General features: G+C 40.0%; 164 protein-coding genes, 1 tRNA gene and 1 pseudogene. 144 read left to right on the top strand and 22 right to left on the bottom strand.

Annotated elements, in window-relative coordinates:
- The 17 genes and pseudogenes from BLP54_RS16385 to BLP54_RS07675 all read left to right on the top strand — a co-directional run.
- Window positions 1-166, top strand: a pseudogene (locus BLP54_RS16385) (IS5/IS1182 family transposase); the annotation flags it as partial.
- A 344-nt stretch (window positions 167-510) separates the two neighbouring features.
- On the top strand, window positions 511-621 hold the full coding sequence (locus BLP54_RS16345; RefSeq protein ID WP_143002008.1) for a GNAT family N-acetyltransferase: 111 nt from the start codon (window positions 511-513) through the stop codon (window positions 619-621).
- A gap of 31 nt (window positions 622-652) precedes the next feature.
- Window positions 653-1093: a DUF5680 domain-containing protein gene (locus BLP54_RS07745; RefSeq protein WP_090168397.1), complete on the top strand. Its 441-nt coding sequence runs from the start codon at window positions 653-655 to the stop codon at window positions 1091-1093.
- 54 nt (window positions 1094-1147) lie between these two features.
- Window positions 1148-1675 (top strand): DUF7010 family protein, encoded by a 528-nt coding sequence (locus tag BLP54_RS07740; RefSeq protein WP_090168394.1) that lies wholly within the window; start codon window positions 1148-1150, stop codon window positions 1673-1675.
- Window positions 1676-1705: 30 nt separating this feature from the next.
- The gene (locus BLP54_RS07735) at window positions 1706-2173 is read left to right on the top strand and encodes a GNAT family N-acetyltransferase (RefSeq protein ID WP_090168392.1); all 468 of its coding nucleotides are present in this window, start codon (window positions 1706-1708) and stop codon (window positions 2171-2173) included.
- A gap of 9 nt (window positions 2174-2182) precedes the next feature.
- Window positions 2183-3205, top strand: a complete 1023-nt coding sequence (locus tag BLP54_RS07730) for a S66 family peptidase (protein WP_090168387.1) — start codon at window positions 2183-2185, stop codon at window positions 3203-3205.
- A 15-nt stretch (window positions 3206-3220) separates the two neighbouring features.
- A complete protein-coding gene (locus tag BLP54_RS07725; protein ID WP_090168384.1) occupies window positions 3221-3742 on the top strand; it encodes an ATP-binding protein in 522 nt (173 codons plus the stop codon).
- A 328-nt stretch (window positions 3743-4070) separates the two neighbouring features.
- Entirely contained in the window at window positions 4071-4685 is a 615-nt protein-coding gene (locus BLP54_RS07720) for a sugar O-acetyltransferase (protein ID WP_090168381.1), read from the top strand.
- Between the two features lie 9 nt (window positions 4686-4694).
- Window positions 4695-5618 (top strand): DMT family transporter, encoded by a 924-nt coding sequence (locus BLP54_RS07715; protein ID WP_090168379.1) that lies wholly within the window; start codon window positions 4695-4697, stop codon window positions 5616-5618.
- 46 nt (window positions 5619-5664) lie between these two features.
- Window positions 5665-6429: a P-loop NTPase family protein gene (locus tag BLP54_RS07710; RefSeq protein ID WP_176754505.1), complete on the top strand. Its 765-nt coding sequence runs from the start codon at window positions 5665-5667 to the stop codon at window positions 6427-6429.
- A 72-nt stretch (window positions 6430-6501) separates the two neighbouring features.
- Window positions 6502-6675: a chorismate--pyruvate lyase gene (locus tag BLP54_RS07705; RefSeq protein ID WP_090168373.1), complete on the top strand. Its 174-nt coding sequence runs from the start codon at window positions 6502-6504 to the stop codon at window positions 6673-6675.
- Between the two features lie 19 nt (window positions 6676-6694).
- Entirely contained in the window at window positions 6695-7549 is an 855-nt protein-coding gene (locus BLP54_RS07700) for an aldo/keto reductase (protein WP_090168371.1), read from the top strand.
- 9 nt (window positions 7550-7558) lie between these two features.
- Window positions 7559-8035: an AI-2E family transporter gene (locus BLP54_RS07695; protein WP_090168369.1), complete on the top strand. Its 477-nt coding sequence runs from the start codon at window positions 7559-7561 to the stop codon at window positions 8033-8035.
- A gap of 41 nt (window positions 8036-8076) precedes the next feature.
- A complete protein-coding gene (locus tag BLP54_RS07690; protein WP_242870660.1) occupies window positions 8077-8793 on the top strand; it encodes a sulfite exporter TauE/SafE family protein in 717 nt (238 codons plus the stop codon).
- A 13-nt stretch (window positions 8794-8806) separates the two neighbouring features.
- Window positions 8807-9277 carry a GNAT family N-acetyltransferase gene (locus BLP54_RS07685; RefSeq protein WP_242870659.1) on the top strand — a complete coding sequence of 157 codons (471 nt, stop codon included), beginning with the start codon at window positions 8807-8809 and terminating at the stop codon, window positions 9275-9277.
- A 382-nt stretch (window positions 9278-9659) separates the two neighbouring features.
- On the top strand, window positions 9660-10502 hold the full coding sequence (locus BLP54_RS07680; protein WP_090168366.1) for an LD-carboxypeptidase: 843 nt from the start codon (window positions 9660-9662) through the stop codon (window positions 10500-10502).
- Window positions 10503-10601: 99 nt separating this feature from the next.
- A complete protein-coding gene (locus BLP54_RS07675; protein ID WP_090168363.1) occupies window positions 10602-11438 on the top strand; it encodes an AraC family transcriptional regulator in 837 nt (278 codons plus the stop codon).
- A gap of 68 nt (window positions 11439-11506) precedes the next feature.
- On the opposite strand, the gene bglS is transcribed toward BLP54_RS07675, so the two are convergent.
- Entirely contained in the window at window positions 11507-12784 is a 1278-nt protein-coding gene (bglS, locus tag BLP54_RS16280; protein WP_090168359.1) for a beta-glucanase, read from the bottom strand.
- Between the two features lie 269 nt (window positions 12785-13053).
- Here bglS and BLP54_RS07665 point away from each other — a divergent pair, with 269 nt between their 5' ends.
- Together BLP54_RS07665 and BLP54_RS07660 are read left to right on the top strand one after the other, a co-directional pair.
- Complete coding sequence (locus BLP54_RS07665) at window positions 13054-13314, top strand: DUF4160 domain-containing protein (protein ID WP_090168356.1); 261 nt, start codon at window positions 13054-13056, stop codon at window positions 13312-13314.
- Window positions 13315-13319: 5 nt separating this feature from the next.
- The gene (locus BLP54_RS07660) at window positions 13320-13592 is read left to right on the top strand and encodes a DUF2442 domain-containing protein (protein ID WP_090168353.1); all 273 of its coding nucleotides are present in this window, start codon (window positions 13320-13322) and stop codon (window positions 13590-13592) included.
- 2 nt (window positions 13593-13594) lie between these two features.
- Here BLP54_RS07660 and BLP54_RS07655 read toward each other — a convergent pair whose 3' ends face one another.
- Window positions 13595-14227 carry an endonuclease III domain-containing protein gene (locus BLP54_RS07655; RefSeq protein ID WP_090168347.1) on the bottom strand — a complete coding sequence of 211 codons (633 nt, stop codon included), beginning with the start codon at window positions 14225-14227 and terminating at the stop codon, window positions 13595-13597.
- A gap of 236 nt (window positions 14228-14463) precedes the next feature.
- On the opposite strand from BLP54_RS07655, the gene BLP54_RS07650 reads away from it, so the two are divergent.
- Both BLP54_RS07650 and BLP54_RS07645 read left to right on the top strand, forming a co-directional pair.
- Entirely contained in the window at window positions 14464-20985 is a 6522-nt protein-coding gene (locus tag BLP54_RS07650) for a CehA/McbA family metallohydrolase (RefSeq protein ID WP_090168344.1), read from the top strand.
- A 12-nt stretch (window positions 20986-20997) separates the two neighbouring features.
- Window positions 20998-22131 (top strand): YibE/F family protein, encoded by a 1134-nt coding sequence (locus tag BLP54_RS07645; RefSeq protein WP_090168341.1) that lies wholly within the window; start codon window positions 20998-21000, stop codon window positions 22129-22131.
- A 66-nt stretch (window positions 22132-22197) separates the two neighbouring features.
- Here the strand turns inward: BLP54_RS07645 and BLP54_RS07640 are convergent, their stop codons facing one another.
- The gene (locus BLP54_RS07640; RefSeq protein ID WP_090168338.1) at window positions 22198-23736 is read right to left on the bottom strand and encodes a methyl-accepting chemotaxis protein; all 1539 of its coding nucleotides are present in this window, start codon (window positions 23734-23736) and stop codon (window positions 22198-22200) included.
- Window positions 23737-23983: 247 nt separating this feature from the next.
- Here BLP54_RS07640 and BLP54_RS07635 point away from each other — a divergent pair, with 247 nt between their 5' ends.
- The 7 genes from BLP54_RS07635 (at window position 23984) to BLP54_RS07605 (ending at window position 28267) form a co-directional block, all read left to right on the top strand.
- Window positions 23984-24625, top strand: a complete 642-nt coding sequence (locus tag BLP54_RS07635) for an L-2-amino-thiazoline-4-carboxylic acid hydrolase (protein ID WP_330386142.1) — start codon at window positions 23984-23986, stop codon at window positions 24623-24625.
- A gap of 77 nt (window positions 24626-24702) precedes the next feature.
- On the top strand, window positions 24703-25602 hold the full coding sequence (locus BLP54_RS07630; RefSeq protein WP_090168336.1) for a methyltransferase family protein: 900 nt from the start codon (window positions 24703-24705) through the stop codon (window positions 25600-25602).
- A complete protein-coding gene (locus BLP54_RS07625; protein ID WP_330386141.1) occupies window positions 25599-26381 on the top strand; it encodes an alpha/beta hydrolase in 783 nt (260 codons plus the stop codon). Before BLP54_RS07630 ends, BLP54_RS07625 begins: the two co-directional genes overlap by 4 nt.
- Window positions 26378-26875 (top strand): hypothetical protein, encoded by a 498-nt coding sequence (locus BLP54_RS07620; RefSeq protein WP_090168333.1) that lies wholly within the window; start codon window positions 26378-26380, stop codon window positions 26873-26875. Before BLP54_RS07625 ends, BLP54_RS07620 begins: the two co-directional genes overlap by 4 nt.
- A gap of 107 nt (window positions 26876-26982) precedes the next feature.
- A complete protein-coding gene (locus tag BLP54_RS07615; RefSeq protein WP_090168331.1) occupies window positions 26983-27465 on the top strand; it encodes a hypothetical protein in 483 nt (160 codons plus the stop codon).
- A gap of 18 nt (window positions 27466-27483) precedes the next feature.
- Complete coding sequence (locus BLP54_RS07610) at window positions 27484-27990, top strand: hypothetical protein (RefSeq protein ID WP_090168327.1); 507 nt, start codon at window positions 27484-27486, stop codon at window positions 27988-27990.
- Between the two features lie 85 nt (window positions 27991-28075).
- Window positions 28076-28267 carry a hypothetical protein gene (locus tag BLP54_RS07605; protein ID WP_176754504.1) on the top strand — a complete coding sequence of 64 codons (192 nt, stop codon included), beginning with the start codon at window positions 28076-28078 and terminating at the stop codon, window positions 28265-28267.
- A gap of 92 nt (window positions 28268-28359) precedes the next feature.
- Here the strand turns inward: BLP54_RS07605 and BLP54_RS07600 are convergent, their stop codons facing one another.
- Window positions 28360-28941, bottom strand: coding sequence for a GDSL-type esterase/lipase family protein (locus tag BLP54_RS07600; RefSeq protein ID WP_090168324.1), 582 nt, complete (start codon window positions 28939-28941; stop codon window positions 28360-28362).
- Window positions 28938-29627 carry an alpha/beta hydrolase gene (locus BLP54_RS07595; RefSeq protein ID WP_090168323.1) on the bottom strand — a complete coding sequence of 230 codons (690 nt, stop codon included), beginning with the start codon at window positions 29625-29627 and terminating at the stop codon, window positions 28938-28940. Before BLP54_RS07595 ends, BLP54_RS07600 begins: the two co-directional genes overlap by 4 nt.
- 423 nt (window positions 29628-30050) lie before the next feature.
- Between BLP54_RS07595 and BLP54_RS07590 the strand changes: the two genes are divergently transcribed.
- From BLP54_RS07590 to purD, 8 genes are all read left to right on the top strand, one after another.
- Window positions 30051-30917, top strand: a complete 867-nt coding sequence (locus tag BLP54_RS07590) for a L,D-transpeptidase (protein ID WP_176754503.1) — start codon at window positions 30051-30053, stop codon at window positions 30915-30917.
- A gap of 87 nt (window positions 30918-31004) precedes the next feature.
- Window positions 31005-31691 carry an orotate phosphoribosyltransferase gene (gene pyrE, locus BLP54_RS07585; RefSeq protein ID WP_090163509.1) on the top strand — a complete coding sequence of 229 codons (687 nt, stop codon included), beginning with the start codon at window positions 31005-31007 and terminating at the stop codon, window positions 31689-31691.
- The gene (locus BLP54_RS07580) at window positions 31691-32023 is read left to right on the top strand and encodes a hypothetical protein (RefSeq protein ID WP_090168318.1); all 333 of its coding nucleotides are present in this window, start codon (window positions 31691-31693) and stop codon (window positions 32021-32023) included. Before pyrE ends, BLP54_RS07580 begins: the two co-directional genes overlap by 1 nt.
- Before the next feature lie 8 nt (window positions 32024-32031).
- Window positions 32032-34080: an aminopeptidase gene (locus BLP54_RS07575; RefSeq protein WP_090168316.1), complete on the top strand. Its 2049-nt coding sequence runs from the start codon at window positions 32032-32034 to the stop codon at window positions 34078-34080.
- A 14-nt stretch (window positions 34081-34094) separates the two neighbouring features.
- Window positions 34095-34601 (top strand): 5-(carboxyamino)imidazole ribonucleotide mutase, encoded by a 507-nt coding sequence (purE, locus tag BLP54_RS07570; RefSeq protein ID WP_090168314.1) that lies wholly within the window; start codon window positions 34095-34097, stop codon window positions 34599-34601.
- A 222-nt stretch (window positions 34602-34823) separates the two neighbouring features.
- Window positions 34824-35849: a phosphoribosylformylglycinamidine cyclo-ligase gene (purM, locus tag BLP54_RS07565; RefSeq protein WP_090168311.1), complete on the top strand. Its 1026-nt coding sequence runs from the start codon at window positions 34824-34826 to the stop codon at window positions 35847-35849.
- Window positions 35849-36469 (top strand): phosphoribosylglycinamide formyltransferase, encoded by a 621-nt coding sequence (purN, locus tag BLP54_RS07560; RefSeq protein WP_090168308.1) that lies wholly within the window; start codon window positions 35849-35851, stop codon window positions 36467-36469. Before purM ends, purN begins: the two co-directional genes overlap by 1 nt.
- Before the next feature lie 107 nt (window positions 36470-36576).
- Complete coding sequence (gene purD, locus BLP54_RS07555) at window positions 36577-37863, top strand: phosphoribosylamine--glycine ligase (protein WP_090168306.1); 1287 nt, start codon at window positions 36577-36579, stop codon at window positions 37861-37863.
- Window positions 37864-38301: 438 nt separating this feature from the next.
- On the opposite strand, the gene BLP54_RS15810 is transcribed toward purD, so the two are convergent.
- Window positions 38302-38517, bottom strand: a complete 216-nt coding sequence (locus BLP54_RS15810) for a PDC sensor domain-containing protein (RefSeq protein WP_090168303.1) — start codon at window positions 38515-38517, stop codon at window positions 38302-38304.
- Window positions 38518-38674: 157 nt separating this feature from the next.
- Here BLP54_RS15810 and BLP54_RS07545 point away from each other — a divergent pair.
- Both BLP54_RS07545 and BLP54_RS07540 read left to right on the top strand, forming a co-directional pair.
- A tRNA-Leu gene (locus BLP54_RS07545) sits at window positions 38675-38755 on the top strand.
- Between the two features lie 50 nt (window positions 38756-38805).
- On the top strand, window positions 38806-40419 hold the full coding sequence (locus BLP54_RS07540; protein ID WP_242870658.1) for an RICIN domain-containing protein: 1614 nt from the start codon (window positions 38806-38808) through the stop codon (window positions 40417-40419).
- A 65-nt stretch (window positions 40420-40484) separates the two neighbouring features.
- On the opposite strand, the gene BLP54_RS07535 is transcribed toward BLP54_RS07540, so the two are convergent.
- The 4 genes from BLP54_RS07535 to BLP54_RS07520 form a co-directional block, all read right to left on the bottom strand.
- Window positions 40485-41459: a glycoside hydrolase family 43 protein gene (locus tag BLP54_RS07535; RefSeq protein ID WP_090168299.1), complete on the bottom strand. Its 975-nt coding sequence runs from the start codon at window positions 41457-41459 to the stop codon at window positions 40485-40487.
- Between the two features lie 28 nt (window positions 41460-41487).
- Complete coding sequence (locus BLP54_RS07530; RefSeq protein ID WP_090168296.1) at window positions 41488-42315, bottom strand: carbohydrate ABC transporter permease; 828 nt, start codon at window positions 42313-42315, stop codon at window positions 41488-41490.
- 12 nt (window positions 42316-42327) lie between these two features.
- The gene (locus tag BLP54_RS07525; RefSeq protein ID WP_090168294.1) at window positions 42328-43212 is read right to left on the bottom strand and encodes a carbohydrate ABC transporter permease; all 885 of its coding nucleotides are present in this window, start codon (window positions 43210-43212) and stop codon (window positions 42328-42330) included.
- A gap of 110 nt (window positions 43213-43322) precedes the next feature.
- Window positions 43323-44618 (bottom strand): ABC transporter substrate-binding protein, encoded by a 1296-nt coding sequence (locus tag BLP54_RS07520; RefSeq protein WP_090168289.1) that lies wholly within the window; start codon window positions 44616-44618, stop codon window positions 43323-43325.
- Between the two features lie 356 nt (window positions 44619-44974).
- Here BLP54_RS07520 and BLP54_RS07515 point away from each other — a divergent pair, with 356 nt between their 5' ends.
- The 12 genes from BLP54_RS07515 to msrA all read left to right on the top strand — a co-directional run bounded on the left by BLP54_RS07515 (window position 44975) and on the right by msrA (window position 56332).
- A complete protein-coding gene (locus tag BLP54_RS07515) occupies window positions 44975-45847 on the top strand; it encodes a helix-turn-helix domain-containing protein (RefSeq protein WP_090168285.1) in 873 nt (290 codons plus the stop codon).
- A gap of 107 nt (window positions 45848-45954) precedes the next feature.
- Entirely contained in the window at window positions 45955-46305 is a 351-nt protein-coding gene (locus BLP54_RS07510) for a GntR family transcriptional regulator (protein WP_090168282.1), read from the top strand.
- Between the two features lie 17 nt (window positions 46306-46322).
- On the top strand, window positions 46323-47033 hold the full coding sequence (locus BLP54_RS07505; protein WP_090168279.1) for an ABC transporter ATP-binding protein: 711 nt from the start codon (window positions 46323-46325) through the stop codon (window positions 47031-47033).
- The gene (locus BLP54_RS07500) at window positions 47033-47776 is read left to right on the top strand and encodes a hypothetical protein (RefSeq protein WP_090168275.1); all 744 of its coding nucleotides are present in this window, start codon (window positions 47033-47035) and stop codon (window positions 47774-47776) included. The genes BLP54_RS07505 and BLP54_RS07500 overlap by 1 nt, the downstream gene beginning before the upstream one ends.
- Before the next feature lie 27 nt (window positions 47777-47803).
- Window positions 47804-49192 (top strand): efflux RND transporter periplasmic adaptor subunit, encoded by a 1389-nt coding sequence (locus BLP54_RS07495; protein WP_176754502.1) that lies wholly within the window; start codon window positions 47804-47806, stop codon window positions 49190-49192.
- A gap of 9 nt (window positions 49193-49201) precedes the next feature.
- Window positions 49202-49930 carry an ABC transporter ATP-binding protein gene (locus BLP54_RS07490; protein ID WP_090168271.1) on the top strand — a complete coding sequence of 243 codons (729 nt, stop codon included), beginning with the start codon at window positions 49202-49204 and terminating at the stop codon, window positions 49928-49930.
- A complete protein-coding gene (locus BLP54_RS07485) occupies window positions 49930-51225 on the top strand; it encodes an ABC transporter permease (protein ID WP_090168270.1) in 1296 nt (431 codons plus the stop codon). The genes BLP54_RS07490 and BLP54_RS07485 overlap by 1 nt, the downstream gene beginning before the upstream one ends.
- Before the next feature lie 114 nt (window positions 51226-51339).
- Window positions 51340-52431, top strand: coding sequence for an FIST C-terminal domain-containing protein (locus BLP54_RS07480; protein ID WP_090168268.1), 1092 nt, complete (start codon window positions 51340-51342; stop codon window positions 52429-52431).
- Between the two features lie 33 nt (window positions 52432-52464).
- On the top strand, window positions 52465-53427 hold the full coding sequence (locus BLP54_RS07475) for a methyl-accepting chemotaxis protein (RefSeq protein WP_176754501.1): 963 nt from the start codon (window positions 52465-52467) through the stop codon (window positions 53425-53427).
- A 102-nt stretch (window positions 53428-53529) separates the two neighbouring features.
- Window positions 53530-55209: a M3 family oligoendopeptidase gene (locus BLP54_RS07470; RefSeq protein WP_176754500.1), complete on the top strand. Its 1680-nt coding sequence runs from the start codon at window positions 53530-53532 to the stop codon at window positions 55207-55209.
- A 2-nt stretch (window positions 55210-55211) separates the two neighbouring features.
- Window positions 55212-55841, top strand: a complete 630-nt coding sequence (locus tag BLP54_RS07465) for a histidine phosphatase family protein (RefSeq protein WP_090168262.1) — start codon at window positions 55212-55214, stop codon at window positions 55839-55841.
- An 11-nt stretch (window positions 55842-55852) separates the two neighbouring features.
- Window positions 55853-56332, top strand: coding sequence for a peptide-methionine (S)-S-oxide reductase MsrA (msrA, locus tag BLP54_RS07460; RefSeq protein ID WP_015550922.1), 480 nt, complete (start codon window positions 55853-55855; stop codon window positions 56330-56332).
- Window positions 56333-56383: 51 nt separating this feature from the next.
- On the opposite strand, the gene BLP54_RS07455 is transcribed toward msrA, so the two are convergent.
- Complete coding sequence (locus BLP54_RS07455) at window positions 56384-56725, bottom strand: phenylpyruvate tautomerase MIF-related protein (protein ID WP_090168260.1); 342 nt, start codon at window positions 56723-56725, stop codon at window positions 56384-56386.
- Between the two features lie 35 nt (window positions 56726-56760).
- Complete coding sequence (fliB, locus tag BLP54_RS07450) at window positions 56761-57813, bottom strand: flagellin lysine-N-methylase (RefSeq protein WP_090168258.1); 1053 nt, start codon at window positions 57811-57813, stop codon at window positions 56761-56763.
- Between the two features lie 94 nt (window positions 57814-57907).
- Between fliB and BLP54_RS07445 the strand changes: the two genes are divergently transcribed.
- The 5 genes from BLP54_RS07445 to recJ all read left to right on the top strand — a co-directional run bounded on the left by BLP54_RS07445 (window position 57908) and on the right by recJ (window position 63862).
- Window positions 57908-58084, top strand: coding sequence for a DUF4250 domain-containing protein (locus BLP54_RS07445; protein ID WP_090168412.1), 177 nt, complete (start codon window positions 57908-57910; stop codon window positions 58082-58084).
- Window positions 58085-58093: 9 nt separating this feature from the next.
- Window positions 58094-59275, top strand: coding sequence for a CapA family protein (locus BLP54_RS07440; protein WP_090168256.1), 1182 nt, complete (start codon window positions 58094-58096; stop codon window positions 59273-59275).
- Between the two features lie 168 nt (window positions 59276-59443).
- Window positions 59444-60859: an AAA family ATPase gene (locus BLP54_RS07435; RefSeq protein WP_090168254.1), complete on the top strand. Its 1416-nt coding sequence runs from the start codon at window positions 59444-59446 to the stop codon at window positions 60857-60859.
- A gap of 193 nt (window positions 60860-61052) precedes the next feature.
- Window positions 61053-62036, top strand: coding sequence for a phosphate acetyltransferase (gene pta / locus BLP54_RS07430; protein ID WP_090168252.1), 984 nt, complete (start codon window positions 61053-61055; stop codon window positions 62034-62036).
- Window positions 62037-62095: 59 nt separating this feature from the next.
- The gene (gene recJ / locus BLP54_RS07425) at window positions 62096-63862 is read left to right on the top strand and encodes a single-stranded-DNA-specific exonuclease RecJ (RefSeq protein WP_090168250.1); all 1767 of its coding nucleotides are present in this window, start codon (window positions 62096-62098) and stop codon (window positions 63860-63862) included.
- 46 nt (window positions 63863-63908) lie between these two features.
- Here the strand turns inward: recJ and BLP54_RS07420 are convergent, their stop codons facing one another.
- Window positions 63909-64313, bottom strand: coding sequence for a hypothetical protein (locus BLP54_RS07420; protein WP_090168249.1), 405 nt, complete (start codon window positions 64311-64313; stop codon window positions 63909-63911).
- Window positions 64314-64373: 60 nt separating this feature from the next.
- Here BLP54_RS07420 and BLP54_RS07415 point away from each other — a divergent pair, with 60 nt between their 5' ends.
- Window positions 64374-65591 (top strand): 6-phosphofructokinase, encoded by a 1218-nt coding sequence (locus tag BLP54_RS07415; protein WP_090168247.1) that lies wholly within the window; start codon window positions 64374-64376, stop codon window positions 65589-65591.
- Between the two features lie 3 nt (window positions 65592-65594).
- On the opposite strand, the gene BLP54_RS15600 is transcribed toward BLP54_RS07415, so the two are convergent.
- Both BLP54_RS15600 and BLP54_RS07410 read right to left on the bottom strand, forming a co-directional pair.
- Entirely contained in the window at window positions 65595-65879 is a 285-nt protein-coding gene (locus BLP54_RS15600) for a hypothetical protein (RefSeq protein ID WP_143002007.1), read from the bottom strand.
- Window positions 65880-65903: 24 nt separating this feature from the next.
- Complete coding sequence (locus BLP54_RS07410; RefSeq protein ID WP_090168246.1) at window positions 65904-66149, bottom strand: helix-turn-helix transcriptional regulator; 246 nt, start codon at window positions 66147-66149, stop codon at window positions 65904-65906.
- Window positions 66150-66348: 199 nt separating this feature from the next.
- Between BLP54_RS07410 and BLP54_RS07405 the strand changes: the two genes are divergently transcribed.
- The 23 genes from BLP54_RS07405 (at window position 66349) to BLP54_RS07295 (ending at window position 92835) form a co-directional block, all read left to right on the top strand.
- A complete protein-coding gene (locus BLP54_RS07405; protein ID WP_176754499.1) occupies window positions 66349-67668 on the top strand; it encodes a glycoside hydrolase family 5 protein in 1320 nt (439 codons plus the stop codon).
- Window positions 67665-69458 (top strand): aminopeptidase P family protein, encoded by a 1794-nt coding sequence (locus tag BLP54_RS07400; protein WP_090168241.1) that lies wholly within the window; start codon window positions 67665-67667, stop codon window positions 69456-69458. Before BLP54_RS07405 ends, BLP54_RS07400 begins: the two co-directional genes overlap by 4 nt.
- On the top strand, window positions 69458-72163 hold the full coding sequence (gene polA, locus BLP54_RS07395) for a DNA polymerase I (protein WP_090168239.1): 2706 nt from the start codon (window positions 69458-69460) through the stop codon (window positions 72161-72163). The genes BLP54_RS07400 and polA overlap by 1 nt, the downstream gene beginning before the upstream one ends.
- 81 nt (window positions 72164-72244) lie before the next feature.
- Window positions 72245-73180, top strand: a complete 936-nt coding sequence (locus tag BLP54_RS07390; protein ID WP_090168237.1) for a DUF975 family protein — start codon at window positions 72245-72247, stop codon at window positions 73178-73180.
- A gap of 3 nt (window positions 73181-73183) precedes the next feature.
- Window positions 73184-73774 (top strand): dephospho-CoA kinase, encoded by a 591-nt coding sequence (coaE, locus tag BLP54_RS07385; protein ID WP_090168235.1) that lies wholly within the window; start codon window positions 73184-73186, stop codon window positions 73772-73774.
- A 29-nt stretch (window positions 73775-73803) separates the two neighbouring features.
- Window positions 73804-75894: a cell division FtsA domain-containing protein gene (locus tag BLP54_RS07380; RefSeq protein ID WP_090168233.1), complete on the top strand. Its 2091-nt coding sequence runs from the start codon at window positions 73804-73806 to the stop codon at window positions 75892-75894.
- 18 nt (window positions 75895-75912) lie between these two features.
- On the top strand, window positions 75913-76713 hold the full coding sequence (locus BLP54_RS07375) for an MBL fold metallo-hydrolase (protein ID WP_090168230.1): 801 nt from the start codon (window positions 75913-75915) through the stop codon (window positions 76711-76713).
- 112 nt (window positions 76714-76825) lie between these two features.
- A complete protein-coding gene (locus BLP54_RS07370; protein WP_090168227.1) occupies window positions 76826-77101 on the top strand; it encodes an ACT domain-containing protein in 276 nt (91 codons plus the stop codon).
- 100 nt (window positions 77102-77201) lie between these two features.
- Window positions 77202-78566, top strand: coding sequence for a PFL family protein (locus BLP54_RS07365; RefSeq protein WP_090168225.1), 1365 nt, complete (start codon window positions 77202-77204; stop codon window positions 78564-78566).
- 763 nt (window positions 78567-79329) lie between these two features.
- Window positions 79330-79872, top strand: coding sequence for a hypothetical protein (locus BLP54_RS07360; RefSeq protein ID WP_090168223.1), 543 nt, complete (start codon window positions 79330-79332; stop codon window positions 79870-79872).
- Window positions 79873-79968: 96 nt separating this feature from the next.
- Complete coding sequence (locus BLP54_RS07355; protein ID WP_090168221.1) at window positions 79969-80679, top strand: hypothetical protein; 711 nt, start codon at window positions 79969-79971, stop codon at window positions 80677-80679.
- Window positions 80680-80789: 110 nt separating this feature from the next.
- On the top strand, window positions 80790-81539 hold the full coding sequence (locus BLP54_RS07350) for a hypothetical protein (RefSeq protein WP_090168218.1): 750 nt from the start codon (window positions 80790-80792) through the stop codon (window positions 81537-81539).
- A gap of 164 nt (window positions 81540-81703) precedes the next feature.
- Window positions 81704-83770, top strand: coding sequence for an endo-1,4-beta-xylanase (locus BLP54_RS07345; protein WP_176754498.1), 2067 nt, complete (start codon window positions 81704-81706; stop codon window positions 83768-83770).
- 123 nt (window positions 83771-83893) lie between these two features.
- Window positions 83894-84466 carry a precorrin-2 dehydrogenase/sirohydrochlorin ferrochelatase family protein gene (locus tag BLP54_RS07340; protein ID WP_090168216.1) on the top strand — a complete coding sequence of 191 codons (573 nt, stop codon included), beginning with the start codon at window positions 83894-83896 and terminating at the stop codon, window positions 84464-84466.
- A 33-nt stretch (window positions 84467-84499) separates the two neighbouring features.
- Window positions 84500-85537, top strand: a complete 1038-nt coding sequence (locus BLP54_RS07335; RefSeq protein WP_090168214.1) for a S66 family peptidase — start codon at window positions 84500-84502, stop codon at window positions 85535-85537.
- A gap of 108 nt (window positions 85538-85645) precedes the next feature.
- Window positions 85646-86266, top strand: coding sequence for a dihydroxyacetone kinase subunit DhaL (gene dhaL, locus BLP54_RS07330; RefSeq protein WP_090168212.1), 621 nt, complete (start codon window positions 85646-85648; stop codon window positions 86264-86266).
- 34 nt (window positions 86267-86300) lie between these two features.
- Window positions 86301-86693 carry a dihydroxyacetone kinase phosphoryl donor subunit DhaM gene (gene dhaM, locus BLP54_RS07325; protein WP_090168210.1) on the top strand — a complete coding sequence of 131 codons (393 nt, stop codon included), beginning with the start codon at window positions 86301-86303 and terminating at the stop codon, window positions 86691-86693.
- A 59-nt stretch (window positions 86694-86752) separates the two neighbouring features.
- Window positions 86753-87748: a dihydroxyacetone kinase subunit DhaK gene (gene dhaK / locus BLP54_RS07320; RefSeq protein ID WP_090168209.1), complete on the top strand. Its 996-nt coding sequence runs from the start codon at window positions 86753-86755 to the stop codon at window positions 87746-87748.
- 76 nt (window positions 87749-87824) lie between these two features.
- Window positions 87825-88643: an N-acetylmuramoyl-L-alanine amidase family protein gene (locus tag BLP54_RS07315; protein ID WP_242870657.1), complete on the top strand. Its 819-nt coding sequence runs from the start codon at window positions 87825-87827 to the stop codon at window positions 88641-88643.
- Window positions 88644-88834: 191 nt separating this feature from the next.
- A complete protein-coding gene (locus tag BLP54_RS07310; RefSeq protein ID WP_242870656.1) occupies window positions 88835-90778 on the top strand; it encodes a methyl-accepting chemotaxis protein in 1944 nt (647 codons plus the stop codon).
- 74 nt (window positions 90779-90852) lie between these two features.
- Entirely contained in the window at window positions 90853-91437 is a 585-nt protein-coding gene (locus tag BLP54_RS07305) for an ATP-binding cassette domain-containing protein (RefSeq protein ID WP_090168207.1), read from the top strand.
- A gap of 19 nt (window positions 91438-91456) precedes the next feature.
- Entirely contained in the window at window positions 91457-92128 is a 672-nt protein-coding gene (locus BLP54_RS07300) for a methyltransferase family protein (protein WP_090168205.1), read from the top strand.
- Between the two features lie 20 nt (window positions 92129-92148).
- The gene (locus BLP54_RS07295) at window positions 92149-92835 is read left to right on the top strand and encodes a DNA alkylation repair protein (RefSeq protein WP_090168203.1); all 687 of its coding nucleotides are present in this window, start codon (window positions 92149-92151) and stop codon (window positions 92833-92835) included.
- A 14-nt stretch (window positions 92836-92849) separates the two neighbouring features.
- Here BLP54_RS07295 and BLP54_RS07290 read toward each other — a convergent pair whose 3' ends face one another.
- A complete protein-coding gene (locus BLP54_RS07290; RefSeq protein ID WP_090168200.1) occupies window positions 92850-93407 on the bottom strand; it encodes a biotin transporter BioY in 558 nt (185 codons plus the stop codon).
- Window positions 93408-93555: 148 nt separating this feature from the next.
- Between BLP54_RS07290 and bioB the strand changes: the two genes are divergently transcribed.
- The gene (gene bioB / locus BLP54_RS07285) at window positions 93556-94512 is read left to right on the top strand and encodes a biotin synthase BioB (protein WP_090168198.1); all 957 of its coding nucleotides are present in this window, start codon (window positions 93556-93558) and stop codon (window positions 94510-94512) included.
- A gap of 86 nt (window positions 94513-94598) precedes the next feature.
- Window positions 94599-95900 (top strand): S41 family peptidase, encoded by a 1302-nt coding sequence (locus BLP54_RS07280; RefSeq protein ID WP_090168197.1) that lies wholly within the window; start codon window positions 94599-94601, stop codon window positions 95898-95900.
- Here BLP54_RS07280 and BLP54_RS07275 read toward each other — a convergent pair.
- Window positions 95890-96915 (bottom strand): PAS domain-containing protein, encoded by a 1026-nt coding sequence (locus BLP54_RS07275; protein ID WP_090168195.1) that lies wholly within the window; start codon window positions 96913-96915, stop codon window positions 95890-95892. The two genes, BLP54_RS07280 and BLP54_RS07275, sit on opposite strands and share 11 nt — an antisense overlap.
- Complete coding sequence (locus tag BLP54_RS07270) at window positions 96899-97579, bottom strand: Crp/Fnr family transcriptional regulator (protein WP_090168193.1); 681 nt, start codon at window positions 97577-97579, stop codon at window positions 96899-96901. The genes BLP54_RS07275 and BLP54_RS07270 overlap by 17 nt, the downstream gene beginning before the upstream one ends.
- 133 nt (window positions 97580-97712) lie before the next feature.
- Between BLP54_RS07270 and BLP54_RS07265 the strand changes: the two genes are divergently transcribed.
- From BLP54_RS07265 to BLP54_RS07235, 7 genes are all read left to right on the top strand, one after another.
- On the top strand, window positions 97713-98303 hold the full coding sequence (locus BLP54_RS07265; RefSeq protein WP_090168191.1) for a hypothetical protein: 591 nt from the start codon (window positions 97713-97715) through the stop codon (window positions 98301-98303).
- A 103-nt stretch (window positions 98304-98406) separates the two neighbouring features.
- Complete coding sequence (locus BLP54_RS07260; protein ID WP_090168189.1) at window positions 98407-98808, top strand: hypothetical protein; 402 nt, start codon at window positions 98407-98409, stop codon at window positions 98806-98808.
- A 55-nt stretch (window positions 98809-98863) separates the two neighbouring features.
- Window positions 98864-99826: a putative ABC transporter permease gene (locus BLP54_RS07255; RefSeq protein ID WP_090168187.1), complete on the top strand. Its 963-nt coding sequence runs from the start codon at window positions 98864-98866 to the stop codon at window positions 99824-99826.
- Between the two features lie 15 nt (window positions 99827-99841).
- Window positions 99842-100864 carry an Mbeg1-like protein gene (locus tag BLP54_RS07250; RefSeq protein ID WP_090168184.1) on the top strand — a complete coding sequence of 341 codons (1023 nt, stop codon included), beginning with the start codon at window positions 99842-99844 and terminating at the stop codon, window positions 100862-100864.
- Between the two features lie 70 nt (window positions 100865-100934).
- Window positions 100935-101633 (top strand): hypothetical protein, encoded by a 699-nt coding sequence (locus BLP54_RS07245; RefSeq protein ID WP_090168182.1) that lies wholly within the window; start codon window positions 100935-100937, stop codon window positions 101631-101633.
- 173 nt (window positions 101634-101806) lie between these two features.
- Window positions 101807-102397, top strand: a complete 591-nt coding sequence (locus BLP54_RS07240) for a helix-turn-helix domain-containing protein (RefSeq protein WP_090168179.1) — start codon at window positions 101807-101809, stop codon at window positions 102395-102397.
- A gap of 20 nt (window positions 102398-102417) precedes the next feature.
- Entirely contained in the window at window positions 102418-102624 is a 207-nt protein-coding gene (locus BLP54_RS07235; protein WP_090168177.1) for a hypothetical protein, read from the top strand.
- Here the strand turns inward: BLP54_RS07235 and BLP54_RS07230 are convergent.
- Window positions 102621-103412, bottom strand: coding sequence for a biotin--[acetyl-CoA-carboxylase] ligase (locus BLP54_RS07230; protein WP_090168175.1), 792 nt, complete (start codon window positions 103410-103412; stop codon window positions 102621-102623). The two genes, BLP54_RS07235 and BLP54_RS07230, sit on opposite strands and share 4 nt — an antisense overlap.
- A 177-nt stretch (window positions 103413-103589) precedes the next feature.
- On the opposite strand from BLP54_RS07230, the gene leuB reads away from it, so the two are divergent.
- The 42 genes from leuB to BLP54_RS07020 all read left to right on the top strand — a co-directional run bounded on the left by leuB (window position 103590) and on the right by BLP54_RS07020 (window position 163529).
- Complete coding sequence (gene leuB / locus BLP54_RS07225; protein WP_090168173.1) at window positions 103590-104681, top strand: 3-isopropylmalate dehydrogenase; 1092 nt, start codon at window positions 103590-103592, stop codon at window positions 104679-104681.
- Between the two features lie 18 nt (window positions 104682-104699).
- Window positions 104700-106370 carry a dihydroxy-acid dehydratase gene (ilvD, locus tag BLP54_RS07220; protein ID WP_090168171.1) on the top strand — a complete coding sequence of 557 codons (1671 nt, stop codon included), beginning with the start codon at window positions 104700-104702 and terminating at the stop codon, window positions 106368-106370.
- Window positions 106371-106372: 2 nt separating this feature from the next.
- Window positions 106373-108049 carry a biosynthetic-type acetolactate synthase large subunit gene (ilvB, locus tag BLP54_RS07215; protein ID WP_090168170.1) on the top strand — a complete coding sequence of 559 codons (1677 nt, stop codon included), beginning with the start codon at window positions 106373-106375 and terminating at the stop codon, window positions 108047-108049.
- 65 nt (window positions 108050-108114) lie between these two features.
- Entirely contained in the window at window positions 108115-109197 is a 1083-nt protein-coding gene (serC, locus tag BLP54_RS07210; RefSeq protein ID WP_090168167.1) for a 3-phosphoserine/phosphohydroxythreonine transaminase, read from the top strand.
- Window positions 109197-110360, top strand: coding sequence for a phosphoglycerate dehydrogenase (locus BLP54_RS07205; RefSeq protein WP_090168165.1), 1164 nt, complete (start codon window positions 109197-109199; stop codon window positions 110358-110360). The genes serC and BLP54_RS07205 overlap by 1 nt, the downstream gene beginning before the upstream one ends.
- Window positions 110361-110362: 2 nt before the next feature.
- A complete protein-coding gene (locus BLP54_RS07200) occupies window positions 110363-111598 on the top strand; it encodes a DUF1015 domain-containing protein (protein ID WP_090168163.1) in 1236 nt (411 codons plus the stop codon).
- Window positions 111599-111768: 170 nt separating this feature from the next.
- Window positions 111769-112650 carry a mechanosensitive ion channel family protein gene (locus BLP54_RS07195; RefSeq protein ID WP_090168161.1) on the top strand — a complete coding sequence of 294 codons (882 nt, stop codon included), beginning with the start codon at window positions 111769-111771 and terminating at the stop codon, window positions 112648-112650.
- 49 nt (window positions 112651-112699) lie between these two features.
- A complete protein-coding gene (locus tag BLP54_RS07190) occupies window positions 112700-115606 on the top strand; it encodes an insulinase family protein (RefSeq protein WP_090168159.1) in 2907 nt (968 codons plus the stop codon).
- Between the two features lie 9 nt (window positions 115607-115615).
- Complete coding sequence (gene era, locus BLP54_RS07185; RefSeq protein ID WP_090168157.1) at window positions 115616-116524, top strand: GTPase Era; 909 nt, start codon at window positions 115616-115618, stop codon at window positions 116522-116524.
- Window positions 116525-116527: 3 nt separating this feature from the next.
- A complete protein-coding gene (gene recO, locus BLP54_RS07180) occupies window positions 116528-117253 on the top strand; it encodes a DNA repair protein RecO (RefSeq protein WP_090168155.1) in 726 nt (241 codons plus the stop codon).
- Window positions 117254-117285: 32 nt separating this feature from the next.
- Window positions 117286-118029: a hypothetical protein gene (locus BLP54_RS07175; RefSeq protein ID WP_143002006.1), complete on the top strand. Its 744-nt coding sequence runs from the start codon at window positions 117286-117288 to the stop codon at window positions 118027-118029.
- A 39-nt stretch (window positions 118030-118068) separates the two neighbouring features.
- Window positions 118069-119466, top strand: coding sequence for a glycine--tRNA ligase (locus tag BLP54_RS07170; RefSeq protein ID WP_090168150.1), 1398 nt, complete (start codon window positions 118069-118071; stop codon window positions 119464-119466).
- 23 nt (window positions 119467-119489) lie between these two features.
- The gene (locus BLP54_RS07165) at window positions 119490-120164 is read left to right on the top strand and encodes a hypothetical protein (protein ID WP_090168149.1); all 675 of its coding nucleotides are present in this window, start codon (window positions 119490-119492) and stop codon (window positions 120162-120164) included.
- 26 nt (window positions 120165-120190) lie between these two features.
- Window positions 120191-121837, top strand: a complete 1647-nt coding sequence (locus tag BLP54_RS07160) for a putative manganese-dependent inorganic diphosphatase (RefSeq protein WP_072913579.1) — start codon at window positions 120191-120193, stop codon at window positions 121835-121837.
- A gap of 169 nt (window positions 121838-122006) precedes the next feature.
- Entirely contained in the window at window positions 122007-123470 is a 1464-nt protein-coding gene (rho, locus tag BLP54_RS07155; RefSeq protein ID WP_090168147.1) for a transcription termination factor Rho, read from the top strand.
- A 45-nt stretch (window positions 123471-123515) separates the two neighbouring features.
- Complete coding sequence (locus tag BLP54_RS07150; RefSeq protein ID WP_090168145.1) at window positions 123516-124667, top strand: NAD(P)-dependent malic enzyme; 1152 nt, start codon at window positions 123516-123518, stop codon at window positions 124665-124667.
- Between the two features lie 26 nt (window positions 124668-124693).
- Window positions 124694-125209, top strand: coding sequence for a DUF4364 family protein (locus BLP54_RS07145; RefSeq protein WP_090168143.1), 516 nt, complete (start codon window positions 124694-124696; stop codon window positions 125207-125209).
- A gap of 182 nt (window positions 125210-125391) precedes the next feature.
- Window positions 125392-130023 carry a family 43 glycosylhydrolase gene (locus BLP54_RS07140; protein ID WP_090168141.1) on the top strand — a complete coding sequence of 1544 codons (4632 nt, stop codon included), beginning with the start codon at window positions 125392-125394 and terminating at the stop codon, window positions 130021-130023.
- Window positions 130024-130155: 132 nt separating this feature from the next.
- Entirely contained in the window at window positions 130156-130362 is a 207-nt protein-coding gene (gene rpmE, locus BLP54_RS07135) for a 50S ribosomal protein L31 (protein ID WP_015550865.1), read from the top strand.
- Window positions 130363-130430: 68 nt separating this feature from the next.
- Entirely contained in the window at window positions 130431-131360 is a 930-nt protein-coding gene (locus BLP54_RS07130; RefSeq protein WP_090168139.1) for a DUF1385 domain-containing protein, read from the top strand.
- A complete protein-coding gene (prmC, locus tag BLP54_RS07125; protein WP_090168138.1) occupies window positions 131360-132190 on the top strand; it encodes a peptide chain release factor N(5)-glutamine methyltransferase in 831 nt (276 codons plus the stop codon). Before BLP54_RS07130 ends, prmC begins: the two co-directional genes overlap by 1 nt.
- Before the next feature lie 52 nt (window positions 132191-132242).
- Entirely contained in the window at window positions 132243-133316 is a 1074-nt protein-coding gene (gene prfA / locus BLP54_RS07120; RefSeq protein WP_090168136.1) for a peptide chain release factor 1, read from the top strand.
- Window positions 133317-133441: 125 nt separating this feature from the next.
- Window positions 133442-134146, top strand: a complete 705-nt coding sequence (locus BLP54_RS07115) for a LytR/AlgR family response regulator transcription factor (RefSeq protein WP_090168135.1) — start codon at window positions 133442-133444, stop codon at window positions 134144-134146.
- Window positions 134147-134151: 5 nt separating this feature from the next.
- Window positions 134152-135516: an ATP-binding protein gene (locus tag BLP54_RS07110; protein WP_090168133.1), complete on the top strand. Its 1365-nt coding sequence runs from the start codon at window positions 134152-134154 to the stop codon at window positions 135514-135516.
- A 99-nt stretch (window positions 135517-135615) separates the two neighbouring features.
- Window positions 135616-137973 carry a glycoside hydrolase family 3 C-terminal domain-containing protein gene (locus BLP54_RS07105; protein ID WP_090168131.1) on the top strand — a complete coding sequence of 786 codons (2358 nt, stop codon included), beginning with the start codon at window positions 135616-135618 and terminating at the stop codon, window positions 137971-137973.
- Window positions 137974-138528, top strand: a complete 555-nt coding sequence (locus BLP54_RS07100; RefSeq protein ID WP_090168129.1) for a GtrA family protein — start codon at window positions 137974-137976, stop codon at window positions 138526-138528.
- Window positions 138529-138552: 24 nt separating this feature from the next.
- The gene (locus BLP54_RS07095) at window positions 138553-141486 is read left to right on the top strand and encodes a glycoside hydrolase family 3 protein (protein ID WP_090168127.1); all 2934 of its coding nucleotides are present in this window, start codon (window positions 138553-138555) and stop codon (window positions 141484-141486) included.
- Window positions 141487-141638: 152 nt separating this feature from the next.
- Window positions 141639-142655, top strand: coding sequence for a glycosyltransferase family 2 protein (locus BLP54_RS07090; RefSeq protein WP_090168126.1), 1017 nt, complete (start codon window positions 141639-141641; stop codon window positions 142653-142655).
- A 207-nt stretch (window positions 142656-142862) separates the two neighbouring features.
- On the top strand, window positions 142863-146489 hold the full coding sequence (locus tag BLP54_RS07085) for a SpaA isopeptide-forming pilin-related protein (protein WP_176754497.1): 3627 nt from the start codon (window positions 142863-142865) through the stop codon (window positions 146487-146489).
- A gap of 13 nt (window positions 146490-146502) precedes the next feature.
- The gene (locus tag BLP54_RS07080) at window positions 146503-147909 is read left to right on the top strand and encodes a SpaA isopeptide-forming pilin-related protein (RefSeq protein WP_090168121.1); all 1407 of its coding nucleotides are present in this window, start codon (window positions 146503-146505) and stop codon (window positions 147907-147909) included.
- Between the two features lie 81 nt (window positions 147910-147990).
- Entirely contained in the window at window positions 147991-148833 is an 843-nt protein-coding gene (locus tag BLP54_RS07075; protein ID WP_242870655.1) for a class C sortase, read from the top strand.
- The gene (locus tag BLP54_RS07070) at window positions 148814-149695 is read left to right on the top strand and encodes a class C sortase (RefSeq protein ID WP_090168116.1); all 882 of its coding nucleotides are present in this window, start codon (window positions 148814-148816) and stop codon (window positions 149693-149695) included. The genes BLP54_RS07075 and BLP54_RS07070 overlap by 20 nt, the downstream gene beginning before the upstream one ends.
- Window positions 149696-149708: 13 nt before the next feature.
- Window positions 149709-150551, top strand: coding sequence for an isopeptide-forming domain-containing protein (locus tag BLP54_RS07065; protein ID WP_090168114.1), 843 nt, complete (start codon window positions 149709-149711; stop codon window positions 150549-150551).
- A 257-nt stretch (window positions 150552-150808) separates the two neighbouring features.
- Window positions 150809-154537: a DUF7604 domain-containing protein gene (locus BLP54_RS07060; protein ID WP_090168113.1), complete on the top strand. Its 3729-nt coding sequence runs from the start codon at window positions 150809-150811 to the stop codon at window positions 154535-154537.
- Window positions 154538-154565: 28 nt separating this feature from the next.
- On the top strand, window positions 154566-155987 hold the full coding sequence (locus BLP54_RS07055; protein WP_090168111.1) for an isopeptide-forming domain-containing fimbrial protein: 1422 nt from the start codon (window positions 154566-154568) through the stop codon (window positions 155985-155987).
- 176 nt (window positions 155988-156163) lie between these two features.
- Window positions 156164-157204, top strand: coding sequence for a hypothetical protein (locus tag BLP54_RS07050; RefSeq protein WP_143002005.1), 1041 nt, complete (start codon window positions 156164-156166; stop codon window positions 157202-157204).
- Between the two features lie 13 nt (window positions 157205-157217).
- The gene (locus BLP54_RS07045) at window positions 157218-157724 is read left to right on the top strand and encodes a hypothetical protein (protein WP_090168108.1); all 507 of its coding nucleotides are present in this window, start codon (window positions 157218-157220) and stop codon (window positions 157722-157724) included.
- Window positions 157725-157741: 17 nt separating this feature from the next.
- Window positions 157742-158455, top strand: a complete 714-nt coding sequence (locus BLP54_RS07040; protein ID WP_090168105.1) for a hypothetical protein — start codon at window positions 157742-157744, stop codon at window positions 158453-158455.
- A 16-nt stretch (window positions 158456-158471) separates the two neighbouring features.
- On the top strand, window positions 158472-159359 hold the full coding sequence (locus BLP54_RS07035) for a hypothetical protein (RefSeq protein WP_090168102.1): 888 nt from the start codon (window positions 158472-158474) through the stop codon (window positions 159357-159359).
- Window positions 159343-160449: a hypothetical protein gene (locus tag BLP54_RS07030; protein WP_090168100.1), complete on the top strand. Its 1107-nt coding sequence runs from the start codon at window positions 159343-159345 to the stop codon at window positions 160447-160449. The genes BLP54_RS07035 and BLP54_RS07030 overlap by 17 nt, the downstream gene beginning before the upstream one ends.
- A gap of 63 nt (window positions 160450-160512) precedes the next feature.
- The gene (gene srtB, locus BLP54_RS07025) at window positions 160513-161724 is read left to right on the top strand and encodes a class B sortase (RefSeq protein WP_090168098.1); all 1212 of its coding nucleotides are present in this window, start codon (window positions 160513-160515) and stop codon (window positions 161722-161724) included.
- Window positions 161725-161864: 140 nt separating this feature from the next.
- Window positions 161865-163529: a hypothetical protein gene (locus BLP54_RS07020; protein ID WP_090168096.1), complete on the top strand. Its 1665-nt coding sequence runs from the start codon at window positions 161865-161867 to the stop codon at window positions 163527-163529.
- 94 nt (window positions 163530-163623) lie between these two features.
- Here the strand turns inward: BLP54_RS07020 and BLP54_RS07015 are convergent, their stop codons facing one another.
- Complete coding sequence (locus BLP54_RS07015) at window positions 163624-164217, bottom strand: hypothetical protein (protein ID WP_090168094.1); 594 nt, start codon at window positions 164215-164217, stop codon at window positions 163624-163626.
- 191 nt (window positions 164218-164408) lie between these two features.
- On the opposite strand from BLP54_RS07015, the gene BLP54_RS07010 reads away from it, so the two are divergent.
- From BLP54_RS07010 to rpsI, 10 genes are all read left to right on the top strand, one after another.
- Entirely contained in the window at window positions 164409-166046 is a 1638-nt protein-coding gene (locus BLP54_RS07010) for a VanW family protein (protein ID WP_090168092.1), read from the top strand.
- Between the two features lie 21 nt (window positions 166047-166067).
- The gene (locus BLP54_RS07005; protein WP_090168090.1) at window positions 166068-167048 is read left to right on the top strand and encodes an AIR synthase family protein; all 981 of its coding nucleotides are present in this window, start codon (window positions 166068-166070) and stop codon (window positions 167046-167048) included.
- A 25-nt stretch (window positions 167049-167073) separates the two neighbouring features.
- The gene (locus BLP54_RS07000) at window positions 167074-167556 is read left to right on the top strand and encodes an Lrp/AsnC family transcriptional regulator (RefSeq protein ID WP_072919154.1); all 483 of its coding nucleotides are present in this window, start codon (window positions 167074-167076) and stop codon (window positions 167554-167556) included.
- Complete coding sequence (locus BLP54_RS06995; RefSeq protein ID WP_090168088.1) at window positions 167553-168722, top strand: pyridoxal phosphate-dependent aminotransferase; 1170 nt, start codon at window positions 167553-167555, stop codon at window positions 168720-168722. Before BLP54_RS07000 ends, BLP54_RS06995 begins: the two co-directional genes overlap by 4 nt.
- Window positions 168715-169212, top strand: coding sequence for a tRNA (uridine(34)/cytosine(34)/5-carboxymethylaminomethyluridine(34)-2'-O)-methyltransferase TrmL (trmL, locus tag BLP54_RS06990; RefSeq protein ID WP_028247695.1), 498 nt, complete (start codon window positions 168715-168717; stop codon window positions 169210-169212). Before BLP54_RS06995 ends, trmL begins: the two co-directional genes overlap by 8 nt.
- A 9-nt stretch (window positions 169213-169221) precedes the next feature.
- Window positions 169222-170991 carry an energy-coupling factor transporter ATPase gene (locus BLP54_RS06985; protein WP_090168085.1) on the top strand — a complete coding sequence of 590 codons (1770 nt, stop codon included), beginning with the start codon at window positions 169222-169224 and terminating at the stop codon, window positions 170989-170991.
- Entirely contained in the window at window positions 170976-171776 is an 801-nt protein-coding gene (locus BLP54_RS06980; protein ID WP_090168083.1) for an energy-coupling factor transporter transmembrane component T family protein, read from the top strand. The genes BLP54_RS06985 and BLP54_RS06980 overlap by 16 nt, the downstream gene beginning before the upstream one ends.
- Window position 171777: 1 nt before the next feature.
- Complete coding sequence (gene truA, locus BLP54_RS06975; RefSeq protein ID WP_090168081.1) at window positions 171778-172515, top strand: tRNA pseudouridine(38-40) synthase TruA; 738 nt, start codon at window positions 171778-171780, stop codon at window positions 172513-172515.
- Window positions 172516-172677: 162 nt separating this feature from the next.
- Window positions 172678-173106 (top strand): 50S ribosomal protein L13, encoded by a 429-nt coding sequence (gene rplM / locus BLP54_RS06970; protein ID WP_090168074.1) that lies wholly within the window; start codon window positions 172678-172680, stop codon window positions 173104-173106.
- Between the two features lie 13 nt (window positions 173107-173119).
- Window positions 173120-173518 carry a 30S ribosomal protein S9 gene (rpsI, locus tag BLP54_RS06965; RefSeq protein ID WP_028234846.1) on the top strand — a complete coding sequence of 133 codons (399 nt, stop codon included), beginning with the start codon at window positions 173120-173122 and terminating at the stop codon, window positions 173516-173518.
- Window positions 173519-173674: 156 nt separating this feature from the next.
- Here rpsI and BLP54_RS06960 read toward each other — a convergent pair whose 3' ends face one another.
- Both BLP54_RS06960 and BLP54_RS06955 read right to left on the bottom strand, forming a co-directional pair.
- Window positions 173675-174727: a tyrosine-type recombinase/integrase gene (locus BLP54_RS06960; protein ID WP_176754496.1), complete on the bottom strand. Its 1053-nt coding sequence runs from the start codon at window positions 174725-174727 to the stop codon at window positions 173675-173677.
- Window positions 174728-174780: 53 nt separating this feature from the next.
- Window positions 174781-175305, bottom strand: a complete 525-nt coding sequence (locus BLP54_RS06955; protein WP_051594132.1) for a helix-turn-helix domain-containing protein — start codon at window positions 175303-175305, stop codon at window positions 174781-174783.
- 164 nt (window positions 175306-175469) lie between these two features.
- On the opposite strand from BLP54_RS06955, the gene BLP54_RS06950 reads away from it, so the two are divergent.
- The 4 genes from BLP54_RS06950 to BLP54_RS06935 all read left to right on the top strand — a co-directional run bounded on the left by BLP54_RS06950 (window position 175470) and on the right by BLP54_RS06935 (window position 178434).
- On the top strand, window positions 175470-175706 hold the full coding sequence (locus BLP54_RS06950; RefSeq protein ID WP_013280038.1) for a hypothetical protein: 237 nt from the start codon (window positions 175470-175472) through the stop codon (window positions 175704-175706).
- 129 nt (window positions 175707-175835) lie between these two features.
- Window positions 175836-176810, top strand: coding sequence for an AAA family ATPase (locus BLP54_RS06945; protein ID WP_015550818.1), 975 nt, complete (start codon window positions 175836-175838; stop codon window positions 176808-176810).
- 107 nt (window positions 176811-176917) lie between these two features.
- Window positions 176918-177151: a complexin-2 gene (locus BLP54_RS06940; RefSeq protein WP_090168072.1), complete on the top strand. Its 234-nt coding sequence runs from the start codon at window positions 176918-176920 to the stop codon at window positions 177149-177151.
- A 323-nt stretch (window positions 177152-177474) separates the two neighbouring features.
- Entirely contained in the window at window positions 177475-178434 is a 960-nt protein-coding gene (locus tag BLP54_RS06935; RefSeq protein WP_242870653.1) for a plasmid recombination protein, read from the top strand.
- Window positions 178435-178802: the final 368 nt, after the last annotated feature.

Here is a 178802-nt window from a genome sequence, read left to right as displayed (position 1 = left end):
CGTGAAAGAAGACATGAACTTCAGAAGATATCTGTATCGTGGAAAAGAAAATGTTCTTGCACAGAGCATACTGCTGGCAATCGGCTATGATATAAATAAGCTACATCATAAGATTGCTGCTGAGCGAACAGGAACACACCTGTTTGAATTGAAAAAAGCCTCATAATTTTTGACACTTCAAAATGAAAAAGGCAACAATGCGCCGATTATCACATCGGCTTGTTAAAGTACTCAATTTTTCACAATAACAATGAAAACCATTTCTCAAATCCACAATTTATGGTAAGAAAAAGGGGCCTCGCTTAGATGATTTAATCATCTAAAGCGACAGCCCCATTTTTTATAGGTAAATATGGCATTTGGACTATTTTTTTGCCCAGAAAACATATATAGTAGAATAATAATTTAAACGAGGGAGAAGAATAGGATGAAGGAGTGGATTAGAAAATTCACTGGAGATTCCATGGATGGTTGTGGAGGCCTTAGGAGATTCGATAATTCACAGGGCATATAGGATATTCGGTAGCACCTGATGAAAGAAGAAAAGGTTATGCTACACAGATGCTTAGTCTTGTTTTACCTGAATGCAAGAAGCTTGGAATCGATAAAGTGCTGATTTAACAGTTTTCGAGCCAAATGAGAAGGATTAAAAATGAACAAACAATTAGTAGAATTTTTAATCAAAGCAAAACAGGCAACTTATGCAGGTAAGGGGGCAGAGACATCTTCATCCCGCGAGAAATCTCATGATTTGATTTATAAGGATGGGGAATATATGTACTATGATACATATCTTGGCACAGGCAAATTTGCTGGTGAGGAAGCCCTTTGGATTAAAGGAAATCCTTATTGGAGCATGAATTATATTGGCAGAGTAACTGGGGAAAATTTTAGTGGAGATTTTTTGAAAGAAGCTTTGCTTAGAGTTCCTGAAGATAGGCCTTTTCGCGGACCCAAAGATTATTCAAATGGAGACTACAGCTATCATTGTGAGGTAGATGGCGAGTTTGACTGGTTTCAGGGAAAGGAAATAATCAGCTTAAACGGCATCGAAATATATGAATGTTTTTTTCATGGTGGATTGGTAGAGTGATAGAAATAACTTATAAATATTGTCAGTTAGGCTAATCATAGTTGGGAGGAAAAAATGACACTTGATGAATTAAGACTTGATATTGCAAAAGAACAGAAAAAGGGAATTCCTTTTATAGCAGCATCTATTATTCTTTGGGGACTGATTGCGATAGTTACTATACTTCAGATTCCTATTAAATCTAAGAATATTTTAGTATTTTGTTGTTCGTGCCCATTGATGCCGCTAGCCATGATATTTGGAAAAATAGTCAAGGTGGATTTGTTTTCAAAAAAGAATCCACTTAGCAATGCGGGGTTATTGTTTACAATGAATCAAATGCTATATATCTTAATTGTTATGTGGGTATTTAGTGCTGTTCCAGAAAAAATGGTTATGGTATTTGCAATGGTATTCGGTGCACATTTGTTGCCATATGCATGGCTCTATCTTTCTAAGGCTTACATTATTTTTGCAGTTGCAATACCTGTGATTTCACTTATATTTGGTGTCATATTTAATGCGACAGTAGTGGCCTTGGCAGTATGTTTATGTGAAGTGGTTTTTCTTTTGATTTTAGTTTATGAAGTTAAGAAATTATAAGATAAATTTAATATAGATAAGGATAAAATAATGATATCAATCGAAGAAATCCCAGTAGAAAATATAAATGAATTCTGGTCAATCCATTTAAAGTATTTATTGGATGATGGAATTATAGATGATCCAGAGGATATAGAATATTTCTCTGGAGATGAATATAGAAATATTATCAAAAATCATATGATTCGTAAATGCGATAAACATCATATGGTATATTTCAAAGAAGATGAGAATCGAATTGGAGCTGCCCAGTATAATACTTATCAGAGTGAAGATGGTAAGTGTTTTGTAATGGATTTTTGGGTATTTCCTGAACATAGAGGAAATGGTACTGGGCACAGATGCTTTGAGGCACTTGAAAAATATACTAAGGCTAATGGTGCTTCGTACTATGAAATCAATAGTGAAAAAGAAGATTCCATTAGGTTTTGGAAATCAATAGGATTTATAGAAAATGGTACTGACGAATATGACATGCAGCTTTTTATAAAGCGATAGGAGGGCAACATGATTAAGACAGTAGCTATTGTAAGTTTATCATCGGGAACCATTGGCGAAGATTTCGTAAAGCATGAAGTTGATCTTGGCATGAAAAGACTCAATGCTTATGGTCTGAATGTAAAGATGATGCCTCATGCCATGAAAGGAATAGAGTATGTTAAGAATCATCCTGAGGAGAGAGCAGAGGATTTGCTTGAAGCCTTTAAAGATGACTCTGTTGATATGATTCTTTGTGCTATAGGCGGTGATGATACTTATCGTCTTTTGCCATATCTATTTGAAAATGATGAGTTAAAAAATGCCATAAGCAAAAAGGTGTTCCTAGGTTTTTCCGATACAACAATGAATCATTTTATGCTGCATAAAGCTGGTCTTAATACCTTTTATGGTCAGTCATTCTTAGCAGATGTATGTGAAATGGATAAGCAGATGCTTCAATACACAGCAAAGTATTTTGAAGAATTAATACAGACAGGAACTATAAAGGAAATCACTCCAAGTGATGTTTGGTATGAGGAGAGGACCGATTGGTCACCTGCTGCTTTAGGAACTGCTAAAATATCTCACAAGAATGATGGATTCGAATTGCTTCAGGGACCAAGCACTTTTAGCGGAAAGATTCTAGGAGGTTGCCTTGAATCTATCTTTGATATCTTCGATAATACAAGGTATGAGGCCACGGTTTCTCTTTGCGAAAAGTATAAGATCTTCCCTGATTTAGAGGATTGGAAAGGCAAAATCTTACTTCTCGAAACAAGTGAGGAGCAGCCTTATCCAGAACACTATAGAGAAATGTTGTTAACACTGAAAAACACAGGGATATTTGAGGTTATTTCTGGTGTTTTATGTGGAAAACCTATGGATGAAAAATACTTCGCTGAGTATAAGCAGATAATTTGTGAGGTAGTAGGCAACCCAAGCCTTCCAATAGTTGCTAATGTCAATATTGGTCACGCCACACCTAGATGTATCATACCATTTGGTGTAGATGCAACAGTTGATATAGAAAAGCAGGTTATTAGATTTTAGAAATCAGAGGTAATTATGGTTACAATAATTACAGGTGCATCTCATGTGGGGAAAACTGTCTTGGCACAGAGGATGCTGGAAAAGTATAAATATCCCTATGTATCAATCGATCATTTGAAAATGGGATTGATTCGAAGTGGTAACACAGAGCTAACACCAGAGGATGATGAACAGCTTGTAGGATATCTATGGCCTATTGTCAGGGAGATGATTAAGACTGCTATAGAGAACAAGCAGAATCTTATCATTGAAGGCTGCTATATTCCTTATGATTGGCGAAAGGATTTTGATGAGCAGTATTTGCAGAAGATTGCGTTTATCTGCTTAGCCATGACAGATGAGTATATTGATTCTCATTTTGATGAGATAAAATCGCATGCTTTTGATATAGAAAACAGGCTGGATGATAGTGATTGCACTATTGAAAGACTTAAGGCTGATAATAGACAGGTGATTTCAGGATACCAGAACGCTGGGGAGAAAGTAAATTTAATTGAAAAAAATTATGAGGATGTAATAGAACATTTACTTCAGTAAAGATATTTAATTATGCCAGAATATAGGAACAGGGCGATTACGGAAAAATTAAGTAATATATAAGATTATTACGTAGATTTTTAGGAGAGAAAAGAGTTTTTATGAGTATAATTAAGGAAGAATTATTGGTTATTATGAATTTTGCCGTAGGTAACCTATAAGAATTGCATCTAAAATTAGAATAGTCTACGGTAAAAATATGGAAGAAATGTATTTATTCCGTAAATAGAGTATAAGCAAGAACAATCACTACGGTATTTATAGTAGATTACTAGGATTTACCGTAAATGATGAATAAATATCATAATAATTCCTATAGGAGAAAAATATGAACCAAAAAGAAAGAATGCTTGCGAATCTTCCATACAAGGCATGGCTTGATGGACTCAGTGAAGAGCGCATGGAGAATAAAAAGAAGATATATAAGTATAATAACCTGGAGCCTGATAAGCAGGAGGAGAAGGATAAGCTTATAAAGGCAATTCTGGGTAAGACAGGCGAATCTATCAATATAGAGACACCTTTTCACTGTGATTATGGCTACAACATCGAGGTTGGAGAGAACTTCTTTGCCAATTATAACCTGGTGATTCTTGATGTGGGAAAAGTGAAGATTGGAGACAACGCGCAGATTGCTCCAAACGTTGCCATCTATACAGCAGGGCACCCTATTCACCCTGACTCTAGAAATTCAGGCTATGAGTATGGCATAGATATTACTATTGGAGATAATGTGTGGATTGGTGGTAATACCTGCATTATGCCAGGAGTGACTATAGGTAATAATGTGGTCATTGGAGGCGGAAGTGTCGTAAACAAAGATCTTCCAGATAATGTTATTGCAGTGGGAAATCCTTGTAAGGTAGTGAGGAAAATCACAGAAGCTGACAGGGATTATTATTGCAAAGATAGAAAGTTTGATGTAGACGACTATATCGTATAAACGAAGTAAATGGAAAATAAGAACCTAATTAAAAATAAAATAGTGGTATGCTTCTTGGCAATTGTATGTTGCCTGCTTTGGGGCAGTGCATTTCCAAGCATAAAAATAGGCTACAGGCTTTTTGAGATAGATGCCAGCGACAGTATGTCGCAGATTCTTTTTGCTGGAATTAGATTTTTCCTGGCGGGAATACTTGCTATTATTTTTGGCAGTCTTCTTCAGAAAAAGGTTTTGTATCCAAAGAAAGAATCATGGCGAATGGTATGCACACTCAGTTTGTTCCAGACCATTCTACAGTATTTCTTTTTCTACATGGGATTGGCCCACGCGTCAGGTGTGAAATCATCTATTATCAATGGCATGAGCACCTTTTTCGCCATCCTTCTAGCTTGTCTTGTCCGAAAGCAGGAGCGATTAACTACCAACAAGGTGGTAGGCTGTGTGCTTGGTGCTGTGGGAGTAATAATTGTAAGCCTTGCTGGTGGAAGCATAGGTGAGGGCTTTGCCATCAATGGCGAGGGCTTTATCCTTGTGGCATCGGTTTCATATGCCATTTCATCAGTGCTTATCAAGGAGTATTCCATCATAGAAAATCCAGTGACCTTAAGTGGTTATCAGTTCATAATTGGTGGCGTTGTTATGATGATGGTAGGATTATTGGCAGGTGGTAGACTTCACATGACATCCCTGCTAGGCATTCCACTTATCATTTATATGGCGCTGATTTCATCTGTAGCATATTCAATTTGGGGCGTGCTGTTAAAGTACAATCCAGTATCGTCGGTTACAATATACGGATTTACGAATCCGATTTTTGGTGCATTGCTTTCAGCTATACTTTTGTCAGAGTGGAAGACAATTACAGCTCAGTATTTGGTGGCGCTGGTACTTGTAAGCCTTGGAATTTATATTGTAAACAGGGTAAATGATTAATGTTATAGTATTGATAAATACAAAGACATAATTAAGGGGGATTTTAGTGAATTATTTTGTAGAGGGGTTGCAAGGAAGTGGTAAGAGCACACTTGTAAAAAGACTTTCAGAAAAGCATCCGAATTATACAGCTATACACGAGGGAGATTACTCTCCAGTGGAGCTTGCTTGGTGTGCTTATGTTGATAGAGAAACATATAAACAGATTCTTGAAAAGTACAAAGATATCCGTGATGAGATTGAAAAGAAATCTTTTGCAGAGGATGACCATATGATTATCTGCTATACAAAGATTCTTACAGATATTCCCGGATTTCATAAGGACCTTGAAAAATATGAGATTTACAATGGAAATCTAGACTCGGAAACATTTAGAGATATTGTCTTGAGACGATTTAAAAATTGGCAGGGAGATAATAATATCTTTGAATGTTCAATCTTCCAAAATATTATCGAGGATATGATTCTCTTTCAAAAATGTAGCGATGAAGAGATTGTCGATTTTTACAAGCAGATACAAGAAGTTCTTGCTGACAAGCCATATGAGATAGTGTATCTTCAGGCCGATGATATCAAATCAAATATTGATATAATAAGAAAAGAAAGATCTGATGATCAGGGCAACGAAATGTGGTTTCCGCTGATGTTAGGATACTTTGATAATTCACCATATGCACTTGAAAAAGGGGTGAAAGGAACTGAGGCTTTGTTGGAACATTTTAAGCACAGACAGGAATTGGAACTTCGTATATGCGAAGAACTATTTCCTGAAAGAAATATAGTGCTTAGGTCGAAAAATTACAAAATATGACTTCTTGTGGGCTACTTAAGGAAAAAGCCCACAAGAAGTCATGCTTTTAGAAGCACTTGAAGGAGAAAAGAAATGGAAACATGGTTTTACACAGTAGTAAGCATAGACGGGGACTATGCAAATCTCAAAAGAACCGATATTGAATCAGATGAGCTCAAGCTTGTAGCCAGAGCACTTCTTCCATCAGACATTGAAGAAGGAACAAATCTTAAGTACGAATTAATGCAGTATTTTATTATTGACTAAAAGCTAGAGGGGGATTTTTATGAGCAGTTTAGATAGTAGAATTAAACTTAATAATAATACATCAATTCCTTGCTTAGGCTATGGAACTTACAAAATTAAGGATGCAGATGAGGCTTATAATTCAGTGAAGTCTGCCCTTGATGCAGGCTATCGTTATATTGATACAGCCGCATTTTACGAGAATGAGAAGCCTGTGGGGAAGGCAATAAATGATTACATAAATTCTCACGACCTTAAGCGTGAAGATATCTTTGTAACCAGCAAAGCTTGGAAGACAGAGCTTGGATATGAGAAGACATTAAAAGCTTTTGAAAAGACAATGAAGGAAATCGAATTAGATTATCTTGATTTGTACCTTGTTCATTGGCCTGCTTCCTATGCTTTCGATGATGACTGGGAAAATACTAATCGTGCTACCTGGAAGGCTATGACAGAAATCTACAAGTCGGGCAGAATAAAGGCTATCGGTGTCTCAAATTTCCTTACACATCATCTTGAGACTATCATTGATATGGAGGTAATGCCTGCTGTAAATCAGATAGAAATCAACCCTGGATTTCTTCAAAAGGATACAGTGGATTACTGTCAGAATAAAGGTATTTTGGTGGAGGCATGGAGTCCACTTGGAAGAGGAAAATCGCTGAATCATCCTGTACTGGAAAAACTGGCAGCTAAGTATGGTAAGACAGTAGCACAGATAATCTTGCGCTGGGAAATGCAGCATGATATTGTGCCACTTCCAAAATCTACTACGCCATCACGAATAGTAGAGAATTCTAAAGTTTTCGATTTTGAACTCAGCCCAGAGGATATGGCTGTTATTGATGCGATTGAACCTTATGGAAATAGTGGCCATGGACCAGATGATAAGTAGAAGATTGATATGGAAAATTTATTAACTCATATAAAAAATATTATTGGAATCATAGTTAAATATCTAAAGTACTCTGTTATTGATGGCATCATTATCGGAGCAGCAAATTTCGTTTTTATGTACTTTATGGAAATGCCTTGGAAGATTGCTATTTCCATTTTGATGGGAGTCACTAATCTTGTGCCAAATTTTGGTCCAGTTGTGGGCGCTATAATTGGTGGTGTTGTGCTGGCGATTTCTGATGTTAAGCAGGCACTGTGGTTCCTCGGATTTACTGTGGTGCTACAAACAGTGGATGGTCTATTTATCAAGCCCAAATTGTTTGGAGACAGCTTTGGAATCTCTGGAGTATTTATGCTTATAGCCATGATAGTTGGCGGCGGTTTGTTTGGTATTTTTGGAATGATTTTTGTGGTTCCTGTGGTTGCCATAGCAAAGTATTTGATAAAGGATGTTTTGCTACCTAATAAGAACAAAAAGGATTAGGTTTACTTATAAGTTTTTGCTAGAAGAAAAGGGAAATTGATTTGATATTGTGGGTACTTGCTACATTTGTAGCATTCTTTATAAAAGGTCTTTGTGGATTCGCAAATACGTTAGTTTTTACTACTATCCTGGGTTTTGGCGAGGTCAATGTAAATATTTCTCCAGTGGAACTGTTGCTGGGATTCCCATCTAATCTCATACTGGTTTTTAAAAATCGAAAACAGCTGAATAAAAGAGTGTTTATTCCGTTAGCCTTGCTTGTTCTAGCGGGAAGTATTCCAGGTGCTATTCTTTTGAAGAATGCAGATGTAAGAGCATTAAAGATTTTCTTTGGAATTGTTGTGGTGCTGATTGCAGTTGAAATGTTTCTTCGTGAATACCAGTTGATAAAAGCCAGAAAATCCAAGCTTTTATTGGGGATAATCGGGTTGTTTTCAGGCTTGCTGTGTGGATTGTTTGGAATAGGTGCGTTACTTGCGGCCTATGTGGGAAGAGTTACAGAATCAAGCACAGAATTTAAGGCAAATATCAGCGCAGTTTTTATAGTAGAGAATATATTTAGAATTGTTGTTTACAGTCTAGTTGGGGTAATTACATTAGAGTCTTTACGACAGGCTGCTATGTTGCTTCCAGTGATGCTTATAGGCATGTTCGCAGGAATGAAAAGCTCAGAAGTGCTGGATGAAAAAGTGATAAAGAAACTTGTAATTATTCTTTTGGCTATATCTGGCGCCGTGCTGGTGTTTAGAAATTTGTAGGGAGGATTTCTCGGTGGTTGATACTACAAAATATATAGTGACTGAAGTAAATGAGGACAATGTGGAAGCTGCTGCCAGAATCCATTCTATTTCATGGCAGGAATCACACCTCAGTTTTTGTACTAAAGAATTCATTGCAATGCATGATGTTAAGCATCAGAAAGAATATATAGAAAAGAAGATAGCTGATGGCAGTCAATTTTATATGCTGATGGATGATGAGCCGGTGGCTGTAGTTTCTATAACAGGGAGCTTAATTGAGGACTTGTATGTTTTGCCTGAGTTGCAGAACAAAGGCTATGGAAGCCAGCTTTTGTATTATGTTATTTCTAAGATTCAAAAGAAGAGGCTTGCTCCAACCTTGTGGATTCTAGAAAACAATGATGGCGCAGAGAGACTGTATAGAAGAAATGGTTTTGTTCCATCAGGTAATGTAAATCAAATCACAGATAAGCTGGATGAGATAGAGTTTGTTTTGAAATAAAAGAAAATCTATTGAAAGAATCATTTGATTGTTGAGTGATTACGGAAATAATCATTGAGTTGAAGTTTTTTTACGTAGGGCAAATTGGTAGATTTAACTCTTTTACGGAAATATTATTGATAGGCTTCATATTTTACGTAGCAAATATTTAAATTTGTTATTGAAAGTGAGGATACTTACGGAAAATGGTTTGTTCATAGTGAGATTTTCCGTAATTTATAGACTTAGTATATGCTTTAGTAGCCTATTATTAAGAATGAACTACGTAAAAAGTCAGTGTTATAGCTGTCCTTTCCGTAAATTGGTAATTATAATTTTTTCAACTACGTAAAAATGAAACAGTAATCAAGAAAATTCCGTAAACGCCGTGGAGGAGAAAAATATGGAAGTTGGATTAGCAGCCTGCTCGAATGGGCATAATAAAGAATGGGCACCTCAGGTGGAGGAGTTGGTGAAGGTGCTGAATGGCATGGGAGTGCAGACTGCACTCGCAGAACATATAGTGGCCACTAAAGATGAATTCAGTGGCACAGATGAGGAGCGAGCTGCGGACCTGATGAGCTTTTATAAGGATGATTCTATAGATGTCATCTATGATATATCAGGTGGCGATTTAGCTAATGGAGTCTTGAAGTATCTTGATTTTGATATCATAGGTAAATCCAATAAGACTTTCTGGGGCTACAGTGATCTCACAACAGTAATAAATGCAATCTATGCAATTACTGGAAAACCATCTGTTCTTTATCAGGTGAAGAACATGGTATATTCTGAGGCAGAATTGCAGCAGAAGAGATTCAGGAAATATCTGGCTGGAACCACAGAAGAACTATTCAAACTCCAATACAAATTCCTCCAGGGCACCCAAATGAAAGGTGTAGTTGTAGGTGGAAATATTAGATGTTTCACAAAGTTAGCTGGAACAAAATATTGGCCTGACTTAAAGGGCAAAATCCTATTATTGGAAGCCTATGGCGGAGGCTCAGGGCAGATAGCTACTTTGTTCAACCAGTTGGAGCAGATAGGAGTTTTTGAGCAGGTGGCTGGAGTATTGCTTGGTACCTTTACCAGCTATGAGAAGGCAAATCTTGAATACTCAGTTTATGATCTTTTGAAAATGCATATAAGTGATACTCTTCCAGTGGCCAAGACAACAGAGATAGGCCACGGTCACGATTCCAAAGCAATTGTAATTGGAAGGGAAATGGAGTTTATAGCTAAATAACAGACCCGTCACAGGTGCGCACATAAAGTCGGGAATACAAAACCACCCGAGACTATACTAAAGGAGCAATGTGAGAGAAACAAAGAGAGGTAAAGAATAGTGCAAAGTTGGGTGGAAGAATTTCAGGAATCAATCAATTTCATAGAGGAGAATCTGGCCAGTCCTTTGGAGATTGAAGATATTGCTGGAGTTGCTGCATTATCATCTTTCTACTATCAGAGAATCTTTGGCGCAATGTGTGGAATGTCAGTTGGCGAGTACATTAGAGCAAGACGAATGACCTTGGCAGCGCAGGAGCTATCAAGCACTGATGCAAAGGTAATTGATGTGGCTTTGAAATATGGTTATGATTCACCAGACAGTTTTGCAAAGGCATTCCAGCGCTTTCATGGAATTGCTCCATCGAAGGCCAGGGAGTCAGGCATACCTCTCAAATCCTTTGCTCCATTGCATATAAAAATATCTTTGGAGGGCGGTAAAATGTTAGATTATCGAATTGTTGAAAAGGCACAGTTTACAGTTATGGGAGTTAAGCGTGGATTTAACTCAGATTCAAGCTACCAGGAGATTCCAAAGTTTTGGGATGAATGGATGGATGATACAAAGGGACTTAAGGGCAGATTCGGTGTTTGCCTTGATATGGATGGCAAGGATTTTGATTATTGGATTGCTGACGAGTACAAGCCATGGCATGACGTTCCAGAAGGATGCGCTACTACAGTTATTCCAGCAGGTCTTTGGGCAGAGTTTAAGTGTGTTGGGAAGCTTCCAGAAAGCTTGCAGAGTGTGAATACTCAGATTTGGTCTGAGTGGCTTCCAACACTTAAGGGCTATGAACTGGCAGGCAATTACTCACTTGAGGTGTATTGCCCACCTACAGAAAAACCAGATGATACTGTAAGTTACATCTGGATTCCATTAAAGAAGACAAATTAAGAGATTTTTTAGGTAAACCCAGAAAAAATAAGGAGCAACCGCAAGGTTGCTCCTGTTTTTGTGAAATCCTAATTTGCTACATCAATCCACCACATCTCGTAATTGCTGCTGCAGTCTTTATACTGCTCTACATTTGCATTGGCATCGTTGCTGCCATAAGAAATGCTTAGGCACTTGCCGCTGTTGTGGTTGATGATTTTGTATGTATTGTTTGCTGCAGGATAGATTTCCCACTTCTGGCTGTTGCCGCCGTAGTAGTCCCACTGATGTACATTTGCACCATCCCAGTTTGCAGAATCCTGAACAGTAAGAGCTTTTCCAGTAGAAGCAGACTTGATTACATAATAATCGCCTTCCTTCTGGAAGTACCACTTCTGATTTGCATTTCCTCTGAATGGATACTGAAGAATATTAGTACCGTTGTCACGGCGATTTCCCTGAACATCAAGTGACTGAGAACTTCCGTAGTTAATTATTTTATATGCTTTTGAGCTATCAAACATTGCACCAGAAGACTGAGATGGAGCAGGCTGAGATGGCTGCCAAGATGGAGCAAGCTGAGCCTGTGAGCCACCATTATTGCCAGAATTTCCAGCGCCTGAGTTGCTAGAGCTATTATTATGAGCATCCCAAGAAGCCCAGTCATAATAAGCACTGATTCCAGTTCTTCCATCATAAGGTTTGAGCCAGTTATCTACACCAGTACCAGGCCATACATTCATCATGATTTTTCCAGGAGTATCTGGGATATTATTTGTAGCTGTATAAACAGCCTTGCCATCTACATACCAGGTGATGCTACCCTGATTCCAGTCAAAGCCATATGTGTGGAAGCTCTGAGATGCATCAAAACCTAAGTTGTAAAGATATTCATGATTTCCCTGACCATTAGTATAGTAGTTAAATTGAACCTTTGTGGTGTCATATCCAAGGAATTCGATATCAATCTCATCCCATTTTGTTCCATCACTTTCACCTGTGTAGGTGAAGAAGGAAGATACAACGCCTGAGTTTTTGATAGGCTTCATGTTTACCTGATAAAGACCATATCCATAGTACTTCTTTGTACGGTACTCACCGCCAGTGTAGCCAGAACTATTTCTGTCGATTGTAAGCTTCATTTGACCGTTCTGGAAAGCAACATTGTTTGGTGACCATGTGCAGTTGAACATCCCCCCATTTGACCAACTAGACATTTCAAACTGATTGCTATCGTGGTAGTCGAAAGCCATACCTTCATGTGTGCCATTCCAGGCACTTGCTGCGTTTGCCATGGAAACATTCATTAACAGTCCGCTGACAGTCAGAACGGTTCCAAGGACTAGTGACATAAGTTTACGTTTCATTTTACATTACCTCCTCTAATGAAAATAATACGCACAAAATTATATGTGAGGATATTAGATTCATGCAAGAAATATCAGAATGATGAAGTGTATTAATGACTAAAACTGAAAGATATATCAAAATATATGGTATAATAAACAAATATAAAAGCTTAAATTTTCTTTGATTTTCTCTTATTGTTCTTAGTTATTGAATGATGTGAATATATATGGACACCATGCTTATTTACAATTATCTTGTAAATATAGAGCATGGAGGAATTATTAGAATGCCAGTTATATCACGTTTTTATGGAATTGAGATTTCAATGTACTATGATGACCATAATCCACCACATTTTCATGCAAAATATGGTGAATACAAGATTTTGGTAGATATCAAAAGGGCGAGAGTGATTGAAGGATTTATGCCATCATCTCAGACTAAATTAGTATTAGCATGGGCAATTATCCGAAAGGATGAACTAATAAAGGATTGGGAGCTTGCCAAGATGATGGAACAACTAGAAAAAATAGAACCGCTGAGGTAATGATTATGATGTATGAAATTATTCAAGTAGTGCCACAAGATGACTATACTGTTTGGGTGTATTTTGCGGATGGAAAGATTACATGCTATGATGCAAAGCCTAATCTTTCTAAAGGAATATTTAAAAGGATAAATGACATAACTGTGTTTAAAGAAAAGTGTAAAATAATGAATGACACGTTGGCATGGGATATAGGTGTGAACGGTGAAGATGATTGTTTGGATATAGATCCTAATACATTATATAATTGCCCAGAAGTAGAAGAGGCTACAGCTTAAAGCTATAGCCTCTTTTTACAAACATCCTCCAAACAACACTTATCACAGTAAGGTGCAGTTCTTGCTGTGCAGACCGCCCTGCCATGGTCAACTAAACGATGGCACAAATTATTCCCCTCTTCAGGTGGTATTATTTTGCGAAGAGCCATTTCTACCTTGGTAGGTTCTTTGATTCCATCCACTAATCCAATTCTATTAGAAAGTCTAATAGCATGAGTATCTGTTACAATCGCAGGTTTTCCGTACACATCCCCAAGAATAAGATTTGCAGACTTGCGGCCTACGCCTGGGAGCTTTAACAAATCCTCCATGGTGTCAGGAACCTTGCAGTCAAATACATCTCGAAGCATCTTCATGCAGGCAACAATGTCCTTTGCCTTTGATTTTCCAAGTCCGCAAGGGCGAACAATAGCTTCCACATCTGCTACATCTGCGTCGGCAATAGCTGAGATGGTAGGGAACTTTTCATATAATGAAGGAACAATCTCGTTAACTCTTGCATCGGTGCACTGAGCCGCCAGTCTTACAGACACCAGCAGCTTCCATGCATCATCATAATCTAATGTGCAATCACTGTAGGGATATTCCTGTTTTAATCTTTCGATAACAATCAATGCTAATTCTTTTTTTCGCATAATTTAAACCTCGTTTTTATTATGGGTATATCATAGCATTTATTCTAATAAAGGGCTAAAGTTTTTATTGAAAATTCAATCATAATAATGGTATTATAGCATTACACGACATAACGATTTAGGAAGGGCGATTTACATACCAAATCATTTAGGTACATAGTGGATGATTGGGACATGTGAGTCGCCTTTTTTGACGCGTTTTTGTCTGAATTTTCAAAAGGAGGAGAGGATAGGTAATGAAAAAATTGGCTCGCAGAGGGCTATCTTTAGTTCTTTCGCTTTTGATGGTTGTTTCACTGGCAAATACTGACATTTCTTTCATTTCTAAGGCCGAAGAAACTAACCATGTCTGGACTAAAGTAAGTCTATCCGATATCACATCTAGTGATTCTATTGCCATCACAATGAGCACTTCCGATGGCGAAACCTACGTATTGCCAAATGCATCTACAGGAAAAGCACCAGCAGCTGTTCTTGGAACAGTTAACAATGGTTCTTTAACTATCGAATCCGGTAGTGACGCAGATTATGCATGGACAATTACAAAGAACACTGTTGAAGAAACAGTTGTTGCTGGCTCTGAAAATAATACAGAGTCTGAGACAGCTACTGTTGAGGAAAAAACAGTGACAGAGGAAGCAGGCACCATCGCTTCTGAAGAAAAAGCTTCTGAAGAGAAAACTGAAGAGGTTGCAGAGACTGCAGAGGATAAGCCTGTAGTTGAGACAACAGAAGCTACAGAAGAAAAGGCAGAAGAGAAGACTGATGCCGAAGATTCTGAACAGAAGAATCTTGAAAAAGAGGATGACAAGAATTCACAGGACAATGAGTCAGAGGAAAAGATTACTAGAACTTACTATACAATAGGAAATGGTTCTGATTATCTTTACACTAATGCTGCTAACAACGGCGTTAGAGCTGGTTCAATGCCAAAGAATCAGGTTGGCGCTCAGTGGCAGCTTGATGAAACTGGTTATCTTTCAGCTAAAGACTCAAAGGATGCTACTCGATTCTTAGGGGTATACAATAAACAGGATTGGAGAGCATACACACTTGGAAAGACAGGTGACTTCCCTAATAACATTAAGGATCAGACACTTACTTTCTACAAGCTTACAGGTAAGGTTGCAGGTGAAGGCAAGGTTGCAGCACCAAAGGCTTCTGTTGAAAGCGGCACAGAGGTTGAGTTTGGTGCAGAGGTAGAACTTACATGCGATACTGAGGATGCTAAGATTTACTACAACGTAAATGGTAGCGAGGACAACTACAGCCCTTACAAGAAAGCAATCGAAATTACAAAGGAAACTACAATCTATGCTTATGCAGTAGTTGATGAGACAAAGAGCGAGATAGTTTCATTCAACTATAAGCTTATTGCAGGTTCTAAGATTACTGACATCACAAAGCTTTCAGCAGATCAGGAATTTGTTCTTTCATTTAATAATGAAAAAGTTCTTGCTACTGAGGCTAGTGGAAAGAAACTTGCTGGTGTAGATGTTAAGGTAAATGATGACAATCACCTTACATACACAGATGCACAGGCTCCTATCGCAGCTCTTAAGCTTGTAAAGGCTGAGAAGGATGGTGAGTTCTACATCACATCAGATATTCTTGAGGACAACGTACTTACAACAAAGTACCTTACTTCTGGAGAGACTGGTAACAGTCTTACATTTGCTACAGAGAAGAATGATTACAGCCTTTGGTCAGTTGAGCCAGAGGAAGATGGTACTTTCCTTGTTAAAAACGTAAATGCGGTATTCAAGAACAAGGCACAGTACCTGGAGTTCTACTCAGGTTTCACAACCTACAGCTACACAGCTGGTGGTAAGAAGGACAATTACACATTCTCAGCTTACACAGTACCTGAGGTTGAGAAGACAGATGCACCTGTTACTGATAAGACACTTGGAAAGCTTCTCACAAGAGAGCTTTACGATGGAGATCAGGTAGTTGTTTACTATCCAGCAGGCAAGAAGCTCATGACAGCTGAGGCTACTACAAATGGTAAGCTCAAGGATGTTGCAGCAGAGCCAGCAGAGGATGGCACACTTGAGACAAAGGATTTAAATGCAGCAGTTCTTACAGTTGCACTTGATGATAACGGATACTATTCTTTCAAGACTGCTGACGGTAAGTACCTTACTGGCTCAGTAGAGGAGAAGGAAGTAGACGGCAAGAAGAAGAGTTATGCAAATCTTACTCTTGAGGATACAAAGACAGACAACAGTCTTTGGTCAGAAGAAGCAGCCAGCGCAGAAGGAAAGTATTACTTAAAGAATGCTTTTGCAAAGGTTGGCTCAAGCGTTCAGGCTCTTGAGTACTACAGTGGCTTCTCACTTTATGGCTTCAAGGAGTCTTCAGCATATGAGTTCAGCTTCTATGCACTTGAAGAAGGCACAAAGACAGTTAAGTATGATTACGAGGATGCTCGTCTCACAGTAGCTCAGTGGGCAGGTAATGCACACTACGATGAGGTAGAGACATCTAAGGAGTATATCAACGGTGATTTATATCAGACAAACGATATGCTCGACAAGAACGCTAAGTACACAGCAGTAGTAGATGGAAAGGTCTCACAGCCATGGACATCTGCAAAGAGCAGCAACACAGGCTCTACAAACTTCTACATGGGATCAACAGGTGTTATCAATAAGGATACTGATTACATGCAGTTTGCATTCCCATCAGCAGGCTATGGCAACATGGCAATTGATTTCAGAATGAGAGCTTCAAATACTGCTTGCGGAGCATTCCAGCTTCAGTACTCTACAGATGGAGAATCATTTAAGAATCTTAAGACTGGTACATATTCATATAAGTACACAGCTTACAAGGCTTCAGATAAGGTAGATGAGAATGGCAAGGCTGTTCAGGAGCCATTTGAAGTAAATGGTTCTGGTGACATCACAGATGGTAAGGCCCTTACATCTCTTGCACCAACATACTACATTACATTTAGCTTTGATATTCCAAATGCAGCAGCTAATGCTGAGACACTTTATGTAAGACTTGTTCCTGCAAGTGACAAGTCAGCAAAGGGTGACAAGGCACCTGCAAAGGGTGGCGTTATCCGTATTGATGGCGTTACTGTAAAGGGTAACCCAATCGTCAGCGATGAAGTTACAGGCTATGTAATTGCAAGCCCAGCTGCTGGCGAAATTGCATCAGACCAGAAGGTTTCGCTTTCATCTAAGACTGAGGGAGCAGACATCTTCTACTCAGTAAATGGCGGCGAGTTTGTTAAGTATGATTCAGAAGAGAAGGTAAGCTTCACAGAGCTTCCAGCTACAATCCGTGCTTACGCTACAAAGGAAGGCCTTGCAAAGTCAATCACTGTAAATTATCAGTACACACAGGCACAGGTCGCTCCAGTTAAGGCAGCTCCAAACGGCGGTGCTGTATTTGAAGGTCAGAGAATTACTCTCAAGACAAAGACAGAAGGCGCTAAGATCTTCTATAGATATGAAGAAGTAAAGGATGATGCTGAGGCCTCAGACGAGGCTAAGACTTCTGAAGAAGAGACAACAGAAGAGCCAGTTACTGAGGAAGAGCATGACGATTGGATTGAGTACACATCACCATTCGAGCTCAAGGAGCTCCCAGCTCAGATTCAAGTAAAGGCTACAAAGGAAGGCTACAAGGATAGTGCTGTTTCTACTCTTAAGTTCACAAAGAAGCTTAACGAGAAGTACAACATCTATTTCGGTCAGGTTCATGCACATACAAGCATTTCTGATGGTGCTGGTACACTTGAGGAAGCTTTACAGCATGCATCTAAGGTAGACAATCTTGACTATATCGTAATTACGGATCACAGTAACTCAATCGACAACGAAAAAGAGTCTAAGATTACTGAGAACGTTGATAAGTCTGAAAATGATGAGTGGACATACGCTCACAATCTTGTAAAGAAGTATTCAACAGACAAGTTTACATGTGCTTACGGTTATGAGATGACATGGTCAAATGGTCTTGGTCATATCAACACATACAACACACCAGGTTTCCAGAGCCGTACACAGACAGCATACTCAACATATGCTACAGCTTTACAGAACTACTATGAGGCTCTTAGATCAGTTCCTGATTCTATCAGCCAGTTCAATCACCCAGGTACAACCTTCGGTGATTTCCAGGATTTCGCATACTACTCAGAAGAGAACGATGCGTTAATCACAATGATTGAGGTTGGTAACGGTGAAGGTACAATCGGTTCTTCAGGTTACTTCCCATCATACGAGTATTACACTCGTGCCCTTGATAAGGGATGGCACGTAGCTCCTACTAACAATCAGGATAACCACAAGGGTAAGTGGGGCGATGCCAACACAGCACGTACAGTAATGCTTGCTGATACAAATGATGAAAATGCTATCTATGATGCAATGAGAAATTATCGTATATACGCAACAGAGGATAACGACCTCAGCGTATACTACACACTTGATAATTACATCATGGGTACAATCCTTGAGAAGGATGCAGTAGGTGACACAGTTCAGCTTAAGGCAGATATCAAGGATCCTACAGATTCAAAGATTGGCCGTGTTGAGGTTATCGTTAACGGTGGTCAGTCAATCGCTATGGAGAATGTAGCTACTAACGAGAAGACAGTTACATTCGAGGTACCTGCAAACTACTCTTACTACTACTTAAAGATTACAGAGGATGATGGCGATATCGCTGTTACAGCTCCTGTATGGGTAGGTGAGGTTGAGGCTTGCGGTATCAACAAGACTTACACAAACACAGTTCTTCCAGTTAAGGGAGAGAGCCTTGATGTAAATGTTGATTTCTACAACAATGAGCAGACAGATCTTACAATCGACAACATCCAGGTAGTCCTCAAGGACGTTGATAATAAGGAAACAGAGGTTGTAAACCTTTCAGGTGCTGAGGCTGGTATCACATCAGTTAAGTCACAGGGTACAGCAACCTTCAAGACAGACTTCGTATATAACGAGGCTGGTCAGGTTACTTACGAGGTGATTGTTAACGCAACACTTAACGGAGTACCAAAGGTTTACACAGATAAGCTTCAGCTTAGCTATGCGATTCCAGAGATGGTTACAGACGTACTCATCGACGGTACACATTACAATGACTATGTTACTGGTTACTACGGTGGCAACATGTCAGCCTTCGTTTCAATCTGCGCAAAGAAGAACATCCGCGCTCAGGTTGTTACAACAGAAATCACACCAGAGATGCTTGAGAAGTGCTCATTACTTGTAGTATCTGCTCCAGCTAAGAAGTCTGGTACAGCAAACGCTGGTGATTACACAATTTCTCACTTTAGTGATGACTTCATCGCTATGGTTAAGAATTATGTAGCAAATGGTGGTTCAGTAATCGTTTGTGGTCTTGCAGATTACTCTGATACAACTGACGGACAGACAGCTACAGAGCAGAACAAGCTTCTTGAAGCTATCGGTTCTACAATCCGCATGGGTTCTGATGAGGTTTGTGATGATACAAACAACGGTGGTCAGGTATACAGAATGTACCCAACTACTTACAACACAGATTCAGCACTCTTTGCTGGATTAAGAGATGGTCAGAAGTACAGCCAGTACTCAGGCTGCTCAGTAGATATTTCAAACGCTAAGGCTACAGATTTTGTAGACGCAGCACAGTGGCTTGTTAAGGGCTTTGATACTACTTACTCAGTGGATTGCAAGGATGCTTCAGGAAATCCTCAGCCAGGCACACTTGATAACGGTGTTAAGGGTGCAAAGAATGATAACCTTGGTGATGTTACATTCCTCGCAACACAGCACACAAAGGCTGGTGGTGACATCTTCGTAGCTGGTGGAGTATTCATTTCAGACTTCGAAGTAAAGGCAGAGATGGACAACAACGATTCTCTTCCATATACAAACCACACAATCATCAATAACATCCTTGAGGGTGTTACAGTAGAGCTTCCAACATCTACTATCGCACAGGCTCGTGCAGGTAAGATGAACGAAGTATTCGCAGTTGAAGGTTATGTAACATCTGGTACAGACAACGAGTACACAACCTTCTTCGATACAATTTATCTTCAGGATGAGACAGCTGGTATCGACATCTTCCCATATGCAACACCAGGTCTTGCAATCGGTACAAAGATGCGCATCGTTGGATACGTTTCACAGTATCAGGGAGATAAGGAGCTTAAGGTTATTTCATCTAAGATTCTTAGCGATGAGCCACACGTATATGCTCCAAAGGAAGTAGACACAAAGACAGCAATGGATTATGATGCTCTTGGTGGTTCACTTCTTAAGACAACAGGTAAGGTAACAAGAGTTGCTTACGGTTCTGATGGAAAGACAATCGAAGAGTTCTGGCTCAAGGATTCTACTGGAGTAGAGGCTGCTATCTTTATCGATGGTTATATCTACTCAGCAACAACAGGCAAGAATGAGATTGCAAGCTTTGTAAAGGAAGGCGCTACAGTTTCTGCAGCTGGTGTTCTTTACATGCATCCAGAGGGAGATTCTGAGGAATCAGTACCTGTATTCAGAGTTCGCAATTGCGACGACATTGTTCTTGTTAAGGAGCCTGAACCAGAGGTTAAGCCAGATCCTGTTAAGGAAACAATCAAGAAGATTGGTAAGGTAGTTAAGAACGTAGTTGATACTGTTGAAAAGACAGTTCAGAAGGCAGCTGCCAAGAATCCAGTTGTTAAGAAGATTGTTGAAAATCCAGTTGTTAAGCAGGTTACAAAAGCAGTTAAGAGCTTTTTAAGCAAGTTTTTTGGATGGTAATTTTTTGAGAAAATGAAAAAAGAACTGATAATTAAAATCGTATCAGTCCTTGTATTTATAGCCCTCAGTGTTGGTGTGATTATTTACGCCAACACTGACAGGCCAAAATACACTATCACAGAGAGCTCTGGCGTCGAATATGAGACTGCTAGAGTTCTTTCTGTAATAGAGGATAATACATCGATTGATAAAGAAATTGAAAATGTAAAAAAGGGAAGTGCCGAGCTGGAAGTAGAGCTTTTGACCGGCCGTTATAAGGGCGACGTTTGCCATGTGACGAACTATTTCAGTGCCCTTTACAATGTGGATGTGGCAAAGGGCGATAAGGTCAGTGTCAGAATAGATACCACTGATGTTGGTGTTTATCAGGTTAGCATTTACAACTACAACAGAATTCCTCTTTTTATAGGACTTATTGTTGTGTTCTTTGCAGTACTTGTTTTGCTAGGTGGCAAGCAGGGCTTAAAAGCTTTTGCGGGACTTGTTTATACAGTGCTTGTGATTTGCTTTGTACTGCTGCCTCTTACTCTTAAGGGCGTGTCCTCTATTCCACTTACTATAGTGATAGTGTTCGTTACATCAGCTTTGTGTTTCTTGCTTATTGGCGGTGTACAGAAGAAGACTATTGCAGCAGCTCTTGGCTCTCTTGCAGGAGTTCTTATAGCAGCATTGCTTGGAGAGATTGCTGCCAAGGCAGGCGGTGTTACTACATTCCAGATGGATGAGGCCGAGGCACTTTTACTTGTAAAATCTACCAATCCAATTCAGCTTAGAGGTTTGTTTATAAGCGGCATTCTTATAGCTGCCATGGGTGCAGTAATGGATATTGCAATGTCCATAGCATCTGCTATTTCAGAGGTACATGAGGCTAATAAGAAGCTTGGTTTTAAAGAATTGTTTGGCGCAGGAATGAACATTGGTCGCGACGCCATGGGAACCATGTCAAACACACTTGTACTTGCTTATGTTGGTGGCTCACTCAACATGATGGTGCTTATTTATTCATACGGTGTATCCTTTACACAGCTTGTAAACACTGATTTTGTGGCTATAGAATTGATTAGAGCCATTGCAGGTTCTATCGGAATCATCGGAACAGTGCCATGTGTTTCAGCAGTGGCTGGATATTTGTATAGTAAGGACTAGGCATTTTGCCTAGTCCTTACTGATTGCTTTTATTTATGAACGAATATTTACAGTTTTTTACAAGATTTAGCTATTTAATAATTTAGAAATTTCATCCACCATATCGTTAATAGTTTTGGCTTGATTAGCAACTTCTTCTGTATTTTTAGCATTGCTTTCAGCCATAGCTCTTATAGAAACGAATTGTTGATTTTCATCTCTAATACTTTCGGCAATATCCTGATTGATATCTACAGTTTGTTTTATGATATCAGATTGACGCTTGATGGCTTTGTTCATTTCTGAAACCGCAACAACAGAATCATTAAGCATTACACTCATGTCTGCTACATCGCCAAAGACCTTCTTGAATTGTTCATTTTGTTCTTCAAGCTTTGAGGCGTTTTTCTCAACCTGGCTTGTAATTTCCCTTACATTCATTTGAACTCTATCAATTACTTCGCCAACATCATTTAATGAATTTGATGTACTTTCTGCAAGTTTACCAACTTCTGTTGCCACAACTGCAAAACCCTTTCCAGCTTCACCTGCACGTGCTGCCTCGATTGACGCATTCAAAGCAAGTAAACTGATTGAAGAAGATATTCCCTGAATAAGTTCCAATGTAGTTCCGATTTCTTCAACTGCATTTGACAGACGTTCTGCAATATCTGTTGTGGTGGCCATTGAATCTGAAACATCAGAGTTAATTCCTTGTAAATCATTAAGAGCTTTTTCATTTTCGTTTGATTTAACAAGTAAATTATCTGAGGTATTTTCTACCTTCTCAACATTTTCGATTACAATACTTTCTACATCACTTAGTTCTGAAAGATTTGCCATACTGTCATCAGCTTTGGTACCAAGCATATTACTATTCTCTACTAAATCATCACTTGTGGCTGATAATTCTTCAGCTGAAGCACTTTCATTTGAGGCGATATCAAGTAGTGCAGTACCTGCTGAAACCATCTTTTCAGAAATAGACCTTACAGCATTCATTACACCAACAACCTTCTTGTTGTTTTCTTCAAGTTCATCTTTTTTAGCATTTACGAGGAAATAAGAAACAAAGAAAACAAACAATGTTATGCCGGCCAAAGATATAGTTAATCCAACAATACACATTATTATATCAGTCACATATAATTCGTCTTTTGCAGGAAGAAGTTGTGAGCCTCGAACTATCCATCCACTAATAAGGGAAATAATACAAATTCCTCCGGTTGTCAATAACTGTTTTATATCAAGGAAAAATCCGATTAGTGTTAGAAAGAATGCTAAGAATCCCCAGAAATTTCTAGTTGGGCACATATAAACAATATAAGTCCATTGAATAATAAGTACGCCGGAACAAAAAATTTTGCCTAGCTGTAATTTTCCATCTATTAGATAGCCCTCTTCATTAAATGATGTTTTTAGTATAAGCATTCCACAAATTAAAAAACAAACATCCATAATGGCGAAACAGATTACAGCAATCCATTGCATATCTTTGTAAAAGCCTAACAATTTCTCAGTAATGAACATACATGTTGCAAACATACATGCTCCTGTCAACGCTATAATACCCCATTTAAATACCGCTGAAAGATATACTTCGAATGCTGATTTCTTATTACTCATGTACTAAAACCTCCTTACATCATCATTTAAAGTAATTTTATCAGCAGATTATGATAAAAGTGTTAAACATTATCCTAAAACTTGTAGGATAATTAAAAAGAAGACCTCTTGTTGACTAAACAAGAAGCCTTCATTTTTGATCAAAGCATTCAAATTTGTCGATTGCAACTATCGTTAGCAACAACTAACACAATGTGATATTATTAGTTAAGGGATAGGTTAATCTGTTGTAAGGGAGGGCGAGGATATGATGAAGTACACTGGAAAGTATTATATGGTTTTATCGTTATTTCTACGCAGGCATCTCATAGAACAATTTGGAAAAGAAGTAACCAATAAGGCCTTAAAAGGTGCAAAGCCTATTTATAAGGAGATGCTTGAAAAGTGTGAAGACATAGGTTATGACAACCCAATGGCTAGTAATATTTACATGTGCTTTGTTTTTCTTGCGATATGGAAAGCGGCTGATGGGGCTATAGATTATGAGGGATATAGAAAAGTAATTAAAGATTTTATGACGACCCCTCCAGTTAGTAAGTTCTTGGGTTCAGGAGATTTAAATAATCCAATAACTCTAAAAAAGGGTGATGAAAGGATGCATAAGATGCAGGAATGGGCTGATGAACATCCAGAATATAAAGACAAGACCTGGGATTTCAATTTTGAAAACAAGCACAAGGATGGAATCTATTATCATTTCACGCGTTGCCCATTAAATGATTTTGCTAGAAAGAACGGATTCTTGGAAATACTTCCACTCTGCTGTGAGATAGACCACTATATGACAGAGGCAAAACATGGGGTGTTACACAGAGATTATACCTTGGCCACAGGCGGTTCTATCTGCGACTACTGGATCGTACCTGATAAGATAGCGAATCCTCAGTAAAGTTGGAGGATAAGGGATGGACAGAAAGATAAGGATTTATCAGATGGGCCTGCATGTCATGATGAGGTGATCAGAAAATGTTAAAGAACTACATGAAGGAAGGGCAGAAACTCCCTCTCTTTGGAGTCGGGCCATATATTGTTTATGGAATTGCTATGGTCAATGTAATAGGAATTATCTTGTTTGGCTATGTACTTAAGATAGGAATTCTGTATGATTCATGGATACTTATTTTCCGAGTGGTTGGTACATTACTCATAATAATGGGAATCGGTGTATGGTATATAGGAGCTGTCCGGTCAGATATGGATGATTCTATAACAGAGAACAGGCTTCAGACCAATGGCATTTATTCATGGGTACGGAACCCGATGTACAGCGGCTGGTGGTTTGCGTTATCTGGGATTACCCTTATGTGGCATAATGCATGGCTGCTACTTTTTCCGATTGTTGACTGGATTATTATGACAGTTGCACTTATAAAAACGGAAGAGAAGTGGCTTTTGGATTTATATGGTGAGGAGTATGCTGAGTATAAGAAAAACGTAAACAGATGCATCCCGTGGAAACCTGGCATTGGGATATATAGAACGGAGATATCCACAGCTAAGTGGATGATATATGATTTGCCGGGGAATGCAGGCTGGATAATATGGATCGTTTGTACAGTGAAATGTTTGAGGCAAGAGGCGAATATGTATGCCGTACTTTCTGTCATAGTAGCAATTTTCATGATGATTGGCGTGTTGGAACTAATTAGTGAGAGGGCGGCAGGGCTTAACCGCATCCTTACAGCGGCAAGGCTGCACAGGGGCTTTGGAGCATTGTCGCTGGGCGGACTAGTTGGAATCCCTATTTCAATATATGGAATCCTTTCAAATACTGATTATGGATTATCCCTATTGATGCTGACAGGAGCAGTATTATGTGCTCTGTTTGCAGGGCTCATCTTTGTGACCTTTAAAAGAGAGGAATGATAGGAAAAATGACGATACATGAATTTGGAAAAGATAATGATAAGGCCATAGTGTTGCTACATCCGTCCGTGGTTATGTGGGATTACTTCGAGTATGTGATTCCGCTTTTGGAAAAGAAATACCATCTGATAATTCCTGCACTTCCGGGGTATGACCCTGACAACAAGAGCGATTTCACAAGTGTTGAAGAGATCTCAGCAGAACTGGAAGAATGGCTGAATCTGAACGGACTGAGCAATGTGACGTGTCTTTACGGCTGCTCCATGGGTGGAAGCATTGTAGTCAGGATGCTTGCAGGCAACAAAGTGACAATACAGAGTGCAGTAATCGATGGTGGTATTACTCCATATCAGCTTTCTTGGATCGTTACAAGATTGATAGCAATAAAGGATTTTTTGTTGATATACACAGGAAAACTTGGTGGAACAAAGCTGTTGGAAAAAGCGTTTTCTACTGATGAACTGTCAGAGGAAGATGTGCAGTACGCAGCAAATGTCCTTAAGATGATTAGCACTAAAACAATCTGGAGGACATTTGAATCCTGCAACAATTATTCCATGCCGAAGTATATCCATACTGGCTGTAAATACATAGAATATTGGGTTGCAGAAAAAGAGGTAAAAGATAGAAAGTGGGATGTGGAATATATAAAAAAGATCTTTCCACATACAGTATTTAGAAAGATCAAGGACACAGGCCACGGAGGGCTGGCTCCATTTAAGCCGGAAAAGTTTGTGGGGGAGATTGAGAAGGTCATAAGGCAGGGGGATAAGAGATGATTCTAACTATATTTCTGACAATAATATTTTGCGTGGCGATAACACTGATGATGTTGTCTGCCGTAGCATTTATTCAGGATAAGAAGTTCTTTTCTTCAGCACCTAAAGAAGCGCAGGAGGCTATTTTGCCAAGGGAAAAAGAATTGTTCTACGGCGCCAGGACAATCGGATGGACTTTAATGATATTTAGTTTTCTGATGATACTGGGGGTAGGCTTTATCTCAATCTGGGACGGTTTCAGGAGTGGTTACACGTTTGGACAGTTCTTTTTCAGATTTGTCTTCATATTCACTGTTTACAAGCTTTATGACATGATCTGCTTTGACTACTTCCTGCTCATGAAATTCCAGTTTTTTCAGTTCTATTTTCCGGAAGTTGAAAGCGTTTTTAAGAACAGAAAGTATGGATATAACATCAAGAGCCAGCTGCTGAAGCTTCTTGTGATATTCCCGGCTGCATCAGCACTTGCAGCCTGGATATGTACATTGTTTTAAGGGAAACAATATTTTGAATGGGGAAATAAAAATATGCGGAGCTGGCACTGAGCGCTATAGATGAATTTATGGAAATGGCAGTTTGAGGGTAATATGGGGGGGTGACTATGGTTCTAATATTAGAGTGCATTGTGGTTTGCTTTATACTATTTCTTCCCTGCGTTGTTGTTATAGCAAATGGAACAGAACAGGGAGCCTTTTTGTATGAAAAAGATGTGCAGGATCGCGTCGTAGAGATGGGACTTATCTCAAAGGCACAGATTGAAAAGAACGGTAAGTTATTCAAGTTATGCACGCTTACAGTAATGATTGCTTTTGTGCTCTGGTCAGTTTATGGCATCAATGGAGTCAGAGGTTTTATAGTGCCATTTCTTCAAATTTATGCGATGACAATGGCAGAAGGACTATTCGACAGATTCTTTATTGATTGGTATTGGGTGGAGCATACAAAAGCCTGGACGATTCCGGGAACCGAAGATCTAAGGCCTTACATCCCCAAAAAGACGAATATTGTGAAGTGGCTGATTACGATTGTAGGCAATCCTATTATCGCAGCTGTATTGGCAGGGATTATGATGATTGTATTATGAGGGAGGAAAGCAGGTAACATGGTTTGGTATGTATTGTTAATTGAAGCGATAGTATTTGCAGTATTATTTACAACAATTCTTTTTGTGTCTTTTCATGGGGAAAAAATGTACAGTCCGGCATGTATCCATAATTACCCGCCTGATATTCAAGAAGAATACTTCAAAACACATGAAAGAGTGGATGTTTCATATAAATCAAAAAAGGTAGTAGTGGCGAAGTCCTGTGGAATAATCATGTTTACAGTTATTCTTACCATATGCGCGAAGCTTGCCGGGGCAGTTACATTTTGGCAGGGATTCGCGATCGCTTTTGGACTCATGGTATGGATTGGAGCCTATGACACACTCTTTCTGGACTGGGTGCTATTTGCAAATATGAAAATGTTCAGGCTGGAAGGAACAGAGCACATGGACAAGGCTTACCATCAGAAGTGGTTCCATTTAAAAGGGGCTATATTCCCGGGGCTGATGTTTGCGCTGATTCCTGCAGCTCTTGTAGGACTGTTCATAAGTTTGATGAGGTGAGTATGTAAAGAGCTTTGAGCATGGATATCTTTTAGCTGAGCTTCATTCACCATTCCTTGAAAAGAATGGAAGTCATCATGATGCTGTGAAACATACTAATGCCACATTTGGTTGGGGAACGAAATCAGGACTCGAGTATTTAGAGCTTGAACCAAGAATGCGCCTTATTTCAGAGACAAGTTATAACGAAGAAATGAAGAAATACTCAATACGTGGAAAGATATTTGCTATCGTCGGTAAGAATATCAACAATCGACTTGCTGTGTTTGAATGGTAAGTAATTTTGAAAATGACCACAAGGATGACGGAAGTAAAACATGGAGTTTTACATAGAGATTATACATTGTCTATAGGCGGTTCTACCTGCGATTATTGGATTGTTCCAGATAAAACTTCCAATAGAGATTCGGCAAACTTTTTATGTCCATCAATTGAAAAATGAACGCCGTCGTAACCCATCTCTATATTCCATTTTCCAGCATCGATAGCATTTATGTTATGCTCTTTTGCCAGTTTCATATAGCCTTCATTCATTTTTTTGCTACAGTCATGATATAATTCCATTTTAGAATCTGACGCACTGATATATGGTGGTGCAATCAGGATAAATCTAGCAAGGCAGTTTTGATTAACATAATCAAGAATGCCATCCAATCTCTGTAGTGTGGCTTCTACATCTGGATGATTTGTAAGTAGAATATCATTGGTACCAAGCATCATTAAAAAGACGTCATCTTTGGTTAGACTTTGAAAGGTTGTTGTGAAATAGCCGTAGCCTAACTCTGGCAACATTCTACCATTCATTCCTTCCTCGATGACATCATAGTTATCTTTTAGGGCTTCCTTTACATGTGTAGTCCAACGTATTTCTGCTGGATATCTACCACCCAAGAAGCCTCTTGGATCATAGCCATATGTATTTGAATCTCCATACAGAATTAGTTTTTTCATTGATTTACCTCATTTGACACCCAGGTGAAGCCTTTTGCTGTACGAATATCAGCATCTTTAAAGTGATTGCCATCATTCCACTCTAGGGTAGAAGCTAACTCTTTTGACTGATAATAATCACTGAGCTCTCTAATACAGTTCCCAACAGTAGACATAATAGGGTTTCTAGCTTTCTCTTCCTTATCACCTAAACTTAGATAGATATGTTTGACGCAAATATCTTCGCTCTTAGCATAATCAAGAAAACTTGGGAACCATACTGAAGGAGAGGCTGCAGCTATTGCAGTAAAAGCATTTGTCTGGTAGGCACTCCAAAGAGCAAATAAGCCGGCAAGAGAATAGCCACCCAGAATGATAGGGATATCTTGTGAAATATCATATTTTGTCTTAACTGTAGGAATGAGCTCATTTATCACAAAGGCCAGTGTTTCCTTAGCCCCGTCACCAAAACCTTCTTTTCCAAAAACAGGTGGTGCAGGCCAAGGGGATAAATCTTTGTTCCAGTCATTGACACTAAAGGCAATAAGAATAAAAGGTTTATCTGTATGCTCTGTGATATATTTTGTTTCAGAGTCTAGCATCTCGTAATCATGGGGGTCTACTGGCTGAACAAGTACAACCTCTGGGGCTTCATCCATAAATGCTATGCAGTTCGTTGTTTGTATTTGAAAATTCTCTTTAACCATTTCAAAACTCCATATGAATTATATTTGATAAATTGACAAGATTGACACTTTCATGTGCTTTCTTGCAAGAATCCAAATAAAATCAAGGCCTCCGAGGTGTCCTATTCTAAGCTCATTGATTTAGAATACCAGCCTTGTGCTTGTTGTAATAATGATAGCAGATATTTACAGCTTTGGTTAAAGTTCTTTGAGGGTATTCCCTGTATCCATTTCCCCTTTTGTCTAATCAAGGTAGTGGCTTTTATATGGGTGAAGATTTCCAATAATTAATAGGATGAAGGAAAGGGATGCAATGGCTGCATATTTGCTCTCAAAAGATAAAGTATGAAATTTTTTTGAATTTTATTTTAAATGGTTGAAAAATGATTTCTACCCTCATATAATTTTTGACGTTGTCGCAAAAATTATATGAGGGTGTTTATTTTGAAAATTATAGTTTTTTTAGAACGAATCTCACTTGCTTTTATTATATCTTTATTGGTTGGTTTCTTTGGCTCTGGGAAAAAAGTCGAAGCAGCAGAGCTACCAAATTATGCAATTTATGTAAATCGCGCAGCTAACTGCGTAACTGTATACAGCAAGGATGAGCAGGGGATGTATACTGTTCCTGAAAGATCCTTTTTGTGCTCAGTAGGTCGTAATATAGAAGATACACCAACAGGCTTGTTTCAGACTACAGATTATTATGAGTGGAGAAAGCTTTTTGGAAATACTTATGGAAGATATGCAATTCGTTTTAACGGTCATATTCTTTTCCATTCAGTACCTTATAGTCAGCCAAGCGTAGATGCGCTTTATGGAGATGCCTTTAATATGCTTGGTGAAGGGGCATCTGCAGGATGTGTACGTATGGCAGTTGCCGATTTGAAGTGGATTTATGATAACTGCAAAGTTGGAACTTATGTAGTTGTATATGATGATTTGGAAAATCCGGGACCACTTGGTAAGCCTAATGCTGTAAAAATCAATCTTGAGACTGGATATGGGAACTATGATCCTACAGAGGTAGCTGCATACAATCCATGGGTTTACATAAATCCAACACAGTATCTAAAGCAGGACAATGGCGATGGTATTGTATATGCCTATAAAGGTGTAAATTACGAGACCCTTAAGGATTATATTGGTCTTAAAGATAGCAATGGTGCAGACATTGAAAAATGGAATTACAGCTTGGAGTTAAATGGAAAGTATGATTTAAATACTCCTGGCACATATACTGTTTGGGTGACTGGTAAGGCAAACTCTGGATTGGCTAGTCAGCAACAGTATACAGTAGTAATAATGTAAGGTTTTTTCATTGAAAAGAAGGGTCTTCTATGGTACAATCGGAGAGGTTTTGAAAATCAATCTGGTTGTAACGAAGGAGAATCGTTTATGGAAAGCTACAAGTCAGAATTTATAGAGTTTATGGTGGAGGCAGACGTCCTTAAGTTTGGTGATTTTACACTGAAGTCAGGGCGAAAGTCTCCTTTTTTTATGAATGCAGGAGCCTATGTAACAGGCAGCCAGCTTATGCGCCTTGGTGAGTATTATGCAAAGGCTATTCACGATGCCTATGGGGATGATTTCGATGTTCTTTTTGGCCCAGCATACAAGGGCATTCCACTTGCTGTAATCACAGCAGAGGCATTCCACAGATTATATGGTAAGGAAATCAAATACTGCAGCAATCGTAAGGAAGAAAAAGATCACGGCGCTGATAAGGGTGGCATCCTTGGATATAAGATAAAGGATGGCGATAGAGTTGTCATGATAGAGGACGTTACCACGTCAGGAAAGAGCATGGAGGAGACTGTTCCAATCGTACGTGCTCAGGGTGATGTTACCATCGTTGGTCTTATGGTTTCTCTCAATCGTCAGGAGTTCGGTCTTTCTGGAGACAGAAGTAAGACAGCCCTTGATGAGGTTGCAGATACCTACGGCTTCAAGACAGCAGCCATCGTTTCTATGGACGAGGTTGTTGAGCATCTTTGGAACAGAGAGTGCCAGGGGCGTGTAGTTATCGATGACGAGATGAAGTCACGCATTGATGCATATTATAAGGAATATGGAGTTCAGTAATGGGAAGAATTCGTCCACATAGACGCAACTCTTACGGCAATCAGCTAAAGGCTCTTCCAATGGAGGCGATGTATGCTGCAGGAGTTTCTGTTTTTTCATTAGTAATATATGGGGCTGTTATGGGTGTTTCTGTCTATATGGCAGGTGAGACACCTAAGTTTGTTGGTGGCATAGGAATGCTGGGATGCTTCCTGGCACTTGCTGCGTTTCTTTATAACGTGGCCCAAATGAAAACTAAGACAGAGCTTAAATATAGACTTATTTGTTTGGCTGTCAGCACTTTAGCTATGGCCATATGGGTAGGCACATTTATTTTAGGAATGGTTAATTAAGGAGTATTATGAGCAAGACATTTTACATTGAAAATGATGATATTTTAGAGCGCTACGAATTAGTTACAGAGCGCATCTCTACTATTAAAGAGGATAAGGATTTACCTGAGAAGCTTCAGGCTTATTTCAATCAGGTGGCAGAGTTTATTATGGCTGTTGAGCCAGTTTTAGATAAGGCTGTTGCTGGCGAGCTTGAGAATCGTTCACTTGAGGAATGCAAGGCAGACCACGACAGAATCTTTGCTATCTATAAGGCAGGCACATATGAGAACAGCTTCCTTTGCCCTACATACGCTGTAGAGCAGCTTGGTGAGCAGCTTGGTGGTCCACTTTCTGCAATCTACTACAAATTAACAGACATGATTCGAGCAGCTTTTGCTGGACGTCTTGATATATTCACTATTTACTGTGAGCTTTTCATGCAGGTTTATGGTGTTTGTCAGGTGGAGAGTGAAGACAAGTTCCGCAGAGAGGATATTCTTTCTGCAATGGCTTCATTCAAGCATGATTATTGCACAATCTTTACTGGTGAAGTATTTATTGAGATGATTGATCCAGAGTATGATTTCTATTCAAATATTATTATGAAGTCTGATCTTTCTGATGATAGATATCTCTATAGATATGGTATGTACATCAGTGATAACGAGCTTAAGATGGCGGCACATCTTCGCAGCATGTCAAATGAGGATGTGGTTGCTATGGCTCGCACATATGTGGAAGGCTACATCAAGGGCTTCGAGGTTTGTGGAAAAGATATCTCAATCAAGGACACAGTTGGTGTACATGCACCAGCAGGCTTCGAGCTTATGACTCGCGAAGCAATCAAGCTTTTCAACGAAGCAGGTCTTGCTTCTACAGTTCGTTTTGGTGGAGCTACAGGTCGTAATCTCTTCTCTACTGTTCCTAACAAGCAGTGCGAGTACGACCACAAGGATGACAGAGCTTATGTTTGGGAAAAGGGGCTTGCAGACAGAATCCTTGAAGTTACAAAGAATACTTATGAAAAGAATAAAGAGCTTGCTGCAGTATTTGGTGGCCCAGCTGTAATAGAGACATTCGGTGATGCACCATTTGAGCCAAAGAACTATCCAGCTAACGCTCAGTATAATGATAAGCAGAATGAGCTTAACGTATACTTCATGAGCCAGAGTGGACAGATTACAAATCAGTACATTCACGGTGATGAGCGTAGCTTCACAATCATCGCTTATCCAATTCCAGAAATCGGTGACAAGTTCAATGAAATCTTCAACGAGACTGTTGCTGTAAATACAATGGATTACGAGCTTTACAAGAACATTCAGCAGCACATTATTGATGTGCTTGATCAGGGTGAGACAGTTCATATTACAGGTCGAGGGGATAACCACACAGACATTACTGTAAAGCTTCATCATCTTGATGATCCTTCAAAGCAGACTAATTTCGAAAACTGCGTTGCAGATGTAAATATTCCTGTTGGTGAGGTATTCACATCACCTGAGCTTGAGGGCACAAACGGAGTGCTTCACGTTACACAGGTTTACTTAAATGAGCTTTGCTACAAGAACCTTGAAATGAAGTTCGAAGACGGCAAAATCGTTTCTTATAACTGCAGCAATTTTGATACAGAAGAAGAGAACAAGAAGTACATCTTCGACAATGTTTTTTTCAAGCATGAGACACTTCCAATCGGCGAGTTCGCTATTGGAACAAACACAAGAGCATTTGTAATGGGACAGAAGTACGACATCGCAGATAAGCTTCCAATCCTCATTGCAGAAAAGACAGGTCCTCACTTTGCGGTAGGTGATACCTGCTATTCTCACTCAGAGGATGTACCTATGTACAACCCAGACGGCAAGGAATGCATAGCACGTGACAACTCATGCTCACTCCTTCGTAAAACAGATATTTCTAAGGCATATTTTAACTGCCACACAGATATAACAATTCCTTATTATGAGCTTGGTGATATCACAGTCACTACAGCTGATGGCCGCCAGCTTGAAATCATCCGTGAGGGTCGTTTCGTAGTGCCAGGAACTGAAGAGTTAAATAAAGTATTTGAGTAATGGAGGATAATGAAATGGCAACTGTATCAATTGTAATGGGAAGCGACAGCGACATGCCTGTAATGGCTAAGGCTATTGAAGTTTTAGAAAATTTTGGCATTGATTATGAGGTAAGAATCATCTCAGCTCATAGAGAGCCAGATATCTTTGTAGAGTACGCTAAGACTGCAAAAGATAGAGGCGTTAAGTGCATCATTGCAGGCGCAGGAAAGGCAGCACATCTTCCAGGTATGTGTACAGCTGTTTTTGAGGGCCCAGTTATCGGTATCCCTATGAAGACCAGCGACCTTGGTGGAGTGGACTCTCTCTACTCTATCGTTCAGATGCCTACAGGTGTACCTGTAGCTACAGTTGCCATCAACGGAGGAGCCAATGCAGGTATCCTCGCAGTTAAGATGCTTGCCATGAATGACACTACCCTTGCAGGCAAACTTCACGATTTCATCGTAGAACAGAAGGAGTCTGTAGAGGCGAAGGATTCTAAATTACAAAGCGAAGGCTATCGTGCCTTCTTATCGTAGATAAGTATTGGAAACCCTTATTTTCAAGGGTTTCCTTTTATTTATAAAATTTAAATGAGCTAACACATAGTAATTATGGTAAGCGCGAGCAAGAGGGCCCCGTGCCGGGGAAGGAGGGTGCCCCTTTAGGGGAGTTCCCTTGCCCGAGTATGGGAGATGGCTTGCGGGAGCATGAAAAACTTGGATGTGTTAGCGGACAAAAGTTATTAAAAGGAGAGAAACATGGATTACAAGAGTTCAGGAGTAGATATTGAGGCAGGATATGAGTCAGTGGAGCTCATGAAGAAGTTTGTGAAGGGCACTATGAGACCAGAGGTTCTTGGCGGTCTTGGAGGTTTTTCAGGAGCCTTCGATTTGAGTGCTATCAAGAACATGGATGAGCCAGTACTTTTATCTGGTACAGATGGTTGCGGCACTAAGGTTAAGCTTGCTTTCCTTATGGATAAGCATGACACAATCGGTATCGATGCAGTTGCAATGTGTGTTAACGACGTTGCATGTGCAGGTGGCGAGCCACTTTTCTTCCTTGATTATATTGCTTGCGGAAAGAACATCCCAGAGAAGATTGCAACAATCGTAAGTGGTGTTGCAGAAGGATGTAAGCAGTCTGGCTGCGCCCTTGTAGGTGGTGAGACAGCAGAGCACCCAGGTCTTATGCCTGAGGAGGAGTATGATCTTGCAGGTTTTGCAGTAGGTATCGTAGATAAGAAGGACATCATCACAGGTGAGAACCTTAAGGATGGTGATGTACTTATCGGTATGGCATCTACTGGTGTTCATTCAAATGGTTTCTCTCTTGTTCGTAAGATTTTCGAGATGACAAAGGAAAGTCTTGATACATATTATGATGAGCTTGGCTGCACTCTAGGTGAGGCACTCATTGCACCAACACGTATTTACGTTAAGGCTCTTAAGGCAGTAAAGGATGCAGGCGTTCGTGTAAAGGCTTGCTCACATATTACAGGTGGCGGTTTCTATGAGAATATTCCACGTATGCTTCCAGAGGGTAAGCGTGCTGTTGTTGAGAAGGACTCTTATGAGGTTCCTGCAATCTTTAAGCTTATGGCTGCTAAGGGTAACGTATCTGAGCAGATGATGTACAATACCTACAACATGGGACTTGGTATGATTGTTGCTGTAGACCCAGCTGATGTAGATAAGACAATGGAAGCTATTCGCTCTGCAGGAGATACACCTTATGTAGTTGGTAAGATTGTAGACGGTGAAAAGGGAGTAGATTTAGTCTAATGAAAATAGCAGTTTGTGTATCAGGCGGAGGTACCAATCTTCAGGCTATTATCGACGCCATTGATAATGGAACAATCCATAATACTGAGATTGCTGTCGTAATCTCAAATAATAAAAATGCATATGCATTGGAGCGCGCTGAAAAAGCTGGCATTGAAGGCGTTTGCATCAGCCCTAAGGATTTTGCCAGCCGCGAGGGGTTCAACAAAGCATTCCTTGAAAAGCTTGATTCTTACAATGTTGATTTAGTTGTATTGGCAGGATTCTTAGTTGTAATCCCACCAGAGATGATTCGTAAATACGAATATAAAATCATCAATATTCATCCATCACTTATTCCAAGCTTTTGTGGTACAGGATATTATGGATTGAAGGTTCATGAAGGCGCTCTTGCTCGTGGTGTAAAAGTCACTGGAGCTACCTGTCACTTTGTGGATGAAGGCACCGACACAGGCCCTATTATCTTACAAAAGGCGGTAGAGGTTCTTGAAGGCGACACACCAGAGGTTCTTCAGTGCCGTGTCATGGAACAGGCCGAGTGGATTATCATGCCTAAGGCTATTGATCTAATAGCGTGTGGTCGAGTACATGTTAATGCTGGAAAAGTTTATATTGATTAAATGAGCTTGTAGCTATCAATCTCTAAGTGTTGCACAGCGAGATGTGTTAATCGAGCGGAGCAATATCTTAGGATTGAGAGCGTAACAAGCGGAATAGGAGAATAAGTATGAAGGTTTTAATCGTAGGTAGTGGCGGCCGCGAGCATGCCATAGCTTTGGCAGTGTCTAGAAGCCCACAAGTAGATAAGATTTACTGTGCACCGGGAAATGCAGGTATTGCAGAGCTTGCAGAGTGCGTAGATATTAAGGCTATGGAGTTTGATAAGCTTGTAGCTTTTGCAAAAGAGAAGGAAATCGACCTTACTGTAATCGGTATGGATGACCCACTTGTAGGTGGTGTTGTAGATAAGTTTGAGGAAGCTGGTCTTCGTTGCTTTGGTCCTAGAAAGAATGCAGCCATCATCGAAGGTTCAAAGGCATTCTCTAAGGACTTGATGAAGAAGTACAATATACCAACTGCAGGTTATGAGAATTTCACAGATCCAGAGGCAGCTTTAAAGTATCTTGAGACAGCTAAGTACCCAATCGTTTTAAAGGCAGATGGTCTTGCTTTGGGTAAGGGTGTTCTTATCTGCGAGAATCATGAGCAGGCTGTTGCAGGCGTAGCAGAAATCATGACAGACAAGAAGTTTGGTGATGCTGGAAACACAATGGTTATCGAGGAATTCATGACAGGCCGCGAGGTTTCAGTACTTTCCTTTGTAGATGGAAATACAGTAAAGATTATGTCATCAGCACAGGATCATAAGCGCGCAGGTGATGGAGATACAGGTCTTAACACAGGTGGTATGGGTAACTTCTCACCATCTCCATTCTTCACAAAGGAGATTGAGGAGTACTGCCAGAAGAATATCTTCCAAGCTACTGTTGATGCCATGAAGGCAGAGGGCAGACCATTCAAGGGTGTTATCTTCTTCGGACTTATGCTAACAGAGGATGGTCCTAAGGTACTTGAGTACAATGCTCGTTTTGGTGACCCAGAGGCACAGGTAGTTCTTCCAAGATTAGAGAACGATATTATCGATGTATTTAATGCCTGCATCGATGGTACACTTGATAAGATTGATTTGAAGTTTTCTGATGAGGCTTGTGTATGCGTAGTACTTGCTTCAGATGGTTATCCAGTAGCATACAAGAAAGGCTTCCCTATCACTGGCTTTGAGAAGTTCAATAATAAGGATTACTATTGCTTCCACGCTGGAACAGCAAAGAACGATAAGGGCGAGATAGTAACAAATGGTGGTCGTGTTCTTGGAATTACAGCTCTCGGCAAGGATTTAGTAGAGGCTCGCGCTAAGGCATACGAGGCAACCGAGTGGATTGAATTTGAAAATAAATATATGCGTCATGACATTGCAAATGCGATACTCGATGTAGACACATGTAACAATTAGAACGAGGTACAGTGGGAGTACCCACTTATCTATAAGTTTATAATTTCTGTGGGTACACTTTACTTGTCAGTGTACCCACTTTTTTGTACAGTGATTTTATCCATGGGTACGCTTCAACTACGATTGTACCTACTGTTCGACATAGTCCTGCTATCCGTTGGTACATTCCAACTACCGGCGTACCCACTGTTCGACATAGTCCTGCTATCCGTGGGTACATTTCAACTACCGGCGTACCCACTGTTTGGAATAGTCTTGTTATTCGTGGGTACAATTTAACTAACACTGTACCTACCTAACAAATAGATTATATAATTAGTGGGTACTAAGAACGTTTACGGGGGAATCTACAGCTCAAGATTTAATTGCTAAGGAAAGCAAATAATAAAAGGTCCTGGCCTGGTTAAAGGCTAGGACCTTTTTGTCTAATGGTAAATTTTATTCTTCTGTATCATCCTTGAAGAAAGAAATCTCACTGTTAAGCTTTTCAGCTATGTTCTTCAGATCAGATGCAGAATCTGCAAGACTTGAAACTATCTGTGTAACTCGGTTACCTGTTGTTTTACTTGTGATGATGTTAGAAACAACAGGTTTTCCTGTAGCCATAGCATCTATGAAGTAATTGTAAAAAAAATATGATTTCCTGCCTTGCATTCGGCTCCTTGAGTATGATATATTAGATGAGTCGATGAGCCGACAAACGCATATTATTTTCCTAGCAGAAGCGCAGGAAAATGATATGCCCAAAACTGGCCATTGCCGAAGGCAATTATCAATGCCAGTTTATCATTGTTTTATTTGCTTGATTCATGCGGATGTGGCGGAATTGGCAGACGCGCTAGATTTAGGTTCTAGTGTCCCCGACGTGCAGGTTCAAGTCCTGTCATCCGCATTAAGCACTAGGAAGATTTCCTAGTGCTATTTTTTTATGAGGAGAATAATATGTTAGGAAAAATGTTAAAAAAGAAGATAGCAGTTGCTCTTACAATAGCAATGGCTGTCAGCTTGGTGCCTTCTGTTCCAGTTTCTGCAGCAAGCACATTAATCCCAAATGGCTGGTACTATATCAAAAATGTAAGCAGTCAGAAATACGTTGAAGTTGCTGGGGGAAAAGATGCAAACGGTGCAAACGTTCAGCAGTATCAGGGTATAGGAAACGCATCTCAGAGATGGTATGTTTCAAATGTCGGAGACAACTACATCACCTTAAAGAGCGGTCTTGATAGTGGCAGAATGATGGACGTTGTTAATGGTTCTAAGAACAGCGGCACTAATGTTCAGATTTATCAGGCAAATGGTGCAGATGCACAGGTTTTCAAGGTAAAGCACAGAGGCAATAAGGAATATACTCTTTCTGCCAAGTGTTCAGGAAATAAGATGGCTCTTACAGTAAGCGGCACATCAAATGGCGGAAATGTTTATCTTTCATCATCTAAGGGTAATGCAAATCAGTTATTCAAGTTCGAGAGCATTAGTTCTTCTTCAGAGAATCCTTCAAAGGGAGAGGATAAGAACAAGGATAAAGATAAAGACAAGAATAAAGATAAGGGCAACGGCTCAGGAAACCAGGGCGGTAATGGCTCAGGAAATGGTTCAGGAAATCAGGGTGGTAACAACTCAGGTTCTCAGGAGCCTGTGGTATCTGGCAACTCTATCGAGGTTAAGAATGGTGGAACTACACTTTCAGCTGCCCTTAGCAAGGCAAAGTCAGGTACTACTATCGTAATCAACGGTACAGTTAAGTCTGGAGCTGTAAAGGTTCCTGCAGGTGTTCATATCTCAGGAAAGAATAATGCAGTAATTGATTTCTCATCTACTTCAGGTAGCAATGGAAGAGGTCTTACCTTTGAGGGAAATGGAAGCAAGGTTTCTAATATTACTGTAAAGAACGCATCAGATAACGGTTTGTATATCACAGGTTCTAACAACACCTTTACAAGCGTAGAGGCTTGCTACAATCAGGATGCAGGTTTCCAGGTTTGTAACGGTGGTGCCTACAACAAATTCATCAAGTGTCACTCACACCACAATGCAGATGCAAAGGGTGAGAATGCTGATGGTTTTGCTAACAAGCTTCACTCAGGTGAAGGCAATTACTACGAAGAGTGTATCGCAGATTACAACAGTGATGATGGCTGGGACTGCTATGCAGCTCACGGCGCTGTAACACTTGTTAATTGCCAGGCAAACTTCAATGGATACTGTAATGGTATCTATGGTGATGGTAATGGCTTTAAGATGGGTGGTGTAGATAACAAGACTCCTGGTCAGAAGGCACACCTTGATCCATTAAAGCATACACTTACTGGCTGCTCTGCAAAGGGGAACCTTGCATCAGGTTTTGATAGAAACAATCAGAGTGGTGTAGTTACAATGAAGAATTGTACAGCTGATTCTAATAAGAAGAACAACTACAACTGGCCTGCATCTGGAAAGCCATCGGCACTTGGCTACCAGGTAACTTTCGGAAAGGCACAGATTATTGATTGTAAGTCAATCAACGGAAAGAACAATATTAGTGGCGCAGTACTTTCAGGAAGATGCAGCGGCTTCTAAGATTACAGAATAGACGAATATAAAAAGAAGAGCACAGGCCTCATGGCGCTGTGCTCTTTTTAAGTTTACTCATATTCTGGAGTGATTGTCTGGATTGTGCCATCCTCGTTATACTTTAACTCACAGTACTTAACATTTCTTCTGTGGTTGATACCCTTTGAAATCTCGCAGTCATGATAGAAGAGATATGACTTGCCGTGATACTCTACGATAGAGTGGTGTGTTGTCCATCCAAGTACTGGCTCTAAGATTCTGCCCTGATATGTGAATGGACCGTATGGGTTATCTGCTACCGCATATACGATATAGTGTGTTGTTCCTGTTGAATAAGAGAAGTAGTACTTTCCATTGTGCTTGTGCATCCATGGATCTTCAAAGTATCTTCTGTCTTCATCGCCTGCAAGAAGCTCGTTGCCGTTCTCATCAAGGATTACTACATCTGAAGGAGCCTTTGCAAATTCGCTCATGTCATCCTTCATAGGAGCTACCTTTGGCCATACAGCATGCTCGTTCTTAGCTGGTTCTGTGCCGTTAGGATCAAACTTTCCTGTACGGTATTTCTCTAACTGGCCGCCCCAAAGTCCACCAAAGTAGATATAAACCTGTCCGTCATCATCGATGAAAGAGCATGGGTCAATACTAAAGCTACCTGGAATACATTCTGGTCTTGGCTCGAATGGTCCTGCTGGATTCTTGCTTTCTGCAATACCAAGTCTAAAGTTTCCTTCTTTGTCTCTGGCTGGGAAGATTAAGTGATATACTTCATCCTTTAATACACAGTCTGGAGCCCACATCTGGCTGCTTACCCAAGGAACATCGTCCTGATGTAAAACCATTCCATAGTCTGTGACTTCGTCACTGTCTTCACTCATTGAAAATACGTGATAATCTTCCATCTGATACTCATCACCATTGTCGTTATCCTCTCCGTTGTGAGGGATGTCATGTGAAGGATAGATAAAAATCTTGTCCTCGTAAACATGAGCTGATGGATCAGCTGTGAAAAGTTCAGTAATTAGGGGTTTGTTTTGTGTCTTCATTATACTCTCTTTGTCTCCTGTAAATTTTTTAGCCCTTAACGGCTCCAGCTGTAAGGCCATCTACAATCTGGTTAGAGAAAGCGCAATATACAATGATGGTTGGTATGATTGCGATGATGATGGCTGCAAACATCTGTGAATAGTTTGTATTATAAGGTCCAACGAATTTTGAAAGAGAAACAGGAAGTGTTTTCTTCATATCGTCAGATATAAATACCATTGCAAGTAAAAGTTCGTTCCAGTTTCCTACGAAAGTCATAAGACCTGTAACGAAAAGTCCTGTCTTTCCAAGTGGAAGACAAACCTTAAAGAAAATCTGATAAATCGATGCGCCATCGATGCAGGCACTTTCAATAAGCTCGTTTGGCATTCCCTCAAAGAAACCAACCATGATAAAGATTGTGATTGGTAGAGAGAAAGTCAAATATGGAAGAACAAGACCTGTAAGGCTGTTTGAAAGACCAACCTTTGCAAAGCGTGTGAAAAGTGGAATCAAAACGCAGTGTACAGGAATCATCATTCCAGTAAGGAAATAAACAAGTGCTAAATGTGAAAACTTCCAACGTAAACGTGCAATGCCAAAGGCTGCCATGGAACCAATAATCATGCTAAAAAGAAGTGTTACAACGCAGACAATAAATGAGTTAAGTGTTGCGATGCCAAGCTTTCCGGCAGTCCATGCAAAGGTGAAGTTTTCCATTGTAGGATTTTGTGGTAATGCGAATGGAGCGGTAAATATCTCCTTATTTGTTTTGAAGGCTACATTAAAAGTCCAAAGCAATGGAGCTAAATAAAGGACAGCCATGATTACCAAAAAGATGTAAATAATAATTTTCCAAACTGACAATTTTTTCATTTCTAAAACCTCCTACATCTCATATGGCTCGGTCTTTACAACCTTGTTTATAAACAGTGTTACAGCTAAGCAAAGCACAAGGAGTAAAACGCCGATTGCACTGGCATATCCATACTTGAAATACTTAAAGCCCTGCTGATAAAGGTGTGTTGCAAGAACCTCTGTCTTGTGGTTTGGACCACCTTCAGTCATGTTGAAAATCATGTCGAAGAATTTCAAAGAACCGATTGCGTTAAGTGACATTGCGGTTGCAACCATAGGACGGACGAGCGGGAGAGTGATATATCTAAAGCTCTTAGCCTTGCTGCAACCATCAATGTAACTCGCTTCATATAAAGACTTGCTGATTCCTGAAATCTGGGCCATGTAAAGCATCATAGACTGACCTACATACTGCCATAAAGCTACAAATGCGATTACCCACATTGGAAGGATGATGAAACCTTTTGTATCCATAAGCCAGAGTGGTCCTTCCATTCCAAGCTTCTGGAGAAGCTGGTTGATACCAAGCTTTGGACTGAAGATGAACATCCATAACAGACCAAGAGCTGCAGAAGAAAGAACACATGGTAAATAGATGATATTTTTGAAAAGGTTTCTTCCTTTATCTATATTTGTAAGAAGGGCTGCTAAGAACAGACCCATAATAAGCTGAGTTACACAAGAATAAATCAGAAAGAATACAGAATTCTTTAAGGCAATCTTCAATGTCTTATCGCCAAGTAATCCCTGATAATTTTTTAATCCAACCCATTTTGCTGGTGTCAAAGCGTTGTAATCACAGAATGAATAATATACAGATTGACAGATTGGAATAAACAGAATGAATGTAAACAGAATTAATGCTGGTGCCATGAAAATTACGATGGCTTTTTTATTTCTAAGTAATTTATCCATATCTTATTTTCCTTAATTTTCTTATTAATAGAGCCTAAAAAAGTTTAAAAGAATAGGGGCGCAGGGAAGTTGCGCCCCATATACAATAAAGGTATTGAAGAAAAAGAATGTTATCGGCAGTTTGCCTGGTAGAACTCTTCCATATCTGTAGCAGCTTCTGCTGGTGTCATATCACCAAGGAATACTGATACCATTGTGTCATCGAAGTGTGAGCCTGTCTCTGTTGTAGGCATTGACTCGTTGTAGAATCCGAATGTACCCTTTGCGTTCTCAAAGATGTCCATTACGTATGCAAGCTGAGCAGGTGCTGCTGAAGCATCATATTCAACCTTTGTTACAGGAATCTTTCCACCAACTTCTGCTGTGTACTTCTGAGCTGTGTCGTCTGTGAAGTACTTCATGAATGCAGCGCAAGCCTCAGGAGACTTTGTCGATGAGCTCATGCAAAGTGAATCAGACTTAGCAATAAGTCTCTGTACACCAGGGAACTGGAATACACCACACTTAGACTCGAACTCTGGGTTCTCGCCGTTGATCTGTCCGATTGCCCATGAACCCTGAATAAGGATAGCAGCTTCTTCGTTGTAGAAGTTTGCTGTAGCAACATCGTTTGTGTCACCAGCTGCTGTTGGCTGGAAGTACTTAGAAAGGTCAAGAAGCTTTGTTGCAGCTGCCTCAAGCTTTCCATCCTCCCAAGAAGCAGAACCATCTGCAAGCTTAGAAAGGTCTACGCCTTCAGCTTCGCAAAGGTAACCAGCTACCATTGAAAGGCACCAAGCTGTACCAGCTGAAATTGTGATTGGTGTAAATCCTGCTGACTGAAGCTTGTCGCAAGCGTCAAGCATCTCATCCCAGTTTGTAGGAACTTCAACGCCAGCCTTTTCGAACATCTCTGTGTTATAGAAGCAGCAAGCTGCAGCTGTGTTAAGAGGTACAGCGTAAATCTTGCCGTCATATGTCTGCTGTGTGAATACCGCATCACTTGTAAATGTGTCTTTCCAACCATCTGCAAGATAGTCATCAAGTGGAGCAGCGATACCAGGTGCTACATAATCTGTAAGCTGTGGACCTGGGCTGACAATAAATACATCAGGTGTTTCCCCTGCAGCTACCAATGCATTTAACTTGTCATAGTACTCTTCGAGGTTTGTTGTAACAACGTTGACGTGATACTGACCCTCATAATCCTTGTTGAATCTTTCAACGTTCTCCTTGTATCCAAGAGAGATAAGATCCTGTGTGGCATCCAAATCATCCCAGAACATCCAAGTGATTTCCTGAACACCATCTGCTGAACCATCAGAGCTAGAAGCTGAATCAGATGATCCGCCTGATGCACCGCAACCTGTGAAAACAGAAGCGATCATCATTGCTGACATTAAAGTCGCAATTAATTTCTTTTTCATTACGTCTCCTCCTTCTTTTTGACAAATGTAAAGCCCCCTATTTGCTTTTGTGTCGCATTTGTCTGTTAACTGTTTTGGTACTTTCAATTTAACACACAATTTGAACACAATCTTCAAAAATGTTGTTGATTAGTTATCAAAAATTGCTCAAGTAGAGATAATTCTTGCTCAAAAATTGTACAATTTTACTAAAAAACATTCTTAGAAAATGATAAAATGAACAAATTAATGGATTTTGAGGAGCAATTATTTGAAAAAACTTGATTTTAGGGCAGATAAGCGCAAAAATTATAACGGAAATTAGTTATCAATTATTGCCTTGGCGGAAAAGGCGTTTTTTAAGGGAGAAGAATTATATGATAGAAAGCTTAGACGGCATCTTTGAGACCGTGAATTATAAGCAAAGTACGGGGCTGAAACTCTACGACAATACACAATATGAAGATTATCCTATGCACTGGCATCCAGCTATCGAGATTGTCATGCCAGTTGAGAATGGATATAAAATGGTTTTTTCTAATTCGGAGGTAGAGCTTAGAGAGGGAGATATCTGTATCGTTTGTCCAGGGTGTGTTCATTCTATTATTGCGCCGCCTACAGGACGCCGTATTATTTTCCAACCTAACACCACGACTCTTAGATTTATGAGAGAGGTGGAGATTTTATTCTCTATAATGTCACCCTACTGTGTTATCACCCCAGAGGAATATCCGGATATTCATGGCACAGTTAAGGAAATGCTTATTAACATTCGAGAGGAATATATGGAGAATAATCCATTCTCAGAGGTGAATATCTATAGTCAGCTTCTTAAGATGTTAGTACTAATAGGAAAGAACTATTCTAATAATAACGTAAAAGCGGATTATAATCCTATTGTAAAAGAAGAGTATGCTCCTAAGTTTATGGAGATTTGCGATTACATCAATGCTCACTGTGCAGAAGATCTTAAGCTTGATGATATTGCTGACATGAGCGGCTTCAGTAAATTCTATTTTGAGAGATTGTTCAAGCAGTTCACAGGCACTAGCTTCTATAAATATGTAAATCAAAAAAGAATTGCTAAGGCACAGGAGCTTTTAGTGGAGCCTGGTGTATCAGTAACGGATGTGGCTTTGAATTGTGGGTTCACATCGATTTCCTCTTTTATCCGTATGTTTAAAATACAAAAAGGCTGTACACCTACAGAATTTAAGAGTATGTATTGGTCTGATGTGAAAAAGGCATAAAAAATCCCTTCGGGGATTTTTTTTATTGGGGTGTTGACAGTGTGAATGCCATAGTGTACTATACACATAGTACACGAGTACAGAGGTACACATGGAGGAGTATACATATGCAATATGATTCGAAAACGCCTATTTATATGCAGGTTATCGATGCGATAAAGCTTGATATTATAAATGAGCGAATCAGGACAGGTGAAAAACTTCCTTCCAGCCGTGATCTTGCGGTACAGTACACTATCAATCCTAATACTGCAGCAAGAGTTTATCAGGAGCTTGAACGCGAGGGGGTTTGTTACACCAAAAGAGGAATGGGCACATTCGTGACTGAAGATGAATCAAAAATTAAAGAATGTCGTCATGAAATGGCTCAGGGTTGTCTTAATGATTTCCTTAAGAGTATTTCAGAACTTGGAATATCCAGGGAAGAGGCAATCGAAATGATTAAAACAACTAAATAGTGGAGGAAGGATTAAAAATGTTAGAGAGCTTTGAGGTTACAAAAAAATTTCTCGGCAAGACAGCGGTAGATGGGATTTCTATTAAGCTTGAGCCAGGACATATTTATGCAATGCTTGGCCCAAACGGAAGCGGTAAGACAACATGGATGAAAATGGCAGCAGGCCTTATTAAGCCAACATCTGGTGTGATTAAATACAATGACCAGCCAGTAGGGGTTAGTAGCAGAAATGATATCGCTTACATGTCCACTGAGCCATATTTCTATGACTGGATGACAGTTGGTGATGTTGGAAAATATTATGAGGATTTCTTCAAGGACTTTTCAATGGAGGCTTTTGATGAAATGCTTCAGGAGATGGATCTTGAGAAGAAGCTTAAATGTAAAGAGCTTTCCTCTGGTATGCTGGCAAAATTGAAAGTAGCAGTTACCATGGCAAGAGATGCAAAGGTTTATATGCTTGATGAGCCACTTAACGGAATCGATCTTCTTGCAAGAGATGAGGTATTAAATGCAATCATCAGACATGCAGGAGAGGATAAGGTACTTTTGGTATCAAGTCATCTTGTAGAGGAGCTGGAGTCAGTTGTTGATTATGCAATCTTCATTAACAAGTCACATCTGGCAGGTGTTTATGAGGTAGAAGAATTGAGACAGAACCAGTGCATTTCTTTGGCAGATAAATACAGAGAAGTTTATGGTGCTGCTGAAATGGGAGGTACTTGCTAATGGGAGCATTAATTAAATACGAATTTAGAAAATCATGGAAGATGAAGGGACTTGTCCTTTGCTTCACAGCCTTCTTTGAACTACTTTTCCTTTTGGGAATCTGGAGATTGAATGAAGATTTGCTTGCAGCATCTTGCACTGGTCTAGTACTTACTACTATTTGTGGATTGTTCCTTATTGGAGTATACGGAATTCACATTCTTAGTAAGGACATCAATACAAAACAGAGCTACATGTTATTTATGACACCTAACAGCAGCTACAAAATTTTAGGTGCAAAGGTAATAGAAAACTGCGGCTCAGTACTTGTTTCGGGAGTATTTTTTATAGCCCTCTCTATTTTAGACATGATGCTTTTAGTTGTCAGATATGATGATGTGCAGGGTCTTATAGATTTGATGAGCGTAGCTATTACAGGTGATGTTGGAAATTTCAATTACCAGGGATTTGGAATGGCTTGCTTCGATGGAGTTATGGGTTGGGTATATCTTATCTGCCTTGGATATCTTGCAGTAGTTATCTGTGCAACATTATTAAAGGGAAACAGATTTAACGGATTACTCAGCTTTGTTGCATTTCTTGTTATTTCGCTGGTTGTTAATCACATTCACGATGCAATCTACGGAGACCTTTATATTTATTCAATGACAAGACTTATTTCAAATGTTGGTTTTTATGCTTTACTTACCTTGTTATTCTATTTGATCACAGCGTGGATCATGGATAATAAACTTTCAGTGTAACACTAGTTATGGAGGATGATATTTTTTATGGAAACAGTTAAGAAGATTTTTGGGAAAATTGGACGCTTCTTAAAGAAGCACGTTAAGCTTGTGATTGCCCTTGTGATTGTTTTGGGAATAGTCGGCTATGTACGCTATAGCATGACAAAGGCGCAGAAGCTTATGGAAGAGCAGGCAAATCAGCCTGTTACAGCCACAGTTGATCAGATGGATTTGACAAAATCTGTTAGTGTTACAGGAACACTTACCGCCACAGATACAGCAAAGGTTACATCTACAATCGGTGGCACAATGACTGGCATCAAGGTTAAGAAAATCAACTATGAGGTTGGTGATTATGTAGAGGCTGGTGCTGTTGTAGTTGAATTTGATGGCGATGACTATGACAGAAAGATAGCTGAGCTTAATGCACAGTACAATATCGAGAACAAGCAGGGCGATGTAGACATTTCTGATTTACAGAAGAAGATTAAGGATGCTCAGGATAAGATTGAGGAAGATCAGAAGTGGCTTACAGACAAGGAATTATATTATAAGAACTTAAAGGATGCACATGACAAATATAATGAGCACCCAGAGTATCAGGATCGCAGAGACAGATATAACAGCGAGTCTCAGATTTGTTTAGAGCGTTTCAATCTTACTCTTGAAGGCTACGAGGCAAAGGAAGATGAGGTTAAGTCTTTACAGGACTCAATCATCATGTATCAGAATCAGATTGAACTTGCACAGCTTAAGCAGGCATTTAACCAGAACTATACTCAGGTAGATGCAAAGGAAGATGTATACGAAAGCAAGGATGCTACACATGTTTCAGCACCTATCTCAGGTTACATCATTACAATGAACGTAACAGAGGGTAATAACTATGCTCAGGGTAATACCGTATTTACGATAGCAGACACAAGCGAGTTTGTTGTTGAGGCTACAGTTAATGAGTACAACATTGCAAACATTGAGACAGGTCTTCCTGCAAAGGTAAAGTTCGAAGCTACAGAGGATGAGACTTTTGATGGCGAAGTTACCTTTGTTTCCCTTGCATCTGAGGGTGTGATTGGTGCAAATCAGCAGTCAACAGGCAGCAATGTTGCTTCTTATAAAGTAAAGATTAAGATGAAGGATAATGACAAGAGAATGCGTGTTGGTATGACAGCCAAGGCTAGCGTTATTATCGATTCAGCAAAGAATGCTCTTTGTGTTCCATACGATTGCATCCAAAAGAAGGATGACGGTAGCTTCTTCGTAAATGCTGTAGAGGATGACGGAAAGAAGAAAGAAATCAAGGTTACAAAGGGTCTTGAGAGTGATTACTATGTAGAGGTTAAGGGTGAAGGTCTTAAGAAGGGCATGACTGTAGAAGCAGTTGTAGCTGATGGACCAAGTACAGATATTATGGATTACATGTATTTCGATTAGGAGGTTATTATGGCAGAAAATACTATGCTTGACCTTCGCAATATTCATAAAAGCTTTTTTATTGGGACCCCTAACGAATTTGAGGTACTTCATGGACTGAATTTTACAGTTAAAGAGGGAGAGTTTGTCTCCATTGTTGGGCAGTCTGGTTCAGGTAAATCTACACTGATGAACATCATCGGTGCTTTAGACAGACCTACATCAGGGGAATACTCTCTTGATGGAATAGATATTGAGAAGGCTAAGGATCACGAGCTTTCAGCACTTAGAAATAAAAAAATAGGATTCGTTTTTCAGACCTACAATCTTATTGCAAGAACAAGTGCTTTGAAAAATGTAGAGCTTCCTATGATGTATGCAGGAATGGGAAGAGCAGAACGAACAGAACGCGCAAAGATGCTTCTGGAACAGGTAGAGATGACAGACAGAATGATGCATAAACCTGATGAGCTATCAGGTGGACAGAAGCAGCGTGTGGCAATAGCCAGAGCTATGGCCAATGACCCAGCTATCATTCTTGCTGATGAGCCTACAGGAGCTCTTGATTCTGCTACAGGTCGTTTGATTATGGATATCTTCCATAAGCTTCATGAGGAGCAGGGCAAGACAATCGTTCTCATCACTCACTCTCCAGAGCTTTCACGTGAGACAGAGCGTATTATTACTCTTAAAGATGGCAGCATCATAGGAGAGTCAGCTGGAAGCTGGACTGGATTAAAAGAAAAGGAGGGCGAATAATGTTATTTACAGAGAACGTCCTCGTAGCATTATCAGGACTTAAAGCAAATATAATGCGTTCCTTGCTTACTATGCTTGGAATTATTATCGGTATCGCATCCGTAATTGCGATAATGACTGTTGGTAACTCCATTACCCTTATTGTCAATTCCACCATGCAGGGCCTTGGTGCAAACAATATTCAGGTAGCTATTATGCAGAAGACTGATGATGAAGGCGAAGAATCAGGAATGAATTATGGTGGCTATGCCAGAGATTTAACTGATGAGGACCTTATCACCAAGGATATGCTTAAGGCTCTTACAGACGAGTATAAAGATGATATCAAGTATGTCATGCTTACAGAGCAGGTAGGAGATTATTATTCTACAAGTAAGGTTAGCCAAAATGGTAAGGATGCCAAGGTTCAGATTGTAGGTTATAACAAGGACTACATGGAATTCAATGATAAGGAAGTACTTGGTGGACGAAGCTTTATCACTCAGGATTATAAAGAAGGAAAAGCAGTCTGCATGGTTTCAGACAAGCTGGTTGAACGTCTTTATAAGGGCGACAACGATGCAGTCATTGGCACAGAGATTGAGGTAGTCAGTGATGACGGCACATTCAATGATTTTTATGTTGTAGGCGTATATAAATACGTAGCAGAATCACTTTCATTTGGTGAGTCTGACAATCCTAAGACAGAGGTACTTGTTCCTCTTAATACTGCTAGAAAGATTAATCACACAGCAAACAAGGGCTTCGAGTATTTTATGCTTGTTACATCTGTGAACACAGATAATAACACCTTTGTTACAAAGGTTAGAGATTTCTTTAATGTAAATTTCTATTCTAGAAATGATGCCTTTGAGATTGCAGCAGTAAGTATGGATTCTATGATGGATTCATTAAATACTATGATTAGCATGATTAAGCTTGCTCTTTCTGTAATCGCCGGAATTTCCCTTGTGGTTGGTGGTATCGGTGTTATGAATATTATGCTGGTATCTATCACAGAACGTACAAAGGAAATCGGTACAAGAAAAGCTCTTGGTGCTACCAACGCATCAATCCGTCTCCAGTTCATTACTGAGTCAGTGGTTATTTGTGTAATTGGTGGTATCATTGGAATCGTCCTTGGCGTAGGTCTTGGTATATTGGCTGTTAAGCTTATGGGATATGACGCAGTGGTATCTGTTTCAAGCGTTGTCATTGCAGTTGGATTCTCAATGGCTATAGGTATTTTCTTCGGATACTATCCAGCTAATAAGGCAGCTAAGCTCAACCCAATCGATGCTTTGAGATACGAATAGCCCTAAAGTATTGATTATGTGTTAAATATTATTGAATATAATGTGAAAAAATAAGGATAAGCCCCTTTCTGTGCTAAAATCCAATTGTGGGATAATACACAGAAAGGGGTTTATATGCAAATTTCTATAGGAACATCGTTAAAATCGGACGTTGAAGCAGCTGTAGCTGAAGTATGTTCTAAGGCTGGTTCACCTAAATTATTAGTCTTATTAGCTTCTTTCGATCAATTTGAGAAAGCGGCAAAAATTATTTCGGATAGGTATCCTAATGTTCCATTGATTGGTTCAGGAACAATTTCATATTATGATACATCATCTGACAAGAGAATGATGCTTTTGTCTTTTGGAAGTGATGTGGATGCAGAAGTTGGAGTAATCCGCAATCTTTCAACTGCACCGATGTTTGATGTTCCTGCAATGGAAGAGAAGGTTTCGAAAATCCAAGCTGGTGATAGTAATACGATTTGCCTTGAATTCTGTACGAATGACGAGGAACGTCTTGTAACTACATTGAACGTAGCCTTAGAGCGAGCTCGTATTCCTATCGTAGGCGGAACTGTATTTGGATATCCTGCAGGATATACTCCAAAGGTATTAGTAAATGGACAGCTTTACGCTGATGCGTGCTGCTATGCTCTTATAAAGAATAAGTCCGGAAAGATTAGAACTTATTCCGAAAATATATATGGTCCAATGGATTGTCCTGTTACACATATTGCTACAAAGGTTAATCTTGGTGTTAAGGAATTGGTTTCTTTGGATGGCCGTCCAGCAGCAGATGTTTATTGTCAGGATGCAAATGTTAGCCGCGGTGAAATTGTAGATAACGTATTAACGAATCCGTTGGGACGAGTTATTGGTGATCAGATATTCATTACCAGCCCATATGAAGTTGGTGCAAATGGTTCGTTAATCAGCTATAAGAAGATTAATGAAAATGATGCCATTCAGGTTTTGGAGCTTAAGGATTATGATGCGATTGGCTCAGAAACACGTCGAAAGATTAGAGATGAAAACAGTCGAATTTCGCTCATCTTTTCGGTAAATTGTATTTATCGTCATCTACTATATTCAAATAAGGGCTATCTTGACACCTTTATAGGAGAAATGAAATCTGTTGGCCCACATGTAGGTGTTGTTGGTGGTGGAGAGCAGTACAAAAAGCAGCATGTAAACCAGACTATGGTTTGCGCAGTGTTTGAATAAATGCTTTGTATTTCGAATAGACGGAGGTGCAAGATGGGATTATTCGGAAGAAAAAAAGAAGTAGAACAGCCAGTAGTTGATAACGCTGAAGGTGCCGACAAGAAGGTCGATATGAGAAGCCGCATGAAGGCAATTCGCGAGGTTGGTAGATTTTCAATTGAGCAAAAGGAAAAGCTGCAGCAGGAAGAGGCAAATACAATTGCTGGTATTGATACAATCGGTGAGTCATTTTCAGTTGTTGAGGAAAAGTACACCAATATCTCTGATTCAGTAAATGGCTTCAAGGCGCAGTTCCAGACAATCGAAGAGATTACAAATGCTTTTGATGATATTGTAAAGAAGCTTGTTGTGACAGCAGATGATTCACATAATGGAATGGAAAAGGTTGATCAGAGTACTGGAGATGTATCAGCTACCATCGCAGAGGTGGAGGAAGTGTTTGCAGCATTCCAGAAGAGCTTTGATGATATTCGTGAGAAGGTAGAGCAGATTGGTGGCTTTGCAAAGCAGACAAATCTTCTTGCTCTTAATGCATCAATTGAAGCAGCCCGTGCTGGTGAGGCAGGACGAGGCTTTGCCGTTGTTGCTGACGAGGTAACAAATCTTTCAACCGAGATTCAGAGTGTTGTTACATCTGTATTTGATAGTATGAAGGAGCTTGATGAAAACAATAACCGTCTAGTAGAGTCGGTAGGCCATACAAAGGAAGCTATCGAGACATCACACCAGAGAGTTGTTGAGACGCAGGAGGTTGTTGGAAATATCAAGACTGTAGCTGATGAGGTTACAGAGCAGAGTGAGCAGATGGGTGAGGTATTCCAGAATTGTGAGACTTCAATCAATTCAATCTCTGATAACATTGACGATTCAAGAAGATACTTTGATACAGTTACAAACGATATCTCAGATATCAAGACCTTGATTACCCAGAAGGGATTTATGTTCGAGGATATGAACCATGTTCTCGAGCAGATTGCACCGCTTACTGATTTATAAAATATCCTTCTTGAAAAGTTGAAAGGGACTATGCACTGTGCATAGTCCTTTTCTTGTGTTAAAATAGCAGCTAGCTAAATTTACAGAAGGAGAAGAATGATTATGGATTTTAAGTTTAAAGATTTACCATATGAGCGTCCTGATATTGACGCATTTGAAAAGACTATCGCCGAGCTGATTGAACGTCAGCAGGCTGCTAAATCTGGTGAGGAGCAGTTTGAGATTCACAAGGAATTTTACAAGCTAGCTAATGATTTTGATACAGCATATAATATCGCCTACATCAGACATGATGCTGATAATACAGACGAATTCTATGAGAAAGAAAACGATTATTTTGATGAGGTTATCCCTAGATTAAGCAATGCAACTATTAAATATAACAATGTTCTTGCAGCATCACCATACAAGGATTTCCTTGAGACAAAGCTTGGACCTGTATTTTTCAAGAATGCTGAGCTCGATGCAAAGTCAGTTAACGATGATGTAATTCCTCTTATGCAGGAAGAAAATGCTCTTGCATCCCGCTACGATAAGCTTATTGCTACTGCAAAGATTGAGTACGAAGGTGAGACCTATAACCTTTCTCTCATGACTCCATTTACAACTAACAAGGATCGTGAGGTTAGAAAGAAGGCTCAGAAGGCCGTTTCTGATTGGTTCATGAGTGTTACTCCTGAAATCGATGAAATCTATGACAAGATGGTAAAGAATAGAACAAAGCAGGCTAAGCTTTTAGGTTTTTCTTCTTACACAGAGCTTGCATATTGCAGAATGCACAGAAACAGCTACGGTCCAAAGGATGTAGAGAATTTCAGAAAGCAGATCAAGGAATACTTTGTTCCTTTTGTTGGAAAGCTTGCTGAAAAGCGCGCTAAGAGACTTGGTCTTGAAAAGCTTCAGGCTACCGAGCTTGGCGTATATTTCTTAAATGGAAATCCAAAGCCTACAGGTACTCCAGAGGAAATCCTTAAGAGTGGTCAGGATATGTATTCCGAGCTTAGCCCTGAGACAAAGGAATTCATGGATTTCATGATGAAGCATGAATTATTCGATGTATTTGGTCGCAAAAATAAAGCTGCTGGTGGATACCAGACATATCTTGCAAACTACAAAGCTCCATTTATCTATGCCAATTTCAATGGAACAAGTGGTGATGTAGATGTAATCACACATGAGTGTGGTCATGCATTCCAGGCATATGTGGTTCGTGATGATGAGATTAATGAGCATAATGAGCTTGGTATGGAGACAGCGGAGATTCACTCAATGTCTATGGAATATTTCACATATGGATGGATGAAGAACTTCTTCGGAGACAGATTCGAGGATTACTTCGAGATGCATATTGAGGATGCCAGCACTTTCCTTCCATACGGAACAATGGTTGATGAGTTCCAGCATATCGTATACGACAATCCAGAAATGACTCCAGCCCAGCGTAAGGAAACATGGAAGAAGCTTGAGCAGCAGTACAGACCATACATTGATTTCTCTGAGAATGAGTTCTGGAATCTTGGTGGATTCTGGCAGAAGCAGCTTCACATCTTTGATGTGCCATTCTATTACATTGATTATGTACTTGCTTCAATCGTAGCAATGCAGTTTAAGGTATGGATGGATGAGGATTACAAGGAGGCATGGGAACATTATCTTGCCCTTTGCAAGCTTTCAGGTAGTGATTACTATACAAACATGCTTAAGAAGGTAGGTCTTAAGACACCATTTGAGGATGGAGTAGTTAAGGAAATTGTAGATAAGTTTAGTGCGAAGATTTTTTAGTTATGAGAGTATTATTATTACGCCACGGACAGACAGATTTAAATGTTCAAAAAAGATTACAGGGTAGCTCTGACATCCCTCTCAATGAGAGGGGCCGTCAGCAGGCCCGTGAGACAAAGCAATTCCTTGATAGACTTGGAATAAAGGTTACTAGAATTATTTCCAGTCCTTTGGAGCGTGCCATTGAGACAGGCAGTCTCGCCACAGGCATTTCTATGAGCCAGATTGAGACAGATGATAATCTTATTGAGATGGCCTTTGGGGTTTGTGAGCAGAGAAATATGGGTGAAGAAGACCCGGGATTTTTACATCAGTGCTTCGACACTCCAGCAGACTATATTCCGCCAGAGGGCGGCGAAAGCTATGATGAGGTGGTAGCCAGAGCAGGTGCTGTAGTTGAGAGAGTGCGAGGAATGATTTCTTCAGGCGATTTTTCAGAGGAGGATGTGCTTCTTCTTGTTAGTCACGGAGCTCTTAGCCACGGACTATTTGAGTATGTAAAGAAGACTCCTCGTGAAGCCTATTGGGATGTAGATTTCAACAACTGCGCTATAGCGGAACTGTTTTTGAGTGCCGACGGTAAAAGTGACGATTATAGGTTTGTTTCAGAAGGTTTTGAGAAAAACTGGTAGGTATTAGATTTATGAAAGCATATTTTGCAGGTGGATGCTTTTGGTGTGTCACACCTATTTATAAGATTTATGGGGTGGATTCTGTTGTTTGCGGATATTCTGGTGGAGATGAGATTAATCCTTCTTATGAGGATGTAAAAGCTCAGAAGACTGGTCATAGAGAAACAATAGAATTGACTTATGATGAAAGCAATGTAGATTATGACAAATTGCTGGATATCTATTTAGCTAATGTAGACCCATTTGATGGGGAAGGACAGTACATCGACAAGGGTTTTTCTTATACCCTGGCAATTTATTACCAAAATGAGAAGGAGTTACAGCTTGCTCAGGAAAAGATTGCTGAGCTAGAAGCATCTTCTGGTAAGAAAACTCACATTGCACTGGAGCCTTTTAAGTCTTTTTATAAGGCAGAGGAAGAACATCAGGATTATTACTTAAAAAATCCAGAAGCCTTTGAGGAAGAGCTTAAAAGTAGCGGAAGAAAATAAGAAATTTAAAAGGACAGTCGGAAGCGTTGGGCTTCTAGCTGTCCTTTTTGTTTAGAAGTTACTTCCGTTCCATCCCCAATCTGATACAGGATGATAGGTTACATAAACTGAATTTCCAGGAATTCCAAGCTTTTCAGCAAAGAGCTCACAAATCTGCCCAGTAAGCTTATCATAGGATTCCTTTGGAGCATTGCCATAGAGGCTTACTGAAACATAAGCACCCTTATCAAGCTTCTTTCCTCCCAACCACAAATCGTAGGCATCATCAATACCCACCATAAGGTAAGTCTCAGTTTTGTTAAGAGTTGTAATAAGCTTTCCAAGCTCGCTCTTAAGCTCTTCCTTCAGCTCAGCTGTAACTGGAACAGTAATTTTTGAATCAATAAATGGCATAACATATCTCCTTTCGTGTGTGAGTTTATATAGAATTATAATTCGCATTCAAAGAATTCAATGAGTGCGTTCACATTTAAGTCTGAATGCTCTACCTCTCTGGAGTACAGGTAAATCACCTGCTCCAGAGGGGTATTTTTATCTGCTGCATGAAGCATCATAAGCCAGCGAGTGCTTTGCACTGCAATCATAGTGCGGGCGTAGATTTGGCCGTCATAAACAGCACCGCAGAAATATGTAAAGAGAAGAGATTCAAAAATCTTCTCAAATATGAATTCTGTGTCAGCATCTGGATACATGGCTGATTTCCAGGTTACAAAGTCAGAAGAGTTGTCGTTCCAGAAAGTCTGGGCACTGCGAATAGAATCGTGCCAAGATTCCTCCAAAACTTCCATATCAAGAAGTACATCCATGTTCTTGGTACAGTAGTCAAGTGATAAGATTGCACCAGTTCCAGCACAGTCAAACTCTTCATCAAAATTCACATCGTCCATATCAAAGATTAGGCCTTCATCATAGAGTCGCTGAAGTTTTAGCCCCATAGCTGCTATTAAACTCATTCTATCCTGAAGGGAGATGGTTTTAGATGCAGCAAGTCCGAGCATCTTATCTCTTGCATATTCCAATTTATCAAATAATAGAAAATCGTAATCTTCGAATTCTTCAGGATCATCAAGGGTCTCATCTTCTGATTCCGTAAATGCGAATTCATAATCAGGCTCTAAAATCATGCGAGTAAATTCTGGGCAAGAGAGGGAAAGAGAATACTCCCTAATATCCTGAAATTCTTCCACATGTCTAGGGAACATCTTGCAAGTGTAGCAAAGCATATCTTCGCCAAGAGTGGAATGCAAATCGCAAAGACCACTATCATTCAGCATGGCACAGCGGGTATTATTCTGCTTGAAGCAGCTTTCCTCAAAATTGATCGAGCCATTTAATCTGGCGCAAAAATCTCCATCAGCATTCTTGTATCTTTCTATGCTTTCTGCATCTATCATTATCTGCCAACCGACACAGCAGCTTTTAGGGCATTTATCGGCAATGCATTTGAAAGCATCATAACCATTTTGTTTTCTGTAAATCATTTGTTATCTCCTAATAAAACTGCCTTGATGTTACCATGTTTTTTTATTTTATGCTAGAATACACAGAGTAAGTTTAATGAAAGGTCGTGCAATTATGAATTTTCCAAAAGATCCAGTGATGCTTCTTTCTGTTGTGAATACAGCGCTGAGAGATCATTACACTACATTATATGCATTGATTGATGATACAGGAATTGATGAAGAGGAGTTGAAAGCAAAGTTAGCAAGCATCGATTATCATTATGATTCTGTTAAAAATCAGTTTAAATAGGGGGAGATTATGGGAAGGTTTTTTTCTGCGTTAGTCAAAACGTTATTAATATTGGTGTTGGTTCTTGCGGCTGGATGGTACGCTTTAGGCGAAGGAGGCCCTTTTGAGGAAAAAGGTCAGCAGTTGTTCGGTGCGTTTCAGGAGCAGAATAGTGATTTAGAACAATCTGTACAGGATTCTTCAGATGAAGATACAGTTCTCACCGTTGAAGAGGCTGGTATCGACCCAACCTCAGCAGTTGAACCATCACCTGCTCCAGAGGATTTAACAACAAAGATCGTTTTCACAGGTGATGTGGAGCTTAGCGAGTATGTTCAGTCAAACTACAGCTCGGCAGGTGTTGATGGTGTTGTTGCACCTGAAATAAAAGACTTGATGACAAACGCTACCTTTACAATGATTAACAACGAATTTTGTTTCTCAGAGAGAGGCCAAAAGGCTCCTGATAAGCAGTACACATTTAGAGTTAATCCATCATATGTAAGTTTGTTAAATGATTTGGGCGTTGATATAGCAGGCCTTGCCAATAACCATGTCTTGGATTTCGGCAGGGATGCTCTTACAGATACGTTTACAACTCTTACAAATGCGGGTATTGATTATACAGGCGCTGGAAATAGCTTAGATGATGCCAGCAAGCTTATCGTAAAGACGGATGCAAAGGGACGCACCTATGGATTTCTTGCAGCCAGTCATGTTATTCCTGTAGGAAGCTGGAATGTTTTAAATGCTCAGCCAGGAGAGTTTTGCTTCTATGATGAGACAGATTTACTTAATGCTATAAAGGCAGCAGATTCACAGGTAGATTACCTTTTTGTTATGGTTCACTGGGGTGTGGAGCACACTACTGAGCTCACAAGCTATCAACCAAATGATGGTCATAAATTTATTGATGCTGGTGCTGATGCAGTTATTGGTATGCACAGTCATTGTTTACAGCCAGTTGAGATGTACAATGGAAAGCCAATTTTCTACAGCCTTGGAAATTTCATATTTAATCAGAATATAAAGTCTGGTGGTGGTGGAGCAGTAGAGTTTGCAATCGATGAAAATGACAATGTAAGCTACAGGATTATTCCTATTACAGCCAGCGGTGCCTGCACCAGAGTGGATGCAGCTGGATTCAGCTATGTTGAGAGTATTTCGCACGGTGTGGCTGTTGATGGTAGTGGATACATCACAGTTAAATAAAAAAATGGCTTCCCCTTGAGGTGGCTATCTATATTTTATAATTTACTAAATCTAATAAATAAAATGCGATTAAGTAAATTATAGATTGATAGGCGCTTAAAAAAATATTATAATTTACTTAATCTAATAAAAATTGATGGATTTAGTAAATTATAGAGGTGAATGGAAATGTTAGTAGCAAGAGAAAAAGAACAGCAAATATTGCAGGAAGCAATGTTATCATCACAGTCACAGTTTATTGCAATTTATGGAAGAAGAAGAGTTGGAAAGACATTTTTAGTTAGAGAAGTATATGGAAAACAGCTATTTTTCTCACATACTGGTGTTGCAAACCAAAAGACTGCTGTTCAGCTTAATGCTTTTGCAGATTCGCTAAATTCTTATGGAATGAAATATTCTACACCGGCAAATTGGATAGATGCTTTTGGAATTTTAAAAGAAGAAATTGATAAGTCTAAAGAAAAAAAGAAGATTATATTTTTAGATGAATTATCGTGGATTGATACTGCTAGAAGTGATTTTATGGCCGCGTTGGAATTCTTTTGGAATGGGTGGGCTAGTGGAAGAAAAGATATTGTTTTGATAGTCTGTGCTTCATCGACATCGTGGATGATTAATAAGGTGGTTCATAATAGAGGAGGATTACATAATAGATTAACTGGACAAATTCATTTGAAGCCATTTCAGCTTGGTGATTGTGAAAAACTTATTAAATCCTATGGACTTTCAATGAGCCGTTCAGATGTACTTAACTGCTATATGATAATGGGTGGTGTTCCGTATTATTGGAGTCTTTTGAAAAAAGGATATAGCCTGTCTCAAAACATAGATACTATTTTCTTTGCGGATGATGCTCCTTTGAAAGATGAGTACAAGTATTTATACTATTCTCTTTTTAAAAATCCAGAAGTGTACATGTCCATTGTTAATGTTTTGGGCAAAAAGAAGAAGGGACTTACTCGACAAGAAATAATAGATGGAGCAAAGCTAACAAACTCAGGAGCGGTTACAAAACAACTAGAAGAATTAGAGTTATGTGGTTTTATTCGTAAATATACAGAGTTTGGAAAAAAGAAAAAAGATGCGGTTTATCAATTGATAGATTCATTTACACTGTTTTACTATGCATTTATGGAGAAGAGACCAACTGATGAACACTTTTGGATGAATTCTATAGGAACGCCAAAGATTAATACCTGGCAAGGACTTGCATTTGAACGAATATGTATGCTTCATGTTGCTCAGATAAAGAAAAAGATGGAGATTGGTGGAGTTCTCACTGAGGAATATTCTTGGAGTTGTAGTGAAAATGAAGATGAAGGTATTTCAGGTGCTCAAATTGATTTGTTAATTTACAGAAAAGATCAGGTTATCAATATATGTGAAATGAAGTATTCTGATGGAATGTACATGATTAGTAAAACTGAGAGTGTAAAAATACAAAATAGGGTGACAGCATTTAGGCAATCTACCAAGACACGATGTGCTCTTCACCCAATTTTAGTTACAACTGTTGGATTAAAAGAAAACATTTACTCTGGTATGATTCAGGCAGTGATTACTATGGATGATTTGTTTGTCTAAGGCTAATAATAGTGAGTAATAATTGACAATAAATTAACAAAAATACAAAAAAGTACAAAATCAAAAACAATGCTCAAAACCACTGTTTTTTCATAAAAAAGTAGTATTATATCTTATGGTTTCAAAAAACTAACACCAAAGCACTTGGTGCGAATGGTTAACATACTTAAAGAAAGAAAAGAGGAAATTAATTATGGCAGGATTTGGAGCATTAATTGACATCCTTAAAAAGGATCCTAAGAAAATCGTTTTTACAGAGGGTACAGACCCACGTATTATTGAGGCATCTAGCCGTCTTCTCGGTTCAGATTTCCTTCAGCCAATTCTCATTGGTAAGGAAGAAGAGATTAAGGCAGCTGCAGAGGATGCAGGATTTAACATCCGTGGTGCAGTTATCATCGATCCAGAGAACTATGACAGATTTGATGAGATGTGTGAGCTTTTCTGCGAGCTTAGAAAGTCTAAGGGCGTTACAATGGAGCAGGCTAAGGCTACATGTTCAGCAGCCAACTACTTCGGTACAATGCTTGTAAAGATGGGCGTTGCTGATGCACTTCTTGGTGGTGCTACATACTCAACAGCTGATACTGTTCGTCCAGCACTTCAGGTTATTAAGACAAAGCCAGGCAACAGCATCGTATCTTCATGCTTCATCATGGTCCGTAACCATGCTACAGGTGATCGTGAAGTTCTTGCTATGGGTGATTGCGCTATTAACATCAAGCCTACAGCTGAGGAGCTTGCTGAGATTGCAGGCGAGACAGCAGCATGCGCTAAGATCTTCGGTATTGATCCAAAGATTGCTATGCTTTCATACTCAACACTTGGTTCTGGAAAGGGCGAGGATGTTGATAAGATGAATCAGGCTACAAAGCTTGCTAAGGAAAGATATCCTGAGCTTGATATCGATGGAGAGCTTCAGTTTGATGCTGCGGTTTCACCACGTGTTGCTAAGACAAAGTGCCCAGGCTCACCAGTAGCTGGTCACGCTAACACATTCATCTTCCCAGACATCAATGCTGGTAACATCGGTTACAAGATTGCACAGCGTCTTGGTGGATTCGATGCTTACGGTCCAATCCTTCTCGGACTTAACGCACCAATCAACGATCTTTCTAGAGGATGTAATGCTCAGGAAGTTTATTCTATGGCAATCATCACTGCTGCATTAGCATAATTTTAGAATGACTAAATTCCGCGACGGAAGTCGCGGAATTTTTTTAACGGAGATAATTTATGAGTAAATGGATATTACAAAGAAAAGCCGCAGATTATGCTGGACTTAGTACAAAGCTGGGAGTTGATCCAGTTTTAGTGCGTCTCATGGTTAATCGTGGTCTTAGTACATATGAGGAAATGGAAGAGTATCTTCACCCTACTCTGAATAATTTCCCAGATCCACACTTATTTGCAGACATGGATTTAGCCTGTGAGCTTCTCATGGAAGCCATTGATGAGGGCGTAAAGATTCGTGTGGTTGGTGATTATGATGTAGATGGAATTATGTCTACCTACATCCTTACCTCAGCTATCAGAGAAGCCGGCGGTGATGTGGATTATGCAGTTCCCCATAGAATGGTGGATGGCTACGGAATTAATCCAGACATGGTACAGCAGGCTTATGATGATGGTGTTGGATTTATTATCACCTGTGACAATGGTATTGCGGCAGCTCCTGCTATCGATTTGGCGAAAGAGCTTGGTATGACTTTTGTTGTAACAGACCATCATGAGGTTCCCTTTGAGCTTGATGCTGATGGTGAGACAAAGCTTCAGAAGCTTCCAAAGGCAGATGCAGTTGTAGATCCAAAGCGTGATGATTGTAATTATCCATTTAAGGGTATTTGCGGTGCTCAGGTAGCATGGAAGCTTGCAGAGGTTCTCTTTGAATTTCTTGGACTTGAGAAGGAGGAATCAGATAAATTCCTCCAGTTTGCAGCTATCGCTACCGTCTGTGATGTTATGGAGCTTAAAGGTGAGAACCGCGCTACTGTTTATCATGGAATAAAGGCTATTGAGGCTACGGATAACATTGGAATTAATGCACTCTTAGCTCGCAATGAGCTTAAGGGAAAGCCTCTCAGCTGTTATCATCTGGGATTTATTATCGGTCCTTGCCTCAATGCAAGCGGTCGTCTTGATACAGCTGGTCGTGCTATTGAGCTTCTTATGGAAACAGACCAGGGTAAGGCACTTGCCATGGCAAACGAGTTGGTTGAACTCAATTCCCAGAGAAAGAATATGACTCAGCTTGGTATTGATAAAGCCAGAGATATGATTGAAAATAGCGACCTGAGTAAGAATCGTGTCCTTGTAATCTATATCCCAGAATTGCATGAGAGTCTTGCTGGTATTGTTGCTGGAAGAATTAGAGAGAATTACAGTAAGCCAGTGCTTGTTATCACAGATGCCGAAGAGGGTGCAAAGGGAAGTGGACGTTCTATTCCTGCTTACAATATGTTCGAAGAGCTTACAGGCGTTAAGGACGTATTTACGAAGTTTGGTGGACATCCTATGGCTGCAGGAGTGTCACTTCCAAAAGAGAAGATTGATGAGCTTCGCACTCGACTTAACGAACGTTGTACTTTGACAGAGGACGATATGCAGGAGGTTATAAAGATTGACTGTGATATGCCTCTTTCGTATATCAACGAAACCTTGGTGGATTCCATAGATATGCTGGCACCTTTTGGTACCGGAAATACGAAGCCATTGTTTGCCTTGAAAAACGTGCCTATTCTTAAGGCTGCCTACATAGGAAAAGAAGGTCAGTATCTTAGATTGACGGTAGGTACTGAAAACGGAAATACGATGACAGCTATGATGTTTAGAAATGTTCCGGAATTTGAGGAAGCAGTAAATCAGAAATTCGGAGCGGAAGCATGGACAAGAGTCTGTGCAGGTCAGAGTGTAGGAGTTACTATGGATATCATTTACGAGCCATCTATAAATGAGTTCCGTGGCAACCGTAGCATACAGATTATGATTGAAAATTTTAAATAAAAAAATAAGAGTTTTGCTTGGGATTGCAGGCAAAACTCTTTCTTTTTTATTTTCTTATTATGTCTCTGATAAGATGTATAATACCGATGATTATTCCACGTATTAAGGCAAATATCAGGAACATCAGCAAAAAGCCCCATACGCCAAAAACGATATCTTCAAAATCCATTACACCAGAGTGGGTAATCTTTTGTCCGATTTCAATTGCGAAGGTTATGAGAATTATCAACGTAAATACGTATATCCAACTGATGGCAAGGACATGGTTTGTCTTTGCTAAAAGTGTAAATAGTGGGTGGACAATAAAAATCATTGCCATACCAATAATACCGATTACGATAAAGTGAAGCTGTTTGTCTGTTAGATTTGCTTCGTATGCGTCATTCAATGACAAAATATATGTATGTGCCTCTGTAATTATGTCTAAAATGCCATATAAAAATGTGTTCATAAATTGCCTCCTCTGTGTTAAAATCTTCCCTAGAAATACTTTATAGGGAGGATATTTTCTATGGGAAATGTTTTAGTAGCTCAATCTGGTGGTCCTACTGTGGCTATCAATGCCAGCCTTGCTGGTGTCATCGAGGGAACCCTTGGTTCTAGATATGACAAGATTTACGGCTCTATCAATGGCATTCTCGGAATCAAGAATGACAATGTTATTGACCTAACAGCTGTCGTAGCTAATGATCCACGTTTTCTTAAGCGTCTTAAAACAACTCCTGCAATGTATCTTGGCTCATGCCGATTCAAGCTTCCTAGCGTAGACTCAAATGATCCTATCTATAATATCCTATTTGACCAATTTAACAAATATCAAATCGAAGCCTTTTTCTACATTGGTGGAAATGATTCGATGGATACAGTAGACAAGCTTTCTGCTTATGCTGCTAAGATTGGTTCAAGTATCAGGTTTGTAGGTGTACCAAAGACCGTTGATAACGATCTTTGCGTTACAGATCATACACCAGGATTCGGTTCAGCTGCAAAATACATTGCAACTTCTACAATGGAGGTTATCTTCGATGCACAGATTTATGACAATCCTAGTGTCACAATCATCGAGGTAATGGGTAGAGATGCAGGATGGCTTACAGCTGCTACAGCTCTCGCAAAGAACGAGTGCTGCGATGGTCCAGACCTTATCTACTTGCCAGAGGTTCCATTTGACAGGGATAAGTTCATCGAGGACTTGGCAAATCTTCTTAAGGAGAAGAACAACATTGTAGTTGCTGTTTCTGAGGGAATCAGAGATGACAAAGGCGAGTACATTTCAGCTGCTACAGGAACATTAGACAATTTCGGACATGCACAGCTTTCAGGTGCAGGAAAGACTTTAGAGTACCTTGTTAAGGATAAATTGGGGGTTAAGGTTCGCTCTATCGAAGTTAATGTTTTACAGCGTGCAGCTGCACATATGTCCAGCCTTACAGATATCAACGAGTCAGAAGCTATCGGTAAGAAGGCTGTTGATATTGCAGAAGAGGGTGTTACAGGCGCTATGGTAACAATGGAGCGTATCAGTAATGCACCTTATGAAATTAAGCTTAATTATGCGAAGATTCATGATATTGCCAACGAGGCGAAGGAAGTGCCACAGGATTGGATTAATCCCGAGCACAATGGTGTAACCTCTGATATGGTGATGTACTTGAAGCCGCTTGTAATTGGACTTCCAGATGTGGAGTACAAGGATGGACTTCCAGTATACGTTTCTCGCGAAAACTAGAAACTAAATAACATTTAATTGCAGTCTGTTGTAATCTCTTTCCTCTAAAAGATTGAGGACGCGTCTTGCGTGAGAGTACTGAGTGCGATTGATGGAAATAACACAGACTTTATTGGCACCGTGGTAATTTCTTCTTCTGAAGAATGGAACACGGTGCCAATTTTTTGAAAATGGCACTGACTGTTCTAATAAAAGATCTGAAGTGCGATTAGATACGATGCGATTGGTAGTCTTGCAGAGTACTATATCTTTTCCACAATTCTTTGAAATCTTAGGTTTTCTTTTCATTTCTAACTAACCTTTCAATAACTTTTAATTCACCTGAATATCAATTTTTTTGCCCATTGAATCGGCAACCTTTACAAGAAAGTCCAGAGACGGATTGTATTTGCCGCTTTCCATTCGGGAGATGTTAGATTTTTTTGTGCCTGCTCTCTCGGCTACAGCCTCCTGAGTGAGATGCAGGGAATGTCGGGTGTCACGAAGCTGCCGGGCGATGGAATGACGCGCCTCCAAAGCCTGGGGTGTGACAACTCCATCAGAATATCGATTCTTCATAGTTCACCTCATGCTAATATGTTATCATATATGATAACATAAAACAATGGACTTCACAATAAAATCAGGGATTTTTATCGAGAAAAATAGGAGATTAGTAACCCTTTTTTATGAGAGGCAAATGAGCTATAATCTTAAATGGATTATTTTTTTGAACCGTAGGATTATGGTTTACGAATATAGATTCTTGGAGGGACATATGGTAGGCAAAAAACAACGTTTTAGAACAGCAGTCTTAATTATCATTCTCGCAGTAGCTATCGTAGGCGGAGTTTTTGCTATTAGCTATTTTAAAGGCGGGGTCACTTTCCCATGGCAGGTATCCACAGAGGAGCAAAAGCCTGAGCAAGCGACACAGGAGCCTGTAAAAGAGGAGCCTAAGCTTGTGATCAAGGAAAAGAAACAGGACGAGGCTGTTAAGAAGGAAGAAGAGCTTAAGAAAGCTAAGGAAGAAACAGATAAAGCTGCGGAGGAAGCTGAAAAAGAAGCTAAAGAAAAGGAATTGGCGGAGTCTGTTATCCAGATTGGTAAACAGCTGGATTATTATGGCGCCCTTCATGTTGAAGATGGAAGGCTTTATGATGAAGTAAGAAATGAAGTAAGACTTACAGGTATCAGCACTAACAATCTTAGCTGGTATCCAGAGTTTGCGTCTGCAGATTCTATAAAGTTTCTTAAATCAAATTTGGGAATCAACGTAATCAGACTGGCTTTATTCACCAGCGATTATGATGGATATTGTGTAGCAGGTGCTGATAAGCAGCAGGAGCTCAAGAAAGTCATTGATGAGGCAGTTAAGGCAGCCACTGATAATGATATGTATGTTATTTTAGATTGGCATACATTAAACGATGCAAATCCTAATGAATATAAAGCAGAGGCAATTCAGTTCTTTGGTGAGATGGTTCGTAAATACGAATCAAACGACAATGTCATTTACGAAATTTGCAACGAGCCAAATGATGATACCACCTGGGAAGACATCAAGGCATATGCAAAGGAAGTTATTCCAGTGATCAGACGTGTTAACAGAACAGCAATTATTCTTGTAGGTACACCAAAAGGCTGCACTGATTTAGAATCAGTCTTGGCAGATCCACTGGATTCAGATGCTTTTGGCACTAATATTATGTATACATATCATTTTAATGCTCGCACACAAAAATCAAGCGATAGAAATGCTCTAATCAACGCATTAGAGGATGGTCTTCCGGTGTTTGTTTCTCAGTTTAGTTATTATTCAGCTGATGGTGTTGGCGACTTAGACAAGCATGAAGCTACAAGATGGGATGATTTGATGGATGATTACAATCTTTCTACATGCATTTGGAACTTATCAAATAGTGATGAGGGCTCTGCATTAATTAATCAGTCTTGTGACAAATATTTTGATTTCAAATATGAAGATTTGACAGAACAGGGAAAGCATTTATTTGAGAGACTTTCCGACAATAGAAAAAAAGCTGAAATCCCTGAAAAGGATGAAATAAAAGATAGTAAGGAGATAAAAAGAAGATGACAACTAATGAGAAAATCGCAGCATTGCGTGATTTAATGAAGGAGAGAGGAATTGATTTATACCTCATCCCAACAGACGATTTTCATTCATCAGAATATGTAGGAGAGCACTTTAAGGCACGTAGCTTTATCACAGGCTTTACAGGCTCAGCAGGTACAGCAGTTATTACATTAAAGGAAGCTCATCTTTGGGCTGATGGACGTTATTTCGTTCAGGCTGCAAAGCAGATTGCAGATTCAGAGGTTATTTTGGAGCGCATGGGAGAGCCAGGAGTTCCTGAGGTAGAAGAATTTATCGAGAAGAATTTCCCAGATGGCGGATGCCTTGGCTTTGATGGTCGTTGCGTATCAGCTAAGAATGCAGCAAAGTATTTTGATATCGCTACAAAGAAGGGCGGAGAGCTTGCTACTACTGAAGATTTAGTAGATGAGATTTGGACAGATCGTCCAGCACTGCCAAAGGCTACTACATGGCTTCTTGAGGATCAGTTCTCAGGCGAGACAATGGATTCAAAGATTGCCCGTATTCGTGAAGAAATGAAAAAGAAGGGAGCTGATGCTCATTTACTTACAGCTCTTTACGATATCGCATATACGTTAAACATCAGAGGAAATGATATTGCAAACGTTCCAGTTTTTCTTTCATTCCTTATTATCACAGATGAAAGCGTAATTCTTTTTACAGACACAACAAACTGGCCAGCAGAGGTAATGGGCTATCTCAACGATAAGGGTGTAAAGCTTTACCCATACGATATGATTTATCATTATCTTCAGAGTGCTGATATGGCAGACAGAAGAGTTCTTCTTGATCAGTCAATCGTTAATTACAACATGCTTAAGGCTCTAGAGGGCTCAGCAAAGATTATCGATGGCAAGAATCCATCAGAGCTTATGCGAGCTATCAAAAATGAGACTGAAATCAAGAATACAAAGTGGGCTCATGTAAAAGATGGTGTTGCATGCACAAAGGCTATTAAGTGGATTAAGGAAAATGTTGGTAAGGTACCAATGACTGAAATCACAGCTTCAGATTATTATGAGGCTCGCCGCAAGGAGCAGGAGAATTTTGTGGATCTTTCATTTGGTACAATCTCAGCTTACGGACCAAACGCTGCAATGATGCACTACAGCGCAAAGGCTGGTTCAGAGGCTACACTTAAGCCAGAAGGATTCTTACTTGTAGATTCAGGTGCTCATTTCCTTGAGGGTACTACAGATATCACACGAACAATCGCTCTTGGTGAGCTTACACAGCAGATGAAGGAGTACTACACAGTAGTTCTTCGTTGCCACTTAAGACTTCTTGCAGCCAACTTCCCTAAGGGAGTTACAGGTGCAAACTTAGACGTTCTTTCACGTGGACCAGTTTGGGATATGGGACTTGATTATCGCTGCGGTACTGGTCACGGCGTAGGTCACATCTTAAATGTTCACGAAGGACCAAACCGTTTCCATTGGAGAGTTCTTCAGGGACAGAATTCTGCTGAGATTCAGCCAGGTATGATTACTACAGATGAGCCAGGTCTTTACATTGAGGATGGCTTCGGAATTCGTATTGAAAACGAGCTTCTTTGCGTAGCTGGTGAGACTACAGAGTACGGTGATTTCCGTCACTTCGAGGCTATCACATACTGTCCAATCGACCTTGACCCAGTTATTCCAGAGATGATGACTGAGGCAGAAAAGAAGACACTTAACGAGTACCACGCAATGGTACGCGAAACCCTCAAGCCATACTTAACCGACGACGAGTACGCATGGCTTGAGAAAGAGACTAGGGAGATTTAATGAGTAAATTACTTTTAATTGACGGCCATAGCATTGCAAATCGCGCATTTTATGGCTTGCCAGATCTTACAAATAGCCAGGGGGAGCACACAGGTGCCATCTTTGGCTTCATAAACATGATGTTAAAGTTCATCGATGATGAACAGCCTGATAACTTTGCAGTGGCATTTGATGTTTCTGCCCCTACCTTCAGACACAAAATGTTTGAAGCCTACAAGGGCACCAGAAAGCCAATGGTTCCAGAGCTCAAGGAGCAGATTCCTCGTATTCAGGAAATGCTTAGAGCCATGGGCGTTCCAGTTATCACCAAAGAAGGCTGGGAGGCAGATGATATCTTAGGTACTCTTGCTAGAAATGGCGAGGAGAAGGGATTCGATGTTACTATCGTTTCCGGAGACCGAGATCTTCTTCAGCTTGCTACTGAAAAGGTTAAAATATCCATCCCTAAGACAAAGAAGGGTGGAACAGAAATCGAGAACTACTTCGCAGCGGATGTTAAGGAGGCCTACGGCGTTACTCCTAAGCAGTTCATCGATGTAAAAGCACTTCAGGGAGATACTTCTGATAATATTCCAGGTGTTGAAGGCATTGGCCCTAAAACTGCACAGACATGGATTGCTCAGTATGGTTCTATTGAGGAATGCCATGCTCACGTTGATGAGATGAAGAAGGGTAAGGTTGTTCAGAATTTCATCGACCAGTGGGATATTGCTGTGCTTTCCAAGGAGCTTGCCACAATCAATGTTAATGCTCCTATAGAGCTTGAAGAGGGTAGCACTAAGCTTGAGAATCTTTTTACAGAGGAGGCATATCTTCTCTGCAAGCGTTACGAGCTTAAGAAGCTTCTTCCTAGATTTGAAGCGTCTACTACTACAAAGGTTCAGGACAACAAGGCTGAGACCTTTAAACGTATATACGATTTAGGTGAGGTGGAGGATTTCTTCGCTGAGCTTAAAAAATCCGGCAAGGATTTTGTTGGTGCAAGCATTATGGCAGGAGAGGACAGATGCATAAAAGGTGCTGCGCTATCTGTTGGCGATTCTACAGTTTATGTGGATTGTGCTGGTTTTATCACCCCAGATTATCTTGGTCACAAGCTTATTGAAATCAGTAAAGCAGGCGTGAAGCTTTGCTTCTGGGATTTAAAGAATGCAATGCACATTCTTCATGAGCTTATGAGCTCAGAGGAGAAGCAGGCTGTTTTAGATAATGGCGGAAAGGCAGAGATTTTCCCTACAGCTGTGGATGTTGCTGTTGCTGCCTATCTTTTAAATCCAACAAAGAATGCTTACACAGCCGATGATGTTGCTAGCGAGATGCTTGGAATCATCATTCCTGCTCAGGCAGATTTATTTGGAAAAACAAAGCTAAATGTAGCTCTTGAGGATGATAATCTACTTGAGGCTGTTACTACATATGCTTGCTACAATGCCTATGTTGCATTTGCTGCTTTCGAAAAGGTTATTGCACAGATTAAAGAGGAGGGAATGCTTGATATTTATGAGAATATCGAGATGCCCCTTGTGTACACTCTTTTTGATATGGAGCTTCAGGGCATTGCCATGGACAAAGAAGCACTCGCTGAATATGGCAATCGTCTTTCAGTTCGTATAAACGAATTAGAGCAGAGCATTTATTCTCAGGCTGGAGAGGAGTTTAATATCAATTCTCCAAAGCAGCTTGGCGTAATACTTTTTGAAAAAATGGGAATAGAGGGTGGAAAGAAGACTAAGACAGGTTATTCTACAGCAGCTGATGTCTTAGAGGAACTTTCAGCCACAAATCCTATAATATGTGATATATTAGAGTATAGACAGTTGGCAAAGCTTAAGAGTACTTATGCTGATGGCTTGGCAGCCTGTGTTGATTCCGATGGAAGAATCCGCTCTACCTTCATGCAGACAGTTACTGCTACAGGACGTATCAGTTCTACTGAGCCAAATCTTCAGAACATTCCTATCAGAATGGAGCTTGGTAGAGAAATCAGAAAGGTATTTTACCCAAAGGATGGCTGTATATTCCTTGATGCCGATTATTCTCAGATTGAGCTTAGAGTACTTGCACATATGTCTGGCGATGAAAATCTGATTGGCGCCTTTAAGGCCGGACAGGATATTCACCGTTCTACAGCATCACTTGTGTTTAACACACCATTTGATGAGGTTACAGATCTCCAGCGCCGCAGAGCAAAGGCTGTTAACTTTGGTATCGTTTATGGTATCAGTGCCTTTGGTCTTGCAAAGGATATTGGTGTAGGACGAAAGGAAGCTCAGGAGTATATTGATAACTACTTCGTGGCTTATCCAAAGATGCATGAATTTTTGGAGGGGCTTAAATCTGATGGTAAGGAAAAGGGATATGTTACTACCATGTATGGTAGACGTCGTCCTATTCCAGAACTTTCGTCATCAAACTTTATGACCCGCCAGTTTGGTGAGAGAGTAGCCATGAATTCACCTATTCAGGGAACAGCAGCAGATATTATTAAGATTGCAATGGTAAATGTCCACGACAGACTCCTCAAGGAGGGACTTAAGTCAAAGCTTCTTCTTCAGGTTCACGATGAGCTTTTGGTAGAGGCACTTGAGTCAGAACGCACACAGGTTGAAAAGCTTATTGCTGAGGAGATGGAGAATGCAGCTAAGCTTGCTGTGGACTTAGAAATTGATATGAATTCTGGAAAGACATGGGCTGAAGCACACTAAGTGCTTTCCCGTCTTCCATGGAATTTATATATATTTTAATAGGGAGAGTATAAGCATCATTGTATTAGGAGGATATTGAAAATGTTTCCAAGAAAACAAATCAAAGCAAATGCCAGAGCTGCTTTATCAGCTAATTACTGGCCAGTAGTAGGTTATCCATTTTTATTGGGACTGCTGTTGGTAATTGTACTGTCTATCGTAAGTGCTAAGTCAATTATGTCAATGGCAGGTGCAGCAGGTACCTCTTCGCTGACAACAGCCGAAGCAGCATTAACAGCAAGCATGGGGACAACAGTTGCTACAGATACTGTTACAATTCTTTTATCAATCTTTGTCCTTAATGTTATTGCAGTTGGTCAGGTATACTTCTACTATAAGTTTTACAGCGGATCACGAGCAGACTTTAGTACATTCTTTGATGGATTTAAGAATGGTCAGTATTGGCACAACGTTGGCGGCATGTTCCTTATGACATTGTATGTATGTCTTTGGACAATGCTTTTCTGCCTTCCAGGAGCAATTCTTGTTGGTCTGGGAGCTGGATTCCTTTTTGTTGATTCAGGAGTAGGTGTGCTATTACTTGTTCTTGGAGTAATTCTTTATATAGTTGGTATAGTTTTTGCATTTGTTAAGGCATATCAGTATAGTATGATTCCATATCTTCTCATTGATAAGCCAGAGTTTACAGTTAAAGAGTGCTTTGAAATGACAAAGAAGATGACAAAGGGAAATAAGTGGAGTCTTTTCGTATTAGACCTTTCTTTCATCGGATGGATTATCCTTTCAATGTTCACTTTGTTCATTTTAGCAATCTTTTATGTTGAGCCTTATATGAATCTTGCAAAGGCTGGAGCTTATGATTATCTCAAGAGAGTTCATATGCCAGAGTCAGTAGAAGGTCCAACATTCCAGTCAGCATCTTTCGAGGCAGACTACACTTCAAGTGCGCCAACATTTGAGAACACAGATACATTAAATAATACACCATCATCAAATGATGATATTTTTGACGAGTAATATATGAAATTTATAGGAATTACAGGGGGCATCGGCGCTGGCAAAAGCACGGTGCTCTCTTTATTAAAAGAAAATTTTAATTGCAAAGTAGTGCTTGCCGACGAGGTGGCAGCACAGCTTATGACAAGTGGTCATAAGTGTTTTGATGAGGTAGTGGCTTTAAAATGGCCTACCTCTATTTTGGACGAGTCCGGAGAAATTGACAGACCTCTTATGGCAAAGTACATGTTCGCAGATGATGAGCTTCTAAGTGGAGTAAACTCCATCGTTCATCCTGCTGTGGAAAAAGAAGTACTAAATCAGGTAGAAGAGGAAAAAGAAAAGCACAATATAGAGTATTTTTTCTTAGAAGCTGCATTGTTAATAGAATGTGGATATGGTAAACTTGTGGATGAGATGTGGTATATTTATGCCAGCCCTGAGGTTCGCGAAATCAGGCTCATGGAATCCAGGGGTTACTCTAAAGAACGCATTGAAAATACCTTTAAAGTACAGCGTTCTGACGAGAGTTTTAGAGAGCACTGTGACAAAGTCATAGATAATAGCGGCAGCAAAGAGGGGACACTTGCTCAGCTAAAGGCATTACTTAGATAGATTAAAAAATGCTGAAGGGGATTTTTACTATGGAAAAGAAGGACATTGTTTTTGGCTTGGATATTGGTACAAGAAATGTCATCGGTACAGTTGGCTATCTTGAGGATGGGGAGTTTCACGTTATTGCTCAGACATTACGTGAACACGATACTCGTGCCATGCTGGACGGACAGATTCACGATATAGGTCGAGTTGGAGCTACCTGCGACGAGGTTAAAAAGGAACTTGAGAGTATGACAGGCCTCACTCTTACAGAGGTTTGTATAGCTGCCGCTGGTCGTGTGCTTCGTACTATTACTACACATGTGGATTTGGAATATCCAGAGGAGACTGTAGTTTCAGGCGAGGATTTACATACACTTGATATGCTTGGAATCGAGCAGGCTGGTAAGGAAATCAAAGGTGGTGCCGAGGACAGTAAATACAAGTTCTTCTGTGTAGGTTATTCTACAGTTAGATATTATCTTAATGGAGATCCATTCTCATCTCTTGAGGATCACAAGGCAGATGTTATCGGAGAGGATATCATCGTTACCTTCCTTCCTGAGGATGTTGTAGATGGACTTTATGCTGCTGTTGGCAAAGCTGGTCTTACAGTTGCTAATCTTACATTGGAGCCTATCGCAGCTATTAATGTTGCTATTCCACAGAATTTTAGAATGCTTAATATCGCCCTTGTTGATGTTGGTGCAGGTACCTCTGATATCTGTGTCACAAAAGATGGCAGTATCATTGCATACGGCATGATTCCTATGGCCGGTGATGAGCTTACTGAGGTTCTGGTTCATGAATATTTAGTTGATTTTGCTACTGCAGAGCAGATTAAGAGAGCTTCTACAGAAGGTGGAGATATCACCTACGAAGATATTATGGGCATCAGCCACACCATCAAATCTGAGGAAGTATATAAGCTCACTAATCCAATTATGGAAAAGATTGCCAGCGAGGTTGCTTCAAAGATTAAGGAGCTCAATGGCGACAAATCTGTTTCAGCAGCTTTCGTTGTTGGTGGAGGCGGAAAGATTCATGGCTTCACCGAGGCACTTGCCAATGATTTAAAGATTGTTGACGAGCGTGTTGCTCTTCGTGGCGAGGAAGTCATGAAGAATGTCATCTTCGAGCAGGAGGATATTAAGAAGGATTCACTTCTCGTTACTCCAATTGGTATCTGCCTGAATTACTATGAGACAAAGAACAACTTCATCATGATTCACTTTAATGGAGAGATGATGAAGCTTTACGATAATGGACAGCTTACAATTGTGGACGCTGCTATGCAGGCAGGTTTCTCTGCTGAGCAGTTGTTCCCACGCCGTGGTAAGGAAATCAATTTCACGGTCAATGGTGTTTCACGTATGATTCGCGGTGTCGAGGGTGAATCTGCAGTTGTTAAAATGAATGGAAAGCCAGTAGGAATTAATACTCCTCTGGAGTTCAACTGTGATGTTGAGTTCGTTCCTTCTACAGTTGGCGCAGGTGGAAATGGCACCATCGCTGATTTGGAGGAATTCACTACAGAGTATCTGTATTTCACAGTATGTGGACACAGAGTTAAGTGTCCAAAGTTTGTTGAAGTTAATGGTTCTATGGAGCCATCAACATATTCAGTTAAGGATGGAGATGTTATTGAAACACGCCCATTCTATACAGTTGGTCAGTTGGCAGAGTTTATGGATGTGACTATCGATGATCGCTACGAGATTCTCGTTAATCATCGTCCATCCAGCCTTGACTCATTGGTATATGAAAATTTCGTTATTGATTGGACTACCACTACACCGGTAGCCTATGCAGGAGATTATCTTGCCGAGGATGATGAAGGTATGCCAGAGGATTATGATATTGATGTTGCACCTGAGAATATCACTGATGTTCACACTAAGATGAAGGATGAGGCAACAGAGCTTCCAATCACCATCAATGGAAAGAAGAGAGTGCTTTGCGGAAAGAAGGATTATATCTTTGTAGATATTTATAATGTAATCAACTTCGATCCGAACGAAAGCAATGGACGTCCACTCATCACAAAGATTAATGGACATAAGTGCGGCTATTCAGATGAGCTTCATGAGAATGACGAGATTGAAGTATATTGGGATAATGAAGCTATAATAAAATAGAAAGTAGATATATTTATAATGGATTTTTTTAGTATTGCAAGTGGTAGCAGCGGCAATTGCATCTGTGTTGGAGATGACAGCACACATGTAATGATCGATGCAGGTATTTCAGGAAAGCGCATAGAGGCGGGGATGAACAAATATGATTACACCACCGCCGATATGGCTGGCCTGCTGGTAACTCACGAACATTCAGATCACGTGTCTGGACTTGGAGTAATCTCCCGTAAATACCATATTCCGATTTACGCTACGGCACCTACAATCAGAGCAATACGTTCTATGAAAAGCCTTGGGGCCATTGATGACACACTTTTTCATGTCATCAAGCCCGATGAGGATTTCTCTATAGGTAGTCTTAATATTCACCCGTTTCATATCAGCCATGATGCTGCAGACCCAGTTGCATATCGTATAGAAAATGCTAATTCTAAGGTTGCAGTATGTACTGACTTAGGTTATTATGATGGCTATATTGTTGATAATTTAACAAATTTGGATGCTCTTTTGCTTGAGGCAAACCACGATATCCACATGTTGGAGGTTGGTTCCTATCCTTATCCACTTAAGCAGCGTATTTTAGGAAATTATGGACATCTTTCTAATGAGGCCAGTGGAAAGCTTTTAAGCTCAATACTTAATGACAATATTAAGCATGTTTTCTTAGGGCATCTTAGTAATGAAAACAATTATCCAGACCTGGCTTATGAGACCGTGCGTCTGGAGGTTAACATGGATGAAAGCACTCCATACAATGCGAGTGATTTCGATATAACTGTCGCGTCACGTAGTGACGTCTCAGAAAGAATAATTATTTAATTGAGCTAGTAAGTAACAATCTCTTAGATTTCTGAATGAAGCATTCTATAACTGAATGAAGAAACACTAAGGATTGTTACTGTAACTAGCGGAATAGAAAAGGAGAATTCTTATGGAAAACAAAGTTATTATTACCGTAGTTGGTAAAGACACAGTTGGTATTATTGCTCGTATCTGCACTTATTTAGCAGGGAGCGGGGTAAATGTCTTAGATATTACACAGACTATTGTTCAAGGATTCTTCAACATGATGATGATTGTAGATATCGAAAAGGCAACAAAGAATTTTGGAGAAATTCAGAAGGATTTAGAGAGCCTTGGAGATGAGATTGGTGTTCAGGTAAAGGCTCAAAAAGAAGAGATTTTTGAGAAGATGCACAGAATATAAATAGGGGGGGACCCCGAAGGGGGAGAACCTGTTTATCACAGCGCACCCATTGCCGAAGGCAATTTGCATGGGTGCTGCTTTCCCGTATAAAGGAGGATATATGGTAAATTTACGTGAAGTAATCGAAACTAACAAGATGGTGGAGGAGCAGACACTTGACGTCCGCACAATCACTATTGGTATCAGCCTTCTTGAGTGCATTGACTCAGATTTAAAGAAGGTTAATGAAAACGTATATAATCGTATCACTACAGTTGCGAAGGATTTAGATAAGGTTGCAAAGGAAATCGAAAGAGACTATGGCATTCCTATTGTAAACCGCCGTATTTCTGTTACACCTATCGCGCTTATTGGTGGCGCTGCATGCAAGAAGCCAGAGGATTTCGTTACTTTGGCTCATACACTTGATAAGGCAGCAGAGGCTGTTGGCGCTAATCTTATTGGTGGTTATTCAGCTCTTGTTTCTAAGGGAATGACTACAGCAGATGAGATGCTTATTCGTTCTATTCCACAGGCTCTTTGCGAGACACAGAGAGTTTGTAGTTCAGTAAATTTAGCTTCTACAAAGACAGGTATCAATATGGATGCTGTTCGCCTTATGGGTGATATCCTTCTTCAGGTGGCAGATCGTTCAAAGGATAGAGATTCTGTTGACTGCATGAAGCTTGTAGTATTCTGTAATGCTCCAGACGACAATCCATTCATGGCTGGTGCCTTCCACGGTGTTACCGAGGCAGATGCTATTATCAATGTTGGTGTATCTGGTCCTGGTGTTGTTAAGAAGGCACTTGAGCAGGTTCGTGGCGAGAGCTTCGAGGTTCTCTGTGAGACAATCAAGAAGACAGCCTTCAAGGTTACACGTGTAGGTCAGCTTGTTGCACAGGAGGCTTCTAAGCGTCTTGGCATTCCATTTGGTATTATTGATTTATCACTTGCACCTACTCCAGCTATTGGAGATTCGGTTGCAGATATTCTTTGTGAGATTGGTCTTGAGTACGCTGGTGCTCCAGGTACCACCGCAGCTCTTGCAATGCTCAATGATCAGGTTAAGAAGGGCGGCGTTATGGCAAGCTCTTACGTAGGTGGACTTTCAGGAGCCTTCATTCCTGTATCAGAGGATCAGGGTATGATTAATTCTGTTGAGGCTGGTGCAATCACTCTTGAAAAGCTTGAGGCTATGACATGTGTTTGCTCAGTAGGTCTCGATATGATTGCTATTCCAGGAGATACACCTGCTACTACAATTTCTGGTATGATTGCAGATGAGATGGCACTTGGTATGGTTAACCAGAAGACTACAGCAGCCCGTCTTATCCCAGTTATAGGTAAGGGTGTTGGCGACACAGTAGAGTTTGGTGGATTATTTGGATATGCACCAATCATGCCTGTTAATAAGTTCTCTTGCGCAGACTTTATTAATCGTAAGGGTCGTATTCCTGCCCCTATTCATTCATTTAAGAATTAGTTGTATTGTAAACCGGACATGGCGCAACATTTTCTTTCAGGAAATGTTGCCTGGCAAAAGCTAGCTTTTATAGGCTTTTCATTTTTAAAATTAATAGATTTATTTTGAGCATCTTATGTTTTTGACATGAGGTGCTTTTTTATTATCGTATTTTTTAGCATTATATTTTAAATATAAAACTTTTTTTTAATTAATCTATGTGCTACAATGTCAACTATTGATTTAGGCGATGACTATATAGGTGCAATATAGGAGCCTAGATTACTCAAAATGATAATTCTATAGATATTATTTCTTTAGTTTTCTTTTATCATTCCAGGTTGGGTTGAATTAAATATTATGGGTCATAACAATTAAGGACAAATTATTGGTAGAACACTTTCTACATACCAAAAGGCAGAAAAGGCCAAAAAGTATGTAGTTTGCAAGGAGAAGCTACATACCAAAAGGCAGAAAAAGCCAAAAAGTATGTAGTCTGCAGGGAGAAGCTGCATACCAAAAGGCAGAAAAGGCCAAAAAGTATGTATTCTGCAAGGAGAAGCTACATACCAAAAGGCAGAAAAGGCTAAAAAGTATGTAGCCTGCAAGGAGAAGCAACATACCAAAAGGCAGAAAAGGCCAAAAAGTATGTAGCCTGCAAGGAGAAGCAGCATACCAAAAGGCAGAAAAGGCCAAAAAGTATGTAGTCTGAAAAGAAAATGCAGTATGCAAGTGTGAAAACGGATTTATTTGTTCAGAAAAAATTAGTTAGGAGTCAATAATTATGAAAAGCCTAGTAGCAATTGCGCAGGAAGAATTGAGCAAAGTAAATAAAGCTCTGGAAAAAAATGAAAGGAATTTGGCAAATTTAAGAAATGTTCCGCCAAGTAATCTCAGAGCTATCAAGAAAGGAATGACATATCAATATTATTTGAAAACGTCTGAGGATAAACAATCACGATATTTAAAGAAGTCTGAACGATATTTAGCCGAGAATCGCGCTCAGCTGGATTATGAATTGAATATTCAAAGAGTACTCAAAAATCAGCAAAAAATTCTTAAAAATTTAATATCGAGATACAATGAAAATAGTGTTGAGGATACCTATAGATGTTTATGCGAAGGCCGAAAAAATATAGTTCAGCCAATACAAATGCCTATAGAGCAGTACATATATGAATGGAAAAAATCCTATGAAGTAAATAAAAATAGTATTCCTATGAAGGTTCAATATGAGACAGTGAACGGTGAAATGGTTAGATCTAAATACGAAGAAGCACCTTTGAATATTCAAGTGGTAGCAGCAAAAATAGCAGAATATCTCTAAGGAATAAGCGGCACAGTGACACTATTGTGATTTAAATTATGATATTATATAAGCAGTGTATAAGGCATTGAAATATGAAAAAAATGGGGGCTTAAAATGTGTAGAGTAAGAAAAATATTGGCATTGGTTATGGCAGGTGCATTGGTGACGGGATTAGTTGGTTGTGGGGCACAGAGTGAAAAGTCTGAGCAGGCAACTGCATCTCAAACTGAAACAAATGAGACTGAGGCATCCGAGGAAGCTTCAGAAGAAGCTGATAACAGCACATCTGAAAGTGCAACCATTCCAGCATATGAATACCCAGGTCCAGAGTTGTTTTATAGTGTATTGTATAAATATATAAATGATGAGTTTGCAGCAAATTATGATTCGGCAGATGTTGCTATTCCAATCGTCAATATTATTTATCAGGATGAGAGCAATAAAGAAGATATCAAGGTATATGGTGATTTCTGGTACATGAATTATGATTTGAAGGGAGATACACTTGAGTGTGTTTCAGGGGGTTCATATCCTGGCTGCATTCATATGAAAACTACTGATGAAGGATATTCAGTGACAAGCATGGATATAGTTGAAGATGGTAGTAATTATCTTGATTCTGCTAAGGAAATTTTTGGCGAGCATTTTGATGATTTTGAAAAGGTCTCTAGTGATGATGATGCTAGAGAGAAGGTAAGAGCACAGATTATTTCAAATTATGTTTTTGCAAACGACCTAAATATCAAGGCTTATCAGGATCAGGGTTGGGACCCAGTTACACTACCTGAGCAGAATATTGATTCATTCTATAGTATATTAGATTAGGGAGTTTAGCTGTTTATTTCATCTGGAATTCATACTGGCAAATGAGAAAAGGCGGCAAGAAATCTGCTTCTTGTGAATAAGAAAAGATTATTTATCATTGGATGATGTATATGGACAATATACCAGCAATTCGGATAGGAATAAAAGATAAATTTGTATCAGTAAATGATGGCATTTTTAGGTTGTTTGGCGGGCGGCAGGAATTTTTTTCGGAAACCTATCGTCCCAAGATTAGTAAATATGGTTGCGGAATCGTTGCTGCTATAAATTCTTATCTTTATATTGCACAGGTAAATCAGATTTCCAAAGATGATTTTATGACTTTGGTTCAGGATTATCTTGATATGTATCCCACCTCAAAGATTCTTTTGAATCTGGGGGTGGGCGTTTTGCCGTGGCAAATGTCATCCTATATTCAGCGAAAATGCAAGTCTGTTAATATAAATGTAAAAGCTAGCTGGAGAGGACGCGAAGGCGTGGGTTCATTGTATAACAAAATGAAAGCTGCATTATTAGAAGATATGCCGGTAATTTGGGCATTTTATAATCTAAAGTCTTCCCATAGGATTCAGTTTTATAAATATATTGATGGAAAATTTAAAGATACATATTTTGATGAACAAGCCAAAGAACATAAATATGATGATGTGAATAGTCACTATGTTACTGTGACAGGAATCATCGAGCGAGAGAATAATGGATACCTAGAAAGATGGGTGGAGATATCTTCCTGGGGATCAAAATATTATGTTAATTATGATGAGTACGAGACCTTTGTTAGAAACGCAGGAGGAATACTTAATCCCTTAAATTTGGTTAATGCATATTGCTCGAATATTTTAATTATAAAAAAGCGATAGCAACTTTTAGGTATTCAAAAGCAATTTTTGATAAGAGTAACTTTTTGGGGGTTGTTAGAATATAATTGCACGAACAATATAATAATGCGTAATATCGGACATCTGCGGCGAAATAGTCCGAATATGCATTAAGTATGGCAACAATTCACAAAAGGAGAAGATGTATGAAAAAATTCAAAATCAGAAAACTGATGGCAAGAGTACTGGCACTTGCCTTAGTTTTCAGCACATTTTTTATGGTATCTAAGGTAGATGCCAACGCTGCCAGCTACAATTTAATGGAGACCTATGGAGCAAAATATGGGTACTCTGGAAACTGTGTGCATACACACATGCTTAGGGATTCAAGAATTGTAAATGCAATCAAAAAGGATTCCAATATAGTAACACTTGGTAATGAAATGAAGCCTGATTACCTTTTGGGAAGCAGACAGGCAACTCTTATTTCGGTTGATGAAGCAAAGCGTCTTGGTTACTATATTCCTTCAAATTACAAAGAGCGTTATGTCCCAAAAATTGATTTTAGAACAGTTGATGAAGCAGTAAAAATTTGCTATGAGAATGGTCTTAAGATGAGAGGTCATACTCTTGTATGGCATTCACAGACCCCAACCTGGCTATTCAGAGAGAATTATTCAGGAAATGGCAGATTTGTAAATACAGCTACTATGGATGCTCGTCTTGAGTTTTATGTTAAGTCTGTAATGGGACATTTCTATTCAGGCAAATACGGTAGCACACTGGTATATTGGGATGTGTGCAATGAGACACTTCATGCTCAGAATTCTGGTTGGGAAGCTGTTTACGGAAGCAACAAGACAAACGCAGTATATGTAAAGAAAGCTTTTAATTACGCATATCAGGTACTTGAGCAGTACAAGCTTACAAATTCCGTTAAGCTTTTCTACAACGACTACAATACATACATGGAAGTCAATGATGTGATAAAATTAGTAAACTACATCAATCAGGGGAAGAAGGTTTGTGCAGGTGTAGGCATGCAGTCACATCTTGGAACAGGCTTTCCTTCAGTAGATTATTATACAAATGCACTTAACTCATTCCTTCGTGCAGGATTTGAAGTGCAGATCACAGAGCTTGATATCACAAACAAAGGCGATTATGATTTGAACAATTACGCATATCGCCTGTTTAAAAATATTAACGCCGCAAAAAAGAATGGTGGAAACATTTCATGTATCACATGGTGGGGACCATCAGATGCAGAGACATGGATTAGAAATGAAAAGCCACTTATCTGGTCAAATATTGGTGTTGAAAAGCCAGCCTATGATGAGGTTGTAAAGGCATTTACAGAGACATTTGGTAATCCTGGCTCATTTACACCACAACCAACGATTACACCACAGCCAACCCCTACACCATCTGGACAAAACGTAAATACGAATTCAACAGCACATATTGATGATGGCTGGTATTATTTAAAGAATACAAATTCACAGAAGTATCTTACAGTTGAAGGAGATTCAGCTAAGGCTGGAGCAAATGTTTGTATTGGAACAGGAAGAGGCCTTGATGGCCAAAAATGGTATGTTAGGAATACAAATGACGGATATATTACCCTCACATCTAAGCTTGGCGACTTCATGCTTGATGTAGCAAATGGTTCTGCTGAAGATGGTGCAAATATTGGTATTTACAATGCATATGGCGGAGATGCTCAGAAGTTCTTATTAAAGAATACCAAGACAAATGGTGTTTATACTATTGCTACAAAGTCTTCTAAGGAAGTGCGTTACATTGATGTTTATGAGCACAAAAAAGTTGAAGGCACCAATGTATGTCAGTGGTTATATTATGGCAATCCAAATCAGGAATGGGTATTTGAGAAGGTAGCTGAGCAGTCAGTTACACCTCAGCCGACACCAGCTCCAACACCAGTTCCAACACCAGTTCCAACACCAGTTCCACAGCCAGCAGTTAAGGGATTAGAGCTTAGTTATACAATTAATAACTGGGGAGGCGGCTATCAGGTAAGCTACAAGATTTCTAATGCCACAGGAAACACAGTTAACGGATGGACATTAAAGGTAAATAAGAATCAGGTAAACATCGATTCTAGCTGGAATGTAAAGGTCACAACAAGTGGTGATTATTATGTAATCACACCGGTTGACTGGAATGCAAGCATTGCAAATGGAGGAAGTATCGAGTTTGGCAGCATAGGCGTAGGCCAGATAGGAAACTCATTTGATTATGTATTAGAGTAATAATAGAAAATAAGAGAATGCATATTGCTTGAATATTTTTTTAATTATTGAAAAGCCATAACAATTACTTCATTGTTTTAGGGTAGAATACACCTAAGTGGGAGCTTTTACAAAGGAGGGGTTATGGCTTTTTTTCCAATGTTTGTTGATTTAAAAGGGGCAAATTGTTTGGTTATCGGCGGCAGTGATGTGGTGTTGAAAAGATCTGATGCTCTTTTGGACTTTGGTGCCAAGGTTACGGTTATGACAAAGGAGGAATTTACCCCAGCAGATATACAAGGCCGCAAGATGGTTGTGGTAGATACCGATGATGAGGAAATCAATCTTCAGATATCCATGATGTGCAAGGATTCCAATATTCCAGTCAATATTGTTGGGCATCCAGAGCTGGGAACCTTTAGTTTTCCGGCCTATGTGAAGGAGGGAGATTTGGTTGGCGGTTTTTCAAGCAGCGGAAAAAGCTCTGCCTTAGCAAAATTTCTGGCCAATAAAGAAAAAGAAGTTTTGACACCAAAGCTTGCCGATTTAAATGAGATGCTTGGAAAATGGAAGGATCCTATCGAGGAACTTTTTCCTAACAAGGCAAATCAAAACAGTGCATTTGAGCAGCTGATTGATTATGCCCTTTGCTTTGATGGAACTCCTACCGATGAAGAGGTTCAGGAGCTTTTGATGTCTATAAGCATGACACTTTAATTTTACTAGATATATAAAAGGAGAATAATTATTATGAAATATCCAACCTACTTGCGCAGTGGTGGAACAATTGGGCTTGTTGCCCCTTCTTTTGGGTGTGCATTTGAGCCGTACAAAAGCTGTCTTGATTCTGCTGAAAAGCGTTTTGAGAAAATGGGCTATAAATTAATTGAAGGGCCTAATTGTAGAAAAAGTGATGGGGTTGGAATTAGCTCATCGCCGGAAAATTGCGGGAAAGAGCTGACTGAGTTTTACTGTAGCGAAAATAATGACATGCTTATCACCTGTGGTGGTGGAGAGCTCATGTGTGAGACTTTGGATTATGTTGACTTTGACGCCATCAAAGAGGCCAAACCAAAGTGGTACATGGGCTATTCCGATAACACTAATTTTACTTTTTTACTTAATACAATTTGCGATACTGCTGCAATTTATGGACCAAGCATTGGTGCATTTGGCATGGAAAAATTGGAGCCAGCGTTGCAGGATGCATTAGATATTTTCACAGGGAAGAAGACATCAGTTTCTGGCTATACCAGCTTTGAAGTTGAATCGCTTAAGGACGAGGAGCATCCTTTTGTAGGATACAATCTCACTGAGAAAAAAGAATTAAGACTCTTTATGGGCGAAACAGAGACTAACCGAGTCCCTGAGTTTGAAGGAATTATTACAGGCGGTTGTCTTGATTGTCTAGCAAACCTTGTTGGTACTAAATATGATCAGGTGGCAGCTTTCAATGAGCGCTACAAAGATAAAGGTGTTGTCTGGTTCCTGGAAGCATGCGATTTGAATGTAATGTCGATTCGTCGTGCTCTTTGGAATCTCGATAGAGCAGGCTGGTTCGTAAATACGAAGGGATTTATCATTGGTCGCCCTGCAGCTGCATGGAAGCAGGAGATGATGGGGCTTGATCAATATAACGCAGTAACAGGAATCCTTGGAAAATATAATGTACCTATCGTGATGGATGCAGATGTAGGTCATCTTGCACCTGCCATGCCAATCATATCTGGTGCACACGTACACGTATCTGTAGATAACAATATTACGCTAACCTATGACTTCATATAGTAAAAGGCGAGCCACAACTTAAAATAATTGTCAAAAAATATTCTCCCATCTCCTTAAATTTTGGTATAATTTAAGTATCGAAATTCTAAGGAGAAGGGGGAATTTTTTATGTCTACCAGAGTCTATGATTGCCTGAAGTTAATCGCAGAGAAAATCATTGAAAATAAAGACTTTCTTACAGATTTAGACCGAGAAATAGGTGATGCTGACCATGGTGTAAACATGGCCAGAGGATTTCAGGCAGTTATCGAAAAAGTTGATCCAGAGGATGCTGATATTGGAAATGCACTAAAGAAGACAGGCATGACACTTTTGTCTACTGTTGGAGGTGCATCGGGACCATTGTATGGCACTGCCTATATGGAGGCAGCAAAGGTCTTTGCAGGTAAAACGGAAGTCAGTGGGGACGACTTCAAAGCTGCAATGGAAGCTGCTATTGCTGGAATCCAGAAGCGTGGCCACGCAGAAAAAGGGGAAAAGACCATGCTTGATGCACTTATGCCTGCAACAGATGTCTTATCAGAGAAGCTTGCTGGGGGAGCAAGTCTTGCTGATGCACTTACCGATGCCTGCGTAGCTGCTAATGAGGGTATAGAATTCACAAAGACTATTGCAGCCACAAAGGGTCGTGCAAGTTATTTGGGAGACCGTAGTATTGGTCATCAGGACCCAGGTGCTACATCTCTTACAATGACACTTGAAACAATCAGAGATTTCCTTAAGGCATAACGTATATACGAATTAACAAACAGGGGGATTTGTTATGGTAGGACTGGTTTTAGTATCCCACAGCCCAAAGATTGCTGAGGGATTAACTGATTTGACTTCCGAGATTGCAGCAGCACATAAGGGGATTGTGGCTGCAGGGGGCTTGGAAGATGGAACTATCGGCACAGATGCAATTCGTATTTCCGAAGCAATTCGTCAGGCTAATGACGGAGATGGTGTAGTAGTTTTAGCTGACTTAGGAAGCGGGGTAATGAGCTCTGAAACTGCTATTGAACTTCTGGAGGACGAAGATATTAAGGTGAAGCTGGCTGATGCTCCACTTGTTGAGGGCACTATTGCAGCGGCAGTAAGCGCTATGGTGGGCAGCGACCTGGAGGCTGTCCTAAAAGCGGCGGAGGACTGCCGTGGCGTAAAAAAAATACCATAAAAGTGCAGATAGCTTGAGAGTGTAACAGGCGAGAGACCAATTAGGAGGAGGAAAATTTTATGAAGAAACTTATTAATGGGGTTGATAACATCGTTGATGAGATGCTGGAAGGTATGGTTGCTGCTTATCCACAGTACATCAAAAGACTTGATGGTTTTGATGTTGTTGTAAGAGCAGGGGGCTCTAAAGGTAAAGTTGCGCTTGTATCTGGTGGCGGTAGTGGACATGAGCCTGCACATGGCGGATATGTTGGCAAGGGAATGCTTGATGGCGCTATTGCTGGAGCTGTATTTACATCACCTACACCTGATCAGGTTTATGAGGCAATCAAGGCTGCAGACGGTGGCAAGGGTGTTCTTCTTGTAATCAAGAACTATACAGGCGATGTTATGAACTTTGAGATGGCAGCTGATATGGCTCGTGACGAGGGAATTGAGGTTGATCAGGTTATCACAGCTGATGATGTGGCTGTTGAAAATAGTACATGGACAACAGGACGTCGCGGTATCGCAGGAACAATTTTCGTTCATAAGATTGCTGGTGCATGCGCTGAGGCTGGCGGAAGCCTTGCTGATGTTAAACGTGTAGCAGAGAAGGTTATCGCAAATGTTCGCTCAATGGGTATGGCTGTTGATGCATGTACAGTACCTGCAGCTGGAAAGCCTAGCTTTGATTTAGCTGAGGATGAAATCGAAATCGGTATTGGTATTCATGGCGAGCCAGGTGTAAACCGCGAGAAGATTGGTACAGTAAACGAAATTGCAGATAAGCTTCTTAATAAGATTTTTGCAGAGGGCATTTACAATTCAGGTGACGAAGTTGCTGTTATGGTAAACGGTATGGGCGGAACACCTTTAATGGAGCTCTTTGTAGCAAACAAGCATGTGAAGGAAGTTCTTGATGGAAAGGGCATCAAGATTCACAAGACTCTTGTAGGAAATTACATGACCTCTCTCGATATGGAAGGCTTTTCAATCACTCTTTTGAAGGTTGATGACGAGCTGAAAAAACTTCTTGATGCTCCTGCAGATACACCTGCATTTGTTCAAGTATAATTCGTAAATATTTGTTATAATATAGGGGAGATGGTGATAAGCCATCTCCCATTTTTGATATTGGCGGGGAGTGTTTATGAAGAGAAAAACAAAGCGAATTATTTGCATAGCACTTATTTACACATTATTTTGTCTTATAGCGGTGCTTATGAAAAACTTTGTTGATTTTAGAACAGAGGCAGAGCCGCTTGCGGATATTGCGGAGGAGACTACGGAAGAGGACACACAGACACCTACTGAGCCTGTAATTAAGGTTGTTACCCCTGGAACGGGACATGTAGTTTGCATTGATGCAGGTCAGCAGCAGACTCCAGATATGAAAAAGGAGCCAATTGGTCCTGAGGCCACCAAGAAAAAGCCTAAGATGGATGATGGACCTGTTGGAAAATATACAGGTATTACAGAATATCAGTTAAATCTTGATATTGCCCTTAAGGTGCAGAAGGAGCTGGAGAATCGAGGGTATACCGTCGTTATGACTCGTACTACCAATGATGTAAATATAAGCAATAGTGAGCGCTCCAATATAGCCAATGAAGCAAAGGCAGAGGCTTTTATCAGGATTCATGCAGATGGCTCTGATGACAGCACTGTACATGGTGCATCTGCTGTTTGCCAGACTACAGATAATCCATACAATGGAAATCTCTATGAAAGCAGCAGAAAGCTGGCTGACTGTGTTTTAGATGGTATGGTGACCTCCACAGGTTGTGAAAAACGACAGGTTATTGAGGTCGATTCAATGCCTGTAATCAACTGGAGTCAGGTGCCAGTTTCGATTATAGAGGTGGGGTATATATCAAATAAAGACGAGGAAATTAAGCTTGCAACAGAGTCTTATCAGCAATTAGTGGCAAAGGGGATAGCCGATGGTTTGGATAATTATTTTAATTAATCCATGGCCGTTCATAATCTTATTTTATAATCTACATAGAAAATACACTATTAATGTTGCCAAAGGTGGTAGAATTCAAGTATGAATGCGATTCTTTAATTCTAGGGAGAGTTGGTAACTGTCAGTAGTGTATTTTTTTGTGGAGGTAAATATGCAAAAAAAAGAGCATTCTTTCTAGTGTTAAGACCAAATTGATTATTACAATGGTAGTGCTTGCAGCATTACCACTTCTCACTGCTACTACTATTAATTATGTCAGAACCACAACAAAGGCAAAGGAGGATGCAAAAATCACACTTGCCTGGTCTGCATGGTTCCTCGAAAGCGAGATAAATAAAATATTCGCTGAGACGGAATTATCTATGAAATCTCTGGCATCATCCCCAGGAACAATTGAATATGTTAAATCTGGTAAAAACGGTGCTCAGTTAAAACACCAGATGGATATAATTAATGCCTATTTCAATGATGGAAATGCCATTACACTTTCTGATGCAACGGGAAAGATGATTCTTAGAAGTGATGGAGGAGAACTGGCAGATATTTCTCAGAGAGATTACTGGAAAAATGCTATGAAGGGAAATACCGCCACATCTACAGTAATGACCAGTTCATCAACAGGAAAGAGATCGGTTTGTATTGCTGTTCCTGTTTATGATGTGAGTGGCAGTGTTGTTATTGGCGTTTTACATAGAAGTTTTGATTTATCAAAATTCCGAGATATTTTGGGTGAAGATGGTGAAGAGGCATTTTTGGTTGATTATGAGGGAACTCTTGCTTCTCATGCTTTCTATGACATAGCAGTAGATGATGAGCCTGTTAGTTTTGCGTCATCTCCATACATAACCTCTGATTTGGAAAGTGATACTTATATCAGTAATGCCAGCGGTGAACCAACATATGTTTCCTATGTAAGGGAACCAATCACGGGATACATTATCTGTGATGCATTGGCTATTTCTGCAGTAACAGCAGAGGCAAGAGCATCAGCAATAACAAATATCATCCTTGGTGTGGTTTTGCTTGTAGTGGCTGCTGTTTTAGCATACTTACAGGCACTTAGTTTCACGACTCCAATTGTGGCAGTTAATGCAACATTAGCAAAGCTTGCTGATGGTATTTTTGAAAAAATTGATAAGTACACAAATCGCAAAGACGAATTTGGTGAGATTGTTAATAATACAAACAGTCTGATAGAGAAGCTGTCCACAATTGTGGGACACATTAAGAATTCTTCTAATACAGTTGCTGATTCTTCAGATGAGCTTGCAACAATGGCAGATCAGATTGCAAGAACCACAGAGACAGTTGCTTCTTCAGTTCAGCATATTGCAAGTGGTGCAGTGCAGCAGTCTGAGGACATTCAGTCAGCAGCAGAAGGTACAAACAAGATTACAGATGCGGTAGGAAGCGTTCAGGATTCTACAGTGGAGATGACAGAGCTTGCCAAGAGAATGAAGGCAGCATCAGAGGCATCTACAGCTTCACTTGATATTCTCCAGAATACAAGTGGTGAGATGACCACAAAGATTGATGAGATTTCTACAAGAATTTCTTCAACACAGAATGCTGTTTCAAATATCAACGAGCGAGTTGAAGGAATTGCAGGTATCGCATCCCAGACAAATCTTCTTTCTCTTAATGCTTCTATCGAGGCAGCAAGAGCAGGTGAGATGGGTAAGGGCTTCGCGGTTGTTGCTGAGGAAATCAGAAAGCTTGCTGATGATTCTGACAGCCTTGCTTCAGAAATTAGAGCAGAGATGGATGCATTGCTTCAGGAGGCAGAGCAGGCAGTTAATGCAGCTACTCAGGTTATGGAAGGTAATGCAGAGCAGCAGAAGGCATTGTCTAAGACCTTCGAATCAGTACAGGGAATGCTTCAGGATATCGAGGATACAGTACGAAGCGTTGCCAGAATTTCAGATGAGGCACAGACCTGCGTAGACTCAAATTCACTGGTATCAAATGCCATGACTTCACTGTCAGCTATTTCCGAAGAAAATGCAGCTTCTTCAGAGACAACAGGTGCTTCTGTAGAAGAGCTTTCAGCTACAGTAAGTACACTTGCTGATTCAGCTGCAAACCTTAAGGATATTGCAGAACAGCTCAATGAAGAAATGAAGTTCTTCAAATAACGCATAAACGAATTGAAAAGAAATGTGTCATTGGGTACAATCTAACCTGATGACACATTTTTTATGGGGGAATTATGACTATAATTTTAGAAGATATCTGCAAATCCTATTGTGGTGTGCAGGTTTTAAATAACTACAATCTCACAGTAGAGTGGGGAAGGGCTTATTGCCTTACAGGACCAGTAGGTTGTGGTAAATCTACAATCCTGAAGATTTTTATGGGCCTTGAAAAGTCAGACAGTGGTCAGATTCATAGAATGGGAGATTACAAATATCCCACACTTCAAAGTGCTTATGTTTCACAGGCTGATGCAAATCTTGTAATGAAAAAGAATGCCATCTGGAACGTTAAAAAGGTTCATAGATGGGCCAGCAAGGGAAGAGCGATAGAGGAACTATCAAAGTTTATTCCAGCTGAAAGACAGACCATACCAGTTTCTGAGCTGACACCTGTGGAGCGCAGATTTGTAGAGATAGTAAGAGCGCTTTTTGTACCAGCAGATTTCATTGTTTTGGATGAGCCTTTTGAAGGAATGAATGAAGAAGAGCGGGAAAAAGCCAAGGCTTATATTTTAGAGATTCGTGGTACACGTCCACTTCTCATGGCTACAAGAAATCCAGAGGGAGTGGATTTTGCAAAGATTATAAACTTGGGATAATTTCATAAGGGGGTTGAGTATGGAAAAGAAACTAATTGTTCAGGCACTGACAAAGGTCTTTTGTGGTATTGTTCTGCTGGCAGCGTTTATATTTATTCCAGCAGGCACAGTCTATTACTGGCAGGGATGGCTGCTAATGGGGATTCTTTTTATACCAATGATTATTGCAGGCTTTGTCATGATGTTTAAGTGTCCCGAGCTTTTAAAGAAGAGACTAAATGCAAAAGAAGAACAGTCGGAGCAGAAGACTGTAGTTTTTCTTAGTGGACTAATGTTTATTGCTGCTTTTGTAGTGGCAGGTCTGAATTTTAGATTTAGATGGATAGTTTTGCCGGATGTGTTTTCTTACATTTTTGCGGTGTTATTTTTGTTAGCATATATTTTATATGCTGAAGTGCTCAGGGAGAATGAGTATTTATCTCGTACCGTAGAAGTCCAGGAGAATCAAAAGGTGGTGGACACAGGTCTTTATGGAATAGTTCGCCATCCAATGTACATGAGCACAGTGTTACTTTTCCTTGCAATGCCATTGGTACTTGGCTCCGTGATTTCATTCGTGATTATGCTTGTTTATATCCCAATTATTAGCAAGAGAATCAAAAACGAAGAGCAGGTACTGGCTGAAGGATTAGCTGGATACAGGGAGTATATGGAAAAAGTGAAATATCGAGTAATACCATTTATCTGGTGAGAATAATATAGGTGGAGTCTATGATTACAGAAGAAATCAAAGAGGAGCTTTTGAAGCTTCAGGATATAGAGTACAGGGATTTTCAGTCCAAGCTTATTCCTACAGTAGATGTGTCGTATTTCATTGGAGTAAGGACTCCGGATTTACGAAAGCTTGCAAAGACACTTGCAAAGAGACCTGATATAGATGATTTTTTGAAGCAGTTGCCCCACGATTATTTTGATGAGAATCAGCTTCATGCATTTATTCTTTCGGAGATGAAGGACTATGAGAAATGTGTGGAAATGCTTCAGCAATTCCTGCCTTATGTGAATAACTGGGCCACCTGCGATCAGATGTCTCCGAAGATTTTCAAAAAGCACAAAGCCGAGCTGTTGCCGATAATTGATGAATGGATTGCGTCAGGCGACGCCTATAGTATACGCTTTGGCATAAAGATGCTAATGGAACATTTTCTAGATGAAGATTTTGATTTATCTTATCCTGAGAAGGTGGCGGCAGTTCATTCCGAGGAATACTATGTAAACATGATGATAGCCTGGTATTTTGCTACAGCCCTTGCAAAGCAGTACGATGCAACCATTACCTTTATCGAGAATAAAAAATTGGACCAGTGGTGCCACAATAAGGCAATCCAAAAGTCCATTGAAAGTTATCGTATTACTCCTGAACAGAAGGAATATTTGAGAGGGCTGAAGATTAAATAGCAAAAAAAGAAGGCTTAAAAAAGCCTTCTGAATGCTGGAATGATTTGTGCTACCACAACAGCCTTTACAAGATCTAGAGGTATGAATGGAATAAAGCCTGTGAGGAACGCAGTTTTTAAATCATAGCTCATTGTTGCTTTGAGCCATAACATTCCAATAATATCGATAATCAAAACGCCGATGATGGCACACATAGTGTACCAGAGTCGGCTATATTTTTTGCCGCGAATAAGTGGAAGAACCACCATAACAATTGGAAAAGCCCAAGTGTAAGCACCATAAGGTGCAATCAAATATCCGATGCCGCTACCGCCACCAATGAAAACTGGTAAGCCTACCACACCAAGAAGAAACCATACAAGGCTGATTAAGAATGATTCACCTACAGGAAAAAGAAGTGCAATAAGGAACACCATAAAGTTCATCATAGTAATCTTTGGCGCCATAGGTAGTGGAGTTGGAATGCTAAGGTAAGCTGATATGCATAGAATTGCAGCGAATAAGCTGCATAAAACCAAACGCTTTGTAGGCAGTAGCTGCTTTGAGTTTGTAGTAATGTTTGTGTTATCCATAATTTAGTCCCCCTAAGTAGTTTATTGAAATAACAATAATGATAATAATGGAGTAGATGTTGATTGTCAACCTTTAAATCTTAATGGGTTGACAATTATTTTTTTATAATTATCATTTACATAGATTACTTGTGAAGGGAGACTAACTATGGACATTAAAAAATTGACAGAAAGAATTATTGATGGGGGAAGTATTACAAGGGAAGAGGCTCTTGAACTTGTTGAGGCTCCATTGGAAGAGTTATGCAGCGGCGCGGATGAGCTTAGAAGACATTTTAATGGTGATGTATTTGATATGTGCGCCATAATGAGCGTAAAGGGTGGTAGATGTTCAGAAAATTGTAAATTCTGCGCTCAGTCCAGTTGCTCAAAAGCTGATATTGATACCTTTGAAGTACGAGATGCAGAATATGTTGCTGCAGATGCTAGGGCTCATTCAGGAAAGGGGATTGCTCATTATTGTCAGGTATCTTCAGGCAGAAGATTGAACAAATCAGAGGTGGCACAGATATGTGAAAACGTAAAAAGAATTGTGGCAGAAACTGACATGGCACCTTGCATTTCGTTGGGCTTGATTGATAAAGATGATTTGCTGGCTTTAAAGGCTGCTGGTGTACAGCGTGTTCATAACAATATCGAGACTAGCCCAGAATATTTCAAGAAAGTTTGTAGCACACATACAACTGATGAAAAAATTGAATATATGAAGCTAGTACGTGAAGTAGGACTTGAACTATGTAGCGGTGGAATCTTTGGAATAGGCGAGACTTGGGAAGATAGAATTGATATGGCATTTGCTCTTGTGGAGATTCAGCCTGACTCTGTACCTATCAATATGTTAAAGCCTATAAAGGGCACACCTATGGAGGATAGGGAACGACTAAGCAAAGATGAGGTTCGTCGCATCGTTGCTATCTTTAAATATATTCTTCCTGAAGCTTCTATTAGGTTTGCAGCAGGAAGAGATTACCTGGATGACACAGGTATCTCTTGTTTCAAGGGTGGCAGTAATGCGACTATTACAGGAAATATGCTTACCGTAAAAGGGATATCTGTCGAGCAGGATTTGAAAACCATTGAGGAGTTGGGATACTGTCTAGGATAACCTTTACTTACCAAGTATAATCATCTACAATCTAATAAAAGTGTGGCAAATAGTTAGGACAACAAGGTGAGTCTAAAGGAGATGTTATGAAATCAAAAGTAGCCAAGAGAGTTGTAATTGTTTCTATTTCGGTATTATCAATAGCTCTTATTTTGTTTTTGGGTTATCAACTATTCATTAATCCATATCGTGGAACAACAAAGAAATTCATAGCCTCTTTGCCTGTAGAATCAGAGCTTACTGAAAAGCAGGTGTTGAAAGACATAGATTTTACTGTTAAAAAACTAAGAGAACGTCATCCTGCATGGCTTGAGGATGATAACAAGAATGTTGCCGCTGTGGAAGATGCATATAAAACCGAGAGACAGCAAGTCATTGATGATGGTGTGGATACCTACACCGTTATTGATGAGTGGAGAATTATAGGCAGAATCATGCATCAGCTCTATGATGGACATTCTAGAATTTCTTACATGGATGACGATGCATATTACATTGATGATTTCACACAGTTAAAGGAGCTTGGACTGCCATCGGAAATAAATGGTATTCCAACAGAGAAGATTGTAGATGATTATTTAGAAATCTTTCAGTATGAGCGCAAAGAGTTTGCCAGAGCATGCGTAGATCATTTTATTGAGAATGAATCATGTCTTGAATGGGTTGGTGTGGACACTTCTGATGGAGTACGATTTACCTACGATACAGAAGAAGGAAAAAAGGATTATCACTATTCATTTGTGCCATATGAACAGGTAAAAGGTGCCGAAGAAGAGGATGATGAGTGGGTCAGCTATGAAATAGATGAGAGAACCAGTACCGCTGTATTTACCTTGGAAGAATGTAACTATGATGATTATTATGAGAGCACATTAAAGGGCTTTTTTGATCAGGTTAACGAGAAAGGAATCAATAATATAATTGTTGATTTGCGCGGAAACGGTGGCGGTAATTCCTATGTGGCAGATGCATTTTTACAGTATCTGGATATAGATGGTTATGATAGCTGGAGTAGTGATGTGAGATACGGGAATTTTCTCATACATAATGAACCTTACCATGTAGATATTCAGAAGAAGGAAAATGCTTTTTCGGGAAATATATATATGCTCACAGACGTTTATACTTACAGTGCGGCAATGGATTTTACAATGCTGATTTCAGATAATAATTTAGGAACTGTTATCGGTGAGGCCTCTGGAAATCTTCCTGATGCCTACGGAGATATACTTAGATTTTCTTTGCCAAATTCTAAACTGGGATTGACTATTTCCTATAAAAACTGGCATAGAATAGAACAAAGCAAAAAAGGAGAGCCTATTGAGCCAGACTACGTCTGTGACCCAAAGGAGGCTCTCAGTAAAGCAAAACAATTGATTAGTGACTAAAATGCTTTTCGGCAAAACCCATAGGCTGAACGCATTCAAGAGTACCCACATAGTTGTGGTCTTTATCGCGGACAGCCATGTATCTGATTAATACAGGCTGGTTATCACGGCTGCTCCAGATATCAATACAGTCTCTATTGCCAGCCTTGAAATCAGCAATTATAGAGCGAACCATAGGCTCAAATTTAGGAGGATGACAGGTATAAACTTCTCTATCAAGGGCTGTAAGAGGGCGCTTGAAAAGCTTCATATCATCGCCATCGTTAAAGTATTTATTAACATCATTCTCATCAACAAATGTAAGCTCAATTGGAATGGTGTTAAGCATTGCATCTAGTTGATATGGAGTAAGCTGACCTGATGGGAGATTAATCATATCCCCAGTCTGAGATAAATCCTTAACGTTTTTCTTTGGGGTAGCTTTCTCCCATAGTGGATGCTTTCCAATGAGGCAAGGCTTGTAGTCATCAAAGTCTCTTGCTATGTCAGCCCATTCTTGCACCGTGAAGTTCTTAGCGCAAAGAGGGAAGATGATGTTTTCTTCCTTGTAGAGCATGTCTTCGGCTTTTGTGACAACTACATCAAGTCTTTCGTTCCAAGTACTGTCTTCTAAAAGTGAAGGGAAATCCTTTGCACTGTTAGAGAGTGCTTTCATTTCATCGCGAATTTCATCATCTACTGTCCACATAATGTCTGTAGGACCTACAAAATGATATTTAAGCTTGAGAAGAGGGTAGAGCAAGTCGCCTTTTTCAGCATAGTGGATAGCGAGTTCTCTTGCTTTATCCAAAGCTTCGATTAAGTTTTCACGGCTTTCCATAGCAGCTCTAAGTTCCATAAGAGCTTTCGAAATAGCTTCATTTTCAAGGGCAAATATGTTAAGAGGATGATTCTCTATTTGCTTGAGAGCAAGATACAGTTCATCAGCTCCATCCTGTCTCTTCAAGGGCGCAGTCTTCACCTTTGAACCAATTCCCATTCCTACATTCTTCGCTTTATCAATTCTCTTTTCCATGATTTCCTTCCTTTACGATAAATGTATCCTTATCAAAATCTATAATTCCATCATCCCTCATTTTTGAGAGCTCTCGTATCATTGCACTGCGATTTACAGATAAATATTCTGCAAGAGCCACTCTTGAAAGAGGGGAGTTAACATATTTAGAATTCTGCTCCTGTGCCAGCTGCGAAATATAAGCTAAAAGCTTTTCTCGGATGCTTCCCTTTGATAGGACTTCTATCTTATTAAGGAACTTTTGATTTTTAGTTCCCAGTAGGTGAAACAGATTTGTAGCAATCTGAGCATGAAATCCGCAGGCATTAGGGCATGAATGAATTATGTTAGAGGCCGCAAGGAATAAGACTTTTGTATTCTCTGCAGCTTTAAATATCACCGATGAAGAAACGTCTTTTTGAACAGCAAAGCTTTCTCCAAACAATTCGCCAGGACCAAAGAAGGTAAATAGAGTGTTATTACCCCAAATATCATTCTTTATCATATGAACACTTCCATATAGAACGATTCCTACATAAGAAATATGGTCAGTTTCCATGTAAATGGTCTGCCCTTTTTTGAACTCCTTTTTGAAAGAGCGGATGCAGACTAACAGTTTGTCTAAATCAGCGCCCTTAATATTTTCAAAAAGCTCAACATCTTTATAACTAATCTCATTATTCATAGCGTCCACCTGCCTATCTATATACTACCTAAATAATACGATGGGAAGAGTTGCATTTGCAACTATTTGCGATTGAATTATGGTTTAAAGTGCTGTCAATGAACAAAAACAAGTTTCAAAGGAGTTAGAAAATATGAGCGCATTTTTAGGACCGATTCATTCACTTATGTATAACAGGATTATAACCCTGCAGCAGGTTATAAATGCTCTTGCTGATTTATCCAAGGTCGAAGGTTGGAATGCTGATGTGGATGACTATGTTATCCAGGAGTTTCCGCCGATAGAAGAGGTTGTAGATTTAAGTAATATCCATGCATCTTTATTTGGAATGGTGGATGGAGCTGAGAAGAGATTTGCAGGTGTAGTTTCTGCCATTGCAAGGGAAAACTATGAGCGATTAGAAAAGATAGAAGCTACTGTTAAATCTGTAGGTGAATCAATGAAAATCGAAGGTGTAAATAGCCCAGAGGAAGCATGCGCTAGACTACAGGAAATCTTGCTAGACGGAATGCCTTGCGATAGAGCCTCTATGGTGAATCAGTACGCTGATGGAAGTTGTGAAATCATAAGAACAATGGATCTTCATTCCAGCTACTTTGAGGAAGCAGGCCTTGATGGGGATTTATACTATCAGTTATTAAAGTCATTTGTGACAGGATTATTTGCTGATTCTGAGGTTAAAATTTCTGGTGATGTCATGCATACTATAGCAATTGGTATGTAGAACAAATATCCCGTAGGATACTTTGCAGATTTTTCATATAAGTTGTGTATAATTCTTTCCAAGAGTTCGTATATATTAGATTATTAATAGAGGGACGGACAGTATGGAAGAAAAGAAAAAGAAATTTAATCGAACCATTATTAGGCTACCGAATATTCTTGAAAAGCTGGTGGCAGCGATACTTCTGGTTGGAATAGTATACGGCGGCTATCGTCTGATTATTGATGCCTTTGCATTTATTTCACCGGATACAGAAGCATTGGCTTATATGGAAACACTTTTGGTATCTGCTTTCAGCGTTATTATTGTAATAGAGTTTGTAAGAATGCTTGTTAAGCACTCTATGAATACAATCATCGAAGTATTGATATTTGCAATAGCAAGAGGCATAGTTGCGGGTCATGAAGAATCGTTAAGTATGCTTGTTAGAGTCCTGGCTATAGCATTACTGTTATTCTGTAGAAAGTATCTGTTCAAAGAATTTGATTTTGAAGAAGAGGAATAATATTAAGCCCTGAGGAAAATCTCAGGGCTATTTTCAGTTCTGACAGGAGGAGCATATGGAGTTTTTCATAAACCTGATATTGGTATTCTTTACATTTTCATTCGTGGGCTGGTGCATTGAGGTAACCCTGAAATATCGACAGTTTGGTCGATTTATAAACCGAGGATTTCTCATTGGTCCATGGCTTCCAATTTATGGCGCAGGGGCTGCACTTATCACGCTCACGGTAGCTGGGCTCACCCCTGTGGAGAGAGGTATAGGAACCACCTTTGCTATATCTTTGATTGTATGTGGCTTGATTGAATATCTTGCCAGTTACTTTATGGAAATGCGATTTCATGCTAGATGGTGGGATTATAGCCAGAAACCAATGAATCTAAATGGAAGAGTGTGGATTGGAAATCTGATTCTGTTTGGTTTGGGCGGTGTTGCTATTATCCATATCGTAAATCCGGTTTTATATGGCTTCTTTGAACAATTAAGTCTATTTAGTAAAGAAATAATTGCTGGCTGTCTTTCTGTTATTATTCTTGCTGATTATAGTGTTTCTCATTTTGTATTAAAGCTTGTAAAAATTGGAGTTGAATCCAGTGAAGCAGATAATACAGAGGCCATAAGCAAGGATGTACGTTTTCTACTTAGTAATAGATCAATCTTTTTCCGTCGATTTGCCGATGCATATCCTGACGTAATCTATCGCACAGAAAAGGTTAAGGCTCGAATGGAAGAAATACGTTTGGAGACAGAGAAGTTCCGAATTGAGGCTGAAAAACGTATAGACGAATTAAACCAACAGTATGAAAAGAATAAAGCTGAGTGGGATGCAAGCATTAAAGCAGGAAGAGAGCAACTAAGGGAAAACCTGGAGCCAACAAGCTTTATAAAGAATAGTTTGATAGAAAAACAAAATCAACTTATAGAATTGCTTTATGATGAGAGTACAGCTCCTGTTCCCGCAAAAGTACTGATGGATGAAATTGAACATGAGCGTTTAAGACTTGAAAAACGCAGTTGGTAAATTGGAGGATTAACTATGGGGACAATAAAGGATTATATAAATTGGCGTGGTGATTTGGAGTTCTGGCAGGATGGTTTCAATGTAGTAGATAATCTTGTACTATCCTGTGTTTCTTATGTTGAGATGGATAGTATTTTTGATGGTGATGCTCCAAAAGTTTTGAGTATAAAAGAAGTAAGCGATATCTATTTTGAGAAGATTTATGATGAGGATAGCTTTCGAGATGGCTCAATTCTCAAGGATTCTCCAATTACATTAAAAGCAATTTCTCAAACGAATCGCTATAAAGATGTGAGAATTAGAAATTATGTTAACCTGATTGATACCTCCCGTACTCTTCAGTTCGCAGCTATGGAATTTTTGCTTCCTGATGGCACAAGTTATATCTGTTTTAGAGGCACAGACGATACGGTAGTAGGCTGGAAGGAAGATTTCATGCTGGCAATCAAGGAAACAGAGGCTGAGAAGGAGGCTGTAGAATACATTAATCGTATAGCGAAAGACAATGATAGATTACTTCGTGTTGGTGGACATTCCAAAGGTGGACATCTTTCAGTTTTTGCTGCTGCTAAGTGTAATAAAGACATTCAGCAAAGAATACTTACTGTTTATAGTAATGATGGCCCAGGATTTATGGATAAAGTGGCATCCAGCAAAACTATTAAGGATATACTTCCAAAGATTATAAGTATTGTGCCTGAGGAAACTATTGTGGGGCTTCTTATGACACCAGTATGTGAGCCTATAGTGGTTAAAAGCAATGCAGTTGCTGTTTTACAGCACAATATTGCTACATGGTGTGTGGAAGGAAAGACACTTGTTACAGTAGAAAATATTTCAAAGGCAGCTGTTATGGCTGATAAATGGATAAAGGATAGTATTGCAAAGATGACAGAAGATGAGATGGATAATTTTGTGGAAGAACTATTCTCGATATTCGAAGCAGCAGGAGCATTGACACTCACAGATTTCAAGAAGGGCGGTTTGAAATCCTTAAAGGCGATTTCGCAGACGGTAAAAGCTAGTAAAACGAAATAATAAAGTTTTCATATCTAGGAATTATAATTAAAGTTTAGATGGAACCTGCCTGTTTCTATGGAGATTCAATATGGATGTAAAAGCTTCAAATCTAAATTTAACAAATCAAACTGTTATACCATCAAGAAAAGATGGTGTTTCAAATAATGGTGTGTCTGCACTTGGAGAAGAAAAAAGGCAAGAGGCATGTTCTGTTTCTTTTTCGAAAGAAGGCACTGAGAAGTCTAAAGCGATTAGTTTTAATAAGGATTCAGATGCATATAGGGAATATGTATCCAGAATGGATGAAATTCTTGGCAAGATAGCTAATGGCCAGACTGTTTCAAATAAAGACCAACAATGGTTTGACAGTGAAGTTGAGAACTATGTATCAGGTCATTATGAAGGATTGAGTGAATTCGAATTTGAAAGAGCAGATGTTTTAAGTAAGTATATTGAAGACAGGAAAGCAAACGAGCGAGAGTATAAACGTCTTACAGAGCAACTGGAGGCGGACAAGGCTTTACATGATGGTAGATTATTTAGCCATTTGAAGAAAGAACATGATCTTCAGGATGAGGAAGATTTGGTAAAAACTTTGACTGAAAGTCTTGAGGAAGAAAAGGAGAATTTTAATACGGACAAGGACAATCGAGAAATGAAAGCCGACGAGGCATATTTTAAGGAAGGCTTTGTAGACAGATATGTAGAAAAGGAAGTGCAGAGGATGGAGGATTCTATTGGCAGGGATTTAAAGAAACAAGTCAAACTTAGTAGTGAGGAAATATAATGAGGTACTAGAAAGTGTTTTTCTTTACTTGCATTGCAAAATCATCTACAATTTAGTGAAAACGGGGATGTAAAAAAACTTTTACATCCCCATTTTTGGGCAATGTAAAAGACTTTTGATGGCGTAAACATCTTGTTTTGAATACTATTGAGTCAACAACAGGGAGGACACAAATGGAACTAGGAAAAAGAATTAAGGATTACAGAAGTTCACTTAATTGGAATCAGGATGAACTTGCAGAGAAGATGTTTGTATCACGACAGACAATTTCTAATTGGGAAAATGAAAAGAGTTATCCAGATATCCAAAGCTTACTTTTACTTAGTACTCTATTTGATGCCTCTATTGATCAATTAGTCAAAGGAGATGTAGAAAAGATGCAAAAGATTATTAATGAACAAGATGTAAATCAAATGAAGTTCTACGGAAAAGCAATGTTGATGTGCTTACTTATTTTGATTTTGACATTCGGTCCAGCGTATTTATTAATTGGGCTATGGTCATTGGTTCCAGAGGGGTTACTTATTATAGGAACATTGTATTTCTCTATAAAGCTTGGAACGCTTCAAAAAGAGAATGATGTAAGTACTTACAAAGAGATTGTGTCATTTATGAATGGTAAAACACTTGATGAGGCAACCAAACAGCAGGAAATTGGGAAGCGTCCATATCAGACTACAGTTGTAACGATAGCTTCTGCATTGATAGCAGGTGTAGCAAGTCTCGCAGTTGTATTTGTATGTAAAAACTTTTTAGGATTATAAGAGAGAAGGAGAATAATAAAATGAAAGAATTAATGACAAAAGAAAATGGATACAAAGTAATGGCATTTATTGGTTGGGTATTAGCAATGTTAATGAATCATATTACTCATAGAGAATACTTCATCGGTATAGCTCACGGAGCAGGTTTCTTCATGTTTTTCTATGGTATTTTTGCAGCTATATATTTGAATATGAAAGCTAAAAAGAAAGAAGCTTCCGAAGCTTAAATAACAACTATTTTATTAATTATCGCTGCTGCCAGCTGATTCTTTGTGATGGTATTCTTACCAGGAGCAAAAAGGCTGGTGGCAGTTTTTTTGATGTCTGCAGGAAAGGCAGAAATATCTGAATCAAAATTGATGCCGATTCCTACGACAATCCACTGAACATCGCCAGTTTCAAATTCTGTGCCAGCTTCTGTGAGGATGCCGCAGATTTTCTTATCGTCTATAAATAAATCATTGATTGGCTTGATTCTCGGACGTACACCTACTAAGGTTTCAATAGCATCACAAACAGCATTACCTGTCAAAGTTGTAATCGCATCTGGTTCTAAAGTAGAAAGATGTTCAGGCTTTAAGAGGATGCTCATATAAAGTCCGCCTTCAGGAGAATAGAAGGAGTGATCCTTTCTGCCACGGCCAGCGGTCTGTTCCTTGGCAAGGATAACTGTGCCATGTTCAGCTCCAGCAATGGCAGCTTCTTTTGCTAATCTGTTTGTAGATGTGGTGTTATCGTATATACGAATCATCTCAGGCTCAGCCTGATAAATTTCCTTAAACGAATCATCTAAATAGGAAATAATCCCAGCAGAAGACAAAATATCATTGTTATCAGCAAGCTTATAGCCCTTATTGCTAACAGCATCTATAGAATATCCAGCTTTTCTAAGCTCATTTATAGCTTTCCAGATGGCATTACGAGAAAGCCCAAGGCTAGTGGCAATTGCCTCACCTGAGGTGTAACTATCTTTATTATTTTCAAGTAATTCTAGTACTTTGTCTTTTGAACTCATATTATTTCCCTTATATTTAACACTTTAGTGTGGTAAAGTTTACTAACACTTCTGATATATTTTAGAAGTATTTAGGCTAATTTGTCAAAGATGTAAAAATGGGGTTCTCGTTCTTGAATTTCACACTTTACTGTATTAAACTATTAAAAATGGTTTTTATAAGGGAAGGATATTATCATGACTTTCAATGTAGGCGTAATTAGAGGAGACGGAATTGGTCCAGAGATTGTCACTGAGGCGGTGAAGGTTCTCGATGCAATCGGCACGAAATATGGACATGAGTTTAAGTACACTGAAATTCTTATGGGCGGTTGCTCAATTGATGCATGTGGTGAGCCTCTCACTGATGATGCAATCAAGGCTGCCCTTGCAAGTGACGCTGTTCTTATGGGTTCTATCGGCGGAAACACTTCTACCAGCCCTTGGTACAAGCTACCAGCAGACAAGCGTCCAGAAGCAGGTCTGTTAAAGCTTCGCAAGAGTCTAAATCTTTTCGCAAATCTTCGTCCAGCATATTTATATGATGAATTAAAGGAAGCATGCCCACTTAGAGATGACATCATAGGTGATGGCTTCGACATGATGATTATGCGTGAGCTTACAGGTGGTCTTTATTTTGGAGAGCGTTCCACAAAAGAGGAGAACGGTCAGCTAGTTGCACGTGACAGCCTTACTTACAGCGAGTCGGAGATTCGCCGCATTGCAAAGCGTGGCTTTGACATTGCAATGAAGCGTCGCAAGAAGGTTACTTCAGTGGATAAGGCAAACGTTCTTGATTCTTCAAGACTCTGGCGCAAAATCGTGGAAGAGGTTGCAAAGGATTATCCTGAGGTTACCTACGAGCACATGCTTGTTGATAATTGTGCAATGCAGCTGGTTAAGGATCCTCGCCAGTTTGATGTAATCCTTACTGAGAACATGTTCGGAGATATTTTGAGCGATGAGGCATCTATGGTTACCGGTTCCATCGGGATGCTTTCATCAGCTTCATTAAATGATACAAAGTTTGGTCTTTACGAGCCATCAGGCGGAAGTGCACCAGATATTGCTGGAAAGGGTATCGCAAATCCAATCGCTACAATCCTTTCAGCAGCTATGATGCTTCGCTATTCCTTTGATTTGGATGCAGAAGCAGATGCCATCGAAAAAGCCGTAAAGCAGGTACTGAAGGATGGCTACCGCACAATCGACATTATGCCTCGCGATGGAAGCAGCGTAACACAGGTCGGTACCGTAGAAATTGGAGATTTAATCGTAGAAAGATTATAAATTTGGAGGAGTTTAATAATGAGAAGTGATAATGCCAGAGCTGGTATGCAGCAGGCACCAGCAAGATCCTTATTCAATGCATTAGGATTTACTCAGGAAGAAATGAAAAAACCTATGGTTGGTATCGTATCTTCGTACAACGAGATAGTACCAGGCCATATGAATATTGATAAAATCGTGGATGCTGTAAAGCTTGGTGTAGCCGAGGCAGGCGGTGTTCCAGTAGTTTTCCCAGCAATCGCAGTTTGTGATGGTATTGCCATGGGACATATCGGAATGAAATATTCCCTAGTAACAAGAGATTTGATTGCTGATTCTACAGAGTGTATGGCACTTGCTCATCAGTTTGATGCACTTGTAATGGTGCCAAACTGTGACAAGAACGTACCAGGACTTCTTATGGCAGCAGCTCGACTTGATCTTCCAACAGTATTCGTATCAGGCGGCCCTATGCTTGCAGGTCACGTAGGCGGTCAGAAGCGTTCACTTTCTTCTATGTTTGAGGCTGTTGGCGCACATGCAGCAGGCAACATGACAGAGGAAGAGGTAGAGAACTTCGTAGAGAATGTATGTCCTACATGCGGAAGCTGTTCAGGTATGTACACAGCAAATTCCATGAACTGCCTTACAGAGGCACTTGGTATGGGCTTAAGAGGAAACGGCACAATTCCAGCAGTTTACTCTGAGAGAATTCGTCTTGCAAAGCATGCTGGTATGGCTGTTATGGATATGTATAACAAGGGCATCACAGCTCGTCAGATTATGACAAAGGAAGCTGTTCTTAACGCTCTTACAGTAGATATGGCACTTGGTTGTTCTACAAACTCAATGCTTCATCTCCCAGCAATTGCTCACGAGATTGGCTTTGATTTTGATATTGAGTTTGCAAATCCTATTTCAGAAAAGACTCCAAACCTTTGTCACCTTGCGCCAGCAGGTCCTACTTACATGGAAGACCTTAATGAGGCAGGCGGTGTTTGGGCTGTTATGAAGGAGCTTGCTGACATCGGACTTCTAAACACAGACTGTATGACAGTTACAGGCAAGACTGTTGGTGAGAATATTAAAAATGCGGTAAATAGAAATCCAGAGGTTATTAGACCTGTGGACAATCCATATACAAAGACTGGTGGACTTGCAGTTCTCAAGGGAAACCTTGCACCAGACGGATCAGTTGTTAAGAGAAGTGCAGTTGTTCCAGAGATGCTTGTTCACGAAGGTCCAGCAAGAGTATTCGATAGCGAGGAAGATGCAATCGCAGCAATCAAGGGTGGAAAGATTGTAGAAGGTGATGTTGTAGTCATCCGCTACGAGGGACCTAAGGGTGGCCCTGGTATGAGAGAGATGCTTAATCCTACATCAGCAATTGCAGGTATGGGACTTGGCTCATCAGTTGCGCTTATTACAGATGGGCGTTTCTCAGGTGCAAGCCGTGGTGCTTCCATCGGACACGTTTCACCAGAGGCAGCTGTAGGCGGACCAATCGCACTTGTAGAGGAAGGCGATATCATCGCAATCGATATTCCAAACTATTCAATGACTTTAAAGGTTAGCGATGAAGAGCTTGCTGCACGTAAGGCTAAGTGGCAGCCTCGCGAGCCTCGTGTTACTACAGGATATTTAAGAAGATACGCTGCACAGGTTACTTCAGGAAATAGAGGTGCAATTTTACAGACACCGGAGGTTTAATAATGTTATTAAGTGGTTCAGAAATAATTATAGAATGTTTAAAAGAGCAGGGAGTTGACACAGTATTTGGTTATCCAGGCGGTGCAATCCTTAATCTTTACGATGAGCTTTATAAGCACAAGGATGAGATTCATCATGTGCTTACAAGCCATGAGCAGGGGGCTGCTCACGCAGCAGATGGTTATGCCAGAGCAACAGGTAAGGTTGGTGTGTGTTTCGCAACAAGTGGTCCTGGAGCAACAAACCTTGTAACAGGTATTGCAACAGCTCACATGGATTCAGTTCCAATTGTTGCCCTTACATGCAATGTTACATTACCTCTTCTTGGTAAGGATTCTTTCCAGGAGATTGATATTGCCGGTATTACCATGCCAATTACAAAGCATAATTTCATCGTTAAGGACATCAGTGATTTGGCTGAGACAATCCGCCGTGCATTCCTTATTGCAAAGAGTGGTCGTCCAGGTCCTGTACTTATCGATGTTCCAAAGGATGTTACAGCTCCTACAAATAAATATGAATATATGCCAATGAAGCCAATTCCAGCAGGACGAGTTAAGAAAGACATCACAGAGAAGGCTTTAAATGAGGCAGTAAAACTTATTAAGAAATCTAAGAAACCAGTCATCTTCGTAGGTGGTGGTGCAGTTCTTGCGAACGCATCAAAGGATTTAAAGAAATTTGTAGACTTAGTTGATGCACCAGTTTGCGACACACTTATGGGTAAAGGTGCTTTCAACGGTACAGATGAGAGATACCTTGGAATGCTTGGCATGCATGGAACAAAGGCATCGAATCTTAGCGTTTCTGATTGTGATTTGCTTATCGCTATTGGAACAAGATTCTCAGACAGAGTTCTTGGAAATCCTGAAAAATTTGCAGCAAAGGCTAAGATTCTTCAGTTTGATGTAGATCCAGCTGAGATTAATAAAAATATCATGACAGACCATGCAATCATCGGTGATGTTAAAGAGACTCTTTCAAGACTTAATAAAATTCTTGAACAGCAGAGTCATGAGTCATGGATGAAGAATGTAAAGGCTCTTGTAGAAAAGTATCCTCTTACGGTTCCAAAGGAAGGCTTATCAGGTCCATACCTTGTGAGTGAGGTTTACCGTCAGACAAAGGGTGATGCAATCATTGCTACAGAGGTCGGTCAGCACCAGATGTGGGCAGCACAGTTCTACAAATATAAGAAACCACATCAGCTTCTTACATCAGGTGGACTTGGAACAATGGGATATGGCCTTGGTGCAGCAATCGGCGCTAAGACAGGAAATCCTGACAAGACAGTTATCAACATTGCAGGTGATGGTTGCTTCAGAATGAACATGAACGAATTGGCAACAGCAAGCAGAGAAAAGTTGCCTCTTATAGAAATTGTTGTAAACAATCATGTACTTGGAATGGTTAGACAGTGGCAGACTTTGTTCTACAACAAACATTATTCAGCAACTGTACTTGACGATGGGGTAGATTATGTCAAGCTTGCAGAGGCTATGGGATGCACAGGCGTACGCGTAACAACTCAGGAGGAATTCTCCCAGGCGTTATCGGAGGCACTTCGATCCGATAAGCCAGTGCTTATTGACTGTATCATCGACAGCGATGACAAAGTATGGCCAATGGTAGCACCGGGAGCACCTATTAATGAGTTCTTTAAAGAAAGTGATGTTTAAAATCGAACGGAGTGAAGATTTTGAACATCAGGAGGCCGAAGGCCGACGAAAGGAGATTTATTGTAATGAGCAGAGTTTTCAATTTTAGTGCAGGACCAGCAGTATTGCCGGAGGAGGTTCTTAAGGAAGCAGCAGATGAGATGCTTGATTATAAGGGCTGTGGCATGTCAGTTATGGAGATGAGCCATCGTTCCAAGGTTTTTGATGAGATTATCAAAGATGCAGAAGCTGACATCAGAAAGCTTATGAACATTCCTGACAATTACAAAGTTCTTTTCCTTCAGGGTGGAGCCAGCCAGCAGTTTGCAGCTATTCCTATGAACCTTATGAAGAATAAGAAGGCTGGTTATATTATCACAGGTCAGTGGGCTAAGAAGGCATTTCAGGAAGCAAAGATGTACGGCGAGGCTGTAGAGCTTGCATCCTCAGCAGATGAGACCTTCAGCTATATTCCAGATTGTTCGGACCTTCCTATTACAGATGATATGGACTATGTATATATCTGTGAGAACAATACAATCTACGGCACAAAGTTCAAAACTCTTCCAAATACAAAGGGTAAGGACTTGGTAGCAGACGTTAGCTCATGCTTCCTTTCTGAGCCAGTTGATGTAACAAAGTACGGCATCATCTATGGTGGTGTTCAGAAGAATGTAGGACCAGCAGGTATGGTTATCGTTATCATCCGTGAGGATCTTATCCGTGATGATGTTCTTCCAGGCACACCTACAATGCTTAAGTATAAGACACAGGCAGACAACGACAGCCTTTACAACACGCCTCCATGCTACGATATCTACATCTGTGGCAAGGTGTTCAAGTGGCTTCTTAAGAATGGCGGACTTAAAGCGATGAAGGAGCTTAACGAGAAGAAGGCTAAGATTTTATATGATTACCTTGATTCTTCAAAGCTTTTCAAGGGTACTGTTAGAAAGGAAGACCGTTCACTTATGAATGTTCCTTTTGTTACAGGTAACGAAGAGCTTGATGCTAAGTTTGTAAAGGAGGCTACAGCAGCAGGATTTGTAAACCTTAAGGGACACAGAACTGTTGGCGGTATGAGAGCTTCTATCTACAACGCAATGCCAATCGAAGGTGTTGAGAAGCTTGTTGAGTTTATGAAGAAGTTTGAGGAGGAGAATGCCTAATGTTTACTTTTAATTGCTTAAATCCAATTTCTGACAAGGGCTTAGAGCTCTTCTCTACAGACTATAAGAAGGTTGAGAACATCAGCGACGCAGATGCAGTCTTAGTACGTTCAGCTGCTATGCATGACATCGAGCTTGGTGACAAGCTTGCATGTGTTGCTCGTGCTGGTGCAGGTGTAAATAATATTCCACTTGATAAGTGCGCAGAGGAAGGTATTGTTGTTTTCAATACACCTGGTGCAAATGCAAATGGTGTTAAGGAGCTTGTTTTTGCTGGAATGCTTCTTGCAAGCCGTGATATCGTTGGCGGTATCAACTGGGTACTTGATAACAAGGATGATGAGAACATTGGCAAGACTGCAGAGAAGGCTAAGAAGGCTTTCGCTGGTACAGAGATTGCTGGAAAGAAGCTGGGTGTTATCGGACTTGGTGCAATCGGTGTAAAGGTAGCTAACGATGCTAACCGTCTTGGTATGGAAGTTCTTGGTTATGACCCATACATTTCTGTAAATGCAGCTTGGAATCTTTCTAGAAATGTAAAGCACGTTACTAACGTTGAGGACATCTATAGAGAGTGCGATTTCATTACAGTTCACGTACCACTTCTTGATGCAACAAAGGGCATGATTAATAAAGAGGCTGTTCAGATGATGAAGAAGGGGGTTGTTATTCTTAACTTTGCCCGTGATCTTCTTGTTGATGAGAAGGCTGTACTTGACGGCATCGAGGCAGGAAAGGTTCGCCATTACGTAACAGACTTTGCAAATCCAACTGTTGCTGGTAAGAAGGGTGTTATCTGTACACCTCACCTTGGCGCTTCTACAGAGGAGGCTGAGGATAATTGTGCAGTTATGGCAGTTAAGGAAGTAATGGATTACATGGAGAATGGAAACATTACTCATTCAGTAAATTATCCAGACTGCGATATGGGAATCTGCTCTGCAGAGTCTCGTGTGGCTATTCTCCACAAGAATAAAGCCGGTCTTATTGCTTCGTTTACTACAATTCTTAGTAACGACAATGTTAACGTTGAAGATATGACAAATAAGAGCCGTGGCGACTATGCGTATACACTCCTTGATTTAGGCTCAAAGCTTAGCGATTCAGTTGTATCAGAAATCGAGAAGGTAGAAGGAGTAATAAAAGTAAGGGTGGTTAAATAAAAATGGCGACGATATTACCATTTAAGGCTATACGTCCAACTAAGGAAGAGGCTGCTGTTATAGCAGCCCTTCCTTATGATGTTTATAGCAGAAAAGAAGCTTACGAGAAGGTAAAGGAACAGCCAAATTCATTTCTTTCAATCGACAGACCAGAAACACAGTTTGCCGAGGATGTAGATATGTATTCTGATGCTGTTTATAACAAGGCGGCAGATATGCTAAATCAGTGGATTAGTGATGGCCGCTTTATGCAGGATGCTGATGATTTTTATTATGTTTATGAGCTCACCATGGATGGTCGCTCGCAGACTGGAATTGTCGCATGCTCATCTATTGATGATTATCAGAATTCTGTAATTAAAAAACATGAAAATACAAGAGCGGAAAAAGAGCAGGACAGAATCAGACACGTGGATACCTGTAGCGCTCAGACAGGACCAATATTTTTGGCATACAAGGCGGATTCTACCATCAGTGGAGTAGTTTCAAAGATAAAGAGCCGCCAGCCAGTATATGATTTTACAGCGGAAGATGGGATCAGACATCGATGCTGGGTTATTGATAGGATGATGGATAAGGCTTTGATTGCCACAGCTTTTGATAAGATGGACAGCATCTACATTGCTGATGGTCATCATCGTGCAGCCAGTGCTGTGAAAGTAGGATTAAAGCGCAGAGCTGAGAATCCTAATTACACAGGAAAAGAAGATTTTAATTTCTTTTTGTCAGTGCTCTTCCCAGATGAAGAACTTAAGATTTACGATTATAACAGAGTTTTAAAGGATTTAAATGGACTTGCACCAGAGGAGCTTTTAGAGGAGCTTGATTCAATCGTAGAAATTTTAGAAACTTCGGATTGTCCAATCAGACCAAGAAAAAAAGGTCAGTGGAGCATGCTTTTAGAGGAAACCTGGTATTTATGCCAGGTTAAGTCTGAGCTTATGGTGGATGACCCGGTAGAAGGACTTGATGTATCTCTTCTTCAAAATCTTGTTTTAGAGCCACTTTTAGGCATCACAGATCCTAAAACAGACGACAGAATTGATTTTGTCGGTGGTATAAGAGGCTTGGAGGAATTGGAGCGTCGCTGTAATAGTGATTGCAAAGTGGCTTTTGCTATGTATCCAACCAGTATTCAGGAACTGTTTGATGTGGCTGATGCAGGACTATTAATGCCACCTAAGAGTACCTGGTTTGAGCCAAAACTGCGTAGTGGATTATTCATCCATAAAATATAGAGTGAAATAATTTTATAAAACACCTTGTAACTATCAAGCTCTTAGTGTTACTCAAGCGAAGCTTTCTTCAGCTGAGCGGAGTAATATCTAAGGCTTGAGAGTGTAACAAGGTGTTTTTTTGATGGCATTGTGCTATAATATTACGGATTGTAAGTAGGGAGGAATAATAAATGTTATTATTGGAAGCTACCCCTGTAACAGCTGAGGAATTAGTGGAAGATATTCAAAAAGGTGTTCTTCAGCAGCAGATAGAAAATTTAATTCCTAAATTTTGGAGTTTCTTTTGGTGCGCAGTATTAGCGCTTATTGTTTTTATAATAGGTACACAAATCATCAAAGGAATCATAAAGCTTTTTCATAAGGCTATGAATCTTCGTGATGTTGATCCAGGAGTTGAGACATTTCTAGAATCAGTTCTTAAATGGATTTTCTACATTATCTTAATTACTATCATATTAGGATTATTTGGAGTTACCACTACATCAATATCTGCAGCGGTAGCAGGTCTCGGTGTCACCATCGGTCTTGCCTTGCAGGGGGCGCTCTCTAATTTTGCAGGCGGCGTGCTTATTCTTTTGATGCACCCATTTAGAGTTGGAAATTATATTATTGAGCATGCAACAGGTCAGGAAGGCAAAGTAGAGAAGATTAATATCATCTACACTACTCTTAAAATGATAGATGGCCGTATGGTTCAGATTCCAAATGGTACACTTTCATCGGCTTCTCTGACAAACTGCACTTCTATGACAAGAAGAATGTTTAATGAGACAGTTGGAATCAGCTATGACAGTGATATTAAAAAGGCAAAAGAGATTATGATGGAGATTGCTGAAAAGCAGGACCACATCATTACATCAGAGCCAATTCAGACTTTCGTTTCTGAACTTGGTGATAGCGCAGTTCAGATAGGACTTCGATTTTGGGTGGAGACAGAATACTTCTGGCCTACAAAATGGGCAGTATTAGAGGAAGTTAAAAATAGATTTGATAAAGCTGGTATCGAGATTTGCTTTAATCAACTTGATGTACATATAAAGAAAGATTTATAGGAAAATTTTGAGTAACATTAGAAGGGACTAGAAGGGGTAATACTAATTAATGAACAAAGCATATGAATTATTAAAGGAAGAAAAGCTTGAGGGGCTGGATTCCCTCGGATTTATTTTTGAACACAAGAAGACAAAGGCTAGAATTTGTTTTATTTCAAATGACGATGATAACAAGGTTTTTTATGTAGGATTTAGAACACCACCTAAGGATTCTACTGGTGTAGCACATATTGTTGAGCACACAGTTCTCTGTGGTTCAGACAAATATCCTGTTAAGGACCCATTTGTTGAGTTGGTAAAAGGAAGCCTTAATACTTTCCTTAATGCCATTACATATCCAGACAAAACTGTATATCCAATTGCCAGCACCAATGACAACGATTATATGAACCTCATTGATGTATATATGGATGCAGTTTTCCATCCAAATATCTACAAGTATCGTGAGATATTTGAGCAGGAGGGCTGGCACTATGAGATGGAAGATGAGAACAGCGATTTGACAATTAATGGTGTCGTTTACAACGAAATGAAGGGTGCATACTCTTCACCAGATGATGTTCTTAATCGTCAGATTTTGAATTCGCTTTTCCCAGATACTACTTATGCTATTGAGTCAGGCGGAGATCCAAAGGAAATACCTAATCTTACCTACGAGGATTTCCTTGCCTTCCACAGCAAGTATTATCATCCAAGCAATTCATATATATATGTCTATGGTAATGTTGATATAGATGACCTTTTAGAGTATTTAGATACAAAATATCTCCGCTACTATGATTATCTCGAGGTAGATTCTGAGATTCAGATGCAGAAGCCTTTTGATAAGCCGGTGGAGAAGACTATTGATTATTCTATTGCCGAGGATCAGGAAATCGAGAACAACGCTTATCTTTCTTACAACGTATGTATCGGCGATGTTTTAGATCCTAATATGTACCGTGCATTCGATATATTAAATTACGCTTTAGTTTCTGCGCCAGGCGCTCCACTTTACCAGGCACTTATTGATGCTAATATCGCTGAGGATGTAGAGTGTTCTTTTGAGTCCTCACAGCGTCAGATGTTCTTTAGCATCGTAGCTCGTGGAGCCAACGAAGAGGATAAGGATAAGTTCGTTAATATTATTGAGAGCACTCTTGAGAAGGAAATCAAAAAGGGTATTGATAAGAAAACTCTTTTTGCTTCCATTAACGGAGAACAGTTTAGAGCAAGAGAGTTGGACTTCGGTAGTGCACCAAAGGGACTTATTATTGGTCTTCAGCTTTTAGACAGCTGGCTGTACGATAAGAACCAGCCATTCTTACATCTTCATTCTGTTGAGGTATTGGAGAAAATTAAATCTAGGGTTGAGAACGGACTTTTTGATTATATTGCTGATGTTTATCTTCTTTCTAACAACCATAAATCAATTGTTACACTTCGTCCAAAGCAGGGACTTACAGGTGCCGATGATGAAGAGCTGAAGAAGCATTTAGCATATGTAAAATCAAAGCTTTCTAAGGATGAGATTAAGAAAATCGTAGAGCATACAGCTTACTTAAAGGAATATCAGGAGACTCCTTCTCCAAAGAAGGACTTAGAGAAGATTCCAATGCTTTCACGCTTAGATCTTAGAAGAAATGCTCGTCCTATAGATTTGGCAGTTTATGATGAGGATGGCACTGCCTTGCTTCATCATAAGGTTAGCACAAATGGAATACATTACTTTAACATGGTGTTCGATATCAGTGATATTAGTGCTGAGTGGATTCCATATGTGTCTATGCTGGAACGCTTCATCGGTTTGATGGACACAAAGAATTACACATACACTGATTTCACTAATGAGATGTATCTCCATACTGGTGGTATCACTACAAACACCGGTATTTATGAGGTGAATAATACAAAGGATGAATGTAGAATGACCTTCGAGGTTCGTTCTAAGTTTATCTACGATGAGGCAGATGCTGCTAAAGATTTGGCAATGGAGATGCTTCTTCACACAGATTTCTCTGATGAGAAGCGTTTGAAAGAGCTTATTATAGCTGAGAAATCTCACATGGAATCAAATATCAGTGGCAGAGGTAATTTGATTGCTGCAACAAGAGCCAGATGTGGTTTCTCAAAGAAGGCAGCTATCTCAGAAACTGGCAGTGGAATTTCCTTCTATCGCTTCTTAGTGGACTTAGAAGAGAATTTTGACAGCAGAAAAGATGAAGTTATATCTAAATTAAATTTATTGAGTAAATATATCTTCTCTAAATCAAGATTGATTGTATCCTCTACCGGAAAGAGCGAGGTACTCAGTCAGGCAAAGAGATTAGTGGGAGAGATTAAACCACTTCTTTCAGAGGAGAAATATGATTTCGGTGGCTTTAAGTTTGAGGAGCACGAGGTAAAAGAGGCGCTTAAAGATGCTTCGCAGATTCAGTACGTAGCCATGGCTGGCGATTTCAGAAAGGCTGGCTTTGAATATAATGGCGCCTTTAAGATTTTAGGTACCATTCTTGGTTACGATTATTTCTGGATTAAGGTCAGAGTTCAGGGTGGTGCGTATGGATGTAACATGATGCTTAGTCGTCAGGGTGACTTGGCCTTTGTTTCATACCGCGATCCAAATCTTACAGAGACCTTAAAGGTATTTGAGGAGACAGGAGATTACCTGAGAGCCTTCGAAGCTGATGACAGAGACATGACGAAATACATTATTGGAACTATCAGCGGAATGGATACACCTCTTACACCTTCCCAGAGAGGACTTAGGGGCTTGAGCTGTTACATGTCAGAGCTAAAGCTTGAGGATCTTCAGAAAATTCGTGATGAAGTCCTTGATGCTACAGTAGAAGATATCAGAGCACTGGCAGCACCAATTGATGCAGCCGTAGCTCAGCACCATATCTGCGTAGTCGGTAATGAAAATGTGATAAATCAAAATAGTGAATTGTTTAGTTCAATAGAAAGTTTATATTAGAGGAAAAGTATGAGTAATTTTAAATCGGGATTTGTAACAATTGTAGGTCGTCCAAATGTTGGAAAGAGCACACTTATGAACCACATTATTGGTCAGAAGATTGCTATCACCAGCAACAAGCCACAGACCACTAGAAACCGCATTCAGACTGTTTATACAGATGAAGAGGTTGGTCAGATTGTATTTCTTGACACACCAGGTATGCACCAGGCAAAGAATAAGCTTGGAGAGTACATGATGTCTGCTGCCAAGAGCACAATCAACGATGTGGATCTTATTCTTTGGCTTATTGAGCCAGATACAAAGGTAGGAGCTGGAGATAAGAAAATCGCAGAGCTTCTTTCCACAGTAGATGCGCCAGTTATCTTAGTTATCAACAAAATCGACATGGCTGACGGTGCAAAAGTTGGAGAGACAATTCAGGCCTTTAAGGATTTGTGCGATTTCATCGAGGTTGTTCCAGTTTCTGCTCTTCACGGTGAGGGCTGTGACGATCTTCTTTCTACTATATTTAAGCATCTTCCAGAAGGACCTGCTTTCTATGACGAGGAGACAGTTACAAACCAGACTCTCAGAGAAATCACCGCAGAGATTATCAGAGAGAAATCACTTCATGCCCTTAACGACGAGGTTCCTCATGGTATAGCAATTGCTATTGATACTATGAAAGAACGTCCAGGTAAGAAGGCAATGTGGGATATTGAAGCTACTATCATTTGCGAGAAGACTTCTCACAAGGGCATTATCATAGGAAAGGGTGGTGCCATGATTAAGAAGATTGGTACTAATTCCCGCTACGAAATTGAGAAGCTTTTAGATGCTAAGGTTAATCTTAAGCTCTTTGTTAAGGTTAAGAAGGATTGGCGAGACAGCGATTACGAGCTGAAGAATTTTGGATACAAAAAAGAGGACTTATAATCAATGGGACTGGTTACCCTTACTGGAATAGTGCTTTCCAGCTCTGATGTGGGAGAATTTGATAAGAGACTTGTGATTCTTACCAAAGAATCAGGCAGGGTGACAGCTTTTGCCAAGGGAGCGAGAAGGCCAAATAACCCAATGGTTGCCGCCTGTTCTCCATTTTGCTTCGGTACTTTCGAGGCCTTTGAAGGGCGGAACTCCTACCATATTTCAAAAACTAATATCACAAATTATTTCAGAGATTTGGTACTGGATTATGAAAAGGTTTGCCTTGGTTCTTATTTCTTGGAGGTAGCGGATTATCTTTCCGTTGAAGGAGTAGATGAGAGACAGCGACTTGCACTTTTATATCAGAGTCTTAAGGCGTTGGAATCGGGAAAGTTTTCCCTTAGATTATTGAAAAACATCTATGATTTAAAGACATGGGTAATAGATGGTGAATATCCAAATGTTTTCCAGTGTTGTAGTTGTGGAAAAAAGGAAAATCTTACCACGTTTTCCATTAAACGACATGGAATGCTTTGTCGTGAGTGTGGCAATTTGGAGGCAGGTACGGATATTTCAGCGTCAACCCTCTATACTATGCAATTCATTGTTTCATCTAAGATAGAAAAGTTGTATACTTTTGTACTGAATAATGAAACGGAAGAAGAATTTACTAGAATTTTGTCCGCTTATAGATTAAACTATAGAGCGCACAAATACAAAAGCGAGGAATTTTTATGACACAAAGGAGACCTGCTGGAGGAAAAGGTGGTATGAGAAGTAGAAATGCCACTAGTCCAACAAGACAGGGGGTTGCTGCGAAGGAACTTCAGGCAGCCAGACGTAAAAAAAGACAGAGAGAAGTAATGCGCAACCGTATTATTTTCGGTGTTATTTGCGCAGCGTTACTTGCACTGCTTGTAACATTAGTTGTTAAGTTTGGTGGAGCTCTCATCGCATCAGGCGGAGCAGCAGATAAGTCCACTATTACATTTACACAGGATGGTCAGGTGGTATTCGAAGAGGTTACAGATTTCGATACACAGACTTATTCAAAGGCAGAATTCAAGAAATACACTCAGAATTTAATCAAAGACTTTAATGAGTCATATGGCAGTAAATCCATTTCACTAAAGAGAATTACTTTCAGAAAAGGGCAGGTTTACGTTAAAACTACCTATAAAGATGCTGAATGTTATGCAGCATTTAGTTCTTATAGCACTTATAATGGTTCCTACGAGGGTGCCGTTACAGCAGGGTATGATTTTAATGAAACATTTTCTATTGTAGATGGAACATCAAAGGCTACAGGTCAGACAATGGATGCTGACAGCACATTTGCAGGCTCAAAGGTTGCCATTGTTAAGGAAAATGTTAATGTAGTAGTCCCAGGAAAGATTACATATGTATCAGATACTTCTACAGAGGTTCTTGATGATCATACAGTTGGCATTTCACAGGCTGATGGAAACAACGATGCCACAGATTTAGTGTATATCGTATACACAGCAAAATAATAAATAAATATATATTTATATAGAGAGGAAATAATAATTATGGAAAAGACAATGGACAAAATCATTGCTCTTGCAAAGGCAAGAGGCTTTGTATATGCAGGCTCTGAGATTTACGGTGGTCTTGCTAATACATGGGATTATGGAAATCTTGGTGTCGAGCTTAAGAACAATGTTAAAAAAGCTTGGTGGCAGAAGTTCGTTCAGGAGAACCCATACAACGTAGGTGTTGACTGTGCTATTCTTATGAATCCACAGACATGGATTGCTTCAGGTCACCTTGGCTCATTCTCAGATCCTCTTATGGATTGTAAGGAGTGCCACGAGCGTTTTAGAGCTGACAAGATTATCGAGGATTTTGCAGCTGAGAACAACATCGAGCTTAAGGGTTCAGTTGATGGTTGGACAAAGGAAGAGATGAAGGAATTCATCGAGAACAACAATGTTCCATGTCCTACATGTGGAAAGCACAACTTTACAGACATCCGTGAATTCAACCTTATGTTCAAGACATTCCAGGGTGTTACAGAGGATGCTAAGAATACAGTTTACCTTCGCCCAGAGACAGCTCAGGGTATTTTCGTAAACTTCAAGAATGTACAGCGTACATCTCGTAAGAAGGTTCCATTTGGTATAGGCCAGATTGGTAAGTCTTTCCGTAACGAGATTACACCTGGTAACTTCACTTTCCGTACACGTGAGTTTGAGCAGATGGAGCTTGAGTTCTTCTGCAAGCCAGGCTCACAGGATGAGTGGTTCCAGTACTGGAGAAGCTTCTGCCGTGATTGGCTCCTTAGCCTTGGCATGAAGGAAGATGAGATGCGTCTCCGTGACCATGATCCAGAGGAGCTTTCATTCTATTCTACAGGCACTACAGATATCGAGTTCTTATTCCCATTCGGATGGGGCGAGCTTTGGGGTATTGCCAGCCGTACAGATTACGACCTTACACAGCATCAGAATGTATCTGGTCAGGATCTTACATACTTTGATGATGAGACAAATGAGAAGTATTTACCATACGTTATCGAGCCATCTCTTGGTGCAGACCGTGTAGTACTTGCTTTCCTTTGTGCAGCATATGATGAGGAAGAAGTTGGTAAGGATGGAAAGAGTGATGTTCGTACAGTTCTTCACTTCCACCCAGCACTTGCACCTGTTAAGATTGGTGTACTTCCACTTTCTAAGAAACTTAATGAAGGCGCTGAGAAGGTATTTGCAGAGCTTTCAAAGAAATATAATTGTGAATTTGATGACAGAGGAACTATCGGTAAGAGATATCGTCGTATGGACGAAATCGGAACACCATTCTGCATCACATACGATTTCGACTCTGAGGAAGATCACATGGTTACAATTCGTCACCGTGATTCTATGGAGCAGGAGCGTATCGCTATCGCAGACTTAGATGCTTACTTTGCAGACAAGTTCACTTTCTAACCATTTTTAAGGAGAGATGTGCTATGGAAAAATTAAATGTACAGGAGATCGAACTTGATGACGTAACTTCTACTGAGGATTCACAGCCAGAGGTAAACGTTACATCTATCGAGCTCGATAATGGCGAGGATTTATTACTTTCACAGATTGATGCTTTTCGCGAGAAGGCTACTCAGCTTCAGCAGCTTATTTTGGCAAAGGAACAGAAGGCTGCTGAGCTTGAAGCTCTTGTTCAGGAGAAAGAGGCTATTAATTTACAGCTTCAGGATGAACTTAATAAAAAACAAGAGGAAGCAGACAGCTTGGTTGCTGATGTTGAGACTCAGGTTGACAGAATGATGCAGGTTGTTAAGAACAATATGGATCAATTAGAGCTTGACATTAAAGGCCAAGTGAACGATAATCAAGAGTCCTATGAAACACATAACAGAAATCTTCAGGATACTCTTAGAAATGTTTCAGAAGGCCTTGATAGTATTCAGTGCGAGCTTTCAGAGAAAACTCATTCTGAATCAGTTCATTTATATCGCTTGATTCAGGATCTCCTTAAGGAGCACGATAAGAGCGAAGAACAGTCAGTGAAAGCTTTAGAGCATTATAGCTCACTTAAGAAGCTTATTATTGCAGCAATAGTTCTTCTTGCTGCAAATCTTGGGGTTGGTATTGCGGGTTTATTACTTTCATTTGGAATTTTATAGTATAGTTTTATTTTAACGGAGGTACTATGCCGAATACGGTTTATATTATTGGACACAAAAACCCTGACTCAGATAGCGTTTGCGCAGCTGTAGCCTACGCATATCTGAAAAACGCCACATCAAATAATGGCACTATTTACGAAGCTAAAAAGGCGGGTCAACTCAACGAGGAGACCCGCTACGTTTTGGAAAGATTCAACATCCAAGAGCCAGAGACAGTTATGGATGTTGGCGCTCAGTTGACAGATATCGAATATCGTCGTCTTGAGCCAGTTGATGGTCACATTTCCCTTAAGAAAGCATGGGAGCTTATGCTTGAGAGAGATGTAGCTACACTTCCTGTAGTAGGAAAGACAGGAAAGCTTGAAGGAGTTATCGTAAACGGAGATATCGCATATTCATATATGGATATTTACGACAATAGCATCCTTTCACGTGCCAGAACACAGTACAGCAATATCATTGGCACATTAAACGGAAACCTTGTTACAGGTAATCCACACGCTTATTTTGTTAAGGGACAGGTTGTAATTGCTTCAAGCAACCGTGAGGACCTTATGGATGATATCAACGTAGATGATTTAGCAATCGTTGGTAACATCACAGCTCGTCAGGCTATCTGTATTGAAGCTGGATGTAGCTGTCTTGTTGTTTGCGGCGCAAGCCATGTTGAGCCTGAGATTATCAGACTCGCAGAGGAGCATCAGTGTGTACTTATCACAACAGAGTACGATACTTTCACTGTTGCCCGCCTTATTCACCAGTCAATGCCAATTCGTCAGTTCATGCAGAAGGACGACATTGTTAGCTTTGAGTTAGATGATTATGTAGATGATGTTCGCGAAATCATGAAGTCAGTTCGTCACCGCGATTTCCCAATCTTAGATGAGAACAGACACTATGTTGGAATGGTTTCACGTCGTCTTCTCTTAAATATGCAGAAGAAGCAGGTTATTCTTGTTGACCACAACGAAAAGTCACAGGCCGTAGATGGTCTTGATCAGGCTGAGGTACTTGAGATTATCGATCACCACAGACTTGGCTCATTAGAGACTGTTTCACCTATCTACTTTAGAAACCAGCCTGTAGGTTCTACAGCAACAATCGTTTCTATGATGTATGAGGAAAAGGGGGTTGAGATTCCAAAGCATATCGCAGGTGTGCTTTGCTCAGCTATCATTTCAGATACACTTATGTTCCGTTCACCTACATGTACTCCTGTAGATGAGGCAAAGGCTAGAATGCTTGCTGATATCGCAGGTGTTGATGTTGTTGAGCTTGCTACATCAATGTTTGAAGCTGGAAGTGATTTCAAGGATAAGACTCCAGATCAGATCTTCCACACAGATTACAAGATTTTCAACAGCGGAGATATCAACTTTGGTGTTGCACAGGTTAGCTCAATTTCTAAGGGCCAGCTCAATTCTATCAAGGATGGAATCAAGAGCTACATGGGCACATTAAAGGATTCTTCAGACTTAGATGCAGTATTCTGCATGCTTACAGATATTCTTAATCAGTCAACAGAGCTTCTCTTTGTTGGTGATGATGCTGATAAGATTATTGCTGATGCATTTAGATTACCAGTTTCTGATGACAGCTACATTTTAGAGGGTGTTGTTTCTAGAAAGAAGCAGCTCATCCCACCTATTATGGAGTCACTTCAGGAATAAAATAATATTGGACTTCAAGAATTTTTTGCAAAAAATTCTTGAAGTCCTTGTTTTTGCATTATCCACAGTATATAATTCATTTATCATCAAGGTATAATTCATTAGTCGATTCGACTTTTAATTCCATGACGTAAATAATTTGTTTAATTATAAATTTAAGGAGAGTTAAATGAGAGAAAAATATGAGAGTTTAGCGGTTGCGGTGCTACGTGATTTGGCGAAGGCTAGAGGAATAAAAGGCGTTTCCTCTATGAAAAAAGCCGATTTAGTAGAAGCTATGCTTGCACAGGACGAAATCGACGCAAAAGAAGCAGCAGCTAAAGAAACTCCAGCAAAGGAGACAGAGTTAAAAGCGGCTCCAGCAAAGGCAGAGAACGAAAGAATGCCTAGACCAGAGCGCCCTAAGAGACCAGAGCGTCCAGAACGCACAGAACGTCCAGAAAAGATGGAAAAATCTGAGAAGGTAGAGCGAAACGAAAATGTACCTCAGGATATTCCTACAGATGGACTTCTTTCTGCCAGCGGTATTTTGGAGGTTATGAGTGACGGCTTCGGATTTATTCGTTGCGATAACTACATGCCTGGCACTGAGGATGTTTATGTTTCTCAGTCACAGATTAAGAAATTCAATCTTAAGACTGGTGATATTATCATTGGAAAGAAGTGTTTCAATAATCCAACTGATAAGTTCGCAGCTCTTATGATTATCGATACCATCAACGGCTACGATCCAGCTGCAGCCTGCAGAAGACCAAACTTCGAGGACCTTACACCGATTTTCCCTAATGAGAGAATTCGTTTAGAGCGTCAGAAGAGTTCTGTAGCAATGCGTATTGTTGATCTTGTGAGCCCTATTGGAAAGGGACAGCGTGGTATGATTGTTGCCCAGCCTAAGGCAGGTAAGACCACACTTTTAAAAGAAGTTGCTACTTCGGTTAATTATTCACACCCAGATATGCATCTTATCATCTTGCTTATCGATGAACGTCCTGAGGAAGTTACAGATATGAAGGACACTATGAGAAACAGCAAGAATGTAGAGGTTATATATTCAACCTTCGATGAAAGTCCAGAGCACCACAGACGTGTTTCTGAGATGGTTATCGAGAGAGCAAAGAGACTTGTTGAGCATGGTCAGGATGTTATGATTCTTCTTGATTCCATCACAAGACTTGCACGTGCTTACAACCTTACAGTTCAGCCATCAGGACGTACACTTTCAGGTGGTCTTGATCCAGCAGCACTTCACATGCCAAAGAAGTTCTTTGGTGCAGCAAGAAACATGAGAGAGGGCGGCAGCCTTACAATCCTTGCTACAGCCCTTGTTGAGACTGGTTCAAAGATGGATGACGTTGTATACGAGGAATTTAAGGGAACTGGTAACATGGAGCTCATTCTCGACAGAAAGCTTTCTGAGAAGAGAATATTCCCAGCTATTGATATCACAGCATCAGGCACACGTAGAGAGGATCTTCTCCTTTCACGTAAGGAATTAGATGCTATGGAAATTATGCGACGAGCTATTAATAGTGCTCGCAAGGAAGACGCTATAGAGACTATCTTGAATATGTTTGCCCATACCAAGTGTAATGATGATTACATCGATATGGTTATTCGCAAGAGAGTCATATAATATATTTTGGTTTTACAGCATAAGGTATTATGAAGGGAGAGCAATATGGCATCAGTAGACGAAACAGCGGTATTTTTACACAAGCAGTGGAATGGTAAAATCGAGACCACATCAAAGGCACCTGTTAGAAACAGGGAGGATTTATCCATTGCTTACACTCCAGGTGTAGCGGCACCTTGCAGAATCATTGCAGAGGATAGCGAGGAGGCTTACAACTACACATTAAAGGCTAACACAGTAGCGGTAGTATCAGATGGTTCAGCAGTTTTAGGACTTGGAAATATCGGGCCACTTGCAGCAATGCCTGTTATGGAGGGCAAATGTGTACTGTTTAAGGAGTTTGGTGGTGTTAATGCATTCCCTATAGTATTAAGTACTCAGGATCCAGATGAGATAGTAGCAGCAGTAAAGGCCATTGCTCCTACCTTCGGAGGAATTAATCTTGAGGATATTTCTGCTCCAAGATGTTTTGAAATCGAAGAGCGTTTAAAACAGGAATTAGATATCCCTGTTTTCCACGATGATCAGCACGGAACAGCTATTGTTGTTTTGGCAGGTATCATCAATGCCTTAAAGGTAGTAAAGAAGGATAAGGAAGCATGTAAGGTTGTTGTTAACGGAGTAGGTTCAGCTGGTGTTGCAATTACAAAGCTTCTCTTAACATATGGCTTCAAGGATGTTACAATGTGTGACCGTCAGGGCATCATTGGTCCAGATTATCCAGATCTTAACTGGATGCAGAAGGAAATGACAAAGGTTACAAACCTTTCTCATAAGACAGGTACACTTGCAGATGCACTTGTAGGAGCAGATATTTTTGTTGGTGTTTCAGCACCAGGAATCGTTTCAAAGGAAATGGTTTCTTCAATGGCAAAGGATTCTATCCTTTTTGCTATGGCAAATCCAACACCAGAGATTATGCCAGACGAGGCAAAGGCAGCAGGTGCAAGAGTTGTTGGTACAGGTCGTTCTGATTTCCCAAATCAGGTAAACAATGTAGTAGCATTCCCAGGTATCTTCAGGGGTGCTTTGGAGGCTCGTGCCACAGCTATCACAGAGGAGATGAAGCTGGCAGCAGCAAATGCTATAGCAAATCTCGTTGATGAGAGTCAGCTTTGTGACGAGTTTATCCTGCCAGAAGCCTTCGATCCACGTGTGGCTGTAGCAGTATCACACGCAATTAAGGCCTTGGTCTAAAGTAAGTTTTTTTCAGGAGGGACACCATGGCAGAACCAACCATGATATACAAGATAACAATACTAGAATTACTTCATCGAAGTGGTTTCCCGCTTAGCAATAGCCAGATTACTGATTTCTTCCTTGAGGGAGATTTAACAGATTATTTTACAGCCCAGCAGGCTATAAGTGATGATGAGGATGCAGGGCTTATAAAGTCAGTTACAAATCACAACAACACTACCTACTCTATTACTGAGGATGGTAAGAAGACACTTGAGCTTTTCAAGGAAAAAATTACACCAGCCCTCTCAAAGGATATTAATAAATATCTTAAAGCTAATTCTATTTCCATGAAGGAGGAAAACTCCTATAAAGCTACATATTTTAAGGCTGATAGAGGCGGCTATGTGGTACAGCTTAGAATCACTGAAGACGATGTGCCTACAATGGATTTGTCATTCCACGTAGCTACTAAGGAAATGGCAGAGACCCTTTGTAATAATTGGAAAGTTCGAAGTGATGAAGTTTTTGCATCAATAATGGATATCCTAATGCAGTAAATAGTAAATTTTTTAACCAATCATAAAAAAGTACCCTTTTTTTAGGGTACTTTTTTTGTGTCCAAAAAATTCTTAACTAATTTACGAAAATTATTCTATTCAATTTAAGTTGTGCTTAATGTAAATTTAATTTAGATGTGAAGAAAATGTGTTCATTGGGATGAACAGAAGGGAGAAGCTATATGATGTCTAAATGGGGAAAGCGCGCTTTGGCGGGAGTTCTTTCGTCTGCAATGATATTTACTGCGGTCCCAGCAGCTGGGATAGTGGCCTTTGCAGAAGAAGAAAATCATGTGACTGAAGCGGCAGAGGAGACTGAGGATGAAGATGAATCAGTTCAGAATGAAGAGAAAGAGGAGGAAGATGTAGAAGCAGAAGAATCAGAAGCACTTTCAGAAGTTGAGGAGGAGCATTTGGAAGGTGCAGAAGTGCCAGAAGAAGATGAAATAGAAGATGATAAGGAAGTAAAAGAATTATTCCATTTTACTATGGATAATACTACCGGCGGATTACAGAGTGGGGATTATTCTGCAGAGGTGGTTGGTGAAAAGATTTCAGAGGACAAAGATGCTAAGAAGAACAAGTCACTCAAGTTTGAAGGTGGTTCTTGGCTTAAGGTCACTGACAGTAATGGAAAGAGTCCATTGACAGGTCTTGATGAAATCACAGTAAACTATTTCAGTAAAGGTGGAAATGGTGGTGCTGGCTGGTCACTTTTTGCAGTAAGAAATGATGAGACACCTAGTTATTTAAATAGCGAGCATTATTTTGGAATTCTTGATAAGAAGACTTCTATCAAGGTTGAGCGCTACAAGGTAGATGGTGGATCTCGTCCAGCTACCAATGATACATCTGTAAGAGATGAATGGAAGATGGTAACTGTTGTTTTAACAGAGGAAGATACTACTCTTTACGTAAATGGAGAAAAGGTCAACACAGTTGCTGGCACCGCAAAGCTTACAGATATTCTTCAGGACAACAGCACATTCTATATCGGTAAAGCTAACTGGGGTAGCGGAGAATATTTCTATGGAAATCTAGATGAGTTCTCTCTTTACAAAGGCGCTTTGTCAGATGAGGAAATTTTAGCAAAATATAAGGAAGGTCAGCAGGAGATTATTCTTTCTGATGAGGAGAAATGTCAGCTCGCTTATGATGAAATAGCCCTTCCTGTTACAAAGAATATTAAGGGAAACATTACACTTCCTACAAAGAATAGCTATGATGCGAAAGTTGTGTGGGAAAGTTCAAATCCTGAGATAATCAGCGATAAGGCAACAAAGGTTGTTGGCTACGATGATATGCCTGCAGGTGTTGTTAGGCGTGGCGCGGAGGTTTCTGAGGTTACACTTACAGCCACAATTACTGTGGGGGATGTTGAAAAGACAAAGACCTTTGACGTGACAGTTGCAAAGGCTCCTGAGAAGAAGAAGCTAGAGAACTATTTATTTGCATTCTTCCCAAGCAATTCCGAGGAGCAGCTTTATTTTGCAGCTGGCAAGGATCACCTTCACTTTACAGATTTAAATGATGGGGAGCCAGTACTTACATCTGAGATTGGTGACCAGGGTGTTCGTGATCCATTCATTATGAGAAGTGCTGAGGGTGACCATTTCTATATGATTGCAACAGACCTTAAGGTACAGACAACAGGCTGGAGCGTTGCTCAGTTTGGCGGTAGCCTTCGAATGCTTGTGTGGGAATCAGATGATTTGGTTAACTGGTCAAAGCCTCGACTTGTGGATGTTGGCTTAGATGAGAAAGCATTTGAGGACTATGGCAATGTGGGATGTCTTTGGGCACCAGAGGCAATCTATGATGAGAAGACTGGTGAGTACGTAGTATTTTGGGCTTCGATGGCAAAGGATTCAAGCCATCAGGTTACATATTATTCAAAGACACGTGATTTTGTAAACTTTACAACAGCTAAAAAATACATTGATAGAGGTGACAAGCAGCATTGCATCGACACATCAATGGTAAAGGCCAATGATGGAAAGTATTATCGAGTATCGGCTGACACAGTTGCAAATGGTGGACAGGAAGCAGCAATAATCCTTGAGTCAAGTGATTCAGTGCTTGGAAATTGGGAGCAGGTTGCTTATATCGAGGATATTCAGCCTGGTATGAAGAATTACGAAGCTTATACAAAGGATGTAAACAAGAAGTTTACAGGTGGCGTGGTTGAAGGTCCAGAGCTTTTCCCTCTTAATGATGGAAAGTCTTGGGGCTTGTATATGGATAACTATGGTGGAATCGGTTATATTCCAACCACCACAACAGATATTTCTGATACAACAGGTAAATCATGGACTGTTTATACATCAGACCAGTACGATTTTGGCTCACTTAAGAAGCGTCACGGAAGTATCCTTGGTATCACAGCAGATGAGTACAAGGCTGTTATGACTAAGTGGGGTACCGCAGAAGAGCCAGTTGTTCACGAAGATGAGCAGCAGGAGCCAGTCCTTTCATATGATTTTGAGACAGCAGATGGAAAGACAATCGCTGATGTATCTGGAAAGGGCAATAATGGTGAATTAAAGGGCAATGCTAAAATTGCAGAGGATTCTGAGAGAGGAAATGTTCTTTACTTAGATGGAAGCGGTAGCTTCGCAGAATTCCCAGAAGGCTTCTTTGATAACAGAGATGTATGCACAGTATCATTTGATTTGAAGCCAGATACTGTTAGTGGAAACTTTTTTAATTTCACTTTCGGTAAGGATAATTCAAAGTACTTCTATTTAAGAGCAAGAGAAAGTGACACCTATATGGGTATTACAAAGTCTTCTTGGCAGTCAGAGCAGGGGGTAACTGCAAATACAAAATCTGTAAAGAATAAGTGGACGAACTTTACAGTAGTATTTAATGATGATGAGATGCTTATTTATATTGATGGTGTTCTTTCTGGCACACGTGATATTTCTACAAAGCCTAGCAGCTTAGGAAAGAATCTTAAGGCATACCTTGGAAAGTCATTCTATTCAGGTGATGGTTATGTTAAGGGATGTTATGACAATGTAAAGGTTTATAATAGAGCATTATCAGAGAAAGAAATTGCAAAGGAAAATAATATAGTTTTAGAACCGCTAAAGAAGATTTCATCTAGTGATGTTACTTTTGTGACACAAAAGCTTGATAAGGCAAGCAAAGCGCTGACTCTCTTTATAAGCAAGAACAATACAAAGGGCGATATGAAGAATGCTCATCTTAACTTCACACTTCTTACAGGCGCAAAGGTGGTAGATGAGGAAGAGACATACGATTTAACAAAAGAATTTAAGCTTAAGGTTGAAGCAGATGGAGAGACCGTTGAATATACAGTTAAATCTGAGATGTGCAACAACCCGCTTCTCGGAGGACAGTTCGCTGACCCAGATATCGACTGCTTCGATGGTAAATACTACATCTATCCAACAACAGATGGTGTTGAAGGATGGGGCGGATATCAGTTCCATGCATTCTCATCAACAAACCTTGTTGATTGGGAGGATGAAGGTGTAATTCTTGATCTTAAGCAGGATGCAGACGAGAAAGTCCTCAATGATAAGGGCGTAGAAATCGCTGCGGTTCCTTGGTCAAACGGAAATGCATGGGCTCCAACAATTGAGAAGAAGAATGGAATGTACTATTTCTACTTCTGTGGACATGATACAGAGACTAATGCAAAGGCAATCGGCGTTGCATATGCAAAGAATCCAACTGGTCCATTTACTGTGTTAGATAAACCACTTATCAGCATTAAGACATGCAATGATGCAGGCATTCAGATGGGACAGGCAATTGACCCTTCTGTATTTACAGATGAGGATGGTACAAGCTATCTTTCATTTGGTAATGGAAAGGCTGCCATTGTAAAGCTTAATGAGGATATGATAAGTATTGATGCTGATACGATGGAAAATGTAACAGGGCTTAACAATTTCCGTGAATCACTTATAATCACATATCGCGACGGAAAGTATCATTACACATGGTCTTGTGATGATACAGGTAGTGAGAATTATTCAGTAGCATATGGTACAAGCAATAAGCTGGGTGGAAGAGTTGATTACAGAGGAATGCTTCTTCAGAAGGATACAGAAAATGACATTCTTGGAACAGGTCATCATTCAATCCTAAACATTCCTGGTACAGATGAATGGTATATTTGCTATCACAGATTTATGACTCCTCTTGGACAGGTGTCAGGTGGATTTGGTTATCATCGAGAGGTTTGTCTTGATAAGCTCACATTTGACGCTGATGGATATATGGCAAAGGTAACACCTACTAATAAGGGTATTACAGAGGTAGTTTATGTAAAGGGGCAGAATCCAGTTCCTACGCCAGAGTCAACACCTACACCTGCTTCATCGGGAACAGGTTCGGGTAGCAGTGCTGCTCCTACACAGTCATCTGGTCAGCGTGCAGGATCATCCACTACAACTACACAAACTGCACCAGCTTTAACGCAGGACGAGCTTACTACTATTGCTGATGCATTGACTCCACTTGGTATTTCAAGAAATAATGCTCCTTCAGCAGGCACAGTAAATAAAAAGGTAGCAGCAAATACAACTGATGCTACGACTGATGAAACTGTAGAGATAGACGAGGACGTAGAGGTAGCAGAAGAAAAGACAGAGGATACTTCTTCTGATGAACTTACAGAAACTGAATCTAATAGAGATATTGTTGATGAGGCTGTTCCAACATCAGCTCAGTCAAGCAATAGCTTGTCTCCAGCGGCAGTTATTGTTATTATCTTAGCAGCAGTTGCTGTATTAGCAGGTGCAGCAGTTTCAGTATTTAGATTTAGAAAAAATAAATAAGGCTTGCATTAGCACAAAATACATGCTACAATACTAGAGCTGTTAATCGGGATGAAATGCGAAGACCTCGCGTTTTTAGCAGTACTTACAGTTGGAAATTGTAAACATTTATTAAATGAGAGGTGAAAATCAATGAGACAGGGTATCCATCCAGATTATTATCAGGCTACAGTAACATGTAACTGTGGTAACACATTCGTTACAGGTTCTACAAAGGAGAGCATCCACGTAGAAATTTGTTCAAAGTGTCATCCATTCTACACAGGCCAGCAGAAAGCTACACAGGCTCGTGGACGTATTGACAAGTTCAATAAGAAGTACGGTATTGACGCAAAGTAGTTTGTTTTATGGACTTTTAAGGGTTGAGATGTTTGGTCTCAGCCCTTTTGTCGTGTATAGGAGAGGTAATGAAGTATTCAGGTATAGGCGGTCAGGCGGTAATGGAAGGCGTCATGATGCGTAACGGCAATCAATATGCAGTTGCTGTTCGTAAGCCCGACAAAGAGATCGCAGTAGAAGTAAAAAATACAAAAGATATTAATAATATTTGGCACAAGATTCCAATCATTCGTGGCGTGGTTTCCTTTATCGAGTCACTTACAATCGGACTTAGCACCCTCATGTATTCAGCTTCTTTTTTTGAAGATGATGAAGAGCCAGTTGATAAGTCAAAGCTTTCAGAGGAAGAGTTAAGTAAGCTTGAGAAAAAGGAAAAGGCAGAGATGGGAGGTATTTTAGTACTTTCCTTTGTTATGGCCATGGCTGTATTTTTTGCATTGCCTTACTTTATTTCATTAGCTTTAAATAAGTTTGTTGCTTCACAGGCATTGATTGCTTTTATCGAGGGCATCATCCGAATTGCCATTTTCATCGGCTATGTGGTTGTGATTTCTCGCATGGAGGACATCAAACGTACTTTCATGTATCACGGAGCCGAACACAAATGTATAAATTGCGTTGAGGCAGGAATGCCACTTACTGTTGAAAATGTAAGGAAAGCCACAAGATTCCACAAAAGATGTGGCACAAGCTTTATATTTATTGTATTTATAATATCTGTTTTTGTTTTTATGTTTATATCCTTTGATAACGTATGGCTTAAGCTTGTGGCAAGACTCTTGCTTATCCCAGTTATCGCAGGAATTTCTTATGAGTTCATTAGACTGGCAGGTCGATATGAGAATGGTTTCGTGGAAATCATTTCCAAGCCAGGCCTGTGGTTGCAGCGTCTTACGGTTATGGAGCCAGAGGATGACATGATTGAAGTAGGTATAGCTTCCGTCGAGGCAGTTTTTGACTGGAAGAAGTTCCAAGAAGAAAATGAGGGATGTTTCTAATGACATATAAAGAAGCTTTAAATAAAGGTATTACTATACTCGAATCCGAAAGGATTGCAGATGCGAAGATAGATGCATGGCTTTTGCTCTCATTCGTCAGTGAAATGACAAAGGCTCAGTATTTTTTGAAGCAGACAGAGCAAATAGACCAGCTTACTTTATATAAATATCAGGATGTGCTTTGTAAAAGAGCCCAGCATATCCCACTTCAGCATATTACTGGAGAGCAGGATTTCATGGGTATTAATTTCTGGGTAAATGAGCACGTTCTTATTCCACGACAGGACACAGAAACCCTTGTGGAGGAGGCTTTAAAGGTTATTCCTTCAGGAAGTCACATTTTAGATTTGTGTACTGGTAGTGGATGTGTTATTATTTCTCTTGTTGCGCTTGGACAGGGGTTATCAGGAATTGGTGTCGATATTTCTGAGGAAGCTCTTGCTATAGCCAGAGAGAACGGCAAGCGCCTTGTAGGTTCAAAGGTTGTTTTTGAACAGGGTGATTTATGGCAGCCAGTTACTGGCAAGTTTAATGCCATTGTATCTAATCCACCATATATCAGGACGGCTGATATTGAGGAGCTTACCACAGAGGTAAAAGACCATGAGCCTCGTCTTGCCTTAGATGGCACAGAGGATGGTTTGCTTTTTTATAGAGAGATTACAGCTCACGCCCGTGAGTATCTCAATGAAGGTGGCTGGCTTTTAGTTGAAATTGGATATGACCAGGGGCCAGATGTTTACGCCTTATTCGTAGAAGCAGGCTTCAAGGATGTAGAGGTTGTAAAGGATTTACCAGGCAATAACAGAGTTGTTAAAGGACACTTATAGAGGTTCTTTGATATAGATTGTAGTAATTTGAAATTAACATGGAGGTTTTAGCATGTTTGATAGATTAGAAGATTTAGTTTTAAGATACGAGGAAGTAATGAATTTACTTTCCGAGCCTGATGTAGCTAATGATAATGCTAGATTTAGAGCTCTTATGAAGGAGCAGTCAGATCTTGCACCTATCGTAGAGGCATATAAGCAGTACTCATCACACAAGCAGAACATCGAGGATTCACTTGCTCTTCTTGAAGAGGAGACAGATGAGGAGATGAAGGAGCTTGCAAAGGAAGAGCTTAACGAATCAAAGGCTGAGGTAGAGCGTCTTGAGCAGGAACTTAAGATTCTTCTTCTTCCAAAGGACCCTAACGATGACAAGAACGTTATCGTGGAAATTCGTGCAGGTGCCGGCGGCGAAGAGGCAGCTCTTTTCGCAGCAGAGATTTACCGCATGTATGTTCATTATGTAGAGTCTCGCGGATGGAAGGTAGAGCTTCTCGAGGCAGATGAGACTGGTATCGGTGGTATGAAGAACATTGAGTTCATGGTTAAGGGAACAGGTGCTTATTCTATCCTTAAGTATGAGTCAGGTGTACATCGTGTACAGCGTGTACCAGAGACAGAGTCACAGGGACGTATCCAGACATCTACATGTTCAGTAGCTGTTATGCCTGAGGCAGAAGAAGTAGATATCCAGATTGAAGAGAAGGATATCCGTATCGACGTTATGCGTGCTTCTGGTAACGGTGGTCAGTGTGTCAATACAACAGATTCAGCTGTTCGTCTTACTCACTACCCAACTGGTATTGTTATCTATAGCCAAACTGAGAAGTCACAGCTTCAGAATAAGGAAAAGGCTTTCGCACTCCTTCGTGCAAAGCTCTATGATTTAGAGTTACAGAAGCAGCAGGATGCTGAAGCAGCAGAGCGTCGCTCACAGATTGGTACAGGTGACCGTGCTGAGAAGATTCGTACATACAACTTCCCACAGGGACGTGTTACAGACCACAGAATCAACCTTACACTTTACAAGCTTGATAAGATTATGAATGGAGATATCCAGGAAATTCTTGATGCGCTTATCGCAGCAGATCAGGCAGCAAAGCTTGCAAAGATGAACGAAAAATAAGAGCCTTCCCCTTGAGGGGAAGGTGGCCGAAGGCCGGATGAGGTGTCTCATCCAGGCCTTTTTTATTTGTTATATAAATATTAATTACCTTGCGCCCAATTAAATATTTGTGGTATTTTAATTACATGATTAATGTATGTATAGTTGAGGACGAGGCCGAGCAGGCCGCATTATTAAAGAACTACATAAATAAATATGGTAAGGAACATAATGAGGAGTTTTCCATATCATATCTTCCAGATGGAATAGATTTGGTGGATGATTACAAAGGACAGTTTGACATTATTCTACTAGATATTCAGATGAAGCATTTAGATGGAATGGCTGCTGCGGAAAAGATTCGCAAGGTGGATTCCGATGTAATCATTATTTTTATTACTTCTACGGTACACTATGCTGTGCAGGGGTATGCAGTAGATGCATTAGGTTATGTTTTAAAGCCAGTACCTTATACACAGTTTGAGCAGCTTTTTGTGAAGGCTACTCAGCGTGTGCAGGCTAAGCAAAATCATGTTTATATGAAGGTCTCTGTGGATGACAAGCAGATTAAGCTTGATTGCGATACAGTGCACTATATAGAAAGCCAGAGAAATAATGTTATCTTACATTGCAGCGACCAGGATTATGTTACTGCAGGACCACTAAAGCGTTTTGAGGAGATGCTTTCAGTGCATGGTTTCAGCAAATGTCACAATGCATACGTGGTGAATCTTTCATATGTTGAGGCAGTTCAAAAGGAAGAAGTAGTGCTTACAAATGGAGTAGTTTTGCCAATTAGTCGAGCCCGTAAAAAGGAGTTTATGGCAGCACTGACTGAGGATATATTATAGGAGAGATGATGGATTTTAGTGCATTTCTTAATCCTGCCAATTTGCAGGACACACCAAGATTATTTACCGCTATTGCCGAATGGCTGGCGGTATTTGTTTATTTTAATATTTATAAGAGGAAATACCACGGCAGAGCCTTTGTAATGCAATGCATAGGAGCCTTTTTTATTCAGGTGGCATTTCAGTTTATAGCGGGTATTTTGCCATTATCATTTTGGATTATTTCAATGATGGGGGCAGTTGGGCTGATGTATCTTTCACTTTACCTGGTGCTTGATATAAAGCCAAAGGACTGTGGAGTTATTACTACCCATGCCTTTGTTTTGGCAGAATTTGCAGCCAGTCTGTATAAGCAGCTATATGTGTGGTTGGTCAGATTTGAACACAGGGAGTCATTTGATGCATCCTTTTGTGTTATGTTCATCACCTATTTATGCACATATATTATTTATTTCAATGTAGAACGTGGAAACATCACCCCAAATCGCAACCTGAATGTTAATACAAAGGAGCTTGTCAGCGTTGTAATCACAGGTGTTGGTGCTTTTATTATTTCAAATATCAGTTTCATAAATACAAAGACTCCTTTTTCAGCAACAGAAAATATGCTGTATGTCAGAACTTTGGTTGACTTCGGAGGCATGCTGATGCTGATGACCGAGATGGGACGTCGAAACGAGATGGTTCTGAAGAATGAGAGTACTGCCATCAATCAGCTATTCCAACGCCAGTACGAACAGTACAAGCTTGCTGTTGATAATTCCGAGGCCCTTCGCAAGGAAATGCACGATATGAAGCATTATGTAATGGCTCTTAAAAATGAGGATGATCCTAATCGTCGTGCAGAGGTTCTAGAGGATATGGAGCAGGCCATTGCCATTCAGGAATCCTTTATGAACACCGGAAATAAGGTATTGGATGTTATTCTTACTACAAAGAGTCTGCAATGTCAGAAGAAGAATATCACTTTAAATGCAATGGTGGATGGTGATTTGCTGGCAGATATCCACGTAAAAGATATTTGTTCGCTTTTTGGAAATATCCTTGACAATGCCATAGAGGCTACACAGCAGGTAGAGGATTTGGAAAAAAGACTGATTACCATGTCAGTTCGTTCACGTAATCAATTTATAATAATAGAATGCGAGAACTATTCGGAAAGTGCAAATGTGCGCTTACGAAGCAGCCAGAAACGCAGAATGTTTAAAAGCAACAATCTTCCTCGCACTACCAAAAAAGATAATGTTAAACATGGCTTTGGTCTTAAATCAATCAATCAGGTGGCAGAAAAGTATGGTGGTGCTATGAATTGTAGCTATGAAGATGGCTGGTTTAAGGTAAAAGTACTTTTAGCTAATAAAAATTCATAATGCAAGTTATCCTAAAAAAATGACAAGTTGTCCTTTGGGGCGACTTGTCTTTTTTATTTGGTGTTATAAATAAAATACAGTTTTTATGGAGGAATGTTTATGGACGCTAAAGAAATTATTTCAAAGCTTACATTGATGGAGAAAGCCGCACTTTTAAGCGGTAAGAATGAGTGGGAATCAAGAGACATCCCACGCTTAGATATTCAGTCAATTACTTTTTCTGATGGACCTCACGGTTTGAGACGTCAGGAAGGCGCAGGAGATCACCTTGGTCTTAATGCTTCACTTCCAGCTACATGTTTTCCAACAGCAGCTACAGTAGCTAACAGTTGGGATCCAAGCATTGGTGAGGAAATCGGAGCTGCTCTTGGTGAGGAGGCTGTAGCTCAGAATGTAGATGTTCTTTTAGGACCTGGTCTTAATATGAAACGTTCTCCATTATGTGGTCGTAACTTTGAGTACTTTTCGGAAGATCCAATTCTTGCTGGAAAAATGGCTGCTTCTTATGTAAGAGGTATTCAGAGCCAGCATGTCTATTCTTGTCCAAAGCACTTTGCTGTAAATTCTCGTGAGTACCGCAGAATGGCAATGAATGCAGTGGTGGATGAGCGTACACTTCGTGAGATTTACCTTACAGCTTTTGAGATTGCTGTTAAGGAAGGTGGCGCTAAGACAATCATGTCTGCTTACAACGAGGTTAATGGCAAGTATGCAAATGAAAATGAGCATCTTCTTGTAGATATCCTCAGAAATGAATGGGGATTTGATGGCATCGTAGTTACTGACTGGGGCGCAAGCAACGACCATGTTGCTGGTGTTAAGTGCCAGTCAAATGTTGAGATGCCAAATCCTGGACTTGATTCAGCAAGAGAGCTTATTAAGGCTGCTACAGAGGGCGAAGGTCGCATCACAGAGGCAGAAATCGATAAAGCTATCTTACCTATTATCGAGGCAGCTATTTACTTTAAAGAGAATGATCATACAAAGGGATTTGATAAGGAAGCGCATCATGCAATTGCAAGAAAGGCAGCTGTTAATTCAGCAGTTCTTCTTAAGAATGATGAGAATATTCTTCCACTTGCAGCAGGTACAAAGGTTTGCTTAAGAGGACCTTTCGTAGAAAAACCTCGTTATCAGGGTTCAGGAAGCTCTCAGGTTAATTCCACAAAGGTAGAGACTATTGCAGAGCAGATTAAGAATTACGACCTTAATGTGGTTGATGACCCAGAGAAAGCAGACGTTGTTTTATTCTTCTTCGGACTTGACGAAATTGCAGAGTCCGAGGGTGGCGACAGAATGTCAATCGACATTCCTGAGTATCAGATTAAGGAGCTTGAGAGCCTTACAGTATTCAACAAGCATATTGTTGGTGTTATGAGTGCTGGTTCCTCTGTAAAGATGCCTTGGCTTGATAATCTTCAGGGACTTCTTCATGGATATCTTACGGGACAGGCAGGAGCATCAGCGCTTCTTGATATCATCACTGGTAAGGAGATTCCTACAGGAAAGCTTACAGAATCTTATCCATTCGCATATGCGGATTGCTCAATATATAACTACGCTGGTACAGAGAAGAGAAATCTTCAGTATCGCGAGGGACCATTTATTGGATATCGTTATTACGATACAGCTGATGTGGCAGTTCAGTTCCCATTTGGATTTGGACTTAGCTACACAACCTTCGAATATAGCGCTATTACAGTTTCAGAAAATGGTGTTAAGTTCACAATTACAAACACAGGTAAGCGTGATGGTGCAGAGATTGCACAGCTTTATGTTGGTAAGGCAGAGTCAGGACTTATCAGACCTAAGAAGGAACTTAAGGGCTTTAAGAAGGTATGGATTAAGGCTGGCCAGGCAGCTGACGTAGAAATTCCATTTGATGATAAGACTTTCCGTTATTTCTCAACTGTTTCCAACAAGTGGGAGATTGAAGGTGGCGAATATCAAATTTACGTTGGTGCAAACGTATCAGATATTAAGCTTACAGGCACAATCACAAAGGAAGGCACAATCACAGAGTTGCCATACGATATCAATACACTTCCTAGCTATAAGTCAGGAAAGGTTCGCAATGTTCACTATGAGGAGTTCGAAAAGCTTTATGCTAAGCCTCTTCCAGAGGAAAAGGTTGGACCACTTGATATCAACGATGCCTTCTGCCAGATGGAGGATGCAAAGAGTGGAATCGGTAGATTGGTTTACAGAATTCTCAAGAAGAAACTGGATCAGTCTTATGAGAAGGGAATTCCTGATTTGAACATCATGTTCATCTACAACATGCCATTTAGAGCAATGAGTAAGATGACAGGTGGTATGGTATCCCGCGAGATGACAGAATCCATCGTAACCATCTTTAACGGACATTTCTTCCGCGGACTTGGTGGAGTAATAGGAGGCTTCTTCAGAAACCGCCGTGAAAATAAAAAGTATGAGGAAAGATTAAGGAGAAATTAAATGAATTTTTGGAATAATTTTGCAGAGAAACATCCTGCCGTTGCTAAGTGGGTTCGTGAAGGTGGTTTGTTTGTAATCGTAAGTAACGCAATCACAGTATTTAAGTACTTATTACTTACATTTTTACCAGCAGCTTTCGCATTCTTAGGAACTCGCTCCTTTGGATGGCCAGGAAAAGAAATCACATTATTTGGTGAGACATTCCAGTGGAATATCTTAGGATATGACAATGCTCACGGCGGTTTAGCTTACTTCGCAGCATACATGGTTGCAATGGTTATTGGTGAGTGCATCAATTTCCCAATCCAGAAGCTCTGGGTTTTCCGCAATCACGATAAAGCTGGAAAGCAGATTGCATGGTATGTACTAGCATTCATCTTAATCACATGTATCGTAAACTCAATCAATTGTATTTGGGTGGCAGTAGCAGGCAAGTTTGTAGCACCATTTGTCTACAACATTGGAACAACCGTACTCAACGGTGGCGTTTCTATGGTGGTCTTCTTCTTTGTAAATAAGATCATCTTCCCAGAGACACCAAAAACCACCGAGTAGTTATAAAAGGAAGGAGAAGAGAAAATGTTAGGTATTAATCCAGAGGACGTGAAGGCGGTCCTCCAACAAATCCAGCCTCAGCTCATTATTTTGGGCGTAGTTCTTGCACTTGCGATTATTCTTACTATCGCTGTGCTCAAAGTGAAGAAGCCACTTCGTGGACTTATCAGAAAGAGTTCATGGATTGCTTTTGCACTTACACTTGTACTTGTAGTTTCAAACATTTTACTTTCACCACTTTACTCAATGGTAAACATGGCCATGGGTGGTGGAAAGATTACAGAGGCTTCAATCAATGAAGCAAAGGAACTTTGTACAGAAATCGCAGAGGAAGGTGTAGTTCTTCTTAAGAATGATGACAAGGCACTTCCACTTGCAGAAGGTACTAAGGTTAATGTATTTGGTTGGTCTTCAACAAACCCAATCTATGGTGGTACTGGTTCAGGTGCCCTTTCAACAGCATATCCTACAGTAGATTTCCTTAAGGGTCTTACTGATGCAGGTATCGAGTACAACCAGGATTTAGTAGATTTCTACACTGGCTGGAGAGATACAAGACCTGCAGTTAGTATGATGGGTCAGGACTGGACTATTCCAGAACCACAGGTTTCAGAGTACGGCAGCCTCATTTCAGATGCTAAGAATTACTCTGACACAGCTATTTTCTTCATCGCTCGTTCAGGTGGTGAAGGTGCTGATCTTCCTATGTCATATGACGGTGAGGATACATTCCATGATGATGGTTCAGGAATGTTTGGTATCACTGGTGTTCGCTATTCTGAGTATGCAGATGATTTAGATGCTTCTAAGTCATACCTTGAGCTTTCAAACAGAGAGCAGGCACTTCTTGATGAAGTTACATCAAACTTTGATAAGGTTATCGTAGTTGTAAACTCAGCTAACGCTATGGAGCTTGGCTTTGTAAACGATTACTCACAGATTAAGTCAGTTCTTTACTGCCCAGGCACAGGTCAGACAGGTTTTGACGGACTTGGCGAGATTATTGCGGGTAAGGTAAATCCTTCAGGAAAGACAGCAGATACATTTGTAGCTGACCTTTTTTCAACACCAACAGCAAACAACTTTGGTGATTTCGATTACACAAATATGTCTGAGTTTGGATATGAGAATATGTTCGCTGAGGGCGGCATGTCTTATCCAACATTCGTTAACTACGTAGAGGGCATCTATGTTGGTTACAGATTCTATGAGACAGCTTTCGCTGAGGCAGAGGCTGGCAACATGGAATTCGACTATGACAGCACAGTTGTATATCCATTTGGTTATGGACTTTCTTACACAACATTCACTCAGGAAATGGGTGATGTTACATCAGATGGCAAGACAGTTACATTTGATGTTACAGTTACAAACACAGGCGACGTTGCTGGTAAGGATGTAGTTCAGGTTTACTACAACCCACCTTACGAGAACGGCGGAATTGAGAAGTCAGCAGCAAACCTTATTGCATTTGAGAAGACTTCACTTCTTGAGCCAGGTGCTTCTGAGACAGTTTCAATCTCATTTGCAGTAGAAGATATGGCTTCTTACGATGTTGATGGTGAGGGTTGCTACGTACTTGATGCAGGTTCTTACGAAATCTCTATCAACACAGATTCACACAACAAGATTGCAACTGATGATGTGACAATCGCTTCAAAGGTTGTTTATGATGAGTCCAACAAGAGAGAGTCTGACCAGGTTGCAGCAACAAATCAGTTTGATTTTGCAAAGGGCGAGAACTTCGAGTACCTTTCAAGAGCAGATGGATTTGCTAACTACGACGTAGCAACAGCAGCTCCTACATCATTTGAGATGGGAGATGAGCTTAAGGCTACATATTTCAACGAGACAAATTACGATCCAACAGATTACAACAATGATTCAGATGCTATGCCTACAACAGGTGCTGACAATGGCGTTCAGCTTGCAGACCTTCGTGGTGTAGATTATGACGATGCTAAGTGGGATGAGCTTCTTGACGAGCTTACAGCTGCAGATATGAACACTCTTATCGCACTTGGTGGATATGAGACTTCAGCAGTTGATTCGATCGGCAAGGTTATGACATACGATTGTGATGGTCCTGCTTCAATCAACAACAACTTTACAGGTCAGGGTTCTATCGGTTTCCCAGCAGCAGTTATGATTGCCTGCACATGGAACAAGGATTTAGCTCACGCATTTGGTGATTCAATCGGTCAGATGGCTGATGAAATGGATGTATCTGGTTGGTATGCTCCAGCTACAAACACACACAGAAGCGCATTTGCAGGACGTAACTTTGAGTACTACTCAGAGGATGGTGTTCTTGCAGGTTGGATGTGTGCAAACGCTGTACAGGGTGCTAGAGAGCACGGTGTATACTCTTACGTAAAGCACTTTGCTACAAATGATCAGGAGACAAACCGTACAGGATTCCTTTGCACATGGCTTAATGAGCAGTCTCTCCGTGAGATTTACTTAAAGTCATTTGAGATTACATTTAAGAACTCTAACCCAGCTGCAACAATGGTTGCATTCAACAACATTGGTACAATTCCAGCAGAGGCTTGCTCATCACTTCTTAACACAGTACTTCGTGACGAGTGGGGATTCAGAGGTCTTGCTGAAACAGATTACTTCGGTGGCTATGGTTACCAGGATTCAGACAGAATGATTAGAAACGGTTGCGACCTTATGCTTGCAACTTATGAGACTCCACAGTCTACAGTTACTGATCAGGAATCTGCAACTTCATTAATCGCTATGAGACAGGCTTCAAAGAACATTCTTTACACAGTTGTAAACAGCCGTGCATATGATACAGAGGTTAGCACTGGTGCACCTACATGGGTTAAGATTCTCTACGCAGTAGATGCACTTCTTATTGCATTAATTGCATTCCTTGAGTATCGTGCTATTAAGACATACTTAAAGAAGAAGAAAGAGACAGAACCTACTGTAGAGACAGAATAATAGGAAAAATTTAAGGGGCTCGCTTTTGCGAGCCCCTTTTCTATTTACAGTTTTGTATAAGTTGAATACAAAACTGTAATTTGATAAAATTAGTTGTTCAAAAAGTGCATAAATCAAAACAGATTTTGATGTTTTAAGGAGAATAAATAATAATGAAACTATTATCATTTGCAGTACCTTGCTATAATTCAGCTGCATATATGGAGCATTGTGTTGAGACTCTTCTTCACGGCGGTGAGGATGTAGAGATTATCATCGTAGATGACGGAAGCCAGAAGGATAATACTGGAGAGATAGCAGATCGTCTTCAGGCTGAGCATCCTACAATTGTTAAAGCTGTTCATCAGGAAAATGGAGGACATGGTCAGGCTGTTAACACTGGTCTTAAGAACGCCACAGGTCTTTTCTTTAAGGTTGTAGATTCTGATGACTGGGTTGATTTAGAGGCATATGATAAGGTTTTAAAGACTCTTCGCCTTTCTGTTGAGAATGGCAAGAATCTGGATATGCTGATTTCAAATTTCGTATATGATAAGGAAGGCGCTAGCCACAAAAAGGTTATGTCATACTCTAATCTTCCTAAGAACAAGTATTTTACATGGGATGACTGCGGCCACTTTAGAAAGGGTCAGTACATCCTTATGCATTCGGTTATTTACCGTACAAAGCTTTTGCGAGATTGTGGAATGGAGCTTCCAAAGCATACCTTCTATGTGGATAACCTTTATGTATATTATCCACTTCCATACGTAAAGAATATGTATTATCTTGATGTGGATTTCTACCGTTATTACATTGGTAGAGATGACCAGTCTGTTAATGAGAAGGTTATGATTTCACGTATCGACCAGCAAATCAAGGTAAACAAGCTTATGCTTGAGGCATATGATTATAAAAATATTAATAATTCACATGTTAAAAAGTACATGTTTAACTATTTGGAAATGATTACTGTTATTTCTACAGTGCTTCTTATGAAGAGTGGTACAAAGGAAAATCAGCAGAAGCGACACGACTTATGGAGATACATTAAGTCTTACGATTATTATCTCTATCGCAAGCTTCGCTATGGATTTATGTGTGCTACTACAAACCTTCCAGGTCACGGTGGCAGAGCTATTTCTATTACTGCCTACAAGATTGCACAGAAGGTAGTAGGATTTAATTAATCACGCTAATCACTAAAGGATAGAATGAAAAATTATTATTTTTTATAACCTAGTCCACAATAGACTAGGTTATTTTTTGCCAAAATCTAATAGATGTTGCCATAAGCTTTCCTTTTAGGCATAAAAGTCATAAGATACAAAACGGACACAAAACGGACACAAATTGCGGAACCGTTGTGTGACTAGTTATTTAAGGAGTTAATGTTAATGAAAAGGTATCCTATCTTAAGGAGGTTACTGTGTATTAATCTCTCGGTAGTGATGCTGTTCTCCACGCAGGTGGCAGTATATGCCGCAGAATCTGGCGGAGGTTCTATCAGGCAGGAGACAATAAGCAATACCGAAGAAGGTAATACAGAAGATAGTAGTACAAAAGAAAGTAGTAAAAAAGAAAGTAATACAAAAGAAAGTAATACAAAACAGAGCAATACCAATTCCGAAGATATATCAACTAATCTAAGCAATACTCAAATTAATTCTGAAGAAGTTAGTTCTAAAAAAGAAAATTCCAAAACAGATAATAATCGAAAAGATTCGAAGACCGATGAAGAGCTTCAGGAAAATGCGGATTCCGAAGAAGCTTCAGAGGAGAAAAAAAAGTCCGAGGACGAGACATTCAATATAAAAAAGGGAGATTTTTATATATCAGCTTTTGTTCCAGCAGGAACGTTTGATGTGGATGTCGAGTTTAAGGCTGACCAGGTCAAGCTTACAAGCTCTGAAAAGGAGCTGGTAAGCCAGACTGTGGATGCTGATGAGATGGAAGACTATTACGCTTTTGATCTTCGCTTCGAAGCGGACGGAGAGGAGATTGAGCCAAGGGAGGGCTCTAGCGTAAAGGTTTCCATTGAGTCGTCTTTAATCGAGACAGATGCGGTGGTTCATATTAAGGATGATGAGACAGCAGAGACTATAGAATCGGACATTACAGAGGAAGTGGTTTCCTTTGAGGCAGAGAGCTTTTCGGTTTATGTTTTAACCGCTGGTTCTAAGAAGCTTGGAGACAAGGATTTCTACAATAATCCTGTTTATGGATCGGCATCAGCAAACCAAAGTCATACAAAGGAAACAGATACTTTGGATGGTGGTTATAAGAAGGACAGATTTGCAGTAAAAATTTACCAGCAGAACAATTTTAAGATTGATAAAGATACTGGTGAGCTTGCATGTGCCCCATACGAGTTAGCACCAAATGACAATGGTAAGGTCTTTATTTATGGAACAAATAGGAGCGAACATTTTGATTTCCATTTTGAGGCTCCTATAAACTACTATGTAGCAAAAGTTTCCTTATATGAAACTACATCTGACGACTTTTATAAAAAGAATCCTACTCAGGTTGTGAATGTGGATGGTTATAAAGCGAGCTGTGATGTTTCTCTTACCTTAAAGAGAATGACTAATAACTACAGGGATGATGACAAAGCTAATAAGTATAAGGATAAAATTTTCAATGCAGTAGTAGTTGAATTAGAACCTATGCCATCATTTTTTACAGGGCAGAGCCAGTATGTTACAGGTGCTACCCTTGTTAATTATATAAATGGTAGTGAGTACGGAAAAGTTGCTGGCAACGAAAATAAGACCTTTGGTGACCAGTTCATGTTTGGAAGTGGTCAGACAGGCGTGCAGAGTAATCACTGTAGCTATGGTCAGGTTTATCAGGGCTTAGCTGCAAATGATATTTCAAATGGTAAATTCAGGCTGGCAAATGATAACGGGATAGAGATTTTCCCAAATTACAATGACTATTCCAGTGATAAAGAGTCTGCCAAGAAGTATAGTTGGCACTGGAAGAAATACTCTTACATAAATAACTACTATAACAATGCTAGTGTTCAGTTTAATTTGGATAAGGAAGGATATTGGACACTAGATAGTAGTCAGTACAAATATATATACAATGAAAAAACCAATAGGATTGAAGGTATCAAGGGAACTGAATTCAGACCATTTAAAGGAACTGATGGTAAATTTACAGACAACCATTTTGGAATGATTCTTCCTATTAATTTCTGTGTAGCTGAGGACGGAAAGACGACAGCACCAGATGGACAGGAGAACGACACCATTTTCAAATTCTTTGGTGATGACGATGTTTTTGTATATGTAGATGGAAAGCTTGTTCTTGATCTCGGAGGTGTTCACAACGCGGTACGTGGGCAGATTAATTTTAGAACTGGCGAGATTCTCATTCAGGGCGACAGAGAAAACCAGCTAACATCATCCTTGAACGAGACCTGTTATGCACCAGGAAACTGGGGTGGAGTTGCCAAGCAGTTAGGAACATCCAATTTATATAGCGGTCTTATTTCAGAAAGAGATGTTAAGGAGTTCAGCCAGAAGGAGCATGTCCTTACAGTTGTTTACTTCGAGCGTGGTGCTCACGAATCAAACTGTAAAATCAGCTACAACTTTACAAAAACTGAGACCAGAACAGTAGATTTCAAAGGTCTTAAGGTTGATGAAAACAAAAATGGTTTGGCAAATGCTCAATTTACGCTTTTCACAGATGAGGCTTGCACAAATGTTGCAAATATGGGAATTGGTATCCCAGCTGTAGTAACGTCAGATGGGGACGGCACAATTTCCTTTACTGGCTTATCAGCGGGCGTAATAGAAAAAGGTCAAAATTCTGTTACAAAAATCTATTATATGCGGGAAACCTCTGCACCCGAGGGTTACAACAAGCCTATAAATGCTCTTTGGAAACTGGAGCTGACAGCGTACTCTGACGGTAGTCAAAGTCAGAAGCTTTATGCTTTAGATGCTGAGGCACAGAACTTATCCTTTGGAGATTACTGGAGCACTGTTTATGGTCCTGGCATAAATGTAAAAGCCATTAAGAATAATCCAATTAGGTTTGCCAAGAAGCTTACAGTAGCAAAAAAGGTTACATATGGTTCTGAGGAAAACAAGGATAAGGATGCTCAGTATGTATTTGTAATTTCGCAGGTGGTTGGACAGGTACATTCTTATTTAGCAAATCAGCCTTATAAGATTGGCGATAAAGAGTACAAAACAAATGAATATGCTCAGTTTGTTTTAAAGGCTGGAGAGGTAGCGGTATTTGAAAATCTTATGGAGACTCAATATGAAATCGAGGAGACCTACGTACTTTCAAGTAATGGCTACACGCTAGGAAACTATGATACAAAAATCACTGTTGATGATGAAGCAACAGTAAAATTTTATAGACATGATGATGCTGATATAAAACGTATTGCATCTATAGATTTTGAATCAATCGGGGAAAATAATGTTAAATCGGTTGTGTCTGAAAAGGCCGCTGAGTTTGAAAATAATTTGGTTAAAATATATGACTGGCAGTTGATGAAGATTAGCAAAACAAGTCAGTTGCCACTTGCAGGGGCAGAATTCACGCTTGCCTCTACAAAAAAGGGTTCTACAGATAAGTACTATGGAAAGAGCGATGCTAATGGCGTGGTTCTTTGGTACAAATCTGTTAGTGATAGAGATAATAACAATAATCCTATTGAGGTTTCAGTAGGAAGCTATACTCTTTCAGAAACCAAAGCTCCTGGTGGATACTCCAAGAGCGAGGATGTATGGCAGATCACCATTGACATGGAGCATGGAGTTCAGGCATACATCAATAATCAAGGCGATTTGAAGGACAAAACAGTAGTTGAAGAACAAACACTTTCAAATGGTGGTGTTCTTAAGACGGTAAAGCTTTCCTTCGAAAATCAGGTCGCTTACACACTTCCTGCCACAGGAGGAAGCGGAATTCATCTTTATACAATCGGCGGAGTACTGCTATTACTTTTAGCATCGCTGTTGTTATATAAAGACAAAAAGAAGTACATTTAAGGAGAATTTTGAGATGAAGAATTTCAAGAAGGTTATCGCATTCGCTTTAGCTGCGATAATGATGATGGCAATGAGCATAACAGCTTTTGCTGAGCAGAGCACAGGTAGTGCTACAATCAAGGTAACTAATATTTCAGAGAGAGATGAAAAAACAGAACTTTCTGTATATCAGCTTGCTTCAATTGACACAGCTAAGAATAAGATTGAAGTAGTAGATTGGGCTAAGGCTGTTTATCCTAAAAAGGATGACAATAATCAGTTAAGCATTGATGTAGATGCTCTTAATGCAGCTTTTGAAGCAGCAAATCCAACAGCAGTTAAGAAGGCTGAGTCTGTAAATGGTACAGATGTAGAGTTCACAGACCTTGCAGCAGGCGTTTACATGATTAAGGTTGTTGGTAAAAAGGTACAGTACAACACAATGGTAGCTGTAGCTTACACAACAGATGATAATGGTAACTATGTAGCTACAACAAAGGCTGTTGAAATCAAGGCTAAGGGTTCTTCTAACAATATGGAGAAGAAAGATGATGACGGTCTTGTAAGAGCAGGTCAGAAGGTTAACTTCGAGCTTAAGTCTACAGTTCCATACATGGCAAACAAGACAAACGTTGAGTACAAGATTTACGATAGAGAGACAAATCTTTCAGCTCCAGAAGACGTAAAAGTTTTTGTTGGTGGCAAGGAAATGGCTTTCAACTTTGGTGAAGGCGTAGCTAAGGATGGTTACACAGAATATACAATGGACCTTACTTCACTTGTAGAATCAGGAATGAACGATCAGTACGCTGGTAAGACTGTAGTAGTTAAGTACACAGCAACAGTTATCGGTTCAAATGGATTCACAAACGTTACTTATGACAGCACATATGATAAGGATGAGAATGGCGAGCCAAAGAACCCACCTACAGTAAAGGGATGGCCAGCAGATATCACACTTATCAAGTATGCAGAGGATGGAAAGACAATCCTTAATGGTGCTGAGTTCGAGGTTTCTAAGAACGGTACAGTTCTTTACTTCGCACAGGAGTCTGAAGGTGTTTACAATCTTGTAGACGAGAAGGCTGATGGTGCTACAAAGACTATCGTAGCTCCAAAGGGTAAGGTTCAGATTAAAGGTCTTGATGAAGGTACATATCTCTTCACAGAGACAAAGGCTCCAGAGGGCTACTCAATCAATCCAGCAGGTGCTAAGGTTACTATCACAGATTTAAGCGAAGACCTTACAAACAAGAACACAATTACAGAATCACAGAAGGCACTTCTTTCACAGGAAGGTTCTATCAACGATACAAAGCTTTCTTCACTTCCATTCACTGGTGGTATGGGAACAACAATCTTTACAGTACTTGGTGTAGCTCTTATGGCACTTGCATCAGCTCTTTACTTTGCAACAAAGAAAAAGGCTTCTGTAAACTAAATGGACACATTTATGTGTTACGATGATTAAATGAAATCATTTTTTAAAAACAATTATAAATTAATATTCATTGGAGCCTTGATGATAGCTGGTCTGACCCTGCTGTTTTACCCGCTTGTGGCTAATACCTGGAATAACCATGTACAGTCTAAATTGGTAAACAATTATACAGAGTCAGTATCCGAAGCTATCGAGTCAGGCACTATCAATGCTGAAGGAGAGCTTCAGAAGGCCTATCAGTATAATGAGGATCTGCTTCCATGCATCCTGCCGGATTCCTTTGCTCAGGCAGAGGCAAATGGTGTTGACGAAAGATACATGAGTATCTTAAACGCCAATGGTGATGGAATTATGGGATATATTCAAATCCCATCAATTAAGGTAAAGCTACCGATATTCCACACTACTAATGAGGATGTTTTGCAGATAGGTGTAGGTCATCTTGAGGGCTCTTCACTTCCAGTAGGAGGACCGAGCACACATTCAGTTTTGTCGGCACACAGAGGCTTACCTAGCGCCACTCTTTTCACAGATTTGGATAAGGTGGAGATTGGTGAGGACTTTTTTATCATCATTATGGATGAGTACTACGCTTACGAAATTGATTCTATTGATGTGGTTGAGCCAGATGATACGTCACTACTTCAAGTGGAGGAAGGAAAGGATTTATGTACACTCATTACCTGTACTCCATATGGCGTAAACACCCAGAGATTAATGGTAAGAGGTCACAGAGTTGAGTACACTCCAAAGCTTTTGGAGGATGCAAAGACTCCGGCCTTTGGTGCAGTTAGTCTTCATACCAATTACCTTCTTTGGGTTATAGTAGGTCTTTCAATAGTAGCAGCTTTTATTTTGATATTGTATCTGATTGACAGGCATCGTAATAAGAGGGCAGAAGTAATTGAAACAAAGGATATTTAAATTATTTATTTTCATATTGTTTGTTGCAGGGGCTGTATTTTTGGCTTATCCAACCATCTCTAATGAGTGGAACAACTATGTCCAAAGCAGACTTATAAATAATTACGAGTCTACCCTTTCAGAAATGACAGAGGATGATTATTCTTCTCAATGGGCTGCCGCTCAGGCATTTAATGAAAAGATTACCGTAAATGCTATAGGTTCAGATGCCTTTAACACAGGCTCTGATGGCAATGAAGTGACACCTACAGAAGATTTTCTAAATACGGAGTATTATTCTGTATTAAATCTTAATGGTGATGGAATAATGGGATATTTATCCATCCCAAAGATTAATGTAAAGCTTCCAATTATGCATGGAACCTATGATGAGTATATCCAGAAGGCCTTGGGGCATCTTAATGGAACAGCACTTCCTATTGGAGGCGCTGGAACTCATTCAGTAATTGTAGGTCATAGAGGTTTGCCAAATGCAGAACTCTTTACCAATATTGATCAGATGGAGATTGGCGATAAGTTTTACATCCATGTTTTGGATGATACACTTGCCTACGAAGTCGATAAGATTTCTGACATGATTGAAGCGGAAGACATAGATACCCTTACAGAGGCTATGAGAATAGAGCCAGGAAAGGACTATGTTACTTTATTTACTTGTACACCTTATGGTGTAAACACCCACAGACTTCTTGTCAGAGGCACTCGAATCGAATATTTGGGTGAGGATGAGGTTCCAACCGGAACAGCAGCTGTGGTAGAGACAGTTAAAGATTACTACCTGATTTTTGGTATAGCAGGAGTAATACTTACTATACTTATTATTTTGATTATCAGTAAGATTTTTAGAAGGAAACAAGCTTAAGGGAGAAAATACCGTGAAGTTTTTTGGTATAAAGGAGAATATTTTTGCTCTTTTGCTTACAGTTATTATTGCTGTTGGCGGAGCAGGAGTTATTACAGCTCATGCAGCAGGACATATCGATACAGATGCTACTGTGACAATCACTGCACAGGTAGGTAAAGAAGATACATCAGTATTTGCTCAGAGCTATAATGGAAAAGTTGATATCAATCTTTATAAGATTGCTACCCTTGATGAGGCTGGCTTACCAGTCCTTTCTCCTTCCTATAAGAATAGTGGAATTGATTTATCAGTTCTTGCAAATAATCCAAAGGTTGCAGATATAGAGAAAAATATTGTTGAGCCAGCTGTTAAGGCAGCTGGCAGTCAGCAGGCAGATGCTGTAATTACAGCATCGAGACAAAATAATATTTTTTCTGGTACTGCTACAATAGATAAAGGCGTAGGTATTTATCTTTATGTACCACAGCCTGTTTCTGATGAAAAATATAAGTACAGCTTTACTTCTTATGTTATCTATGCTCCATCAAGTGATTTTATAGTTACTGGTGCAGCAGATGCAGATAAAACATGGAAGTACAATGTTAGCTTCATTATAAAGCCACAGGAAACTCCTATCGAAGTTAATATTCCTGACGAACCAACTCCAACCCACGGCGACGATGATGATGTAGTAGGATTTGGTGAGGATATTATTGAAATGGGCTCACAGGTCCCTCTTTATGGTAGAAGTCCTAAGACAGGAGATTCAGTTCTTCCAATTATATTTTGCGGAATAGCTTTTATAATTGGTATGGCTTTTATCCTATGGTATTTCAGAATGGCGTCTGATAATAAGAAGAATAATACAAAGTAAAAAACAGAATATTAATATATCTAAAAGACCGGTTATATAACCGGTCTTTTCACATTTTCTTCACAAATTGTGTAGCTAAATCACATATTTCTTGCCACTATCTGAAAACTCTTGCCAGTTCACAGATTTGTCACACAACAAGTGGTATCCTACCATTACGATAATTATTTCGTATAACACAATTATAAGTTATACCTTACGAAACGATTTATCGAATGTGTTGGTTCAGTAGTTTGGTTTTAGTGAGGAAGAATTATATGAAAAGAAAAGCTTTATTCAATAGAATAATCTCATTAAGCATAGTAGCAGTTCTATATCTGACTTCTTCAGCATCTGCTTTTGCAGACGTAAGTGAAGGGGAGACTCCAGCAGTTGCAGAAGCTGTGGAGACAACAGATGGGGCTGCTATTTCTGATGTTCCAGCTACTGAGGAGCCAGCCGCTCCTGCAGAGAACACTGAGGCAGTTACGCCTGAGGGAACTGAAACTGCAGAAGTAACCACTATCCCTGATGAGACCACACCTACTGGCATCGTAGATGCTATCGAAGAAGTAGTTGAAAAGGTGGTGGATGCCATAAAGGGTGATTCTGATGATCCGGAAGCTGAATCTGATGACGAAGATGATGAGGACGGCGAAGATGATGAGGACGGCGAGGATGAAGAGGAAGATGAGGAGTCAGAGGATAAGGAAGACGAAGAAGCCGAGGAAGAATGTGAGCACGACCTTATCTATACATCAAACGGTGATGGTACTCATACAGTAAGATGCAGCAAGTGCGATATGGAAGAGTACACAGAAACATGTGAGTTTGATGAGAATGGCGTATGTATCCGTTGTGGTTATCATAGACTTCCAGATCCAATCCTTACTTATGAGGATGACGAGGTAATCGTAACAATAAGTGGTGCCATTCCTGAAAATGCAGATCTTAGGGTTAAGCCTATTAAGAAGGATGACGAGGCTACAAAGGAAGACTACGAAAATGTAGAGGCAACATTAAGCACAGAAGCTCAGGAAATGGATTATGAAGTAAAGGGCTTCCTGGCATATGACATTTACTTTGAGGATATTGAGACTAAGGAAGAGGTAGAGCCAAGTGGTGAGGTTACAGTATCACTACAGTATAAGGGCGAAGCACTTCCACAGGATATAGCAAACAACGAAGCAACAGAAAACATACTTGTTCAACATTTCAATGAAGAAACAAATGAAGTTGAGGAATTAACAGAAGCAGGTAAGGCTGCAATTAATGTAACAGATAGCAAGGCCATTACTTCTGCAGAATTTACAAGTAATTCATTTTCAAAATATGTCATTACTTGGATAGAAACAAGCTCTAGAACAGTAAAGGTTGATTTAATCAATAGATTAGAGAGTAGTAATGAGCTTACACCTGGTGAAGGTACTAGAACTCTAAACCCTCCTACAGAGGTTGGTACAGAAGTAGAAAATGACATTTCAGAATTTGTTAGTCATAACCCTATCGATGGTTACTCATTTGTAGAAGCAAGGTATGGGGATAAGGTAGTTACCTCGGTTTCTATAACCCCTACAAAGAAATCTGGAAGCAGCACCATTAATTATACTGTAAAGCTAAAGAACAATGGTAACACCTTCGAAACCTTTGACACTTCAAGCTCACATCCTAGGGTAGAAATCAATATTGATGTTTTCTACAGAGCAGATACAAGACTTATTGTTAAGAATCTTGCAACGAGTGATGCTGCAAATGATACAGCAACAACCTATGAGTATTTAATTACAAATGAACAGGGCACACCACTTGCAAATCAGCCTTATGAAAGTGACAAGAGCGATTCAACAACATTAGCGACTGATGAGAACGGTAAGTTTGTATTAGCTCCAGGGGAAACAGTAAAGTTCCATAATTTGGCAGATGGAAAATATACTGTAACTGAAACATCGATTTCTGGAACCTATAGCTTTGATGATTTTGTAACAAAGGCATATTTAGGAGAAGAGGAAAAACTTATAGTTCAGGATGGTGACACTACAACACCAAGAAAGCTTGAGGCTGAATTAACTGAGTCAAATATCCCAAGCATGAAGTTTAAGAACTGTCTTGTTAAAACCATCGTAACACCTACTAAGAACGCAGATAAGTTCAAATACATTAATTACATAAAAGCGCAGGATGAATACGAAATCTCTTGCAGATTTACCGGACCAGAGGAAGAGATTAAGAAGATTGTCAATGATGAGGAAACCAATACTGTAAGTAAAAAGAAGAATGTAGATGTGGTATTGGTAATTGATAAATCTAATTCTATGAAGAATGACCCTAAGACCAGCAGCTACAAAAATATTGATTATGTCATGGACGCAGTTGCTGACATGGTTAGAGTATTCAAGAGCAAAGATGACATTGATGCCAAGTGGAAGGTTATTGATTTCTCTACTTATTCAAGTTTAGTATCAGGCAGTTGGATTGATACTGATGATGTAAGCTCAGCAGTAACAAGGAACTGTACAGGAGGCACAAATTATCAGGCAGGTTTAGAGTTGGCTCAGCAAGAGCTTGAAAAGGGTGGCAGAACAGATGCTGATAAGATAATTATCTTCCTTACAGATGGTCATCCAACTTTATATGTTTCAGGAAATGGTTACGCTGGTGGAGGAACTTACACTAATGAAGCTACATACAATGCTTCAATGACAGCAGCTTCAAAGATTAAATGTGATCAGTTCTACGTAATTGGTATGGGACTGGGAACCTTGGCCATTACAAATTCCAATGGTACAAGAACACTTCGTACTGAAGACGGTAAGCTATTTCTTGATAAGCTTGCAGCTAAGGCGCAGGCAACTGTTAAGGAAGCAAAGAATGTAGCTGCAAATCAGGTTGGTGAAACCTTTGAAGGTCTCGCAGGTACTATTTCAGAAATCTCTACTGGTGGTGAGACTTCAGATGTTAGATATGAATATGCATCAAATGCTGAAATGATTGATCAGCTTAGTGAATATGTAGACATTAAGCCAAATTCAGAGTTTAAGATTAGTGTCAGCGAAGGTGCATCAGAAACTCCTGTATTGTTACCAAATAGTCCTGACGAGCCTAGAGAATCAGGTACCATTGATAACGAAGGAAAGATGACATCCCCTGCATATTACTACTTATCAGAAGATCATTCGGTATATATGAAGGCTGTATATGATGCTGACACAAAGATAATGAAGCTGATTTTCCCTGATGGCTATGAATTAAAGAATCAGTATAGTTACCAGGTGAAGATGACAGTTATTCCAAGCGAAAAGGCATATGACGATTACTATAATGCCAACGAGCATTATCCAGAAGGCATGGAAGGTGAGGCAGGAACTGACCATATGTATGCAGCTGAGAAAACATCGGCTGGAAAGCCAGGTTTCTTCTCAAATGTTCAGGAGAATGCCAAGGCTACATACACCTTTAAGGGTGAGAGCTATACCGAATATCTCCCAATGCCAGTTGTTCAGGTTCATTTTGATAACGTTTGGGAAATTTACAAGACTGATGAGAATGGCGAGAAGCTTGGTGAAGCGGTATTCAAGTTACAGGATGATGCTGATGCTACTAAGCAGTTCTTTGGAACAAGTAAATTTGATCAGAACGGACTTGTAGCTTGGGAAACTAGTGCGGTCGGTTCAATCACAACGGCAAAAACCTATACTCTCACTGAAGAGGATGCGCCAGTTGGATATGCAAGAAGCACAGACTCCTGGACAATTCAGTTGGATGCAGATAACAAGCCAACTGTAACAGTAAGTGAGACAGGCAAGGAGGCGTATGAGTACACGCCTGATAGATACAGAGACGGAAAGACCATTGTTTACAAGTTCTACTTTAAGAACTTCCCAGTTTATAGTTTGCCAGAAACAGGTGGAAACGGAATTTATAGAACAACATTATACGGAATTGTATTAATGCTCACTTCGGTATTCCTTTTCTATAGAAACAAGAGAAAGTCAAGAGTTGTAAGTTAAGTGGTTCATCAATAAAGGAGGTAAACCTATGAGGAAAGTAAGAAAGTTACTAACACTTGTCATGGCACTGGTCATGATGTTTGCTATGACCATCACAGCAGCAGCTACAGATGAAGGTTTAGATGCACCATCTTCTGGAACTGGAGCAAAGATTGAGGTTTTAAATGCAGACGATGCAACACTTACCTATGATCAGGTAATCGTAGTTAATCGTAAAACAGTTACAGGTTGGGAAATCGTAGATAAGTTTAAACCATTATTTGCAGGTTTTGATACTTCTGACGCAGATACTCAGAAAGATATCGATGCTCTTGTAAAGGCAGCTACTGAGGCTGAAATCTTATCTAAGCTCGGTGATGTTGGAGCTACAAAGCCATTCTCAAATCCACTGACAGTTAAAGAGCCAGGTCTGTATTTGATTAATGGTACTGAAGAGAATTTCGATTATAGTCCAATGCTCGTTTATGTAAGTGCAAAGGATATTGCTGAAGGTAAGACTCTTCAGGTAAAAGCTAAGAAGACTCCTACACTCGTAGTAAAGAAATTAGTAAATGAAAATGATGATAAGGCAGTTGAGTATGGTGCTGAGATTCCTTATGACGTTGAGGTAACAATTCCTTATTCTCCTAAGGGTGAAGAGGCTTCCTTCGTAATCAACGATGAGCTTTCTGGTGGTGTATTTAAGACAGCAGAAGGTGCAACTACTACAGAAGTTACCATTACTATTGAAGCACTTAATTACACAGAGACAAGACAGATTGCCGCAACTGAGAATGGAACAAAGCTTACAATTGACATTTCAGATTTAATTATTCACAGTGATGATCCAGAGGAAGATAATAAGTATGCAGGTTATAAGGCTGTAATTTCTTACGCAGCTATTGCTGATGGAACACTTCCAGCAGTAAACAATAAGGCATACATTGGTGATAAGCCAGAAACTGGAACAACAGTTACATCTTGGACTGGAACACTTAAGATTACAAAGATGAACGAAGCTGATGCAAATGAGCCTGAATATCTTGTAGGCGCAGAGTTTGTAATCATTAAGAAAGTAAATGATGTTACATCATATGCAGTTATTGAAGATGGTAAGCTCGCAGGTTGGGTAGCTACAGAAGAAGAGGCTACAAAGCTTGTAACAGATGAAAACGGTGAAGCTTCAGCAGATGGTTTCTCACCTGATGAAAAATATAGCTTCCATGAAGTTCTTGCTCCTGAGGGATATGCACTTAATCCTCATGATGAAGAACCAGAGTGGAAAGAAATTAAGGATAATGGAAAGATTGTTTCTTACTTAGGTGATGCTACAATGCATGATACAAAGCTTTCAGAGCTTCCTTACACTGGTGGTAAGGGTACAGCAGCTTTCACAGGCTTTGGTGTACTTTTAATGAGTGTTGCAGCAGGTTTATACTTCGCAAATAAGAAGAACAAATCAATCAAGTAATAATACAACAGCTCAAAAATAGGATGCGTTCCCCCGTCGCAGTAGGTTCACGGCGGGGGAGTGACATCCACTACATTATCAGGAAGAGGATATTGGTTCAGTACCTTGTTCCGGGTGATGTAAATCGGAGGATAGTAATAATGTTGAAGGCCTAGTGGCTTGGAAGGGAGTCGCCAGTGATTAAAGTTAGTTTAAGAAGAAAAGGTCTAATAGGAATATGCATGGCTTTAGCCTTATGTATTTTGGGCATAGGAGCTCACAGCCTTAGAGCAGCTAGCAGAGTAGATACAAAGAAGCCAGTTACTATTACTGCAAAGGTGGCCGATGGTGATACTTCTGCTTTTGCTACAGAATACAAAGGAAAAGTGGATATCTATTTATACAGAATTGCTACCATGGATGAAACAGGAACTTTGACTGTAGATGACAGATATGCAACTGCAGGCATTGACCTTTCTGTTTTAAATAAGAAAAATGCAACTTCTCAGGATGTAATTACAGGAATTGTAGATCCCGCGATGGAGAAGGCAGAGCAGGTTGGCAAGGATGAACAGTTTACTCTTGATAGAAAAAATGGTGATATCTCAGCCACAAGCGATCCTTTAGAAAAAGGCGTTGGACTTTACCTTTACATTCCACAGAGATCTACTGAAGATGCAACTTCAAGATATGCATATGAGTTTACACCTTATGTAGTATTTGCTCCTTCAAGCACATTTATTACTACTGGTACTGGCTCAGATGAATGGGATTATAATCCTAGCTTTAATCTGAAGTCAACGCAGATTGAAAGAACAGGAAAGCTAAGGATAGTTAAGAAGCTGGATAAATATAACATTTCAATGGGTAAACAGAGCTTCGTTTACGATGTGAAGGGCACCTTAGATGGAAAGGTAGTTATTAATAATGTATATAAGATAGACTTTGATGGACCTGGTACAAACGATAGGATAATCGACGTAGATATACCAGCTACTGCAGTGTTAACAGTAACAGAAGCTTATCCAGGTTCAAGCTACAAGCCAGTTGATGAAGAAAAAATGGTGGTAGATGGACTTGTGGTTATTCCATATGAAAAAGAAGGCGATCCGATAGTAACCGCAGAATTTGAAAATACTTACAGTGGCGGACTTATTGTTGGTGGAATTGCAGCAGAAAATACATTTATTGAAGATGAAAATGGCGATATTCATTTTATAGAAGATGTTGTTGAATGAGAGGTAACTGATTATGAAAAATAAACGGATTATATTAGTTGCAGCCATTGCATTAATGATATGTACAGTTGCTGTAAAGCCTGCGATGGCGTATTTCACAGCTACCACAGATGTGGAAGGCGGGTTTATAGTTTCTATCGGTGATGGCATTCCAGAGATAGAAGAAAAGGTCAAGGATATGACCAAGAAGATTACCATCAAGAATGTTGGTGATTATTCTATCTTTGTAAGAGCAAAGGCTATCTATCCTGATGATGTAAATATTATCTTTGAAGCTACAGATGGCTGGAGCGATGGTGGAGACGGTTACTATTATTATAGAGATCCTATTGCACCAGGGGAGTCAACACCAGAAGAGACACCTCTTACTTTAAAGATTACAAGAGAAGAGGATGCTACTGGAAACTTCAACGTAATTATTGTTCAGGAAGCTGTTAAGGTAATGTATGACAAGGATGGAAATGTTGATTGGAAGGGAGCAGTATCCAGTCAGAATGTTTACGATCTCGGTAATCAATAGATTAGGAGGGTGTTAATATGAAAAAATTTTATAAGAGCCCTCTGCTATTGTTGGCATTGGGTTGTATAGTTTTAGCAGCGACATCTGTTGGGGCAGCAAGAGCCGCATTCACTGATTATTCTATAGACAAAATCAAATTCAACACAGCGGAGATTGCAGTAGATGTTAGTGGAGATATAAAAGATGGGAAGTTGGTTTTTCCAGAGATTGAAAAGGCATTCGATGATGAGACCTTTGCATTTGGAAAGACTTACGAGGAGAATGTTTTAGTAACCAACAATTCTAACGAAACCGCGGGTTATGATGAATACATCAGGGTTGTAGTTAGAAAGAGCTGGCTAAACGATCGCGTAAAGGATGAATCCTTAGATCCTAGACTTATTAACATAAAGACAGCCGAGGGATGGTTCAAAAACGAATCAGAATCCACATACGAACAGGAGGTTTGGTATTATACAAAGCCAGTTCCTTGTGGAGACACAGTTCAGTTTATTACAGGTATTAGCTTAGATGATAAGGTTACTACAGTGGTCATGCATTCGATTACTGAAGCACTAATCGAAAACATATATGTTTATGATCAGCAGAAAGCATATGTAACACTTCAGGTTGATGCAGTTCAGGCTAACAATGCTAAGGATGCAATTTATGGAGCATGGGGTATAAATGTTGAGTGCAGCGTTCCAGATTCAGGCGTAATTACTTCTATTGATGGCAAGCCTACACTTTAGGAGGAAGGAGCAGGTTATGAAGATTAAATATTTAAATATAGTCCTTGCTCTTTCGCTTGCTGTGGCAGGGCTTATGACACCAGTATTAAATGTAGAAGCAAAAAATCATCCGGCTGTAGAATGGACAGTAACTTTCGATTCAAATGAAAAGCTTGGCTCAGATTACAGCACCTCTGCATTAGAGGCTGCGAAAAGAATCCTTAAGGTAATGCCTGGTGATACAGTTACTTATCAGGCAACTTATAAGAATGCCTCAAATGCGTCAGCAGATTTTTATCTGGCCACAGATATAGTTGATTCGCTTGAAGATGGAAAGGATGCTTCAGGCGGAGCATATACCTTCCAGCTATATTATACACAGGGCGGTAACACTACTTATTTATATAATGACGATACAGTAGGTGGTGAAAGCGACGTTGTAGGTTTGCATCAGGTTAAAGAGCTTAATCAGACAAGCCTTGGCAATGACGAGAAGACCTATTATAAGCTTGGAACTCTTTCTAATGGAGGAGATGGCACAGTATTCCTAAAAATTACACTTGATGGTAATTCGCAGGATAGCTTGTACATGGATGCTGTAGCAAATATAGATTTGGTATTTGGTGCAGAGAAAACTCCAACTACACCTCCAGAAATAAAAACAGTTACAAAATATGTGACTAACACAAAAACAAATAGAGTTGTTTCAAAAGTACCTGGTGGGTCAGAGATAGTTGTTATTAGAGACCCATCAATGCCTTTAGCAGGCGGTGGCTCAGGCAATCCAAGAACAGGGGATGAAATATTACCAGTTATCGCCTGTACAGTAGGATTGGTACTGGGAATACTCATAATTCTTTGTTATTTCTCTATGGAGATGAAACAGAGAAGAAAGGAGGTAGCTTGTAATGAAGAAGAGCAGTAAGGCATTAGGCTTAGTATTATCCATTATATTTGCTATCTCCGCAGTACTTTCGTTACCTATGGTTGCCAAGGCAGCAGATGAGCCATATCCAGGCACAAAGTATACTGTATGGATTGGAATTGGTGATGACCGGTTCGAATTTAATAGAGATTTAGATGGAATTCTTACAGTTGATACTGGAGATGGTAGAACAGAAGACCTCCCTAAGGTAGATACTTCTGATTCCAAAGTCATCTATATTACAAACCTTAAATCAACAGATAAAGTTGGACTTAAGTGTGCAGCAGCTGTCGATACCAGCTCCTCAGACAAATATATTGTAAAAGGAGTTCGCAGAGGCGGAGCTAATGATTGGTATGCAGATTTATCCTACACTGTAGATCATGATGAAAGCTACGTAATTGCATATGGTGTTGGTACAATTGTTTCTTATACCGTAAAGTTTGAAGGTGCTAATAGGACTATTGCTCCTGTTACCTATTATGGAATTCAAGGACAGAAGAATTTTTATATTCCTAGTGAAGCTGTTTCAGGTTATGAGATTGATACCACAAAGACCAATCCAGGTTGTACTTATAAGGGACAAAGCCTTTATGTAGAGCAAGCCCTTGTTGGTGGCGAAGAATTCACCTTCAGATATAAGAAGCAGTCAGGTGGTTCTCCAATCACTGATACTAAAACAATTTATAACGAGGAAACTAATACCGTATATTCAACAGAAGTAGGTGATCCAGAGTATACCTACCAGACAATCCCAGGAGAAATCGTGGATGCTGGTGAAGGAGTTACTAATAACCGAGTAGAAGGTGGAGGTGACCAGGGTGCAGCAGGAGGCGCAGGTGGTGCCGAGGCAGGTCAGGCAGAGGCAGGTGACACTACAACAATTGGTGAAGCAGATGTTCCATTAGGTGGAGGTGAAGAAACACCAACTAATATTCCAGAGCCAGAACCACCTAAGGGACATGATACTCCGGTATATTTGTTGTATATCCGTTATTTAATCATAATAGCTATAATTGCTATTCTAATATTGTTAATTGCAATCATTGGAACAATGAAGGCTAATTACGATAAGAAACATAAGAATTAATAATTAATGTGAATTAGGGGCGACTTAATGGTCGCCCCTTTTAAAGTGTGGTAATATCTAATTATGGAAAAATTTCTTAAAATACTAGGTAATTGTATAATCATTTTAGTTATTGTATCCTGTCTACCGCTGGCTATTCCAAGGATAATGGGAATGCAGGAATACAATGTAATCACCGGGTCTATGACTCCAGAAATCCCTGTAGGTTCAATAGTATATGTTAAGCCTGTTGATTTTCAGGAGCTTGCTGAGGGGGATATTATTGCCTTTGACGTGGGAGCCAGCGTAGTTACCCACAGGATTGTGGAATTGGATGCCAAGCATCGACTGATTACCACAAGAGGTGATGCCAATCCTACTAACGACTTTATGCCCGTGACCTATGAAAATGTGCTAGGTAGGGTTGTGGCACATTATCCTTTTATAGGGAATATTGCGGCGTTGATTTCAGAGACTAAGGGGAAAATAGTAGCATTTCTCCTGCTTATCGTGGGAGTGCTTCTTGCCAGTGTTGAGGACAAGAAGAAAAAAGAAATCAATCCAAAGGTAATACTTGCACTAGGGCTTGTTATAGTGTTTGGCTCCATAGGTGGATTTGTTTATATCTATTTAGGTTATCAGAAGTCAAATGATTTATATGATTCACTGGAACAAACCTATGTTACAAAAACGGATGATCAGGTTCTGCAGGTGCCATGGCAGGAAATGCTTGATGTGGATATTTCGGCTTTACAGAGCATCAATCCTGATGTGGCTGGATGGATTTATGTTGAAGGAACAGACATCAGCTATCCAATAATGCACTCAGGTGATGACGAAAGATATCTTCGAACAACCATAGACAAGGAATATGCCACCGCTGGAAGTATTTTTTTGGAAGGATATAATCTAAAGGATTTTAGCGACAGCCATAATATTATTTATGGCCACAATATGCGAAATCTTTCCATGTTTGGAAAATTAAAGTATTACAAGACAGATGAAAATTTCTATGATGAGCATAGATATTTCCAAATTATAACCCCAACAGCAAAGATGAGATTTGAAATCTTTTCATATTTTGATACGGAGCCTGCATCATGGGTATACACAGTGCCTTATTATGACAATCCAGAATTTCAGGGCTATATTGACGATTTGAATAAACATGCTTATAAGGAATTTTCAGTTGCAAAGAATGTTACCTCGGCTGACAAGATAGTTACACTTTCTACCTGCTCTGCTCAGGAAATGAGATTTACAGTTCATGGATACTTAGTTGATAAAGTGGATTAATCTACAAATAAAATGTTATATTGATAGGCAGAAAAAGTGTTATTCTGGCAAGATGTAATGTTAAGAAAGCCAAAATGAGTTCCGATATATCGTTTAACAAAAACGAAGTTGAAATTAATTAGTGGTATTTCGGAGGGATTATGGCAAAGAAGATTGTTAGTTTATTAAAGGGAACTGCTATCACAGGAGTTGCAATTGGAGGAGCATCAGCATTAACTGGAGCTGATTTGGTATTTGCTCAAGAACTTTCAGCAGAAGTAAATGAAGAAGCAGAGCTTGCTGTAGAGCAGACTGTTGAAGAGACTGTAGAAGAGACACATGCTACAGAGCAGCAAGATGAGTATGAGGTATATTCATATGAGACAGTAGAGAGTGCTCAGGAAGCCATAACTGAGACTGAGGTTGAGATTGCTGAGACAGAGGAATTAAAGGCAGAGGCTGAAATAGAGAAGGATATTATTGTTGAGAATCTTGTGAGTGCGCAGGCAGAGCAGGCCACTGTATCGGGCGAGCTTGCAGATGCTCAGAGCCAATTAGCAGATGTTCAGCAGGAGATGGCTGACAGACAGCAGTCTTATGAGGAGGCTGGTTATGCCAATGAAGGGCTTGATGAGCAGGAAGCTGTAGTAAGTGAAAAAATGGCTGAAGAAGCTGCTGTAAGAGCTCAGCTTTATGAGCAAAACAAGAATCTCACAATGGATAATTACTATAAAAATGAGGGTCGTCAACTTGCTAAGGAAATGATTCTTTATAAGTTGATTATGACAGGCGAGGTTAGCGCTGAGGATGCTGATAAAGTATTTTTTGGTGAGAACTTCAATAAGAATTACGATGACAAGCATTACTGCGTTAAGTATGTAAAAAATATCGATGACGAGCCAGTATATGTTGAGAGATATTTTGATTATGTAACCTGTGATGAAGAAGGCAATTCAATGTTCCAGGGACTTGTTGAAAATGAGAATGACTCTTCAGTAGTTGCAGGTATCAACGTAGTAGAAAAGACTCCTACCTATAAGGTTTGGACAGAAGATCCACACAAGGTATCAACCTACGAGAAAAATGTTCCTGGAAAGATTAAAAACCAGACAGTATATGGTTACACCTTCCATGCAGCACAGCGTGATGAACAGGCAGGTTTTTATGCTGAGGAAGGCCAGCAGAAGAAGGGCGTTGACTGGTACACCCAGAACCAGTACAAGCAGGATGTTGATAATCGAAAGGAATATAAGGATTATGTAGAAGCTGCAACTACAACAATTGCTAACCTTAATGACAGAATTGCAGAGCTTACTGCTACACTTTCTAATGTTACAAATCAGATTAATAACCTTAGAGAAGATTTGGAAGACATCCAGGTAGAGATTCAGGGCTATGACAATAAAATTGAATATCTGAAGGACAAAGTAGATGCTTTAGGTGATAGAATTCAGGAAATCATAGCAAGTCAGCAGGCTCAGAATAATGTGGCTCCACAGGCTACTATAGCAATAGAAGATACTCCGGTACCAGCAACAACAGTTGAACAGACTCAGGAGCAGGCAGTACAGCCTTCTGTGATAGCTCCAGTCAGACATGTAGAGGTTCAGTCTATTGAAGATGTTCAGGTTCCTCTTGCAGTAATGGATGTAGAGGCAGAGGAGGATGTAGCTCAGACAGTTACAATCCCAGAGCAGGAAGTTGCAAAGCCAGGAGAGACTACAAAGAGCATGGCTATCTGGAACGGAAGTACACTTCCATTACTTGGAGCAATAGCAGGATTTATTGCTTTTACAAAAGTTAAGAGAGAAGAAGAGCAAAACTAGTCAGATAATAAAACGACCAGTACCCTAATCAATCAGGTGCTGGTCATTTTTTATGACTTCTTGTGGGCTACTTAAGGAAAAAGCCCACAAGAACCTATGAAATCTTTTCCAATATTGAATCCTTGAAATAAAGAGAGCTTTGCTCAACCTGATTTTTCAGTAAATCAAGCTTTGAATCCAGCTCCTTTTGCTTATAACATTTTGCCAGCAGGGTATAGGATTCGCTAATATCAGTACCTGTACCTACAGCAAATTCAAGGACTGTAATCACATCGTCAATTCTTCCAGCTTCCATAAGAGCTTCTGCATATTTATTAAGAAGAACAGTAGCTCTGTCGTAGTCGTCACCAATTTTGCTCATAGTCTCGAAATTTGGAACACCGTAGGTAAGCTTAAGGTCCGTGTTTGTTACTCTGGTAAGGTTCAAAAGCTTATGAGTAGATAATTCTTTTAATTCATTTTCAATGGCAATAACTTCCTCGTCATTACTAAAATTTAATGGAAATTTCTCTATTGGAATGGTAATATATCTTAGATTAGATATATCTTTTGCAGGGGTTATATTAGCCTGACGTTCTTTTTCCCAGAACTCAGCTTCCTCCCGCTCACGTTTTGCATTTAAATTATGCAGGCGAATAGATAAAAGAACTAAAAATAACAGGATAAAAGGTAAAAGAGGAAAGCCCATGGTGGTATCTCCTTTGCTTATAGATGTTAACGAGGTATTAAATATGAAACGTAGTAAAAAACATCAGATTATAGCCAGCGTTGTATTAGTGATTGTAGTGCTTAGTATGCTCATCACCACTATTGCCGCTGCGTTTATAATTTAATTCTAAATTTTGTAAAATATAAAGTCAATTACGAGGCATTATTGTTATGAAAAAAAAGTTACTATCATTATTACTTGCTTCTTCAATCATCGCGGTTTCACCAGTTACAGCATATGCTGATGAGGTGTCCGATGAGGAGCTTGCCAATGAAGAGGCAGAATCAGTTGCAGAGGAAGTAGAAACAGACAACAGAATCATCCCAAATGGTATCAGTATTGGCGGCACAGATGTGTCAGGCAAGACAGTTACTGAGGCAGAGGATGTAGTAAATAATTATTTTGCTGATTATGACAGTGCAGTTTTCACACTTTCAGCAAACGGTCAGACTTTTACAGCTACAGGTAAGGATCTTTGTATCGGAGCAAAGAATCCAGAGGTTCTTGAAAAGGCTGCCACATACGGTTCTACAGGAAATTTTGCAGAGCGATTTAAGGCTAGCAAGGATTTAGAGGAAGGCAGAGGAAAGGATTTTCCACTTTCTCTTGGAGCAGACAAGACAGGTATTGAGTTTTATCTTAACGGAGCATCCTCTCAGGTAAATGATGAGGCCAGTGATGATTATCTTACACGTGAGAATGGCCAGTTTGTATTCCATGAAGGTAAGGCAGGAGTAGTTGTTCAGATTCCAGAATCAGCCTCTGTTTTACAGAATTACATCGAGAATGAATGGGATGGTAGCGATACTACTGTCGAGCTTGTTACCGAGGTTAAGGAACCTAGAGGAAGCAAGGAAGAGCTGGCAGAGATTAAGGATTTGCTTGGTTCCTTCAGCACAGATTACAGTTCATCTTCAAAGGCCAGAAAGAATAACGTGGCCAATGGTGTAGGCTTCATCAATGGAACTATCCTTTATCCAGGAGACGAGTTCTCAGTACTTAACTGCATCACACCTTTCTCAGCTGAAAACGGATATATGTTGGCTGGCTCTTACGAGAACGGCACTACAGTAGAGACATACGGTGGTGGTATCTGTCAGGTATCTACTACTCTTTATGGAGCAGTTCGTGAAGCAGAGCTTGGCGTTGTTACAAGAAGCTCACATTCAATGATAGTTACTTACGTTAAGCCATCTCAGGATGCTGCTATTTCTGAGTCGGGTGGTAAGGATTTCCAGATTAGAAACAACAAGAATTATCCTATATATATAGAAGGTTATTGTGACGGCAATAACGCCTACTTCAATATCTATGGTAAGGAAGAGGATGACCCAGGTCATTCAGTTGAATTTGAAACAGAAATTACAGGTGTAAATGTACAGAATACTACATGGGTCGGCGACCCTAACGTGCCACTTGGTAAAATGACTACTACAGTAGGTGGTCACACAGGTTATACTGCCCGCCTTTGGAAGGTTGTTTATGAAAACGGAGTGGAAGTTAGCCGCGATGTTTACAACAACAGTAAATACAATCCTTCAAACAGAACAGTTACAGTAGGTATTGCATCAGAGGATCCAAACCTTTCCTATGCAATGCTTCAGGCAATTGCCACACAGGATGTTAATGTTATTGCAAACGCTATAGCGACTTACGCACCAGGCGTTGCAAATTCTACACCATTTATTATTACACCAAAGTATCAGGTTACAAATCCTGCACCAGCTGAAGACACAGCTCCTGCAGCTGATACTACTCCTGCAGCCCCAGAAGCTACTACAGATCCAGCTGCAGCACCAGCAAACTAGCACATATTTTAGGACTTACTTATGGAAATTGGAAAGTTACCAGAGAGCGTGTTAAAACGCTCCGTTATCAAACAATTACATGTTAAAAGACCAGAGGTTGGCAATGGCCCTTCTATTGGCGAGGATTGCTCCACAGTACAGCTTGGCCCAGATGAGGAGATGGTTTTATCTACAGATCCAATCACAGGCACAGCCTCTGATATTGGTGAGCTTGCTGTTACCATCTCTGTTAATGATTTGGCCAGCGCCGGAGCAGAGCCTATAGGCATTTTACTTACAGTGCTTCTCACTCCACGTATGCGCGAAGCAAAGCTCAAGCACATCATGGAGCAGGTTGATGCAGCATGTAAGCGTTATAATGTTCAGGTTATTGGCGGCCACACAGAGGTTACTGAGGCAGTTAATCAGCCGCTGATTTCTGTTACAGCTGTGGGCAAAGTTAAGAAGGGACAGATGGTATCCACAGGTGGAGCAAAGCCTGGTATGGATATCGTACTTACGAAGTGGATTGGTCTCGAGGGTACATCTATCATTGCAAAGGACCACGAGGAAGAGCTTCTTACACGTTTGCCACATTCACTTGTTGATACAGCAAAGGGATTTGATCAGTACCTTAGCGTTCTTCCAGAAAGCCGAATTGCAGTGGCACACGGCGTAGCTGCTATGCATGATGTTACCGAGGGTGGTATCTTTGGTGCCCTTTGGGAGATGGGCGAAGCATCAGGTGTAGGTCTTGATATTGATTTGAAAGCGATTCCTGTTAAACAGGAGACTATAGAGGTATGCGAGTTCTTTGGAATTAATCCATATGAGCTCATTTCATCGGGGGCGATGCTTATTGCCACCGAGGATGGAAATGGCCTTGTTAGGAAATTGGCAGATGCGGGGGTAGCATCCGCCATTATCGGGAAGTCCAACTCTTCAAATGACAAGCGCATCTTGAATGGTGAAGAGGTACGTTTTTTAGAGCCTCCGAAAACTGATGCACTTTATAACGTATAGACTTGCACCGAAAGGGGATTTTATTATGAGAGAGAAGATTTTAACTTATATTGAACACAACAGTAAGATTGACCTTAGCGATTTAGCTATGATGCTTGGCTGTGACCAGGCTACAGTTATGAATGAGCTTGAGGCTATGGAAAACGAGCATGTAATCTGTGGCTATCCTACACTTATCAACTGGGAAAAGGCTAGCGTAGAGAAGGTTTCGGCTCTTATTGAGGTTCGTGTTACTCCACAGAGAGGTATGGGTTTCGATAAGGTTGCTGAGCGTATCTACAACTATCCAGAGGTTGATGCTGTTTATCTTATTTCAGGAAGCTATGATTTCATGGTTTCTATTGAGGGACATACACTTAGAGAGGTGGCAGATTTCGTTTCTGCAAAGCTTTCTCCACTTGACTCAGTGCTTTCTACACAGACCAACTTTGTATTAAAGAAATACAAGGATCACGGTATTATCATGGCAGAAAAGCATGTTGATGAGAGGGAGAAGGTGAGCTTATGAGAAACCCTCTGAATAAAACTATTACTTCAATTAAGCCTTCGGGCATTAGAAAGTTTTTCGATATTGTGGCAGAGATGCCAGATGCAATTTCACTTGGTGTAGGCGAGCCTGATTTTGATACACCTTGGAAGGTTAGAGATGAGGCTATCTATTCACTGGAGCGAGGCCGCACCTTCTACACTTCAAACTCAGGTTTGAAGGAGCTTAGAATTGAGATTGCTGATTTCTTAGAGCGTCACTATGGATTGCACTACGACCCACTGAAAGAAATGCTTATGACAGTAGGTGGTTCTGAGGGTATTGATGTTGCACTTCGTGCGATGCTTGATCCAGGTGATGAGGTTCTTATTCCTCAGCCAAGCTACGTTTCTTACGAGCCTTGTACTATTCTTGCTGGGGGCGTTCCTGTAGCTATCAATCTTAAGGAGGAGAATGAATTCCGCCTTAAGCCAGAGGAATTGGAAGCAGCTATCACAGACAAGACCAAGATTCTTATCATGCCATTTCCGAACAACCCTACAGGAGCTGTTATGGAAAAGGCAGATTTAGAGCCAATCGTAGAGCTTGTTAAGAAATATGATTTATTTGTTCTTACAGATGAGATTTACGGTGAGCTTACATATACTGGCGAGGGACATGTTTCTATCGCATCCTTCCCAGGAATGAAGGAGCGCACTATCTATATCAATGGTTTCTCAAAGAGCCATGCCATGACTGGTTGGCGATTGGGATATGTTTGTGCACCTGCAGAAATAGTTCAACAGATGACAAAAATCCATCAGTTTGCTATAATGTGCGCGCCTACTACTAGCCAGTATGCTGCAGTCACAGCTATTCGTGACTGTGATGAAGACGTGGCAAACATGCGAGAGGAGTACAATGACAGACGTCGTTATCTCGTTAATCGCTTCAAGAAAATGGGAATCAAATGTTTTGAGCCTTACGGTGCCTTTTATATCTTCCCATCTATTGCAGAGTTTGGAATGTCTTCAGAAGAATTCTGTACACGACTTCTTAAAGAAAAAGAGGTCGCAGTAGTACCAGGCACAGCCTTCGGAGAATCAGGTGAAGGTAATGTGCGTATTTCCTACGCATACTCCCTCGAGGCCCTGAAGAAGGCTATGGATAGAATTGAAGAATTTATAAAGGAATTAAGAAATGCTTAATATTATTTTACATGAGCCTGAGATTCCAGCTAACACCGGAAATATTGGGCGTACATGCTGTGCCACAGGCACACGCCTTCACTTAATCGAACCATTAGGCTTTGTCCTTACAGACAAGACTGTGAAGCGTGCAGGCATGGATTACTGGGACCGCCTAGAGGTGTTCCGTTATGATGACTGGGACGACTTCAAAGCAAAGAACCCAGATGCTAAGATTTATATGGCCACTACAAAGGCCAAGCGTACTCATACCGAGGTGAATTACGAACCAGACTGCTACATAATGTTCGGCAAGGAATCAGCTGGAATTCCTGAGGAAATCCTTGTAGACAATGAGGAGAATTGCGTTCGTATCCCAATGGGACATGATATACGTTCGCTGAATTTATCAAATTCAGTTGCCATCATCTTATATGAGGCACTGAGACAGAACGACTTCCTCGGTTTGGAGACTGAGGGTAATTTACATAGACTCAACTGGAAGGAATAGTGGGTACCAATGTCGATTATCAAATCAAAGAATTTAGTTCATGAATATATTAGACGTGATGAAGAGGGCAACGTGGAGGCAATCCAGGTTGCTCTTGATCATGTTAATCTTAATGTTGAACCAGGTCAGTTTATTTCTATTTTAGGACATAACGGCTCTGGAAAATCTACCTTCGCAAAGCACATCAACGCACTTCTTACACCTTCTGAGGGCACTCTTTTTGTAGATGGAATGAACACCTCAGATGACGAGTTCACATTTGCAGTTCGTCAGACTGCAGGAATGGTTTTTCAAAATCCAGACAATCAGATAATTGCATCTGTAGTTGATGAGGACGTGGCTTTTGGTCCGGAGAACATCGGTGTTCCTACTGAGGAGATTTTAAAGAGAGTTGAAAAATCTCTTAAGATGGTAGGGATGTACAAATATAAGAGTCATTCGCCTAACAAGCTTTCAGGTGGACAGAAGCAGCGTGTTGCCATTGCTGGCGTTATGGCTATGGAGCCAAAATGCATTATTTTGGACGAGCCTACAGCCATGCTTGATCCTGATGGAAGAAAAGATGTGCTTCAGGCGGTTCATACTCTTAATAAAGAAAAAGGAATCACTGTAATCCTTATCACTCATTACATGGAAGAGGTAGTTGATTCAGATTATGTCTTCGTAATGGAAAAGGGTAAGGTTTTCATGGAAGGTACACCTCGTGAGATTTTCAAGGATGTAGATCTTTTAAAGGCACACAGCCTTGATGTTCCACAGGTTACTCTTTTGGCACATGAGCTTAGAAAATCAGGGCTTCCACTTCCAGAGTGTATTCTTACAAGAGAGGAGCTTGTAAACAGCCTTCTTCAGATAAGAAATACCGGGGTAGCAGTTAAAGCAGCAGCGTCACAGGCTGCAAAGGGACAAACTTCTGCTATTAAATCAGCTACTAATGAATTGATTTTAGATCATGTTTCCTATAAATATAGCCCAGGAACAGCTTATGAGGTTACAGCTCTTGATGATGTAAGTCTTTCCATCAAAGAAGGTGAGTTCATAGGAATCATCGGTCACACTGGTAGTGGAAAGTCTACACTGGTTCAGCATCTAAATGGTCTTATCAAGGCTACTGAGGGACATATCTATTACCGTGGACAGGATATCTATGATAAGGATTACGATATTAAGGACCTTCGTACTCAGGTAGGAATGGTATTCCAATACCCAGAGCATCAGCTTTTCGAGACTACAGTTTTCAAGGATGTTCAGTTTGGACCTAAGAATCAGGGATTAGATGAGAAGGAGCAGATTAAGCGTGCTTATGAGGCCCTTGGCTTAGTGGGGCTCCCAGAAGAGTTTTACCTTGCTTCGCCATTTGAGCTTTCAGGTGGACAGAAGCGTCGTGCGGCTATTGCTGGTGTTATTGCCATGAAGCCAAACGTTATCATTCTTGATGAGCCTACTGCAGGTCTTGATCCAAAGGGTAGAGATGATATTCTTGGGATGATTGCTGACATGCATAAGAAGCGCGGTGATACAGTTATTTTGGTTTCGCATTCCATGGAGGATGTAGCAAACTATGTGGATCGCATCATCGTTATGGATGCAGGTAAGCCAGCCTTTGATGGTACTCCAAAGGAGGTCTTTGCTCATTACAAGGAGCTTGAGGTAATGGGACTTGCAGCACCACAGGTTACCTATGTAATGAACGACTTAAAGGCAGCAGGTCTTGGCGTCAGAACTGATGCAACAACTGTTGAAGAGGCAAAGGAAGAGATTTTATGCTACGTGAAATAACCTTAGGACAATATTATCCAGCAGAATCAGTGCTTCACTCACTTGATCCACGTGTGAAGCTATTTGGTACGCTGATTTTTATAATTACACTATTTTCAGCAAATAATGTGATACTTTTTGGCGCGGTACTTATCACACTCATTGGTATCATCAGAATGAGTCATGTTCCATTTTCTTTTATGGTAAAGGGACTTCGTTCAATCATTATTTTGCTTATAATTGCAGGTCTTTTCAATTTATTTTTGACACCTGGAAAGACTTTGGCATCCTTTGGGATTTTTACAATTTCAGATGTTGGTCTTAAGAATGCAGTGCTTATGACCAGTAGAATGGTACTTCTTATCATTGGTACATCTCTTATGACACTTACAACCACTCCTAACCAGCTTACAGATGGCTTGGAGAAGTCACTTGGTTTTATGAAAAAGATAGGAGTACCTGTTCATGAGATATCCATGATGATGTCTATTGCCCTTAGATTTATTCCTATCCTCATTGAGGAGACAGATAAAATCATGAAGGCTCAGATGGCAAGAGGTGCAGACTTCGAGTCAGGTGGCCTCATCAAAAAGGCTAAGAATATGGTTCCGCTTTTAGTGCCACTTTTTGTTTCGGCCTTCAGAAGAGCAAATGACTTGTCTTTTGCAATGGAAGCAAGATGTTATAATGGAGGAGAGGGCAGGACTAAGATGCGTCCACTTAAGTACACATCCTTGGATCAGCGCGCCTACATATGTATGGCAATTTATTTAATAGTTTTTTATTCAGCAAAGGTAATTTTATAATATGCGAGTAATGATTGTTGTGGCCTATGATGGGTCAAACTATTCTGGTTGGCAGATTCAGCCAAACGGAGTGACAATTGAACAGAAATTAAACGAGGCTCTTACAGATCTTTTGCAGGAGCCTATATCTATTATGGGAGCCAGCAGAACAGATGCTGGTGTTCATTCTCTTGGAAATGTGGCAGTATTTGACACTACAAGTCGTATGCCAGCTGACAAAATCAGCTTCGCTTTAAATCAGCGTTTGCCGGATGACATTGTGGTTCAATATTCATGCCAGGTGGAGGATGATTTTCATCCAAGATACACACCATGTCGCAAGACTTATGAATATAAGATTTTGAATCGTAAAATGCCAGATCCTACAAAACGTAAGGATACTTTCCACTATTACTATGATTTGGATGTGGAAAAGATGAACGAGGCAGCTGCCTACCTTATTGGACAGCACGATTTCACATCACTCTCATCAGTAAAGGCACAGGTTAAATCCCGTGTCCGCACCATTTATACAGCAAAGGTTTATAAGGAAGATGATGTTATCCACATTCGCCTTACAGGTGACGGCTTCCTTTACAATATGGTTCGTATCATTGCAGGTACACTTATTAAGGTGGGATCAGGCGAGATGGAACCAATGTACATGCTTGAAATTCTTCGCGGACGAGACCGTGAATTAGCAGGCCCAACAGCCCCAGCTCATGGACTTACAATGATAGGTATAGAATACGATATTTGATGTTGACGAAAGCCAATTCGTATTGTATACTATAACGGCTGATGTAGTAAGGTAACTTATTTCTGTTAGCCCGGAGATGAGTTTTACTATAACTTTCCGAGACAGTGCCCGGACATCACTTTCTTGGAGCTTTTTTAAGATTTATTTAAGGAGGAATTCTCAATGAATACTTATATGCCAAACCCATCTCAGATTGAGAGAAAGTGGTATGTAGTTGACGCAGAGGGACAGACACTTGGTCGTCTTTGTGCAGAAGTTGCAAAGGTTTTAAGAGGTAAGAATAAGCCAGTCTTCACTCCACACGCTGATTGTGGTGACTATGTTATCGTAGTTAATGCAGAGAAGATTAAGGTTACAGGTAAGAAGCTTGATCAGAAGATCTACTATCATCACTCAGACTATGTTGGTGGTATGAAGGAGACAACTCTTCGTGAGATGCTCAACACACACCCTGACAGAGTTATCGAGCACGCTGTTAAGGGCATGCTTCCAAAGGGACCACTTGGTCGTCAGATGTACACAAAGCTTTTCGTTTACGCTGGACCAGATCATAAGCAGCAGGCACAGAAGCCAGAAGTGCTTACATTTTAATAGGAGGTAGATCATGGCTAAGAATACAACAAAGTATTACGGAACTGGTAGAAGAAAGTCTTCAGTTGCTAGAGTATATCTTGTACCTGGCACAGGTAAGATCACAATAAATAAGAGAGATATCGACGAGTACCTTGGTCTTGAGACATTAAAGGTAGTTGTTCGTCAGCCACTTGTAGCTACAGGTACTGTAGAGAAGTTTGACGTTATCGTTAACGTTAAGGGTGGCGGATACACTGGCCAGGCTGGTGCTATCAGACACGGTATCTCACGTGCACTCCTTGAGGTAGATGCTGAGTACAGACCTACACTTAAGGCTGCAGGATTCCTCACAAGAGATCCACGTATGAAGGAGCGTAAGAAGTACGGCTTAAAGGCTGCTCGTCGCGCACCTCAGTTCTCAAAGAGATAATCTTTCGAGATTCAAAAAGAATTTACAAACCTCAGAAACTCAGTGTTTCTGGGGTTTTTCTTTTATCTATAATTGTATTCAGTTGTGGTGAAACGCAGAAAATTTTTTACCGTAAACAGCGAGTAAACAGCAGGTAGACAGCAAAATTCTCATCTATCAAATTTTGTTAATGGCTTCTACAAGGGATTGTATATCCAAGTGTGTGTACACTTTCTCGGTCAGAGACATTGCTCCGGAGTGTCCTACGATCTTCTTTATCATTGTAGGATCCACATGAGCTTCTGCCAGCATTGATATGCAGGTGTGCCTTGTATCATGAGGATTATGCTCCATACCAAGGTTTTCTATTAGTGGTGTCCAGTAGCTGTCTTTATAGTTCCTGTAGGTGAATTTTTTGTTGTCATCTGTGTGAAGAAGGTATTCACAGTCAGAGGATTCATACCAGGCTTTGTAGAATGGTAGAACCTTATCTGCTATAGGAACCTTTCTGATACCATTTTCAGTCTTACTTAGTATCACATCGAAATACTGTTCTTCAAGATGAACATTTTTCTTTTCCAAATCCAGTAGTTCAGATATTCTACAGCCGTTGTAAATCAGCATCAGTACTGTCTGGTAGAACGGATTATCCTTGAGTTCCCATATCCTGTCAATCTCAGCTTTTGAAAAGATATCTCTCTCAACCTTATTTGGATTTTTGTCCTTATACTTGAGGATATCTACAAATTCGGAATAGTCCTTGTTACAGATATCGTTCTTAAGGGCATAATCGTAAAGCTGATTGAAAAGGACTTTGATCTTACGGAGTGTAGGATAATTCTTTCCGCAGGTATCAATGACATTCTGAAGCTCTGCCAGCCTTATATCTCTAAAAGTTTTGTTGTAAAGGGTGCCACATACGTTATATGAGGCTGTATACCCATGTACGTTGGAGTTAGAGATGGTAGGATACTTTGCTTCAGACCAGGCATTATATACGTCTGTGAATGTCATTTTGGCTGCTTTTGTATCAAATGGATTCTGATGATAATCTGATAGCATTTGTAAGCCTTCCTGCTTGGTTTCTGCATATCCTATGACATTGTACGTCTGCTTTTTTGTACCTTTTTCCGGATCAATAGTCCATCCGGTGGTTACTCTTACCATATAGGGTTTTCTGCGTTTTCCGGACATTTTCATTACACTTCCATATCCGTTTGGTAATTTCAAATAATATCGACCTCCTTTGATGCTCAGGTTATTTATGAAAAAGGGTATAACCCTTAATCACCTTTCTTATCTGGTAATGCTACATTTGCGTAGTATGCCAGCTCTGTTTCGAACCAGTGATTAAATCTATCTTCATTTGATAGGCCTTGTTCTAGGCTTTCTCGTTCATCTGCGTATCTTTCCAGAAAAAGGCAGAGATCTGCGTTATTATCTGCTATTTCATCGTTTCCCATGAATTTAAGGCTACAGCTCCACTCTTCAGTTTTTGGCGGGCGATTTACGTCTATATTGAAGTGAAGACCTGCTTTTTTATTTAATTCGTTTAGAACATAGAGGACATCTGAGAGAGTATCTAAAGTGATGTTCTTCTTCTGATATCCAATAAGTTCTGCCGGGGAGATATTAAGAATATTTGCGATCTCATTCAGTATACCTATTGAAGGTTCAATTTCACCGCTTTCATATTTCTGTACGGTACGCATAGTTTTGCCTAGCCTGTTAGCCAGTTCAGTCTGACTGAGGTGCTGAGCTTTGCGGGCCTGCTTAATTCTATTTCCAATATCATATTCATTATTCATCGTACTGACCTCCTTGTGTGAATTGTAACATGTAGTAATACGAATTGCAAGAGCGTAATACGAATTAAGAATACATATTATATATTGATAAATGAATTATTAAGACGTATTATCAAAATACGAACTGACAATTCGTATTTTAGACGGGAGGAGGTGAAAAAAATATGGAAGACAAAAAGTTATATGTAGAACTGCCAAGATTTACCGGTAGAAATGTTCCTATAACCGAGGTCGCTGAGGCAATGCACAAAGATGCGCAGTTTGTAAGAATTGGGATCCAACAGGGAATATTCAAATTTGGATATGCCATGAAGAAAGAGAATTCGAGTGAATACAACTACTATTGTCCAGACAGAAAGGTGTGGGAAGAGATTGGATACTTTAGTCCAGAAGCAGTCTAAAATGAAAAAACTCTCTTGCTGGTAACAAGAGAGTAAATGAAAAGCCGGAGCTTTTGTAAATTCGATTAAATAAAGTATAGCAAGGGTTCCGGCCAAGTTCAACAAAAAAATAAGATTGGAGGAATCTAAATGGAAACAAGCAAACCAGAATTAAAGCTTATCCAGATGTCAGATGTAGAAGCTGAAGAAGTTTCCTGGCTATGGTATCCGTTTATACCATATGGAAAGCTTACCATCATTCAGGGAGATCCCGGAGATGGAAAAACAACTTTTGTACTAAATGCAGCAGCGAAGTTATCAAAAGGAATTTCGTTAGATACAGGTCTGCAGAGTGAGGAACCAATAAACATCATATATCAGACAGCAGAAGATGGACTGGCTGATACGGTAAAGCCAAGACTTGAAGGTGCCGGGGCTGACTGCTCCAAAATCCATGTGATAGATGAGAGTGATAAATCGCTATCAATGGTAGATGAGAGAGTTGAACAGGCAATCATAAGGACTGGAGCAAAACTCCTGATCCTTGATCCACTACAGGCATATCTCGGAGGCGGAATGGATATGAATAGAGCTAACGAAGCAAGAGATATGACTAAGAAGCTGGGAGCTTTGGCGGAGAAGTACAAATGTGCAATCATCCTAATCGGACACATGAACAAAGCTTCCGGAAACAAGGCAGCTTATCGAGGGATGGGATCAATTGACTTCTACGCAGTAGCAAGAAGTGTCCTGCTGGTAGGAAGGATAGAAGGAGAACCGGAACTAAGGGCAATAGTCCAAATAAAGAACAACTTAGCAGCATTTGGACATTCCAAGGCCTTCAGATTATCAGAAAAGGGATTCGAGTGGATTGGAGATTATGAAATAACCGCAGACGAAGTTCTCGGAGGAATTGCACCGAAAGCAAATAAGCAGGAAAAGGCGATAGCTCTTCTGAGAGAATTGGCTGAAGACCATAATATGATCCCAAGTAACGAGGCAGTAGAACTGGCTAAAGAAGAGGATATATCAAAAAGAACTCTGGAAATAGCCAAAAACGAACTTGGAATAAAAGCCAGGAGAATCAACAATACTTGGTACTGGATATTGAAAGAGAACGAATGATAATCAAGACCGCAACAATGTAAGTTATCTGAAGTTACACTCTTAAGATTGCAAGGTTGTAAAAAGATAAAGACACTGCATTGTTGCGGACTAGAAGAAAGGGACGAATGAAAAACGTACAGATATCACAGGAATTATTTATAAGGCTGGTACGATTATTGGTCTTTGAGTTTGATGAAGATACTGATCTGATCAAAAAAGAACTTGAAGACAAGATGGAAAAACTAGCAAGGCATGAAATCTATTCAAAGTTCAAGACAGCACCCACAGAAGAGGAGAAGGAAAAAGCTCGTCAGGACTACCTCGATATGGTGGGAATGCACAGGGATTTTAGATGGTGATTTCCCTTGATGGATTGAACGGGAGCGTGACACGCTCCGGTAATAATCAGCCAAGGAATGAATGGTTTGGCAGGCGAGCGGAGCGAGCTTCCCCATAACGTGTCGTTATGGGTAACCCCCTATGGATAATGACATTACACATCATTATCCGGGGGCTCTCCGAGGGGCCTGCCGGCGGCAAAAAATACGAAAGGATTTAGTTTATGATAACAGTGACATTTCACATTTCATGTAAGAAGCATTCGCTCACTAAAACGCGAGATGTGGTTTCGGTGAGCAAACACAATCTTCGATTATTTCAAAGCGAAGAGTATAACGAAGAAATGATCGAAGTGGAAGTCGGGAGTGAAGTAAATATTCTCGATGATGTAAAAGAGATTTATGAAAGGGAATTCTCTGAGGCACTTGCGGAATACAACAAAGGTAAAAGAAGTGACAGACAGATTCATGACTATCTGGAGTATGTATCTGAAAGCAAAAAGAACGATGTGGCTACGGAGGTAATTCTCCAAGTAGGGGATAAGGAATTCTGGGCAGATAAGACGAGAGAGCAGTGGAATGCAATGAAGCCACTCTTGAGAGAACAGCTTGAATATGTAAAAGAGATAGTTCCGGAATTCAAAATCGCATCGGCGGTAACACACTTGGATGAGGATTCACCTCATATGCACGTAGTAGGAGTTCCGGTAGCAACAGGATACAAACGAGGACTAAGCAAACAGGTGGCAAAAACAAAAGTGTTTGATCAGGAGAGACTAGAAAAAATACAAGATCTAATGCACGATTTTGTAGAGCATCAGATGAAAGACCACCCGGAGATCTTTGGAGATGAAACCTTAAAGCCAAAGGAAAAAGGAAGGAATAGCGACTTCTCAAAAGAATTCTACTTAAGGCTAAAGCAGCAAGAATATGAAAAGCTGGAAGATAAGTGCCAGGAGAAGGAGACACAGATTGAAGCTCTGGACGGAACGGCTAAAGAAATGAAGGAGGACATTGAAAGCACAGTTAACCAATATGTGGACTCAGTGGTAAATACAGAAATGAAAAAGGAATTCATGAGATACGCAACACTCGAAAATCCTAAGACCACACTGGGAAAACTAGTCTCGAAAGCCTTCAGAACATTCAAGGAATGGTGGGATAAGACCAAGAAGCCTGAGGTAGCTGAAAAGGCTAAAACAAGCATTTTGCAAAAGCTAAGAGAAAGCCAGACGATAGTTGATCAGAGGAAGGAGCAGCAAAGTCCAAATCTTAATAGGAATAATCTAAGACCTGAGAGATGAATAACTGATAGTGCAATAGGTGTTGTTCGTCAAATTAATTGAAGCTCCAACCTTCAGATTAAATGAGGCTGTTTAGTGATAGCAGTATAGTATCAGTCGAATTATTTGGGGTATTATTAGCACTTTATTTTATATCGCATATACGAAAGTGCATAGACAATTTTCAAAGGTTTGTCAGCAGATGATGTTATGGGAAAGGAAAATGATCCTTCATTTGAAAATTGTCTATACACTTTTTCGTAAAGAAAAAGAAGTATAAATTGAAGTTGTTCCAAAATCGAAAACAACTTCAAAAACCAAGGTGCAAAAGAGTATTCTTTGCCTTGGTTTTGAAGCTTAAAAATTGAATAGTGTCTGAATCACAAACA

Origin of the sequence: Pseudobutyrivibrio sp. 49 (assembly GCF_900100545.1) — a bacterium.
In the GTDB taxonomy this organism is placed as follows: domain Bacteria; phylum Bacillota; class Clostridia; order Lachnospirales; family Lachnospiraceae; genus Pseudobutyrivibrio.
Note: the sequence above shows the minus strand (reverse complement) of the source record. Positions and strands in the feature narration are given on the sequence as shown.

What these genes read in the sequence shown, in the direction of transcription:
- BLP54_RS07745 (WP_090168397.1), top strand. Translation starts at nt 653, where the DNA reads ATGAACAAACAATTAGTAGAATTTTTAATCAAAGCAAAACAGGCAACT.
- BLP54_RS07740 (WP_090168394.1), top strand. Translation starts at nt 1,148, where the DNA reads ATGACACTTGATGAATTAAGACTTGATATTGCAAAAGAACAGAAAAAG.
- BLP54_RS07735 (WP_090168392.1), top strand. Translation starts at nt 1,706, where the DNA reads ATGATATCAATCGAAGAAATCCCAGTAGAAAATATAAATGAATTCTGG.
- BLP54_RS07730 (WP_090168387.1), top strand. Translation starts at nt 2,183, where the DNA reads ATGATTAAGACAGTAGCTATTGTAAGTTTATCATCGGGAACCATTGGC.
- BLP54_RS07725 (WP_090168384.1), top strand. Translation starts at nt 3,221, where the DNA reads ATGGTTACAATAATTACAGGTGCATCTCATGTGGGGAAAACTGTCTTG.
- BLP54_RS07720 (WP_090168381.1), top strand. Translation starts at nt 4,071, where the DNA reads ATGAACCAAAAAGAAAGAATGCTTGCGAATCTTCCATACAAGGCATGG.
- BLP54_RS07715 (WP_090168379.1), top strand. Translation starts at nt 4,695, where the DNA reads ATGGAAAATAAGAACCTAATTAAAAATAAAATAGTGGTATGCTTCTTG.
- BLP54_RS07705 (WP_090168373.1), top strand. Translation starts at nt 6,502, where the DNA reads ATGGAAACATGGTTTTACACAGTAGTAAGCATAGACGGGGACTATGCA.
- BLP54_RS07700 (WP_090168371.1), top strand. Translation starts at nt 6,695, where the DNA reads ATGAGCAGTTTAGATAGTAGAATTAAACTTAATAATAATACATCAATT.
- BLP54_RS07695 (WP_090168369.1), top strand. Translation starts at nt 7,559, where the DNA reads ATGGAAAATTTATTAACTCATATAAAAAATATTATTGGAATCATAGTT.
- BLP54_RS07680 (WP_090168366.1), top strand. Translation starts at nt 9,660, where the DNA reads ATGGAAGTTGGATTAGCAGCCTGCTCGAATGGGCATAATAAAGAATGG.
- bglS (WP_090168359.1), bottom strand. Translation starts at nt 12,784, where the DNA reads ATGAAACGTAAACTTATGTCACTAGTCCTTGGAACCGTTCTGACTGTC.
- BLP54_RS07665 (WP_090168356.1), top strand. Translation starts at nt 13,054, where the DNA reads ATGCCAGTTATATCACGTTTTTATGGAATTGAGATTTCAATGTACTAT.
- BLP54_RS07660 (WP_090168353.1), top strand. Translation starts at nt 13,320, where the DNA reads ATGATGTATGAAATTATTCAAGTAGTGCCACAAGATGACTATACTGTT.
- BLP54_RS07655 (WP_090168347.1), bottom strand. Translation starts at nt 14,227, where the DNA reads ATGCGAAAAAAAGAATTAGCATTGATTGTTATCGAAAGATTAAAACAG.
- BLP54_RS07650 (WP_090168344.1), top strand. Translation starts at nt 14,464, where the DNA reads ATGAAAAAATTGGCTCGCAGAGGGCTATCTTTAGTTCTTTCGCTTTTG.
- BLP54_RS07645 (WP_090168341.1), top strand. Translation starts at nt 20,998, where the DNA reads ATGAAAAAAGAACTGATAATTAAAATCGTATCAGTCCTTGTATTTATA.
- BLP54_RS07640 (WP_090168338.1), bottom strand. Translation starts at nt 23,736, where the DNA reads ATGAGTAATAAGAAATCAGCATTCGAAGTATATCTTTCAGCGGTATTT.
- BLP54_RS07635 (WP_330386142.1), top strand. Translation starts at nt 23,984, where the DNA reads ATGATGAAGTACACTGGAAAGTATTATATGGTTTTATCGTTATTTCTA.
- BLP54_RS07630 (WP_090168336.1), top strand. Translation starts at nt 24,703, where the DNA reads ATGTTAAAGAACTACATGAAGGAAGGGCAGAAACTCCCTCTCTTTGGA.
- BLP54_RS07625 (WP_330386141.1), top strand. Translation starts at nt 25,599, where the DNA reads ATGATAGGAAAAATGACGATACATGAATTTGGAAAAGATAATGATAAG.
- BLP54_RS07620 (WP_090168333.1), top strand. Translation starts at nt 26,378, where the DNA reads ATGATTCTAACTATATTTCTGACAATAATATTTTGCGTGGCGATAACA.
- BLP54_RS07615 (WP_090168331.1), top strand. Translation starts at nt 26,983, where the DNA reads ATGGTTCTAATATTAGAGTGCATTGTGGTTTGCTTTATACTATTTCTT.
- BLP54_RS07610 (WP_090168327.1), top strand. Translation starts at nt 27,484, where the DNA reads ATGGTTTGGTATGTATTGTTAATTGAAGCGATAGTATTTGCAGTATTA.
- BLP54_RS07600 (WP_090168324.1), bottom strand. Translation starts at nt 28,941, where the DNA reads ATGAAAAAACTAATTCTGTATGGAGATTCAAATACATATGGCTATGAT.
- BLP54_RS07595 (WP_090168323.1), bottom strand. Translation starts at nt 29,627, where the DNA reads ATGGTTAAAGAGAATTTTCAAATACAAACAACGAACTGCATAGCATTT.
- pyrE (WP_090163509.1), top strand. Translation starts at nt 31,005, where the DNA reads ATGGAAAGCTACAAGTCAGAATTTATAGAGTTTATGGTGGAGGCAGAC.
- BLP54_RS07580 (WP_090168318.1), top strand. Translation starts at nt 31,691, where the DNA reads ATGGGAAGAATTCGTCCACATAGACGCAACTCTTACGGCAATCAGCTA.
- BLP54_RS07575 (WP_090168316.1), top strand. Translation starts at nt 32,032, where the DNA reads ATGAGCAAGACATTTTACATTGAAAATGATGATATTTTAGAGCGCTAC.
- purE (WP_090168314.1), top strand. Translation starts at nt 34,095, where the DNA reads ATGGCAACTGTATCAATTGTAATGGGAAGCGACAGCGACATGCCTGTA.
- purM (WP_090168311.1), top strand. Translation starts at nt 34,824, where the DNA reads ATGGATTACAAGAGTTCAGGAGTAGATATTGAGGCAGGATATGAGTCA.
- purN (WP_090168308.1), top strand. Translation starts at nt 35,849, where the DNA reads ATGAAAATAGCAGTTTGTGTATCAGGCGGAGGTACCAATCTTCAGGCT.
- purD (WP_090168306.1), top strand. Translation starts at nt 36,577, where the DNA reads ATGAAGGTTTTAATCGTAGGTAGTGGCGGCCGCGAGCATGCCATAGCT.
- BLP54_RS15810 (WP_090168303.1), bottom strand. Translation starts at nt 38,517, where the DNA reads ATGCAAGGCAGGAAATCATATTTTTTTTACAATTACTTCATAGATGCT.
- BLP54_RS07540 (WP_242870658.1), top strand. Translation starts at nt 38,806, where the DNA reads ATGTTAGGAAAAATGTTAAAAAAGAAGATAGCAGTTGCTCTTACAATA.
- BLP54_RS07535 (WP_090168299.1), bottom strand. Translation starts at nt 41,459, where the DNA reads ATGAAGACACAAAACAAACCCCTAATTACTGAACTTTTCACAGCTGAT.
- BLP54_RS07530 (WP_090168296.1), bottom strand. Translation starts at nt 42,315, where the DNA reads ATGAAAAAATTGTCAGTTTGGAAAATTATTATTTACATCTTTTTGGTA.
- BLP54_RS07525 (WP_090168294.1), bottom strand. Translation starts at nt 43,212, where the DNA reads ATGGATAAATTACTTAGAAATAAAAAAGCCATCGTAATTTTCATGGCA.
- BLP54_RS07520 (WP_090168289.1), bottom strand. Translation starts at nt 44,618, where the DNA reads ATGAAAAAGAAATTAATTGCGACTTTAATGTCAGCAATGATGATCGCT.
- BLP54_RS07515 (WP_090168285.1), top strand. Translation starts at nt 44,975, where the DNA reads ATGATAGAAAGCTTAGACGGCATCTTTGAGACCGTGAATTATAAGCAA.
- BLP54_RS07510 (WP_090168282.1), top strand. Translation starts at nt 45,955, where the DNA reads ATGCAATATGATTCGAAAACGCCTATTTATATGCAGGTTATCGATGCG.
- BLP54_RS07505 (WP_090168279.1), top strand. Translation starts at nt 46,323, where the DNA reads ATGTTAGAGAGCTTTGAGGTTACAAAAAAATTTCTCGGCAAGACAGCG.
- BLP54_RS07500 (WP_090168275.1), top strand. Translation starts at nt 47,033, where the DNA reads ATGGGAGCATTAATTAAATACGAATTTAGAAAATCATGGAAGATGAAG.
- BLP54_RS07495 (WP_176754502.1), top strand. Translation starts at nt 47,804, where the DNA reads ATGGAAACAGTTAAGAAGATTTTTGGGAAAATTGGACGCTTCTTAAAG.
- BLP54_RS07490 (WP_090168271.1), top strand. Translation starts at nt 49,202, where the DNA reads ATGGCAGAAAATACTATGCTTGACCTTCGCAATATTCATAAAAGCTTT.
- BLP54_RS07485 (WP_090168270.1), top strand. Translation starts at nt 49,930, where the DNA reads ATGTTATTTACAGAGAACGTCCTCGTAGCATTATCAGGACTTAAAGCA.
- BLP54_RS07480 (WP_090168268.1), top strand. Translation starts at nt 51,340, where the DNA reads ATGCAAATTTCTATAGGAACATCGTTAAAATCGGACGTTGAAGCAGCT.
- BLP54_RS07475 (WP_176754501.1), top strand. Translation starts at nt 52,465, where the DNA reads ATGGGATTATTCGGAAGAAAAAAAGAAGTAGAACAGCCAGTAGTTGAT.
- BLP54_RS07470 (WP_176754500.1), top strand. Translation starts at nt 53,530, where the DNA reads ATGGATTTTAAGTTTAAAGATTTACCATATGAGCGTCCTGATATTGAC.
- BLP54_RS07465 (WP_090168262.1), top strand. Translation starts at nt 55,212, where the DNA reads ATGAGAGTATTATTATTACGCCACGGACAGACAGATTTAAATGTTCAA.
- msrA (WP_015550922.1), top strand. Translation starts at nt 55,853, where the DNA reads ATGAAAGCATATTTTGCAGGTGGATGCTTTTGGTGTGTCACACCTATT.
- BLP54_RS07455 (WP_090168260.1), bottom strand. Translation starts at nt 56,725, where the DNA reads ATGCCATTTATTGATTCAAAAATTACTGTTCCAGTTACAGCTGAGCTG.
- fliB (WP_090168258.1), bottom strand. Translation starts at nt 57,813, where the DNA reads ATGATTTACAGAAAACAAAATGGTTATGATGCTTTCAAATGCATTGCC.
- BLP54_RS07445 (WP_090168412.1), top strand. Translation starts at nt 57,908, where the DNA reads ATGAATTTTCCAAAAGATCCAGTGATGCTTCTTTCTGTTGTGAATACA.
- BLP54_RS07440 (WP_090168256.1), top strand. Translation starts at nt 58,094, where the DNA reads ATGGGAAGGTTTTTTTCTGCGTTAGTCAAAACGTTATTAATATTGGTG.
- BLP54_RS07435 (WP_090168254.1), top strand. Translation starts at nt 59,444, where the DNA reads ATGTTAGTAGCAAGAGAAAAAGAACAGCAAATATTGCAGGAAGCAATG.
- pta (WP_090168252.1), top strand. Translation starts at nt 61,053, where the DNA reads ATGGCAGGATTTGGAGCATTAATTGACATCCTTAAAAAGGATCCTAAG.
- recJ (WP_090168250.1), top strand. Translation starts at nt 62,096, where the DNA reads ATGAGTAAATGGATATTACAAAGAAAAGCCGCAGATTATGCTGGACTT.
- BLP54_RS07420 (WP_090168249.1), bottom strand. Translation starts at nt 64,313, where the DNA reads ATGAACACATTTTTATATGGCATTTTAGACATAATTACAGAGGCACAT.
- BLP54_RS07415 (WP_090168247.1), top strand. Translation starts at nt 64,374, where the DNA reads ATGGGAAATGTTTTAGTAGCTCAATCTGGTGGTCCTACTGTGGCTATC.
- BLP54_RS15600 (WP_143002007.1), bottom strand. Translation starts at nt 65,879, where the DNA reads ATGAAAAGAAAACCTAAGATTTCAAAGAATTGTGGAAAAGATATAGTA.
- BLP54_RS07410 (WP_090168246.1), bottom strand. Translation starts at nt 66,149, where the DNA reads ATGAAGAATCGATATTCTGATGGAGTTGTCACACCCCAGGCTTTGGAG.
- BLP54_RS07405 (WP_176754499.1), top strand. Translation starts at nt 66,349, where the DNA reads ATGGTAGGCAAAAAACAACGTTTTAGAACAGCAGTCTTAATTATCATT.
- BLP54_RS07400 (WP_090168241.1), top strand. Translation starts at nt 67,665, where the DNA reads ATGACAACTAATGAGAAAATCGCAGCATTGCGTGATTTAATGAAGGAG.
- polA (WP_090168239.1), top strand. Translation starts at nt 69,458, where the DNA reads ATGAGTAAATTACTTTTAATTGACGGCCATAGCATTGCAAATCGCGCA.
- BLP54_RS07390 (WP_090168237.1), top strand. Translation starts at nt 72,245, where the DNA reads ATGTTTCCAAGAAAACAAATCAAAGCAAATGCCAGAGCTGCTTTATCA.
- coaE (WP_090168235.1), top strand. Translation starts at nt 73,184, where the DNA reads ATGAAATTTATAGGAATTACAGGGGGCATCGGCGCTGGCAAAAGCACG.
- BLP54_RS07380 (WP_090168233.1), top strand. Translation starts at nt 73,804, where the DNA reads ATGGAAAAGAAGGACATTGTTTTTGGCTTGGATATTGGTACAAGAAAT.
- BLP54_RS07375 (WP_090168230.1), top strand. Translation starts at nt 75,913, where the DNA reads ATGGATTTTTTTAGTATTGCAAGTGGTAGCAGCGGCAATTGCATCTGT.
- BLP54_RS07370 (WP_090168227.1), top strand. Translation starts at nt 76,826, where the DNA reads ATGGAAAACAAAGTTATTATTACCGTAGTTGGTAAAGACACAGTTGGT.
- BLP54_RS07365 (WP_090168225.1), top strand. Translation starts at nt 77,202, where the DNA reads ATGGTAAATTTACGTGAAGTAATCGAAACTAACAAGATGGTGGAGGAG.
- BLP54_RS07360 (WP_090168223.1), top strand. Translation starts at nt 79,330, where the DNA reads ATGAAAAGCCTAGTAGCAATTGCGCAGGAAGAATTGAGCAAAGTAAAT.
- BLP54_RS07355 (WP_090168221.1), top strand. Translation starts at nt 79,969, where the DNA reads ATGTGTAGAGTAAGAAAAATATTGGCATTGGTTATGGCAGGTGCATTG.
- BLP54_RS07350 (WP_090168218.1), top strand. Translation starts at nt 80,790, where the DNA reads ATGGACAATATACCAGCAATTCGGATAGGAATAAAAGATAAATTTGTA.
- BLP54_RS07345 (WP_176754498.1), top strand. Translation starts at nt 81,704, where the DNA reads ATGAAAAAATTCAAAATCAGAAAACTGATGGCAAGAGTACTGGCACTT.
- BLP54_RS07340 (WP_090168216.1), top strand. Translation starts at nt 83,894, where the DNA reads ATGGCTTTTTTTCCAATGTTTGTTGATTTAAAAGGGGCAAATTGTTTG.
- BLP54_RS07335 (WP_090168214.1), top strand. Translation starts at nt 84,500, where the DNA reads ATGAAATATCCAACCTACTTGCGCAGTGGTGGAACAATTGGGCTTGTT.
- dhaL (WP_090168212.1), top strand. Translation starts at nt 85,646, where the DNA reads ATGTCTACCAGAGTCTATGATTGCCTGAAGTTAATCGCAGAGAAAATC.
- dhaM (WP_090168210.1), top strand. Translation starts at nt 86,301, where the DNA reads ATGGTAGGACTGGTTTTAGTATCCCACAGCCCAAAGATTGCTGAGGGA.
- dhaK (WP_090168209.1), top strand. Translation starts at nt 86,753, where the DNA reads ATGAAGAAACTTATTAATGGGGTTGATAACATCGTTGATGAGATGCTG.
- BLP54_RS07315 (WP_242870657.1), top strand. Translation starts at nt 87,825, where the DNA reads ATGAAGAGAAAAACAAAGCGAATTATTTGCATAGCACTTATTTACACA.
- BLP54_RS07305 (WP_090168207.1), top strand. Translation starts at nt 90,853, where the DNA reads ATGACTATAATTTTAGAAGATATCTGCAAATCCTATTGTGGTGTGCAG.
- BLP54_RS07300 (WP_090168205.1), top strand. Translation starts at nt 91,457, where the DNA reads ATGGAAAAGAAACTAATTGTTCAGGCACTGACAAAGGTCTTTTGTGGT.
- BLP54_RS07295 (WP_090168203.1), top strand. Translation starts at nt 92,149, where the DNA reads ATGATTACAGAAGAAATCAAAGAGGAGCTTTTGAAGCTTCAGGATATA.
- BLP54_RS07290 (WP_090168200.1), bottom strand. Translation starts at nt 93,407, where the DNA reads ATGGATAACACAAACATTACTACAAACTCAAAGCAGCTACTGCCTACA.
- bioB (WP_090168198.1), top strand. Translation starts at nt 93,556, where the DNA reads ATGGACATTAAAAAATTGACAGAAAGAATTATTGATGGGGGAAGTATT.
- BLP54_RS07280 (WP_090168197.1), top strand. Translation starts at nt 94,599, where the DNA reads ATGAAATCAAAAGTAGCCAAGAGAGTTGTAATTGTTTCTATTTCGGTA.
- BLP54_RS07275 (WP_090168195.1), bottom strand. Translation starts at nt 96,915, where the DNA reads ATGGAAAAGAGAATTGATAAAGCGAAGAATGTAGGAATGGGAATTGGT.
- BLP54_RS07270 (WP_090168193.1), bottom strand. Translation starts at nt 97,579, where the DNA reads ATGAATAATGAGATTAGTTATAAAGATGTTGAGCTTTTTGAAAATATT.
- BLP54_RS07265 (WP_090168191.1), top strand. Translation starts at nt 97,713, where the DNA reads ATGAGCGCATTTTTAGGACCGATTCATTCACTTATGTATAACAGGATT.
- BLP54_RS07260 (WP_090168189.1), top strand. Translation starts at nt 98,407, where the DNA reads ATGGAAGAAAAGAAAAAGAAATTTAATCGAACCATTATTAGGCTACCG.
- BLP54_RS07255 (WP_090168187.1), top strand. Translation starts at nt 98,864, where the DNA reads ATGGAGTTTTTCATAAACCTGATATTGGTATTCTTTACATTTTCATTC.
- BLP54_RS07250 (WP_090168184.1), top strand. Translation starts at nt 99,842, where the DNA reads ATGGGGACAATAAAGGATTATATAAATTGGCGTGGTGATTTGGAGTTC.
- BLP54_RS07245 (WP_090168182.1), top strand. Translation starts at nt 100,935, where the DNA reads ATGGATGTAAAAGCTTCAAATCTAAATTTAACAAATCAAACTGTTATA.
- BLP54_RS07240 (WP_090168179.1), top strand. Translation starts at nt 101,807, where the DNA reads ATGGAACTAGGAAAAAGAATTAAGGATTACAGAAGTTCACTTAATTGG.
- BLP54_RS07235 (WP_090168177.1), top strand. Translation starts at nt 102,418, where the DNA reads ATGAAAGAATTAATGACAAAAGAAAATGGATACAAAGTAATGGCATTT.
- BLP54_RS07230 (WP_090168175.1), bottom strand. Translation starts at nt 103,412, where the DNA reads ATGAGTTCAAAAGACAAAGTACTAGAATTACTTGAAAATAATAAAGAT.
- leuB (WP_090168173.1), top strand. Translation starts at nt 103,590, where the DNA reads ATGACTTTCAATGTAGGCGTAATTAGAGGAGACGGAATTGGTCCAGAG.
- ilvD (WP_090168171.1), top strand. Translation starts at nt 104,700, where the DNA reads ATGAGAAGTGATAATGCCAGAGCTGGTATGCAGCAGGCACCAGCAAGA.
- ilvB (WP_090168170.1), top strand. Translation starts at nt 106,373, where the DNA reads ATGTTATTAAGTGGTTCAGAAATAATTATAGAATGTTTAAAAGAGCAG.
- serC (WP_090168167.1), top strand. Translation starts at nt 108,115, where the DNA reads ATGAGCAGAGTTTTCAATTTTAGTGCAGGACCAGCAGTATTGCCGGAG.
- BLP54_RS07205 (WP_090168165.1), top strand. Translation starts at nt 109,197, where the DNA reads ATGTTTACTTTTAATTGCTTAAATCCAATTTCTGACAAGGGCTTAGAG.
- BLP54_RS07200 (WP_090168163.1), top strand. Translation starts at nt 110,363, where the DNA reads ATGGCGACGATATTACCATTTAAGGCTATACGTCCAACTAAGGAAGAG.
- BLP54_RS07195 (WP_090168161.1), top strand. Translation starts at nt 111,769, where the DNA reads ATGTTATTATTGGAAGCTACCCCTGTAACAGCTGAGGAATTAGTGGAA.
- BLP54_RS07190 (WP_090168159.1), top strand. Translation starts at nt 112,700, where the DNA reads ATGAACAAAGCATATGAATTATTAAAGGAAGAAAAGCTTGAGGGGCTG.
- era (WP_090168157.1), top strand. Translation starts at nt 115,616, where the DNA reads ATGAGTAATTTTAAATCGGGATTTGTAACAATTGTAGGTCGTCCAAAT.
- recO (WP_090168155.1), top strand. Translation starts at nt 116,528, where the DNA reads ATGGGACTGGTTACCCTTACTGGAATAGTGCTTTCCAGCTCTGATGTG.
- BLP54_RS07175 (WP_143002006.1), top strand. Translation starts at nt 117,286, where the DNA reads ATGAGAAGTAGAAATGCCACTAGTCCAACAAGACAGGGGGTTGCTGCG.
- BLP54_RS07170 (WP_090168150.1), top strand. Translation starts at nt 118,069, where the DNA reads ATGGAAAAGACAATGGACAAAATCATTGCTCTTGCAAAGGCAAGAGGC.
- BLP54_RS07165 (WP_090168149.1), top strand. Translation starts at nt 119,490, where the DNA reads ATGGAAAAATTAAATGTACAGGAGATCGAACTTGATGACGTAACTTCT.
- BLP54_RS07160 (WP_072913579.1), top strand. Translation starts at nt 120,191, where the DNA reads ATGCCGAATACGGTTTATATTATTGGACACAAAAACCCTGACTCAGAT.
- rho (WP_090168147.1), top strand. Translation starts at nt 122,007, where the DNA reads ATGAGAGAAAAATATGAGAGTTTAGCGGTTGCGGTGCTACGTGATTTG.
- BLP54_RS07150 (WP_090168145.1), top strand. Translation starts at nt 123,516, where the DNA reads ATGGCATCAGTAGACGAAACAGCGGTATTTTTACACAAGCAGTGGAAT.
- BLP54_RS07145 (WP_090168143.1), top strand. Translation starts at nt 124,694, where the DNA reads ATGGCAGAACCAACCATGATATACAAGATAACAATACTAGAATTACTT.
- BLP54_RS07140 (WP_090168141.1), top strand. Translation starts at nt 125,392, where the DNA reads ATGATGTCTAAATGGGGAAAGCGCGCTTTGGCGGGAGTTCTTTCGTCT.
- rpmE (WP_015550865.1), top strand. Translation starts at nt 130,156, where the DNA reads ATGAGACAGGGTATCCATCCAGATTATTATCAGGCTACAGTAACATGT.
- BLP54_RS07130 (WP_090168139.1), top strand. Translation starts at nt 130,431, where the DNA reads ATGAAGTATTCAGGTATAGGCGGTCAGGCGGTAATGGAAGGCGTCATG.
- prmC (WP_090168138.1), top strand. Translation starts at nt 131,360, where the DNA reads ATGACATATAAAGAAGCTTTAAATAAAGGTATTACTATACTCGAATCC.
- prfA (WP_090168136.1), top strand. Translation starts at nt 132,243, where the DNA reads ATGTTTGATAGATTAGAAGATTTAGTTTTAAGATACGAGGAAGTAATG.
- BLP54_RS07115 (WP_090168135.1), top strand. Translation starts at nt 133,442, where the DNA reads ATGATTAATGTATGTATAGTTGAGGACGAGGCCGAGCAGGCCGCATTA.
- BLP54_RS07110 (WP_090168133.1), top strand. Translation starts at nt 134,152, where the DNA reads ATGATGGATTTTAGTGCATTTCTTAATCCTGCCAATTTGCAGGACACA.
- BLP54_RS07105 (WP_090168131.1), top strand. Translation starts at nt 135,616, where the DNA reads ATGGACGCTAAAGAAATTATTTCAAAGCTTACATTGATGGAGAAAGCC.
- BLP54_RS07100 (WP_090168129.1), top strand. Translation starts at nt 137,974, where the DNA reads ATGAATTTTTGGAATAATTTTGCAGAGAAACATCCTGCCGTTGCTAAG.
- BLP54_RS07095 (WP_090168127.1), top strand. Translation starts at nt 138,553, where the DNA reads ATGTTAGGTATTAATCCAGAGGACGTGAAGGCGGTCCTCCAACAAATC.
- BLP54_RS07090 (WP_090168126.1), top strand. Translation starts at nt 141,639, where the DNA reads ATGAAACTATTATCATTTGCAGTACCTTGCTATAATTCAGCTGCATAT.
- BLP54_RS07085 (WP_176754497.1), top strand. Translation starts at nt 142,863, where the DNA reads ATGAAAAGGTATCCTATCTTAAGGAGGTTACTGTGTATTAATCTCTCG.
- BLP54_RS07080 (WP_090168121.1), top strand. Translation starts at nt 146,503, where the DNA reads ATGAAGAATTTCAAGAAGGTTATCGCATTCGCTTTAGCTGCGATAATG.
- BLP54_RS07075 (WP_242870655.1), top strand. Translation starts at nt 147,991, where the DNA reads ATGATAGCTGGTCTGACCCTGCTGTTTTACCCGCTTGTGGCTAATACC.
- BLP54_RS07060 (WP_090168113.1), top strand. Translation starts at nt 150,809, where the DNA reads ATGAAAAGAAAAGCTTTATTCAATAGAATAATCTCATTAAGCATAGTA.
- BLP54_RS07055 (WP_090168111.1), top strand. Translation starts at nt 154,566, where the DNA reads ATGAGGAAAGTAAGAAAGTTACTAACACTTGTCATGGCACTGGTCATG.
- BLP54_RS07045 (WP_090168108.1), top strand. Translation starts at nt 157,218, where the DNA reads ATGAAAAATAAACGGATTATATTAGTTGCAGCCATTGCATTAATGATA.
- BLP54_RS07040 (WP_090168105.1), top strand. Translation starts at nt 157,742, where the DNA reads ATGAAAAAATTTTATAAGAGCCCTCTGCTATTGTTGGCATTGGGTTGT.
- BLP54_RS07035 (WP_090168102.1), top strand. Translation starts at nt 158,472, where the DNA reads ATGAAGATTAAATATTTAAATATAGTCCTTGCTCTTTCGCTTGCTGTG.
- BLP54_RS07030 (WP_090168100.1), top strand. Translation starts at nt 159,343, where the DNA reads ATGAAGAAGAGCAGTAAGGCATTAGGCTTAGTATTATCCATTATATTT.
- srtB (WP_090168098.1), top strand. Translation starts at nt 160,513, where the DNA reads ATGGAAAAATTTCTTAAAATACTAGGTAATTGTATAATCATTTTAGTT.
- BLP54_RS07020 (WP_090168096.1), top strand. Translation starts at nt 161,865, where the DNA reads ATGGCAAAGAAGATTGTTAGTTTATTAAAGGGAACTGCTATCACAGGA.
- BLP54_RS07015 (WP_090168094.1), bottom strand. Translation starts at nt 164,217, where the DNA reads ATGGGCTTTCCTCTTTTACCTTTTATCCTGTTATTTTTAGTTCTTTTA.
- BLP54_RS07010 (WP_090168092.1), top strand. Translation starts at nt 164,409, where the DNA reads ATGAAAAAAAAGTTACTATCATTATTACTTGCTTCTTCAATCATCGCG.
- BLP54_RS07005 (WP_090168090.1), top strand. Translation starts at nt 166,068, where the DNA reads ATGGAAATTGGAAAGTTACCAGAGAGCGTGTTAAAACGCTCCGTTATC.
- BLP54_RS07000 (WP_072919154.1), top strand. Translation starts at nt 167,074, where the DNA reads ATGAGAGAGAAGATTTTAACTTATATTGAACACAACAGTAAGATTGAC.
- BLP54_RS06995 (WP_090168088.1), top strand. Translation starts at nt 167,553, where the DNA reads ATGAGAAACCCTCTGAATAAAACTATTACTTCAATTAAGCCTTCGGGC.
- trmL (WP_028247695.1), top strand. Translation starts at nt 168,715, where the DNA reads ATGCTTAATATTATTTTACATGAGCCTGAGATTCCAGCTAACACCGGA.
- BLP54_RS06985 (WP_090168085.1), top strand. Translation starts at nt 169,222, where the DNA reads ATGTCGATTATCAAATCAAAGAATTTAGTTCATGAATATATTAGACGT.
- BLP54_RS06980 (WP_090168083.1), top strand. Translation starts at nt 170,976, where the DNA reads ATGCTACGTGAAATAACCTTAGGACAATATTATCCAGCAGAATCAGTG.
- truA (WP_090168081.1), top strand. Translation starts at nt 171,778, where the DNA reads ATGCGAGTAATGATTGTTGTGGCCTATGATGGGTCAAACTATTCTGGT.
- rplM (WP_090168074.1), top strand. Translation starts at nt 172,678, where the DNA reads ATGAATACTTATATGCCAAACCCATCTCAGATTGAGAGAAAGTGGTAT.
- rpsI (WP_028234846.1), top strand. Translation starts at nt 173,120, where the DNA reads ATGGCTAAGAATACAACAAAGTATTACGGAACTGGTAGAAGAAAGTCT.
- BLP54_RS06955 (WP_051594132.1), bottom strand. Translation starts at nt 175,305, where the DNA reads ATGAATAATGAATATGATATTGGAAATAGAATTAAGCAGGCCCGCAAA.
- BLP54_RS06950 (WP_013280038.1), top strand. Translation starts at nt 175,470, where the DNA reads ATGGAAGACAAAAAGTTATATGTAGAACTGCCAAGATTTACCGGTAGA.
- BLP54_RS06945 (WP_015550818.1), top strand. Translation starts at nt 175,836, where the DNA reads ATGGAAACAAGCAAACCAGAATTAAAGCTTATCCAGATGTCAGATGTA.
- BLP54_RS06940 (WP_090168072.1), top strand. Translation starts at nt 176,918, where the DNA reads ATGAAAAACGTACAGATATCACAGGAATTATTTATAAGGCTGGTACGA.
- BLP54_RS06935 (WP_242870653.1), top strand. Translation starts at nt 177,475, where the DNA reads ATGATCGAAGTGGAAGTCGGGAGTGAAGTAAATATTCTCGATGATGTA.